The 230,686-nt window shown below is 60.0% G+C and carries 197 protein-coding genes, 5 tRNA genes and 5 pseudogenes (2 of these 207 cut by a window edge); 109 read left to right on the top strand and 98 right to left on the bottom strand.

Features of this window, described 5'->3' with window-relative positions; genetic code table 11:
• The 4 genes and pseudogenes from HKK57_RS21080 to HKK57_RS21070 all read left to right on the top strand — a co-directional run.
• Window positions 1-448, top strand: partial view of a TonB-dependent siderophore receptor gene (locus HKK57_RS21080; protein ID WP_237150440.1) — the 3' end only. The gene continues 1,778 nt to the left of window position 1, outside the view; only the last 448 of its 2,226 coding nucleotides appear in the window; the start codon falls outside the window, past its left edge; it ends in the stop codon at window positions 446-448.
• Between the two features lie 45 nt (window positions 449-493).
• Window positions 494-574, top strand: a pseudogene (locus HKK57_RS27425) (CPBP family intramembrane glutamate endopeptidase); the annotation flags it as partial.
• A gap of 144 nt (window positions 575-718) precedes the next feature.
• Window positions 719-1,321, top strand: a complete 603-nt coding sequence (locus tag HKK57_RS21075) for a hypothetical protein (protein ID WP_169390689.1) — start codon at window positions 719-721, stop codon at window positions 1,319-1,321.
• A 55-nt stretch (window positions 1,322-1,376) separates the two neighbouring features.
• Window positions 1,377-1,685, top strand: a complete 309-nt coding sequence (locus HKK57_RS21070) for a hypothetical protein (protein WP_178121974.1) — start codon at window positions 1,377-1,379, stop codon at window positions 1,683-1,685.
• Window positions 1,686-1,800: 115 nt separating this feature from the next.
• Here HKK57_RS21070 and HKK57_RS21065 read toward each other — a convergent pair whose 3' ends face one another.
• The 5 genes and pseudogenes from HKK57_RS21065 to HKK57_RS21050 all read right to left on the bottom strand — a co-directional run bounded on the left by HKK57_RS21065 (window position 1,801) and on the right by HKK57_RS21050 (window position 5,538).
• Window positions 1,801-2,841, bottom strand: coding sequence for a GGDEF domain-containing protein (locus tag HKK57_RS21065; protein ID WP_169390687.1), 1,041 nt, complete (start codon window positions 2,839-2,841; stop codon window positions 1,801-1,803).
• 29 nt (window positions 2,842-2,870) lie between these two features.
• Complete coding sequence (locus tag HKK57_RS21060) at window positions 2,871-3,086, bottom strand: hypothetical protein (protein ID WP_133714811.1); 216 nt, start codon at window positions 3,084-3,086, stop codon at window positions 2,871-2,873.
• A gap of 199 nt (window positions 3,087-3,285) precedes the next feature.
• A pseudogene (locus HKK57_RS27420) lies at window positions 3,286-3,651 on the bottom strand (methyl-accepting chemotaxis protein); the annotation flags it as partial.
• Window positions 3,652-3,837: 186 nt separating this feature from the next.
• A pseudogene (locus HKK57_RS27415) lies at window positions 3,838-4,554 on the bottom strand (PAS domain-containing protein); the annotation flags it as partial.
• Between the two features lie 90 nt (window positions 4,555-4,644).
• Window positions 4,645-5,538, bottom strand: coding sequence for a hypothetical protein (locus tag HKK57_RS21050; protein ID WP_169390686.1), 894 nt, complete (start codon window positions 5,536-5,538; stop codon window positions 4,645-4,647).
• Between the two features lie 319 nt (window positions 5,539-5,857).
• Here HKK57_RS21050 and HKK57_RS21045 point away from each other — a divergent pair, with 319 nt between their 5' ends.
• Both HKK57_RS21045 and HKK57_RS21040 read left to right on the top strand, forming a co-directional pair.
• The gene (locus tag HKK57_RS21045; RefSeq protein WP_029293613.1) at window positions 5,858-7,072 is read left to right on the top strand and encodes an aldose 1-epimerase family protein; all 1,215 of its coding nucleotides are present in this window, start codon (window positions 5,858-5,860) and stop codon (window positions 7,070-7,072) included.
• A 343-nt stretch (window positions 7,073-7,415) separates the two neighbouring features.
• Window positions 7,416-7,868, top strand: coding sequence for a hypothetical protein (locus tag HKK57_RS21040; protein WP_169390685.1), 453 nt, complete (start codon window positions 7,416-7,418; stop codon window positions 7,866-7,868).
• A 152-nt stretch (window positions 7,869-8,020) separates the two neighbouring features.
• Here the strand turns inward: HKK57_RS21040 and HKK57_RS21035 are convergent, their stop codons facing one another.
• The 3 genes from HKK57_RS21035 to HKK57_RS21025 are packed head-to-tail and all read right to left on the bottom strand — an operon-like array spanning window position 8,021 to window position 10,365.
• On the bottom strand, window positions 8,021-8,500 hold the full coding sequence (locus HKK57_RS21035; RefSeq protein ID WP_169390684.1) for a YbaK/prolyl-tRNA synthetase associated domain-containing protein: 480 nt from the start codon (window positions 8,498-8,500) through the stop codon (window positions 8,021-8,023).
• Window positions 8,501-8,516: 16 nt separating this feature from the next.
• A complete protein-coding gene (locus tag HKK57_RS21030; RefSeq protein WP_029293609.1) occupies window positions 8,517-9,275 on the bottom strand; it encodes a sulfite exporter TauE/SafE family protein in 759 nt (252 codons plus the stop codon).
• A 4-nt stretch (window positions 9,276-9,279) separates the two neighbouring features.
• Window positions 9,280-10,365 carry a TauD/TfdA family dioxygenase gene (locus HKK57_RS21025; protein WP_237150441.1) on the bottom strand — a complete coding sequence of 362 codons (1,086 nt, stop codon included), beginning with the start codon at window positions 10,363-10,365 and terminating at the stop codon, window positions 9,280-9,282.
• A 109-nt stretch (window positions 10,366-10,474) separates the two neighbouring features.
• On the opposite strand from HKK57_RS21025, the gene HKK57_RS21020 reads away from it, so the two are divergent.
• Together HKK57_RS21020 and HKK57_RS21015 are read left to right on the top strand one after the other, a co-directional pair.
• Window positions 10,475-11,407, top strand: a complete 933-nt coding sequence (locus HKK57_RS21020; RefSeq protein WP_070996070.1) for a LysR family transcriptional regulator — start codon at window positions 10,475-10,477, stop codon at window positions 11,405-11,407.
• 548 nt (window positions 11,408-11,955) lie between these two features.
• Complete coding sequence (locus tag HKK57_RS21015) at window positions 11,956-12,255, top strand: hypothetical protein (RefSeq protein ID WP_133714819.1); 300 nt, start codon at window positions 11,956-11,958, stop codon at window positions 12,253-12,255.
• Window positions 12,256-12,920: 665 nt separating this feature from the next.
• Here the strand turns inward: HKK57_RS21015 and HKK57_RS21010 are convergent.
• A pseudogene (locus tag HKK57_RS21010) lies at window positions 12,921-13,822 on the bottom strand (transposase); the annotation flags it as partial.
• Window positions 13,800-14,996 carry an MFS transporter gene (locus HKK57_RS21005; protein ID WP_169390683.1) on the bottom strand — a complete coding sequence of 399 codons (1,197 nt, stop codon included), beginning with the start codon at window positions 14,994-14,996 and terminating at the stop codon, window positions 13,800-13,802. The pseudogene HKK57_RS21010 and the gene HKK57_RS21005, both read right to left, overlap by 23 nt.
• Window positions 14,997-15,131: 135 nt before the next feature.
• Between HKK57_RS21005 and HKK57_RS21000 the strand changes: the two genes are divergently transcribed.
• Window positions 15,132-16,043, top strand: coding sequence for a LysR family transcriptional regulator (locus HKK57_RS21000; protein WP_169390682.1), 912 nt, complete (start codon window positions 15,132-15,134; stop codon window positions 16,041-16,043).
• Between the two features lie 82 nt (window positions 16,044-16,125).
• Here HKK57_RS21000 and HKK57_RS20995 read toward each other — a convergent pair whose 3' ends face one another.
• Window positions 16,126-17,016, bottom strand: a complete 891-nt coding sequence (locus HKK57_RS20995) for a LysR substrate-binding domain-containing protein (protein WP_169390681.1) — start codon at window positions 17,014-17,016, stop codon at window positions 16,126-16,128.
• Window positions 17,017-17,131: 115 nt separating this feature from the next.
• Here HKK57_RS20995 and HKK57_RS20990 point away from each other — a divergent pair, with 115 nt between their 5' ends.
• Both HKK57_RS20990 and HKK57_RS20985 read left to right on the top strand, forming a co-directional pair.
• Window positions 17,132-17,626 (top strand): PACE efflux transporter, encoded by a 495-nt coding sequence (locus HKK57_RS20990; RefSeq protein WP_169390680.1) that lies wholly within the window; start codon window positions 17,132-17,134, stop codon window positions 17,624-17,626.
• The gene (locus tag HKK57_RS20985; RefSeq protein ID WP_169390679.1) at window positions 17,623-18,153 is read left to right on the top strand and encodes a hypothetical protein; all 531 of its coding nucleotides are present in this window, start codon (window positions 17,623-17,625) and stop codon (window positions 18,151-18,153) included. The genes HKK57_RS20990 and HKK57_RS20985 overlap by 4 nt, the downstream gene beginning before the upstream one ends.
• A 337-nt stretch (window positions 18,154-18,490) precedes the next feature.
• Here HKK57_RS20985 and HKK57_RS20980 read toward each other — a convergent pair.
• Window positions 18,491-18,581, bottom strand: a tRNA-Ser gene (locus tag HKK57_RS20980).
• A 152-nt stretch (window positions 18,582-18,733) separates the two neighbouring features.
• Here HKK57_RS20980 and HKK57_RS20975 point away from each other — a divergent pair.
• The 8 genes from HKK57_RS20975 (at window position 18,734) to HKK57_RS27175 (ending at window position 23,089) form a co-directional block, all read left to right on the top strand.
• On the top strand, window positions 18,734-19,405 hold the full coding sequence (locus tag HKK57_RS20975; RefSeq protein WP_029293588.1) for a Bax inhibitor-1/YccA family protein: 672 nt from the start codon (window positions 18,734-18,736) through the stop codon (window positions 19,403-19,405).
• Between the two features lie 87 nt (window positions 19,406-19,492).
• Entirely contained in the window at window positions 19,493-19,885 is a 393-nt protein-coding gene (gene tusD, locus HKK57_RS20970) for a sulfurtransferase complex subunit TusD (RefSeq protein WP_029293586.1), read from the top strand.
• Window position 19,886: 1 nt separating this feature from the next.
• Window positions 19,887-20,237 (top strand): sulfurtransferase complex subunit TusC, encoded by a 351-nt coding sequence (gene tusC, locus HKK57_RS20965; RefSeq protein ID WP_070995989.1) that lies wholly within the window; start codon window positions 19,887-19,889, stop codon window positions 20,235-20,237.
• Window positions 20,237-20,530 (top strand): sulfurtransferase complex subunit TusB, encoded by a 294-nt coding sequence (gene tusB / locus HKK57_RS20960; protein ID WP_169390678.1) that lies wholly within the window; start codon window positions 20,237-20,239, stop codon window positions 20,528-20,530. Before tusC ends, tusB begins: the two co-directional genes overlap by 1 nt.
• The gene (locus tag HKK57_RS20955) at window positions 20,527-20,862 is read left to right on the top strand and encodes a TusE/DsrC/DsvC family sulfur relay protein (protein ID WP_154906130.1); all 336 of its coding nucleotides are present in this window, start codon (window positions 20,527-20,529) and stop codon (window positions 20,860-20,862) included. The genes tusB and HKK57_RS20955 overlap by 4 nt, the downstream gene beginning before the upstream one ends.
• Window positions 20,859-21,860 carry a glycosyl transferase family protein gene (locus HKK57_RS20950; protein WP_029293577.1) on the top strand — a complete coding sequence of 334 codons (1,002 nt, stop codon included), beginning with the start codon at window positions 20,859-20,861 and terminating at the stop codon, window positions 21,858-21,860. The genes HKK57_RS20955 and HKK57_RS20950 overlap by 4 nt, the downstream gene beginning before the upstream one ends.
• An 88-nt stretch (window positions 21,861-21,948) precedes the next feature.
• Window positions 21,949-22,944 carry a glutathione S-transferase family protein gene (locus HKK57_RS20945; protein ID WP_070995986.1) on the top strand — a complete coding sequence of 332 codons (996 nt, stop codon included), beginning with the start codon at window positions 21,949-21,951 and terminating at the stop codon, window positions 22,942-22,944.
• 22 nt (window positions 22,945-22,966) lie between these two features.
• On the top strand, window positions 22,967-23,089 hold the full coding sequence (locus tag HKK57_RS27175; protein WP_262499496.1) for a hypothetical protein: 123 nt from the start codon (window positions 22,967-22,969) through the stop codon (window positions 23,087-23,089).
• Here HKK57_RS27175 and cysG read toward each other — a convergent pair.
• The 6 genes from cysG to HKK57_RS20915 are packed head-to-tail and all read right to left on the bottom strand — an operon-like array spanning window position 23,074 to window position 30,562.
• On the bottom strand, window positions 23,074-24,468 hold the full coding sequence (cysG, locus tag HKK57_RS20940; protein WP_169390677.1) for a siroheme synthase CysG: 1,395 nt from the start codon (window positions 24,466-24,468) through the stop codon (window positions 23,074-23,076). The two genes, HKK57_RS27175 and cysG, sit on opposite strands and share 16 nt — an antisense overlap.
• Complete coding sequence (gene serS, locus HKK57_RS20935; protein ID WP_029293570.1) at window positions 24,469-25,749, bottom strand: serine--tRNA ligase; 1,281 nt, start codon at window positions 25,747-25,749, stop codon at window positions 24,469-24,471.
• A 16-nt stretch (window positions 25,750-25,765) separates the two neighbouring features.
• Complete coding sequence (crcB, locus tag HKK57_RS20930) at window positions 25,766-26,140, bottom strand: fluoride efflux transporter CrcB (protein WP_029293568.1); 375 nt, start codon at window positions 26,138-26,140, stop codon at window positions 25,766-25,768.
• Window positions 26,137-27,462, bottom strand: a complete 1,326-nt coding sequence (locus HKK57_RS20925; RefSeq protein WP_070995984.1) for a replication-associated recombination protein A — start codon at window positions 27,460-27,462, stop codon at window positions 26,137-26,139. Before HKK57_RS20925 ends, crcB begins: the two co-directional genes overlap by 4 nt.
• A gap of 10 nt (window positions 27,463-27,472) precedes the next feature.
• Window positions 27,473-28,096, bottom strand: a complete 624-nt coding sequence (lolA, locus tag HKK57_RS20920) for an outer membrane lipoprotein chaperone LolA (protein WP_029293564.1) — start codon at window positions 28,094-28,096, stop codon at window positions 27,473-27,475.
• A gap of 57 nt (window positions 28,097-28,153) precedes the next feature.
• Entirely contained in the window at window positions 28,154-30,562 is a 2,409-nt protein-coding gene (locus HKK57_RS20915) for a DNA translocase FtsK (RefSeq protein WP_029293562.1), read from the bottom strand.
• A 521-nt stretch (window positions 30,563-31,083) separates the two neighbouring features.
• Between HKK57_RS20915 and aat the strand changes: the two genes are divergently transcribed.
• From aat to infA, 3 genes are all read left to right on the top strand, one after another.
• Window positions 31,084-31,764, top strand: coding sequence for a leucyl/phenylalanyl-tRNA--protein transferase (gene aat / locus HKK57_RS20910; protein WP_029293560.1), 681 nt, complete (start codon window positions 31,084-31,086; stop codon window positions 31,762-31,764).
• A gap of 55 nt (window positions 31,765-31,819) precedes the next feature.
• Entirely contained in the window at window positions 31,820-32,527 is a 708-nt protein-coding gene (locus tag HKK57_RS20905) for an arginyltransferase (protein ID WP_029293558.1), read from the top strand.
• A gap of 100 nt (window positions 32,528-32,627) precedes the next feature.
• Entirely contained in the window at window positions 32,628-32,846 is a 219-nt protein-coding gene (gene infA / locus HKK57_RS20900) for a translation initiation factor IF-1 (RefSeq protein ID WP_002553999.1), read from the top strand.
• Window positions 32,847-33,032: 186 nt separating this feature from the next.
• Here the strand turns inward: infA and clpA are convergent, their stop codons facing one another.
• Both clpA and clpS read right to left on the bottom strand, forming a co-directional pair.
• Window positions 33,033-35,303 (bottom strand): ATP-dependent Clp protease ATP-binding subunit ClpA, encoded by a 2,271-nt coding sequence (gene clpA / locus HKK57_RS20895; protein WP_070995983.1) that lies wholly within the window; start codon window positions 35,301-35,303, stop codon window positions 33,033-33,035.
• A 29-nt stretch (window positions 35,304-35,332) separates the two neighbouring features.
• Window positions 35,333-35,701 (bottom strand): ATP-dependent Clp protease adapter ClpS, encoded by a 369-nt coding sequence (clpS, locus tag HKK57_RS20890; protein ID WP_029293391.1) that lies wholly within the window; start codon window positions 35,699-35,701, stop codon window positions 35,333-35,335.
• Between the two features lie 224 nt (window positions 35,702-35,925).
• On the opposite strand from clpS, the gene cspD reads away from it, so the two are divergent.
• Window positions 35,926-36,213 (top strand): cold shock domain-containing protein CspD, encoded by a 288-nt coding sequence (gene cspD / locus HKK57_RS20885; protein WP_032866679.1) that lies wholly within the window; start codon window positions 35,926-35,928, stop codon window positions 36,211-36,213.
• 82 nt (window positions 36,214-36,295) lie between these two features.
• Here cspD and icd read toward each other — a convergent pair whose 3' ends face one another.
• Window positions 36,296-37,552, bottom strand: coding sequence for an NADP-dependent isocitrate dehydrogenase (gene icd, locus HKK57_RS20880; protein WP_029293387.1), 1,257 nt, complete (start codon window positions 37,550-37,552; stop codon window positions 36,296-36,298).
• Between the two features lie 495 nt (window positions 37,553-38,047).
• On the opposite strand from icd, the gene HKK57_RS20875 reads away from it, so the two are divergent.
• Window positions 38,048-40,273, top strand: coding sequence for an NADP-dependent isocitrate dehydrogenase (locus tag HKK57_RS20875; RefSeq protein WP_169390676.1), 2,226 nt, complete (start codon window positions 38,048-38,050; stop codon window positions 40,271-40,273).
• 66 nt (window positions 40,274-40,339) lie between these two features.
• On the opposite strand, the gene HKK57_RS20870 is transcribed toward HKK57_RS20875, so the two are convergent.
• From HKK57_RS20870 to HKK57_RS20850, 5 genes are all read right to left on the bottom strand, one after another.
• The gene (locus HKK57_RS20870) at window positions 40,340-41,218 is read right to left on the bottom strand and encodes a LysR family transcriptional regulator (RefSeq protein WP_169390675.1); all 879 of its coding nucleotides are present in this window, start codon (window positions 41,216-41,218) and stop codon (window positions 40,340-40,342) included.
• Window positions 41,219-41,355: 137 nt separating this feature from the next.
• On the bottom strand, window positions 41,356-42,912 hold the full coding sequence (locus HKK57_RS20865; protein WP_169390674.1) for an FAD/NAD(P)-binding protein: 1,557 nt from the start codon (window positions 42,910-42,912) through the stop codon (window positions 41,356-41,358).
• Between the two features lie 70 nt (window positions 42,913-42,982).
• On the bottom strand, window positions 42,983-44,506 hold the full coding sequence (locus HKK57_RS20860; protein WP_169390673.1) for an acyl CoA:acetate/3-ketoacid CoA transferase: 1,524 nt from the start codon (window positions 44,504-44,506) through the stop codon (window positions 42,983-42,985).
• Complete coding sequence (locus tag HKK57_RS20855; RefSeq protein WP_169390672.1) at window positions 44,503-44,928, bottom strand: cupin domain-containing protein; 426 nt, start codon at window positions 44,926-44,928, stop codon at window positions 44,503-44,505. The genes HKK57_RS20860 and HKK57_RS20855 overlap by 4 nt, the downstream gene beginning before the upstream one ends.
• 38 nt (window positions 44,929-44,966) lie before the next feature.
• Window positions 44,967-45,863, bottom strand: coding sequence for a DMT family transporter (locus HKK57_RS20850; protein WP_169390671.1), 897 nt, complete (start codon window positions 45,861-45,863; stop codon window positions 44,967-44,969).
• 387 nt (window positions 45,864-46,250) lie between these two features.
• Here HKK57_RS20850 and HKK57_RS20845 point away from each other — a divergent pair, with 387 nt between their 5' ends.
• The 23 genes from HKK57_RS20845 (at window position 46,251) to HKK57_RS20735 (ending at window position 71,075) form a co-directional block, all read left to right on the top strand.
• Complete coding sequence (locus HKK57_RS20845) at window positions 46,251-46,697, top strand: NUDIX hydrolase (protein ID WP_029293378.1); 447 nt, start codon at window positions 46,251-46,253, stop codon at window positions 46,695-46,697.
• A 59-nt stretch (window positions 46,698-46,756) separates the two neighbouring features.
• Window positions 46,757-47,881 (top strand): tRNA 2-thiouridine(34) synthase MnmA, encoded by a 1,125-nt coding sequence (gene mnmA / locus HKK57_RS20840; RefSeq protein WP_090291412.1) that lies wholly within the window; start codon window positions 46,757-46,759, stop codon window positions 47,879-47,881.
• Complete coding sequence (gene hflD, locus HKK57_RS20835) at window positions 47,878-48,501, top strand: high frequency lysogenization protein HflD (protein WP_029293374.1); 624 nt, start codon at window positions 47,878-47,880, stop codon at window positions 48,499-48,501. Before mnmA ends, hflD begins: the two co-directional genes overlap by 4 nt.
• 125 nt (window positions 48,502-48,626) lie before the next feature.
• Window positions 48,627-49,997: an adenylosuccinate lyase gene (purB, locus tag HKK57_RS20830; RefSeq protein WP_029293372.1), complete on the top strand. Its 1,371-nt coding sequence runs from the start codon at window positions 48,627-48,629 to the stop codon at window positions 49,995-49,997.
• A gap of 84 nt (window positions 49,998-50,081) precedes the next feature.
• On the top strand, window positions 50,082-51,251 hold the full coding sequence (locus tag HKK57_RS20825) for a ribosomal protein uL16 3-hydroxylase (RefSeq protein WP_169390670.1): 1,170 nt from the start codon (window positions 50,082-50,084) through the stop codon (window positions 51,249-51,251).
• Window positions 51,244-51,666, top strand: coding sequence for a GNAT family N-acetyltransferase (locus HKK57_RS20820; protein WP_029293368.1), 423 nt, complete (start codon window positions 51,244-51,246; stop codon window positions 51,664-51,666). The genes HKK57_RS20825 and HKK57_RS20820 overlap by 8 nt, the downstream gene beginning before the upstream one ends.
• A gap of 359 nt (window positions 51,667-52,025) precedes the next feature.
• On the top strand, window positions 52,026-52,751 hold the full coding sequence (locus HKK57_RS20815) for a secretin N-terminal domain-containing protein (RefSeq protein WP_169390669.1): 726 nt from the start codon (window positions 52,026-52,028) through the stop codon (window positions 52,749-52,751).
• A gap of 508 nt (window positions 52,752-53,259) precedes the next feature.
• Window positions 53,260-54,585 carry an isocitrate lyase gene (gene aceA, locus HKK57_RS20810; RefSeq protein WP_003219577.1) on the top strand — a complete coding sequence of 442 codons (1,326 nt, stop codon included), beginning with the start codon at window positions 53,260-53,262 and terminating at the stop codon, window positions 54,583-54,585.
• A gap of 657 nt (window positions 54,586-55,242) precedes the next feature.
• Window positions 55,243-55,656, top strand: a complete 414-nt coding sequence (locus HKK57_RS20805) for an NADH-quinone oxidoreductase subunit A (protein WP_003219575.1) — start codon at window positions 55,243-55,245, stop codon at window positions 55,654-55,656.
• Between the two features lie 10 nt (window positions 55,657-55,666).
• A complete protein-coding gene (locus tag HKK57_RS20800; RefSeq protein ID WP_012724951.1) occupies window positions 55,667-56,341 on the top strand; it encodes a NuoB/complex I 20 kDa subunit family protein in 675 nt (224 codons plus the stop codon).
• Between the two features lie 72 nt (window positions 56,342-56,413).
• Window positions 56,414-58,198, top strand: a complete 1,785-nt coding sequence (nuoC, locus tag HKK57_RS20795; RefSeq protein ID WP_029293360.1) for an NADH-quinone oxidoreductase subunit C/D — start codon at window positions 56,414-56,416, stop codon at window positions 58,196-58,198.
• A 2-nt stretch (window positions 58,199-58,200) separates the two neighbouring features.
• A complete protein-coding gene (gene nuoE / locus HKK57_RS20790) occupies window positions 58,201-58,698 on the top strand; it encodes an NADH-quinone oxidoreductase subunit NuoE (protein WP_029293358.1) in 498 nt (165 codons plus the stop codon).
• Window positions 58,695-60,050, top strand: a complete 1,356-nt coding sequence (gene nuoF, locus HKK57_RS20785; RefSeq protein WP_029293356.1) for an NADH-quinone oxidoreductase subunit NuoF — start codon at window positions 58,695-58,697, stop codon at window positions 60,048-60,050. The genes nuoE and nuoF overlap by 4 nt, the downstream gene beginning before the upstream one ends.
• Before the next feature lie 135 nt (window positions 60,051-60,185).
• Window positions 60,186-62,900, top strand: a complete 2,715-nt coding sequence (gene nuoG, locus HKK57_RS20780; protein WP_169390668.1) for an NADH-quinone oxidoreductase subunit NuoG — start codon at window positions 60,186-60,188, stop codon at window positions 62,898-62,900.
• Window positions 62,897-63,904 carry an NADH-quinone oxidoreductase subunit NuoH gene (gene nuoH, locus HKK57_RS20775; RefSeq protein WP_017737147.1) on the top strand — a complete coding sequence of 336 codons (1,008 nt, stop codon included), beginning with the start codon at window positions 62,897-62,899 and terminating at the stop codon, window positions 63,902-63,904. Before nuoG ends, nuoH begins: the two co-directional genes overlap by 4 nt.
• Window positions 63,905-63,915: 11 nt before the next feature.
• On the top strand, window positions 63,916-64,464 hold the full coding sequence (nuoI, locus tag HKK57_RS20770; RefSeq protein WP_003174725.1) for an NADH-quinone oxidoreductase subunit NuoI: 549 nt from the start codon (window positions 63,916-63,918) through the stop codon (window positions 64,462-64,464).
• A gap of 9 nt (window positions 64,465-64,473) precedes the next feature.
• Complete coding sequence (gene nuoJ, locus HKK57_RS20765) at window positions 64,474-64,977, top strand: NADH-quinone oxidoreductase subunit J (protein WP_017476146.1); 504 nt, start codon at window positions 64,474-64,476, stop codon at window positions 64,975-64,977.
• A 2-nt stretch (window positions 64,978-64,979) separates the two neighbouring features.
• Window positions 64,980-65,288 carry an NADH-quinone oxidoreductase subunit NuoK gene (gene nuoK, locus HKK57_RS20760; RefSeq protein ID WP_003174727.1) on the top strand — a complete coding sequence of 103 codons (309 nt, stop codon included), beginning with the start codon at window positions 64,980-64,982 and terminating at the stop codon, window positions 65,286-65,288.
• Entirely contained in the window at window positions 65,285-67,138 is a 1,854-nt protein-coding gene (gene nuoL, locus HKK57_RS20755) for an NADH-quinone oxidoreductase subunit L (RefSeq protein ID WP_029293339.1), read from the top strand. The genes nuoK and nuoL overlap by 4 nt, the downstream gene beginning before the upstream one ends.
• Before the next feature lie 39 nt (window positions 67,139-67,177).
• Window positions 67,178-68,710, top strand: coding sequence for an NADH-quinone oxidoreductase subunit M (gene nuoM / locus HKK57_RS20750; protein WP_029293337.1), 1,533 nt, complete (start codon window positions 67,178-67,180; stop codon window positions 68,708-68,710).
• Between the two features lie 7 nt (window positions 68,711-68,717).
• Window positions 68,718-70,181, top strand: coding sequence for an NADH-quinone oxidoreductase subunit NuoN (gene nuoN / locus HKK57_RS20745; protein WP_029293335.1), 1,464 nt, complete (start codon window positions 68,718-68,720; stop codon window positions 70,179-70,181).
• 238 nt (window positions 70,182-70,419) lie between these two features.
• Window positions 70,420-70,764 (top strand): toxin, encoded by a 345-nt coding sequence (locus tag HKK57_RS20740; RefSeq protein WP_070995472.1) that lies wholly within the window; start codon window positions 70,420-70,422, stop codon window positions 70,762-70,764.
• On the top strand, window positions 70,761-71,075 hold the full coding sequence (locus HKK57_RS20735) for a helix-turn-helix domain-containing protein (RefSeq protein ID WP_070995473.1): 315 nt from the start codon (window positions 70,761-70,763) through the stop codon (window positions 71,073-71,075). Before HKK57_RS20740 ends, HKK57_RS20735 begins: the two co-directional genes overlap by 4 nt.
• 73 nt (window positions 71,076-71,148) lie before the next feature.
• Here HKK57_RS20735 and HKK57_RS20730 read toward each other — a convergent pair whose 3' ends face one another.
• From HKK57_RS20730 to HKK57_RS20705, 6 genes are all read right to left on the bottom strand, one after another.
• Complete coding sequence (locus HKK57_RS20730) at window positions 71,149-72,891, bottom strand: ABC transporter substrate-binding protein (RefSeq protein WP_029293329.1); 1,743 nt, start codon at window positions 72,889-72,891, stop codon at window positions 71,149-71,151.
• A gap of 166 nt (window positions 72,892-73,057) precedes the next feature.
• Window positions 73,058-73,330 carry a DUF2160 domain-containing protein gene (locus tag HKK57_RS20725; protein ID WP_029293327.1) on the bottom strand — a complete coding sequence of 91 codons (273 nt, stop codon included), beginning with the start codon at window positions 73,328-73,330 and terminating at the stop codon, window positions 73,058-73,060.
• A 10-nt stretch (window positions 73,331-73,340) separates the two neighbouring features.
• The gene (locus HKK57_RS20720) at window positions 73,341-74,141 is read right to left on the bottom strand and encodes a carbohydrate ABC transporter permease (RefSeq protein ID WP_017735079.1); all 801 of its coding nucleotides are present in this window, start codon (window positions 74,139-74,141) and stop codon (window positions 73,341-73,343) included.
• A 10-nt stretch (window positions 74,142-74,151) separates the two neighbouring features.
• The gene (locus HKK57_RS20715; RefSeq protein WP_029293322.1) at window positions 74,152-75,018 is read right to left on the bottom strand and encodes a carbohydrate ABC transporter permease; all 867 of its coding nucleotides are present in this window, start codon (window positions 75,016-75,018) and stop codon (window positions 74,152-74,154) included.
• Window positions 75,015-76,112, bottom strand: a complete 1,098-nt coding sequence (locus HKK57_RS20710; protein ID WP_169390667.1) for an ABC transporter ATP-binding protein — start codon at window positions 76,110-76,112, stop codon at window positions 75,015-75,017. The genes HKK57_RS20715 and HKK57_RS20710 overlap by 4 nt, the downstream gene beginning before the upstream one ends.
• Window positions 76,112-77,206, bottom strand: a complete 1,095-nt coding sequence (locus HKK57_RS20705) for an ABC transporter ATP-binding protein (protein WP_029293318.1) — start codon at window positions 77,204-77,206, stop codon at window positions 76,112-76,114. Before HKK57_RS20705 ends, HKK57_RS20710 begins: the two co-directional genes overlap by 1 nt.
• A 290-nt stretch (window positions 77,207-77,496) precedes the next feature.
• Here HKK57_RS20705 and HKK57_RS20700 point away from each other — a divergent pair, with 290 nt between their 5' ends.
• From HKK57_RS20700 to HKK57_RS20680, 5 genes are all read left to right on the top strand, one after another.
• Window positions 77,497-79,317 carry a sigma-54-dependent Fis family transcriptional regulator gene (locus HKK57_RS20700; protein WP_169390666.1) on the top strand — a complete coding sequence of 607 codons (1,821 nt, stop codon included), beginning with the start codon at window positions 77,497-77,499 and terminating at the stop codon, window positions 79,315-79,317.
• 176 nt (window positions 79,318-79,493) lie between these two features.
• Window positions 79,494-84,116, top strand: coding sequence for an RHS repeat-associated core domain-containing protein (locus HKK57_RS20695; protein WP_169390665.1), 4,623 nt, complete (start codon window positions 79,494-79,496; stop codon window positions 84,114-84,116).
• A 1-nt stretch (window position 84,117) separates the two neighbouring features.
• Window positions 84,118-84,501, top strand: coding sequence for a hypothetical protein (locus tag HKK57_RS20690; protein ID WP_169390664.1), 384 nt, complete (start codon window positions 84,118-84,120; stop codon window positions 84,499-84,501).
• 225 nt (window positions 84,502-84,726) lie between these two features.
• Window positions 84,727-85,482 carry a peptidase E gene (locus HKK57_RS20685; RefSeq protein WP_237150442.1) on the top strand — a complete coding sequence of 252 codons (756 nt, stop codon included), beginning with the start codon at window positions 84,727-84,729 and terminating at the stop codon, window positions 85,480-85,482.
• A 69-nt stretch (window positions 85,483-85,551) separates the two neighbouring features.
• Window positions 85,552-86,100: a dihydrofolate reductase family protein gene (locus tag HKK57_RS20680; protein ID WP_029299469.1), complete on the top strand. Its 549-nt coding sequence runs from the start codon at window positions 85,552-85,554 to the stop codon at window positions 86,098-86,100.
• Between the two features lie 74 nt (window positions 86,101-86,174).
• Here HKK57_RS20680 and cysS read toward each other — a convergent pair whose 3' ends face one another.
• Both cysS and HKK57_RS20670 read right to left on the bottom strand, forming a co-directional pair.
• Entirely contained in the window at window positions 86,175-87,557 is a 1,383-nt protein-coding gene (gene cysS / locus HKK57_RS20675; RefSeq protein WP_029299468.1) for a cysteine--tRNA ligase, read from the bottom strand.
• A gap of 21 nt (window positions 87,558-87,578) precedes the next feature.
• Window positions 87,579-89,279: a glutamine--tRNA ligase/YqeY domain fusion protein gene (locus HKK57_RS20670; RefSeq protein ID WP_029299467.1), complete on the bottom strand. Its 1,701-nt coding sequence runs from the start codon at window positions 89,277-89,279 to the stop codon at window positions 87,579-87,581.
• Between the two features lie 247 nt (window positions 89,280-89,526).
• Between HKK57_RS20670 and HKK57_RS20665 the strand changes: the two genes are divergently transcribed.
• Together HKK57_RS20665 and lpxH are read left to right on the top strand one after the other, a co-directional pair.
• Window positions 89,527-90,030, top strand: coding sequence for a peptidylprolyl isomerase (locus tag HKK57_RS20665; protein WP_029299465.1), 504 nt, complete (start codon window positions 89,527-89,529; stop codon window positions 90,028-90,030).
• Window positions 90,027-90,776, top strand: coding sequence for a UDP-2,3-diacylglucosamine diphosphatase (gene lpxH, locus HKK57_RS20660; RefSeq protein ID WP_159908115.1), 750 nt, complete (start codon window positions 90,027-90,029; stop codon window positions 90,774-90,776). Before HKK57_RS20665 ends, lpxH begins: the two co-directional genes overlap by 4 nt.
• Before the next feature lie 136 nt (window positions 90,777-90,912).
• On the opposite strand, the gene HKK57_RS20655 is transcribed toward lpxH, so the two are convergent.
• The 6 genes from HKK57_RS20655 to HKK57_RS20630 form a co-directional block, all read right to left on the bottom strand.
• Window positions 90,913-92,442, bottom strand: coding sequence for a DHA2 family efflux MFS transporter permease subunit (locus HKK57_RS20655; protein WP_029298326.1), 1,530 nt, complete (start codon window positions 92,440-92,442; stop codon window positions 90,913-90,915).
• The gene (locus tag HKK57_RS20650) at window positions 92,442-93,644 is read right to left on the bottom strand and encodes an efflux RND transporter periplasmic adaptor subunit (RefSeq protein WP_092239067.1); all 1,203 of its coding nucleotides are present in this window, start codon (window positions 93,642-93,644) and stop codon (window positions 92,442-92,444) included. The genes HKK57_RS20655 and HKK57_RS20650 overlap by 1 nt, the downstream gene beginning before the upstream one ends.
• Window positions 93,645-93,685: 41 nt before the next feature.
• Window positions 93,686-94,159: a MarR family winged helix-turn-helix transcriptional regulator gene (locus HKK57_RS20645; RefSeq protein ID WP_029298330.1), complete on the bottom strand. Its 474-nt coding sequence runs from the start codon at window positions 94,157-94,159 to the stop codon at window positions 93,686-93,688.
• A 257-nt stretch (window positions 94,160-94,416) separates the two neighbouring features.
• On the bottom strand, window positions 94,417-98,091 hold the full coding sequence (locus tag HKK57_RS20640; RefSeq protein ID WP_169390663.1) for a translocation/assembly module TamB domain-containing protein: 3,675 nt from the start codon (window positions 98,089-98,091) through the stop codon (window positions 94,417-94,419).
• On the bottom strand, window positions 98,088-99,815 hold the full coding sequence (locus tag HKK57_RS20635) for an autotransporter assembly complex protein TamA (RefSeq protein ID WP_070995480.1): 1,728 nt from the start codon (window positions 99,813-99,815) through the stop codon (window positions 98,088-98,090). The genes HKK57_RS20640 and HKK57_RS20635 overlap by 4 nt, the downstream gene beginning before the upstream one ends.
• Before the next feature lie 64 nt (window positions 99,816-99,879).
• Window positions 99,880-100,530, bottom strand: coding sequence for a GNAT family N-acetyltransferase (locus tag HKK57_RS20630; RefSeq protein WP_029298336.1), 651 nt, complete (start codon window positions 100,528-100,530; stop codon window positions 99,880-99,882).
• A 187-nt stretch (window positions 100,531-100,717) separates the two neighbouring features.
• On the opposite strand from HKK57_RS20630, the gene xthA reads away from it, so the two are divergent.
• Together xthA and HKK57_RS20620 are read left to right on the top strand one after the other, a co-directional pair.
• Complete coding sequence (gene xthA, locus HKK57_RS20625; protein ID WP_029298338.1) at window positions 100,718-101,530, top strand: exodeoxyribonuclease III; 813 nt, start codon at window positions 100,718-100,720, stop codon at window positions 101,528-101,530.
• A 217-nt stretch (window positions 101,531-101,747) separates the two neighbouring features.
• Window positions 101,748-103,088 (top strand): substrate-binding domain-containing protein, encoded by a 1,341-nt coding sequence (locus tag HKK57_RS20620; RefSeq protein WP_169390662.1) that lies wholly within the window; start codon window positions 101,748-101,750, stop codon window positions 103,086-103,088.
• Between the two features lie 101 nt (window positions 103,089-103,189).
• Here the strand turns inward: HKK57_RS20620 and HKK57_RS20615 are convergent, their stop codons facing one another.
• On the bottom strand, window positions 103,190-104,419 hold the full coding sequence (locus HKK57_RS20615) for an acyl-CoA dehydrogenase (protein ID WP_029298342.1): 1,230 nt from the start codon (window positions 104,417-104,419) through the stop codon (window positions 103,190-103,192).
• A 151-nt stretch (window positions 104,420-104,570) separates the two neighbouring features.
• On the opposite strand from HKK57_RS20615, the gene HKK57_RS20610 reads away from it, so the two are divergent.
• From HKK57_RS20610 to HKK57_RS20600, 3 genes are all read left to right on the top strand, one after another.
• The gene (locus HKK57_RS20610; RefSeq protein WP_029298344.1) at window positions 104,571-105,506 is read left to right on the top strand and encodes a LysR family transcriptional regulator; all 936 of its coding nucleotides are present in this window, start codon (window positions 104,571-104,573) and stop codon (window positions 105,504-105,506) included.
• A 90-nt stretch (window positions 105,507-105,596) separates the two neighbouring features.
• Window positions 105,597-105,998, top strand: a complete 402-nt coding sequence (locus tag HKK57_RS20605; RefSeq protein ID WP_169390661.1) for a MerR family transcriptional regulator — start codon at window positions 105,597-105,599, stop codon at window positions 105,996-105,998.
• Between the two features lie 13 nt (window positions 105,999-106,011).
• Window positions 106,012-106,911, top strand: coding sequence for a hydroxymethylglutaryl-CoA lyase (locus tag HKK57_RS20600; RefSeq protein WP_070995483.1), 900 nt, complete (start codon window positions 106,012-106,014; stop codon window positions 106,909-106,911).
• A gap of 659 nt (window positions 106,912-107,570) precedes the next feature.
• On the opposite strand, the gene HKK57_RS20595 is transcribed toward HKK57_RS20600, so the two are convergent.
• Window positions 107,571-109,256 carry an AMP-binding protein gene (locus HKK57_RS20595; RefSeq protein WP_169390660.1) on the bottom strand — a complete coding sequence of 562 codons (1,686 nt, stop codon included), beginning with the start codon at window positions 109,254-109,256 and terminating at the stop codon, window positions 107,571-107,573.
• Between the two features lie 171 nt (window positions 109,257-109,427).
• Between HKK57_RS20595 and HKK57_RS20590 the strand changes: the two genes are divergently transcribed.
• The 4 genes from HKK57_RS20590 to HKK57_RS20575 are packed head-to-tail and all read left to right on the top strand — an operon-like array spanning window position 109,428 to window position 114,980.
• Window positions 109,428-110,591 (top strand): isovaleryl-CoA dehydrogenase, encoded by a 1,164-nt coding sequence (locus HKK57_RS20590; RefSeq protein WP_029298352.1) that lies wholly within the window; start codon window positions 109,428-109,430, stop codon window positions 110,589-110,591.
• An 11-nt stretch (window positions 110,592-110,602) separates the two neighbouring features.
• Window positions 110,603-112,210, top strand: coding sequence for a carboxyl transferase domain-containing protein (locus HKK57_RS20585; RefSeq protein WP_154906150.1), 1,608 nt, complete (start codon window positions 110,603-110,605; stop codon window positions 112,208-112,210).
• Window positions 112,211-112,224: 14 nt separating this feature from the next.
• On the top strand, window positions 112,225-113,031 hold the full coding sequence (locus HKK57_RS20580; RefSeq protein ID WP_029298356.1) for a gamma-carboxygeranoyl-CoA hydratase: 807 nt from the start codon (window positions 112,225-112,227) through the stop codon (window positions 113,029-113,031).
• The gene (locus tag HKK57_RS20575; protein ID WP_169390659.1) at window positions 113,028-114,980 is read left to right on the top strand and encodes an acetyl/propionyl/methylcrotonyl-CoA carboxylase subunit alpha; all 1,953 of its coding nucleotides are present in this window, start codon (window positions 113,028-113,030) and stop codon (window positions 114,978-114,980) included. The genes HKK57_RS20580 and HKK57_RS20575 overlap by 4 nt, the downstream gene beginning before the upstream one ends.
• Here HKK57_RS20575 and HKK57_RS20570 read toward each other — a convergent pair.
• Complete coding sequence (locus HKK57_RS20570; protein ID WP_154906152.1) at window positions 114,977-115,624, bottom strand: LexA family protein; 648 nt, start codon at window positions 115,622-115,624, stop codon at window positions 114,977-114,979. The genes HKK57_RS20575 and HKK57_RS20570 overlap by 4 nt on opposite strands.
• 129 nt (window positions 115,625-115,753) lie before the next feature.
• Here HKK57_RS20570 and HKK57_RS20565 point away from each other — a divergent pair, with 129 nt between their 5' ends.
• Entirely contained in the window at window positions 115,754-116,101 is a 348-nt protein-coding gene (locus tag HKK57_RS20565; protein ID WP_029298363.1) for a DUF6124 family protein, read from the top strand.
• A gap of 166 nt (window positions 116,102-116,267) precedes the next feature.
• Here HKK57_RS20565 and HKK57_RS20560 read toward each other — a convergent pair whose 3' ends face one another.
• Window positions 116,268-116,480, bottom strand: a complete 213-nt coding sequence (locus tag HKK57_RS20560) for a hypothetical protein (RefSeq protein ID WP_133714916.1) — start codon at window positions 116,478-116,480, stop codon at window positions 116,268-116,270.
• A gap of 101 nt (window positions 116,481-116,581) precedes the next feature.
• Here HKK57_RS20560 and HKK57_RS20555 point away from each other — a divergent pair, with 101 nt between their 5' ends.
• On the top strand, window positions 116,582-117,733 hold the full coding sequence (locus tag HKK57_RS20555; RefSeq protein ID WP_092239052.1) for a M14 family metallopeptidase: 1,152 nt from the start codon (window positions 116,582-116,584) through the stop codon (window positions 117,731-117,733).
• A 23-nt stretch (window positions 117,734-117,756) separates the two neighbouring features.
• Here the strand turns inward: HKK57_RS20555 and HKK57_RS20550 are convergent, their stop codons facing one another.
• On the bottom strand, window positions 117,757-118,212 hold the full coding sequence (locus HKK57_RS20550) for a winged helix-turn-helix transcriptional regulator (protein ID WP_029298367.1): 456 nt from the start codon (window positions 118,210-118,212) through the stop codon (window positions 117,757-117,759).
• 97 nt (window positions 118,213-118,309) lie between these two features.
• On the opposite strand from HKK57_RS20550, the gene HKK57_RS20545 reads away from it, so the two are divergent.
• Complete coding sequence (locus HKK57_RS20545) at window positions 118,310-119,527, top strand: MFS transporter (RefSeq protein ID WP_169390658.1); 1,218 nt, start codon at window positions 118,310-118,312, stop codon at window positions 119,525-119,527.
• Here the strand turns inward: HKK57_RS20545 and HKK57_RS20540 are convergent.
• From HKK57_RS20540 to HKK57_RS20525, 4 genes are all read right to left on the bottom strand, one after another.
• The gene (locus HKK57_RS20540) at window positions 119,473-120,009 is read right to left on the bottom strand and encodes a cytochrome b (protein ID WP_070995488.1); all 537 of its coding nucleotides are present in this window, start codon (window positions 120,007-120,009) and stop codon (window positions 119,473-119,475) included. The genes HKK57_RS20545 and HKK57_RS20540 overlap by 55 nt on opposite strands.
• Window positions 120,006-121,088 carry a catalase family peroxidase gene (locus tag HKK57_RS20535; RefSeq protein ID WP_169390657.1) on the bottom strand — a complete coding sequence of 361 codons (1,083 nt, stop codon included), beginning with the start codon at window positions 121,086-121,088 and terminating at the stop codon, window positions 120,006-120,008. The genes HKK57_RS20540 and HKK57_RS20535 overlap by 4 nt, the downstream gene beginning before the upstream one ends.
• Before the next feature lie 163 nt (window positions 121,089-121,251).
• Complete coding sequence (locus tag HKK57_RS20530; protein ID WP_178121975.1) at window positions 121,252-122,544, bottom strand: hypothetical protein; 1,293 nt, start codon at window positions 122,542-122,544, stop codon at window positions 121,252-121,254.
• Window positions 122,541-124,157, bottom strand: coding sequence for an amino acid adenylation domain-containing protein (locus HKK57_RS20525; RefSeq protein ID WP_169391224.1), 1,617 nt, complete (start codon window positions 124,155-124,157; stop codon window positions 122,541-122,543). The genes HKK57_RS20530 and HKK57_RS20525 overlap by 4 nt, the downstream gene beginning before the upstream one ends.
• A 218-nt stretch (window positions 124,158-124,375) precedes the next feature.
• Between HKK57_RS20525 and HKK57_RS20520 the strand changes: the two genes are divergently transcribed.
• Genes HKK57_RS20520 through HKK57_RS20505 form a run of 4 tightly spaced genes read left to right on the top strand, consistent with a single transcriptional unit; the run spans window position 124,376 to window position 128,090 of the window.
• Window positions 124,376-124,882 (top strand): sigma-70 family RNA polymerase sigma factor, encoded by a 507-nt coding sequence (locus HKK57_RS20520; RefSeq protein ID WP_169390655.1) that lies wholly within the window; start codon window positions 124,376-124,378, stop codon window positions 124,880-124,882.
• Window positions 124,879-125,625 carry an anti-sigma factor family protein gene (locus tag HKK57_RS20515; protein ID WP_169390654.1) on the top strand — a complete coding sequence of 249 codons (747 nt, stop codon included), beginning with the start codon at window positions 124,879-124,881 and terminating at the stop codon, window positions 125,623-125,625. Before HKK57_RS20520 ends, HKK57_RS20515 begins: the two co-directional genes overlap by 4 nt.
• Window positions 125,626-125,637: 12 nt before the next feature.
• Window positions 125,638-126,750 (top strand): cell division protein ZapE, encoded by a 1,113-nt coding sequence (zapE, locus tag HKK57_RS20510; RefSeq protein WP_169390653.1) that lies wholly within the window; start codon window positions 125,638-125,640, stop codon window positions 126,748-126,750.
• 35 nt (window positions 126,751-126,785) lie between these two features.
• On the top strand, window positions 126,786-128,090 hold the full coding sequence (locus tag HKK57_RS20505) for a leucine-rich repeat-containing protein kinase family protein (RefSeq protein ID WP_169390652.1): 1,305 nt from the start codon (window positions 126,786-126,788) through the stop codon (window positions 128,088-128,090).
• A 114-nt stretch (window positions 128,091-128,204) separates the two neighbouring features.
• Here the strand turns inward: HKK57_RS20505 and HKK57_RS20500 are convergent, their stop codons facing one another.
• Complete coding sequence (locus tag HKK57_RS20500) at window positions 128,205-128,912, bottom strand: YebC/PmpR family DNA-binding transcriptional regulator (RefSeq protein ID WP_029298387.1); 708 nt, start codon at window positions 128,910-128,912, stop codon at window positions 128,205-128,207.
• A 118-nt stretch (window positions 128,913-129,030) separates the two neighbouring features.
• Complete coding sequence (locus tag HKK57_RS20495) at window positions 129,031-130,356, bottom strand: MFS transporter (protein WP_029298389.1); 1,326 nt, start codon at window positions 130,354-130,356, stop codon at window positions 129,031-129,033.
• Window positions 130,357-130,621: 265 nt separating this feature from the next.
• On the opposite strand from HKK57_RS20495, the gene HKK57_RS20490 reads away from it, so the two are divergent.
• Window positions 130,622-131,497 (top strand): LysR substrate-binding domain-containing protein, encoded by an 876-nt coding sequence (locus HKK57_RS20490; RefSeq protein ID WP_070995494.1) that lies wholly within the window; start codon window positions 130,622-130,624, stop codon window positions 131,495-131,497.
• Window positions 131,498-131,686: 189 nt separating this feature from the next.
• Here HKK57_RS20490 and HKK57_RS20485 read toward each other — a convergent pair whose 3' ends face one another.
• Window positions 131,687-132,547, bottom strand: coding sequence for a LysR substrate-binding domain-containing protein (locus HKK57_RS20485; RefSeq protein ID WP_104910414.1), 861 nt, complete (start codon window positions 132,545-132,547; stop codon window positions 131,687-131,689).
• Between the two features lie 112 nt (window positions 132,548-132,659).
• On the opposite strand from HKK57_RS20485, the gene HKK57_RS20480 reads away from it, so the two are divergent.
• The 4 genes and pseudogenes from HKK57_RS20480 (at window position 132,660) to HKK57_RS20470 (ending at window position 135,403) form a co-directional block, all read left to right on the top strand.
• A complete protein-coding gene (locus HKK57_RS20480) occupies window positions 132,660-133,769 on the top strand; it encodes a 2-aminoethylphosphonate--pyruvate transaminase (protein WP_169390651.1) in 1,110 nt (369 codons plus the stop codon).
• A 27-nt stretch (window positions 133,770-133,796) separates the two neighbouring features.
• Window positions 133,797-133,898: pseudogene (locus tag HKK57_RS27075) on the top strand (outer membrane lipoprotein carrier protein LolA); the annotation flags it as partial.
• Between the two features lie 17 nt (window positions 133,899-133,915).
• Window positions 133,916-134,743 (top strand): phosphonoacetaldehyde hydrolase, encoded by an 828-nt coding sequence (gene phnX / locus HKK57_RS20475; protein ID WP_029298397.1) that lies wholly within the window; start codon window positions 133,916-133,918, stop codon window positions 134,741-134,743.
• A 114-nt stretch (window positions 134,744-134,857) separates the two neighbouring features.
• Window positions 134,858-135,403, top strand: coding sequence for a cytochrome b (locus tag HKK57_RS20470; protein WP_029298399.1), 546 nt, complete (start codon window positions 134,858-134,860; stop codon window positions 135,401-135,403).
• On the opposite strand, the gene HKK57_RS20465 is transcribed toward HKK57_RS20470, so the two are convergent.
• A complete protein-coding gene (locus HKK57_RS20465; protein WP_169390650.1) occupies window positions 135,400-136,290 on the bottom strand; it encodes a 1-aminocyclopropane-1-carboxylate deaminase/D-cysteine desulfhydrase in 891 nt (296 codons plus the stop codon). The two genes, HKK57_RS20470 and HKK57_RS20465, sit on opposite strands and share 4 nt — an antisense overlap.
• Before the next feature lie 57 nt (window positions 136,291-136,347).
• A complete protein-coding gene (locus HKK57_RS20460; protein WP_104910416.1) occupies window positions 136,348-138,387 on the bottom strand; it encodes an NADPH-dependent 2,4-dienoyl-CoA reductase in 2,040 nt (679 codons plus the stop codon).
• Window positions 138,388-138,598: 211 nt separating this feature from the next.
• On the opposite strand from HKK57_RS20460, the gene HKK57_RS20455 reads away from it, so the two are divergent.
• Together HKK57_RS20455 and HKK57_RS20450 are read left to right on the top strand one after the other, a co-directional pair.
• Window positions 138,599-139,729, top strand: a complete 1,131-nt coding sequence (locus HKK57_RS20455; protein WP_169390649.1) for a carbon-nitrogen hydrolase family protein — start codon at window positions 138,599-138,601, stop codon at window positions 139,727-139,729.
• Window positions 139,730-139,733: 4 nt separating this feature from the next.
• Window positions 139,734-140,774, top strand: coding sequence for an AraC family transcriptional regulator (locus tag HKK57_RS20450; protein ID WP_070995835.1), 1,041 nt, complete (start codon window positions 139,734-139,736; stop codon window positions 140,772-140,774).
• Between the two features lie 257 nt (window positions 140,775-141,031).
• Here HKK57_RS20450 and HKK57_RS20445 read toward each other — a convergent pair whose 3' ends face one another.
• Both HKK57_RS20445 and HKK57_RS20440 read right to left on the bottom strand, forming a co-directional pair.
• On the bottom strand, window positions 141,032-141,829 hold the full coding sequence (locus HKK57_RS20445; protein WP_169390648.1) for a DUF2242 domain-containing protein: 798 nt from the start codon (window positions 141,827-141,829) through the stop codon (window positions 141,032-141,034).
• 44 nt (window positions 141,830-141,873) lie between these two features.
• The gene (locus HKK57_RS20440; RefSeq protein ID WP_169390647.1) at window positions 141,874-142,818 is read right to left on the bottom strand and encodes a LysR family transcriptional regulator; all 945 of its coding nucleotides are present in this window, start codon (window positions 142,816-142,818) and stop codon (window positions 141,874-141,876) included.
• 126 nt (window positions 142,819-142,944) lie between these two features.
• On the opposite strand from HKK57_RS20440, the gene HKK57_RS20435 reads away from it, so the two are divergent.
• A complete protein-coding gene (locus HKK57_RS20435) occupies window positions 142,945-144,123 on the top strand; it encodes an MFS transporter (protein ID WP_169390646.1) in 1,179 nt (392 codons plus the stop codon).
• Window positions 144,124-144,305: 182 nt separating this feature from the next.
• On the opposite strand, the gene HKK57_RS20430 is transcribed toward HKK57_RS20435, so the two are convergent.
• The 10 genes from HKK57_RS20430 to HKK57_RS20385 all read right to left on the bottom strand — a co-directional run bounded on the left by HKK57_RS20430 (window position 144,306) and on the right by HKK57_RS20385 (window position 153,703).
• Window positions 144,306-146,177, bottom strand: coding sequence for a SurA N-terminal domain-containing protein (locus HKK57_RS20430; protein ID WP_169390645.1), 1,872 nt, complete (start codon window positions 146,175-146,177; stop codon window positions 144,306-144,308).
• Window positions 146,178-146,406: 229 nt separating this feature from the next.
• Window positions 146,407-146,679, bottom strand: a complete 273-nt coding sequence (locus HKK57_RS20425; protein ID WP_003174819.1) for an HU family DNA-binding protein — start codon at window positions 146,677-146,679, stop codon at window positions 146,407-146,409.
• A 148-nt stretch (window positions 146,680-146,827) separates the two neighbouring features.
• Complete coding sequence (gene lon / locus HKK57_RS20420; RefSeq protein WP_029298416.1) at window positions 146,828-149,224, bottom strand: endopeptidase La; 2,397 nt, start codon at window positions 149,222-149,224, stop codon at window positions 146,828-146,830.
• Window positions 149,225-149,384: 160 nt separating this feature from the next.
• Window positions 149,385-150,668, bottom strand: a complete 1,284-nt coding sequence (gene clpX / locus HKK57_RS20415; protein ID WP_029298419.1) for an ATP-dependent Clp protease ATP-binding subunit ClpX — start codon at window positions 150,666-150,668, stop codon at window positions 149,385-149,387.
• 112 nt (window positions 150,669-150,780) lie between these two features.
• Window positions 150,781-151,416: an ATP-dependent Clp endopeptidase proteolytic subunit ClpP gene (gene clpP, locus HKK57_RS20410; protein WP_029298421.1), complete on the bottom strand. Its 636-nt coding sequence runs from the start codon at window positions 151,414-151,416 to the stop codon at window positions 150,781-150,783.
• 92 nt (window positions 151,417-151,508) lie between these two features.
• Window positions 151,509-152,819 (bottom strand): trigger factor, encoded by a 1,311-nt coding sequence (gene tig / locus HKK57_RS20405; RefSeq protein ID WP_169390644.1) that lies wholly within the window; start codon window positions 152,817-152,819, stop codon window positions 151,509-151,511.
• Window positions 152,820-153,221: 402 nt separating this feature from the next.
• Window positions 153,222-153,297: transfer RNA gene (locus HKK57_RS20400), tRNA-His, on the bottom strand.
• A 77-nt stretch (window positions 153,298-153,374) separates the two neighbouring features.
• Window positions 153,375-153,459: transfer RNA gene (locus HKK57_RS20395), tRNA-Leu, on the bottom strand.
• Between the two features lie 59 nt (window positions 153,460-153,518).
• A tRNA-His gene (locus tag HKK57_RS20390) sits at window positions 153,519-153,594 on the bottom strand.
• A 32-nt stretch (window positions 153,595-153,626) separates the two neighbouring features.
• A tRNA-Arg gene (locus tag HKK57_RS20385) sits at window positions 153,627-153,703 on the bottom strand.
• 280 nt (window positions 153,704-153,983) lie between these two features.
• Between HKK57_RS20385 and folD the strand changes: the two genes are divergently transcribed.
• Both folD and pbpG read left to right on the top strand, forming a co-directional pair.
• Entirely contained in the window at window positions 153,984-154,838 is an 855-nt protein-coding gene (folD, locus tag HKK57_RS20380; RefSeq protein WP_029298425.1) for a bifunctional methylenetetrahydrofolate dehydrogenase/methenyltetrahydrofolate cyclohydrolase FolD, read from the top strand.
• Between the two features lie 207 nt (window positions 154,839-155,045).
• A complete protein-coding gene (gene pbpG / locus HKK57_RS20375; protein ID WP_029298427.1) occupies window positions 155,046-155,969 on the top strand; it encodes a D-alanyl-D-alanine endopeptidase in 924 nt (307 codons plus the stop codon).
• Between the two features lie 46 nt (window positions 155,970-156,015).
• On the opposite strand, the gene HKK57_RS20370 is transcribed toward pbpG, so the two are convergent.
• Window positions 156,016-156,702 carry a peptidase C39 family protein gene (locus HKK57_RS20370; protein WP_169391223.1) on the bottom strand — a complete coding sequence of 229 codons (687 nt, stop codon included), beginning with the start codon at window positions 156,700-156,702 and terminating at the stop codon, window positions 156,016-156,018.
• A gap of 212 nt (window positions 156,703-156,914) precedes the next feature.
• Here HKK57_RS20370 and HKK57_RS20365 point away from each other — a divergent pair, with 212 nt between their 5' ends.
• Window positions 156,915-157,076 carry a hypothetical protein gene (locus HKK57_RS20365; protein WP_169390643.1) on the top strand — a complete coding sequence of 54 codons (162 nt, stop codon included), beginning with the start codon at window positions 156,915-156,917 and terminating at the stop codon, window positions 157,074-157,076.
• A gap of 36 nt (window positions 157,077-157,112) precedes the next feature.
• Here HKK57_RS20365 and HKK57_RS20360 read toward each other — a convergent pair whose 3' ends face one another.
• Window positions 157,113-158,393, bottom strand: a complete 1,281-nt coding sequence (locus HKK57_RS20360; RefSeq protein WP_070995829.1) for a Zn-dependent hydrolase — start codon at window positions 158,391-158,393, stop codon at window positions 157,113-157,115.
• 127 nt (window positions 158,394-158,520) lie between these two features.
• Window positions 158,521-160,008: an NCS1 family nucleobase:cation symporter-1 gene (locus HKK57_RS20355; RefSeq protein ID WP_169390642.1), complete on the bottom strand. Its 1,488-nt coding sequence runs from the start codon at window positions 160,006-160,008 to the stop codon at window positions 158,521-158,523.
• Window positions 160,009-160,607: 599 nt separating this feature from the next.
• Between HKK57_RS20355 and hydA the strand changes: the two genes are divergently transcribed.
• From hydA to preA, 3 genes are all read left to right on the top strand, one after another.
• The gene (hydA, locus tag HKK57_RS20350) at window positions 160,608-162,047 is read left to right on the top strand and encodes a dihydropyrimidinase (protein ID WP_070995828.1); all 1,440 of its coding nucleotides are present in this window, start codon (window positions 160,608-160,610) and stop codon (window positions 162,045-162,047) included.
• A gap of 148 nt (window positions 162,048-162,195) precedes the next feature.
• Entirely contained in the window at window positions 162,196-163,563 is a 1,368-nt protein-coding gene (locus tag HKK57_RS20345) for an NAD(P)-dependent oxidoreductase (protein ID WP_169390641.1), read from the top strand.
• Window positions 163,564-164,838 (top strand): NAD-dependent dihydropyrimidine dehydrogenase subunit PreA, encoded by a 1,275-nt coding sequence (preA, locus tag HKK57_RS20340; protein ID WP_169390640.1) that lies wholly within the window; start codon window positions 163,564-163,566, stop codon window positions 164,836-164,838.
• Window positions 164,839-165,094: 256 nt separating this feature from the next.
• Here preA and HKK57_RS20335 read toward each other — a convergent pair whose 3' ends face one another.
• A complete protein-coding gene (locus tag HKK57_RS20335; protein ID WP_029298440.1) occupies window positions 165,095-165,715 on the bottom strand; it encodes a TetR/AcrR family transcriptional regulator in 621 nt (206 codons plus the stop codon).
• A 115-nt stretch (window positions 165,716-165,830) separates the two neighbouring features.
• Between HKK57_RS20335 and copC the strand changes: the two genes are divergently transcribed.
• Together copC and copD are read left to right on the top strand one after the other, a co-directional pair.
• Complete coding sequence (copC, locus tag HKK57_RS20330; protein WP_029298442.1) at window positions 165,831-166,196, top strand: copper homeostasis periplasmic binding protein CopC; 366 nt, start codon at window positions 165,831-165,833, stop codon at window positions 166,194-166,196.
• A 3-nt stretch (window positions 166,197-166,199) separates the two neighbouring features.
• The gene (gene copD, locus HKK57_RS20325) at window positions 166,200-167,048 is read left to right on the top strand and encodes a copper homeostasis membrane protein CopD (protein WP_070995825.1); all 849 of its coding nucleotides are present in this window, start codon (window positions 166,200-166,202) and stop codon (window positions 167,046-167,048) included.
• 111 nt (window positions 167,049-167,159) lie between these two features.
• Here the strand turns inward: copD and HKK57_RS20320 are convergent, their stop codons facing one another.
• The 10 genes from HKK57_RS20320 to pedF all read right to left on the bottom strand — a co-directional run bounded on the left by HKK57_RS20320 (window position 167,160) and on the right by pedF (window position 179,212).
• Complete coding sequence (locus HKK57_RS20320; RefSeq protein ID WP_029298446.1) at window positions 167,160-168,311, bottom strand: HlyD family secretion protein; 1,152 nt, start codon at window positions 168,309-168,311, stop codon at window positions 167,160-167,162.
• Window positions 168,308-169,969 (bottom strand): MFS transporter, encoded by a 1,662-nt coding sequence (locus HKK57_RS20315; RefSeq protein WP_169390639.1) that lies wholly within the window; start codon window positions 169,967-169,969, stop codon window positions 168,308-168,310. Before HKK57_RS20315 ends, HKK57_RS20320 begins: the two co-directional genes overlap by 4 nt.
• A gap of 651 nt (window positions 169,970-170,620) precedes the next feature.
• Window positions 170,621-172,099 (bottom strand): DASS family sodium-coupled anion symporter, encoded by a 1,479-nt coding sequence (locus tag HKK57_RS20310; RefSeq protein WP_070996383.1) that lies wholly within the window; start codon window positions 172,097-172,099, stop codon window positions 170,621-170,623.
• 187 nt (window positions 172,100-172,286) lie between these two features.
• Entirely contained in the window at window positions 172,287-173,678 is a 1,392-nt protein-coding gene (locus tag HKK57_RS20305) for an ATP-binding response regulator (RefSeq protein WP_133714935.1), read from the bottom strand.
• Window positions 173,662-174,825 (bottom strand): alcohol dehydrogenase-like regulatory protein ErcA, encoded by a 1,164-nt coding sequence (gene ercA, locus HKK57_RS20300; RefSeq protein ID WP_029298454.1) that lies wholly within the window; start codon window positions 174,823-174,825, stop codon window positions 173,662-173,664. The genes HKK57_RS20305 and ercA overlap by 17 nt, the downstream gene beginning before the upstream one ends.
• A 172-nt stretch (window positions 174,826-174,997) precedes the next feature.
• Window positions 174,998-175,069 carry a pyrroloquinoline quinone precursor peptide PqqA gene (gene pqqA, locus HKK57_RS20295; RefSeq protein ID WP_003243383.1) on the bottom strand — a complete coding sequence of 24 codons (72 nt, stop codon included), beginning with the start codon at window positions 175,067-175,069 and terminating at the stop codon, window positions 174,998-175,000.
• A 450-nt stretch (window positions 175,070-175,519) separates the two neighbouring features.
• Window positions 175,520-177,040 (bottom strand): acetaldehyde dehydrogenase ExaC, encoded by a 1,521-nt coding sequence (gene exaC / locus HKK57_RS20290; protein WP_029298457.1) that lies wholly within the window; start codon window positions 177,038-177,040, stop codon window positions 175,520-175,522.
• A gap of 28 nt (window positions 177,041-177,068) precedes the next feature.
• Entirely contained in the window at window positions 177,069-177,995 is a 927-nt protein-coding gene (locus HKK57_RS20285; RefSeq protein ID WP_169390638.1) for a quinoprotein relay system zinc metallohydrolase 1, read from the bottom strand.
• Complete coding sequence (locus HKK57_RS20280) at window positions 177,992-178,747, bottom strand: quinoprotein dehydrogenase-associated SoxYZ-like carrier (RefSeq protein ID WP_169390637.1); 756 nt, start codon at window positions 178,745-178,747, stop codon at window positions 177,992-177,994. The genes HKK57_RS20285 and HKK57_RS20280 overlap by 4 nt, the downstream gene beginning before the upstream one ends.
• A gap of 3 nt (window positions 178,748-178,750) precedes the next feature.
• Window positions 178,751-179,212, bottom strand: coding sequence for a cytochrome c-550 PedF (gene pedF / locus HKK57_RS20275; RefSeq protein ID WP_029298463.1), 462 nt, complete (start codon window positions 179,210-179,212; stop codon window positions 178,751-178,753).
• Between the two features lie 254 nt (window positions 179,213-179,466).
• Here pedF and exaA point away from each other — a divergent pair, with 254 nt between their 5' ends.
• Complete coding sequence (gene exaA / locus HKK57_RS20270; RefSeq protein WP_029298465.1) at window positions 179,467-181,359, top strand: quinoprotein ethanol dehydrogenase; 1,893 nt, start codon at window positions 179,467-179,469, stop codon at window positions 181,357-181,359.
• A 103-nt stretch (window positions 181,360-181,462) separates the two neighbouring features.
• Window positions 181,463-182,110, top strand: coding sequence for a pentapeptide repeat-containing protein (locus tag HKK57_RS20265; RefSeq protein WP_169390636.1), 648 nt, complete (start codon window positions 181,463-181,465; stop codon window positions 182,108-182,110).
• Between the two features lie 110 nt (window positions 182,111-182,220).
• Here the strand turns inward: HKK57_RS20265 and HKK57_RS20260 are convergent, their stop codons facing one another.
• The 3 genes from HKK57_RS20260 to HKK57_RS20250 all read right to left on the bottom strand — a co-directional run bounded on the left by HKK57_RS20260 (window position 182,221) and on the right by HKK57_RS20250 (window position 192,727).
• A complete protein-coding gene (locus HKK57_RS20260) occupies window positions 182,221-183,879 on the bottom strand; it encodes a ShlB/FhaC/HecB family hemolysin secretion/activation protein (RefSeq protein WP_029298469.1) in 1,659 nt (552 codons plus the stop codon).
• 3 nt (window positions 183,880-183,882) lie between these two features.
• The gene (locus HKK57_RS20255) at window positions 183,883-191,883 is read right to left on the bottom strand and encodes a YDG domain-containing protein (RefSeq protein WP_169390635.1); all 8,001 of its coding nucleotides are present in this window, start codon (window positions 191,881-191,883) and stop codon (window positions 183,883-183,885) included.
• A gap of 217 nt (window positions 191,884-192,100) precedes the next feature.
• Window positions 192,101-192,727: a response regulator gene (locus tag HKK57_RS20250; protein WP_029296507.1), complete on the bottom strand. Its 627-nt coding sequence runs from the start codon at window positions 192,725-192,727 to the stop codon at window positions 192,101-192,103.
• A gap of 275 nt (window positions 192,728-193,002) precedes the next feature.
• Here HKK57_RS20250 and HKK57_RS20245 point away from each other — a divergent pair, with 275 nt between their 5' ends.
• Together HKK57_RS20245 and HKK57_RS20240 are read left to right on the top strand one after the other, a co-directional pair.
• The gene (locus tag HKK57_RS20245) at window positions 193,003-193,569 is read left to right on the top strand and encodes a PQQ-dependent catabolism-associated CXXCW motif protein (protein WP_169390634.1); all 567 of its coding nucleotides are present in this window, start codon (window positions 193,003-193,005) and stop codon (window positions 193,567-193,569) included.
• 14 nt (window positions 193,570-193,583) lie between these two features.
• The gene (locus HKK57_RS20240; RefSeq protein ID WP_029296512.1) at window positions 193,584-194,249 is read left to right on the top strand and encodes a response regulator transcription factor; all 666 of its coding nucleotides are present in this window, start codon (window positions 193,584-193,586) and stop codon (window positions 194,247-194,249) included.
• A 113-nt stretch (window positions 194,250-194,362) separates the two neighbouring features.
• Here HKK57_RS20240 and HKK57_RS20235 read toward each other — a convergent pair whose 3' ends face one another.
• From HKK57_RS20235 to HKK57_RS20210, 6 genes are all read right to left on the bottom strand, one after another.
• Window positions 194,363-196,624 (bottom strand): hybrid sensor histidine kinase/response regulator, encoded by a 2,262-nt coding sequence (locus HKK57_RS20235; RefSeq protein ID WP_237150454.1) that lies wholly within the window; start codon window positions 196,622-196,624, stop codon window positions 194,363-194,365.
• The gene (gene nosP, locus HKK57_RS20230) at window positions 196,593-197,756 is read right to left on the bottom strand and encodes a nitric oxide-sensing protein NosP (RefSeq protein ID WP_154908036.1); all 1,164 of its coding nucleotides are present in this window, start codon (window positions 197,754-197,756) and stop codon (window positions 196,593-196,595) included. The genes HKK57_RS20235 and nosP overlap by 32 nt, the downstream gene beginning before the upstream one ends.
• Window positions 197,757-198,002: 246 nt before the next feature.
• Window positions 198,003-199,178 carry a porin gene (locus tag HKK57_RS20225; protein ID WP_029296517.1) on the bottom strand — a complete coding sequence of 392 codons (1,176 nt, stop codon included), beginning with the start codon at window positions 199,176-199,178 and terminating at the stop codon, window positions 198,003-198,005.
• Window positions 199,179-199,700: 522 nt separating this feature from the next.
• On the bottom strand, window positions 199,701-200,876 hold the full coding sequence (locus tag HKK57_RS20220) for an integrase core domain-containing protein (protein ID WP_169389806.1): 1,176 nt from the start codon (window positions 200,874-200,876) through the stop codon (window positions 199,701-199,703).
• Between the two features lie 283 nt (window positions 200,877-201,159).
• Window positions 201,160-201,963 (bottom strand): sulfite exporter TauE/SafE family protein, encoded by an 804-nt coding sequence (locus HKK57_RS20215; protein ID WP_029296519.1) that lies wholly within the window; start codon window positions 201,961-201,963, stop codon window positions 201,160-201,162.
• 9 nt (window positions 201,964-201,972) lie between these two features.
• Window positions 201,973-203,217, bottom strand: a complete 1,245-nt coding sequence (locus HKK57_RS20210; protein ID WP_169390632.1) for an NAD(P)/FAD-dependent oxidoreductase — start codon at window positions 203,215-203,217, stop codon at window positions 201,973-201,975.
• 170 nt (window positions 203,218-203,387) lie between these two features.
• Between HKK57_RS20210 and HKK57_RS20205 the strand changes: the two genes are divergently transcribed.
• Complete coding sequence (locus HKK57_RS20205) at window positions 203,388-204,251, top strand: MBL fold metallo-hydrolase (RefSeq protein ID WP_169390631.1); 864 nt, start codon at window positions 203,388-203,390, stop codon at window positions 204,249-204,251.
• Between the two features lie 170 nt (window positions 204,252-204,421).
• On the opposite strand, the gene bkdR is transcribed toward HKK57_RS20205, so the two are convergent.
• A complete protein-coding gene (bkdR, locus tag HKK57_RS20200) occupies window positions 204,422-204,907 on the bottom strand; it encodes a Bkd operon transcriptional regulator BkdR (protein WP_032860173.1) in 486 nt (161 codons plus the stop codon).
• A gap of 196 nt (window positions 204,908-205,103) precedes the next feature.
• Here bkdR and HKK57_RS20195 point away from each other — a divergent pair, with 196 nt between their 5' ends.
• From HKK57_RS20195 to HKK57_RS20175, 5 genes are all read left to right on the top strand, one after another.
• A complete protein-coding gene (locus tag HKK57_RS20195; protein ID WP_029296528.1) occupies window positions 205,104-206,339 on the top strand; it encodes a 3-methyl-2-oxobutanoate dehydrogenase (2-methylpropanoyl-transferring) subunit alpha in 1,236 nt (411 codons plus the stop codon).
• A gap of 1 nt (window position 206,340) precedes the next feature.
• Complete coding sequence (locus HKK57_RS20190) at window positions 206,341-207,399, top strand: alpha-ketoacid dehydrogenase subunit beta (RefSeq protein WP_029296529.1); 1,059 nt, start codon at window positions 206,341-206,343, stop codon at window positions 207,397-207,399.
• On the top strand, window positions 207,400-208,668 hold the full coding sequence (locus HKK57_RS20185; protein WP_104910436.1) for a dihydrolipoamide acetyltransferase family protein: 1,269 nt from the start codon (window positions 207,400-207,402) through the stop codon (window positions 208,666-208,668).
• 4 nt (window positions 208,669-208,672) lie between these two features.
• Window positions 208,673-210,052, top strand: coding sequence for a dihydrolipoyl dehydrogenase (gene lpdA, locus HKK57_RS20180; protein ID WP_169390630.1), 1,380 nt, complete (start codon window positions 208,673-208,675; stop codon window positions 210,050-210,052).
• A gap of 196 nt (window positions 210,053-210,248) precedes the next feature.
• A complete protein-coding gene (locus tag HKK57_RS20175) occupies window positions 210,249-211,268 on the top strand; it encodes a branched-chain amino acid aminotransferase (RefSeq protein WP_070995659.1) in 1,020 nt (339 codons plus the stop codon).
• 125 nt (window positions 211,269-211,393) lie between these two features.
• Here the strand turns inward: HKK57_RS20175 and HKK57_RS20170 are convergent, their stop codons facing one another.
• Window positions 211,394-212,284 carry a GNAT family acetyltransferase gene (locus HKK57_RS20170; RefSeq protein WP_169390629.1) on the bottom strand — a complete coding sequence of 297 codons (891 nt, stop codon included), beginning with the start codon at window positions 212,282-212,284 and terminating at the stop codon, window positions 211,394-211,396.
• Window positions 212,285-212,611: 327 nt separating this feature from the next.
• Between HKK57_RS20170 and ctlX the strand changes: the two genes are divergently transcribed.
• From ctlX to HKK57_RS20135, 7 genes are all read left to right on the top strand, one after another.
• Window positions 212,612-213,538, top strand: a complete 927-nt coding sequence (gene ctlX / locus HKK57_RS20165) for a citrulline utilization hydrolase CtlX (protein ID WP_070995661.1) — start codon at window positions 212,612-212,614, stop codon at window positions 213,536-213,538.
• An 11-nt stretch (window positions 213,539-213,549) separates the two neighbouring features.
• Window positions 213,550-214,596 (top strand): ornithine cyclodeaminase, encoded by a 1,047-nt coding sequence (locus HKK57_RS20160; protein WP_029296538.1) that lies wholly within the window; start codon window positions 213,550-213,552, stop codon window positions 214,594-214,596.
• A gap of 257 nt (window positions 214,597-214,853) precedes the next feature.
• Window positions 214,854-215,633 (top strand): ABC transporter substrate-binding protein, encoded by a 780-nt coding sequence (locus tag HKK57_RS20155; protein ID WP_070995662.1) that lies wholly within the window; start codon window positions 214,854-214,856, stop codon window positions 215,631-215,633.
• Window positions 215,634-215,789: 156 nt separating this feature from the next.
• Entirely contained in the window at window positions 215,790-216,491 is a 702-nt protein-coding gene (locus HKK57_RS20150) for an ABC transporter permease (RefSeq protein WP_029296540.1), read from the top strand.
• A complete protein-coding gene (locus HKK57_RS20145) occupies window positions 216,488-217,201 on the top strand; it encodes an ABC transporter permease (protein WP_029296541.1) in 714 nt (237 codons plus the stop codon). The genes HKK57_RS20150 and HKK57_RS20145 overlap by 4 nt, the downstream gene beginning before the upstream one ends.
• 3 nt (window positions 217,202-217,204) lie before the next feature.
• Entirely contained in the window at window positions 217,205-218,047 is an 843-nt protein-coding gene (locus tag HKK57_RS20140; protein WP_224791191.1) for an ABC transporter ATP-binding protein, read from the top strand.
• Window positions 218,048-218,061: 14 nt separating this feature from the next.
• Window positions 218,062-218,559 (top strand): Lrp/AsnC family transcriptional regulator, encoded by a 498-nt coding sequence (locus HKK57_RS20135; protein ID WP_029296543.1) that lies wholly within the window; start codon window positions 218,062-218,064, stop codon window positions 218,557-218,559.
• A 120-nt stretch (window positions 218,560-218,679) separates the two neighbouring features.
• Here HKK57_RS20135 and HKK57_RS20130 read toward each other — a convergent pair whose 3' ends face one another.
• The 5 genes from HKK57_RS20130 to HKK57_RS20110 form a co-directional block, all read right to left on the bottom strand.
• Window positions 218,680-219,513 (bottom strand): TIGR03915 family putative DNA repair protein, encoded by an 834-nt coding sequence (locus HKK57_RS20130; protein ID WP_133714951.1) that lies wholly within the window; start codon window positions 219,511-219,513, stop codon window positions 218,680-218,682.
• Window positions 219,510-220,730, bottom strand: coding sequence for a putative DNA modification/repair radical SAM protein (locus tag HKK57_RS20125; RefSeq protein ID WP_029296545.1), 1,221 nt, complete (start codon window positions 220,728-220,730; stop codon window positions 219,510-219,512). Before HKK57_RS20125 ends, HKK57_RS20130 begins: the two co-directional genes overlap by 4 nt.
• A gap of 191 nt (window positions 220,731-220,921) precedes the next feature.
• Entirely contained in the window at window positions 220,922-221,266 is a 345-nt protein-coding gene (locus HKK57_RS20120) for an FKBP-type peptidyl-prolyl cis-trans isomerase (protein ID WP_169390628.1), read from the bottom strand.
• A gap of 153 nt (window positions 221,267-221,419) precedes the next feature.
• Window positions 221,420-222,046 carry a transglycosylase SLT domain-containing protein gene (locus HKK57_RS20115; protein ID WP_092238960.1) on the bottom strand — a complete coding sequence of 209 codons (627 nt, stop codon included), beginning with the start codon at window positions 222,044-222,046 and terminating at the stop codon, window positions 221,420-221,422.
• An 80-nt stretch (window positions 222,047-222,126) separates the two neighbouring features.
• Window positions 222,127-223,095, bottom strand: coding sequence for a hypothetical protein (locus HKK57_RS20110; RefSeq protein WP_169390627.1), 969 nt, complete (start codon window positions 223,093-223,095; stop codon window positions 222,127-222,129).
• A gap of 312 nt (window positions 223,096-223,407) precedes the next feature.
• Between HKK57_RS20110 and HKK57_RS20105 the strand changes: the two genes are divergently transcribed.
• The 3 genes from HKK57_RS20105 to HKK57_RS20095 all read left to right on the top strand — a co-directional run bounded on the left by HKK57_RS20105 (window position 223,408) and on the right by HKK57_RS20095 (window position 225,547).
• Window positions 223,408-224,901, top strand: coding sequence for a PAS domain S-box protein (locus HKK57_RS20105; protein WP_169390626.1), 1,494 nt, complete (start codon window positions 223,408-223,410; stop codon window positions 224,899-224,901).
• 134 nt (window positions 224,902-225,035) lie between these two features.
• Complete coding sequence (locus HKK57_RS20100) at window positions 225,036-225,287, top strand: CsbD family protein (RefSeq protein WP_029296551.1); 252 nt, start codon at window positions 225,036-225,038, stop codon at window positions 225,285-225,287.
• An 11-nt stretch (window positions 225,288-225,298) separates the two neighbouring features.
• Window positions 225,299-225,547 (top strand): DUF1652 domain-containing protein, encoded by a 249-nt coding sequence (locus HKK57_RS20095; protein WP_029296553.1) that lies wholly within the window; start codon window positions 225,299-225,301, stop codon window positions 225,545-225,547.
• A 68-nt stretch (window positions 225,548-225,615) separates the two neighbouring features.
• Here HKK57_RS20095 and HKK57_RS20090 read toward each other — a convergent pair whose 3' ends face one another.
• Window positions 225,616-226,821: an MFS transporter gene (locus HKK57_RS20090; RefSeq protein ID WP_169390625.1), complete on the bottom strand. Its 1,206-nt coding sequence runs from the start codon at window positions 226,819-226,821 to the stop codon at window positions 225,616-225,618.
• Window positions 226,822-226,993: 172 nt separating this feature from the next.
• The gene (locus HKK57_RS20085) at window positions 226,994-227,299 is read right to left on the bottom strand and encodes an RcnB family protein (RefSeq protein ID WP_070995670.1); all 306 of its coding nucleotides are present in this window, start codon (window positions 227,297-227,299) and stop codon (window positions 226,994-226,996) included.
• Between the two features lie 130 nt (window positions 227,300-227,429).
• Here HKK57_RS20085 and HKK57_RS20080 point away from each other — a divergent pair, with 130 nt between their 5' ends.
• From HKK57_RS20080 to HKK57_RS20070, 3 genes are all read left to right on the top strand, one after another.
• Window positions 227,430-229,589 carry a WG repeat-containing protein gene (locus tag HKK57_RS20080; RefSeq protein WP_169390624.1) on the top strand — a complete coding sequence of 720 codons (2,160 nt, stop codon included), beginning with the start codon at window positions 227,430-227,432 and terminating at the stop codon, window positions 229,587-229,589.
• 120 nt (window positions 229,590-229,709) lie between these two features.
• On the top strand, window positions 229,710-230,267 hold the full coding sequence (locus tag HKK57_RS20075; RefSeq protein WP_029296561.1) for a helix-turn-helix domain-containing protein: 558 nt from the start codon (window positions 229,710-229,712) through the stop codon (window positions 230,265-230,267).
• Window positions 230,268-230,289: 22 nt separating this feature from the next.
• A protein-coding gene (locus HKK57_RS20070) for a glutamine synthetase family protein (protein ID WP_169390623.1) crosses the window boundary here: on the top strand, window positions 230,290-230,686 show its 5' portion. 950 nt of this gene lie beyond the right edge of the window; only the first 397 of its 1,347 coding nucleotides appear in the window; the start codon lies at window positions 230,290-230,292; its stop codon lies off the right edge, out of view.

The following is a 230,686-nucleotide window of genomic DNA, read 5'->3' as shown; positions in this document are numbered from 1 at the left end:
GGAAATCCAAGGCGCCCTGACCGAAAACTGGCAACTGGCCGCTGGGTACACCTACACCCAGACGAAATACGTCAACGACGCCAATGCAACCCTGGAAGGCCAGGACTTCAACCGCCGACTGCCGCGTCAGCTATTCAAGCTCTCCACGATCTACAGCCTACCCGGCGACCTGCAACGCTGGCGCATTGGCGGTGATGTTTACCAGCAGAGCCAGATCCGCACCGCGGGAGGCAGCGGTAGCAGTGCATGGCAAAATCGACAGGGCTCGTACACCGTGGCCGGCCTGGTGGCAGGCTACAAGGCCAGCGAGCAACTGGATTTGCAGTTCAACGTAAACAACCTGTTCGACCGTACTTATTACGTCAGCATCGCCAACGGGGGCTATGAACCGTACGACGTCTACGGCGACCCACGCAATTTCAAACTGACGGCCCGCTACAGCTTCTAAGACGCGGCTGGACTCTCATGTCCAAGGACGGACGTGGGCGAGATGCTAGGACGATTGCGGCACGGGGTAAACGCCGCCATAGCCACACACGGGACCGCAATCTTACTCATTGCCACGCCCATGTGATTGATGACCGGCGCGTAGCGCTGGCGTTCCACAGAAGACTGGCGGTTCAGGGACGCTAATAACCCCATCGAGATTTTTCAGCTGTTACGCAATGCTCCTCTTTTTTTGTGGTCTCTACCCTGACTCCGCAACAGGACAGGCCCCATGTCGATACGCACTGCACTCTGCCTGCTGGCTCTGCCGTTGTTCGCAGGCTGCCAGTATTTGCCACACACCGATTACTTCACGGCACCTGAAAACGAGCCGAACCCCGCCTGGATCCGCATCGTCAACTTCACTCAGCATGCCGATCTGTACCAATACGAAAACGGCATACGCTCGGGCGGCGTCATTCGCAGTGGGCCGCTTCCGTTCATCCATACGCAAGATGAGGGTATGCCGAAAGCAGGGCAAAACCTCACGTCGGACTATTACGAAACGCGGATCCGACCAGGCATCGAAACGCACGTGGGTATGTTCTGGGAAGGGGGACGCACGCAATCCTGTTCTGTCACGACGAAGTTCACGCCCCAAGCTGGGCGCTTTTACCAGTTCAGGCTGACATCAGGTTCAGCAGGCACCTGCACGCTGCATCCGTCTCTGATCGAGCGCGACAAAAACGGAGATGGGTGGCATCTCACACCAAACTCGCAGGTGTCGTACAAAGGCGAAGGGCCGACGGCCAAAACCCATTACAACAATAGCCGCTTCGAGGATCCCGATTATCATCCACCGGCGGATCTCTATCCTGGCATAGATGTTTTATAAAGCGGGCCACGGGGACAAACTCATGGCTGCCAACACAACTACAAGGAGTCGTTCATTGGGTGTCAGAAAGTACTGGCCAGCGCTCGCCGAACGAGCCTCAGAGGATCTATTCGCATGGTCGGCCTTTGTCGAGCAAACAGAATTCCTGTGGCAGGACACTGCTTTGGTCCAGGACCCCGTCGCTTGGCAACGCTTCTGGTTCGAACTGGAGATAATCAACGGGCTTGCGTTGGCGCAATGGGAAGATCAGGGCAGGCCTGATGACTGGTCATGCTGCTGGAACAAAGACTATCGCCAAGAAGCGGCCGCCCTGGCGTCTGAACTGGTAGCAATGCTTCGCGATGCAGATTCATCTGCCTCCTGAATACACGAGCGTCAGCCACGGTGCCATGAACTCGGATCCCGGCAGGCACGCGCTCCCTGCGCTTCTTGCCGCGATTGTAAAGCTGGGGGCAATTCAGCCCTACCCAATCAGTTATTCACCGTGGCGTACCATGAGTTGGCGGCATGAGCTGCTTGCCATCCCTAAAAACACGATCCTTACCGTTGCGCTTGGCCTCATACATATTACAGTCGGCAGACTTAAGTACTGCAGACATGTCGGACGTCGCCGAGAATCGCGCGATACCGGCACTGCAGGTGTAGTGATGGGGTGGCGAGACGCTGTGCCGGATCGCCTCCAAAAGCCGCAACGCGTATTCATTGGCGACCGAATCATCGTCACCCAACAGTAAAACCCCGAACTCCTCCCCACCAATCCTTCCAACAGTGTGACTGCCAGGCGTGGACTGCAAGCACGCGGCCATTGCGCATAAAATCTTGTCGCCCACATCGTGACCATACTGATCATTTTTAATTTTAAAACTGTCGATATCCAACATTATAAAATAGCCATCGCCCCCACCTGCCATCACTTGCTGGAAACTCTCCATAAATGCTCGCCGGTTGAGTATAGAGGTAAGAAAATCGGTCTCCGCCAGGGTTCTGAACTCACTCTCGATCAATAACACTGAGCGCATATTTTTCAAATATGTAAAGCTCAGGGTAAAGCCAATTGACATGGACGATACGCAAAACAGCACCAGATATACTTCCAACCCCCTATACATGCCCACGTCAAGGTTTGACCACATCAAAATCCACACCAGCGCACTGGAGAGCAGATAGTCCTGAACCGTGATAAATAAAATGGCGCTACTCACCACAATTATAACGGCCAGAGGCAGGGCGAATACACGCAGCTCTGCACCGGAATCAATCACACAAGAAAAACCAAATGCCAATACAACGATGTATACGCCACCCAAAAACCGCCATACCAGGAAGTTACCGGTCGCACGATGAAAGTGACAAACTAAGAGCAGGCACACGGTAATTGAAAAATTCAGCCAATTGATACTCGGCACTGGATCCACCAACAAAACACCCAGCCACGCCACCACCCCAACCAACTCAACTTTTGTTACCGCGGGTGATAACAATGTCCGCATTCGCGGCCTAATCTTGAAAGTCGCTGGCATCTCTAATTCCCTTTCCATAACGACTCAGATTATTCGACGTCTTCGCCCTGCCCCCTTTCAATCATTTCGATAAAAAAATTTGCCGACAGCCGTGCCATCTGCCGCCACTCCGTGTCGCTAACAAGGCCGCTGCGCAACAATTCGTCTGCCGCGTCCAACAGACCGAAATAGTAAGTTTCCAAATCCATTTCTGGCTCATATCGAACAATCAGGGCTTCCCAATCTTGCATAGCTGAACTTTTCATAGACTCGTCCCACGCGGCTCACACATTCTTTTCGACATACACAAAAGGTCGACCACCGCACGTTATTAGCATTTTTGGAAAGATAGTTTATTCAAGCTGCAATTTCAGAATAGGTAGTTTTTCTACGCGCGAGCAACGTGCACAAAAAAGGTCCAAGGATTACTTCCACTGCCTTGTAATGACATGCTAACGATGCTCATCAATCGAGGTCGCTGGTGACCCGCCCAATTGCTTCCACGACTTGCTTGGCACCCAACTGAATATCTGCCATAGCCCGACCTGCCTGCTCAGCCAGCTCCAGCAACCTATCGGCCTGGTCTCGGCTGCACTGCACCTGAACAGTGGCTTGACGGGCCAACTCACCGTTCTGGCGCACTACGCTGGCAATCTCCTGTGTCGCCGTGCTGGTGCGCCCAGCGAGTTTACGCACCTCATCCGCAACTACCGCGAAGCCGCGGCCGTGCATTCCCGCGCGCGCAGCTTCGATGGCTGCGTTAAGCGCCAAGAGATTTGTTTGCGTGGCAATGGCGCCGATAGTGTCAACAATAGATCCGATCAACAGCGACTGTGACTCAAGGGCACTCATGCTTGCGGTCACTGAAGCCATTTGTTGCGCGATGGTTTGCATGGATATTACCGAGTCGCCTACCAGACCCATGCCCCGGTCCGCCTTGACATCGGTATCGAGCGAAACCTCGTAAGCCATGTGTGCTGCCTGTTTGACTCTATCGGCTCTCTCAACCTGCTTTGTCACCACACTGGCGAACTTGGCGACCTTGTACACTTGCCCGCAAGCATCCTTGATCGGGTTATAGGTTGCTTCTAGCCACACGACCCGGCCGTGTTTATCCAGGCGGCGAAAGCGCCCCGCAATGAACGCACCTTTATTCAACGACTTCCAGAAATCAGCGTAAGCCGCAGAAGCAACATCCTCGTCCAGGCAGAATAGGCGATGATGCCTGCCTTCTATCTCTGCAAGGCTGTAGCCCATTGCGTCGATAAATGGCTTATTGGCATGTAGGACTTCACCAGCGAGGCTGAACTGCACAATTGCGGTTGACCGGTTCAAGGCGCTGAACATTTCCACGCTTTCCTGCTCGTCCCGCGCCAATGGCGGAGCGATACAGCCGTAGCCTTGAAATGTGCGTTCAGACAAAGAGAGCCAACACATGCCAAGCGTGACAATTTGGCCATTTGAAGCGGTGTAGCGCTGCAACTCACTGGCCCGCAGATTCGGCGCAAACGCGCTGCGCGGCTCAGCCAGTATGTTGCTAATCTCCGAGCCGGATAGCTCATCTAACGAATAGCCAAGCACATCGGCGAATCGCTGGTTGGCCGAGATGATTCGGCCCGCCCGATCAACACGCAGTGAAATAAAAACCGATTCAAGGTTGGCGAATACGCCAAGTAATGTACCGAGCTCGCCCTTGCAGTCGAGCAGAGCATTTTTTATGCGACGGTTAAACACACTGACCTCCGATGCTAACGAGTACTACAATAAAGGACAATGTCTGTATATTATGCCGCCCAACAACACGACCTTTCAAAAGCGTTCACGCTACAAACCAAGCAACGACTTGGCCCGGGGATACTTATCATTAAACTCGCTATCCCCCATTCCTAATTTCAAGCTAATTCGCGCCACTGAAAAATTTATGGCCATGGTGCGCCTCACCAAATCCAGAAAAGCCGGAAGTAGTTCCACCGTATTCTTGTGGCATTTGAAATATCCGTGTAGCTCACCTTCTCGAACCATGCGTATGATATGAGTCTTCGACACGCCCAAGCGCGAAGAAAGCTCAATATACGTCGACACCTTATAACCGGCCTGAATTGAATCCTTACGCAAGCTGTCTACATACAACGCAAGCATCGGCAGATGCCCACCATCTCTGTTCATAATCCATTTTGCTTCAGGCAATAACTTGTCAAGCATCACATCAGCTTCCAACAACTTTGCGAAGCCATGAAAAAACACACGCAGCATGTCTTCCGACTCCCATACATCTTTCAGGCAAGCATCGTATGGAACTATCAACTGCGACGGCAGCAGATAAGACTTAATCATCCTGGTGGTTTCACACAGCGCCGCGCCCGTGGGTTTGAAAACACGCTGCCTACTGTCTTCGTCATGCATCCGGACTTGCATATAACCGGTAATAAAGAAAAACGAAAAGTAAGAGTCCAAGCTATTGCGCGATAAATAACCACGCTCTTGGCAGAACGCTTTAACCTTGGCCAGGGGCACCAAATGATCTTTGTAATTAAAGCTCAACAAAGAAAGCGCCACCATAAACCTGTCATATTTGAGCAGATTTTTGTAAAACAGCGGTTTTTGTCGATAGTTCTCCATCACCAAATCGAAATGTAGAAGGATCGCGTCATCCATGTCGCATCGGGTCATCGCGGAACTGGTCTCTATCAGATACTCAAGCAGATCAGTTTTATTCATCGACGCTCAATAGACCTCACAAGACAACATCAAATAGCCACTACCCGCATCATGCCCAGTATATGCGTATTCAACCATCTGAAAATTTCACCCCAAAAATGTTCTATCGCTTCCCCTTCGTATTAAACCTCGCATCGCTTTTGTGAAGCATTCGACCGAATGCGGACGTTTACGAAGGTCTGCTTTGGGCTATCAACGACACAACCGTGTTTGCCCCGCGCCCACTGCCAACCTCGTCGGCGATGGGTCGATTTTTTAGCTTGCTGAAACGTTTCATCACGTTTATAAAAATGGCACAACTCCAAGAAAGGCTGCCGCCATGACCCCGCTCAAACTCTTTGTTGCCCTCAGCGCACTGTCCGCTGCCTCCCACGCCATGGCCTGGGATTACGTTCTGCTCGACACCGACAAAGCCGCCCAGAACTGGCAGATCACCAGCCAGCAACTCGGAATAAAAACCGACAAACCCTTCAGCGTTACCCTACGCACCTTGCACGGCGGGCGGCAGGAAGGTGTCAGCATCGTCGACATCGATAACGGCACGATGAAACTCTCGGTAGTGCCGACTCGCGGAATGAACGTCTTGCAGGCCTCGGTCGGCAATGTGCGCATGGGCTGGGATTCTCCGGTCAAGGAAGTGGTCAACCCGTCCTTCATCGAACTCAATGGCCGCGGTGGCCTGGGCTGGCTGGAAGGTTTCAATGAACTGGTCACCCGCTGCGGCTACGAATGGGTCGGCCACCCCGGCGTCGACAACGGCGAACTGCTGACCCTGCACGGTCGGGCCGCCAACACTCCTGCGAACAAAGTCACCCTGCATATCGATGAAAAACCACCGTACGCCATCACCCTGCGCGGCGAACTTAAAGAGCAGGCATTCAAGAAGGTCGACTTCTCGGTCGCGACCGAACTGGTCACCGAACCCGGCAGCGTCGTGTTCGCCCTCAACGACACCCTGACCAACAATGGCGACTATCCGAAGGAGTACCAGGCGCTGTATCACAGCAACTTCAGTACCCCGTTCCTGGAGCAAGGCGCTCGTTTCGCCGCTCCGGTGAAACAGGTGTCGCCGTTCAACGACAAAGCCAAGGGCGACCTGCCCGACTGGCAAACTTACCGCGCGCCGACCAAGGACTACGACGAAACGGTTTACAACGTGGTGCCGTATGCCGATGCCAAGGGCGATACGTTGACCGTGTTGCATAACAAGGCCGGCAGCCTGGGCGTTTCGGTCGGTTTCAATACCCAGACACTGCCCGTGTTTTCCCTGTGGAAAAACACCGATACCCAAGGCCAGGGTTATGTTACGGGGCTGGAGCCGGGGACCAGTTTTTCCTACAACCGCCGTTATCAGCGGCCACTGAACCTGGTGCCGACAATTGGGCCCAAGGAACACAAGCAGTTCCGCATCAGCTACAGCTTGTTGACGGATAAGGCGGCGGTGGATAAGGCCTTGAAGCAGGTGAGCGAGATTCAGGATGGGCGGGAGACTGAGGTGCGGCAGACGCCGCTGGTTGATCTGACCAAGGGGTGAGCATTGTCGCCCGACTGCTAGCCCTCGCGAAGGGCTGGCGTCGACCCACCGCAGACCTAGGCGGTTTCTGAAGCCATCCAGGTCAAAAAATCATGGACCTGAGTCGTAAACTCTTCTGGTTTGGCGTATGGATTCCTTGCTTGGGACAAGAAAAAAGAGATCTGCGTTCTCATGTACGGGTAATGCTCAACAAATAGCTCGACATGCTCCTCCAGTGTTTGCGGCCACATCAGGTCCTGTGCAGAACGAAGTACTTGAGTGGAACTAGCGATGGAAAGTCATACAACATACACTCAGCAATTGGGCGACAGAACCGTCGCCTAATAAATAGTCAGGAGCAGTTATGAAACTTTTCGCGGCATTCACAATTTTGTTATTTGCATTAGTCGGATGCGCTACAACAGGGAGCCAATCGCCACAGCAAGCCGCACAATCTGCGGCAATTTTATTTGAGCAACAAAAATTCAATCTAGTTTGGGTTCCCGCAGCGAATAACGGCATTTCCGGAGCTATGGCATCCGCGTTTATCGGGAGTGCAGGTTTAGAATCTCCAATTGTTTCAGGTATCCACCAAATAATTGCCCCTGCAAGCACAGCTGATGTGCGTGTCGCCATCTCAGGAACCGATAGTTCTTTTGCAGCCAACTCAGCTATTGCAGCTTTAAGTAACACATCAAGCATGCTTCCTAAGTTGCAACTTGCATTTATCGGCTCGACATCAGATGCCGCGGCAGTTCGCTCGGCAGTTGAAGCTAAAGGCGGTAAATTCTTACACGCCACACCAAATGGCTCCTAACTAGCGGTTTCTGCCTGTCATGATAGACGTCTGTCGGCCAAAAGCGGACTCTTGAGGTCTATCGCTTTCTACCCGTAGTAACCGGTCAGCCCGGTAGAGACGGAGAAAAAAGGCGACTGATTTATTCTTGAAACCTATGCGAAAACGTCTGCTCAGGCCTGGCTGATATCCAGCAATCGGGGCATGGCAATCGCCAGGTAATCCTGCGTATCGAGCACCATCGACGCATCCAGCCGCCCCGCGTTGAAGGCTATTTCAGCGTAGCCTGTGGTCAAGGCCGGATCGACGATCAATTGAATCCGCTCATCGAAAGCAAAAGGAGGGATGGCGCCGATCCGGCACCCGGTCAGTTCCATGGCGGTTTCGGCCTTTACCAGCTCGGCTTTTTTCCCGCCCAGGGCCGCTCCGACTTTCTTCATGTCCAGCTTCTGATCGCCCGGCAGTATCACCAGTGCATAGGGGCCGGCCTGGCCCTTGAGGGAGCAAAGCATGGCCTTCGCGCCTTGGCCCGGCTCGGTGCCACGGATTTCGGCGACGCGCGCCGACTGCCCCTCGGCATCATGCATCAACACCCGGTAGGAGGCTGAGCGGGCATCGAGTAGTGCCACAAGGCGATCGAACATGGGATGCATGTAGTTTTCCTCTGGTTTACAGGAGCAGGTCGTAGGACAGTTTGCTGATCAGAATCACCAGTAACACCAGGAATAGAGCCCGGACAAAGGGCACCCCTTTATGAACCGCCAACCAGGTGCCAGTGAGCGCGCCCAGGATGTTGAATGCCGCCATGGGGATTGCGATCAGGTAGAGCACGTTACCCGTCGGAATGAAGAACATCAGTGCCGCTACGTTGGTCGCGATGTTCACGAGCTTGGCCGATGCCGAGGCATGAAGAAAGTCGAAGGCGAAGAAGCGGATAAACAGGAAGATCAGGAAGCTGCCAGTGCCGGGACCGAACAGACCATCGTAGAAACCGATGGCACCGCCAATGACGATCGCCAGCAGTTTTTCCTTGGTACCGATGCGCATGGGTTTGTGCAGGGCGCCGAAATCCTTTTTCCAGAAGGTGTAGATCGCCATCAGTACAATCAACACCAGCACCGCCGGCCGGATCATCGACTGGGGTACGAACGACACCGTGGCGGCTCCGAAGAAGGCCATGACAAAGGCCGCGCAGGCGGCCGGGATCACAAGCCCCCAGTCGATCACCACCTTGCGCACGAAGGACCGGGCCGCGAATGCGGTGCCGCAGGCGGCCGCGACCTTGTTGGTACCCAGCAGCGCCGCCGGTTGAGCGGTGGGCAGCACGTTGAATAGTGCGGGAATCTGGATCAGTCCGCCGCCGCCCACCGCCGCATCGATCAGGCCGGCGGCGAAGGCGAACACGCAAAGGATGACAATATCGACCATGAAATCAGGCTCTGACTATGTAGGGTTGATGAGGGTCCAGCGGCACCACGCGTGCCGGATCATTGACCCCGAAGACACGCAACATCCAGCGATCACGGCCGTCGTAGCGGGGTGTAAAACCATCCCGCGCATGCAGAGTTTGCTGGTTCTTGAAGATCAGCATGTCCCCTGGTTGCAGCAATATGTGGTGCACGACATCGGGATGATTGGCGACGGCGGCGAACAATTGGAGGGCAAACTGCGCATTGGCGCAGGTCGCCTCGACACTTGCTTTGTTGTAGCGGCAATACAGGCCATCGCTTGCGCTTCTGTACAGCAAGGGGACGTTTTCCAGCACATTCCCCTGCTTGCCGAAGGAAGCCGGTCGGCGAACGGTGAAGTTCGGGCGTGACAATTCTTCTTCGACGTAGGCCGGCAGAAGGGCCAGCACCTCGTCAATGGCGACGATGCGCGTCGGCACGTCGAGCTCGCAGCGCAGGCCGGTCAGGGACAGGTACTCCGGACAGGCCGACAGTTGCGAGACGGGTTCGCAGGTCAAAGGCAGGTGGGGGTTGTCGACATGCATGCCCAGATCCGCGCGCGAGCCATAGGAGCTCTTTTCGGTCTCTCGCTTGTGCTTGGGCGATACGTGGCGGAACACGGTGTCGTTGCTTTCACCCTCGTACGCCAGCGGTCGGGTTTGCAGAGTTTGCAGCACCGACAAAATAGCCCCGGCCAGTGTCGACAAGTCCTCGATACCCGGCTCCCGGTCATAGGGTGTGGCGGGCAGCTGCGGGTCCAGCGGCAGCCCCCTGACGATCATCGCCACTTCACGGGCCTGTGGAAAATTGCGTAGCTGCTGGATTTTCTCGGTGCTCAGGACACTTTCCAGCAACAACCCCAGGTCCGGCATGTGGCGGATACCCGAGGCGCTATCGGTCACCTCCAGCGATGCCAGACCGGCCTGAAGTGCGCGTTGTTCTTCGAGCGACATATGAATTTGCGGTATCTCCCGTCGGTTCGAACTCACTGATTTTTTTTCCAGCAACTCATGAATTACTTCATCAACACACGCTGCGGCCTTCCCGATTACTTCATCTAACTTCGACACGTCCTTGCGCTCCTGTTTACCCCATCCTTGTGGGTTGAACAGGAAGATTAACGGAAGGGCCTTTTTTGTGTTGCAATGCCGCGTTGTGAAAAATGCAATGAGGTGGAGAGTGGCGTTGAATATGTTGGGTGAACTTGAAGCCTTCGCGACCGTGGCTCGCAAGCGCAGCTTCATCGCCGCGGCACGGACTCTGGGGCGCTCCCCCAGCGCACTGACCCGTGCGGTGCAAGCCCTGGAGGAAAGTGTGGGGCTCAAGTTGTTCAATCGCTCCTCCAATGCCGTGAGCTTGACCGAAGCGGGTGAATGCTTATTGCCCCACGCATACAAAATGCTCGAACTGCAACGTGAGGTGGATGAAGACCTGGCCGGCCTCAGCGGCCTGGCCTCCGGCTGGATCCGGTTTTCCGCCCCAGAGTTTCTCGGACACGGGGTGTTGCCCCGGTTGATCGCGCAATACTGCGAGCGTTATCCGGACGTTAATATCGATGTGATTTTCACCGATGAGATCATCGATCCGGCCAAGAGCAAGCTGGATTTCTCGATTCGCGGCGCATTTCCACAATCCAGCGACTTGATCGGCTGTGCGCTCTGGAGTTACTCACGTTATCTGTATGCCAGCCCCGGCTACCTGGAGCGCAACGGCATGCCCGACTCCATCGAGGCACTGGAGTCGCATTCGCTGATCCTGCATACGGCGCCGCGGATTCTCAAGGAGTGGAATTTTCGCAGTGAGGAGCAGGCCATCAGCTTTCGGGTTCATCCTAAATTTCGTTTCAGCTCCGGTCTGGCGGTATTCCAGGCAGCCCTCGCGGGCGTCGGGATCGCCCGCTTGGCGGATTGGATGGCGGAGCCCGAAGTGCAAGCTGGGCGCCTGTGCCGGGTTTGTCCTGAGTACAAACTCACCTCCAGCAGCGGTGAGAGCCCACAGATGCACGCGGTGTACCCGGCCGGAAATTTACCGCTGCGGGTGAAGGCTTTGATGGAGATGATCCGTGGCTTAGGTGAAAGCCTCGAATGTAAACGCGGCTCAGCACTAAAATGAGGTGCTGAACCCAACCCTCGCCTGCTCGCGATGGCGTAGTGTCAGCCAAAATCAATAAAAGCGCTGGCTTCATCGCAACCAGAAACTCAGCCTCTAGCCACAAACGCACCACATGCTCTGTGGAGATTAGAGAGTTTCGCACTTCTATTAGTTAACCAAGGCAGTAAAGGTCGCTTTGCACAAAGTACCAGCCTTGCACAGCCCGGAATAGGTAATCGCGGAACTTTGTAGAAGCTCACAAGCGGTCTCATCACCCTTAAATTAACGCGAACAAAAGGAGCTTCCCACGTTGCACGACCTCATTAGAGTGCAAAGCGAAACTTCTCCACCTCATCTAACAAGAAACAAATTGCAACAAAGACCTATTGAAATATTCTAAACACCAAGAAACCAACATTTACTGACCAAAAAAATAAGAAGCCTTGCCTTTTATAGCTGGATGGAAACCCAGTTCAATAAAAAAACAACCAATGGTAACGTATGCTTTCGCATTGCTCAGAACAAGAAAAAACATGAGCAAACTTGTTGATTGAACAAAGGATTAACGAATGACTATCGAGCGAGAGATTTTCTCGGCCCTTATCGCGCAGAACGCATTTCAAGGTGAAAAGCCGAGCGTACAAAGCTACGCCAAGCTAGCCGTGGACAAGGGGTTTAGAGCGCTTTCGTCAAAGCAGCAGGCGGTGGTAAGCCCCTTCCTGAAAAAACAATGCGTGGGAATGAAAGAACCAAATGAAAAACATAACAACTGCCAAAATAGTATAGTCGGTCGTGATTTGCTTACAGCGCTTGAGAAATCCGAAAGTTATAAGGGATGGCGTTGCGAGAGCTGCCGAAGCGCGTCTTAAAAACAATAAGCCAACACTAGAGAGCAGTAACCTAAAAACCTAAAGGAACAAAAAAACTATTGCTCTCGCTACTCATGAATGTCACTGCAGCAGGCCGCCATGGCCTGCTCGCAGGTCTTGCTTTTCTTAAGCCTTGATCAGCCCGCCACCAAATCGCCGCTTATTCATCACGCACCTGAGCGCTCCGAAAGAATACTGCACAATGCAACCTGATCCCTCTGCGCGTCTAATTTTTGCTGAGAGAAATAGTGCCCATATATCAGATAGCACGACTGGTTTTTTGGCATCGCCATACTCCGGTTGGGCTACCAATTGAATAAGAAGAACCGTCAAAAAGTATCGGCACGACAACCTCCCGCAATGCGCAGCCGACGAGCAGAGTCGTCAGTAGCACGGCGCAGCCTTCATTTTCAGCAAGATCATCCGCTTTCTCCTTGGCAGCCTAGCCCTGGCCTGCTCGGCGGCCTGTTGCTTCTCCAGTGTCTGGCGGTCTGAGCACTTGCGGCATTGCTGATCGCCAGCTCGGCGCCACTGCGAAGCCGTCGAAGTAGAAAAGTTCTGGAGCGATTCCATAATAGTTATGGAACGCTGAGCAAGTACAAGCCCGCGGCAGCAAAACCCCAGAAACACAAAAGCCCCGCATTGCCAGGCTGTGTGAAAACGCAGCTGCACCGGCTTTTCAGTGCGCAAGTGCCGCAATCAATGATTGATGCGTGATAAACCCGGACTCCCTTGTTAAGTGCTTTAAGCGTGAGCGTCTTGCCATTAGGGCATTGATAGCTGTCACTCTCTTCGCTGTAATTGAAGAGCGAGCGGTCAAAAAATTGCTCTTCGCCACCTTTGCTGTTGATCGCCCGGTTGGGCGGGACAACGGGTGTGATACCCGCGTCTTCACACGCCTGAAATTGCGCGCCGTTGGAGTAGCCTGCATCAGCAGTGACGTTGAGCTTGGCTTGTTCCAGCACCGCTTGAGTCGCCTTGGCCATCGGTTCAAGCAGGCGATTGTCGGTACCTTCCTGAGTCACTTCGGACAGTGTTTCGCATCCACCGCGCTCTGAACGTTGTAGGCAATACGCGAGCCTGAAGGTGTCCGAATTTTTTGCGCATCGGCCTCACCCACCACGTGCTGAACCAGACCTTGAGCTTGCATCAGCGCTTGGCAGGTCTGGTTATTGGCCTTTTTTACGCGCAACGCCTCAAGCGCAGTCTGTACTGCTGAGCGATCAATCGCTTGCTCTTGCTCACCACGATCAGCCTCGTCAAGTTGCGCCAGGTAGTGGGCAATACGCTTGTCCAGAACCGCTCCGCGCCGCTGGAGCTTCTTGGGTGTGATGTGCTTTCGATTCGAGGCCACTGCCTGGAACTTGCTGCCATCAATGGCTATCAGATCGCCGCCAATGAGTCCGGCCCCGCGGCAAAAACTAACAAATGCACGGCACGTGGCAACGAAGGCTGCGCTGTTGTCCCGTCGAAAATCGGCAATGGTTTTAAAGTCAGGTGCTAAGCGGCCCAGCAGCCACATAACTTCGACGTTGCGTTGACATTCAGCTTCCAGCCGACGCGAGGAGTGCCCGATTCATGGCGAGAATCGTCCCCAACAACGAGAGGAGGAGAAGCCCGATAACACCCCACGCAAAGAACGCCAGGCCTGTTCGATCAAGAAAAACACCACCGACAATGCCGCCGGCGGCAACGGCGGTGTTCCAACCAGTCGTATACATAGATTGCGCGACATCAACCGATTCACCTGCAAAACGAGACAATGCGGTTTGTGTGATCGTGGCAAACCCACCAACGGCCATTCCCCAAATCACGACGGAACAATAAACCATCTTTGGAAGGTCCCCCCAAAAGCCAAGTAAAAGGGAAGCAAGGGCGAAGACTACGATGCTTGCAACAGCAAGGAGTTGCAGTCGGCGATCAACCATTGAACCGACGAACCACAGGCCAATGATTGAGCCCACTCCGAAGACGAACAGAACAATATCTACATCCGCGGACAAGCCCGAGGGTTCGAGGAGAGGCTCAATGTAGATGTAGAGGATGTTGTGAGCAACAACGAAGGTAAAGACCACAAACAGCACGGCACGAATGCCAGTCTTTAGAAAGACTTCTTTAAGAGACTGGCGCTGCTCTCTGGTCTGACCGGGAAAATCCGGGACGACGGCGATTACCCATACGATGAGCACCAGTGCCAAGACAGTCATCAGGCCAAAAGCACCTTGCCAACCAATGGCCCGACCAAGCAATGCACCGAGCGGTACGCCGAACACCAAAGCTATGGTCGCGCCGGCGCCGGATATTGCAATCGCCCGCCCACTGAGATGAGACGGCGAAATGCGTACGGCATAGCCGGCTAGCAGCGACCAAACTATTCCACCGAAGACGCCGGCAAAGAAGCGCGCGACCAATGAGACGCTATAGCTATCTGAAAGCGCGGTGACGAGGTTGACAACCGAAAACCCAAAGATCGCGACCAGAAGCAAAGGACGCCTCCGCATGCCCTGCGTAAGGGTCGTCACTGGAATGGCAGCGACGAGTGCCCCCACCGCGTAGGCAGTTATGAACTGACCGGCCAAGCTTTCGGACACGCTCAACCCCCCCGCGATGGAGGAAAGCAATCCGGCCGGCATGATTTCGGTCAGCAGAGTGATAAAGGCTGCCATCGCCAAGGCAAGCAATGCCGCGATAGGCAAGGTCTCCGTGCCCTTGTTTGAAGCAGATGTAGTCGTCGTACACATCAATCAAATTCCTCAAATCGAAGTTGTCTTAGCCCTTGCAGAGCCATACCCAACAGTGTGTTCGGTAGCGAAAAGAAGAAAAATAGGCAATAGTTCACAACATATATGACTATTTAGTCATCAATAAGGAAGCTCATGGAAAGCCTTGGTTCCCTTGATGTCTTCGTTCGCGTCGGTGAGTCACGCAGCTTCACGACTACCGGCCAACAACTAGGCATCTCAGCATCAGCAGTCAGCAAGGCTATCGCTCGTCTGGAAGAGCGGTTAGCTACGCGGCTGTTCCATCGTTCGACTCGAACCGTCACCTTGACTCCAGAGGGCGCTCTTTTTCTGGAGCGCTGCAGACGCATCCTGGGCGAGGTGGAGGCGGCGGAAAACGAACTTGCGCAATCCAACCAGACACCTCGTGGCAAGCTTCGCGTTAGCCTGCCTTCCGTCGGTCTACTGTTCATGCCGCAATTCGCCGAATTCAAGCGTCAGTACCCCGACATAGAGCTGGATATCGACTGCTCTGATCGTCTGGTGGATGTAATCGAGGAAGGATTCGATGCGGTGATCCGCACGGGTGAGCCGAGTGATTCCCGGTTGATGGCACGTAAGCTTGGAAGCTATCGTCGTATCATGGTGGGTGCACCGAAGTACTTCGAACAACATGGGGTGCCGAAGACCCCCGAGGATCTAATGCAGCACCGATGTCTACTATACCGATTCCCCAGCAGTGGCAAGGTCGACCAGTGGCCCCTAAGCCGCGCAGGCGAAACACTCACTTTTGATCTGGCCAGCTCAATGACGGCCAATACACTTGAACCGCTGGTTTGCTTCGCAGAGTCAGGCCTTGGCATCGCGTGTATGCCAGACGTAGCCATTCGTCAGCAACTGGAAATCGGCAGCTTGGTATCCGTACTGGATGGGTTCAATCGAGACCACACAATATTACGGGTGCTCTGGCCTTCAAGTAGGCATCTTTCACCCAAGCTGAGAGTCTTCGTGGATTACGTCACCACCGCTCTATTTCCAGATGCAAGTAAGGAAACGACACCACGCTAAACTTCATCTTGCGTGGCGGAGTTAATACGAGTGCCATTTTTTTGAGGGGTAACGAACGCTTAAAGGTGCGGGTCGAGCATCGTCACCCATCCTGCAGAGCGGCACCTGCCAGCCACATCAGGAACGCACTCACATGCACCTGCCGCTCACGTCCTGGCACGCACACCGCAACGTAACGCGGACCGGGCAGGCCTACTTCTGGTCTATAGGCCACTAATTCTCCATCCCTGACGCTGTCGGCTACCAGTACATTGCTTGCCAGCACCAGCCCATGACCCGCAATCGCAGCGCTCAAAGCAAAATGCTCATCGTCGAACTCACGCATCTGCGCCGTTTCGAGCCAGGCCTGGCATTCTGCAGCCGCGCACCAGCTTTCCCAGTTGATTGAAAATGCTCCCGGAATTTTCCAGTGCAGGTTGATCAGTTCGATCTGTTTTACATTCAGCGAGGCCACCAGATCTGGGGCACCGTAAATCGAGAATTGCTCTTTCATTAGCTCCTGACAGAACAACTTCGGGTCATCGCGGCTGATCGATCGAATGGCGACATCGATACTGGAATCACGCAGTAGATCGACTATTTCGTTACGCGTATCGACCCGCACATTGACTTGTGGAAAGCTCCTATAGAAACCACCCAGCCGTGGAATCAGCCAGGCTGCCGCCAAGCCCGGCGTAGTGGAAATGGTCAGGGTTTGGGGAGCGGTGTCCGGATAAAACGCCTCCAGGCTGCGGCGAATGTCTAACAAGGCGCGATGAGTCTGGCGATATAGCAACTCGCCCTCTTCGGTCAATGCGACACCTTGTCCAGCTCGCTCGAACAGCATCGCTCCGAGCCGGGCTTCCAACATCCTGACCTGGTGGGAAATGGCCGCGGGGGTGACTGAGAGCTCCTCAGCTGCCGCTTTAAAGCTACCCAGTCGCGCAGCCGCCTCAAAGGTGCGCAGCGCGTTAAGCGGAAGAGTCGAAAACACGCATCGTTCCCTAGATGAATTGAATTGATGAGTATTCAATTTATCTCATTTTTCTTAGTGTGTACGGAGCGATACCGTCGCAGGTATTCGATCAATCCACCCTTCGGAAAACACCATGCAAGGACCATCGCGAAAAATTCTTCAAGCCATCCTCTATGAATCAATCGCTGTTGCGGTGCTATCGCCCAGCATCTCGTTGATATACGACGAAGGTTTGGCCCATGCGGGTGCACTGTCGGTGATGTTATCTGTGTGTGCGCTGCTGTGGAACGTGCTGTTTAACTACGCTTTTGAACTCTGGGAAGCGCGTCAGCCACAGCGTGCTCGCACGTTGGGCAGACGCTTGCTGCACTCACTGGGCTTTGAGGGTGGGCTAGTTCTAATGTTGGTACCACTGGTGGCATGGTGGCTGGAGATTTCTTGGTGGGCTGCACTGGTCACCGATCTGGGGCTGTTCGTTTTCTTCTTCTTTTACGCGCTGGCGTTTCAGTGGGTCTTCGATAGGATGTTTGATGTACCAGATTCCGCGAAGGGGGAAGTTTCGGTTAGCCCACAATCCGCGCGGAATCCAGATTCGCCAACCTGTAGCAGCACTAGGATTTGTGCATGAAAAATGCCACCAAAGCGATTGAGAGCTACATCTTCGGTAAGGACGGAAATCGGCCTGACTTGTTGCGGCGTGCTTTCAGTATAGACGCAACTCTTAACGTGCTAGTGCAGACAAGCACCATCGCATTTCCTCCCAACGTCCAGGGGCGCGAAGATATTGCTGAAATTCTGGTACGCGACTTTAGCCTGAAATATGAGAACGTTTATACATTCTGCTTCGGTGCCCCTCCAAAACCCGAGGCAAATGTTCATAAGTGCAAATGGCTGGTTGGCATGTCAACAAAAGCGACTGGAGAGTTACGTGTAGGCTGTGGGGAATATCATTGGATCTTTTCACCGCAAAGCGGCTTGGCCATTCAACTGTCCATTACTATCGAACACATGTTGGAGTGTCCTTCCCAGCATATGCGCAAAATAATGGATTGGCTTCAAGGTCGCAGTTATCCATGGTGTGAACCTACCGACATGCTTCATTCGGCACCGCCGCTCAATTGCCTCCAGCCGGTTCTTGTCTACGTTGCTACATGATCCCTATCGATGTAAACGTAAGCGTTTGGCCGCTTGCGGACCTCATGACGGGCAGCAACCGACCCAAAGCGGACCAAGGATTATCGCAGGTGGGGTAGTTTCCTGACGCTTTTGTGCGCCGTATAGTGGCAGTAATTTTTCGGTCAAAGGAATGGCTATGACCCCGTTAAACGGCCTGCCCATCGGTGCACGTAAAGCCGACCCGTTGATAGAGGATCTGACAGTAGTTGCGCAAAGCGTCTCAAACGATGCGGAAACTGTTAGTTTAAAACCCTGTCCAATTATCGAACGCCAGAAACACGAAAGCCCCGCATTCGCGGGGCTTTCGTATGAATCTTGGCGGGAAACCAGGGATTCGAACCCTGGGAACGCTATTAACGTTCGCCGGTTTTCAAGACCGGTGCATTCAACCACTCTGCCAATTTCCCTTGTGCAACACAGGATTATAGTAGCCCATCCTGTCTCAGCGGGCGCCATAATACCCGAATGAAACACACTGTCAAACTCTCTGCATAGCTTGTTACAGAGCGTCTGTTATGATCTTTGCGACTGAACGTTTCAAAACTGAAGGAGTGTCGCCATGCGCGAACAGGATTACGCAGTTAATAGCAACGTGCAGGCTGAGCAGCTAGAGGTTAGCCGCGTCCTGCGCAATACATACGGCTTGCTCGCCCTCACCCTCGCATTTAGCGGCGTGATGGCGTATGTGGCGCAGCAGATGCGTGTTGGCTACCCGAATATCTTCGTGGTGTTGATCGGCTTCTACGGCCTGTTTTTCCTCACCAACAAGCTGCGCGACTCGGCCTGGGGCCTGGTGTCGGCGTTTGCCCTGACCGGTTTCATGGGGTTCCTGCTGGGCCCGATCCTTAACCGTTACCTGGGCATGCAGGGCGGCGCGGAAGTGGTCAGCTCGGCGTTTGCCATGACGGCACTGGTGTTTGGTGGCTTGTCGGCCTATGTACTGATCACCCGTAAGGACATGAGCTTCCTCGGCGGTTTCATCACGGCTGGCTTCTTCGTGTTGCTGGCGGCGGTGTTGGCAAGCATGTTCTTCCAGATCAGCGGCCTGCAGTTGGCGATCAGCGCCGGTTTTGTGCTGTTTTCCTCGGTCTGCATCCTGTTCCAGACCAGCGCCATCATCCATGGCGGCGAGCGTAACTACATCATGGCGACCATCAGCCTGTATGTATCGATCTACAACCTGTTTGTCAGCCTGTTGCAGATCTTCGGCATCATGAGCCGCGACGACTGATCCCAGCCCCATCAAAAAGCCCGCTTCGGCGGGCTTTTTGTTGCCTGCGGCTTTATCATTGGCACAGGTTTACCTACAGAGTGTTCCATGAAGTTCGCAATTGCGCTGTTTTCCGCCGCCCATGCGCCCTCCTCGCGCCGTGCCCTGCTGTTTACCCAGGCTGCACTGGCCGGCGGGCATGAGATTGTGCGGCTGTTTTTCTATCAGGATGGCGTCTACAGCGCCGCCAATTCGGTGGTCACGCCGCAGGATGAGCAGGACATCGCCCAACAATGGCGCGCCCTGGTCAGCGAGCATCAACTCGATGGCGTGGTATGCATCGCTGCTGCGTTACGGCGCGGCGTGCTCAATGCCGAGGAGGCTGCGCGCTACCAGCGCGGTGCGGTGAACCTCGATGCGCCCTGGGCGTTGTCGGGCCTTGGGCAATTGCACGATGCAATCCAGGACGCCGACCGCCTGATTTGCTTTGGAGGGCCATGAAATGTCCAGATCCTTGCTGGTAATCAGTCGCCAGGCGCCGTGGTCCGGACCCAGTGCGCGGGAAGCGCTGGATGTGGTACTGGCCGGTGGCGCATTCGACTTGCCGATTGGGCTGCTGTTTCTCGATGACGGGGTGTTTCAACTGGCACCCGCACAGAATGCCAAAGCCGTGCAGCAGAAGGATGTGACTGCCAACCTGCAGGCACTCTCGCTGTTCGGCATCGATGAGGTGTTTGCCTGCAGCCACAGCTTGGCCGAGCGTGGATTGAGCGCCCCTGATAGCGCGCAGCCACTGAGCAGCGAACAGATTTCCCAGATGATTGACCGTTACGATCAGGTGATGACCCTCTGATGTCGACTTTGCATGTATTGTCCCACTCACCCTTTTCCGACAGCAGACTGGACAGTTGCCTACGGCTGTGTGGTGCACGAGACACGATCCTGCTGTGCGGCGATGCAACCTATGCCCTGCAAGCCGGTAGCGCGCCCTTCAAGGCCCTGGAGGTCAGTGCCTTGGCCATCTTCGTGCTTGCCGAAGACGCCCAGGCCCGGGGCCTGTCATTGCCGGAGTGGGCCAAGAGTGTTGACTACCCAGGTTTTGTGCAGTTGTCGATCGACCATGACAAGGTCAACAGTTGGTTATGAACACGCTGACCGTAGGCGCGCGCGCACTAGAACTGGACAAAGACGGTTACCTGGCTGACCTCAACGACTGGTCAACCGAGGTGGCCAACGCTTTGGCAAGCGCTGAAGAACTGGAATTGACCGACGAACACTGGGAAATCCTCGAGCTGCTCAGGAGTTTTTACCAGGAGTTCCAGTTATCACCGGCCACCCGCCCGCTGATCAAGTACACCGCCTTGAAGCTGGGCCCGGAAAAGGGCAACAGCCTGCACCTCAACCGACTGTTCAAAGGCACTCCCGCCAAACTTGCCGCCAAGCTGGCGGGCCTGCCCAGACCGACGAATTGTTTATGACCGACTTCGCCCCGTTGATCACCGAAACTCCCGCCGAACATCCCTTTGCGCCGTTTGTGCGCATCCTCGGCAAAGGCAAGCGCGGTGCCCGCAGCCTGACGCGCGAAGAAGCGCGGGAAGCCATGGGCATGCTGCTCGACGAGAAGGTCGAGGAGTCCCAGCTCGGCGCGTTCCTGATGCTGCTGCGCCACAAAGAAGAGAGCCCAGAGGAACTCGCCGGCTTCACCGAGGCCCTGCGCGAACGCCTGAACCCGCCGGCACTGCAGGTAGATGTCGATTGGCCTACCTACGCCGGGAAAAAACGCCACCTGCCGTGGTACCTGCTGGCCGCTAAGTGCCTGGCGCAAAACGGCGTGCGAATTTTCATGCATGGCGGCGGCGCCCACACAGCCGGCCGGCTGTACACCGAACAGTTGCTGGGTGAGCTGCAGATTCCACTGTGCCGCAACTGGCAACAGGTCGAGACCGCCCTTGCGCAAGGCAACCTGGCGTTTATGCCGCTGGGCGATTGGGCTCCGCAATTGCAGCGCATGATTGACCTGCGCAACATCCTTGGCCTGCGCTCGCCCATCCACTCGCTGGCGCGCATCCTCAACCCGCTGGGTGCACGTTGCGGCCTACAAAGCATCTTCCATCCCGGTTACCAGGGTGTACATCGCGATGCCAGTGGCCTGCTGGGTGACAACACCATTGTGATCAAGGGCGATGGCGGCGAGATCGAGATCAATCCCGACTCCGCCAGCCACTTATATGGCACCACCGGTGGCGCAAGCTGGGATGAGGAGTGGCCTGCCCTCTCCGCCCAGCGCCACGTCAAGCCGGCCAGCCTCGACCCCGAGCATTTGAAGGCACTGTGGCGCGGCGAAGTGCAGGATAGCTACCCGCAGTTGGCGTTGATCGCCACCATGGCCCTGGCCCTGCGCGGCCTTGGGCACCCACGGGAGCAGGCTTTTGAACTGGCCCAGCAGTATTGGGATGCGCGGGACAAATCGATTTAATCGATCATTAACCCCGAGCCTTTGCGCTATTTGTTCGAACCCAGACGATTAGACTGCACTCCAACGCTTAATAGCCAAGGAGTCAGTCATGGGTTTGCTGATTGAAGGACACTGGCATGACCAGTGGTACGAAAGTAGCGCAGATGGCGCCTTCCAACGGGAACAGGCGCAACGCCGGCACTGGGTCACCGCAGATGGCCAAGCTGGCCCAAGCGGCGACAGCGGCTTCAAGGCCGAAGCCGGCCGCTACCACCTCTATGTCTCCCTCGCCTGCCCCTGGGCGCACCGCACCCTGATCCTGCGCAAGCTCAAGGGTCTGGAGAGCCTGATCGACGTTTCAGTGGTCAGTTGGCTGATGCTGGAAAATGGCTGGACCTTCGACAAGGCCCATGGCTCTACCGGCGACAGGCTCGACGACTTTGCCTTCATGCACCAGCGCTACACCGCCGATACCGCCGACTACACCGGGCGCGTCACGGTGCCGGTGCTGTGGGACAAGAAGCTCAATCGCATCGTCAGCAATGAATCGGCGGAGATCATCCGCATGTTCAATAGCGCGTTCAACGAGCTGACGGGCAACACCCTGGACTTCTACCCCGAGCCATTGCGCCCGACCATCGACGCGTGGAACGAGCGGATCTATCCCGCCGTGAACAATGGCGTGTATCGCGCAGGCTTTGCCACTTCGCAGCAGGCGTACGAAAGTGCCTTTGATGATGTATTTGCCGAGTTGGATCACCTGGAGCAGCACTTGGGTGGTCACCGCTACTTGGCAGGTGAATACCTGACCGAGGCTGATGTACGCCTGTTTACGACGCTGATCCGGTTTGATGCGGTTTATTACAGCCACTTCAAATGCAACCTACGGCGGATTGCGGATTATCCGAACCTGTCGAATTGGTTGCGCGAGCTGTATCAATGGCCGGGGGTGGCCGAGACAGTGGATTTTGCCCATATCAAGGGGCATTACTACGCTAGCCACCGCACGATCAATCCGACAGGGATTGTGCCGAAGGGACCGTCGCAGGCGTTTGACAGCAAACATGACCGGCAGAAGATGAGCAGCAAGGGCGTCTGGAGCTGAAGCAAAAACTGTAGGAGCGAGCTTGCCCGCGAAGATCGTCAACGATAACGCGGGCATTCTGGAGGCACGCGGCGCAGTTGATTTTTTCGCGAGCAAGCTCGCTTCTACAATTGATATGAGTGCCGGTGATCACACCTGGGACTGAGCACCTTCGAACCACTTCAGCTTCTCACGCAACACCACTACTTCTCCTACAATCACCAGTGTCGGCGCATGCACTTCATGCTCCGCCACCAGGCGTGGCAGGTCAGCCAGGGTGCCCGTAAACACACGCTGGTTGGACGTGGTGCCTTGTTGGATCAGCGCTGCCGGGGTGTCTGCCGAACGACCATGGCGGATCAGTTGCTCGCAGATGATCGGCAAGCCGATCAAGCCCATGTAGAACACCAGGGTCTGCGACGGCCCGACCAAGTCATTCCAAGGCAAATCCGAAGTCCCGTCTTTCAAGTGCCCGGTGATGAAACGCACGGATTGCGCATAATCACGATGGGTCAAGGGAATACCGGCGTAAGCCGCACAACCGCTGGCCGCGGTAATCCCCGGCACCACCTGGAACGGGATGCCATTGGCCGCCAGTTCCTCGATCTCTTCACCGCCACGCCCAAAAATAAACGGGTCGCCGCCTTTGAGGCGCAGCACGCGCTTGCCCTGCTTGGCCAGTCTCACCAATTGCTGGTTGATCTGGTCCTGCGGCACCGCATGATCGGCGCGGCGCTTGCCGACATATACCCGCTCGGCGTCGCGACGGCACAACTCAAGAATCGCTGGCGCCACCAGGCGGTCATATAGCACTACGTCGGCTTGCTGCATCAAGCGCAGGGCGCGAAAGGTCAGGAGGTCCGGATCACCGGGGCCCGCACCGACCAAATACACTTCACCCGGCGCATGGGGCGGCTTGCCATTGACCTTCTCTACCAGCAAACGCTCAGCTTCATCGCCTTGCCCAGCCAGTTGCCGATCGGCAATCGGCCCTTGGAAAACCTCTTCCCAGAAAGCCCGGCGCTGTTGCACATCGGGATACAAACCTTTGACCTGCGCCCGAAAGCGCGCAGCCAGCCCGGCCAACTGGCCGTAGGTGGACGGGATCCAGGTTTCCAGCTTGGCACGGATCAAGCGCGCCAGCACCGGCGCGTCGCCGCCACTGGACACTGCAATCACCAAGGGCGAGCGGTCGACAATCGCCGGGAAGATCACGCTGCACAAGGCCGGCGCATCCACCACATTGACCGGCACACACCGGCGCCGGGCATCGCTGGACACTTGCGCGTTCAGCGGCTCGTCGTCGGTCGCCGCGATGATCAGGGTGCAACCATCAAGGTCCGCCTCCTGATAACCACGCACAATCAGTTCACCGCCACTGCCCTGCACCAATTCCCGTAACTGATCTTCGATCAGGGGAGCAACCACCCGCAACAACGCGCCGGCATCGGCCAGCAGCCGGGATTTGCGCAAGGCAATCTCCCCGCCACCGACGACCAACACACGACTGCCGCGCAGGTTATGAAACAGCGGCAGAAATTCCATTTAGCCGATGACCTCAACGCCCGCCATGTACGGCTTGAGCACTTCAGGCACGCGGATCGAACCGTCAGCCTGTTGGTAGTTTTCCAGCACCGCGACCAGGGTGCGGCCTACGGCCAGACCCGAACCGTTGAGGGTATGGACCAATTCCGGCTTGCCGGTTTCCGGGTTACGGAAACGCGCCTGCATGCGCCGGGCCTGGAAATCACCGCAGTTGGAGCACGAAGAAATCTCGCGGTATTTGTCCTGGCTCGGCACCCATACTTCCAGGTCGTAGGTCTTCACCGCGCTGAACCCCATATCGCCAGTGCACAGCGCCAATACGCGGTACGGCAGCTCCAGCAGCTGCAGGACGCGCTCGGCGTTGGCGGTCAGGCCTTCCAGGGCTTCCATGGAGGTCGACGGCTCGACCACTTGCACCATCTCGACCTTGTCGAACTGGTGCTGGCGGATCATGCCGCGGGTGTCACGGCCCGAGGCGCCGGCTTCACTACGGAAGCACGGGCTGTGGGCAACGAACTTGATCGGCAGTTGCTTGGCGTCGAGGATCTCGCCGGCCACGATGTTGGTCAGCGACACTTCGGCGGTCGGGATCAGGTACAGATCGGCTTCGCCATCGCGGCTGATCTTGAACAGGTCTTCCTCGAATTTCGGCAGCTGGCTGGTGCCCATCAGTGCCGGCGCCTGCACCAGGTACGGGGTGTAAGCCTCTTCGTAACCGTGTTCGCCGGTGTGCAGGTTGATCATGAACTGCGCCAGGGCACGGTGCATGCGCGCAATCGGGCCGCGCAGCAAGGCAAAGCGCGCGCCGGACATTTTGGCGGCGGTTTCAAAATCCAGGCCACCGGTCAGCTCGCCCAGGGCGACGTGGTCCTTGATCTCGAAATCAAAGGCTTTTGGCGTACCCCAGCGGCGCACTTCGACGTTACCGTCTTCGTCTTCGCCAACCGGCACCGACTCGTGCGGCAGGTTGGGAATGCCCAGAAGGATCGAATCCAACTCGGACTGAATCTTGTCCAGCTCGACTTTGCCGTCGGACAGCTCGCTGCCCATGCGCTCGACGTCCGCCATCAGCGGCGCGATGTCTTCACCACGCTGCTTGGCCTGACCGATGGATTTGGAACGTGCATTGCGTTCAGCCTGCAGTGCTTCGGTGCGGGTCTGGACGGTCTTGCGCTGTTCTTCCAGCGCTTCGATGCGCGCAACATCCAGGGCAAAGCCGCGGGATGCCAGGCGGTCCGCTACGTCCTGAAGGTTGCTACGTAACAGTTTGGAATCGAGCATGTCGGTCTCTCGTTTATCAAAGTTTGGTCAAGGACAGGCCAGCCCAGGTGGCAAGCAGCCCGCCGAATACACTGATGGCCACATAGCTTAATGCCAGCGGCACTTGCCCGCTTTCCAGCAGGCGCACGGTATCCAGTGAAAAGGATGAAAAGGTAGTCAGGCCGCCAAGGAAGCCCACCATCAACCCGGCGCGCACTTCAACAGGCACCTCCGGGCGTAACAGAAACAGGCCGTACAACACGCCGATCAGCAGGCAGCCCACGATATTAACGGCCAGCGTCGCGCTATAGAAGTGTTTCGGCCAATTGGCGTTGATCCAATTGCCCGTGGCAAAGCGCAACAAGGTCCCGGCTACACCGCCAACGGAGACTGCGACGACCAAGGGAATCATGGTTTTCTCCGCTGTTTCGGGCTCAGGCGGTCAAGTTGCGCCAAATGGTTGAGCTTTTCCCCGATCTTCAGCTCCAGACCACGAGGTACCGGCTGATAGAACGGCTGAGGGTCCAGATCGTCGGGAAAGTAGTCTTCCCCGGCGGCATAGGCATCCGGCTCATCGTGGGCGTAGCGATATTCGTCGCCATAACCCAATTGCTTCATCAGCTTGGTGGGCGCGTTGCGCAGATGCAGCGGGACCTCAAGCGAGCCGTGCTCGGCCGCTGCACGCAATGCCGATTTGAAGCCCATGTACACCGCATTGCTTTTCGGCGCACAGGCAAGGTAAGTGATGGCCTGCGCTACCGCCAACTCGCCTTCCGGGCTGCCCAGGCGCTCCTGGACCTCCCATGCCGCCAGGCACAGGCTCAAGGCGCGGGGATCGGCGTTGCCGATGTCCTCGCTGGCCATGCGCACCACGCGCCGGGCCAGGTACAGTGGATCGCAACCGCCGTCGATCATGCGCGCAAACCAATACAACGCGCCGTCCGGGTTGGAGCCGCGTACAGATTTGTGCAACGCGGAAATCTGGTCGTAAAAGGCTTCGCCGCCCTTGTCGAAGCGCCGCCGGGTATCACCCAGCAGGCTTTGCAGCAGGTCGACGCCAATCTCACTGTTGTCTTCGGCCAGGTCAGAGGCGTTCTCCAGCAGGTTGAGGAAACGTCGACCGTCACCGTCAGCCGCCGCCAGCAGAATCTTGAAACCCTCCTCCCCCAGGCTCAGATGGCGTTTGCCCAGCCCCTTGTCCTCGCCCAGCGCCCGCTGCAACAGCTTCTGCATTGCGGCTTCATCGAGGCTCTTGAGCACATACACTCGCGCCCGCGAGAGCAAGGCGTTGTTCAGTTCAAACGAGGGGTTTTCCGTGGTGGCGCCGATGAAAATCAGCGTGCCGTCTTCCACGTAAGGTAGGAATGCATCCTGCTGGGATTTGTTGAAGCGATGCACTTCGTCGACAAACAGGATGGTGCGCCGACCGTACTGCCCGGCCTGCTGCTTGGCGACCTCCACTGCCTGGCGGATCTCCTTGACCCCGGCCAACACCGCCGAGACCGTTTCAAAGTGTGCATCCGAGACTTTCGCCAACAGCCGCGCCAGGGTGGTCTTGCCCACGCCCGGCGGGCCCCAGAAGATCATCGAGTGCAGGGCACCCTGCTCCAGGGCCTCGCGCAGGGGCTTGCCGCGGGCCAGCAGGTGCTCTTGCCCGACATACTCATCCAGGTTGGTCGAGCGCAAACGCGCGGCCAAAGGCTGGGCAATCGGGTCACTTCGAAACAGGTCCATGGGCAGCGATTTACTCCTGGATCACATCGGCACCCTTGGGGATGTCGAACTTGAACGTGGAGGCTGGGACCGGCTCATTGGCCTTGACCCCGGTGAACAGGATATTGGTGCGCTGGCCGACACTATCGACCAACTGCATATCGTTGATCACGCCGTTGCGGAACGACAGGCGCAGGCTGTCGAACAGCGTGTCCTTGGACTTGGGCTTGAGGGTGAAGTCGATCACATTGCTCTGTTGCTTGGAGGTGATCTCGAAACTCTCGCTGATCTGCGACACATCACCGGACAGCAGCAAGGCCGGGGTCTGGCTCAGGCGCGGGTCGAGGGTCTTGATGGTCGCCTGCTCCAGGTCCGGGTCCCACAGCGTGACTTTCTTGCCATCAGAAACGATGGTCTGCTCGTTGGGCGCGTCGGTTTTCCAGAAGAACAGGCCTGGGCGCTGCACCGCCATTTCACCGGCCGTTTCCTGCAACTGCGTGCCGCCGCCGTCCAGGGTCAACTGGGAGAAGCGCGCGGTCAGGGTCTTGGATTTGTCCAGCAGGTTGGTCAGGCTCGCGACGGAGGCCTGGTCAGCGTGGGCCGAAAACGCGGTCAAGGCCAGTGCTGGCAACAACAGCATGCGGATAAGACGCATGGGAGTCCTCATAGAATGATGTGAAAGGCGCGCCGCGTGCTGCCACGCGGCACGAGGTCAGTCGCGCATCGGCCCTGGCGCGATCACTTCGCGCGAGCCGTTGGTGTTCATTGCCGTGACGACGCCGGCCATTTCCATGGATTCGATCATACGCGCGGCGCGGTTGTAGCCGATCTTCAGTTTACGTTGCACCGCAGAGATCGAGGCGCGACGGCTTTCCAGCACGAACGCTACCGCTTCGTCATACAGCGCGTCGGTCTCGGCATCATCGTCGCCGCCACCGCTGCCACCGTCGAAACCGCTGCCGGCCTCCTCGACACCCGCCAGGATATCGTCGTTGTATTCCGGCGCACCGCGCAGTTTCCAGGCCTCGACCACGCGGTGCACCTCGTCATCGGAAACGAAGGCGCCGTGAACGCGGATCGGCAGGCTGGTGCCGGGCGGCATGTAGAGCATGTCACCATGGCCCAGCAGTTGCTCGGCGCCGCCCTGGTCGATGATGGTCCGCGAGTCGATCTTGCTCGATACCTGGAACGCCATACGCGTCGGGATGTTGGCCTTGATCAGACCGGTGATCACATCCACCGATGGCCGCTGGGTCGCAAGGATCAAGTGGATCCCGGCGGCACGGGCCTTCTGCGCGATACGGGCGATCAGTTCTTCGACCTTCTTGCCGACGATCATCATCATGTCGGCAAATTCGTCGACCACTACGACGATGGTCGGCAGCTTGGTCAGCAACGGCGCTTCATCGTGAATGCTTTCACGCTTGTACAGCGGGTCGGTCAGCGGCGTACCGGCGTCCTGGGCTTCCTTGACCTTGGCGTTGAAGCCGGACAGGTTACGCACACCCATCTTCGCCATCAGCTTGTAGCGTCGCTCCATCTCGGCAACGCTCCAGCGCAAGGCGTTGGCGGCGTCCTTCATGTCGGTCACCACCGGGCACAGCAGGTGCGGAATGCCTTCGTAGATCGACAGCTCCAGCATCTTCGGGTCGATCATGATCAGCTTGGCGTCTTCCGGGCCGGACTTGAACAGGATCGACAGGATCATCGCGTTGACCCCCACCGACTTACCGGAACCGGTGGTACCGGCCACCAGCAGGTGAGGCATTTTCGCAAGGTCTGTGATCACCGGCTTGCCGCCAATGTCGTGACCCAGGGCCAGAGTGACCGGCGACTTGAAGTTGTCGTATTCCGGGGTCGACAGCACTTCGGAGAAACGCACGATCTGGCGGTCTTCGTTGGGAATCTCAATGCCCACGGTGGTCTTGCCGGGGATCACTTCCACCACGCGCACGCTGGTCACGGCCAGGGAGCGCGCAAGGTCTTTGGCCAGGTTGGCGATACGGCTGACCTTGACCCCAGCGGCCGGCTGGATCTCGTAACGGGTAATCACCGGGCCTGGGTGGATCGAATCCACCGACACTTCGACGCCAAACTCCTTGAGCTTGATTTCCAGCAGATGGCCAACGGCCGCCAGGGATTCCGGGGAATAGTTGAGTTGTTTCTTTTCCGCCGGATCAAGGATCGAGATCGGCGGCAAGGTGCCTTCGACGGCGCTGTCGATAAACAGCGGCGCCTGCTTTTCCTTCTGCACACGATGACTTGGCTCGGGCGCCTTGACCGGTGCGGGAGCGATGACCGGCGGCACTTGTTTCTCGCGATCAGACATGTGCTTGGTCAGCGCCTGCTCACGCTCGATCAAGCGCTCCTTGACCTTGGCCTGCTCACGGCGGTCAGGCGTACTCGGAGCCACCACTTCGTTGACCCGTGTATCGACTTCACGCAGTTGCGCAACCATGCGTTTGCGGTCCACGCGGGCTGCCCACCAGCGGTTGGCGGCGCCCTGGAACAGCTCGAACAGATCGAGGGTGATCTTGCCGGTCACATCCATGACCTTGAACCAGGACAAGTCGGTAAACACCGTCAAGCCAAACAGGAACAGGGCAATGAACATCAGCGTGCTGCCCTGGATATTCAGGGTCTTGCGGGCCAGGTCACCCAGGCTTTCGCCCAGGGCGCCGCCGGCACCCGCCGGCAGGCCGGTCGGTGCATGGAAATGGATATGTGCCAGCGCCGCGCCCGACAACACCAAAAATACCAGGCCGATCAGGCGCCAGGAAAACAGCCAGCCGCTCCACTGCCACGGCTCGTGGCGCTGGCGGAAGATCTGCCAGGTCTTGATCGCCAGCAACAGCGGGAAGATATAGGCGAAATAACCGAGGATCATGAACAGGATATCGGCGCTGTAGGAGCCCACAGGCCCGCCGAAGTTCTGCACATCATCGATCTTGCTGTTATGGCTCCAGCCCGGATCGTCCTTGCCATAGGTCAGCAAGGCCATCATCAGGAACAGGCATAAAGCACCGATGGCAATCAGCGCGCCTTCCTTGAGCCGATAGTGCAGGTGCTGGCGCCAGGCCGGTACCACTGCTGTTTTGGGTGCTGCGGCGGATTTCTTCAAAACGGGTCTTTTCCTGCGCCTTAAGCGCGTCCAACAGTTGAATGACTATAAAAATACTGCCCAACCCGGGCAGGTGAAAAGTGAACGAGCGTCGTCAAGCGTCCTATAACACTCCGTGACTGCGTCATGAACAGGCGTTAACGCCGGCCCACAAGGACATAGTGCCGCCATTGTACGGGTTTGTGTGCCCGTTGCCACGCTGCCGGCCTCGCTCCTGAAGCATACACAAGCGCATTGCCCATACGTTTCAATTTGAGCATGCATTGTCTTTACTGACAAAGGCTTATGAGCTGTTTTTATCAGACTGGACAAGCTTTACCCAGCATTCCCGCCCAACGGATGGCGACATGACGCGATTACGACCGCATCACCGCTATAGAGTTGCAGAAACACTCGCTCATGCATCTGGGCACTGATTGCGCGATCGCGCTGGCCGAGTGGCGCCGGGTCGACAATAATCACTGCCTACGCGGCGGGCCTTGGCCTGTCACCGCCCTCCCCTTCCGTAAGCCTGACTACCCATGCTCACCTGGTTGCAACGCAATACCCTGACTTTCCCACCGCTGGCAAAAGCCATGCGTGAACCCAACGGCCTACTCGCCGCCGGTGGCGACCTGTCCGCCGACCGCCTGGTCCAGGCCTATCGCCATGGCTGCTTCCCCTGGTTCTCGGAAGGCCAGCCCATCCTGTGGTGGTCACCCGACCCGCGCACGGTATTGTTCCCCGCAGAGCTGCACGTATCCCGCAGCCTCGCCAAGCTGCTGCGCCAGCAACGCTACGAGGTGACCTTCGACCAGGACTTTGCCGCCGTCATACAGGCCTGTGCTGCTCCTCGCAGCTATGCAGACGGCACCTGGATCACCGACGCCATGCAGAACGCCTACCTGCAACTGCACCAACGGGGCTATGCCCATTCTGTCGAGGTGTGGGACCAGGGCACGCTGGTTGGCGGCCTGTACGGCCTGGCCATGGGCCAGTTGTTCTTTGGCGAATCGATGTTCAGCCGCGCAGACAACGCCTCGAAATTCGGCTTTGCCACGCTCGTCAGGCAATTGCAGGCCTGGGGGTTTGTCCTGATCGACTGCCAGATGCCCACCGATCACCTGCACAGCCTCGGCGCCCGCGCCATCCCCCGCAGCGACTTTGCCGGTTACCTGCGCGACCATCTTGATCAAGCCAGCAGTGGGCCGTGGGTTTCTTAGGCGACATGCGCACACCTGGCTTACACTTATTTCAAAGCTTATCCGAGGGTTGATCATGACCGAGTTGGCGCGCTTGAAGTTTTATGCCACTCAACCCCACTCTTGCAGCTACCTGCCCGAGGAACAGGCGACGACGCTGTTCCTCGACCCCAGCCAGCCGATGGACGTGCACGTGTATGCGGATCTGTCAGAGATGGGCTTTCGGCGCAGTGGCGACCACCTGTATCGGCCGCACTGCCAGAACTGCAACGCGTGTGTGCCGGCGCGCATACCTGTGGCGCAATTTTTGGCGGACCGTAATCAAAAACGCATCCTCAAACGTAATGCCGACCTGATCGTGACCGCAGCCAAGCCCGGTTTCAGCGAGGAGTATTTCGATCTTTACCAGCGCTACATCGAACAGCGCCACGCAGACGGCGACATGTTCCCACCCAGTCGCGACCAGTTTTCTACGTTTCTGGTGCGCGACCTGCCGTTCTCGCGCTTCTACGAATTCCGGCTTGAAGGAAGGCTGCTGGCGGTCGCGGTCACCGACCTGCTGCCCAATGGCTTGTCGGCGGTCTACACCTTTTACGAGCCCGCTGAAGAGCGCCGTAGCCTGGGGCGCTTCGCCATCCTGTGGCAGATCAGTGAAGCATCCAGGCAAAACCTGGAAGCGGTGTACCTCGGATACTGGATCAAAAACTGCAAAAAGATGAACTACAAGACCCAATATCGGCCCATTGAGCTGCTAATTAATCAAAGATGGGTCACGCTTAACTAGAACCCCTTGGCTTAAACACCCTTTTTCGGGCACAATGCACGCCGCTTTTGCCTGGCGCAGTTGCACCGGGCCATTCACTGGATACCGAGGGCTTTACTGCATGTCGAAAGAAGACAGCTTCGAAATGGAAGGCACTGTCGTCGACACCCTGCCCAACACCATGTTTCGTGTGGAGTTGGAAAATGGGCACGTCGTAACCGCGCATATCTCCGGCAAGATGCGCAAGAACTACATTCGTATTCTTACCGGTGACAAAGTGCGCGTCGAGCTGACGCCCTATGACTTGAGCAAAGGGCGCATCACTTACCGCGCTCGCTAAACAAGTCAATACAAAACGCCCGGTTATGCCGGGCGTTTTTGTGTGTGTGGGATTTATAGATGTCGCAAAACAACTGTAGGAGCGAGCTTGCTCGCGAAGAACCCCAGGACAACGCACCGAATCAGGAAGCATGCGTTATCGTTGGCGATCTTCGCGAGCAAGCTCGCTCCTACAGGTTTACAGCGGTCAGGCCATTTCGGCCGTGGTCTCGAACTCGAAGGTCAGCTCGCCATCCTTCAGGTCGATATGCACCACGCCACCATGGTCGGAGAGCTCGCCAAACAGGATCTCTTCGGCCAGTGGCCGCTTGATCTTGTCCTGGATCAGACGCGCCATTGGGCGAGCACCCATTGCCGCGTCGTAGCCACCCTCGGCGATCCAGCTGCGTGCCGCTTCCGTCACTTCCAACTGCACGCGCTTGTCTTCCAACTGCGCCTGAAGCTCGGTAAGGAACTTGTCCACCACGCTCTTGATAACCTCATGACTGAGGCGGCCAAACTGGATAATGGTGTCCAGGCGGTTACGGAATTCCGGCGTGAAGCTCTTCTTGATCACTTCCATGGCGTCGGAAGAGTGATCCTGATGAGTAAAGCCAATGGAAGCCCGCGCGGCCGTCTCGGCACCGGCGTTGGTGGTCATGATCACGATCACGTTGCGAAAGTCCGCCTTGCGCCCGTTGTTGTCGGTCAGGGTCCCGTGGTCCATGACCTGCAGCAGCAGGTTGAAGACTTCCGGGTGGGCCTTTTCGATTTCATCGAGCAACAGTACGCAGTGAGGCTGCTTGGTGATCGCTTCCGTCAACAGGCCGCCCTGGTCGAAGCCGACATAGCCCGGAGGCGCACCGATCAGGCGCGACACGGTGTGCCGCTCCATGTATTCGGACATGTCGAACCGCACCAGCTCAATGCCCATGGCCTTGGCCAACTGGCGTGCTGCTTCGGTCTTGCCGACGCCGGTAGGCCCGGCGAACAGGAACGAACCCACCGGTTTGTCCGGCGACTTGAGACCGGCACGGGACAGCTTGATCGCCGTCGACAGCGAATCAATCGCCGCATCCTGGCCAAACACCGTCAGCTTGAGGTCGCGCTCCAGGTTACGCAGCAGCTCCTTGTCGGAACTGGTGACGTGTTTTGGCGGAATACGCGCGATTTTCGCCACGATATCCTCGACCTGGGCCACTTCAATGCGCTTCACACGCTTCTCTACCGGCTGCAGGCGCTGGTAGGCCCCCGCTTCGTCGATCACATCGATGGCCTTGTCCGGCATGTGCCGGTCATTGATGTAGCGCGATGCCAGCTCAGCGGCCGCACGCAGTGCCTCATCACTGTATTCGATGCCGTGGTGCGCTTCGAAACGGCCTTTGAGCCCACGCAGGATACCAATGGTGTCCTCGACCGAAGGCTCGGACACGTCGACTTTCTGGAAGCGACGCGCCAGGGCACGATCTTTTTCGAAGATCCCGCGAAACTCCTGGAACGTGGTCGAGCCGATGCAGCGGATATCACCCGAAGACAGCAGCGGCTTGAGCAGGTTGGAAGCGTCCATCACCCCACCGGACGCCGCACCGGCGCCAATGATGGTGTGGATTTCATCGATAAACAGGATCGCCTGCGGACGCTTTTTCAGCTCGCCAAGCAACGCCTTGAAACGCTTTTCAAAGTCGCCACGGTACTTGGTCCCGGCGAGCAACGCCCCCAGGTCAAGGGAGTAGACGACACTGTTGGCCAGCAGGTCAGGCACCTGATTGTCCACAATACGCTTGGCCAGGCCTTCGGCAATCGCGGTCTTGCCCACGCCCGCCTCGCCCACCAGCAGCGGGTTGTTCTTGCGACGACGAGCCAGGATCTGCGCAACACGCTCAACTTCCATCTCGCGCCCAACCAGCGGATCGATCCGCCCCTGGCGCGCCAACTCGTTGAGATTGCTGGCATAGGCATCCAGCGGGTTGCTTGAAGAAGAAGACTCGCCGCCCTCGTCGTCCTGCATATCCTGCTCACCCTCGGAGTGATCGCCATGCCCTGGCACTTTCGAGATGCCATGGGCGATGTAGTTGACGACATCGATACGGGCAACGCTCTGCTGCTTGAGCAGGAACACCGCCTGGCTTTCCTGCTCGCTGAAGATGGCAACCAATACATTGGCGCCCGTCACTTCACGCTTGCCGGAGCTCTGCACGTGGAAGACAGCACGCTGCAACACCCGCTGGAAGCCCAGGGTTGGCTGGGTCTCACGGTCCTCGTCATGCACGGGGATCAGTGGCGTGGTGGAGTCAATAAACTCTTGCAGGTCATGCTTGAGTTTGTCGAGGTTGGCGCCGCACGCACGCAGAACGGTGGCGGCAGCTTCGTTATCCAAAAGTGCCAGCAGCAGGTGTTCGACGGTCATGAATTCATGACGCTTCGAACGGGCCTCCTTGAAGGCAAGATTGAGGGTGACTTCGAGCTCGCGGTTTAACATAGCTTCACCTCATACCCAAGTGGTCGGAGTTAACCGTCCTTCTCGATTTCACAGAGTAGCGGATGCTGGCTTTCCCTGGCGTACTGGTTGACCTGCATGGCCTTGGTCTCGGCGATGTCGCGGGTAAACACTCCACATACTGCCCGTCCTTCTGTGTGAACGGCCAGCATTACCTTGGTCGCCAACTCGCGGTTCAGATTAAAAAACACCTCGAGTACTTCGACGACGAAATCCATCGGCGTGTAGTCATCATTGAACAAAACCACCTTGTACATCGGCGGCGCCTGTAAAGCAGGCTTGGCCTCCTGAACAGCGATGCCTGCAGAACCGTCATCGTCTTCTAGATGATCCGGGCGATCCTGATTGAATGTTAGTCGAATCTGGCTGAATGCATGCATGGAAAGAAAGGTTCGTCTGTTGTGCATTTACAGTGATGGGGGCGACCTGTCAGAAATTCAACTCCGACCGACTGGTCACCTTGACTATCGGCAAAACGGTGTTACAACCAATAGAACCCACAGTGGGTAAAAAAGGTCCGCGCAGTCAACCTTATTTATTCGGGTTAGGACGGATAAACTGGATGATACTCCAGTGATGGAGTCTGGTGCAGAGGGATATGGGTATGTCTGGCAGCAAGATCAGTGGCAAGGTCAAATGGTTCAACAATGCCAAGGGGTACGGCTTCATTAATGAAGACGGTAAGGATGAGGACCTCTTTGCACATTACTCGGCGATTACCATGGAGGGTTACAAAACGTTGAAAGCCGGTCAATTGGTGTCCTTTAAGATCATCCAGGGACCTAAAGGCCTGCACGCTGTCGAAATCTGCGCAGCTGCAACTGGCACTCCCCACGAAGACCACGACAACGCAGATAGATCCGCTCAGTCGAAAAAGAAACAAACGGCCTAATCAGCCACTGAGCAGATACCCTGCATAAAAAACGGCCATCCTGATCAGTCAGGATGGCCGTTTTTTTATCGCCTTCGAATTATTACATATGCGAAATCAACGCATCGCCAAAGCCCGACGACGACACCAGCTTGGCGCCATCCATCAAGCGCTCGAAGTCATACGTCACGGTCTTGGCCGAGATTGCCCCATTCGTGCCCTTGATGATCAAGTCGGCAGCCTCGGTCCAGCCCATATGGCGCAACATCATTTCCGCCGACAGAATCAATGAACCCGGGTTGACCTGGTCTTTGCCGGCGTATTTGGGTGCAGTACCGTGAGTGGCTTCGAACATCGCCACGGTATCAGACAGGTTGGCGCCCGGCGCAATACCGATACCGCCCACTTCTGCCGCCAGGGCGTCAGAGAGATAGTCACCGTTGAGGTTCAGGGTGGCGATCACATCATATTCGGCCGGACGCAGCAGGATCTGCTGGAGCATGGCGTCGGCAATCGCATCCTTGACCACCACATTGCGGCCGGTGCGCGGGTTCTTCAATTGCATCCACGGCCCACCGTCGAGCAGGGTCGCGCCGAATTCTTCGGCGGCCACTTCATAGGCCCATTCCTTGAAGGCACCCTCGGTGAACTTCATGATGTTGCCTTTATGCACGATGGTCAGCGACTCACGGTCGTTATCCACTACATATTGCAGGGCCTTGCGCGCCAGGCGCTTGGTGCCCTCCTTGGAAACCGGCTTGACGCCAATCCCGCAATCCTGGTCAAAACGGATCTTGGTGACGCCCATTTCTTCCTTGAGGAATTTGATGACCTTGATGGCTTCCGGCGAACCGGCCTTCCATTCGATGCCGGCGTAAATATCCTCGGAGTTCTCACGGAAGATGGTCATGTCCACATCGCCAGGCTTCTTGACCGGGCTTGGCACACCTTCGAACCAACGCACCGGGCGCAGGCAGACATACAGGTCCAGTTGCTGGCGCAGGGCCACGTTCAGCGAACGGATGCCGCCACCGACCGGCGTGGTCAGCGGGCCCTTGATGGAAACCACGTAGTCCTTGACCGCGTCCAGGGTTTCCTGGGGCAGCCAGGTGTCCTGGTCGTAAACTTGAGTGGCCTTCTCGCCGGCATACACCTCCATCCAGGAGATTTTGCGCTTGCCGCCGTAAGCCTTGTTAACAGCTGCATCGACCACCTTGATCATCACCGGGCTGATGTCGACGCCAATACCGTCACCTTCGATGAAGGGAATGATCGGGTTGTCAGGAACATTGAGAGAATGGTCTGCGTTGACGGTGATTTTGTCGCCGACTGCCGGAACCTGAATCTTCTTGTATCCCATGCTGAACTCCGTTTGTGGATTGAACATCTGGCTGTGCCCGAGCCTACTCCAGTTGAATGTGGACTGGAACCTTGCGCCCGGTACATTTGCTGCGAAAACCGTAGATTCAGTCGCCTACAACCTTGAAACAAAAGGGAAAAACGCCAAACTTGAGCATTACGTGCGACTTTAGGCGCAATCCGGTACCTGCGACCTTTAGACCAATGGACGACCCACCTTTTGTATGAAGGCTCGGCGTAAGCATAGCGACCTATGTATAATGCCGCCGCTGACCAAAGAGTCACGACGGCCGACCGCTCTATATCGAGCACCTGCGCCCGAAAAAGCCGGGTTGCCACAGCAGCCCACCCGCTTGACGCTCGACTGATGCAACCCAACATCACCGCGAAGAAACATCGACATTCGGCTCATGGATGACTTTGAACGAACGCGCTTTACCCGGCGCATCTCGAGTTTCCGCGCACGCTTTTAGCAAAGAAGAGAGTTAATCCGAATATGCCCACCCGCTCGAAGATCATCTATACCTTCACCGACGAAGCTCCAGCCCTCGCCACCTATTCACTGCTGCCTATCGTAGAGGCCTTCACCGCTTCCGCTGATATTGAAGTGGAAACCCGCGATATCTCCCTCGCAGGGCGCATCCTCGCAAGCTTCCCCGAGCAACTGGGCACCAAGGCTGTTGCGGACCACCTCGCCGAACTGGGCGCCCTGGCCGTAACCCCCGAAGCCAATATCATCAAGCTGCCGAACATCAGCGCCTCGACCCCGCAGCTGCAAGCCGCGATCAAGGAACTGCAGGCCCAGGGCTACGCCCTGCCGGACTATCCGGAAACCGTAACCACCGACGTGGAAAAAGAAACCCGTGCACGTTACGACAAGGTCAAGGGCAGCGCCGTGAACCCGGTCCTGCGCGAAGGCAACTCTGACCGCCGCGCCCCACTGTCGGTCAAGAACTACGCCCGCAAGCACCCACACAAAATGGGCGCCTGGGCCGCTGACTCCAAGTCCCACGTGGCTCACATGAGCAACGGTGACTTCTACGGCAGCGAAAAAGCCGTGCAGATCGAAGCCGCCGATGCTGTCAAAATCGAGCTGGTCGGCAAGGATGGCAGCACTACCGTCCTGAAAGAAAAAACCTCCGCACTGGCCGGCGAGATCCTCGACAGCGCCGTGCTGAGCAAGAACGCCCTGCGTGCGTTCATTGCCGCCGAAATCGAAGACGCCAAGAAACAAGGCGTGCTGCTGTCGGTCCACCTCAAAGCCACCATGATGAAGGTCTCCGACCCGATCATGTTCGGCCAGATCGTTGCCGAGTTCTATAAAGATGCCCTGGCCAAGCACGCCACCGTGCTCGAACAGATCGGCTTCAACCTGAACAACGGCATCGGCGACCTGTACGCTCGCATCAAGGCCCTGCCTGGCGACCAGCAAGCGCAGATCGAAGCTGACATCCAGGCGGTCTACGCCGCTCGCCCATCGCTTGCGATGGTCAACTCCGACAAAGGCATCACCAACCTGCACGTGCCGAGCGACGTGATCGTCGACGCCTCGATGCCAGCCATGATCCGTGACTCCGGCAAGATGTGGGGCACCGACGGTCAATTGCACGACACCAAGGCCGTGATTCCGGATCGCTGCTACGCCACCATCTACCAGGCGGTCATTGAAGACTGCAAGGCCAATGGTGCCTTCGACCCAACCACCATGGGCAGCGTGCCAAACGTTGGCCTGATGGCGAAGAAAGCCGAGGAGTACGGCTCCCACGACAAGACTTTCCAGATCAAGGCTGACGGCGTAGTTCGCGTCACCGACAGCAAGGGCAACCTGCTGATGGAACAGTCGGTCGAAGCCGGCGATATCTTCCGCATGTGCCAGACCAAAGACGCGCCGATCCAGGATTGGGTCAAACTGGCCGTCAACCGCGCCCGCGCCAGCAACACCCCGGCCATTTTCTGGCTGGACCCGCTGCGCGCCCACGACGGCGTAGTGGTCGAGAAAGTTCAGGCTTACCTGAAAGACCACAACACCGAAGGCCTGGACATCCGCATCATGTCGCCAGTCGACGCGATGAAGTTCACCCTGGAACGCACCCGCAAGGGCCTGGACACCATCTCGGTGACCGGCAACGTACTGCGCGACTACCTGACTGACTTGTTCCCGATCATGGAACTGGGCACCAGCGCCAAGATGCTGTCGATCGTACCGCTGATGAACGGCGGCGGCCTGTTCGAAACCGGCGCCGGCGGCTCGGCACCAAAGCACGTGCAGCAACTGCTGGAAGAAAACTTCCTGCGTTGGGACTCCCTGGGCGAGTTCCTGGCCCTGGCCGCCTCCCTTGAGCATTTGGGTGTGAACTACAACAACCCGAAAGCCCTGGTACTGTCCAAGACCCTGGACCAGGCCACCGGCCAGTTCCTCGACAACAACAAGTCGCCATCGCGCAAAGTCGGCAACATCGACAACCGCGGCAGCCACTTCTACCTGGCGCTGTACTGGGCACAAGCCCTGGCCGCCCAGACTGAAGATACCGCGCTGCAGGCGCAGTTCGCTCAACTGGCAAAAACCCTGGCCGAGAACGAAGCAACCATCGTTGCCGAACTCAACGCCGTACAGGGCAAGCCAGTGGACATCGGCGGCTACTACGCGCCGAACCCAGAGCTGACCAGCAAGGCTATGCGTCCGAGCAGCACGCTGAATGCGGCGATTGCCAAGTTGCAGTGAACCTGTAGAGAAGCAAGAAGCCCCGGCTATATGCCGGGGTTTTTGTTTTCAGCGAAAGTGAGTTAGTCACAGGGAAGCATTGGCGTATTCTGAAATCCATACAGAGCGAATCAATTCAAGTACCTCACGCCTGTAAACAGGATTCCAACCCGCTCGCTCTTTAGGCACCACAGCAAAACGAGGTAACACCGGCAAACTGGAAATGCCTTCGAGACTCTTTAAACCCGAAACTTGTGCGACAAAAGGCAGCAACGTAATACCTACTCCCGCCTGCACTGCAGACCGCAGAGACATCAAGTCTTCCGACTCATAAACGCAATGCCATTTGATACCGCACTCCTCCAGACTCCGAATCGCCAGGCTGCGAAACCCACACGGCGGCTTGAACAAAGCGAGCGGAACATCATATGACTTATCAATCACCTCAGCGCTATCGCCAGCAAACCACCTGACCGATAAAGTATGCCAAGGCCTCTCATGCATTTTTTTTAGCTCATCCATCACTAGGCACAGGTCGATCTTGCCCTCACTTACCGCATCCAATAGCAAACCAGACCTAGCGACCTTCACCACCATCTGTATTGTTGGAAAGTGAGTAGCCATGCTGGAAATAATTTTTGGGAGCACCCGCTCACAAAAATGCTCTGGCATACCCACTACGATCGTTTCTCTTTTTTCAACCTTTTCAAACAAGCAGCCGACCTTATCGTTACAAACAACAATATCCTTGGCATGACTGAAAAGCTTTTCCCCCTCCAGCGTTAACAATACCTTTCGATTTTCCCTTGCAAACAACTCCACTCCCAACAAATCTTCTAGCCGCTTGATCTGCTGACTAATAGCAGGCTGAGTCAGACTTAAAGCTTCGGCCGCGCGCGTAAAACTTTTAGTTTCGCCTACTTTGATAAAGCTTCGCAACGACTGAATATCAAGATTGACTCTCATGACACACCACCCTCCGAAATAAGTATTCCGATTGTGGCAAATCAACGCCTCACTCGCCACTAGCTATTCGGATAGGTACGAGTTAAACCCACGTGCAAAGACACACAAAGAATGTTTAACCAGCGATTGTTGGCATCCTACGCCAACAATCGAGCCTTAAGGCCATTAGAATACGCGTCGGAAGTTAGTGCTAACCTCGCCAAAACGTACTCTGCACGTATCGTAGAATGGCGAGCGTTTATTTCCAAAGCACTGGTAAAAAAGAACGCACCACTTGTCAGCTCTCCCAAAACAGTGATTCTGTCATCCACATGCCCTAAATGATTTATCAATCCGCCTGACTCAGTAGAAACCTTCACTCCGCCGAAGGGGTCTACACATCCAACTCCCTGCTGAAGAATATTTTGCACCAAAGGGTTATCAAACTTACTCACATCACGGGGCGTACCTGTAGCCACCACAACGGCATCGTAATCGCGGTAACTTTTATCCGACTGATTAACCACCTCCAGGATAAATCTTCCATTGCACTCAATCACCTCAAGCTCACCTTTGATGATTGATAGCTGCCCAGATTCGAGCAATGATTTAACTTTCAATGCATTCTCAATCGGAATTGAAACGCGGTAGGCCATCCACCAACTTGAGTACCCCAGAAACATCTTTTTGTCCTCGTCTGGCATTGCAGGCCAAATCAAATCAAGTACAGCATTTGTGGAGTAGAGAACGGATTGCCAAAACCGCGGGTGATGGGCAGCATCTATTTCCGCCTCAAGAAATTCCACTGCCGGCCTTTGGGAGCACATTGTCGGCCAATCAGCCATAGCAACCGGCTTACCCTCCAAAGCTAGTTCCTGCGTCGTCCAACGAAGCACATCTTCAAGTCGCACTACGCCAGCTCGAGAAATACAAGACTTAACGGTTTCCGGCGTCAGTATCGTCGGCTTATAGCGCCCTTGAGTCCCTCTGACGCTAGGCAGGGCTCCCGTGCGTGAGTGCAACGTAATGGATCCCTCATGACCATTAGCAGTAAGCCCGATCACCGCATCGATAGCACTCAATCTTGAACCGACAATTGCAACACTCGCCTGCTTTTGAATCAGCCGGCATGTACGCTTGATAGGATAAGGGCTGGAGAAGAAACCTTCAGCACTAGCCATGTGTCGGTACTCCAAACTTCGCGCGTTACCACAACTCAACACTACATGATCGCTGGGGAACGATAGATTACCCTTTGTTAAAACCACGACCCTCCCGTCATGCGAGAAACTCATGCTCACAACCTCGTCATGGACTGGAATCAATTGGCAACCGAGCCCTACAGCTTTTTTTACTAAAAACTGAATCATGTGCGCAAGATATAATCCAAACAAGGGCCGCGGCAGAAATGCCTGCGGGCACAGCTCAATATCAGGAAAATCATCCTCCCAAACCTCACGATTAGCCAATAACCAGTTATAGAAATGTCCGGACTGATCAGGGAAAGGCGATATGAATTCCGCTCGCGTATTTAAAATATTTGTGCTGCAATCCTCAGAATAGGCAAGTCCTCGGCCACATTGAGATTGCTTATCTACCAAAAATATCGATACATTCGAATGGCAGCCATATCTCTCTAGGCCATTTAAAATCGCGTAGATAAAAGAGACACTTGAAGCGCCACCACCAATCACCGTAATTACGCTAGCAGACATAATAACCTCCCACTAAACTTATTTTTCAGTATGAAATATTTTCTCCCACAAGAGCTTCGCCCCCCAACACTTAAAATGAAAATATGTCCTCCGACATAGACCTGCAGCTGCTAGACACTACAAACCCACCTTCTATGAACGGCATAATATCCTGCTCGATACTTAGCCCTGGAGCAATCTCCTCCAGATAGACCACCCCATCTTTCAATGCAAAAACCGCACGTTCCGTGACAAATACAACTCTTTGACCCAACGATTGAGAATAGCCACCGTTAAAAGTCAAATGCGAGACCTGACGTACAAATTTATTTATACGGCCTTCCCTGATGATACGGACTTCCCCTTCACTTACGCCCACGACTAACCCTACCGCTGTAAAAGTTCCACAAAAAATAATACATCGAGCCGACTGGGAGATATTTATAAATCCACCAGCACCTTGAAACTTACTACCGAACCGCGAGACATTGACATTGCCGAAGCTGTCCATTTCGGCAAAGCCCAAGCACGCCACATCAATCCCGCCACCCTCGTAGAAATCAAACAACGCTGCCTGCTCAATGATACTGACTGGACGATAGCTGGCCCCAAATGACAATCCAGTTGCCGGTCTACCACCGATAACGCCGGATTCAATAGTAAAGCTCATCGACTCCGCACACCCCAATTCTTCAGCCACCTGAGCAACGACTACCGGTATACCAATACCAAGATTAATTACCCGGGCATCTTCGCGTTGGATTTCCTGCAGAGCCCTTTTAGCAATAATTCTCTCCGCGCATGAAATCGAACTTTCACTAGAACTGACCATTCCGGGACGTGTGAACGCTGAATTATATGCAATACCGTAAGTTTGAGGATGCTCATCAGGACGCGACACTGTCACATAATCCACCAATAGCCCGGGCACCTTCACATCCTGTGGTTCAATCTCATGCAACCCTACTAAACTCTCAACCTGCACAATCACTATCCCACCACAATTTTTGACTGCCATTGCCTGCGCAAGTGCGTCACTATGAGACACTTCCCGCTCCATCGAAATATTCCCCAATGGGTCACAAAATGTCCCTCTTAATAACGCACAATCAACCTTAATCCCAGGGTAAAAAAGCGTCGACTCTCCATTGATGACTATCTTCTGAACGAGCGTACGCGCGCCCCGCCGATTTAAGCATGCCCCGTCATGATCAGGATCAACGAAAGTATTGAGGCCAACATTTGAGATCACGCCGGGCTTCTTCGCCGCGATCGCACGGAATAACTGACTGATCACCCCCTGCGGCCAGTTATGGGCCTCTATCTCTCCTAGGCGCGCCATAACTCCCAGTCGAGGTATAAGTCCCCAGAACCCTCCAATTGCTTTAGCCACCAACCCACTCTGGGCCAGAACATCCATCCCCCTTTCGTCGAGATCTCCAGAAGCAGAAGCGAAGAGCAGACCAAGTTTACGAGGCCGCCCCTCCCGCTTGAAACGTTCACTAATCGCTCGAGTAAGTCCATCAGGATGCCCGCAACTACCAAACCCTCCTGGAATGATTGTCCACCCATCCTCAATCAACTCTGCCGCTTGCTGTTCGTTGATAACTTTCATGCTGCGGCCTCTGAATCCTGGCATGGGGCGGGCTGAACTGGCTGCTCCCAAACAACTAGAAATGTACAACCCCTAACAGAAGAAAGTTGGTGAGTAGAGCCAGGCGGGTAAATTTGCAGGGTCCCTACCGTATGTCGCCCTCTGTCATCACGTAGTTCACCATCGATCACCAACACTAACTCCCATCCCAGATGCCTATGCCTTGGTGTTATAGCTCCGCCGTCATAACGAACCAATGCTGCAACTGGCCCTTGCACATTATCCCGCGCATCATAAAGATAAAATATTGAAACACCCTTGCGCCCATCCACTTCATAAGGTTCAAAATTCAGACAATCAATATCATCAACGTGTAGCCCACCTCCAAACCGGCAAATTTCATCGCTATCTAATTTTTTATCCGAAATTTCGCTCTTAAACATTAGTATTCTCCCGATAAGCAGCCTTCAACATTAGAGGCTTACTTTGCTCTCGAATGATTCATCAAATAAACCCCCACCCCCGACACAATAAATCCCACAATCGCAACCACACTCGGCACTTCACCCAACACCAATGACGCCATGATCTGCGTGACAGCCGGAATAACATGAAATAAGTTCGTCGCCTTACTCGCCTCCCCTCGCCGAATCATTAGGTACAGCAGGGTCAGCGCACCGACTGAGTTCATTACAGTGATCCACGCCACAGAGGCGGCGAAGGGCACCCATTGCGTCACCTGCATGGTCTCGGTGGTATAGGCCAGCAGCAACATGACCAACGATGCGGTGAGCATCTGAATGAAACAGCCCACCCACAGGTTGACGCCGCCGAGGAAACGTTTCTGATACAGCGTGCCAAGAGTGATGCCTATCAGCGCCAGCCCCACCGCGCCATAACCGCCGATTGACGCTTCTGAACCAAAAAAACTGCTGCCGACCACAATGGCCACGCCGCCCACGCCCAGGATCGAGCCTGGCAAATCGCGCCAGCTCAATTGCTCGCCTAAACAGAAGTAGGCGCCGATCACGACGAATACGGGCATCAACCCGACAATAAGCGCAGCTTGCCCAGCCGGCACACCCTGACTTATCCCGGTGTAGAGACCGCCAAATTGCAGGGCCTGCAAGAGCAAACCCACCGCTGCCGCGTGAAGGTAAGGTGTGAGCCGCCTAGGCCACTCGGCCTTGATGGCGAGCGCCACTCCCAGGAACACCAGGGCAGCCAAGGCAAACCGATAGAACGTCATGGTAAAGGGCTCGCCATAACGCACACCGAACGCACCTCCGATATAACCGGAGCTCCACAACAGGATGAAGGCAATAGGCAATGGCGATGTAAGGCGTACTTCGTAGCGTTTGTCGGCAATCGGCTTCATGACACTCTCCAATAACGACTGTTCTGGAGAGGTAAACTGCGCCCCGGCTTGCAAGCGGTAAAATCATATAATGTGCGGCGCAGCATGCATTTTGCTTATGCACCACATGCCCACTGCAGAAACCGAATCAGAATGTGGGAGCTGGCTTGCCTGCGATTGCGGTGTGTCAGCCACTAATTCGCTTACTGACAGACTGCTATCGCAGCATAGGTATCTACACAACTTTGCCGCAACGCCCAAATCCAGACAGATAGCGCAGTTGTGGCGAGCGGGCTTGTCAGTTTATGAAAGTTGTGTAGATACCTATGGCTATCGCAGGCAAGCCAGCTCCCACATTGATAGCAATCCTGTCCAAAAACAGCACCATCCTTTGAATCGAGGCTTTCCATGACCTGGCAACCCCACATCACCGTCGCCACCATCGTCGAAGACAACGGTCGCTTCCTGATGGTCGAAGAGCTCAAGGGCGGCCGCGCCGTGCTCAACCAGCCCGCCGGGCACCTCGACCCGCACGAAACCCTGACCGAAGCCGCCGTGCGCGAAACCCTTGAAGAAACCGGCTGGGACGTCGAAGCCACCGGCATCGTCGGTATCTACCTGTACACCGCCCCCAGTAATGGCGTGACTTACCAACGGGTCTGCTTCATTGCCAAAGCCCTGCAACACCACCCGGACTATCAGCTCGACGAAGGCATCGTGCGCGCCCGCTGGCTGACCCGTGACGAGCTGATGGCGGTACGCGACGACTGGCGCAGCGAGCTGATCATCCGCTGTATCGATGACTATTTGGCCGGCCAGTGCCACAGTCTCGACCTGATCCGGCCTTCTCTTTAGCCTTGAGGGCGCGAGCCTGCTAGAATCGCGTCCTTTTTCAAGACACCCGTTGAAATCCTATGCGTGATCCAGCCCCTTCTGACACACAAAAGAAGCGCGTCATCGTCGGTATGTCCGGCGGCGTGGATTCTTCCGTTTCCGCCGTTCTGCTCATGGAGCAGGGTTATGAGGTGGAAGGCCTGTTCATGAAGAACTGGGAAGAAGACGATGGAACGGAATACTGCACTGCCATGGACGACCTGGCCGATGCCCAGGCCGTGTGCGACAAGATTGGCATCAAGCTGCACACCGCCAACTTCGCCGCCGAGTACTGGGACAATGTGTTCGAGCACTTCCTGGCCGAATACAAGGCCGGCCGCACGCCGAACCCGGACATCCTGTGTAACCGTGAAATCAAGTTCAAGGCGTTCCTCGACTACGCCATGATCCTCGGCGCCGACCTGATTGCCACAGGCCACTACGTGCGCCGTCGCGATATCGATGGCCGTACCGAGCTGCTCAAGGGCCTGGACCCGAACAAGGACCAGAGCTACTTTCTGCACGCCGTCGGTGGTGAACAGATCGCCAAGACCCTGTTCCCGGTGGGCGAACTGGAAAAGCCCGAAGTGCGCAAGATCGCCGAGAAACACGGCCTGGCTACCGCGAAGAAGAAGGACTCTACGGGGATCTGCTTTATCGGCGAACGCCGCTTCAGCGACTTCCTCAAGCAGTACCTGCCGGCCCAGCCGGGCGAGATCAAGACCACCGAAGGCGAAGTCATCGGCCGTCACCACGGCCTGATGTACCACACCATCGGCCAGCGCCAGGGCCTGGGCATCGGCGGCCTGAAGGACGCCGGTGAAGAGCCGTGGTACGTGCTGGTCAAGGACCTGGAAAACAACGTGCTGATCGTCGGCCAGGGCAACGAGCATCCGTTGTTGTTCTCCGGTGCACTGCTGGCCTCGGAGATCTATTGGGTCAACCCGATCGACCTGAGCACCCCGCGCCGCCTGACCGCCAAGGTGCGCTATCGCCAGAGCGACCAGCCCTGCACCCTGGAAAAGACCGCCAGCGGCTACCGCGCCACGTTCGACGACCCGCAGCGCGCGGTCACGCCTGGCCAATCCGTGGTGTTCTACGACGGTGAAATCTGCCTGGGGGGCGGCGTGATTGAAGTCGCCGAACCCTGGAGCAACCCGGCATGAGCCCGACCCAGGAGCAATTGACGGCACTGGGCGGGGTCTTCCTCGCGGCCGTGCTGGTGGACAAGATCGCCAAGACCGGCCAGGTGACCGAAGCAGGCCTGACGTGCATGCTCGGCAGCCTGCTGGTGGTGGATCCAAAGGACACCCTGGACGTGTACGGCGGCGACGACTTGAGCCTGCGCGAAGGTTATCGCGCCCTGATCGGCGCCCTCGAACGCGACCCCAGCACCCTGCAGCGCGAGCCATTGCGCTACGCCCTGTCGATGCTCGGCCTGGAGCGGCAGTTGGCCAAACGCGACGACTTGCTGGAAACCATTGGCAAGCGCCTGCCGCAGATCCAGTCCCAGGTCGAGCACTTCGGCCCGGCCCACGAAAACGTGATCGCCGCCTGTGGCGCCTTGTACCAGGACACCTTGAGCACCTTGCGCCAGCGGATCCAGGTCCATGGCGACATGCGCAACCTGCAACAACCCAACAACGCCTCGAAAATCCGCGCCCTGCTTCTGGCCGGTATTCGTTCGGCGCGCTTGTGGCGCCAGTTGGGCGGTCATCGTTGGCAGTTGGTCATCAGCCGTCGCAAATTGCTCAAAGAGCTTTACCCGTTGATGCGCAACGATTAAGTCGCAGCCACGGGCTATTTTCAAGCCGTTACGCGTAATACGCCGGTCAGTTGGCGACGGACCGGCGGATTTTTTCATGTATGATACGCGCCCCATTTCGTTGCCCGACTGTCCGAGAACACCCCATGCAGCTCTCTTCGCTCACTGCGGTTTCCCCTGTTGACGGCCGCTACGCCGGCAAAACCCAGGCCCTGCGCCCTATTTTCAGCGAATACGGCCTGATCCGTGCTCGTGTACTGGTTGAAGTGCGCTGGCTCCAGCGCCTGGCCGCTCACCCTGCCATCAGCGAAGTGCCGGCGTTCTCCGCCGAGGCTAACGCTGTACTGAACACCCTGGCGGAAAACTTCTCCCTGGAGCACGCCGAGCGTGTGAAAGAGATCGAGCGCACCACCAACCACGACGTCAAAGCCATCGAATACCTGCTCAAAGAGCAAGCGGCCAAACTGCCGGAACTGGCCCAGGTCAGCGAATTCATCCACTTTGCCTGCACCAGCGAGGACATCAACAACCTGTCCCACGCCCTGATGCTGCGCGAAGGCCGTGATGACGTGATGCTGCCGTTGATGCGCCAGACCGCCAATGCCATCCGCGAACTGGCCATCCGCTTCGCCGACGTGCCGATGCTGTCGCGCACCCACGGCCAACCGGCTTCGCCGACCACCCTGGGCAAAGAACTGGCCAACGTGGTGTACCGCCTGGAGCGTCAGATCGCTCAAGTGGCCGCCGTGCCATTGCTGGGCAAGATCAACGGTGCCGTGGGCAACTACAACGCCCACCTGTCGGCCTACCCTGAGATCGACTGGGAAGCCAATGCCCGCGCCTTCATCGAAGACGAACTGGGCCTGGGCTTCAACCCGTACACCACGCAGATCGAACCCCACGACTACATCGCCGAGCTGTTCGACGCCATTGCGCGCTTCAACACCATCCTGATCGACTTCGATCGCGATATCTGGGGCTACATCTCCCTGGGCTACTTCAAGCAGCGCACCATCGCTGGCGAAATCGGCTCCTCGACCATGCCGCACAAGGTCAACCCGATCGACTTCGAAAACTCCGAAGGCAACCTGGGCATCGCCAACGCCTTGTTCCAGCACCTGGCCAGCAAGTTGCCGATCTCCCGCTGGCAGCGCGACCTGACCGACTCCACCGTATTACGCAACCTCGGCGTGGGCTTTGCCCATAGCGTGATCGCGTACGAAGCCAGCCTCAAAGGCATCAGCAAACTGGAACTCAACGCGCAGAAAATCGCCGCTGACCTGGACGCTTGCTGGGAAGTCCTGGCCGAGCCGATCCAGACCGTAATGCGCCGCTACAACATCGAAAACCCGTACGAAAAGCTGAAAGAGTTGACACGCGGCAAGGGCATCAGCCCCGAGGCGCTGCAAACTTTCATCGACGGCCTGGACATGCCAGCCGCGGCCAAGGCCGAGCTGAAACTGCTGACCCCGGCCAACTACATCGGCAACGCTGTAGACCAAGCCAAACGCATCTGATTGCAGCTTGCCCCCTTGAGACGCCCGGCAGCGCCGGGCGTTTTTATTCCCGTATGAAAAGTGCTTTTTTTCAATAGGTTACACATGAATCCTGATATTCCTCTTCAACTTCTAGGCGGCATCACTGCACGGGAATTCCTGCGCGACTACTGGCAGAAAAAACCGCTGCTGATCCGCCAGGCCATTCCTGATTTCGAAAGCCCGATCGATGCCGACGAACTGGCCGGCCTGGCGCTGGAAGAAGAAGTCGAGTCGCGCCTGGTGATCGAGCACGGCGAGCGCCCTTGGGAGCTGCGTCGCGGCCCGTTTGCCGAAGACGCCTTCAGCACCCTGCCCGAGCGCGAGTGGACCCTGCTGGTGCAGGCGGTCGACCAGTTTGTACCGGAAGTGGCCGAGCTGCTGGAGCAGTTCCGCTTCCTGCCAAGCTGGCGCATCGATGACGTGATGATCAGCTTTGCCGCCCCCGGTGGCAGCGTCGGTCCACATTTCGATAACTACGACGTGTTCCTGCTGCAAGCCCAGGGCAAGCGCAACTGGAAGATCGGCCAGATGTGCAGCTCGGAAAGCCCGCTGCTGCAGCACGCCGACCTGCGCATCCTCGCCGAATTCGAAGAGACTGCCGAATGGGTGCTGGAACCGGGCGACATGCTTTACCTGCCGCCGCGCCTGGCGCACTTCGGCATCGCTGAAGATGACTGCATGACCTACTCGGTAGGTTTCCGCGCGCCAAGCGCCGCCGAAGTGCTGACCCACTTCACCGACTTCCTCAGCCAGTACCTGACGGATGAAGAGCGCTACACCGACGCAGACGCCCAGCCCGTCAGCGATCCGCACCAGATCCAGAGCGACGCCCTCGACCGCCTGAAAAGCCTGCTGGCCGAGCACATGAGCGACGAGCGCATGCTGCTGACCTGGTTCGGCCAATTCATGACCGAGCCACGCTACCCGGAACTGGTCGCAGGCCCCGAAGAGCTGGCGCAGGATGAAGTGATCAGCAGCCTGGAAGACGGCGCAGTACTGATCCGCAACCCAAGCGCGCGTCTGGCCTGGTCGGAAGTGGACGACGACGTATTGCTGTTCGCCAGCGGCCAGAGCCGTTACCTGCCAGGCAAACTGCGCGAACTGCTGAAGTTGATCTGCGCGGCCGACGCCCTGCATGTCGACAACCTGGGTCCATGGCTGGCTGATGAAGACGGCCGCGACCTGCTGTGCGAACTGGTCAAGCAAGGAAGCCTGGGGTTTGCCGATGAATAAAATTCACGTAAGTGTCGCAGACTGGCAAAAGGATATCGCCGAGATCCGGCGCATTCGTGAAGCGGTATTTATCGCTGAGCAATCGGTTCCACCTGAGCTGGAGTGGGACGCAGACGACGCTGGAGCCATGCACTTCCTCGCGTTCGAAGGCGACTTTCCCATTGGTACTGCACGCCTGCTGCCCAGCGGCGAGATCGGTCGCGTGTCGGTCCTCAAGGACTGGCGCGGGCTGAAGGTTGGCGACAAGCTGATGGAAGCGGTGATTGGCGAGGCCGAGAAACGCGGCCAGACCCGGCAGTTCCTCAGCGCGCAGGTGTATGCCGCACCGTTCTATGAGCGGCTAGGGTTCAAGATTGTCAGCGGGGAATTCCTGGAAGTCGGGATTCCTCATGTTGATATGGAGCGCGAGGGCTGATCCGAGTCCGAGTCGTTCCCATCGCAGGCAAGCCAGCTCCCACACTTGAAATGTAGGCCCCTGTGGGTGCTGGCGAGCGGCCCTGATATTACAAGCGGGCTTGCTGTGGCGAGCGGGCTTGCCCCGCGCTGGGCTGCGTAGCAGCCCCCCTCAACAGACGCCGAGTTCTTCCTGAAAGAACTCGGCGTTTTTATTGGGGCTGCTACGCAACCCGGCGCGGGGCAAGCCCGCTCGCCACAACAAGCCAGCTCCCTACTACATGCTGGCCCACTCCATGCCCGCTCACCACAACAATCTACTGCCAGCCAGGACGATAAACTGGCACCATCAAGCCCAAATGACTCGCAGAGATAACGGACATGTCCCTACGCACACTGCTCACCGCCCTACTGCTATCCGCCAGTTTCACGGCGATGGCAGCCACTGAAGCCCTACCCTTGAGCAACCGCACCAGCGCCGACCTGCTGCCGGTCGCACAGAATTTCATTGGCAAGGATGGCACGGTCAGCGCCTATGGCAATCAACTGATCGTCAATGCCGAGCCGGACAAGATCCAGGGCCTGCGCGCCCTGCTCGCACAACTGGACACGCCGTCCAAGCGCTTGCTGATCACCGTCGACACCAACGAAAACAATCAGCAGAGCAACGGCCAGGTCATCACCTACAGCACCGAAAGCCGAGAGGGTGGAATCCAGCAGATCCAGGCCAGCGAAGGCGTGCCCGCGCTGATCCAGGTCGGTCAGAGCGTGCCACTGACCACCACCCAGCCCGATACCTATGGCCGCCCGCAAAACCAGACTCAATACCGCAACGTCACCCAAGGTTTCTACGTCACCGCCAGCGTCACCGGCGAGACCGTACACCTGAGCATCAGCACCAATCGTGACCGCATGAGCCAGGAGCGTCCCGATGTAGTGAATGTGCAAAGTACCGACACAACTGTCAGCGGGCGCCTGGGCGAATGGATCACCCTGGCCGGTATCAATCGCCAGACCCAGGCCGACAAACAGGGCGCGACCCGCACCTACTCGACCCAGGGCCGGGATGATCTGACACTGCGGGTCAAAGTGGACACCTTGAACTGAAGCACCAAAAACTGACTGATTAGTCGTATTAGACCAAAGATGTAGTGCTATAAAAAAAGCACTACAAAACATTTGACGATCCAAAAAAGCATGGGCATGATGGCCTCGCTCCCGCTAATCAGGGGCCCTGGCAAGGGCCTTCGGATCGTCGCTCTAAGCTACCCACCTGAGCCGATTCGTGTCTGTACCGCCCACAAGGTGTGTTTGACGAGGTTGCGACTGGAACGAAGTTGTCCCGAGGGACGGAAGCTAACCAGGTAACCCGGCAACACACTGATGGATCGTACCAAGGCCCACGACGCCCGAAGACTGTTCTCGGTTCGCCTCTACCTGCTCACTTTCTCCCTTGAGCCTATCGTTCATCCCGTCGCCTTCCCCGCCAAGCCCACTTTGACCGCCTAAGCTTCTGGTCAGCGAGCAGCCAATCCCACGCACTGAATACGTGGCTGGCAAACGGAATTTTCAACCCAGTAGTTTTTCCACAAAAGACGCGACGAGGTTTTTCCCCATGGCACTGACACGCGAACAGCAAATTGCAGCCCTTGAAAAAGACTGGGCTGAAAACCCACGCTGGAAAGGCGTGACTCGCGCTTACTCCGCTGCTGACGTCGTCCGCCTGCGCGGCTCGGTTCAACCTGAGCACACCTTCGCAAAACTGGGCGCCGAGAAGCTGTGGAAGCTGGTTACCCAGGGCGCCAAGCCGTCCTTCCGTCCCGAGAAAGATTTCGTCAACTGCATGGGCGCCCTGACCGGCGGCCAGGCTGTGCAACAAGTCAAGGCCGGCATCCAGGCGATCTACCTGTCCGGCTGGCAAGTGGCCGCGGACAACAACTCCGCCGAGTCCATGTACCCTGACCAATCGCTGTACCCGGTGGATTCCGTGCCAACCGTGGTCAAGCGCATCAACAACTCGTTCCGCCGCGCCGACCAGATCCAATGGAAAGCCGGTAAAGGTCCGGGCGACGAAGGCTACATCGACTACTTCGCGCCAATCGTGGCTGACGCCGAAGCCGGTTTCGGTGGCGTACTGAACGCCTACGAGCTGATGAAGAGCATGATCGAGGCAGGCGCCGCCGGCGTGCACTTCGAAGACCAACTGGCTTCCGTGAAAAAATGCGGCCACATGGGCGGCAAGGTACTGGTTCCGACCCAGGAAGCCGTGCAGAAGCTGACCGCTGCTCGCCTGGCTGCTGACGTTGCCGGCACCCCGACCATCATCCTGGCACGTACCGACGCTAACGCGGCAGACCTGCTGACGTCGGACTGCGACCCGTACGACCAGCCGTTCGTGACTGGCGAGCGCACCCAGGAAGGCTTCTACAAGGTTCGTGCAGGCCTGGATCAAGCAATTGCCCGCGGCCTGGCCTACGCGCCGTATGCCGACCTGATCTGGTGCGAAACCGCCAAGCCAGACCTGGACGAAGCCCGTCGCTTCGCCGAGGCGATCAAGAAGGAATACCCGGACCAACTGCTGTCCTACAACTGCTCGCCTTCCTTCAACTGGAAGAAAAACCTGGACGACGCGACCATCGCCAAGTTCCAGCGCGAACTGTCCGCCATGGGCTACAAGCACCAGTTCATCACCCTGGCCGGCATTCACAACATGTGGCACAGCATGTTCAACCTGGCGCACGACTACGCCCGCAACGACATGACTGCCTACGTGAAGCTGCAGGAGCAGGAATTCGCTGACGCCGCCAAAGGCTACACCTTCGTGGCGCACCAGCAGGAAGTGGGCACTGGCTACTTCGACGACATGACCACCGTGATCCAGGGCGGCACCTCGTCCGTAACCGCGCTGACCGGTTCGACCGAAGAAGAACAGTTTCACTAAGTAGCTGAGTACACGGCCATTGCGGGCCCGATAGAAAGCTAACCGCAGTGCCGCACGATCTGACGCCCCGACTGGTTCGGGGCGTTTTTTTTGCCCCGAGAAAACCCTCCCACCCCTGCGAAGATCAAAATGTGGGAGCGGGCTTGCTCGCGAAAGCGGTGTGTCAGTCAAAAAACTGCTGGCTGATGCACCGCTTTCGCGAGCAAGCCCGCTCCCACAATAAAAATGCGGCCAGCCTGACGTTTTTGCGCAAAACCTTGATCCAGAGCGGTATTCGCCCAGGAAAATTCAGTTAAAAGTTGTGCGCTGACAACTTGCGCCTAACGGGCAAGTAACAACAACTTTTCCCGCGACGCACTCAACACCCGCTTAAAACTCCCGCAAACAATATTCATTATCATTTAGAGCATTAAAAATTCGTTACACCCTAAACAAAACACAATTGATTAAAATCAAGCTAATGCCCGCAGCGTCTGGGCTACAGCCCCATAAAGGTGCACTATGTCCTTAATTCAGCGAATAAATTAGCTACAGGAATTTTACTTGCTAGGTGTTTAGCCATAAAATCACCGCGATTGATTGCGCTGCGACATATCGTCACTGCGTCGTTACTTTTTCGAGCTCAGAGACCTTTGCTCTCTGTTAAGGATTTCCAGCATGACCGAAGCGACAGGACTCATGGCCCACAACTGGGGCTTTGCCATTTTCCTCCTCGGTGTTGTCGGCCTTTGCGCCTTCATGCTCGGTGTTTCCAGCCTCCTCGGGTCAAAAGCCTGGGGCCGCAGCAAAAACGAACCGTTCGAGTCCGGCATGCTACCTACAGGTGGCGCCCGCTTGCGGCTCTCAGCCAAATTCTATCTGGTCGCGATGCTGTTCGTGATCTTCGATATCGAAGCCCTCTTTCTCTTTGCCTGGTCTGTGTCCGTCCGCGAAAGCGGCTGGACCGGATTCGTCGAAGCTCTCGTTTTCATAGCAATTCTGTTGGCAGGTCTTGTCTACCTGTTCCGAGTGGGCGCCCTTGACTGGGCTCCGGAAGCTCGTCGCAAGCGGCAAGCGAAGCTGAAACAATGAGGCTTTGGCGATGCAATACAATCTCACCAGGATCGACCCGGATGCTCCTAACGATCAGTACCCCATCGGCGAACGGGAAACCGTCTCCGATCCGTTAGAAGATCAAGTCCACAAAAACATCTACATGGGCAAGCTGGAAGACGTGCTGAGTGGCGCGGTCAACTGGGGGCGCAAGAATTCCCTGTGGCCGTACAACTTCGGCCTTTCGTGCTGCTACGTGGAAATGACCACCGCCTTCACGGCGCCCCATGACATCGCGCGCTTTGGCGCCGAAGTTATCCGGGCATCGCCGCGCCAGGCGGATTTCATGGTTATCGCCGGTACCTGCTTTATCAAGATGGCGCCGATCATCCAGCGTCTCTACGAGCAAATGCTCGAGCCAAAGTGGGTTATCTCCATGGGTTCGTGCGCCAACTCCGGTGGCATGTACGACATCTACTCCGTGGTTCAGGGGGTGGACAAGTTCCTGCCCGTGGACGTCTACGTGCCTGGCTGCCCGCCCCGTCCTGAAGCATTCCTGCAAGGCTTGATGTTGCTGCAGGAATCGATTGGCAAGGAGCGTCGCCCACTTTCCTGGGTCGTCGGAGATCAAGGCGTGTACCGCGCCGAGATGCCGTCACAAAAGGAACAGCGCCGCGAACAGCGAATCGCAGTCACCAACCTGCGCAGCCCCGACGAAGTCTGATCCAGCACCGCTTCTTTTATAGAACGAAAACCTGGCTTCATTCTTTACGTTGACCGAAAGCGATAAAAAACCATGACTACAGGCAGTGCTCTGTACATCCCGCCTTATAAGGCAGACGACCAGGATGTGGTCGTCGAACTCAACAACCGTTTTGGCCCTGACGCCTTCACCGCCCAGGCCACACGCACCGGTATGCCAGTGCTGTGGGTGGCGCGCGCCAAACTCGTCGAAGTCCTGACCTTCCTGCGCAACCTGCCCAAGCCGTACGTCATGCTCTATGACCTGCATGGCGTGGACGAGCGCCTGCGCACCAAGCGCCAGGGGCTGCCGAGCGGCGCGGACTTCACCGTGTTCTATCACCTGATGTCGCTGGAACGTAACAGCGACGTGATGATCAAGGTCGCACTAAACGAAAGCGACTTGAGCATCCCGACCGTGACCGGTATCTGGCCGAACGCCAGCTGGTACGAGCGTGAAGTCTGGGACATGTTCGGTATCGACTTCCCGGGCCACCCGCACCTGACCCGCATCATGATGCCGCCGACCTGGGAAGGTCACCCGCTGCGCAAGGACTTCCCGGCCCGCGCCACTGAATTCGATCCGTTCAGCCTCAACCTCGCCAAGCAGCAGCTTGAAGAGGAAGCCGCACGTTTCCGCCCGGAAGACTGGGGCATGAAGCGCTCCGGCACCAACGAGGACTACATGTTCCTCAACCTGGGCCCGAACCACCCTTCGGCCCACGGCGCATTCCGTATCATCCTGCAGCTGGACGGTGAAGAAATCGTCGACTGCGTGCCCGACATCGGCTACCACCACCGTGGTGCCGAAAAGATGGCAGAGCGCCAGTCGTGGCACAGCTTCATCCCGTACACCGACCGTATCGACTACCTCGGCGGCGTGATGAACAACCTGCCGTACGTGCTCTCGGTCGAGAAGCTGGCCGGCATCAAGGTCCCGGACCGGGTCGACACCATCCGCATCATGATGGCCGAGTTCTTCCGGATCACCAGCCACCTGCTGTTCCTGGGTACGTATATCCAGGACGTCGGCGCCATGACCCCGGTGTTCTTCACCTTCACCGACCGTCAGCGCGCCTACAAGGTCATCGAAGCCATCACGGGCTTCCGCCTGCACCCGGCCTGGTACCGCATCGGCGGTGTGGCCCACGACCTGCCGAATGGCTGGGAGCGCCTGGTCAAGGAATTCATCGACTGGATGCCCAAGCGTCTGGACGAGTACCAGAAAGCCGCCCTGGACAACAGCATCCTCAAGGGTCGGACCATCGGCGTCGCGCAGTACAACACCAAGGAAGCCCTGGAATGGGGCGTCACCGGTGCGGGCTTGCGTTCGACCGGTTGCGATTTCGACCTGCGCAAGGCGCGCCCGTACTCCGGCTACGAGAACTTCGAGTTCGAAGTCCCGCTGGCGGCCAACGGCGATGCCTACGACCGCTGCATCGTGCGCGTCGAAGAAATGCGCCAGAGCCTGAAGATCATCGAGCAGTGCATGCGCAACATGCCGGCAGGCCCGTACAAGGCGGATCACCCGCTGACCACGCCGCCGCCTAAAGAGCGCACCCTGCAACACATCGAAACCCTGATCACGCACTTCCTGCAAGTCTCGTGGGGCCCGGTGATGCCGGCCAACGAGTCCTTCCAGATGATCGAAGCGACCAAGGGTATCAACAGTTATTACCTGACGAGCGATGGCGGCACCATGAGCTACCGCACCCGGATTCGTACCCCAAGCTTCGCGCACTTGCAGCAGATCCCTTCGGTGATCAAAGGCGAGATGGTCGCGGACTTGATTGCGTACCTGGGTAGTATCGATTTCGTTATGGCCGACGTGGACCGCTAAGCATGAACAGCACGCTTATCCAGACAGACCGTTTCACCTTGAGTGAAACCGAGCGCTCGGCCATCGAGCACGAGCTGCATCACTACGAAGATCCGCGCGCAGCGTCGATCGAAGCCTTGAAGATCGTCCAGAAGGAACGTGGCTGGGTGCCCGACGGCGCCCTCTACGCCATTGGCGAGATCCTCGGCATCCCGGCCAGCGACGTTGAAGGCGTGGCCACGTTCTACAGCCAGATCTTCCGCCAGCCGGTTGGCCGCCACATCATCCGCGTGTGCGACAGCATGGTCTGCTACATCGGCGGCCACGAGTCGGTGGTTGACGCGATCCAGAGCAAGCTGGGCATCGGCCTCGGCCAAACCACTGCAGACGGGCGTTTCACCCTGCTGCCGGTGTGCTGCCTGGGTAACTGCGACAAGGCGCCGGCGTTGATGATCGACGACGACACATTCGGCGACGTCCAGGCCTCTGGCGTCACCCAATTGCTCGAGGGCTACCCATGACCCTGACTTCCTTTGGCCCGGCCAACCTGATCAAGCGTTCGGCCGAAACCCACCCGCTGACCTGGCGCCTGCGTGACGACGGCGAGCCTGTATGGCTTGACGAGTACCAGGCCAAGAACGGCTATGCCGCAGCGCGCAAGGCTTTTGCCGACATGGCCCAGGACGATATCGTCCAGACCGTGAAGGACGCCGGCCTTAAAGGTCGCGGCGGTGCTGGCTTCCCCACGGGTGTGAAGTGGGGCCTGATGCCCAAAGACGAATCCATCAACATCCGCTACTTGCTGTGCAACGCGGATGAAATGGAGCCCAACACCTGGAAGGACCGCATGCTGATGGAGCAACTGCCCCATCTGCTGATCGAAGGCATGCTGATCAGCGCCCGTGCGCTGAAAACCTACCGTGGCTACATCTTCCTGCGTGGCGAATACACCACTGCCGCCAAGCACTTGAACCGTGCCGTGGAAGAAGCCAAGGCCGCAGGCCTGTTGGGCAAGAACATCCTCGGTTCGGGGTTCGACTTCGAGCTGTTCGTGCACACCGGCGCCGGGCGTTATATCTGCGGTGAAGAAACAGCCCTGATCAACTCCCTCGAAGGCCGCCGCGCCAACCCGCGCTCCAAGCCGCCCTTCCCCGCTGCTGTTGGCGTGTGGGGCAAGCCGACGTGCGTTAACAACGTCGAGACCCTGTGCAACGTGCCGGCGATCATCGCCGACGGCGTGGACTGGTATAAATCCCTGGCCCGCGAAGGCAGCGAAGACATGGGCACCAAGCTCATGGGCTTCTCCGGCAAGGTCAAGAACCCGGGCCTGTGGGAACTGCCATTCGGCGTGACCGCCCGCGAGCTGTTCGAGGACTACGCCGGCGGCATGCGCGACGGCTACACCCTGAAAGCCTGGCAGCCAGGCGGCGCCGGTACCGGCTTCCTGCTCCCTGAGCACCTCGACGCACAAATGTATGCCGGCGGCATCGGCAAGGTGGGCACCCGGATGGGTACCGGCCTGGCGATGGCGGTGGACAACACCGTGAACATGGTCTCGCTGCTGCGCAACATGGAGCAGTTCTTCGCCCGTGAATCCTGTGGTTTCTGCACTCCGTGCCGCGATGGCCTGCCATGGAGCGTCAAGCTCCTGATGGCCATCGAGAAAGGCGAAGGCCAGCCGGGGGATATCGAAACCCTGCTGGGCCTGGTCGGTTTCCTCGGCCCTGGTAAGACCTTCTGTGCTCACGCACCGGGCGCCGTGGAGCCACTGGGCAGCGCAATCAAGTACTTCCGCTCGGAGTTCGAAGCCGGCATCGCGCCCAAAAGCGCCGCCGTCCCGCCTCTGGCAAAGCCGATCGTAGTCGGCGCGTAACGCTTCAATAAGCGAAGGGTCCGTGCCCTTCGCTTTGTCATGTGCTGACGCCTTGATGGCTGTGTTGATGCACATGAATAACAAGATTCCATTAGCCACGCCCGCTGACAACGGGCCAACGAAGAACTTTGAACCATGGCCACTATCCACGTAGACGGCAAAGCGCTCGAAGTCGATGGGGCAGACAACCTGTTACAGGCGTGTCTGTCACTAGGCCTCGACATCCCTTATTTCTGCTGGCACCCCGCGCTCGGTAGCGTCGGTGCCTGTCGCCAGTGTGCGGTCAAGCAGTACACCGACGAAAACGACACCCGTGGTCGTATCGTCATGTCCTGCATGACCCCAGCCACCGACAACACCTGGATCTCCATCGAAGATGAAGAATCCAAGGCGTTCCGCGCCAGCGTTGTCGAATGGCTGATGACCAACCACCCCCACGACTGCCCGGTCTGTGAGGAAGGCGGTCACTGCCACCTGCAAGACATGACGGTGATGACCGGCCACAACGAGCGCCGTTACCGCTTCACCAAGCGTACCCACCAGAACCAGGAACTGGGCCCGTTCATTTCCCATGAAATGAACCGCTGCATCGCCTGCTACCGCTGCGTACGCTTCTATAAAGACTACGCCGGCGGCACCGACCTGGGCGTCTTTGGTGCCCACGACAACGTGTACTTCGGTCGCGTTGAAGACGGCGTGCTCGAAAGCGAGTTCTCCGGCAACCTCACCGAGGTCTGCCCGACCGGTGTGTTCACCGACAAGACTCACTCCGAGCGCTACAACCGCAAGTGGGACATGCAGTTCGCCCCGAGCATCTGCCATGGCTGCTCCAGCGGTTGCAACATCTCCCCGGGCGAGCGCTACGGTGAACTGCGTCGCATCGAAAACCGCTTCAACGGTTCGGTCAACCAGTACTTCCTGTGCGACCGTGGCCGTTTCGGCTATGGCTACGTCAACCGCGAAGACCGTCCGCGCCAGCCGTTGCTGGCCGATGGCGCCAAGCTGAGCCTGGACGACGCACTGGATAAAGCCGCCGACCTGCTGCGCGGCCGTAACATCGTCGGTATCGGTTCGCCACGCGCCAGCCTCGAAAGCAACTACGCGTTGCGCGAGCTGGTCGGTGCCGAGCACTTCTACAGTGGTATCGAAGCCGCTGAGCTGGAGCGCATCCGCCTGGTCCTCCAGGTGCTGAACGACAGCCCGCTGCCAGTGCCAAACATGCGCGACATCGAAGACCACGACGCAATCTTCGTACTCGGTGAAGACCTGACCCAGACCGCCGCGCGTATCGCGCTGTCCCTGCGCCAGTCGGTCAAAGGCAAGGCCGAAGAAATGGCCGACGCCATGCGCGTGCAGCCTTGGCTCGACGCTGCGGTGAAAAACATCGGCCAGCACGCGCTGAACCCGCTGTTTATCGCCAGCATCGCCGAAACCAAGCTCGACGATATCGCCGAAGAGTGCGTGCACGCGGCACCCGACGACCTGGCACGCATCGGTTTCGCCGTGGCCCACGCCCTCGACGCCAGCGCCCCTGCCGTCGAAGGCCTGGACGCAGAAGCCGTGGCCCTGGCCCAGCGCATCGCCGACGCCCTGCTGGCGGCCAAGCGCCCATTGATCATTGCCGGTACCTCCCTGGGTTCCAAGGCACTGATCGAAGCCGCCGCCAACATCGCCAAGGCCCTGAAGCTGCGAGACAAGAACGGTTCCATCAGCCTGGTTGTACCGGAAGCCAACAGCCTTGGCCTGGCCATGCTCGGCGGCGAGTCCGTGGACGCAGCCCTGCAAGCGGTGATCGACGGCAATGCCGACGCCATCGTGGTGCTGGAAAACGACCTGTACACCCGCACCGATGCCGCCAAGGTTGACGCTGCACTGGACGCCGCCAAAGTCCTGATCGTCGCCGACCACCAGAAGACCGCTACCAGCGACCGTGCCCACCTGGTGCTGCCAGCCGCTACCTTCGCTGAAGGCGACGGTACCCTGGTCAGCCAGGAAGGCCGCGCCCAGCGCTTCTTCCAGGTGTTCGATCCGAAGTACATGGACGCCAGCATCCTGGTTCACGAAGGCTGGCGCTGGCTGCATGCCCTGCGCGCAACCCTGCTGAACCAGCCGATCGACTGGACCCAACTCGACCACGTCACCGCTGCCGTCGCCTCCAGCGCACCGCAACTGGCGCGTATCGTCGATGCCGCACCGTCCGCCGCGTTCCGCATCAAGGGCATGAAACTGGCCCGTGAGCCGCTGCGTTACTCCGGACGTACCGCCATGCGCGCTGACATCAGCGTGCACGAACCGCGTACCCCGCAAGATAACGACACCGCGTTTGCCTTCTCCATGGAAGGTTACTCGGGTTCGGTCGAGCCACGTCAGCAGGTGCCTTTCGCCTGGTCGCCGGGCTGGAACTCGCCGCAGGCCTGGAACAAGTTCCAGGACGAAGTCGGTGGTCATATCCGCGCTGGCGACCCGGGCACCCGCCTGATCGAAAGCACCGGCGACTCGCTGAACTGGTTCGCGGCCGTACCGCGTCCGTTCAACCCGGCCCAGGGCACCTGGCAGGTTGTGCCGTTTTTCCACCTGTTCGGCAGCGAAGAGAACTCTTCCAAGGCCGCGCCGGTGCAAGAGCGCATCCCGGCTGCCTACGTGGCGCTGGCCAAGTCCGAAGCCGACCGCCTGGGCGTCAACGACGGTGCCCTGCTCAGCTTGAACGTAGGCGGCCAGACCCTGCGCCTGCCGCTGCGCATCAACGATGAGTTGGGTGCTGGCCTGATTGGCCTGCCAAAAGGTATCGCCGGCATTCCGCCTGCGATCTTCGGCCACACCGTTGACGGTCTGCAGGAGGCAGCGCAATGACTTGGTTCACTCCTGAAGTGATCGACGTGATCATCTCGGTGGTCAAGGCCATCGTGATCCTGCTGGCCGTGGTCGTCGCGGGCGCCCTGCTCAGCTTCGTCGAACGTCGCTTGCTGGGCTGGTGGCAGGACCGTTACGGTCCGAACCGCGTTGGCCCGTTCGGCATGTTCCAGATCGCTGCCGACATGCTGAAAATGTTCTTCAAGGAAGACTGGACCCCGCCGTTTGCCGACAAGGTGATCTTCACCCTGGCACCGGTCGTGGCCATGAGCGCCTTGCTGATCGCCTTCGCGATCATCCCGATCACCCCGACCTGGGGCGTGGCGGACCTGAACATCGGCTTGCTGTTCTTCTTCGCCATGGCCGGTCTGTCGGTCTACGCGGTGCTGTTCGCCGGTTGGGCCAGTAACAACAAGTTTGCCCTGCTGGGCAGCTTGCGGGCCTCGGCGCAGACTGTGTCCTACGAAGTGTTCATGGGCCTGGCGCTGATGGGCATCGTGGTGCAGGTTGGCTCGTTCAACATGCGCGACATCGTTGAGTACCAGGCGCAGAACCTGTGGTTCATCATTCCGCAGTTCTTTGGCTTCTGTACCTTCTTCATCGCTGGCGTGGCCGTGACTCACCGTCACCCCTTCGACCAGCCAGAAGCAGAACAGGAACTGGCCGACGGTTACCACATTGAATACGCCGGCATGAAATGGGGCATGTTCTTCGTCGGTGAGTACATCGGCATCATCTTGATCTCGGCCCTGCTGGTCACGCTGTTCTTCGGCGGCTGGCACGGTCCGTTCGGCATCCTGCCGCAGTTGGCGTTCTTCTGGTTCTTCCTCAAGACCGCGTTCTTCATCATGTTGTTTATCCTGCTGCGCGCTTCCATTCCGCGTCCACGATACGACCAGGTGATGGATTTCAGCTGGCGCTTCTGCCTGCCGCTGACCCTGATCAATTTGCTGGTGACTGCTGCCGTTGTGTTGTTGAACACGCCAGCGGGCGCGGTTCAGTGAGGATTTGACCCATGTTCAAATATATTGGCGACATCGTTAAGGGTACCGGTACCCAATTGCGAAGCCTGGTGATGGTTTTCGGCCATGGCTTTCGCAAACGCGACACCCTGCAATACCCGGAAGAAGCGGTGTACCTGCCGCCGCGCTATCGCGGCCGCATCGTACTGACCCGCGACCCCGACGGCGAAGAGCGTTGCGTAGCCTGCAACCTGTGCGCCGTGGCGTGCCCGGTGGGCTGTATCTCCCTGCAGAAAGCTGAAACCGAAGACGGTCGCTGGTACCCGGACTTCTTCCGCATCAACTTCTCGCGCTGCATTTTCTGCGGCCTGTGCGAGGAAGCTTGCCCGACCACCGCGATCCAGCTGACACCGGATTTCGAGATGGCCGAGTTCAAACGTCAGGACCTGGTGTACGAGAAAGAAGATCTGCTGATCTCCGGTCCCGGTAAAAACCCTGATTACAACTTCTATCGTGTTGCAGGTATGGCCGTTGCCGGTAAGCCCAAGGGCGCCGCACAAAACGAAGCCGAGCCGATCAACGTGAAGAGCTTGCTGCCTTAAGGAAGAAAGATGGAATTCGCTTTCTATTTCGCATCGGGTATTGCAGTGGTGTCCACACTTCGCGTGATCACCAACACCAACCCCGTGCACGCCCTGCTCTACCTGATCATTTCGCTGATCGCCGTGGCCATGACCTTTTTCAGCCTCGGCGCACCGTTTGCCGGTGTCCTGGAAGTGATCGCCTACGCTGGCGCCATCATGGTGCTGTTCGTGTTTGTGGTGATGATGCTCAACCTGGGGCCGGCTTCGGTCGCCCAGGAGCGCGTCTGGCTCAAGCCCGGCATCTGGCTTGGCCCGGTGATCCTGGCAGCGCTGCTGCTGGCTGAACTGCTGTATGTGCTGTTCGCTCACCAGAGCGGCCAGGCCATCGGCCACACCACCGTAGACGCCAAGGCCGTGGGCATCAGCCTGTTCGGCCCGTACCTGCTGGTGGTCGAACTGGCTTCGATGCTGCTGCTCGCTGCAGCCATCACTGCCTTCCACTTGGGCCGCAACGAAGCCAAGGAGCAATGACGATGCCTGCTATCCCTTTGGAGCATGGTCTGGCGGTCGCCGGCATCCTGTTCTGCCTTGGCCTGGTCGGCCTGATGGTTCGCCGTAACATCCTGTTCGTGTTGATGAGCCTGGAAATCATGATGAACGCTGCAGCACTGGCCTTCATCGTGGCAGGTGCGCGTTGGGGCCAGCCGGATGGACAAGTCATGTTCATCCTGGTGATCAGCCTGGCAGCCGCCGAGGCCAGTATTGGCCTGGCGATCCTGCTGCAACTGTATCGTCGCTTCCACACGCTTGATATCGACGCTGCCAGTGAGATGCGCGGATGAACATGATCTTTCTGACTTTCGTATTCCCCCTGATCGGTTTCCTGCTGCTGTCGTTCTCCCGTGGACGCTGGTCGGAAAACCTCTCGGCCCTGGTCGGCGTGGGTTCCATTGGCTTGTCGGCGATTGTCGCCGCCTACGTCATCTGGCAATTCAACGTTGCACCACCCGAAGCCGGTCACTACACCCTGGTGCTGTGGCAATGGATGGCGGTCGAGGGCTTCAAGCCTGACTTCGCCCTGTACGTCGACGGCCTGTCGATCACCATGCTCGGCGTGGTGGTAGGCGTGGGTTTCCTGATCCACCTGTTCGCGTCCTGGTACATGCGCGGTGAGGCCGGTTACTCGCGCTTCTTCGCCTACACCAACCTGTTTATCGCCAGCATGCTGTTCCTGGTGCTGGGCGATAACCTGTTGTTCCTGTACTTCGGCTGGGAAGGCGTGGGCCTGTGCTCGTACCTGTTGATCGGTTTCTACTACAGCAACCGCAACAACGGTAATGCAGCACTCAAAGCCTTTGTCGTGACCCGGATCGGCGACGTGTTCATGGCCATCGGCCTGTTCATCCTGTTCCAACAGGTGGGCACGCTGAATATCCAGGAACTGCTGGTGCTGGCACCACAGAAATTCCAGGTCGGCGACTTCTGGATCACCCTGGCGACCCTGATGCTGCTGGGTGGCGCTGTGGGTAAATCGGCACAACTGCCACTGCAAACCTGGCTGGCAGACGCCATGGCCGGTCCTACCCCGGTGTCGGCACTGATCCACGCCGCCACCATGGTGACCGCCGGTGTCTACCTGATCGCCCGTACCCACGGCCTGTTCACCTTGGCGCCAGAGATTCTGCACCTGGTGGGCCTGGTAGGTGGCGTGACCCTGGTACTGGCCGGCTTCGCCGCGCTGGTGCAGACCGACATCAAGCGCATCCTCGCCTACTCGACCATGAGCCAGATCGGCTACATGTTCCTGGCCCTGGGCGTCGGCGCCTGGGACGGCGCGATCTTCCACCTGATGACCCACGCCTTCTTCAAGGCCCTGCTGTTCCTGGCTTCCGGTGCGGTGATCGTTGCCTGCCACCACGAGCAGAACATCTTCAAGATGGGTGGCCTGTGGAAGAAACTGCCGTTGGCCTACGCCAGCTTCATCGTCGGTGGTGCCGCACTCGCAGCCCTGCCACTGGTGACCGCAGGTTTCTACTCCAAAGACGAAATCCTCTGGGAAGCCTTTGCCAGCGGTAACCAAGGCCTGCTGTACGCCGGTCTGGTGGGTGCGTTCATGACCTCGCTGTACACCTTCCGCCTGATCTTCATCACCTTCCACGGTGAAGCCAAGACTGAAGCCCACGCAGGCCACGGCATCTCCCACTGGCTGCCGCTGTCGGTGCTGATCATCCTGTCGACCTTCGTCGGCGCCATGATCACCCCGCCACTGGCTGGCGTACTGCCACAAAGCGTTGGACATGCTGGCGGTGACGCCAAGCACAGCCTGGAAATCGCCTCGGGCGCCATCGCCATCGCCGGTATCCTGCTGGCGGCCATGCTGTTCCTCGGCAAGCGTCGCTTCGTCACTGCCGTGGCCAACAGTGGCATTGGCCGCTTCCTTTCGGCCTGGTGGTTCGCCGCCTGGGGCTTCGACTGGATCTACGACAAACTGTTCGTCAAGCCTTACCTTGCGATCAGCCATGTACTGCGCAAAGACCCGCTCGACCAGACCATTGGTTTGATCCCGCGTGCTGCCAAGGCCGGTCACACCGCCCTGAGCCGCACCGAGACCGGCCAATTGCGTTGGTATGCGGCTTCCATGGCGGCTGGTGCCGTGCTGGTGATCGGCGCCATCGTAGTGGTAGCGGTCTGATATGAACTTTGCGAACTTGCGAAAGGAAACGAGCCCGTCATGATTCTGCCCTGGCTAATCCTGATCCCCTTTATCGGCGGCCTGCTCTGCTGGATGGGTGAACGCTTCGGCGCCACCCTGCCCCGCTGGATTGCGTTGCTGACCATGTCCCTGGAACTCGCACTCGGCCTCTGGCTGTGGGCCCATGGCGACTATTCATTTGCTCCGGCACCGGGTGTCGATCCAACCTTCGCGCTTGAGTTCAAGCACGTCTGGATCGAACGCTTCGGCATCAACGTGCACCTGGCCCTCGACGGCCTGTCGCTGTTGATGATCCTGCTGACCGGCCTGCTGGGTATCCTCTCGGTACTCTGCTCCTGGAAAGAAATCGAGCGTCACGTGGGCTTCTTCCACCTGAACCTGATGTGGATCCTGGGCGGCGTGGTCGGCGTATTCCTCGCCCTCGACCTGTTCATGTTCTTCTTCTTCTGGGAAATGATGCTGGTGCCGATGTACTTCCTCATCGCGCTCTGGGGTCACAGTTCTTCGGACGGCAAGAAAACCCGGATCTACGCGGCGACCAAGTTCTTCATCTTCACCCAGGCTTCCGGCCTGATCATGTTGGTGGCGATCCTGGGCCTGGTACTGGTCAACTTCAACAACACCGGCGTGATTACCTTCAACTACGCCGACCTGTTGAAAACCAAGATGTCGATGACCACCGAGTACATCCTCATGCTCGGGTTCTTCATCGCCTTCGCGGTGAAGCTGCCGGTGGTGCCGTTCCACTCCTGGCTGCCTGACGCTCACGCCCAGGCGCCAACCGCAGGTTCCGTGGACCTGGCCGGTATCCTGTTGAAGACGGCGGCCTACGGCCTGCTGCGTTTCGCCCTGCCGCTGTTCCCGAATGCTTCGGCCGAGTTTGCGCCGATCGCCATGACCCTGGGTCTGATCGGGATCTTCTACGGTGCATTCCTGGCCTTCGCGCAAACCGACATCAAGCGTCTGATTGCCTTCTCGTCCGTTTCCCACATGGGTTTCGTACTGATCGGCATCTACTCCGGCAGCCAGCTGGCGTTGCAAGGCGCAGTGATCCAGATGTTGGCCCACGGTGTTTCAGCCGCCGCACTGTTTATCCTCAGTGGCCAGTTGTACGAGCGCCTGCACACCCGTGACATGCGTGAGATGGGCGGCATCTGGTCGCGTATCGCGTACCTGCCGGCGATCAGCCTGTTCTTTGCCGCCGCGTCCCTGGGCTTGCCGGGTACGGGTAACTTTGTCGGTGAGTTCCTGATCCTGATGGGCAGCTTCGTCAGTGCGCCATGGATCACCGCGATTGCCACTTCCGGCCTGGTGTTCGGTTCGGTCTACTCGCTGATCATGATCCACCGCGCCTACTTCGGCCCGACCAAGTCGGACGCCGTCCTCAAAGGGATGGATGCTCGCGAACTGATCATGGTGCTCGGCCTTGCGGTACTGCTGGTGTACATCGGCGTGTATCCGCAACCGTTCCTCGACACCTCTGCCGCCACGATGCATGGCGTGCAGCAGTGGTTGAGCACCGCCTTCACTCAACTCGCTTCGGCCCGGTAAGAGCGCTATGGAATTCACGATCCAACACTTTATCGCGCTTGCGCCGCTGCTGATTACCAGCCTCACCATTGTGGTGGTGATGCTGGCAATCGCCTGGCGCCGCAATCACTCGCAGACGTTCCTGCTGTCCACCGCAGGCCTGAACCTGGCCTTGCTGTCGATTATCCCGGCACTCAAGGTCGCCCCGCTGGCGGTGACCCCACTGGTCATGATCGATGACTTCGCGCTGCTGTACACCGCGTTGATCCTCGTTGCGACACTGGCCTGCGTCACCCTCGCCCACGCTTACCTCGGCGAAGGCGGCACCGGCTACCCGGGCAACCGCGAAGAGCTGTACCTGCTGATCCTGCTGGCTGCGGCCGGCGGTATCGTGCTGGTCAGCGCGCAGCACCTGGCCGGTTTGTTCATCGGCCTGGAACTGCTGTCGATCCCGACCTACGGCCTAGTGGCGTACGCCTTCTTCAACAAGCGCTCCCTGGAAGCCGGCATCAAGTACATGGTGCTGTCGGCCGCCGGTTCCGCGTTCCTGTTGTTCGGTATGGCCCTGCTCTACGCCGAAGCCGGCAGCCTGAGCTTCAGCGGTATCGGCCACGCCCTGGCCACCACCAGCATGCCTGCGCCCATCGCCCAACTGGGCCTGGCCATGATGCTGATCGGCCTGGCGTTCAAGCTGTCGCTGGTACCGTTCCACCTGTGGACCCCAGACGTGTACGAAGGCGCCCCGGCGCCGGTAGCCGCGTTCCTGGCAACCGCCTCTAAGGTGGCAGTGTTTGCGGTGATGGTGCGTCTGTTCCAGATCTCCCCTGCCGCCAACACAGGCGTGCTGAGCGACGTGCTGACCGTGATCGCCATTGCGTCGATCCTGTTCGGTAACCTGCTGGCCCTGACCCAGAACAACCTCAAGCGTCTGCTGGGTTACTCGTCCATCGCCCACTTCGGCTACCTGCTGATCGCCCTGGTGGCGAGCAAAGGCCTGGCCGTGGAAGCCATCGGCGTGTACCTGGTCACCTACGTGATCACCAGCCTCGGCGCGTTTGGCGTGATTACCCTGATGTCCTCGCCTTACAAAGGCCGTGACGCCGACGCCCTGTACGAATACCGCGGCCTGTTCTGGCGCCGTCCGTACCTGACCGCCGTGCTGACCGTGATGATGCTGTCCCTGGCGGGCATCCCGCTGACCGCTGGCTTCATCGGCAAGTTCTACATCGTCGCGACCGGTGTCGAAGCCCACGAGTGGTGGCTGGTTGCCTCCTTGGTGCTGGGCAGTGCCATCGGCGTGTTCTACTACCTGCGCGTGATGGTCACCCTGTACCTGATCGAGCCAAACCTGCGCCGTGTGGATGCCGAGTTGCACTGGGAACAGAAAGCAGGCGGCGTGATGCTGCTGGCTATCGCCCTGCTGGCATTCTTCCTGGGCGTGTACCCACAACCGTTGCTCACCCTGGTGCAGCATGCGGTGATGGCGGGTTGATCGCTTAAGCTCAAGCAGTAAACAGAACGGCACCTTAGGGTGCCGTTTTGCGTTTCTGGGAAAGATTCAAGCTCCCTGCCCAGCTCAAGGAATATTCCTTACTGAAACGCCTCCGTGTCTGGCATATACCTGCCAGAGCCGCTCGTATGGTGTATGCGCTTTAGGAAGAATCCCACGCCAGGCTCACTTGACCCCTGGCAGATGGGCCACCAAACTATACGCAGGCTACGTACAGAACATGGATGCTCTATTTATCGAACTGCCGCCCTTTGAGCGGTACCGCAAGGACTACCTGACTGACGAACTGTTTCACGGCTTTCAACAAGAGCTAATGAAGAACCCCGAAGCGGGAGCCGTGATGGAAGGCACCGGTGGGTTACGCAAGCTGCGCTTCGTCGATGAACGACGAAACAAAGGCAAACGGGGTGGATTACGCGTCATCTACTACTGGTGGTCAGGCGGCACTCAATTTTGGTTGTTCACGCTGTACGGCAAGCACGAGCAAAGCGACTTGAGCCCACAACACAAAAAAGCCCTCAAGCAACTGCTGGACAGGGAAATCAACGCGAGAGGATTCACATGAAACGTGACATTTATTCCGAACTGGTCGAAGGCTTCGATGCCTTGGCCAACGAGCGCCAAGGCAAGGTCACCCTACGTACCCATACCGTGCAGCAAAACAAACTGGCCCCTCTTACCGCTGAAGACGTGATTGCAGTGCGACAACAACTCAATCTTTCCCGTGCTGTATTTGCCATGTACCTACGCACCAATACACGCACCCTGGAAAACTGGGAGCAAGGTCGCGCACGCCCCAATGCCCAGGCAGCCACGTTGATTCGTCTGGTATCAAAATTCCCGGATACGGTGGAGCGCCTGGCGTTGCTTAGCTGATCGTAGGTGAAGCGATCTTTCCCACATCAGCAAAAACGGCACCTCACGGTGCCGTTTTGCTATCCGCCCTACCTCACTTGCGCGCCGCCTCCCACGACTTGAGCAAATCGGCATAGTTCACGGTTTCACCCTTGGGTTTCTCGTTCGCCAGTTTCGGCTTCGGAGCGCCCGGCTGGTCGAACCAGTACTGGGCATCGCGCTCGGGGTTCATTTTCGGTCCGCAGATCGGCTGCACCTTGGAGCGCTCCAGGCGTGTCATGATCGCGTCCTGGTCCTTGGCCAGGCCATCCAGCGCCTGTTGCGGGGTTTTCTCGCCGCTGGCGGCTTCCGAAATGTGGCTCCACCACAGTTGGGCCAGGCGCGGATAATCCGGCACGTTGGTGCCCGTCGGTGTCCACTGCACCCGCGCCGGGCTGCGGTAGAACTCCACCAGGCCGCCGAGTTTGGGGGCTAGGTCAGTCATGGCCTGGGAGTTGATGTCGGATTCGCGGATGGGCGTCAGGCCGACGATGGTTTTTTTCAGGGAAACGGTTTTCGACGTCACGAACTGCGCGTAGAGCCAAGCCGCGAGTTTTTGTTTCTCAGGCGTGGACTTGAGGAACGTCCAGGAACCCACGTCCTGATACCCCAGCTTCATCCCCTCCTCCCAATACGGCCCGCGTGGCGACGGTGCCATGCGCCACTTCGGCGTGCCGTCGGCGTTCATCACCGGCAAGCCGGGCTTGGTCATGTCAGCGGTAAAGGCGGTATACCAGAAGATCTGCTGCGCGATGTTGCCCTGGGACGGTACCGGCCCAGACTCGGAGAAGGTCATGCCTGCCGCTTCCGGTGGCGCATAGGCGCGCATCCAGTCGACATACTTCTGCGTGGCAAATACCGCAGCCGGGCCGTTGGTGTCGCCGCCACGGGTCACGCTAGACCCCACCGGGTGGCAATCCTCGACCCGGATCCCCCACTCGTCCACCGGCAAGCCGTTGGGCAGGCCCTTGTCGCCACCACCGGCCATGGAGAACCAGGCATCGGTAAAGCGCCAACCCAGGGAAGGATCTTTCTTGCCGTAGTCCATATGGCCATACACGCGCTTGCCGTCGATTTCCTTGACGTCTTCACTGAAGAACTTGGCGATGTCCTCATAGGCCGACCAGTTCACTGGCACGCCTAGTTCATAGCCGTACTTTTCCTTGAACTTGGCCTTGAGGTCGGCGCGCTCGAACCAGTCGGCACGGAACCAGTAGAGGTTAGCGAACTGCTGGTCGGGCAACTGATAGATCTTGCCGTCCGGCGCGGTGGTAAACGAGATGCCGATAAAGTCCTTGAGGTCCAGGGTCGGCGAGGTGAAGTCCTTGCCTTCGTTGGCCATCAGGTCGGTGATGGACTCGGTCTTGCCATAGCGAAAGTGCGTGCCAATCAGGTCGGAATCGTTGACCCAACCGTCATAGATATTCTTGTCCGACTGCATCTGGGTTTGCAGTTTCTCCACCACGTCGCCTTCCTGCAGCAGGTCGTGGGTCAGCTTGATCCCGGTGATTTCACTGAAGGCCTTGGCCAGCACCTTGGATTCGTACTCGTGGGTGGTGAGGGTTTCCGACACCACATTGATCTTCATCCCACGAAACGGCTCGGCGGCCTTGATAAACCACTTCAGTTCTTCAAGCTGCTGGGCCTCCGTCAGGGTGGACGGTTTGAACTCGCTGCCGATCCACTTCTTCGCGGCATCTTCGTACGCATCGGCCCAGGCCGCAGCACTCAAACCGCTGAGGGCCAAGACGGCGGCCAATGAAATGCTATGTCGCAGCTTATTGTTTTTATCGAACATAGAGACCTCCTGGTTGATTTCAGACGGGTCCGACAGAAGCCCCGCCCCGTGTAGGAGCGAGCTTGCTCGCGAAAAACCCCAAGACACCGCGTTAATCCAGACAACCTGCGTTATCGTTGACGACTTTCGCGAGCAAGCTCGCTCCTACAGGGGTATGGGGACCACCTCAGCCCCAACGCATCACAGACAACAGCCACACCACAGACAGCGCGGACGCCACCCAGATGCTCCAGCCGGTAACGCCGATCACCAGCAGATGCAGGTAGGCGCTCCCGAGAAGACCGATAAACAAGCGATCACCACGTGTCGTGCTGATCGGTAACAAACCGCGCCGGGGAATGCTCGGCGAGCGCAGTTCCCACGTGGTCATGCCTGCCAGCAACAAGGCAATTGCCGCAAAAAACAGCGCAGTCGGGGTGGTCCAGGCCATCCATTCCATCATCGTTTCCTCAGACCCGGCCCAGGGCAAAGCCCTTGGCCACATGGTTGCGAACAAACCAGATCACCAGCATGCCCGGCAGGATGGTCAGCACTCCGGCAGCCGCCAGCACGCCCCAGTCGATGCCCGACGCGGACACGGTGCGGGTCATTACGGCGGCAATCGGCTTGGCATTGACGGACGTCAGGGTGCGCGCCAGCAGCAGTTCGACCCAGGAAAACATAAAGCAGAAAAACGCCGTGACACCGATCCCCGAGCCAATCAGCGGGATAAATATCTTCACGAAAAACTTCGGAAAGCTATAACCATCAATGTAGGCCGTTTCGTCGATCTCCTTGGGTACCCCTGACATAAAGCCTTCCAGGATCCACACCGCCAGCGGTACGTTGAACAGGCAGTGGGCCAGGGCCACGGCGATATGGGTATCGAACAGGCCAATGGACGAATACAGCTGGAAAAACGGCAACAGGAACACCGCCGGCGGCGCCATGCGATTGGTCAGCAGCCAGAAGAACAGGTGCTTGTCGCCAAGGAAGCGATAGCGCGAAAACGCGTAGGCCGCCGGTAGCGCCACGGTCAGGGAAATAACCGTGTTCAGGCTCACGTAGTACAGCGAGTTGAGATACCCGGTGTACCAACTGGGGTCGGTGAAGATCACCTTGTAGTTGGCCAAGGTGAAATCCTGCGGAAACAGCGTCAGGCCGCCGAGGATTTCGGTGTTGCTCTTGAAGGACATGTTCAGCAGCCAGTAGATCGGCACCAGCAGGAACAGGATGTAGATCAGCAGCGGAATGACCTTGCGCTTGCTCATGTTGGCGGCCTCAGCGGTTGGCGTCGGAGTGGGTCATGGCGGTGTAGAACAGCCAGGACACCAACAGGATGATCAGGAAATACACCAGGGAAAACGCGGCGGCCGGGCCCAGGTCGAATTGACCGACAGCCATCTGGGTCAGGGTCTGACTGAGAAAGGTCGTCGCATTTCCCGGCCCACCGCCGGTCAGTACAAAAGGCTCGGTATAGATCATGAAACTGTCCATAAAACGCAGCATCACCGCGATCAGCAGCACGCTCTTCATCTTCGGCAGTTGGATATGTCGGAATACGGCCCAGGCCGATGCCCGATCAATCCGCGCCGCCTGGTAGTACACATCCGGTATAGCCCGCAGCCCCGAGTAACAGAGCAGCGCCACCAGGGATGTCCAGTGCCATACATCCATCACCAGTACTGTGACCCAGGCATCCATGGTGTTGGCGGCGTAGTTGTAGTTGATGCCCATGGCATTCAGGCTCGAGCCCAGCAGGCCGATATCGGCACGGCCAAAGATCTGCCAGATGGTGCCGACGACGTTCCACGGGATCAGCAGCGGGATGGCCATCACAATCAGCACCAGGGACGACCAGCGGCCTTTGGTGGGCATGGTCAGGGCAATGGCAATGCCCAGGGGGATCTCGATCAGCAACACACATGCCGAATAGATGAACTGGCGCAGCAGCGAGTCATGCAGGCGTGGGTCCAGCAGCACTTGTTTGTACCAGTCGGCCCCGACGAAATAGCGGCTGGACTGATCGAAAATGTCCTGCACCGAGTAGTTGACCACGGTCATCATCGGGATCACCGCACTGAACGCCACCAGCAGGAACACCGGCAACACCAGCCACCAGGCCTTGTTGTTCTGCACCTTGTTCATGGCCGCGCCTCCAGCAGGTAATCGTCGGCATACACCATCAGCCATTGCGCCGGAAAACTGATCGAGGCCCGGCCCTCGGGCACCGGTTTGTCTTCGGCCAGACGCACTTTCAACGGCGCGCCGTCGAGGTTGAGGGTCAGGATCTTGTAGGTGCCCAGGTCTTCGACATGTATGACGTCGGCTTGCAACGCGTCGGCATTGGGCTCATCCCAGACATGGATAAACTCGGGACGAATACCGACCTGGAGTTTTTTGTAGTCCTTTTCCGCGAGTTGCCGCTGCTGCACCTCGGACAACGCCAGATGTGTTCCGCCAAACCGTACCCCACCTGCATCGGCCTGCACCTCAATCAGATTCATCCCCGGGCTACCGATGAAATAGCCGACAAAGGTATGACTGGGACGCTCGAACAACTCCCGCGGTGTGCCGAACTGCACAATCTGCCCGCCGTACATCACCGCAATCTTGTCGGCAAAGGTCGAGGCCTCCAACTGGTCGTGGGTGACGTAGACCATGGTGATGTTGAACTGCTCGTGGATCTGCTTGAGCTTGCGCCGCAGTTTCCACTTCAGGTGCGGATCGATCACCGTCAGCGGCTCGTCGAACAGAATCGCGGAGACGTCATCGCGCACCAGGCCACGGCCCATTGAGACCTTTTGCTTTTCATCGGCACTGAGGTTGCGGGCTTTTTTGCCCAGCAGGTTCTGCAGGTCGAGCACTTCGGCAATTTCTTGCACCTTGCTGTGCACTTTCGCCTCGGCCATCCCCTGGTTACGCAGGGGGAATGCCAGGTTATCGAACACCGTCATGGTGTCGTACACCACCGGGAACTGGAACACCTGGGCGATATTGCGCTTTTCCGGGGTAAGGTCATTCACCACCTTGCTGTCGAACAGCACCTGGCCTTCCGAAGGGCTGAGCAAGCCGGAGATGATGTTGAGCAAGGTTGACTTGCCACAGCCCGAAGGACCGAGCAAGGCGTAGGCGCCGCCCTGCTCCCAGATGTGGTTCATTTCGCGAATGGCGTAATCTTCAGGCCCTGCAGGTGTAGGGCTGTAGCTATGCGCCAGGTTCTGCAAATGGATCTCGGCCATCAGGCAACCCTCGCGACACGACGCCCAGGGGCCTGGACCAACCGGCCCTGGCCATCGAACACAAACAGTTTATGGGTCGGAATATAGATCCGGATCGGCGCATCCACGTCGTACTCGTGGACTCCCGGCAGGTGCAGCACCAGCAAGAAATGCTCGCTGCGCACATGCAGGAAGGTTTCCGAGCCGCTGATCTCCGCCACTTCCACGGTTACCGCCAGTTCCAGGTCATCGTCGTTGCTGGGCACCAGGCTGATATGGCTGGGGCGCACGCCGAACCGGAACTCGCCCTCACCAATCGGGCGCAGGTCCACGTTCAACGGAAAGTGCACATCGTTGGCGAAACTCACTTCATTACCGCTGATACGCCCCGGCATCAGGTTGATGGGCGGTTCGGAAAACAGCTCGGCCGCCAATACCGTCTGCGGTTGGTGATAGACCTCGGCGGCCTTGCCGCTCTGGATCACCCGGCCTTCGTGGAGGATGGTGGTGGTGCCGCCCAGCGCCAAGGCCTCGTTGGGCTCCGTGGTGGCATAGATGGCAATGGTGTTGCGAGCCTTGAACAGCTCGCGCATTTCCTGACGCAGCTCTTCACGCAGTTTGTAGTCCAGGTTCACCAGAGGCTCGTCGAACAGAATCAATTCGGCGTCCTTCACCAGCGCCCGGGCCATGGCCGTGCGTTGCTGCTGGCCACCGGACAGCTCCAGGGGATGACGTTGCAGGAACTTGTCGATGCGCAGCATCTTCGCGGTTTCCAGCACCTTGCTGCGGATCAGTTCGTTGGACACCCCGGCCTGGCGCAAAGGCGAGGCGATGTTCTCGAACACGGTCATGGTCGGGTAGTTGATGAACTGCTGGTACACCATTGAAACATTGCGCAAGCGCACCGGCTTGTGGGTGACATCGACGCCGTTCATCAGGATGCGCCCGTTGTCAGGCTTGTCCAGGCCGGCCATCAGGCGCATCAGGCTGGTTTTGCCGGACAGCGTACGGCCCAGCAACACATTGAAGGAGCCGGCTTCAAAGCGCAGGTTGGCGTCGTCGATCCAGGTCTGGCCTTCGACAACGCGGGTCACATGTTCCAGGGTCAATGACATGACACGCCCTTTTTCTTATTGGAATTGTTCTTCCAAGGTCAGAGCGAGTTTCGTGCCAATAACAAAAAGTATTTATTTAATAGGGACTTAGGCGTAACTACTGCTCAGTGCTGAACAGAAATGAACATTCATAACTGAACAATTGAACAACCTCCGGGTTGACAATGAACAGTTCTGAACAACACTGAATAAGCTCAGCAAAACCGTTCAACCTGTGGGAGCTGGCTTACCTGCTCCCACAAGGTGAGCGGTGCACGGTTCATAACAACAATAAAAAGAAGGTCACCGCCATGGCCGCACCTGCCCCGCTTTTGCCCCACGACACCATCATCCAGGACTCCTGGCGCCGCTGCCGTGCCTTTGGCCTGGATCACCAGAGCGCGCCCAGCTTTGACCAACTGCCCGCCGAGGGCATCAGCCAGCTGTTGGAGAGCCAGCACGCACTGGTCCAGACCACCCACCAGGAAGTGCTGCCCTACTACGAGAACATCCTCAGCAATTCCAACTGCCTGATCATGCTTGCCGACAACCAGGGCCAAGTGCTGACCTCCTGGGGCACCCAGCGCTTTATCGAACCCAAGCTGGCCCGTGGTTTCAGCGCAGGGGCCAGTTGGCGGGAGCGCTCTACCGGCACCAACGCCATCGGTACCGCACTGGCCTGCGCCCAGGCGGTGCACATCGAGCATGACGAACACTTCCTCAAGGCCAACCGTTTCATGACCGGTTCGGCTGCGCCGATCTTTGACGCCAACCGCGAAATCATCGCGGTGCTGGATGTGTCCAGCGACAGTTACCTGCCGCCCTCCCACACCCTGGGCATGGTCAAGATGATGAGCCAGACCGTGGAAAACCGGCTGATCCTCAACCTGTTTGGCGGCGAGCACTTCCAGCTGACCTTCAACACCGGCCTGAACAACCTCGACAGCCAATGGGCCGGCCTGCTGATCTTTGATGAAAGCGGCCAGGTGCTGTCAGCCAACCGCCGCGCCGACAACCTGCTGGGCATCAGCCTGTCGCGGGTGATGATCGACAGCCTGTTCAAGGTCTCGCTGCTGGAGCTGCTCAACCAACCCGAAGGCCTACCCTTCGCCCTGCAAGCGGCAGGAAGCAACCGTTTCCAGTGCCTGCTCAAACGCCCCAAGCAGGCGCCGGTGCAGGCCAGGGTCTTCAGCGAGCCGGCCGCCGTGCCCATCGGTCTCAAGACCCTGCACTTTGGCGACAGCCGCGTGGAAAAAGCCGTGCGCCAGGCCGAACGCCTGCTGGAAAAAGACATCCCGTTGCTGATCCATGGCGAAACCGGCGTGGGCAAGGAAGTCTTCGTCAAAGCCCTGCACCAGGCCAGCTCCCGCAGCCAGCAGGCTTTTATCGCGGTCAACTGTGCGGCAATTCCGGCCGAGTTAGTGGAATCGGAGCTGTTTGGCTACGAAAAAGGCGCGTTCACCGGCGCCAATCAAAAGGGCAGCATCGGCCTGATCCGCAAGGCTGACAAAGGCACGCTGTTTCTCGATGAGATCGGTGACATGCCCCTCCCGACCCAGGCCCGGCTGCTGCGGGTATTGCAGGAGCGCTGCGTGCAACCGGTGGGCAGCAGCGAATTGTTCCCGGTGGACCTGCGCATCATCTCGGCCACCAACCGTTCACTGCGCGAACAGGTGCAGATCGGCAGGTTTCGTGAGGATTTGTACTACCGCATCGGCGGCCTGACCTTGGAACTGCCGCCCCTGCGCGAACGCAGTGACAAGCAGGCGCTGTTCAAGCAACTGTGGCAACAGCACCGCGAGCCCACGCAGTGGGCCGGGCTCAGTACTGAAGTCCTGGCGTTATTCGAGCGACACCCTTGGCCAGGCAACTTGCGCCAGGTCAGCAGCGTGATGCAGGTGGCGCTGGCCATGGCCGAAGACCAGCCGATCCGCCCGGAGCATCTGCCCGATGATTTTTTTGTCGACCTGGGCCAAGCCTCGCCCAGCGCACCGCCGGTTATGGGCGATCTGGACGATAGCCAAAACCTTCAGCAGCGACTGGCAGCGGTCGGCGGCAATATCTCCCACTTGGCGCGCGAGTTGGGGGTCAGCCGCAATACCTTGTACAAGCGATTACGCGACGCGCCATAGCCGTAAATCCTGCGTCTTTCTTTAAGACTGATCGTTAGTTGATGTGAGCTCAAGCGGCGATTCCACCCAGTAAATTCTCCCTGCACGTAAGCCCATTCTGATTTAACAGACCACACCTCCAACCGCCCTTTTCCTGCGGCATTCTCCGACGCCTTTCTTTTGCAGAGACGTCATGGATGCCAGCCCCTGCCCCTGATTCATCGACCATCGACCTGATCGAATACGAGCTGAATGGCTTTCACCAGAGCCTGGCGGTGTATCGCCAGCAGGTCACCAGCTGGTACGCGCAGGCCCTGGACAAGGCCAGCCATGCCGCGGACTTGCCGGCGTTACTGGGCATGGAGCGGGTGCTGCGGGTCGGGGATTCCCAAATGTCGGTGAGCATGACCGACAGCGACTTTGCTTCCAGTGTTGCCGTGTGCCCGGCAGGCGGTGAGCTGAAGATCGAGAGCAAGTTCGAGTCGGTGTATGACGTGCCGCTGGGCAATCTCCAGGTGCAGGTGATTGGCCTGGATGACGGCAGTTCCACGTTTATCCAACTGGATGAACAGGGTCAGGCCTCCCATCACTGCGTAGCCGGCGGGCGCTATCAGGTGCGTGTGCAGGGCGGAGTGTCGCCGGCGCAGGTCGAGGCGCTGTTTGCGTCCTACGACGGTTTGACCGCTGAGCTGGAAGCCTGGCTGCGCAAGGAGTGGAGTGGGTTCAAACCGCACTGGCAGGCCTCCAGCGCGAGCGCCATTGGCAGTGGGATATTGGCCGGGACCTGGTCAGCCATTTCCGGGGTGTGGGACAGCGTGTCGCTGGTGCAGGACATCCTCAAGGACCCGGCCAAGCACATCGAACGCCTCGGCACCCAGGCCGCCGAGTTGGCGGCCCTGGCGCGTGAGGCGCCCCAGGTGATGGAACAAGCGATGTTGCTGGCCAGCGACGAGGCGACGCTGTACCTGATGCTGCGCACGGCGATGATCTGGCTGTCGGCGTTGCCGCCCAGCCAGGTGGCGGGGAAAACCGCCGAGGTGATTGCCGGGTTTGCCGTGTCGCTGCTCATTGATTTGCTGATTGCGCTGGTGCTGACCATTGCCCTGCAAGGTGCCGGGATCGCGTATCTGGGGCTGCGGCTGGCGAAGTATGGAGCGCAGGTGGTTGAGCTTGCGGTGGGTTTCGTCAAAGGCGTGTTCGACATCCTCAAGCGTTTTACGGCGGCGGTGGATCGCTACAAGGCGGTGGCCGTGCGCGGCGTCGTCGGCGGCTTACAAAAAGGTGGCCTGCAGATGCACTGGGGGGCGCGGCGCAATACCACGCTCAAGCAACTTGAGGCGGTGGACGACGCGCCCTCCTCCGCGAAAAACCCCAACGGCGCGGCCAGCGCCAGCGCCGATAAAACCGCGACCCATGGCTGCCCGGTGTCCATGGTCACCGGCGAAGAACTGCTGACCCTGACCGATGGCGAGTTGCAGGGCGTATTGCCATTTGCCTGGACGCGGCTGTATCGCACCAGTGCCGTGGAGGTGGATAGCGGCTTGGGCTTTGGCTGGAGCCATTCCCTGGCGCAGCGGCTGGAGGTAATCGGCGAGTCGGTGGTGTGGACTGACCACGAGAACCGCAGCACCACCTTTCCCCTGCCCTCCGTAGAGCGACCAGCCATCAGCAATAGCCTGGCTGAAGCGGCGATTTATCTGGGGGCGGCGTCGGATGAGTTGGTGCTGGCTCAAGGGGCACGGTTCTACCACTTCCAGGGCGGTGTGCTGACGGCGATCAGCGATGGGTATGACAACCGCCTGCGCCTTTCCCGCGATGGGTTGGGGCGGATTCTGCGCCTGGATAACGATGCCGGGCGGGCGCTGCTGTTGCGCTACGAGCGCGGGCACATCGTGGCGGTGGACTACCAGGTGTTTCGCGTGGAAAGCGAAGCGGATGACGCCTGGGTGACTGAGCAGAACGTCGTTTCCTACGGCTACGACGAACAGTGGCGACTGGTTGAGGCGACTAATGCTGTAGGCGAAAGCGAGCGTTATCAGTACGACAGCCTTGCGGTGATCACTGAGCGGCAGTTGGCCGGTGGGGCGAGTTTCTTCTGGGCGTGGGAACGGTCTGGTAAGGCGGCGCGCTGTGTGCGGCATTGGGCCAGTTTTGCGCAGATGGATACGCGCTATGTCTGGGATGACGACGGCCGCGTCACCCTGCTCAACGCCGATGGCAGCCAGGAAGTCTATGTGCATGACCCGCGCGCACGGCTGGTGCAGCGGGTTGATCCGGACGGCGGCGAGCATTTCAAGTCCTACGACGCCCAGGGCCGGCTGACGGTTGAGCAGGATCCCCTCGGCGCGATTACGGCCTATCAGTACGACGAGGCTGGGCGCTTGGTGGCGCTGTTTCCGGGGGATGACGAGCCTACCGCCTACGAGTATGAGCATGGCTTCGTACGGGTCATGCGCCGGGGTGCGGCGGTCTGGAAGTACCAGCGTAATGATCAGGGCGATATCACCCGCCAGACTGATCCGGACGGCAATGTTACCGAGTACAGCTATGACAAGCGCGGGCAGCTTTTAGCGGTTTGGCATCCGGACCACAGCTGTCAGCGCCTGACCTGGAATGACCTTGGGCAGTTGGTTGCGGAACAACTGCCCAATGGCGGCGTGCGGCGTTATCGCTACGACGCTTTGGGCCGGCAAATTGCCCGTGAAGATGAACACGGCGCGCTGACCCACTATCACTGGGACGCGGTAGGCCGCCTGCTCAAGGTGGCATTGCCGGGCGGCGCCACCCGCGAATTGAGCTACAACCCCTACGGAAAAGTCACCGCCGAGCGCGATGAACTGGGGCGTGTGACCCGGTATGAATATGCCGACGGACTGCACCTGATCAGTCGCAGGATCAACCCCGATGGTTCTCAACTCAAGTACCGCTACGACAACACCCGCCTGCTACTGACCGAAATCGAAAACGAGTCAGGCGAGCACTATCAACTGGCGTACCACCCCAACGGCCTGATCCAGCAGGAAACCGGTTTCGACGGCAAACGCACCGCCTACGTCTACGACCTCAACGGCCACCTGCAGGAAAAAACCGAGTTCGGCGACGATGACCGTCAGCTGATTACCGCCTACCAGCGCGATAACGCCGGCCGCCTCATCCGAAAAACCCTGCCCGATGGCAGCACGGTGGATTACACCTACGACCGCCTCGGCAATCTCCTAAGCGTCGACGACGGCCACTGGCCGCTGCACTACGAATACGACAGCCAGAATCGCCTGACCGCTGAACACCAGGGCTGGGGCACCTTGCGTTACGGCTACGACAGCTGCGGCCAACTCGACCACCTGCGCCTGCCCGACAACAACCACCTGACCTTCAACCACGACAAGGGCGGCCACCTCGCCACCGTTGAGCTCAATGGCCGCACACTCACCTCGCACCTGTTCAAGGCCGGGCGCGAGCAGCAGCGCCAGCAGGGCCAACTGCTGAGCCACTACCACTACGACGACCAGGGCCGCCTGGCCCAACACGAACACCGCCACGGCCTTCGCCGCTACACCTACGACCCAGCCGGCAACCTCACCCGCCTGCTCGACACCCGCAAGGGCCAGCACGACTACCACTACGACCCCCTCGACCGCCTGACCCGCGCCGACCACTCGCAAGACGTGCAAGAACGCTTCGCCCACGACCCGGCGGGCAACCTGCTGATGCAAGACCGCCCAGGCCCCGGCATCGTCGTCGGCAACCGCCTGTTACTACAAGGCGACCGGCATTACGACTACGACGCCTTCGGAAACCTCATACGCGAACGCCGCGGCCGCGCGCAGCAACTGGTCACCGAATACCGCTACGACTGCCAGCACCGCCTGATCGGCCTCACCCAACCGGACGGCAGCCAGGCCAGCTATCGCTACGACCCGTTTGGCCGGCGCATCAGCAAAACCGTGGCGGGCAAGACCACCGAGTTTTTCTGGCAAGGCGACAAGGTCATCGCCGAACACACCCATGGCCAGCACCGCAGCTACCTCTACGAGCCTGACAGCTTCAGGCCGCTGGCCTTGCTCGACGGTTTCGGGCCGGCCAATACACAGGTCTTCCACTACCAACTCGACCACCTGGGCACCCCGCAGGAACTGACCGGCGCAGACGGCAAAATCGTCTGGTCTGCCCATTACCAGGCCTACGGAAAAATCACCCGGTTGGATGTAGGCACGGTCGACAACCCACTGCGCTTTCAGGGGCAGTATTACGACCGGGAAAGCGGGCTACATTACAACCGGCATCGCTACTACAATCCGGATAACGGACGCTACCTGACCCCCGACCCGGTGAAGTTGGCGGGTGGGGTGAACGGATATTTGTATGTGCCCAACCCTACGGGGTGGGTGGATCCGTTGGGGTTGAATGCGTGTCCGGGCGAGGATGGGTGTAAGCCAAGCACTGATATTGGGGTTACAGCAAAAAAGAAGGCCAACGCAGGAACACCCTCGGTTCCAGTCATATCAAACACTACCCATGAAATGGGCTACCACAAGGAAACCTACGCGAGTAAACCGGTAAAACCAGAAGAAGCCATTCTAAAATGGGGTGAGTTTTTAGGTGATGGCCCCTATACAAACATTCATCCACGAACTGGAAAACCAGACCCCGACAGGTTAGTTTCTGCAGATGGTACAAGAAGCATTCGTTATGGGGCTCACGAAATGAATAGCAAACCGACCAAGCATCACTATCATGAAGAAACTTGGACTTTAGAACTAAAAAACAAAACCATGAACGTCGACAACTCAGTCATCAGAGTACCACTACAGAAGAAATAAAATGATTGTAAAAATACTAAGCATACTTTCTCACCGCGACAAAACTTATGTTAATTATGAGACGTCTGCCGGATGTGGTGTAGCCGCGTGGATAGGCCCGACCCCGAAAGTCGGCGAGCATATTGATGTCGAATTCGACCTGAATGATATTTTTTGTTGGAAAGACAACATTACTCAATCACCCCAACATGAGGAAAAAATAGAGCTCATAGACAGCACCACCTACATAACTGCAGAACTTATCTTTGGGCATGATGGTAATTGCGCAGCCCTACGCATTGGATCCTCAATAATCCTTATAGACCTGAAAGAAAAACCCGACAACGTTCCAAAGTATGTAAACTTAAAAACAACAAACATTTCACTTTACCCAACAAACATCTAGAAAGCAGCTATTTACTTACAAGTCAATGCACCAAGTATCGACAGCCTTATCCAGAGCCTGCATACAGAAACAAAAGGGGCAGATCCATTTAATCGCCATTGATAGCAACGACGCTGCAATAGCGGTATCTCAGACAATACAAATACCGGGAGCACCCCCACCATCGCAGCCTCGCCAAGGCCCGACAGCTCCCAGCCTTAATCTTTGCTACCTTGAGCAACATCTTTGAATTATATTTTCCCAGTGTTCAAAGACCTTGAAAAATCTGAAGTTCAGGACGAAGCAGAGACCCAGATGAATAAATCAATAATTGTTATTGGTGGAGAGTCAGCCGAGGAAATGACCTGCATGACTCGCATTGACGAATACATCGTCGCCGTATCAGGAAAAGCACGTCCCACTGTTCTCTATATCTCCACAGCCAATGGCGATGACCGCCTGAAAATTTCCGACTTCATTACTAAATATGAAAGCATCGGTTGCACCGTCATCTGCTTGACGTTTTTTATTTCGCCGTTTCCCGACGCTGGCCATATTGCGTCGCTGTTTGAACAGGCCGATGTCATTTATGTTGCAGGCGGGAATACCCGAGCGATGTTGGCTATCTGGCGCGAATTTGGGGTAGTGGGGTTGCTACGGAAGGCATGGGAAGGTGGCAAGGTGCTTTGCGGTGTCAGTGCTGGAGCCATTTGCTGGTTCGACTACGGCCATTCCGACTCTGGGGGAGCCTTTGCCCTGATCGACGGCCTGGGCTTACTTCCCGGAGCGTTGTGTCCGCACTTCAGTTCAGAGGCAGGAAGAGCAGAGTCATTTGCTGAGCTTGTGAAACTTACGGGTGTGCACCCTGCTTACGCAGTTGACGATGGGGTCGCCCTGCATTTCAAGAATAACCAACACCATGAAACGATCTGTAATAACGCAAAAAGTAGCGCCTATGAAGTCAGTCCGGCACCGCCTTATCTGAGGTTGTTAACTGAGTAAAGGCCAGTTTGCAGGCGTGAAAGTGATACCTTCTTGATCCCACTTGATAAAAAAGGAGTTTTACCGCCGATGAGGATCAAATGTTCCGTCTTTATCGCAGCCAGCATTGACGGTTTTATTGCCCGGCCAGATGGGGATATCGAGTGGCTGCACCGGCCGGAATATGAGAGCTCGAGCTTGAACGGCATCACGTATGAAAGCTTCATCGCAACGGTTGACGGGTTGGTCATGGGGCGTAAGACCCTGGAAAAAGTACTGTCCTTTACAGAGTGGCCCTATGAGGGCACACCGGTCATAGCGCTGTCTCACCAGACCTTGCAGATTCCTGCGCATCTACAGGACAAGGTGGAGGTCTTGGCAGCCGACGTGAGCACACTCGTCGAGCAACTGGCCGAGCGCGGCATGAAACATCTTTATATCGACGGCGGCCAGACCATCCAGGCATTTCTTGAAGCCGGCCTGCTCAATGAGTTGATCATCACCCGTATTCCGATTCTGCTAGGTCAGGGGATTCCGTTGTTCGGTCAAATCGGGCACGAATGTGAGCTTCGCCACATCGATACCTGGGCCTCGGACAATGGGTTTGTCCAAAGCCGATATGCGATCGAGCAGCGTTGAATCGCAAAACCGCCACACACAAAAACGCCCCGAACCAGTCGGGGCGTTTTTATTCAGCTTGAAGCAATCAGCCGTCAGTCAGCCAAGCGCCAGGTCGTCCCGCCCTTCCCGTCTTCCAACACCACGCCCATGGCGGTGAGTTGGTCGCGGATGCGGTCGGATTCTGCCCAGTCCTTGTTGGCACGGGCATTCAGGCGAGCCTGGATCAGTGCGTCGACTTCGGCTGCGTCCACACGCCCTTCGGCGCCGGCTTGCAGGAAGTCGTCGGCTTCCATTTGCAGCACGCCCAGCACGCTGGCCAGCTCTTTCAAACGGGCCGCCAAACCAGCCGCTGCATCCAGATCGCTCTCGCGCAGGCGGTTGATCTCGCGGACCATTTCGAACAGCACGGCGCAGGCTTCGGGGGTGCCGAAGTCGTCGTTCATCACGCTGGTGAAGCGTTCAACAAATGCTTCGCCACCGGCCGGCGCGACAACCGGCAGGCCTTTCAACGCATGGTAGAAACGTTCCAGGGCGCCCTTGGCGTCCTTGAGGTTGTCTTCCGAGTAGTTGATGGCGCTGCGGTAGTGGCTGGACACCAGCAGGTAACGCACAACTTCCGGGTGGTACTTTTCCAGCACGTCGCGGATGGTGAAGAAGTTGTTCAAGGACTTGGACATCTTCTCGCCATTGATGCGAATCATGCCGCAATGCATCCACGCGTTGGCGTAGGTCTTGCCGGTGGCCGCTTCGCTTTGGGCGATTTCGTTTTCGTGGTGCGGGAACTCAAGGTCGCTGCCGCCGCCATGAATGTCGAAGGTCTCGCCCAGGCAGCAGGTGGACATCACCGAGCATTCGATGTGCCAGCCCGGACGCCCGGCGCCCCACGGCGACTCCCAGCTCGGCTCGCCCGGCTTGGTGCCTTTCCACAGCACGAAGTCCAGCGGATCCTGCTTGGCTTCGTCGACTTCGATGCGTGCACCGATGCGCAGGTCTTCGATCTTCTTGCGCGACAGCTTGCCGTAGCCCATGAACTTGGCGACGCGGTAGTACACGTCGCCATTGCCCGGGGCGTAGGCGTAACCCTTGTCGATCAAGGTCTGGATCATCGCGTGCATGCCAGGGATGTGGTCCGTGGCACGCGGCTCCATGTCCGGCTTGAGGATGTTGAGGCGCGCCTCGTCCTCGTGCATGGCAGCAATCATGCGCTCGGTCAGCGCGTCGAACGACTCGCCGTTTTCATTGGCGCGATTGATGATCTTGTCGTCGATGTCGGTGATGTTGCGCACGTACGTCAAGTCGTAGCCGCTAAAACGCAACCAGCGGGTCACCAGGTCGAAGGCGACCATGCTGCGGCCATGGCCGATGTGGCAGTAGTCGTACACGGTCATGCCGCACACGTACATGCGCACCTTGTTGCCATCCAGCGGCTTGAAGACTTCTTTGGTCTTGCTGAGCGTGTTGTAGATCGTTAGCACGATGTTTCCCTTAAGACTTGATCACTGGCCCCACGAATCACGCAAGGTCACGGTACGGTTGAATACCGGAGCGCCTGGTTTCGAGTCCTTGATATCTGCGCAGAAGTAGCCTTCGCGCTCGAACTGGAAACGGTCTTCCGGCTGTGCGTCGCCAAGCGATGGCTCGGCACGACAACCCGTAAGTACTTGCAGGGAGTCAGGGTTGATGTTGTCCAGGAAGCTGGCGCTGTCTTCGGCCTTCTCAGGGTTGGCCGAACGGAACAGACGATCGTACAGGCGCACTTCGCACTCGACGCTGGCGGCTGCCGGCACCCAGTGCACCACGCCCTTGACCTTACGGCCTTCAGGGTTCTTGCCCAGGGTGTCGGGATCGTACGAGCAACGCAGTTCGACGATGTTGCCATCGGCGTCCTTGATCGCCTCAAGGGCACGGATCACGTAGCTGCCGCGCAGGCGCACTTCGCCGTTGGGCTCCAGGCGCTTGTAGCCTTTTGGCGGCTCTTCCATGAAGTCATCGCGGTCGATGTAGATTTCACGGGCAAACGGCAGCTTGCGCACGCCCAGTTCTTCTTTTTGCGGATGACGCGGCAGTTCGAGGTTCTCGACCTGGCCTTCCGGGTAGTTGGTGATCACGACTTTCAACGGACGCAACACGCACATGGCGCGCGGGGCATTGTGGTCCAGGTCCTGGCGAATGCTGAATTCCAGCATGCCGAAGTCGACCACGCCGTCGGAGCGGTTGGTGCCGACCATCTCGCAGAAGTTGCGGATCGACGCCGGGGTGTAGCCGCGACGGCGGAAGCCCGACAGGGTCGACATGCGTGGGTCATCCCAACCAAACACGTGCTTTTCATCGACCAGTTGCTTGAGCTTGCGCTTGCTGGTGATGGTGTAGTTGAGGTTCAGGCGGCTGAATTCGTACTGACGCGGATGCGCCGGTACTGGCAGGCTGTCGAGGAACCATTCGTACAGTGGACGGTGGCTTTCGAACTCCAGGGTGCAAATGGAGTGGGTGATGCCTTCGATGGCGTCCGACTGACCGTGGGTGAAGTCGTAGTTGGGGTAGATGCACCACTTGTCACCGGTCTGGTGGTGATGGGCGTGGCGGATGCGGTACATGATCGGGTCGCGCAGGTTCATGTTCGGCGAGGCCATGTCGATCTTGGCGCGCAGTACGCGGGCGCCGTCCGGGAACTCGCCGTCGCGCATGCGGGTGAACCAGTCCAGGTTCTCTTCTACCGAACGGTCGCGGAACGGGCTGTTCTTGCCCGGCTCGGTCAGGGTGCCACGGTATTGCTTGGCCTGTTCCGGGCTCAGATCGTCAACGTAGGCCTTGCCGGCCTTGATCAGTTCCACGGCCCAGTCGAACAACTGGTCGAAATACTTGGAGGCATAGCGCACTTCACCGGACCATTCGAAGCCCAGCCACTTGATGTCGCTTTCGATGGCGTCGATGTATTCCTGGTCTTCCTTGGCCGGGTTGGTGTCGTCGAAACGCAGGTGCGTGACGCCACCGAACTCCTGGGCCAGGCCGAAGTTCACACAGATCGACTTGGCGTGGCCGATGTGCAGGTAACCGTTGGGCTCAGGCGGGAAACGGGTGACGATCTGCGTGTGCTTGCCCGAATCCAGGTCCGCCTGGATGATCGGGCGCAGGAAATTGACCGGGACGGCAGGTCCGGCCTTGGAATTCGAGGTAGGGTCGACAGTGGGCTTGCTCATAGGATCCTTGAACAGACAGGTACGTGGCCGGGTCAGGCCAGACAAACAAAGGGCTTATCATAGCCGATGCTGTCAAGCACCTGACAGGGCATGCTCAAAAACTGCTGCATTTATTGCATGGGCGGTAAAAAACCACCTCGAAATTCCTGCAGGGCACGCTAAACTGCGCGCCTTGGCAATGTCTTGCCAGACAGGTGCTGGCGTGTGACGCGCCAGAACCCACGAATTCCTTGAAAGAGTAGTGAACATGACTCAAGTCAAACTGAGCACCAACCACGGTGACATCGTCATCGAGCTGAACGCCGAGAAAGCGCCGATCACCGTCGCCAACTTCATCGAGTACGTGAACGCCGGCCACTACGAAAACACTGTTTTCCACCGTGTCATCGGCAACTTCATGGTCCAGGGCGGCGGTTTCGAGCCTGGCATGAAAGAAAAGAAAGACAAGCGCCCAAGCATTCAGAACGAAGCGGACAACGGTCTTTCCAACGACAAGTACACCGTCGCCATGGCCCGTACCATGGAGCCGCATTCGGCCTCCGCGCAGTTCTTTATCAACGTGGCCGACAACGGCTTCCTGAACCACAGCGCCAAGACCGTACAGGGTTGGGGCTACGCGGTATTCGGTAAAGTCACCGAAGGCACCGACGTCGTGGACAAGATCAAGGGTGTCTCCACCACCATGAAGTCCGGCCACCAGGACGTACCAGCAGAAGACGTGATCATCGAGAAAGCCGAGATCATTGCGTGATATTGCTGATTTCAGATTTGCATCTGGAAGAGGAGCGCCCGGATATTACCCGGGCGTTTCTGGATTTACTCCACGGCCGCGCCCGTGGCGCGCAAGCGTTGTACATCCTGGGGGACTTTTTCGAAGCCTGGATTGGCGACGATGGCATGACCCCGTTCCAGCGTTCGATTTGCACCGCTCTACGTGAGTTGAGCGACAGTGGCACCCAAGTATTCCTGATGCATGGCAACCGGGATTTCCTGATCGGCAAGGCGTTCTGTAAAGCAGCAGGCGCGACCTTGCTCAAGGACCCCAGCGTCGTGCAGATGTATGGCGAGCCCGTGCTGTTGATGCACGGCGACAGCCTGTGTACCCGCGACCTCGGCTATATGAAGCTGCGGCGCATCCTGCGTAACCCCATTGTGTTGTTTACCCTGCGCCACCTGCCCTTGCGCACTCGCCATAAACTGGCGCGCAAGCTGCGCAGTGAAAGCCGTGCGCAGACGCGCATGAAGGCCAACGATATTGTCGATGTGACGCCCGAGGAAGTGCCACGGGTGATGCAGCAGTTCGGCGTGCGCACCCTGGTCCACGGCCACACCCACCGCCCGGCCATTCACAAATTGCAGATTGGCGAGCAGGCGGCCAAGCGCATTGTGCTGGGGGATTGGGACAAGCAAGGCTGGGCGTTGCAGGTGGATGAGCAAGGGTTTCAATTGGCGGCGTTTGACTTCGTCAACCCGCAGTTGGCGTTGCCTGGCGCCTGACTTACAAACAACACGAATCAAATGTGGGAGCGGGCTTGCTCGCGAATGCGCTGTGTCAGTCACCTAAGGTGTCGACTGACACAGCGCATTCGCGAGCAAGCCCGCTCCCACATTTTTGACCGCGTGCGCTGCAAGATCAGTGACCCGAAGCCGCCGGCCCTGCCTTCGCGGTAAACGGCGGCTTGGCCAGCCACACCAGCAGGATCAAGCCCATGAACATCCACCCCAGCAACGTGAAATAGTCCACGGTGGACATCATGTATGCCTGGCTGGTGAGCACCTGGTCCAGTTGCGCATAGGCCTTGTGGCCCGCACCGCCCAGGGTGTTCAGCGCCTCGCGGGTGGCCGAGTCGTACACACTCATGCTCTCGCTCATGTAGGCATGATGCTGGTCAGCGCGGCGAATCCAGATCCAGGTAGTCAACGATGCCGCAAAGCTGCCGCCCAGGGTTCGCAGGAAGGTCGCCAGGCCCGCACCGTCGGCGATCTGGTGCGGCGGCAGGTCGGACATCAGGATGCTCAAGGTCGGCATAAAGAACAGCGCCACACCGATGCCCATGAACAGTTGCACCAGAGCGATGTGCTGGAAGTCCACTTCATTGGTGAAACCGGCGCGCATAAAGCAGCTCAGGCCAATGGCCAGGAACGCCAGGCCGGCCAGCAGCCGCAAATCGAACTTGTGTGCGTACTTGCCGACAAAGGGCGACATGAGCACCGGCAGGATGCCGATCGGCGCCACGGCCAAACCGGCCCAGGTGGCGGTGTAGCCCATCTGCGTCTGCAGCCATTGCGGCAGGATCAGGTTGATCCCGAAGAACCCGGCATAGCCCAGCACCAGCACAATGGTGCCGATGCGGAAATTGCGGTGGGCAAACAGGCGTAGGTTGACCACCGGATGTTTGTCGGTCATTTCCCAGATCACGAACACCGCCAGGGCGATCACCGAGATGGCCGCGCCGATGATGATGAAATTGGATTCGAACCAGTCCAGGTCGTTGCCCTTGTCGAGGATGATCTGCAAGGCACCGACCCCGACGATCAGGCTCAACAGGCCGACATAATCCATCGGCTGATGGCTGGTGACCACCGGCCGCTTCTTGAGCTGCGAACGTACCACCATCACCGCAAAAATCCCGATGGGCACGTTGATGAAGAAGATCCACGGCCAGCTGTAGCTGTCGGTGATCCAGCCGCCAAGAATGGGACCTGCAATCGGCGCGACCACCGTGACCATCGCCAGCAGTGCCAGGGCCATGCCGCGCCTGGCAGGTGGATAGACGGCGATCAGCAAGGTCTGGGTCATCGGGTACAGCGGCCCCGCCACCAGGCCTTGCAGCACCCGGAAGCCGATCAGCTCGGGCATCGAAGTGGAGATACCACACAGGAACGAGGCCAGCACAAACAGAAGCGTCGCCCACAAAAACAGCTTCACCTCGCCAAAGCGCCGGCTCAACCAACCGGTCAAAGGCAGCGCAATGGCATTGCTCACGGCAAATGAGGTGATGACCCAGGTGCCCTGCTCCGAACTCACCCCCAGGTTGCCAGAGATGGTCGGCAGCGCCACGTTGGCGATGGTGGTGTCGAGCACCTGCATAAAGGTCGCCAGGGACAGGCCAATGGTGGCCATCAGCAAGCTGGGCGGCGTGAAGGAGGCGTTATTGCTCATTAGCGTTGTGCTGCCTTGGGCGCGGCCACGCTGTTGTCATGGATCAACTGGGTGATCATCGCGTCGGCCTCGGCCAACTGGCGGTCGTACACATTAGTGCTGAACGAGGCCTTTTGCGGCGGTTGCTGCGCCAGCACCGGGCCGCTCTGGTCGTGCAGGTTGACTTCCACCTGGGTCGACAACCCCACCCGCAACGGGTGCTGGGCCAACTCCTGGGCATTGATATGGATGCGCACCGGCACCCGTTGCACGATCTTGATCCAGTTACCCGTGGCGTTCTGTGCCGGCAGCAGGGCAAACGCACTGCCGGTGCCGGCGCCGAGGCTGTCGACGGTGCCGCTGTATTTCACGTCACTGCCGTAGATATCGGCCTCGATGTCCACCGGCTGGCCAATGCGCATCTGGCGCAGTTGGGTTTCCTTGAAGTTGGCGTCGATCCACAGTTGGTCCAGGGGAATCACCGCCATCAACGCCGTGCCCGGCTCGACCCGCTGGCCCAGCTGTACGGTGCGCTTGGCCACATAGCCGGTGACCGGGGCGATCAAGGTGCTGCGCGCATTGGCCAGGTAGGCCTGGCGCAACTGCGCGGCAGCAGCCTGCACATCCGGATGGGACGAGATCACCGTGTCATCCACCAGCGCGGTGGAGGTATTGAGTTGCTGTTGCAGGTTGGCCAGTGAGTTGCTCGCCGCGCTCAGGGCATCACGGGCATGGGACAGTTCTTCCAGGGAAATCGCGCCACCCTGGGCGAGGATCCTGCGGCGGTTGAAGTTGTCCTGAGCAGTTTGCACTTGGGCTTTTTGCGCCTGAACCTGGGCTTTCATGCCATCGACATTGCTGTACAGGCCGCGCACCTGGCGTACGGTGCGTGCCAGGTTGGCCTGGGCACTTTGCAAGCCGACGGCCGCGTCGTTGGGGTCGAAGTTGATCAGCACCTGACCTTCGTGGACCAGGTCGCCATCATCGGCGCCAATGCTGACCACAGTGCCGGTGACCAGCGGGGTGATTTCCACCACGTTGCCGTTCACGTAGGCGTCGTCGGTGCTTTCGCTCCAACGGCCATATAGCTCGTGCCAGCCCCAGACGCCGACGACGCAGAGCACGACGATCAGCGCCAGGCCCAGCAACATGATCTTGCGTTTGCGCGGGTTGCTGTCGTCGGGTTGGGAGGGTGCGGTGTTGTTTGCTTGGGCAGTAGCCATGACAAATACCTTGCGTTATTCAGCGCGCGTGACTGGCGTGTTCATTGAGTCCCGACCCGTTGCAGGGTGATGGGGTCACCCGCAGCGATCAGGATTTTCTTGAGGATGTATTCCAGGGTCTGCAATTCCCCCGGCTCCAGCACGCCAGCCAGCTGGTTCAGGGCCTGGGCGCCGATCTGCGGCAACATGTCCGCCAGGCGCTGGCCGTCGGCGGTCAACACAAGCTGCACCTGGCGCCGGTCCTGCTCGGAACGCTTGCGTGCCAGCAGGTGTTTTTGCTCCAGGCGGTCGAGCATGCGGGTCATCGAGCCACTGTCCAGGGACAGATTGCGGCACAGCTCCGCCGGGGTATCGACGCCAAACTGGGCCATGATAATCAACACCTTGAACTGCGCGGCGGTGATGCCGTGGGGTTCCATATGGGTGTCGATGATGCGGTCTTTGAGAATCGCGGCGCGCCCCAGCAACAGGCCGAGATGGCAGTTGTGGAAGTTTTCCGGGGTGAAGTGTTTCATCGAAAGTCACCTTATTACTGCCTAGGCAGTGAATATGTGACCAAATATTACTGCCTAGGCAGCGAATGTCAAATAAATAGTTAGGTTGCTTGGTAATCAGGCGATGACTGGAGCCATGGGAAGGTTCTGAATCCACGACAAAACAAATGTGGGAGCTGGCTTGCCTGCGATTGCGGTGTGTCAGCCACTAGAAATAGTGACTGAACCACTGCTATCGCAGGCAAGCCAGCTCCCACAATTTGATTGACGTTTAAGCGTCAGAAATCCCGTTTGTAGAAGATATCCAGGGAGCTTGCCACGCCGCTGGCCACTTCCAGATACACCCGCTTGCTCAGCAGGTAGCGCAAGGCGATGGTGCTGGCCGGTTCGAACACCCCTACGCCGTAACGCAAGCTGAGCTTTTCGGTGATCTTGCCGCTGGCCACCACCGCCGTATTGTTGCCGCTGCCCTGGGTGTCCAGTTCGAAGTCCTGGATTCCCAGGTTCTTGGCAATGTCCGACGTCACCCCGGCACTGCCCATCAACCCCAGGCCCAGCGCCGCTTGCGCCAGCATGTTGTTGTCTTCACCGGTGGTGCTCAACGGACGGCCCAGCACCAGGTAGGACAGCGCCTGCTCCTGGCTCATGGCCGGTTCCGAGAAGATTTGCGTGGTGGGTTGCTCGGCACTGCCGCTCAGGCGGATACCCGCGATCACGTCGTCGGTCTTGCGGATGGCTTCGATATCCAGATACGGCTGGTCGAGCGGCCCGGCGAACAGCAGGCGCGCACGGCGCACATCGAGTCTCTGGCCGTAGGCACGGTAACGGCCGTCGTTGAGCCAGAGCTCGCCACGGGTGTCCATGTTATCGCCGATATGCACCCGGCCCTGGACCTTGGCCGTGAGGCCGAAGCCCGCGAAGTTGAGCTGATCCTCGCCCACCACCACGTTGATATCCATGGCCATGGCCATCGGCGGCTTGCCTTCTTCGGTCTGGCTGCCAACGATCACCGTGTCATCCGAGACCTTGACCGTCGAAGGCGGCAATTCGCGCACGGTGATATCACCGCGCGGGATGTGGACATTACCGGCGATCGCCAACTTGTCGTCCTTGAGGCTGATCTTCAAGTCGGGCGCCACTTCCAGCTTGGCGTAGGGTTCGACCGTAACCGGTAATTGCGAACCCTGCAGGCTGAGGTCAACGATCAGGGCCCGGCCCCAGTCGATCTGGCCCTTGAGGCTGCCCTGCCCGGCCTTGCCGCTGCGCCAGCCGCCGTTGAGCTGTACGCTTTCACCGGCAATCAGCGCCTGCACGTTCAGGCCCTCAAGGCTGATCGGCAGTTCGGGCCCGGAAATCTCGCCCGCGATCAGGTTGATATTGCCGTTGACCTGCGGCGCCAGCAGCCCGCCGGAAATACGCCCGCTACCGTTGAGCTTGCCGCTGAGTTTTTCCACCATCGGCACGAACGGGCGCGCTACCGCCAGGTCCAGGCCGGTGAGGCTGAAGTTGCCGGAAATCGGCTTGTTTTTCGCCAAGGGGTTGAGCTGTGCCTGCAACAGCAACTCACCGAGTTTGCCGCCGCGGAAACTCAGCTGGGTATCGATGCGCGTAGGGTTGAGCGTGGTTTCCAGCTTGAGGGTGTCGTAGGGGAAATCCAGCCACTGGTCCTTGTCTTTGACCCGCAGTGTGCCGCCACTGGCATCCACCGCGATCAGGCCTTTGGGGCCACTGGCCGGCAGGTCGAGCTGGATATCGGCGTTGAGCTTGCCCTGCCAGGCAAAATCCTTGGGCAGCCATTGCGCCAGGCTGTCGATGGGGAATTGCTTGAGGTGGTAGCGCAGCTTGGGATCGGGCATCAGCCGCTGGTCTTCGCCACACAGGCTGGCGGGCCCGGAGACCCAGCAATGGGCAGCGAAGGTCAGCTTGCCGTCGGCCATACGCTCGATTTTTGCCGGGGCCTGCAGTTTCCAGTCCTGGCCACCGGCCTGTACGTCGCCACTGGCCAGGCGCCCGCGCCAGTTGCCTTTGTCGAGCGTGCCGTCCAGGGCCAGGGCCAGCTTGACCAGGGGGCCCATCAGGTCCAGTTGGACTTTCTGGCTTTTGATATCGCCCTGGGCGCTGGCGGTCAGGGTGCCGAGCTGGGTGTCACCGGCCTGGATCCCGCTGCCCTTGAGGTCGATCTTCGCCCGTTGCGCGCTATCAAGTGTCGCGTCCAGGCTGAGGGCTTGCAGGCGATTGTCTTCAAACACCAGTTGCTGGCCCTTGAGGTCGAGCTTGCCCTGGGGGGCCTTTAAAGTGCCGGCCACATCGAGCCGCCCATTGACCTGCCCACGCAGCTGCGGCCAGAGCTGGGCCAGGCGTGCGAGCTTGATGTCGATCTGCCCGGCCAGGCGCTGTTGCAGGCTGCCACTGCCATTGATGCGGTTGTCACCCAGGCGGATATCCAGGTTGGCCAGGGTCCATTGCTCACCCGCGCCTTCGGCCTTGGCCGCCAGCACCGCGGGCTGGCCGCGCAAACGCCCCTTCAGATCAAGGTCAGCGGTGAGCTTGAGTTGTTCGTTTTTCATTTCACCCTGGCTGCGCAGCGGCCCGGCGAGCGTGCCCGGCAGTTCCGCGACCCAGTACGCCGGGTTGATCGCCGACAGGTCAAGTGCCGTATCCCAGGCGATGCCATCGGCAAATTGCAGGTTCAGGTGGCCTTCGGCCTTGCCTTGGCCGGCAACCAGTTTCAGTTCTGGCAGGAACACTTGGGTCAGGTCGCCACTGAATGGCGTAACCAGGCTGAACTTGCCGGCCGGCCCATCGAGGTCGGCCTTGAGATTGCCTAGGTAGTTGCCGTCCTTGTAGGAGACTTCGCCGTTGAAGGTACGCAACACCACTTGCGGCTCGTCAATCAGCGGGTACAGGCGGTGCCAGGGGAAATCCAGCCAGTCGATTTTTGCATCTGCGCTGAAGCCCTGCTGCCAATCCAGTTGGGCACTGAGCTTGAGGCTCTGCTTATCCCCGGCATTCAGGTCCAGGCCGGCGATCTGCGCGCCCTTGGCGTCGACCCGGCCTTGCAGCAACAGGTCAACCGGGCCCTTTTCTGCGGGTAATACGGCCTTGCCCAACAGTTGATAGCCCTTGCCCAGGTCGCCCTTGGCCGTCAGGTCCAGTTGGTTGAGCTGCAGGGTGTCCGGCAAGTCGGCGGCGGGCTTGAAGCCATCGGCGGTGATCTGCAGTTGCGCCGGCAGGTTCTCGACCAGGGGTTGCAGTTCGCCCTTGAGCTTGGCGGGCAGGTAGCCCGTGCTGTCGGCGTCGAGCTTGAGGGTCTTGAGCAAATCACCCGTGACGTTCAGCGCCACGGCCCATGGCGCGCCACCCGGAGCGTAGGGCAGGCTCAGGTTACCGGTCGCCGTCAGCGGCCAGTCACCGGTGGGTTGCAGCATACCGCTGAGGTCCAGCACCAGGCCGTCGCGCTGCAGATGCACCGCGTCGATCTGCATTCCTTCGGCGGTCCAATGGGCCGCCAGTTGCAGGCCCTGGAGTTCTTCGCTGCCGTTGAACAGCAGGCTGCCTACACGCACGTCGCCCAGTTCGATGGCCAGGGGCAGGTTCAGGTCTGGCAGGGTAATCGGGCCGCTGCTTTCTTCGGTGCTGGGTGGGAACTGCAGGCTCACCTGCTCCACGTCCAGTTGCCGGATGCACAAGGTCATGCGCAGCAGGCACGCCGGCGACCAGTCGAATTTCGGCGCATTGAGTTCCACGCGGCTGCTGTCCTGCTGCCACAGCAGATGGTCGGCGCTCCATTGCCCGCCCAGGTGGCCCTGGAAGTTGTCCACGCTCAACCCCGGAACCTGGCCGAGTGCCCAGCGACTGCCGACTTGCGTACCCAGTACGCTCCATACGGCCAGGGGCACCAAGGCGACAAGCGCCACCACACTCAGACCCGCTATTTTCAAACCACGCTTCACAGCTCAGGCCCCATGGAAAAGTGCAAACGAACGCCGCCCGGATCTTCCAGGGCATGGGCCAGGTCAAGACGAATCGGACCGACTGGCGACACCCAGCGCACGCCGATGCCGACCCCGGTTTTCAGGCTCGGCAACTCAAGGCTGTTAAAGGAATTGCCCTGGTCGACAAAGGTCGCGATCCGCCATTTTTCGGCGATGGAATATTGATACTCGGCGCTCAAGGCCACCATATAGCGGCCACCGATACGGTCGCCTTTGTTGTTTTCCGGGGACAGGGTCTGGTACTCGTAGCCACGCACGCTCTGGTCGCCACCGGCAAAAAAGCGCAGGGACGGCGGCACCGACTTGTAGCCGTTGGTGGCGCTGCCGCCAAACTGTGCACGGCCGAGGAAGCGGTGCTTGTCCCACACCGTGGTCAAGCCCTTGATCATCGCGGTCCCGTACAGCAGGTTGGTGTCCGAGCCCAGCCCCTCTTTGGCCACCTTGGTATCGAACTGCAGGCGATAGCCGTTATGGGGGTCGATGCGGTTGTCGCTGCGCAGGTAGGAATAGCTGATTCCCGGCATCAGCAAATTGCTCAAGCCGGAGTCATCCCCCAGGCGATATTCTTCGCGCTGCCATTTGAGCGAGATCACCCGTGTCCAGCCGCTGGGCAGCTTGCTGTGCCATTCCGGGCCGAGGGTGAGCAGTTTGCTGAGGGTGTCGGTGTTGGCCAGTTCTTCGTTCTGGTAGCCACCAGCAAAGCGCAGCTTGTCGGTCAGTGGCGGGTCGAGGGGGATGTCGTACCACAGGCCGACGTTCTGCCGGGGCGCCGACAGTTCCGCCTCCCAGCCATAGCTATGCCCCTGGGGGTTGACCCAGTGCCGCGTCCAGTTGGCCTTGCCGCGCGGGCCGACGTCAGTGGAAAACCCCAGGCCCAGGCCCATGGTCCGGGGTTTGCGGGTTTCCAGCTGGACCGCCACCGGGATCACATCATTGGCCGCTGCGGCCGGGGCCGCGTCCACCCGCACGCCCTCGAAATAACCGCTCGACTGCAGGGCCTGGTTCAGCTCGGCAATCAGCTCGGAATCGTAAGGGGTGCCACTCTGGAACGGCACCATGCGTTGCAACAGTTCTTCATCAAAGGGGGTATCGCCGGCAAAGTTGACCTTGCCGAGGGTGTAGCGCGGGCCGCTGTCGTAGACCAGCTCGATATCGGCCACGCCGGCCTGGGGATCGACCGACAGTTTCTGTTGGGTAAAACGGCCACTGAAATAGCCGAACCGCGAGGCCTGGTTCTGGATCAGGCGCTTGGCGTCTTCGTAATGACCATGGTTGAGTACGGCGCCGGACTTGAGGTCTTGGCTATCGGGTACGCGAAAGGACTTTAACTCGGCCGCAGGGCCGTCCACCCGAATCGTGACATTACGCAAATGCACGGGCTCGCCAGGGTCGATGCTGAGGATCAGGCGCGGGTTCTTGCCGGCCTTTACCTCACTGGCAATCTGCGGCTGATAAAAGCCCAGTGCCTGGGCGGCCTTGCGCGCCTGCTCCTCGGCACCGCGACTGAAGCGCAGCAAGGCCTCCTCATCACGCTCGCCAACCCCGCCGATATAGCCTTCGATATTGGCCTTCAGCGCATCGTTTGAAGGTTTGACCCGCACGTCCAACTCGCTTTGCGCCAAGGCGCCGCAGCTTGTGAACAGCAGAATCAAGCCGCTGGTAAATCTATTGGAAAACTTCATAGGCGCGGATGCTACACGAGCTGGGGAGCACCTTAGAACCGGGAATTGTCTGAATAATTCTGCGTTAAGGCGTTGCAGGTTGTAACACTTGGGGGTTTGGGTGAAAAAACACATGCTCCAGGATAGGTCCTACAGCCACCTCGCCCACTTCGTCATAGCCCTGGCGTTTATAGAATTCCAGGTAGAGCGGATTGCCGGTGTCCAGCACCACCCCTTGTGAATGCGGGTCTTCGGCGCACCAGTTATGCACGGCTTCGAGCAGTTGCTCGCCGTAATGCTTGCCCTGGAATTGCGGGTGAATCCCCAATAGCGGCAACACGTGTACCGACTCGGACGGCAGGCACGCCAACACCGCCTGATGGTATTCGAGGTAACGCCGGGTACACCTCAAGCCAGTGCTCAACCACATGCGTAATTGCCAGGCCCAACTTTCAGTGATACCCAGGCGCCGTTGCGGAGGGGCAATCAGGGCGATGCCGATCAGGCGGTCATTGACCAGCAGGCCGATCGCCGGCAGCTCCTGGAGAAAATGTTGCTTGACCAGTTCGCGCACCGTAGCCCTGACCCGCTGCTCATACCCGGAGCGTTCGGCTTCAAACAGGTAGGCGAAGGTCGGCTCATGGCGATAGGCGTGGTACAGCAACGAGCGCGCTTCGCGGGAATAGCCGCTATCGAGCATGTGGACCTGGGCAATGGCGGTGCTAGTGTCAGGCATCAGTTGTATCTCCCCTGGGCGCAACTCAAAAGGCCGCGCTCTTATTGTTACGAGCCCGGGGCAACTGAGTCGTTCCGTGCCATTGGCTCCTTGAGAGACATTAGCAGTGCATCTGTCCTACCGCCACGCTGGCCCCCGTCCGACTTGTCGGCTAGCATCGCCCTTTTGCCAGACTGGACTGCCGACCATGAAAATCGTCTCCTTCAATATCAACGGGCTGCGTGCCCGGCCTCATCAGCTGGCGGCCCTGATCGACAAACATCAACCGGACGTGATCGGCCTGCAGGAAACCAAGGTCCACGACGACCAGTTCCCGCTGGCTGAAGTCCAAGCCCTGGGGTACCACGTGTACTACCACGGGCAGAAAGGCCACTACGGTGTCGCCCTGCTCTCGCGCCAAGAGCCGCTGGCCCTGCACAAGGGGTTTGCCAGCGACGATGAGGATGCCCAGCGCCGTTTTATCTGGGGGACCTTTGCCGATGAACACGGCAACCCGATCACCATCATGAACGGCTATTTCCCACAGGGCGAAAGCCGCGATCACCCCACCAAGTTCCCGGCCAAGCAGCGCTTCTACGAAGACCTGCAACAGTTGCTGGAAACCCAGTTCAGCAATGACCAGGCGTTGGTGGTGATGGGTGATGTGAACATTTCCCCTGAGGATTGCGATATCGGCATCGGTGCCGACAACGCCAAGCGCTGGCTCAAGACCGGCAAATGCAGCTTCCTGCCGGAAGAACGCGAATGGATGGCGCGCCTGAAAAACTGGGGCCTGACCGACAGCTTCCGGCACCTGAACCCGGATGTGGCGGATCGCTTCAGTTGGTTCGATTACCGCAGCCGCGGCTTTGAAGATGAACCCAAGCGTGGCCTGCGCATCGACCTGATCATGGCCTCCAATGGCCTGCTGCCACGGGTCAAGGATGCGGGCGTGGACTACGAACTGCGCGGCCTGGAAAAACCGTCGGACCATGCGCCGATCTGGCTGGAACTGAGCTGATTTTTGCGGCAACACCGTCCAAAAATGTGGGAGCGGGCTTGCTCGCGAAATCGGTGGATCAGTCGCTGGATGTGTTGAATGACACACCGTATTCGCGAGCAAGCCCGCTCCCACACAAGCCAGCTCCCACAATGGGTTCAGTTGGGCATCAGTCATATTCTGGCAACCTTACTGACTTAATCTGCCCGCACGTCCTTTGGCTTGAGAAGGTGGCGGCATGATGCTGCGCGTTCTGTACCTGCTGGTTCTGTGTAGCACCTTCCCTCTTTCGGTCGTTGCAGCGCCCCTGCCCTTTCCCGAACAGGGTCCGGCCCTGCGCCTGCAGGGCTCCAACACCATTGGCGCGGCGCTGGGCCCGGCGCTGGTCAAGGGTTTGATGGTGCAACAGGGCCTGAAGGCCGTGCACAGTGAACCGACGAACCACCCCAATGAGCAGCGCCTCGTCGGCACGAGCCCCCAAGGCAAACGGGTCCTGGTAGAAATCGCCGCCCATGGTTCCAGCACCGGCTTTGCCGCGCTGAAAAATGCCGAAGCCGACCTGGCCGCCGCGTCGCGCCCGATCAAGGACCGCGAACTGGTGGAGCTTGAACCCCTGGGCGACCTGAAAAGCCCCGGCTCCGAACAGGTAATTGCCATCGACGGCCTGGCGATCATCCTGCATCCACGCAACCCCTTGCAGACGTTGACGACCGAACAACTGGCGAGGATTTTCAGTGGCGAAACCAGCACCTGGGAAGCCTTGGGCGGCACCGGCGGGAAGATCCGGCTGTATGCCCGCGATGACCAATCCGGAACCTACGACACCTTCAAGGAGTTGGTGCTCAACCCTCGCGGTAAAACCCTCGACAGCGCGGCCAAACGTTTTGAGTCCAGCGAGCAACTGTCCGATGCGGTGAGCCACGACCCGCAGGGCATCGGCTTCATCGGCCTGCCCTACGTGCGCCAGGCCAAGGCCGCAGCCATCAGTGATGGTGACTCCCAAGCCATGTTGCCGGTGAACAGCCTGATCGCCACCGAGGACTACCCCCTGTCGCGCCGCTTGTTTTTCTACCTGCCGCCCGGCAACAGCAATGCCTGGGCGCAGGCGCTGGTGGACTTTGCCCAGAGCGCCCAGGGCCAGGCCATCGTTGCCGCCAACGGGTTTATCGCCCAACAGGTCCAGGCCATCAGCGTGCAGCCAAGGCCACCGATGCCGGACGCCTATCAGGCCATCGCTCGCGAGGCACAACGCCTGAGCGTGAATTTTCGCTTCGAAGAAGGCAGTGCGAGCCTGGACAACAAGGCACGCCAGGACCTGGCACGGGTGGTGGCTTATATAAGCAGCCACGACAAACGGGACAAGCGGGTCACGCTGGTGGGGTTTGGTGACGCCAAGGATGACCCGCAGCGCGCCGACCTGTTGTCCAAGTTGCGGGCGATGGCGGTGCGTCGCGAGTTGGTCAAGAGTGGCGTGGTGTTGCGCGACATCCGCGGCTTTGGCGCCGAGATGCCGGTGGCAGCGAATACCGTGGATGAGGGGCGGATCAAGAATCGCCGGGTGGAGGTCTGGGTTTACTGACGCCTGAAGACTGGGGTTGACTGGCCCACCGCTATCGCGGGCAAGCCCGCTCCTACACTAAATGTGGGAACGGGCTTGCCCGCGATAAGGCCGGCGTAGTGTTACTGACCGCTGCGCATCAGCTCTTTAGGCACATATTTGCCAATCTCGAACTTGCCGATCGCCGCCCGATGCACTTCGTCCGGGCCGTCGGCCAGGCGCAGGGTGCGCTGCATGGCGTACATGTAGGCCAGCGGGAAGTCGTTGGACACCCCGGCACCACCATGGATCTGGATCGCCCGGTCAATTACCTTGAGTGCCACATTCGGTGCCACGACCTTGATCTGGGCGATTTCACTTTTCGCCACTTTGTTGCCGACCGTGTCCATCATGTACGCCGCTTTCAAGGTCAACAGGCGTGCCATGTCGATTTCCATCCGCGAGTCGGCGATTTTGTCGATATTGCCACCCAGGCGCGCCAGCGGCTTGCCAAAGGCGGTACGGCTGACAGAACGCTTGCACATCAATTCCAGGGCGCGTTCAGCCATGCCAATGGAGCGCATGCAGTGGTGAATACGTCCTGGGCCAAGGCGCCCCTGGGCAATTTCAAAGCCGCGGCCTTCACCCAGCAGCACGTTTTCGTACGGCACGCGCACGTTGTCGAACAGTACTTCGGCATGCCCATGGGGCGCGTCGTCGTAGCCGAACACCGGCAGCGGCCGGACGATTTTCACCCCGGGCGCATCTACCGGTACCAGGATCATCGAGTGTTGCTGGTGGCGCGGCGCATCCGGGTTGCTCAGGCCCATGAAGATGAGGATTTTGCAACGCGGGTCGCACGCGCCGGAGGTCCACCACTTCTTGCCGTTGATGACCCATTCGTCACCCTGACGTTCGGCGCGGGCGGCCATATTGGTGGCGTCGGAGGACGCCACATCCGGTTCGGTCATGGCAAACGCCGAGCGGATCTCACCGCGCAGCAGCGGCTCCAGCCAGCGCTGTTTCTGCTCTTCGTTGGCGTAGCGCACCAGCACTTCCATATTGCCGGTGTCGGGTGCCGAGCAGTTGAACGGCTCGGGGCCGAGCAAGGAGCGGCCCATGATTTCTGCGAGCGGCGCGTATTCCAGGTTGGTCAGGCCCGCGCCCAGCTCGGACTCCGGCAGGAACAGGTTCCACAAGCCTTCGGCCTTAGCCTTGGCTTTGAGCTCTTCCATGATGGCGGTGGGCTGCCAGCGATCACCTTCGCTGACCTGGCGCTCAAACACCGGTTCGGCTGGGTAAACGTAAGCATCCATAAACGCGGTGACGCGTTCACGCAGTTCCTGAACCTTGGGTGAATAGGCAAAATCCATGAGCAGCTCCCTTCTTTGAGAGGTTGTTTAGGTCATGCAATCGATGCTAGAACAGCGCTGATAATTTACCTAGCCTATTCTCGGCGTGTATTAACATTCATCACCGATATATGATCGGCGTATGAAAACCTAACAAGAAGAGCGCAACGAAATGAATCTGAGCAAGGTCGACCTCAATCTTTTCATCGTGTTTGACGCGATCTACACCGAAGCCAACCTGACCCGCGCCGGGCAGATCGTCGGCATTACCCAGCCGGCGGTATCAAACGCCCTGGCGCGCCTGCGCGAGACCTTCAACGACCCGCTGTTCGTGCGGACCGCCCAGGGCATGGTGCCGACCCCCATGGCCCAGAACATCATTGGCCCAGTGCGCAATGCGCTGTCGCTGTTGCGGGTGTCGGTGCAAGAGAGTCGGATCTTCAACCCCTTGCAAGCGGCCAAGACCTACCGCATCAGCATGACCGACCTCACTGAAGCGGTGATCCTGCCGTCGCTGTTCCAGCGCCTGCGCCGCCTGGCGCCCACGGTGATCATCGAAAGTTTCCTGTCCAAGCGCCGTGAAACCACCAAGGAACTGGCCGCCGGCCGCCTGGATTTTGCGGTGGACGCGCCCCTGAACACCGACCCGCAAGTGCGCCACGTCAAGCTCATGGAAGACCGCTACGTGTGTGCCATGCGCAAGGGCCACCCGATGGCGGGCAAAGAAAAATTCAGCCTGGATGACTACCTCTCGCTGACCCATATTCATATTTCCAGCCGACGCAATGGCCTGGGCCACGTCGACCTGGCCCTGGGCAAGATGGGGATCCAGCGCAAGATCGCCCTGCGTTCGCAGCATTACCTGATGGCCTCCCAGGTATTGCAGCAGACCGATATGGTGATGACCGTGCCCGAGCGCTTTGCAAGGCGTAACGAGCTGCACTCGTTCAACCTGCCGGTCAATGATGTGCCGCCGGTGGAAACCCACCTGTACTGGCATGAAAGCACCGACCAGGATCCAGCCAACCGCTGGATGCGCGAACAGATGATCGAACTGTGCCAGCAGGTCACGGCGCGTGAGAAGAAGCTGGACCAGCAATCGACCTGACCTTGCCGGCTCCTGCAATGGGCTTGATTCGCTTGACGTTTACGTCAAGCAGCCATTAGCGTAGCGCCGAGACCCTCCTTGAGCGCCACCATGAGCACGATCTACAGCATCTCCGACCTGGCCCGCGAGTTGGACATCACCACCCGGGCCATTCGCTTCTATGAAGAACAAGGCCTTCTGAGCCCCGAACGCCGTGGCCAGGAGCGTATCTATTCGCCTCGGGACAAAGTCAGCCTGAAGCTGATCCTGCGTGGCAAGCGCATCGGTTTTTCCCTGGCCGAGTGTCGCGAGCTGATCGAGCTCTACGACCCCACCAGCGGCAATCAAAAGCAATTGCACAGCATGCTGGCGAAGATCAGCGAACGCCGTGAGCAGTTGGAACAACAGTTACTGGACATCGAACAGATGAAGCTGGAACTGGACACCGCTGAAGAACGTTGCACCCAGGCCCTGGAACAGACGATCCAGAGCCAGGTCGGCCAACCCCAATAAAAAGGTAGATCCCATGTCTCTCCCCTCCCATGTGCGCCTGGTCGAAGTCGGCCCGCGCGACGGCCTACAGAACGAAGCACAGCCCATCAGCGTGGCCGACAAGGTGCAACTGGTCGACGCCCTCAGTGCGGCGGGCCTGGGTTACATCGAAGTCGGCAGTTTTGTCTCGCCCAAGTGGGTGCCGCAAATGGCCGGCTCAGCCGAGGTGTTTGCGCAGATCCAGCGCAAGCCGGGCGTGATCTACGGCGCGCTGGCGCCGAACCTGCGCGGGTTCGAGGACGCGCTGGCGGCCGGGGTCAAGGAGGTCGCGGTGTTTGCCGCGGCGTCGGAGGCGTTTTCCCAGCGCAATATCAATTGCTCCATCAGCGAGAGCCTGGAGCGCTTTGCGCCGATCATGGCGGCGGCGCAGCAACAGGGGGTGAGCGTGCGCGGCTATGTGTCCTGCGTGCTGGGTTGCCCTTACGAGGGCCAGGTGGCGCCGGAACAAGTCGCCGCCGTGGCCCGAGAGTTGTATGCCATGGGCTGTTACGAGGTGTCTCTGGGCGACACGATCGGCACCGGCACCGCCGGCGCCACGCGCCGTATGTTTGAGGTGGTGGGCAAGGACGTGCCACGGGCAAAGCTTGCCGGGCACTTCCATGACACCTACGGGCAGGCCATCGCCAACCTGTATGCCAGCCTGCTGGAAGGTATCAACGTGTTCGACAGCTCTATCGCCGGCCTCGGCGGCTGCCCCTACGCCAAGGGCGCCAGCGGTAACGTGGCCACCGAGGACGTGCTGTACCTGCTCAACGGCCTGGGCATCGAGACCGGTATCGACATGGACAAGCTCCTGGTGGCGGGCCAGCAGATCTGTTCGGTACTCGGCCGCCCCACCGGCTCACGCGTGGCCAGGGCCCGTAGCGCCAGTTGAGTAGCGTGCCCGTGGCGATGTGTTACCTCGCGGCTACACATCGGGTAACACGGGAACATATTTTGTCGCATTCTCTGAAGTAAATTTCCTACTAAAAAATTAAATCACTGATTTTAAAGGCTTTTTAAAAGTTGGCACGGCTTCTGCTATCTCTATGGCATAACAAGAATAAAAAGCACCAAACTTAATAAAAATAAGACGTAACGACTCTGACATAACAAAAACAACACGGCAGAGACGCAGCTAACAGATTTTTTTGGAGAAGATGTGCTTCGCAGGGTACGGCGCAAGCCGCCACTCGCAACCGGGCAGAGAACAATAAAACTACCTCAAGGTAGCTACCCACTGGTTGGATCGCGTGCGAAGAAGCAGATCAGCGCTCAAAAAAATACGTTTGCTCTTGACCCCGGATGGGGGTCGCCAAAAACAGCGGTAAAGGGCCACGGTTGCCAAAAACAACAATAGACCGCCCCTCAATAATAAAAAAAGAGCACGTGACAACAAATTAAAGGGGAGCTTCGGCTCCCCTTTGTGCTGCCTGGGTGAAAAGTTATTGTGGGAGCTGGCTTGCCTGCGATAGCGGTGTGTCAGCTACTCAATTGTTAACTGATAAACCGCAATCGCAGGCAAGCCAGCTCCCACAATTTAGATCGGGGTGATCAGGGCTTCAGCGTTCGCAGTTCCTCAACTGTAATCTCGCGCATACGAAACTTCTGGATCTTGCCGGTCACCGTCATCGGAAACTCTTCGACAAACCGGAAATGCTTCGGCGTCTTGAAGTGCGCAATGCGCCCCTTGCACCAGGTTTGCAGCTCCAGTTCGTTGGCAACCTGCCCCGGGTGAAACTTGATCCAGGCCACGATCTCTTCGCCGTAGCGCTCATCGGGAATGCCGATGATCTGCACATCGGCCACCGCCGGGTGGGTGAAGAAGAACTCCTCCAGCTCCCGCGGGTACACGTTCTCGCCACCGCGGATGATCATGTCCTTGTTGCGCCCGGCGATGCACACGTAACCCTGCTCATCCATGCTCGCCAGGTCGCCCGTATGCATCCAGCCAGCCTCGTCGATGGCTTCGCGGGTGCCCTCGGGGTTGTTCCAGTAGCCGAGCATCACGCTGTAGCCACGGGTGCACAGCTCGCCGATCTGCCCGCGCGGCACGGTGTTGCCGGCTTCGTCGATGATCTTGCTTTCCAACTGGGGTTGCGTGCGCCCGACCGTGGTCACGCGCCGCTCCAGGTCGTCATCGGCCCCGGTCTGCAGCGACACCGGGCTGGTCTCGGTCATGCCGTAGGCGATTTGTACCTCACTCATATGCAGGTCGCTGATCACCCGGCGCATCACCTCGATCGGGCAAGTGGAGCCGGCCATGATCCCGGTGCGCAGGGTCGACAGGTCGAACGTGCCGCGTTGCGGATGATCGAGCATCGCGATAAACATCGTGGGTACGCCGTAGAGGCCGGTGGCGCGTTCTTCGGCCACGGCGGCCAGGGTCAGCAGCGGGTCGAAGCCGTCATTGGGATAGATCATGGTCGTGCCATGGGTGATGCAGCCCAGGTTGCCCATGACCATCCCGAAGCAATGGTAGAGCGGTACGGGGATCACCAGGCGGTCCTGGGCGCTCAGGCCCAGGCTTTCGCCGACCATGTAGCCGTTATTGAGGATGTTGTGGTGGCTGAGGGTGGCGCCCTTGGGGAAGCCCGTGGTGCCGGAGGTGTACTGGATGTTGACGGGTTGATCGAAGTGCAGGCTGGCCTCGCGGTAATGCAGCTGTTGCGGGGGGATGCCCGTACCCAGGGCCGACAATTGCGACCAGGGCAGGAACCCCGAGAGCGGTCGCGCATCCAGGCTGATCACCCCGCGCAGTTCAGGTAACAGCTCGCAGCGCAATTGGCCGATGCCCTGCTCCGCCAGTTCCGGTACCAGCGCCTGCAGCATCCCGTGGTAGTCGGAGGATTTGAACGAACCGGCACAGATCAACCACTGGCAGCCCGATTGCTTGAGCACGTATTCCAACTCGCTACTGCGGTAGGCCGGGTTGATGTTGACCAGGATCACCCCGAGCTTGGCACTGGCCACCTGGCTGATGCACCACTGCGCGCAGTTCGGCGCCCAGATGCCAAGACGATCCCCGGCTTGCAACCCCAGGGCCAGCAGAGCGCGGGCGTGCAGGTCCACGGCTTCGGCAAATTGCTGCCAGGTGTAGCGCAACTGCTGATGGCGCACCACCAGAGCCTCGCCCTGCGGGTACTGCGCCACCGTGCGGTCGAATGCCTGGCCAATGGTCATGGCCAGCAGGGCCTTGTCCTGTGGGCCACGGCTGTAGCTCTGATTCGGTTGATCCATGACGACCCCTATTGTCTTTTTTGTAGGTGGACGGTGCGCCGGTCAGGCGCGAGCTTTACGTTAACGTAAGCTACGATTGACAGTCATGCAACGCAAGTTTACGTTAACGTAAAGGTGATCGCCCAATGGCGTCGCCAGCCCCACAACAATAATGTTTATAGGTGCCCTCCCATGAGTTACCCGACCCTGAACTTCGCCCTCGGTGAAACCATCGACATGCTGCGCGACCAGGTGCAGGCCTTCGTGGCCAAGGAGCTGGCGCCCCGGGCAGCACAGATCGATATCGACAACCTGTTCCCCGTGGATATGTGGCGCAAGTTCGGTGACATGGGCCTGTTGGGCATCACCGTGCCGGAAGAATACGGCGGTGCCGGCCTGGGTTACCTGGCCCACGTGGTGGCCATGGAAGAAATCAGCCGTGGCTCGGCCTCGGTGGCATTGTCCTACGGCGCGCACTCCAACCTGTGCGTCAACCAGATCAACCGCAACGGCAGCCACGAGCAAAAGCTCAAGTACCTGCCCAAGCTGATCAGCGGCGAGCACATTGGCGCCCTGGCCATGAGCGAGCCCAATGCCGGTTCTGATGTAGTCTCGATGAAGCTGCGCGCAGATAAGCGCGGCAGCGTGTATGTGCTCAACGGCAGCAAGACCTGGATCACCAACGGTCCCGATGCCCACACCTACGTGATCTATGCCAAGACCGACCTGGAAAAAGGCGCCCATGGCATCACCGCGTTTATCGTCGAGCGCGACTCGAAAGGCTTCAGCCGCAGCAACAAGTTCGACAAGCTGGGCATGCGCGGCTCCAACACCTGCGAGCTGTTTTTCGATGACGTCGAGGTGCCTGAAGAAAACATCCTCGGCGCGCTCAATGGCGGCGTCAAAGTGCTGATGAGTGGCCTGGACTACGAGCGCGTGGTGCTCTCCGGCGGACCGACCGGGATCATGCAGGCCTGCATGGACCTGATCGTGCCCTATATCCACGACCGCAAGCAGTTCGGCCAGAGCATCGGCGAGTTCCAACTGATCCAGGGCAAGGTCGCCGACATGTACACCCAGCTCAACGCCAGCCGCGCCTACCTGTATGCCGTCGCCCAAGCCTGCGAACGCGGCGAAACCACACGCAAGGACGCGGCCGGGGTGATTCTGTACAGCGCCGAACGCGCCACGCAGATGGCCCTCGATGCAATCCAGATTCTCGGCGGCAATGGCTATATCAATGAATTCCCGGCCGGCCGCCTGCTGCGCGATGCCAAGCTGTATGAAATCGGCGCGGGCACCAGTGAGATCCGGCGCATGTTGATTGGCCGCGAACTGTTCAACGAAACCCGCTGAGGGAGTGCACCATGGCCACCCTGCACACCCAACTCAACCCACGCTCGGCAGAATTCGCCACCAACAGCGCGGCAATGCTCAAACAGGTCGACGCCCTGCACACCCTGCTCGCCCAGGTCCAGCAAGGCGGCGGCAGCAAGGCCCAGGAGCGCCACACGTCCCGGGGCAAGCTGTTGCCGCGCGAACGCATCAACCGCCTGCTCGACCCGGGCTCGGCATTCCTTGAGCTCAGCCAACTGGCGGCGTATCAGGTCTACGGTGAAGAGGTGCCGGCCGCTGGCGTGATCGCCGGGATCGGCCGGGTCGAAGGCGTGGAATGCATGATCGTCGCCAACGACGCCACGGTAAAAGGTGGCTCCTACTACCCGCTGACCGTAAAAAAACACCTGCGCGCGCAAACCATTGCCGAGCAGAACCGCCTGCCCTGCATCTACCTGGTGGATTCCGGCGGCGCCAACCTGCCGCGTCAGGATGAAGTGTTTCCCGACCGCGAGCACTTTGGGCGGATCTTCTTCAACCAGGCCAACATGAGTGCCCAAGGCATCCCGCAGATTGCCGTGGTCATGGGCTCCTGCACCGCCGGTGGTGCCTATGTGCCAGCGATGGCCGACGAAGCGATCATGGTGCGCCAGCAGGCGACCATCTTCCTCGCCGGCCCGCCGCTGGTGAAGGCCGCCACGGGCGAAGTGGTCAGCGCCGAAGACCTTGGTGGTGCCGATGTGCACTGCAAGGTCTCCGGGGTGGCCGACCATTACGCCGACAGCGACGAACACGCCCTGGCCCTGGCCCGCCGTAGCATCGCCAACCTCAACTGGCGCAAACAGGGGCAGTTGCAGCAGCGCACGCCAGTCGCGCCGCTGTATGCCAGCGACGAGTTGTATGGGGTGATCCCGGCCGACGCCAAGCAACCGTTCGATGTGCGCGAAGTGATTGCGCGGCTGGTGGACGGTTCGGTTTTCGATGAGTTCAAGGCGCTGTTCGGCACCACGCTGGTCTGCGGTTTTGCCCATTTGCATGGCTATCCCATCGCAATCCTCGCCAACAACGGCATCCTCTTCGCCGAAGCTGCGCAAAAAGGCGCGCATTTTATCGAACTGGCCTGCCAGCGCGGGATTCCCCTGCTGTTCTTGCAGAACATCACCGGCTTTATGGTCGGCCAGAAGTACGAAGCCGGTGGCATCGCCAAGCACGGCGCCAAGCTGGTGACGGCGGTGGCCTGCGCCAAGGTGCCGAAATTCACGGTGATCATCGGTGGCAGCTTTGGTGCCGGTAACTACGGGATGTGCGGGCGCGCCTATGACCCGCGCTTTTTGTGGATGTGGCCCAACGCCCGTATTGGCGTAATGGGCGCCGAACAGGCAGCCGGCGTGCTGGTGCAGGTCAAGCGCGAGCAGGCCGAACGCAGTGGCCAGGGGTTCAGCGCCGAGGACGAAGCGCAGATCAAGCAGCCGATCCTCGACCAGTACGAGACCCAGGGCCACCCCTATTACTCCAGCGCCCGCCTGTGGGATGACGGCGTCATCGACCCTTTGCAAACCCGTGACGTGCTGGCCCTGGCCTTGTCCGCTGCGCTGAATGCCCCCATCGAGCCGAGCCGCTTCGGCGTGTTCCGCATGTAATTGGAGCTGCACCCATGAGCGATTTCAACACCGTTGAACTGGTGAACGACCCCCGTGGCTTTGCCACGCTGTGGTTGAGCCGGCAAGAGAAGAACAACGCGTTCAACGCCGAAATGATCCGAGAACTGATCATTGCCCTGGATCAGGTGCAAGCCGACGCAACCCTGCGCTTTTTGCTGATACGCGGGCGCGGCAAGCACTTCAGCGCCGGCGCGGACCTGGCCTGGATGCAACAGTCGGCCGAACTGGATTACCACACCAACCTTGACGACGCCCGCGAGCTGGCAGAGTTGATGTACAACCTGGCCAAGCTGAAAATCCCGACCCTGGCCGTGGTCCAGGGCGCGGCGTATGGCGGCGCCCTGGGCCTGATCAGTTGCTGCGACATGGCCATTGGTGCCGATGATGCGCAGTTCTGCCTGTCGGAAGTACGCATCGGCCTCGCACCGGCGGTCATCAGCCCGTTTGTGGTGCAGGCGATTGGCGAGCGCGCGGCCCGGCGTTATGCACTCACCGCAGAACGCTTCGACGGCCAGCAGGCACAGGCGATCGGGCTATTGGCGCAAAGCTATCCTTTCGATGAGCTGAATCAGCAGGTCGAGCAGTGGACCGCCAACCTGCTGCTCAACAGCCCGGCCGCCATGCGCGCCAGCAAGGACTTGCTGCGTGAAGTCGGCAACGGCGCGCTCACCCCGGCGTTGCGCCGTTACTGCGAAAACGCCATCTCACGCATCCGCGTCAGCGCCGAGGGCCAGGAAGGCTTGCGCGCGTTTTTGCAAAAGCGTGCACCCAGCTGGCAGTCCCAGGAGCCTCGCTCATGAGTTCACCGTTGATTACCTGCGTGCTGGTGGCCAACCGTGGCGAAATCGCCTGCCGCGTCATGCGCACGGCCAAGGCGATGGGCATGACCACCGTTGCCGTGCATAGCGCCACGGACCGCAATGCGCGCCACAGCCGCGAAGCTGATATCCGCGTGGACCTGGGCGGCAGCAAGGCCGCCGACAGCTACCTGCAGATCGACAAATTGATTGCCGCCGCCAAGGCCAGCGGCGCCCAGGCGATTCATCCTGGCTATGGCTTTCTTTCCGAAAACCCAGGCTTTGCGCGGGCAATTGAAGAGGCGGGGCTGATTTTTCTCGGCCCGCCGGCTTCGGCCATTGATGCCATGGGCAGCAAGTCCGCCGCCAAGGCGCTGATGGAAACCGCCGGTGTGCCGCTGGTGCCGGGTTACCACGGTGCCGGGCAGGACCTGGAAACCTTCCGCCAGGCCGCCGAGCGCATTGGCTACCCGGTGCTGCTCAAGGCCACCGCTGGCGGCGGCGGCAAGGGCATGAAAGTGGTCGAGGACGAAAGCCAGCTGAGCGAAGCCCTGGCCTCGGCCCAGCGTGAAGCGCTGTCGTCGTTTGGCAATGGGCAGATGCTGGTGGAGAAGTACCTGCTCAAGCCACGCCACGTGGAGATCCAGGTGTTTGCCGACCAGCATGGCAATTGCCTGTACCTCAATGAGCGCGACTGCTCGATCCAGCGTCGCCACCAAAAGGTCGTCGAGGAAGCACCCGCCCCCGGCCTCAGCCCTGCCCTGCGCCAGGCCATGGGGGAAGCGGCGGTACGTGCGGCCCAGGCGATTGGCTATGTGGGCGCCGGCACCGTGGAGTTCCTGCTGGATGCGCGCGGTGAGTTCTTCTTCATGGAGATGAACACCCGCTTGCAAGTGGAACACCCGGTGACCGAGGCCATCACCGGCCTGGACCTGGTGGCCTGGCAGATTCGCGTGGCTCAAGGCGAGCCGCTGCCAATGACCCAGGAGCAGGTGCCGTTGCGCGGCCACGCCATCGAAGTACGGCTGTATGCCGAAGACCCGACCCATGACTTTTTACCGGCCACCGGGCATCTGGCGCTGTACCGCGAATCGGCGCCAGGCCCGGGACGCCGGGTAGACAGCGGCGTGGAGCAAGGTGACGACGTGTCGCCCTTCTACGACCCGATGCTCGGCAAGCTGATCGCTTGGGGCGAGGACCGCGAACAGGCGCGCCTGCGCCTTTTGAGCATGCTGGACGAGTTTGCGGTCGGCGGTTTGAAGACCAACCTGGGTTTTCTACGGCGCATCATCGGCCATCCGGCGTTCGCCGCAGCGCAGTTGGATACCGGGTTTATCCCGCGCTATCAGGAACAACTGCTGCCTGTTGCAAGCGCGTTGAGCGATGAGTTCTGGCAGGCGGCTGGCCACGCCTTCATACAAAGCCAACTGCCTCGACTGCGGGACGACGATCCCGCCTCACCGTGGGCTGCGACACAGGGGTTTCGTGCAGGCCTGCCTGCCGAGACATCACTACACCTGAGCTGCGACGGTCAGGACCGCCTGGTGACGCTGCAAACCACCACTGCGCCGCAAATGCGGGACGAACACCTGCTGATCGAAGACGCAGGGCTACGCCGCTCGCACCTGGCGGTGCGCCAGGGGCAGACGCTGTTCCTGCGCTGGCAAGGTGAGATGCGCAGTGTGACGCTGTTTGATCCGATCGCCGCGGTCGATGCCGGGCAGGCGCATCAGGGCGGCCTGACTGCGCCAATGAACGGCAGTATCGTGCGGGTGCTGGTGGAGGTCGGCCAGACGGTTGAGGCCGGTACGCAATTGGTGGTGCTCGAGGCGATGAAGATGGAGCACAGCATCCGCGCGCCCCATGCAGGTGTGGTCAAGGCGCTGTATTGCCAGGAAGGCGAAATGGTCGGCGAAGGCAGCGCCTTGGTGGAGCTGGAGGCCCAGCCCTAGAACTTCACCGTGGCTTGTACCACCACGCCGATGATCCGGCAGTCATCGGTGAGCAACGCCTTTGGGTAGGTCGGGTTGAGTGGCACCAGGTAACGCTGGCCGCTTTCTTCCAGCAGCTTGCGAAACGTCGCCTGACTGCTGCCTGCCCATTGGGCCACCACCAGTTTGCCAGGCTCGGCGTCGAGGGCCGGATCCACCAGGATCATCATCCCATCGGCGATGCTCGGCCCGCTGGGCGCGGTCATTGCATCGCCGCTCACCTGGAGCCAGAACGCCTCGCCGTCGGCGTCGTAGTCGCTTGCCTGAAATCGCGCGGGTCCGTAGGCCAGACGCTGTTCGTGGACCTGGCAGGGCTGTTTCCAGTCTTTTACCGGGTAGCGAAAGTACGGGTTGTATTGAACGACCGGCGCGACTTTATCGTCTGCCGGGGCGTGGCCCTTCTCGCGAATCACCAGCGCCGCTTCGAGATACCCCAGGCCCAGTTCTTCGAGCACCCGGTTCATGTCGGCGAGGCTCGGTACACGGCGCTTGCCCAGCCAGTGGCCAATGCCGCCCTGGGACATGCCCATGCGTGCAGCCAGTTGATTCTGCGTGACCTTGCGGGCCTTCATGTTGGCTTTGACCAACGCTATCCATTTATCCATGGGGCAGACAATACCGGGTGTATTCGCGGCGACAATAAACAGTTTGTAGTAATCAATCAAATGACATAAATACAGATCGTATTATTATCAGTCGTACCTGTTCACCTTCCCACCCAGAGCACCCACCCCATGACCACAACCCCGGATCACTTGGACGGTACACCTGATACCGACGAAATAAAGTTCTTGCAGGGCAGCGACGCAGCTCGACGCGCACTGGATTACTACTTGAAAGAAGATACAGACCCTGCATCGGACGATATGGCCTGGTTCGAGGCCAACCCCACCGTCAGCAGTGAAGAAGCCCTGATCCACGCGTCGGACTTGCTGCGCAGCGCCGCCGCCATCGCGTATGAGCTGGCGAACAACAAGCTGGGAGGCACCCGGGACCTGGCGTTTTCGGTGGTGTATCTAATTGATATGGCCAAGGCCATGCTGGAGCGTCCACTGCAACTGGCAGGCGGGAAAACCTCGTAACCAGGTAGGCGTGCAGGAACAGAAGGAAAAATATTTCTATCTGGCAGATAAAAACATTTGACTTGCAAATGATAATGATTATTATTGCAAGCAGCTGGTCGCGAGATCAGTCGATAGACCAAGAGACCTTAGGTCGGACTCTTGGAATATCTCCTCATCAGGCTAATCACGGTTTTTGACCCGGCTCTTTGGCCGGGTCTTTTTTTTGCCAGTTATTCTGGCGTGGCTTCAGGCTAATGAAGACTGTGTGTTGCTTGATGGCGCGCATGGTAGCAAAAGACCATCGCCGAAAGAAAGCCGAGAAAGCGCTCTGGTCCGGTTCTTTCCAAATTAGCACTTGAGAATCAATCTCATAGACTCTAAGCTGCTGCTGCGTCACGGACGACGCCCCCTCCTTTTTCGCAACAATTTGCGTCCCAAACTTTACCCCGCCCCTGTGTAAACTGCCTGTCACATCTCTCATATTCAGGCAACCAGACTATGACCGTGGCCTTGACCTCCCTTAAAATCAGCAGCGATTTCGACAGCGGCAATATCCAGGTGCTCGACACCCGCGATGCCCATCAACCGCTGCTGGCGATCAAACCCGATACCCGCAGCCAGCACTTCCAATGGTTCCACTTCAAGGCCGAAGGTATGCACATCGGTCATACCCATACCTTTCGCCTGAGCAACGCCGGCCAGTCCTCCTACAAACATGCCTGGAGCGGCTACAACGCAGTGGCATCCTACGACCATATCAACTGGTTCCGCGTGCCAACACGCTTTGATGGCGAAACCTTGCACATCGAATTCAAGACCGAGCAAAAACACGCCTGGCTCGCCTACTTCGAACCCTACAGCCGCGAGCGTCACGCCTGGTTGATCGACCGAGCGCTGAACCGCGCTGGCACCCAATTGCTGGCAACTGGCAAAAGCATCGAGGGCCGCGATATCCCCCTGCTGCGCCGTGGCAAGGGCGGTGCGGGGCAACGCAAAGTGTGGATCATCGCCCAGCAGCACCCCGGCGAGCACATGGCTGAATGGTTTATGGAAGGCATCATCGAACGCCTGCAACAGGACGGTGATGATGAGCTGAAAAAACTGCTGGCCGCCGCCGACCTCTACCTGGTGCCGAACATGAACCCGGATGGCGCGTTCCACGGCCATCTGCGCACCAACGCCATGGGCCAGGACCTCAATCGGGCCTGGCAAAGCGCAAGCCAGGAGCAGAGCCCGGAAGTGCTGTTCGTCCAACAGCAAATGGAGAAATACGGCGTCGACCTGTTCCTGGATATCCACGGCGACGAGGAAATCCCCTACGTGTTCACCGCAGGTTGTGAAGGCAACCCCGGCTATACGCCACGTATCGAGGCCCTGGAAAAACACTTTCGCAGCCACTTGAGCGAACTGACCCGCGACTTCCAGACCACCCATGGCTACACCCGCGACTTGCCAGGCCAGGCCAACATGACCCTGGCGTGCAACAGTGTGGGCGAGCGGTTCGATTGCCTGTCCCTGACCCTGGAAATGCCGTTCAAGGACAACGACGATGCACCCGACCCGCATACCGGTTGGTCCGGCAAACGCTCGCTGCAACTGGGCAAGGACGTGCTAAGCAGCGTGGCGGATATCGTCGACGTACTGCGCTGACCCTGGCCAACCCGGGGGGTCATTCAGCCCCCGGATTGCGCCGCCACCCGCAGACATTCCTGCGGCCCGAGCACCCGGCCATCCGCCGCACGCACTTGCAAGGGCTGCAGGGCCTGCCCGTGCTCTCGGTCCAGCATCAACGAATGCGCCTCGCCCTCAGCGTAAAAAAAGCCCTCGCCCCACTGCCGTAACCCAATGATCACGGCAAACAACCCCCTGCCCTTTTCGGTCAACACATACTCCTGATAAGCACTGCCATCGGAGGCTGGGACGATCTCGAAAATCCCATGGGCCACCAGATTGCGCAGGCGCGCCGAGAGAATGTTCTTGGCCATCCCCAGGCTGCGCTGGAACTCGCCAAAACGGCGGATGCCATCGAAGGCATCACGAATGATCAACAGCGCCCACCCATCGCCAATGGCCTCCAGTGAACGCGCGACCGGGCATTCGGCTGTTTCAAAGCGGGTGAGTTTGACCATGGATGATGCCTGCCTGACAAAAAATGTAGTTGCAATATAAAACCGGAATACCTACCGTACAACTGGTTTCATTTCAAAACCATAACGAGCATCCAACATGCCAAAATCCCCCTTGAGCGGCGCGGTCGTGCTGCTGTTCGCCATTGCCTGTGGGTTATCGGTGGCGAATGTCTATTACGCCCAACCCCTGCTCGATGCCATGGCCAGCACGTTCGCCATGGACCCGGCCACCGTCGGCATCGTCATCAGCCTGACCCAGGTCGGTTATGGCATCGGCCTGTTATTGCTGGTGCCACTGGGAGACCTGCTCAATCGCCGCCACTTGATTGTCAGCCAGTTGTTGCTCTCGACCTGTGCGGTTCTGCTGGTCGCGCTGTCCAGCAGCGGCCCGTGGTTCCTGGCGGGCCTGCTGCTGACGGGCCTGCTCGCCGTGGTGGCCCAGGTGTTAGTGGCCTATGCCGCCCACCTGGCACAGCCCGAGCAACGGGGGCACGTGGTCGGCCTGGTGACCAGTGGCATCGTGGTCGGCCTGCTGCTGGCGCGCACGGTATCCGGGATCATGGCGGACCTGGCCGGCTGGCGTTCGGTGTACCTGTTGTCGGCCGGCCTGACGCTGCTGATGGCACTGTTGCTGTGGCGTGTGTTGCCCGCCGCCGAACAGCCTCGTACGCAGGATTCCTACGGACAATTGCTACGCTCGGTGTTCAGCCTGTTGCGCGAGGAAAAAGTCCTGCGGGATCGTGCAGTGCTGGCGTTGCTGACGTTTGCCGCCGGCACCGTGCTCTGGACGCCTTTGGTGTTGCCGCTGAGCACCCCGCCATTGTCGTTGTCCCACACCCAGATCGGCCTATTCGGCCTTGCTGGTGCCGCCGGCGCGCTGGGTGCGGCCCATGCCGGGCGCCTGGCCGACCGAGGCCGCGCCCAGTGGACCAGCGGTGCAGCCTTGATGCTGATGCTGCTGTCGTGGCTGGCCATCGCCTTCACCCAGTCCTCGTTATGGGCGTTATTGCTCGGTGTGATTACCTTCGACCTCGGCCTGCAAGCCGTGCATGTCACCAGCCAAAGCCTGATCTACAGCGTGCGCCCCGATGCCCAGAGCAGGCTGGTGGCCGCCTACATGCTGTTCTACTCGGCAGGCAGCGCCCTGGGCTCGGTCATGGCCACGATGATGTACGCCTGGGCCGGTTGGCTCGGCGTGTGCGCCCTTGGCGCTGCCATCAACCTGTTGGCCCTGGTTTACTGGCGGTTTACCCTCGGTGCTCAGTCCTTGCCCAGCATGCTTTGCAACACGCCATCACGACGTACCCAGCCATGAAACAACGCCGCCGCCAAATGCAGCAGCACCGTCAGAAACAGTAAATAGGCGAGGTACCCGTGGGCCTTGCGCAACACCGCAAACAATTGGGCATTGGCCGGCACCCACGCCGGCAACTGCACGGTGCTGGAGAGCATCACCGGGTCGCCCGCCGCCGAAATCATCGCCCAACCCAGCAGCGGCAACACCAGCATCAAGCCATACAGCAGCAGATGAGACGCCTTGGCCGCCAGCACCTGCCACAGTGGCAAATCAGAAGGCAACGGCGGCTGACGCGTAGAAAAACGCACCCCCAGGCGCACGATCACCAACGCCAGAATCGCAATACCCAAAGGCTTGTGCAGGTGCAGCAGCCACTCATGCCGTTGAGAAACCGACGCCACCATGCCGGCACCGATAAACAGCATGGCGATGACCATCAATGCCATCAGCCAGTGCAGCAAGCGCGCCAGCGGGGTAAAAAACCGGGATGGGGCATTCATGGCTTCGACTCCTGAACCGCGTTGTGCAGTTGGCTGACTTCACCGGTACGCCGCAGATACGAACTGGCATAGGCGGCAGAACGCGCCGCCAGCAGCGGATCGTTGGACGCTTCAATGCCACTCGGCAGGATCAGCGGATCAAAATTGATATCACGACAATCGCCGCTCAGTTGCGGCTGGCTGCTGTCGAGCACCAGCGTGCCGGCATTGAGCACCGTATGCTCGCCAGCCCACACTTTGCTGGCGTCATCCACGGGGTCGGCGGGGTTGGCCAGGGTGATCAGCAATTGCCAGCGCACGGGGCCGGCGAGCAAGCGTTGTTCCAGGTCCTGTTGCAAGAAATCCGCCCCCGCAGGCGCCGCCGCCTCCTTTGTGTCCTGGCTGATTGGCACCACGCCCCAGCGCACGGCCTGGCGCTGGCCATTGGCGTTGATCAGGTAAAACCCATTGATGCCGTAGTAGGACTCGGTGGCATAACTGGCCGAAGGCTTGGCGGTCTTGACCCATGCCAGAAACGGGGCAGCCTCGGGATGGCTGGCAAAAAATGCCGGCATGCTGGCCGGGTTCGGCTTGCCGGTCGCCGGGTCCGGAGCGCCCGCCTTGAGCATCTGGTAGAACGCCTCGGGCGTGCCCACCGGGAACACCGGCATGCTGTTCATCCCGGTGCGCCACTGCTGGCCGTTGGCCTGGCTGAACTGCAAGGCCAGGCTACGGATCGGCACACTGCTGTCGGGGGCATACGGGTTGCCGCTGGGCAAGGCGAAACGCCCGATCACCGGAGTGCGTGCCTCGTGGAACACTTGCGCACTGGAATACGCACGCGCCGCAGGACCGCTCTCAAAATAGCCCGCGACACACACGCCCTTGGAATGGTTGCGTCGGTAGCCGGGGTGAACGCCGTTGTTGGTTTCCAGCGCATTGACCAGAGTCTTGGGCCGCAAACGTTGTGGGTCGAGTGTGCCATTGACGTAGGCAAAGGCTCCCGCCACTGCGCCGACAACCACACCGATAGCGGCCAGGCGCAGCAGCAGGCTTGCACGCCCCAACGGCCGACGTGACGGTGATGAGTGATCTACCATGAAATGCTCCGAGGCCCACGGCCACAGGGGAAGGTGCAATAAGACGCTGCTGACGCAGGCTTATTCCCCTGAAGCTGTAGGTATTTTCAGAACAAGTGACAAGTAGTCCTATTTCTCGGACTCATCCCACCCCTGTTGGCGGGGCGGCGTGCCAAACCGTTGCTCAGGAATCCCAGATCGCGCCGTAGGCCGGTATGCCCCGGGCTTCCATCTCTTCAACCACCCGGCGGGTCAAGGCCTGGTTGGCAATGCAGATCACCGCTTCGGCCCCTGCGGCTTGCACGGCAGCGTAGGCCAACTGCACCAGATCCGGCTTGCCCCGCACATCGGTGTCCCAGATCACCGCATCGGGTTGTGCCCGCACAATTTCCGCGACTAATTGCGCGCCAAAGGTCTTGGCGGGGCTGCGGGTGGACCACACCAGTTGGATCGGTACCTGCGCCGCCAGCAAATGCGGCATCACCGGGCCGATGCCACTCCCTGTGGCGATGTACACCACCGACTTGAACAAGGTCTCGACGTTGGCCACGCCCGCGGTAGTAATCCCCTTGACCCACACATGCGATGGCAAGCGGTCGATATAGCGCCCCGTCCAATCCCCGGCCCGGGAAATAATCAGGCGAAAACCCGGCTGGCCCGGAGCTGGGATATTGGCAAACGAATGCCACTCCAGCAGCGGCTGGAGACTGATTGCAGTGGACGAGCCGGCAAACGGCGTGGTGTGGCACAGGCGGGTCACTATTGCATGGTCGGACGGTCGGTGATGACTGACCGCCACCCTGCGCAGGCGCAACCAAGGCAGGGCAATACTCAGGCTCAGCAGGAGCAACACCCAGAACTCCATGGCATGCAGCAGCCTGCCCTGGGGTACCGCCATCAGCGTCTGCGCCCAGAACAGCAACAAGGCTGCCCACCCTGCAAACCGATGCACGCGCTCGAAGCCGTTATGGAAGCGACCGCGAATCCACGGCTGCGCCATCACCACCATCAGCACCAACATCCCCAACAATGCCCCACTGACCAGCAACCACGCCGCCGAAACGCTGTGGGGCTGTTGCAGGTAACGCCATCCCTGGCTGCCGACCAGCAACGCGAACCACAACGTCGCCGCCACCGCGCCACCGCTGTGCAGCCCCCCCAGGTGATAGACCTTGGCCGCATGGCGACGGATGCACAGCGGCCACGTCACGGGGATCCGCGTCGCCAGCCAGAACAACCCGTTGATCACGTACTGCTGGCGCACCAGAATCGCCAGGGCCAGGTTGAACATCACCAGTTGCGACACCACCTGCACATCCACAACAGGCAGCTGCAGGCTGGCCAGCGCAAACCAACCGTTGGCCACCAGCACCAGCGCTACCAGCCGGTTGTAATGAGAAAACAGCGGCGCACCAGACCAACGTCGCCACCCACCAGGCCGTGCAGGCAATGGTATTTCCATCAACCTGTCAATCATGGGCGGCCACCTGCTTGCAGGGCGAGTTGCTGCCCCTCGACGCTGTCGCGCGCCCATTGCAGCAGCAAGGTCTTGTCGATCTTGCCGCGCGCCGTCAGCGGCAGATTCTCCACAGCAAAGATCAACGCGGGAACGCAGTAGTAGGCCAACCGCTGCGCGCAGTACTGCCTGGCAGCCGGAACATTCGCACTGGCCGGCGTCACAAACGCCACAAGGTGCTGACTGTCGAACTTCAGCGTCACCGCCCGGCTACACGCCCCACACGCCTCCAAAGTGCTTGAAACCGCATCCAACTCCACGCGAAAACCACGCACCTTGACCTGATCGTCCACTCGCCCCAGATGTTCCAGGGCCCCGCTGTCGGTCCAGCGTCCCAGGTCCCGTGTGCGAAACATCATGCGGCCCGCCCCCAGGAACGGATCTGGGCAATAACGTTGCGCGGTCAATAGCGGGTTGTTCAGATAACCCGCCGTCACCCCGTCGCCCCCGGCCCACATCTCACCGACCGCCCCTGGCGCGCAGGCCCGCCCGTGTTCATCCAGCACATACACTGTGTTGTTGGGCGTAGGCGTGCCGATGGTCAAGGGTGCCCCCGGCGTGTGCCGATGCAGCGTGTTGACGATGGTGGTTTCGGTAGGCCCGCAGCCGTTGTAGAACACACAATGGGCCGCCCATCGGTCCGCCAGTGCCTGTGGGCACGGCTCACCCGCCACGGCTACCGTCTCAAGGTCGGGGCACTGTTGGGAGTCCAGGGTGCCAAGGATTGAAGGCGTTGCGATCAGCACCTGGCAAAGGCGCGCCGTCTGCCCGATATCCTGGGTGCGGATATGCAATGTTGCGCCGTGGGCCAGGCAGCCGAGAATTTCCCAGGCGGCCATGTCGAATGCAATGTTGAGAATCTGCCCGACGATCATGCCCGGCTTCATGCCCGGCTTCATGCCCAGGTTTCCCGGCGCCGTCAGCAGCACGTTGCACACATTGCGATGGGTCACCTGCACCCCGTTGGGCCGACCCGTGGTACCAGAGGTAAACAATACAAAACACAAGTCGCCGGGGCGGGGCACAACGACGTTCTGGTCTGCTTCCTCCGCCAGGCACGGCGCCTGCGCGAGAAACTCATCCAGGCACACGCACGGCTGATCCGCTGCCAGCGGCAGGCGATCCTTGAACCCCGACAATGTCAGCACCACCTGGCTCGACAACGACTCAAGGATCATCGCCAGCTGGGCCGGCGGGGTAATTCGGGCGTCCTGGGGCACATACGCAGCACCGACCTTCAGCACCGCGAGCATCCCCACCAGCATGGGGATCGAGCGTTCGACAAACAGTGCCACACTGTCGCCCGGCACAACCCCCTGTTCGATCAGGTACGCCGCCAGCCGATTGGCTTGGCGATTCAACTGCCGATAGCTGATGCTCTGGTCCAGCCAGCGGGCGGCTATCGCCTCGGGCGCTGCCGCCGCGTGTGCCTCAAAGGCCTGGTGTATAGAGGTGTACGGCAGTGGGCTGACCGCACCGCATCCCCAGGCCTGGAGGGTATCGCGTTGCTGGGCCGGCAAATGACCTAGCGCCCTGGTACTGACAAACCCACTACTCGTTGCTGTTGCCGACATCATAGGCTTACTCCTCATCTGGCTCCTGCCCCACAGTGACCGGGCAGTCAGGGCGCTTGATTGAGGAACTGACACGACATTACAGACTTGCGAGAGGCTACAAACGATAGGGAACGAGGCCATTCACTGGATTTATTTTTCCTACGAATGGAATATCCATCGCTGGCTAGCGTCTCCCTGAGCACAGCCCATTGCCACACACGCGCCGCAGGCCATCCATGCATGAACTCGACGAACAGTTGCGTGAGCTACTCCCCAGGCTGCGGCGCTTCGCCGTCTCCCTGACACGCAACGCCAGCAGCGCTGACGACCTGGTGCAGGCCAGCCTTGAGCGGGCCATCGTCCATTGGCGCGACAAACGCGTAGACGGTGACTTGCGGGCCTGGCTGTTCTCGATCCTCTACCGGCAATTCCTCGATGCACACCGCCGCTCCCGGCGCTACGCGCGAATGCTGGAGTTCTTTACCGGCCGCGATGACGCGCAGCCGTCCGCCGAACGCACAGTGATCGCCCAGACGACCCTGAAAGCCTTTGACCAATTGACGAGCGAGCAACGCGCCCTGCTGCTGTGGGTTTCGGTGGAAGGCTTGAGCTACAAGGAAGTCGCCCACATTCTTGAGGTGCCCATCGGCACCGTGATGTCTCGCCTGTCCCGCGCGCGCCAGGCCTTGCGCCAACTCAGCGACGGTGACATCACCAGCCCTTCCCTGCGGAGACTCAAATGATCAGCCTGCCCCCCAGCGAGCGCGACCTGCACGCTTACGTCGATCACCAGCTTACGGAGCCTGATCGAGGCCAACTGGACATCTGGCTCGCCGCGCACCCCGAGGTCGCGGCCCAGGTCCACGCCTGGCAGCAGGATGCCCAGCACCTGCGCGCGGCCCTTGGCGCCCAGCCTACGGCCAACCCCGATCTGGACCCGGCGCTGATTCGCCAGCGCCTCAAGCGCCACGCGCGCCGTCGATTCGCCAGCGCGGCCGTGCTGTTGCTCGCGGTCGGGCTCGGTGGCTTGGGGGGCTGGCAAGCGCGGCAGGCCACGCTTATCACCACGGCACTGCCGATGACCGATGCCCTGCAGGCCTATCGCCTGTTCGCCCAAGACCAGATCATGCCCGCCGACTATCAGGTCCACGACAACGGCGATATGCAAGCCTGGCTCGACCGCTACTTCGCCCAGGCCCATCGCCTGCCAGACCTGAGCCAGGCCGGCTTCAACCCAGTCAGCGGGCGCCTGCTCACCACGGACCAAGGCGCAGCGGCGATGGTGCTCTACGAGAACCCACAAGGCCGGCGCATCAGTTTCTATATTCGCCCACCAGGCCCGCAGAACACCTTGCTGCCACGGGGCAGCCGCAGTGCCGACGGGCTCCAGGCCCAATACTGGTCCAGCCCCGGCTACAACTACGCGATGGTCAGCCCAGAGGACGAACCGACCACGCGCTTGCTCAAGCAAACCACACGGTTCTAGGACGCCAACGCCATGCCCTTTCACGATAACCGCCCCCGTCGCCTGACCTTGCTCAAACGGTTGCTGGGCAAAAAGACCGCCACCGATAGCGCGCCAGCCATTCACCGGTTCTTCGCGGACAAGGCCCGGCAGCAGGGCTACACCCTCAGCCCCAGCCAGTTGCGGGTGATCGATGCCATGGCCCGGCAAACCGCACAATTGTTAGCCAACCGCCCGGCCCGCAGCCTGTACCTGCATGGCGCCGTAGGCCGCGGCAAAAGTTGGTTACTCGACGGTTTTTTCCAGGCCTTGGCGCTGCCCGGCAAACAGCGCGTGCATTTCCATGACTTTTTCGCCCGCCTGCACCGGGGCATGTTTGCCCACCGCCAGCAGGCCGATGCCCTGGGCGCGACCTTGGACCAACTGCTAGACGGCTGCCGGGTGCTGTGTTTCGACGAGTTCCATGTGCATGACATCGGCGATGCGATGTTGATCACCCGGCTGTTCAAGGCCCTGTTCCAACGCGGCATCCTGGTGCTGGTCACCTCCAACTACCCGCCACAAGGCTTGCTGCCCAACCCGCTGTACCACCAGCGCTTCAAGCCGGCGATCGACCTGATCAGCGCGCGCATGGACGTCATGGAAGTCAGCGCGCCCCAGGACTACCGCGGCTTGGCGCAAAACCACCGGCAGCAGCGTTTCACCCACGGCCAATACGTGTGGCCCGGCACCCCGGCCCAGCGCCGTGAACTGGGGCTGCCCGCGACCGATGGCCCGCCCCTGGCGCTGACGGTCGGCTCGCGGCAACTGCGGGTGCGCTGGCAACAGGCACGCAGCCTGGCCGTGGCCTTCGAGGACCTGTGTGAACAGCCCACCGCCGTGATGGATTACCTGCTGCTGTGCGAGGACTTCGACCACTGGATCATCGACGGCCTGCCCCGGTTGGACGACTGCCCGATTGCCGTGCAACAGCGGTTTATCAACCTGATCGACGTGCTGTACGACCAGGACAAGCACCTCACACTGCTGGGCCAACAGCCACTGGATACGGCCCTGCAAGGTCAGGCGATTGACCTAGCCCGCACCCGCAGCCGCCTGGGCCAGCTGGAACAAGTCAGCTCGCCGGCGCTCAAGTCGCTATCATGAGCGCCTTTGCCCTTGTCGAGTGACCGAAGCTGTTCATGGATACCCTTGCCCAACTCAAGGCTGGCCAACTGGCTGGCATCAAGCGCCTGGACCTGTCCTGCGGCCTGACGCAGTTCCCCCGGGAAATCTTCGACCTGGCCGACTCCCTGGAAATCCTCAACCTGAGCGGCAACGCCCTGAGCAGCCTGCCGGACGACTTGCACCGCCTGCCCCACCTGCGTGTGCTGTTTTGCTCGGACAACGCCTTCACCGAACTGCCAGCGTGCCTGGGCCAATGCCAGCAATTGAGCATGGTCGGCTTCAAGGCCAACCAGATCGAGCATGTGCCCGCCGCCGCGCTGCCGTCGCAGTTGCGCTGGTTGATCCTCACCGATAACCGCATCAGCCACTTGCCGGACGCACTCGGTGAGCGGCCCCTGCTACAGAAGCTCATGCTGGCGGGCAACCGCCTGGAGCAACTGCCGGCGAGCTTGGCCCAGTGCCACAACCTCGAGCTACTGCGCATCGCCTCCAACCGCTTGACGCAATTGCCACAATGGCTGCTGACGCTGCCGCGCCTGACCTGGCTGGCCTATGCCGGCAACCCGGTGGAAAGCGCGGTGGACCTGGTAAATGATGAGGCGACGCCGAATATTCCCTGGGCTGAACTGCAACTGGGCGAAATATTGGGCGAAGGCGCGTCAGGGGTGATTCGCAAGGCGCTCAGGGGAACATCGGGTGCACCTGTGGCCGTCAAGCTCTATAAGGGCACCATCACCAGCGACGGTTCGCCGCTGCACGAAATGCAGGCCTGCATTGCCGCCGGGCTGCATCCCAACCTGATCAAGGTGCAAGGCCGCGTGATCGGCCACCCCACTGAACAGGCCGCCCTGGTGATGGACCTGATCGACCCGAGCTACCGCAACCTCGCCGATCTGCCCAGCCTGGCGTCCTGCACCCGGGACGTCTACGACCCTGCCACCCGTTTCAGCCTGGAAGTGGCATTGCGCATGGCGCGCGGCATCGCCTGCGTAGCGGCGCATCTGCACCGGCACGGCATTACCCATGGCGACCTGTATGGCCACAATATCCTGTGCAATGCCGAGGGTGATTGCTTGCTCGGGGACTTTGGCGCGGCATCGTTCCACGCCACGGCAGACACCTTGGAAACCAGGGCGTTGCAGCGCATTGAAGTGCGCGCGTTCGGGGTGTTGCTGGGGGAGTTGCTGGAGCGCATTGACGAAGGCTTGAGCGATGAACAGCGCCAAGTGCTGGAGGCGCTGCGTGACAGTTGCTGCCAGCCGCAGGTGCTCACGCGTCCGGCGTTCCAAGAGATCGAGACACTGCTGTCCTCCCTCTGAAACGCCATGCACATGTGGGAGCGGGCTTGCCCGCGATAGCGGTGTAACTGACCGACCGCTATCGCGGGCAAGCCCGCTCCCACACTAGCCCGCGTCCATGATTAAAGGCCGGTGTCAGCCCGCCAGGCCGACGAACATATCTTGCACATCGTCATGGTTGTCGAGGCCTTCGAGGAACGCTTCGACTTCCGCCATCTGCTCGTCGCTCAAGCCGCTGACCGGGTTTTTCGAGATGTAGCCCAACTTGGCCGACAACACGGTAAACCCCTGCTCCGGCAAAGCTTTCTGTACCGCATCCAGGTCCGTGGTCTCGGTAATGAACAGGGTCGTGCCCTCTTCTTCACCTTCTTCAAAGTCCTGGGCGCCGGCTTCGATGGCGGCCATTTCCGGGTCGGCATCCGGGGTATCCGGCGAGGCCTCGATCAACCCCACATGGTTGAAGTCCCAGGCCACGGAGCCCGAAGCCCCCAGTTGCCCCTTGCGAAATGCCACGCGGATTTCCGCCACGGTGCGGTTGATGTTGTCGGTCACACATTCGACGATCAACGGTACCTGGTGCGGGGCAAACCCTTCGTAGGTCACGCGATGGTACTGCACGGTCTCGCCCAGCAGGCCCGCGCCTTTCTTGATCGCGCGTTCCAGGGTTTCCTTGGGCATCGAGGCCTTTTTGGCCTGTTCGACCACCAGACGCAGGTGGGCGTTGGTCGCGGTGTCCGCACCATTACGGGCGGCAATGGTGATCTCTTTCACCAGCTTGCCGAAGATCTTGCCCTTGGCATTGGATGCCGCTTCTTTATGTTTAACCTTCCACTGTGCGCCCATGACTCACTCTCTTGATATCCGTGGCGCCGAGACGTCTACTGGCCGGCGCTTTGGCCGCAGAGTTTATAGGGCAAGACCCCTTCGTTCCACCAAAAAACCGGCCAGCGTTGCAGGTGCCTCAGGTGCGCAGGGGTTTGATCGCCACTGAGCGATCCGGCACAAAGTCGCCCACTTGCGCCAAAACCGCAGGCCGGGCGTTCCAATAGGGCATCAGCACCAACGCCGAAAACAACGCGGCGCCGGCGAACACGATAAACACCGTCACCGTATCGAAGTAGCCCGGCAACAGGCCACCGAGAATCGCCCCCACCGAACCGCAACCGTTGACGAAGCCCGCCGCCGTCGCACCTGCCTTGGCCGTGCCGAAGTCGATCGCCGCCGTACTGCTGATCATCGAGTCCGGCCCGTACAGGGTCAGGCCCATGACAAACAGCAGGGCCATCACCAACAGCACGCTACCGGTATGCAATGCCCCCATGAACAGCGCCAGCGACACCGTCAGCGCCAACAGGCTGAGGACACAGGCCGGCATGCGCCGGGCGCCGAACAGTTTGTCGGACGCCAGGCCAATCATGATCGGCCCCAACAGGCCCGCCAGTTCGAACGCCGTGGGCACAATAGCGGCACCGACCTTGCCCACCGAGGGCATCTGCTCGTAGACGATGACCGGGCCCCACAACAGGATCGCGTAGCGCGCCGGTTTCAACAGGAAGTACGCCAGGCCCAAGGTCAGCACCGTGCGGTTGCGCAAGATCTCGCGCAGCGGCTCAAGGATGCTGATTTTCTTGGCCGCCGCCTGCTCGTCGGCGCTCATTGCCGGCTCAGGCTCCACTTCCGGCAGGCCGACGTCCTGGGGCGTATTGCGCTGGAAAATGAAGAACAGCACCGCCACCAACGCCACCACCGCGGCACTGGAGATAAATGCCGCGTGCCAGCTGCCGATCAGGGTATAGGCCCACCAACCGGCAAACGGCGATGCCACCAACCCGCCAAACGCATAGCACGAGCTCCACAAACCCAACACCCGCCCGCGCTGTTGCGCCGGGAAAAAACTGCCAAGGTTCTTGCACAGCCCCGACCAGCCAGTGGACTGCGCCAGGCCCTGGATCAACATGCACGTGACGAAGATCGGCAACGTGGCGAACGTGCCCATGACCAAGGCGGCAGCCGCAGAAATCACCAACCCTCCCAACACCACCACCCTGGGGCCGAAGCGGTCGGCGAGCATGCCCCAGGTGAACTGGCCAACGGCATACGCCGCCAGGTACAGGCCATCCAGGTTGGCCATCATCATCTTGTCCAGCGGGAAACTCGGGTCGTCGACGATCCCCAACTTGGCCACGGAAAACGCTTTGCGGGTGAAATAGAAGGCGGCATAGGCCAGCCAGGTGATGGCGAAAATCTGCACGCGCCAACGCTTGATACTACCCATAGGGATATTCATGGTGGTTCTGACCTCAGGTGTGAGTGTGCCGGCAGAATCGAAAAGCAATTGCCTGTGTTTTTATTGTTTTGCACTGCAGTACCGGGTCGCTGGGCGCCGGTACTGGTCAGATGAGTCCTGCAAGGTTGCACGCAACGACCCATGATCGCCGAAGTTGTAGGACTCAACCTACGGCGACTGGGGGCTATCAAAGCAATGGCTGACTAATAGGTAAAATCGATTTATCGTATTTCAAATATAAGCCCAGCTTGTAAGAGGTCGTGCCATGTCGGTTTCCCACGCGCAACTCAAAGCCTTCCATGCGGTAGCGGTCCACGGCAGCTTTACCCTGGCCGGCGAGCGGCTGTTCCTGACCCAGCCGGCCATTTCCGACCAGGTGCGCAAGCTCGAAGAGCGCTTCGGCGTGCTGTTGTTTCATCGCAACAAGCGCTCCGTGCGCCTGACCGACCTGGGCGAACGCCTGCTGAGTATCACCCAGCGCCTGTTTGTGGTCGCCGCCGAGGCCGAGGAGCTGCTGCAAGACTCCAAGGCCTTGCAGACCGGCAGCCTGACCCTGGCCGTGGATGCGCCGGTGCATGTACTGCCGCAGATCGCGCAGTTTTGCGAACGTTATCCGGGGATCACGGTAAAAATCGAGACAGGTAACACCGATGATGCGCTGTATCGCCTGCACAACTATCAGGCTGACCTGGCGCTGGTGGGGCGCGACGTCGACGATGAACGCCTGCTCTCAATCCCGCTGCGCGATGACCCGATGCTGGCCTTTGTTGCACGCAACCACCCGTGGGCCGGGCGGGAGTTCATCGACCTGGCGGACCTGGACGACACGCCCCTGGTTCTGCGGGAAACCGGCTCGGTGACCCGTCAGACCCTGGAACGGGAGATGCACCAGGCCGGGTTGCGCATTCGCCCGGCGATCCAGGTGGAAGGCCGCGAGGCCGCCCGTGAAGCGGTGGTGGTAGGGATTGGCGTGGGCGTAGTCTCGGCCTCGGAATTCGGTGCAGACTCCCGGGTGTATGCCATGCCAATCCGCGACTGCACCCAGCGCATGAAGGAAACACTGGTGTGCCTGAAAGAACAAAGCTCGCGACGGGTGGTGGCGACGTTTCTGGAGATTGTCCGCGAGAGCCTGGATACCTGATCACCGACCTGTGTGGCGAGGGGGCTCGTCCCCCGCTGGGCTGCGCAGCAGCCCCAATAAGACCGCCGCGTTTTATCAGATAGACTGCTGCGCCAGGGTTTGGGGCTGCTGCGCACCCCAGCGGGGGACAAGCCCCCTCGCCACAAAAAGCCCCATTGCCACAACACGCGTACCTGACCCATCGTCAGGTCAATGGGAAGCCAGCTCAAAAAACGCCTGAATCAAACGTAACTCCCGGCGCCGCTCCATGCACCCGAGCATATGGTGGTTCAGCAGTCCCTCGCCATGGATGGGAATCGCATGCACACGTGGATCGCGACTGACTTCCACCGAGGACACCACCCCCACTCCCAGTTCGGCGGCCACCGCTTCTGTCACCGCTTCGCGGCTGTCCAGCTCCAGCAACACCTTGGGCTGTACGCCGGCCTTGGCACAGGCCTCGTCGAAGGTGCGGCGGGTGATGGAGCTGGGCTCGCGCAGCACCATGATCACCTGGTCCAACTGCTCCAGGCGGATACCCGCCGGATCCGCCAGCCACGGGTGGCCAGCCGGTACCAAGGCGCAGATACGTGACTCGTTCAAGGGCTGCAGGTGCACGCCCTTGCGTGGCTCCACTTGCGTCAACACCGCCACATCCGCGTGCTCGGACAACAGCGCCGCCAGGGTTTCCTGGGCATTGCCCAGGCGCAGGTTGACGGTAATCCCCGGGTACCGCGCACGCAGCTTTGCCAGCATGGGCATGACCATATGCGGCCCATCCGCCGCCACTTCCAGGCGCCCGGTGAGCAATTGGCGGTTGGCCTCCAGCAGGGCCTGCGCTTCATCCACCTGGCCGAAGATGCTGCGGGTGATGGCCGCCAGCTTGATCCCTTCTTCGGTTAACTCGACCCGCCGTGCGGTACGTCGCAGCAGGGTGATCTGGTAGTGCTCTTCCAGCGCCTTGATATGCCCGGTCACGGCCGGCTGACTGATAAACAGGCGCGCGGCGGCACGGGTAAAGCTGCCGTCCCGGGCCACGGCGTCAAATGCGCGGAGTTGAAAAAGATTCATAGCTATCGGCCTCACTGATGGCTGGCATAACAACAAACAATTTGATTGATGACAAGCCAAACTGCAATTTATGTCCCGTAGCTTCATCCCACTGCTTTGCGAGGACATGAGAATGAGTACTGCCGCGCCGATCCTGCTCACACCGGGGCCCCTGACCACCTCCGCCCGCACCCGTCAGGCCATGATGGTTGACTGGGGTTCGTGGGATGACCGCTTCAACCAATTGACCGCCAGCCTCTGCGAGCAACTGCTAGCGATCATCAACGGTGGCGACAGCCATCACTGCGTGCCCTTGCAGGGCAGCGGCACCTTCGCCGTCGAAGCCGCCATCGGCACCCTGATGCCACGGGATGGCAAGGTGCTGGTGCTGATCAACGGAGCCTACGGCAAGCGGCTGGCGAAGATCTGCGAAGTGCTCGGCCGCCCGTTCAGCACCTTCGAGACCGCCGAAGACCAGCCCACCACCGCCGCTGATGTGGATCGACTGTTGCAGGCTGACAGCACCATCACCCATGTCGCGCTGATCCACTGCGAAACCAGCACCGGCATCCTCAACCCGCTGCCGGAGATCGCCCAGGTCATCCAGCGCCATGGCAAACGCCTGATCATCGACGCCATGAGCTCCTTTGGCGCGCTGCCCATCGACGCGGCCCAGGTGCCGTTTGACGCCCTGATTGCCGCTTCCGGCAAATGCCTGGAAGGCGTGCCGGGCATGGGTTTTGTCTTTGCCAAAAAACAAGCGCTGGCCGCCGCCCAAGGCAACAGCCATTCCCTGGCCATGGACCTGTTCGACCAGCACGCCTACATGGCCAAGACCGGCCAATGGCGCTTTACCCCGCCGACCCACGTGGTGGCCGCCTTGCATGAAGCGCTGCTGCAATACAACGAGGAAGGTGGCTTGCCGGCCCGTCACCAGCGCTATGCCGCCAACTGCCAGACACTACTGGACGGCATGGCCGAACTGGGCCTGCGCAGCTTCCTGCCCGCCGCGATCCAGGCGCCGATCATCGTCACCTTCCACGCGCCGAGCGATCCGCGCTACCAGTTCAAGGACTTCTACGAGCGGGTCAAGGCCAAGGGTTTCATTCTGTATCCGGGCAAATTGACCCAGGTCGAAACCTTCCGCGTCGGCTGCATCGGCCATGTCAACCAGGCAGAGATGCAAGCGGCAGTGGCGGCGATTGCCCAGGCGCTGCAAGAGATGGAAGTGCTCGCTATCTAACCCCCCAATTCAATTGTAGGAGCGAGCTTGCTCGCGAAGATCGTTAACGATAACGCGGGCGGCCTGCTTCACAGCGGCGCCCTGAGGTTTTTCGCGAGCAAGCTCGCTCCTACAACGTACGCCCCATTACCTATAGGATTTTTACCATGAACTATCAGAACCCCAACACCCTGCAGGCCGCCATCCTTGACTGGGCCGGCACCGTGGTCGACTTCGGCTCATTCGCCCCCACGCAGATTTTTGTCGAGGCGTTTGCCGAGTTCGACGTCCAGGTGTCCATCGAAGAAGCCCGTGGCCCGATGGGCATGGGCAAGTGGGACCACATCCGCACCCTGTGTGATCAGCCGCAAGTGGCCGAGCGCTATCGCAAAGCCTTCGGCCGCACGCCGACCGACGCGGACGTGACCGCCATCTACGAGCGCTTCATGCCGCTGCAGATCGAGAAGATCGCCGAGCACTCGGCGCTGATTCCCGGCGCCCTGGAGACCATCGCCGCACTGCGTGCGCAAGGGATCAAGATCGGTTCCTGCTCCGGCTACCCCAAGCAAGTGATGGACAAGGTGGTCGAGTTGGCTGCCACCAACGGCTACATCGCCGACCACGTCGTCGCCACCGACGAAGTACCCAATGGCCGCCCATGGCCCGCCCAGGCCCTGGCCAACGTGATTGCCCTGGGCATCGATGATGTGGCGGCCTGCGTGAAGATCGACGACACCGTGCCGGGCATCCTCGAAGGCCGTCGCGCCGGGATGTGGACGGTGGCGCTGACCTGCTCGGGCAACGCCCTGGGCCTGACCTACGAGCAGTTCCGTGCGCTGGACCCGGCGACACTGGCCAGCGAGCGCAAGCGCATCGAAACCCTGTTCGCCGGCTCGCGCCCGCACTACCTGATCGACACCATCACCGACCTGCCCGGCGTGATCGCCGACATCAACCAGCGCCTGGCCCGCGGTGAAATGCCGCAAGCTGCCTGATCGAGATCAATACATCGCCCCTCACTCGGGCAAACCTTGCACAACAGGGTTAGGCTGAAGGGACTCCGTCGCCAAAGAACGGAGGTTTGCCCCTGATGAGTGAGGAACGACGCAATGCCGTGGAAAAACAGCGAGTCCCGTTACAGTACGATGTCCATCGCCCTGCACTGGCTGATGTTGGTGCTGCTGGTGGTGGTCTACGCCACCATTGAATTTCGCGGGATTTTCCCCAAAGGCAGTGGCGGGCGCACGTTAATCAAAGAACTGCACTTCATGTTCGGCCTGACCATCTTTGTACTGGTCTGGCTGCGCCTGTTTGCCCGCAGCCTGGGCGTGGCGCCGAAAATCCTGCCGGCCCCGCCGCAATGGCAAGCCTTGCTGGCGACGCTGATGCACGTGGCGTTGTATGTGTTCATGATCGGCATGCCGATCTTCGGCTGGCTGATCGTCAGTGCCGCAGGGCATTCAGTGTCGTTCTACGGCCTTGAGTTGCCGCCCCTGATCGGCGAAAACAAAGACTTGGCCAAGCAGATCGAAGGCTGGCACGTGCTGGGTGGCACTATCGGCTACTGGCTGATCGGCCTGCATGCGGCGGCGGGTCTGTACCACCACTATTTCATGCGCGATAACACCGTGTTGCGCATGTTACCCAAGCGTTAATCCGCAAAACCCCGGCGGCCTTGCAGGCCGCCGGTGTGCACAAAGATCAAGCGAGTGCCGGGAGCGAAGCGCCCGGCCTCGATCTGCTGCTTGAGCGCCAGCAGCGCCTTGCCGGTGTACAGCGGCTCCAACGGAAGGCCGCAGGCCTGTTCGGTAGTGGCGATAAATTCAAGCAATGGCTGATCGGCCTTGGCAAAACCGCCACGGCTGGCATCCAACAGTTCATACCCGCCCTGCACAATGGCCTGCACGTTCTGCGCGACGCCATGATCATCCGGTACCGCCATTGCCCCAAACACAGGATGGCCGCCCGCCTCCGCCAGGACCAACCCCGCCAGGGTGGTACCGGTGCCGGCCGCCAGCCACCAGGCGTCGTAATCGGCCCAACCCAGGGTGTGCAACTGCGTCCGTACCTGCTCCAGCAACACGCCACAACCCAACGCCCCGGTCATTGCGCCGCCGCCTTCGGGCACAGGATGCAGGTGCGGGTAGCGCTCGCGCCAAGGCAACCAGAAGCCCGGCTCATGGCGCGCGCGGTAGCCGCCATAGCCCAACCAGTGCAGGTGCATGCCGAACGCTTGCAGGTCGAAAACAGTCGGGGTGTCTTGCGGGAGCCCACGCAACAGGCCGACGGTGGCAAAACCGAAGCGTTTGCCGGCCGCCGCCAGGGCATGCAGGTGATTGGAGTAGGCGCCGCCCAGGCTGATGATGCCGCTGGCACCCGCCTGTTGCGCCTGGGCCAGGTGCCCGGTGAGCTTGAACCACTTGTTGCCGCTGATCAGCGGGTCGATGCGGTCCAAGCGCAACACGGCCACCTCGACGCCGTGCAGCCAATCCAGCTGCAAGGGTTCGAGGGGAGCCTGGGGAAGCCAATCGAAAGGACCCATCAGGGCACGTCTGCATGAAAAAAGGGGCGGTAGTCTAACACCGCCCCTTCCCGGGTCTTACAGCTCGGCGGCGAGGCGCGAGCCCTGGTTGATCGCACGCTTGGCATCCAGCTCGGCGGCCACATCGGCACCGCCGATCAGGTGCACGTTCTGGCCAGCGGCGACCAGGCCGTCCTGCAGTTCGCGCAGCGGGTCCTGGCCGGCGCAGATGACGATGTTGTCCACCGCCAGCACTTGGGGCTCGCCCTCGGCGCCAATACGAATGTGCAGGCCTGCGTCGTCGATCTTCAGGTACTCGACGCTATTGAGCATCTGCACCTGCTTGTTCTTCAGGCCGGTACGGTGGATCCAGCCGGTGGTCTTGCCCAGGCCGTCGCCGACCTTGGACGTCTTGCGCTGCAGCAGGAACACTTCACGGGCCGGCGCATGGCGCTCGGGCTTGATCCCGGCCACGCCGCCACGGGCTTGCAGTTGGGTGTCGATGCCCCATTCTTTCCAGAACGCCTCGCGATCCAGGCTGGTGGACACGCCTTGGTGCACCAGGAATTCCGACACGTCGAAACCGATGCCGCCGGCGCCAATCACCGCTACACGCTTGCCCACCGGCTTGCGTTCGAGGATCACGTCCAGGTAACTCAACACCTTGGGGTTCTCGACGCCCGGGATCGCCGGGGTACGTGGCGCGATACCGGTGGCGAGGATGATCTCGTCATAACCGCCCGCCACCAGTTGCTCGACGTCCACGCGGGTGTTGAGGCACAGCTCGACATGGGTGGTCTGCAACTTGCGTTTGAAATAACGCAGGGTTTCGAAGAACTCTTCCTTGCCCGGCACGCGCTTGGCGATATTGAACTGGCCGCCGATCTCGCTGGCGGAATCGAACAAGGTCACCTGATGCCCGCGTTCGGCGGCCACGGTGGCAGCGGCCAGGCCTGCAGGGCCGGCACCGACTACCGCGATCTTCTTGATCTGCTTGACCGGCAAATAATTGAGTTCGGTCTCGTAGCAGGCGCGCGGGTTGACCAGGCAGGTGGTCAGCTTGCCGCCGAAGGTATGGTCCAGGCACGCCTGGTTGCAGCCGATGCAGGTGTTGATTTCGTCGGCACGGCCAGCGGCGGCCTTGTTGACGAACTCTGGGTCGGCCAGGAACGGCCGGGCCATGGACACCATATCGGCATCGCCCTCGGCAAGGATCTGTTCGGCCACTTCCGGGGTGTTGATACGGTTGGTGGTGATCAACGGAATCTGCACCGCGCCGCGCAGCTTGGCCGTGACCTTACTGAATGCGCCCCGCGGCACTTTGGTGGCGATGGTCGGGATGCGCGCTTCGTGCCAGCCGATGCCGGTATTGATAATCGTCGCGCCCGCCTGCTCGATGGCCTTGGCCAACTGGACAATTTCTTCCCAGGTGCTGCCGCCTTCCACCAGGTCGAGCATCGACAGGCGGAAGATAATGATGAAGTTGGGCCCCACGGCTTCGCGCACCCGACGCACGATTTCCACCGGCAGGCGCATGCGGTTTTCGTAGGCGCCGCCCCAGCGGTCGGTGCGATGGTTGGTGTGGGCGGCGAGGAACTGGTTAATGAAATAACCTTCCGAGCCCATGATTTCCACACCGTCGTACTCGGCGACCTGGGCCAGTACCGAGCACGTCACAAAGTCACTGATCTGCTTTTCGATGCCTTCCTCGTCCAGCTCCTTGGGCTTGAACGGGTTGATCGGCGCCTGGATCGCGCTCGGCGCGACCTGCTTGGGGCTGTAGGCATAACGGCCGGCATGGAGGATCTGCATGCAGATTTTGCCGCCCGCCTCGTGCACCGCCTGGGTCACGATCTTGTGCTTGAGCGCTTCGGCTTCGGTGGTCAGCTTGGCGGCCCCGGAATACACCCCGCCTTCATCGTTGGGGCCAATGCCGCCGGTAACCATCAGGCCTACGCCGCCACGGGCACGCTCGGCGAAATACGCGGCCATGCGCTCGAAGCCACCTGGCTTTTCTTCAAGACCGGTGTGCATCGACCCCATCAGGGTGCGATTGCGCAAGGTGGTAAAACCCAGGTCCAACGGGGCCAGCAGGTGCGGGTAGGCAGCAGCGGTCATGGTACAGCTCCACAACGGATCATCACGGGACGTGGCAGGCTCGAATGGCCGGCCATCAGTTTATGTCCCACAGACTAAGAGCCATGCCCCCACCGCTCAATGACTGAAACTGACAAGTTATTGATCCAAATGCGCAACGCCCCTTGGCAAGCGTGGCGACGCGCCCTACCCTAGAGGCGAACCCTGCTTACGGCCTGTTGTCTGTTCCCCCATGCGTAAATTATTTGCTTTGACCTTCACCATGGCCTTGGTCGCCGCCGTTTCCGCCTATCTGGTCTGGACCCAGGAGCGCCCCGTGGGGCATTACCTGTCGGACCTGAGGATCAACCTGGCCATGAACGAGGGCGTCCCAGCCGATCACGGCAATCTGCTGGGCATCCAGCCCGAGTTGTTCCCCGCCGATTACCAGAGCCTGGAGCGCTTGCACCTGAAGCTCTCGGCGTACCTGCGCAATGCCCGGGACATGGGGCTGATCAATGACAAAACCATTGTGGTGTTGCCGGAACATGTCGGTACCTGGTTGTTGGTCAGCGGCGAAAAAAACGAGCTGTACCAGGCCACCAGCCTCAAGGAGGCAATGAACTGGTTGTCGGCCAGCAATCCATTGCTGTTTATGCGCGCGCTGATCAGTGCCCAGGGCGATAACCGTATCGACGATGCCTACCTGCGCATGAAGGCACCGGCCATGGCCCGTGATTACCAGGTGTTGTTTGGTGGTCTGGCCAAGGAATTCGGGGTGACGCTGGTGGCCGGTTCCATCGCCCTGCCCAACCCCAGCATCAGCCAGGGTCAACTGCAGGTCGGCCATGGTGCGCTGTACAACACCAGCCTGGTGTTCGACCGCGACGGCCTGCCGCTGGGCCAACCCCAGCGCCAGCTCTACCCGATCTTCGATGAGCGCGGTTTTATCGCCCCGGGCGACGAAAACGCGATCAGCGTGATCGACACCCCGGCCGGGCGCCTGGGCATCCTGATCGGCAGTGACAGCTGGTATCCGGACAATTACCGCAAACTCAACGAATTAGGCGCGCAACTGGTGGCGGTACCGGCCCTGGTGATTGGCCGGGATACCTGGGACAAGCCGTGGCGCGGCTTCAAGAGTGTCTCCACGCCACCGGAAGTCAGCCTCAAGCCTGAAGAACTCAGCGAAGGTGAAGCCTGGCATCGCCTGAGCCTGATCAGCCAGGCCCCCATCAGCCTGGCCGGTGCGGGTATGAGCGTGTTCATGCGCGGACAGTTCTGGGACCAGGGCACCAGCGGCCAGAGTTTTCTCAGTACCCAGGGACAAGTCTTCGCCGACGGCAACGCGCGTGGTGCGCGTTTGCTGAACGTGTGGCTGTAAACCCATGAAACCGGCACCGATGCGCCTCGGTGACTTATCGGTGGGCATCGTGCACACCCTGGCCGACGCGATCCTCAGCCATGGCCTGGACCCGCAGCCACTGCTGTTGCAATACGGCCTGGACCCAGCACGCTTGAGTGAACCCGGTGCACGCCTGTCAATCCCGCGCTATATGCGCCTGGGCCACGCAGCCATCCAGTTGACCGGCGATCCCGGCCTGGGCCTGCGCATGGGCCAACTGAGCCGCATGAATCAACTTGGCCTGGCCGGCGTCACTGCGGCCCAGGCGCCCAACGTGCGCGAAGCCGCGCGTACCTTGACCCGCTTCGAGGCGCTGTACGGTGCCAATTACCGTGGCCAGTCCAGCTTTCATGAAGACGCCGGGGGCGCCTGGCTGCGGTTCTATTCCATCAGCCCCTATAACGCCTATAACCGCTTTGTCGTGGACTCGATTCTCGCCGGTTGGCTACAGCAGATGGCAACCTTGTGCCAGCAGCCGGTCGTGGCCGAACGGATCGAGATCGAATTCGCCACCCCCGACTACAGTGCAAGCTACAGCGTGCTGGGCGATTGCCCGATCCAGTTCGGCGCTGAGCTCAATCAACTGCGCTTGAGCCAACACAGCCTGGGCCAGCGCAACCCGCAGCATTGCCCCAGTACCTGGAACCTGCTGTTGCAGCTGTGTGAAAGGGAATTGGAGCAACTGACCCGCACCCGCAGCCTGCGCGAGCGCATCACCCGCTTGCTGGGGCCGATGCTCAATGGCGGCCGGGAACCCGACCTGGAAGAAGTGGCGGCGCGCCTGAAGCTGCCGACCTGGACCTTGCGCCGCAAACTGGCCGAGGAAGGCACGCAGTTTCGCGCCATTCTCAACGACACCCGCCGCGACCTGGCCATGACCTACATTCGCGACACGGAACTGGCGTTTGGGGAAATCGCCTATCTACTGGGTTTTGCCTCAGCGGAAGCCTTTCAACGGGCCTTCAAGCGCTGGAACAGCCAGACCCCTGGGGAATTTCGCCGCAGTCAGCGGCATTCCGCCTGACGCCTGCCTACAGCTCGGTGGCGTCGTCGGACGGATCCAGCGGATCAAGTTCGAATGCCTGATACTCCAACAGCTCTTCTTGATAATCGTCCATCGTCGACTCCTTGTGTAATCAAAGCAGGTGGCTTAAGTGACCCGCATCACCAGCCTAAAGTGCCGTCGTGACGAAAAAAAGACAGGGTCATGACGTTCCTGAGCTTGAAGATTAAACGTAGCAGCCATCAATGGATTTAACGCCTCGAGCTAAACGACCTGGGTTATTGGCCGGTGGTCGGCAACGCTGGAATCACCTCTGTTGGCGCGGGCAGCACAGGCGTGGTCGGCGCTGGAGCTTCTTGCGGAGCGGGCTGTGGCGTAATCGGCACCGCCTCCACTGGTGGCGCAAGCGGTTCCGAGACCGCTGGCGCAACAGGCGTAGTCGGCACATCTTGCGGCGCGTCAACCTTGTCCACTGCAGGCGCGGGCTTGGGCTCCGGCACACCGAGGTCAGCCTTGGGCGCTTCTGGAATGTGCTCGGCGGCCTTCACTTCCTGGGGCAGGAACACATCCACCAAGGCAAAGTAGCGGTCATAGAACTTGGGCGAAGTGACCGTCTCGCTGGCCACCTTGACCATCGAGTCGTCGGTGGAGCCAATCGGCATCGATACCGAACCGAGTACACCCACCCCCAGGCTGGCGGAGTTATTGACCTTCTTCAGCGCATAGCGATCCTGCAGGGCGTTGGCAAACATGGTCGCATGGTGCTCGCCGCTGCCGTCTTCGGCACATACCACGTTGAAACTGATCTGCAGATGGGTCTCACCGGTCTGCTGGAAACTTTTGTTACCGCTCACCAGCTTCGGGTCGCTGCTGGTGATGATGTAGCCCTGGCTGAGCAACGCCCGGCGTGCCGCTTCGCAGGCCGCGACATCGCTGACCGGGTAGTTGCGCGAAAACGTACCGGAGTCGTCGAAGTTCTCATGTTCGTAGATAGCGGTCTTGGGCGACGAGCAGCCCGTGGCGCCTGCCAGCACCAGCGCGAGCGCAAGGCCACGCAAGTGAAATGAAGTCGACATTGATGATCCTGAGGAAAACGGTCAGGGCGGTATTGTGCAACAGATCACGGGGTGCGCGCGCGGATTCCTGTCGGTAAAACGCCAGCGACCGGCTCAACGTGCGATACGGGAAAAAGCCTGGCGCTCATATGGTCGATAAACACCCGCAGTTTCGCCGAAGCATGCCGGCTCGACGGCCAGAGCATCCAGAAACTGCCGCTGTGTTCCAGATACTCGTCCAGCACCCGCTGCAAGCGGCCCTGCGCGACGGATTCGCGAACCATGAAGTCCGGCAGGCAGGCGATCCCCAAGCCTTCATGCACCACATGGTTAAGGGACTCGATAGTGGTACTGACCAAGGGAGTGCGCAACACCGGTTCGGGTTCACCCGGTAGATAACGCAGTGGCCAGGCTTCCAGCTTACCGGTGGCGCAGAACTTGTGGCGCAGACAGGCGTGGTGGTTCAAATCCGCAGGACAAACCGGCGTGCCGTGCAGGGCGAAGTACTGCGGCGATCCCACCAGCACCAACCGATAATGCCCCAGCAACCGGGCCGTGAGCCGCGAATCCTCGGGCTTGCCGGTGCGCACCACGGCATCGAAGCCTTCCTCGATCACGTCCACCATGCGGTCGGAGAAGTCCACATCCAGCTCAATCTCTGGATAGGCCCGCATGAACTCGCTCAGCACCGGCATCAACAGGCCTCGGACTTGCGGCAAGCTGACGCGCAATTTTCCACGCGGTGTGGCCGCCGCCTCCGTCAACTCCTGCTCCGCCGCTTCAACTTCGGCCAGGATGCGCCGCGAGCGCTCGAGAAACAGCGCGCCCTCGGCCGTCAGCGTGATACTGCGAGTGCTGCGGTGAAACAGCCGTACACCCAGGCGCTGCTCCATGCGCGCAATGCTTTTGCCCACGGCCGAGGAAGACACCCCCAGTACGCGACCAGCCTGAGTAAAGCTGCGGGTTTCCGCGACCTGCACAAACACCGAAATACTGCCCAGGCTGTCCATTATCCCTTCCCGCTGATTACGGACATGAACGTCCGATAAGTTCGGAACCTTAGCCTATTTTTCCGAGGGATTCAGCCCCCTACTCTGCCCCGATGTCCTGATGCCTTGAATACGGAGCCGAGCCACATGAATGACTGCAGTACACCGCAATGCCTGCCCAGCCGACGCGAACGATTACCCCTGGCGGGCTTGCTCGCGCTGGCGACCGCCGGTTTCATCACCATCCTCACCGAGGCGATGCCTGCCGGCCTGCTGCCACAGATGAGCGCCGACCTGGGCGTCAGCGAGGCGCTGGTCGGTCAGCTCGTCACGGTATACGCCCTTGGCTCGTTGCTGGCGGCCATTCCCCTGACCATCGCCACCCGTGGCTGGCGTCGCCGCCCCTTGCTGCTGATAGCGATCGGCGGTTTTGCGCTGGTCAACAGTGTCACGGCGCTATCAGACCTGTATTGGCTGACCCTGGTCGCGCGGCTGCTGGCTGGCATCTTCGCCGGCTTGCTCTGGGCACTGCTGGCCGGATATGCCAGCCGCATGGTCGCGCCGCACCTGCAAGGCCGGGCGATTGCCGTGGCAATGCTGGGCGCGCCGCTGGCGCTGTCCCTTGGCGTACCTGCCGGGACATTTCTGGGCACGGCGGTAGGCTGGCGGTTGAGCTTTGCAATCATGACCGCACTGACCGTGCTGCTACTGGTGTGGGTGCGCTGGCAGGTGCCGGACTTTGCCGGACAAAGGGAGCAACAGCGCCTGGGCTTGCGTCAGGTCCTGCACTTGCGTGGGGTGCGTCCGACGTTGTGGGTGACGTTTACCTATGTGCTGGCACATAACATTCTGTACACCTATATCGCGCCGTTTCTGCTGCCTGCCGGGCTTGCCGCTGACATTGACCAGGTGTTGCTGGTATTTGGCCTGGCTGCGCTGATGGGCATCTGGATCGTCGGCCTGTTGATAGACCGCCTGCTGCCGGCCTTGCTGGTGATCAGTTGCGCGCTGTTTGCGGCTGCGGCGTTGGCCTTGGGCCTCTGGACCGCGTCTACCGAAGTCGTCTACCTGTCAGTGGCCATCTGGGGCCTGGCATTTGGCGGCTTGCCTGCCTTGCTGCAAACCGCTTTGGCCAAGTCGGCAGGTGACTCGGCGGACGCTGCACAGTCGATGCTGGTAACGGTGTGGAACCTGGGGATTGCCGGCGGAGGGCTGCTAGGCGGCGTACTGCTTCAGGGATGGGGCGTGATGTCGTTTCCCTGGGTGGTCGCGGGCTTGGCCATGTTGGCATTGATCGCAACCTTACAGACCCGAAGCACCCGGTAAGGTAGGAGCGAGCTTGCTCGCGAAAGACGTTAACGATAAAGGGGGCTTGCTGGGTATACGCGGCGCTCTCAGGTTCTTCGCGAGCAAGCTCGCTCCTACATCAGCTTGGCGGGGCTGATGAGCAGGCAAAAAAAGACCCCGACTTTCAGGCCGGGGTCTTTTTTTGAAGCGGTATCACACCATCAGAAACGCTTGATGTCAGCCTTGGCTTCCAGTTCCTTGCGGAACGCAGCGAAGTCCTGCTGGCCAACCCGCGAAGCGAGGAAGCGACGGTATTGCTCCTTCTCTTCATCGGTCGGCGCAGCCCCTTCGTTGACGCTGTTCAAGCGCACGATCATCAAGCTGCCATCTGGCAGGGTCACGTCGGCAAAGGTCGGCTTGTCTTTCGCCGCAGGCTTAGGCATGCGGAACAGTGCCTGCAACACAGCCGGCTCGACGCCGTCCTGACCGCGGGTAGCGGCTTCGGTGACTTTCCAAGCCTGGCCATCAACCGCCTGGTCCAACGCCAGCTTGCCATCGCGCAGGTTGGCGATCAGCTCATCGGCATGGGTCTTGGCCGCAGCGCTTGCGCGCTCCTTGGTCAGTTGGGCACGAATGGCAGTCGCCACGCTTTCCAGCGGCAGTTGCTCCGGCTTGCGGTGCTCCTTGGCGCGCAGGACGACGATGGTTTCCGGATCCAGCTCGATGGCGGTGCTGTTGGCACCCTCATCCAGCACTTCAGGGCTGAAAGCGGCCTGGATCACAGCACGGTTGGCCGCGATGCCTTCGCCACCTTCACGGCCAAACGGCGCGGAGGTGTGTACGGTCAGCTTCAGGTCCGACGCCGGCTGGGCCAGGTCGGAGGCTTCGAAAGCCGCATCTTCCAATTGCTTGGTCGCCTCGACAAAACGCTGCTCCACTTGCTGGGTCTTCAGCTCACGGGTCAGCTTGTCTTTCAGGCTGGCGAACGAAGGCACTTCTGGCGCTTCAACACCCAGCAGCTTGATCAGGTGCCAGCCGAAGCTGGAACGCACCGGTGCCGAGACCTGGTCCTTGTTCAAGGCATACAGGGCGCTTTCAAACTCAGGATCGTAGACGCCAGGGCCCGCGAAACCCAGATCGCCGCCATTGTTGGCCGAACCAGGATCCTGGGAGAACTCCTTGGCCAGGGCCTCGAAGCTCTCGCCCTTGGCCAGACGCGCCTGGACTTCTTCGATCTTGGCCTTGGCTTGCGCCTCGGTGACCTTGTCGTTGACTTCGATCAGGATGTGCGCGGCACGACGCTGTTCAGCGAGGTTGGCGGTTTCTTTCTCGTACAGGGCCTGCAGTTCATCGTCCTTGACCGTTACCTGGTCAAAGAACGAAGCCTTCTTCAGCTCCAGGTAGTCGATGACGACCTGGTCCGGGGTCATGAACTCCTTGGCGTGCTGGTCGTAGTAAGCTTTGACCTCGTCGTCAGTGAGCTTCACGGCAGCCGGGTCAGCTTTGATACTAACGGTGGCGAAATCACGGGTCTGTTTTTCCAGACGCGCGAAGTTCAGCACTTCCTGGTCGGTAACAAAACCGCTGCCGGCAATGCCTGCGCGCAGTTGGCCGATCAGCATTTCCTGGGTCAGCATCTGACGGAATTGCATACGGCTGTAGCCCAGCTGACGGATCACCTGGTCGAAGCGTTCAGCGCTGAACTTGCCGTCTTCCTGGAACTCCGGGGTCTGCAGGATCACTTGGTCCAGTGCAGCTTCCGAGAAGGAGAACCTCGAATCGGCCGCGCCTTGCAGCAGCAGCTTGCGGTCGATCAGGCCCTTGAGGGCCGCTTCGCGCAGCATTTTTTCATCCAGCAAGGACGCGTCGAAGTCCTTGCCCAGTTGTTGCATCAGCTGCCGACGTTGCATGTCGACGGCCTGGCTCAGCTCGTTTTGACTGATTTCTTCACCATTGACCTTGGCCGCGTCCTGGCTGTTGGTCGTAGCCTGAAAAATGGCCTCGATACCGGTGAAGGCCATCAATACAACGATGAGCCCGATAATGGTCTTGGCAATCCAGCCTTGTGAATTGTCCCTGATATTCTGCAGCATGCGTCCCCCAGAAACGGTTGAACTTCAAAATTAGGCAACCGTGGAGCGTGGGTAGAATCCGGATAGAAGAAAGGCGCATCCGAGGATGCGCCTTCTCGTAACTGGCGGAACGGACGGGTATTGAACCCGCCCCCCGGCTTAGCGACCCAATGGATATTCAGGTCTGTTGCCGCTCCGCTGCCAGGCCAGACCTGCGTCCAGCCCGGATAGGCAAAGGCTTGAGCGAAGCTTAGTTGACGGCTTCTTTCAGGGCTTTACCGGCTTTGAAACCGGGTTTCTTGGCAGCAGCGATTTGCAGTGCTTTGCCAGTCTGTGGGTTACGGCCAGTGCGAGCTGGACGATCGGTCACAGAGAAAGTACCGAAACCTACCAGTACCACGGAGTCGCCGGCCTTGAGAGCGCCAGTGACGGATTCGATTACTGCGTCCAGCGCACGGCCAGCAGCAGCTTTCGGGATATCAGCAGATGCAGCGATAGCATCAATCAGTTCCGACTTGTTCACTCTAAGTCCCCTTATATCTATTGAGTATGATTCTAAGTTTTTTGGTGAAAGCAAAAACCAGTGCTGAATGGCCTACAGGCACTTATAAGAGCCGCTTTATAACAAGGGCTCTAAAAAGCTGTCAAGGAAGCCACCAGGCTTAAACGTATTAATGCGTGCTAATTCTTTCCTTAGAGTCAGTCTCGCGTTTTTCGTCCTTCGCGACTATCTCGGGAGCCACATCCGGCAAGGGCTCCGGCGCGTATTGCAGCGCAATTTGCAGGACCTCGTCAATCCATTTAACCGGTTTAATCTGCAGATCCTGCTTAATATTGTCAGGAATTTCCTTCAAGTCGCGAACATTCTCTTCCGGAATGATCACCGTCTTGATACCACCACGGTGTGCAGCCAGCAGTTTTTCCTTCAGGCCGCCAATGGCCAATACTTGGCCGCGCAGGGTAATTTCCCCGGTCATGGCCACATCGGCACGCACCGGGATGCCGGTCAGGGCTGATACCAGGGCCGTGCACATGCCTACGCCAGCGCTGGGGCCGTCTTTGGGGGTGGCCCCTTCCGGCATGTGGATGTGGGTGTCGTGCTTCTCGTGGAAGTCCAGGGGGATCCCCAGGCTCCGCGCGCGGCTGCGCACCACGGTCTGCGCGGCGGTGATGGATTCGACCATCACGTCACCCAAAGAACCGGTCTTGATCAGTTGCCCCTTGCCCGGGATCACCGCAGCTTCGATAGTCAGCAACTCGCCGCCGACCTGAGTCCACGCCAGGCCAGTCACCTGCCCTACCTGGTCCTGCTGCTCGGCCAGGCCGTAGCGGAATTTACGCACGCCCAGGAAGTGCTCCAAGGCATCGGCCGTGACTTTCACGGAGAAGCGTTTTTCCAGGGCATGTTCCTTGACCGCCTTGCGGCAGATCTTCGCCAACTGGCGCTCCAGGCCCCGTACACCAGCCTCGCGGGTGTAGTAACGAATGATGTCGCGGATCGACTCAACGTCGAATTCGATCTCGCCCTTTTTCAGGCCGTTGGCCGAAATCTGCTTGGGCGCGAGGTACTTGACGGCGATATTGATCTTCTCGTCTTCGGTGTAACCCGGCAGACGAATCACCTCCATCCGGTCCAGCAGGGCTGGAGGGATATTCATGGAGTTGGAGGTGCACAGGAACATTACGTCGGACAGGTCGTAGTCGACTTCCAGGTAATGGTCGTTGAAATTGTGGTTTTGCTCGGGATCGAGCACTTCCAGCAAGGCCGACGCCGGATCGCCACGCATATCGCTGCCCATTTTGTCGATTTCATCGAGCAGGAACAGCGGGTTGCGCACCCCAACCTTTGTCATTTTTTGAATCAATCTTCCCGGCATCGAACCGATGTAAGTCCGGCGATGACCGCGAATTTCCGCTTCATCACGCACACCACCAAGGGCCATGCGCACGAATTTACGGTTTGTGGCATTGGCGATCGACTCAGCCAGCGAGGTTTTACCCACGCCAGGAGGACCTACCAGGCACAACACCGGGCCACGAATTTTCTTCACGCGCTTCTGCACGGCGAGGTATTCGAGGATGCGTTCCTTGACCTCCTCCAGGCCGTAGTGATCGGCGTCGAGGATATCTTCGGCACGCGCCAGGTCCAGGCGCACCTTGGTCTGGGCTTTCCACGGCACCTGCACCAGCCAGTCGATGTAGGAACGAACCACGGTGGCTTCGGCCGACATTGGCGACATTTGCTTGAGCTTGTTCAGCTCGGCGGTGGCTTTGGTCAACGCGTCTTTTGGCAGGCCGGCGGCATCGATGCGCTTTTTCAGCTCTTCGATTTCGTTATGGCCTTCTTCGCTGTCGCCGAGTTCTTTCTGAATGGCCTTCATCTGCTCATTCAGGTAGTACTCGCGCTGACTGCGCTCCATCTGCTTTTTGACGCGACCGCGAATGCGCTTCTCGACCTGCAACAGATCGATCTCGGCATCCAGCAACGCCAGGACGTGCTCGACCCGGGTAGACAGGTCAATAATTTCGAGGATGTCCTGCTTCTGCTCGATCTTCAGCGCCATGTGCGCGGCCATGGTGTCGACCAGGCGGCTTGGCTCATCAATGCTGTTGAGGGAGGACAGGACTTCAGCCGGGACTTTCTTGCCCAGTTGCACGTATTGCTCGAACTGGGACAGCAGGCTACGCACAAAGACTTCGGATTCGCGCTCAGGCGCTTCGACTTCGTCGATCAACGCCACTTCTGCACGCAGGTGGCCATCCACCTCCATGAAGCGCTCGACCGCACCGCGCTGCTCACCTTCGACCAGCACCTTGACGGTGCCATCCGGCAGCTTGAGCAATTGCAGAACAGTGGCAATGGTGCCGACACGATACAGGGCGTCTTCGCCTGGATCGTCATCAGCCGGATTTCTCTGGGCCAACAGCAGGATCTGCTTGTCGCCCGTCATCGCGGCCTCGAGGGCTTCGATAGACTTCTCGCGCCCCACGAACAGCGGGATAACCATGTGCGGATACACAACCACATCACGCAATGGCAGGAGAGGCAATTCAATGGTTGTCTTCATGATTTCGCCTCTATGACAGATGAAAGTAAGCTTGAAACCAAGATGGGGGCTGCGTGTAAAAAAAACAAGCTCAATGCTGGCAGTTACACACAGTAAAAATTCTTATGAAAAACAAAGGGGCCCCTAGAGGCCCCTTGTTTGTACCGAAACTGCGAAACGCTTACGCGTCTGGCGCAGCCTTGGCAGCCGGCTCACTGTTTTCGTAGATATACAGTGGCTTGGACTTACCTTCTATAACGCTTTCGTCGATCACCACTTTACTCACCTCGGACTGCGAGGGGATTTCGTACATGGTGTCGAGCAACACGCCTTCAAGGATCGAGCGCAGACCGCGTGCGCCAGTCTTGCGCTCCAGTGCCCGCTTGGCCACCGATTTAAGCGCGTCGGCACGGAACTCGAGGTCTACACCTTCCATTTCGAAGAGCTTGGCGTATTGCTTGGTCAGGGCGTTCTTCGGCTCGGTGAGGATCTGAATCAGAGCAGCCTCATCCAACTCGTCCAACGTGGCCAGGACCGGCAGACGACCAACGAATTCCGGGATCAGACCAAACTTGACCAGATCGTCAGGCTCGACTTCACGCAGGGACTCGCCCACCTTCTTGCCTTCTTCCTTGCTACGCACTTCTGCACTGAAACCGATGCCGCCACGGGTGGAACGGTTTTGAATAACCTTTTCCAGGCCGGAGAACGCACCGCCACAGATAAACAGGATGTTACGCGTATCAACCTGCAGGAATTCCTGCTGCGGATGCTTGCGACCACCCTGGGGCGGTACGGAGGCGACCGTGCCTTCAATCAGCTTCAGCAGGGCTTGCTGCACGCCTTCACCGGAAACGTCCCGGGTGATCGACGGGTTGTCGGACTTGCGCGAAATCTTGTCGATTTCATCGATATAGACAATACCCATCTGGGCCTTCTCTACGTCGTAGTCGCACTTCTGCAGCAGTTTCTGAATGATGTTCTCGACATCTTCACCCACGTAGCCAGCCTCGGTGAGGGTGGTGGCGTCGGCGATGGTGAACGGAACGTTCAGCAGGCGAGCGAGGGTTTCTGCAAGCAGGGTTTTACCCGAGCCTGTAGGACCGATCAGCAAGATGTTGCTCTTGCCGAGTTCGACCTCGTCACCTTTCTTGTCACGCTGGTTCAAGCGCTTGTAGTGGTTGTACACCGCTACGGCCAGAACCTTCTTTGCACGCTCTTGACCAATCACGTACTGGTCAAGGATGCCGCTGATTTCTTTAGGCGAAGGCAATTTATGCGCGCTGCTTTCGGCCTGTGCTTCCTGCACCTCCTCACGGATGATGTCATTGCACAGGTCGACGCACTCGTCGCAGATAAAGACCGAGGGGCCGGCAATCAATTTGCGCACTTCATGCTGGCTTTTGCCACAGAAGGAGCAATAGAGCAGCTTGCCGTTGTCCTCGCCGTTGCGGGTGTCAGTCATTCGTTCGATCCAAATCCGATAGGCTTGCAACACAAGATGAAGGCTTATGCGGGCTTTTTCAAGCCCGCCAGTGGTCGGACATGCCGACCAGCCCTATTTTGAGCGGCTTATATTAAGCGGGGCGCTTGTCGATCACGGCGTCGATCAGCCCGTATTCACGCGCGGCCTCGGCACTCATGAAGTTGTCGCGGTTGGTATCACGCTCGATTTCTTCCAGGGTGTGCCCGCTGTGCTTGGCCATCAGCGTGTTGAGACGCTCACGGATAAACAGGATTTCCTTGGCGTGGATTTCGATGTCCGACGCCTGGCCCTGGAAACCGCCCAATGGCTGGTGAATCATCACACGCGAGTTAGGCAGGCAGAAACGCTTGCCTTCGGCACCCGCTGTCAGCAGGAATGCACCCATGCTGCAGGCCTGGCCGATGCAAGTGGTGGATACGTTCGGCTTGATGAACTGCATGGTGTCGTAGATCGACATGCCCGCTGTCACCGAACCGCCTGGGGAGTTGATGTAGAGATGGATGTCCTTGTCCGGGTTTTCCGCTTCAAGGAACAGCAGTTGCGCACAGATCAGGTTGGCCATGTAGTCCTCTACCGGACCAACCAGAAAGATCACTCGCTCCTTGAGCAGGCGCGAGTAGATGTCGTAGGCGCGTTCGCCACGAGCAGATTGCTCGACAACCATCGGGACCAGGCCGCCTGCGGCCTGGATATCAGAGTTCTGCTGAATATACGAATTACGGAACATGCTCTGCAGTTACTCCCAAATAGTCATGTCTTGAATACGCATAAGCCAGCGCGAGGCTGGCTTATGGGTGTATTTTCAAACGAGTTGGACAATCAGTCGGCTTGTGCTGCTTCAGCCGGCTTGACTGCTTCTTCGTAAGAGACCGCTTTGTCGGTCACCTTAGCCTTCTGCAGAACAGTATCCACAACTTGTTCTTCCAGCACAACCGAACGGACTTCGTTCAGTTGCTGGTCATTCTTGTAGTACCAAGCCACAACCTGCTCAGGCTCCTGGTAGGCCGAAGCCATTTCCTGGATCATTTCGCGAACGCGGTCTTCGTCAGGCTTGAGGTCGAATTGCTTGACCACTTCAGCCACGATCAGGCCCAGCACGACGCGGCGCTTGGCTTGCTCTTCGAACAGCTCGGCCGGCAGTTGGTCAGGCTTGATGTTGCCACCAAACTGCTGAACAGCTTGTACGCGCAGGCGATCCACTTCGTTGGACAGCAGAGCCTTAGGCACTTCGATCGGGTTGGCAGCCAGCAGACCGTCCATGACCTGGTTCTTGACCTTGGACTTGATGGCCTGGCGCAGCTCACGCTCCATGTTCTTGCGAACTTCGGCGCGGAAACCTTCGATACCGGTTTCCTTGATACCGAACTGGGCGAAGAACTCTTCGTTCAGCTCTGGCAGCTTAGGCTCGGAAACGCTGTTGACCGTCACGGTGAACTCGGCGGCTTTGCCAGCCAGGTCCAGGTTCTGGTAGTCAGCAGGGAAAGTCAGGTTCAGAACGCGCTCTTCGCCAGCTTTAGCGCCAACCAGGCCGTCTTCGAAGCCCGGGATCATGCGGTTGGAACCCAGAACCAGCTGGGTACCCTTGGCCGAGCCGCCAGCGAAGACTTCGCCGTCAACCTTGCCCACGAAATCGATGTTCAACTGGTCTTCGTTCTGGGCAGCGCGATCGGCCACTTCAAAACGAGTGTTCTGCTTGCGCAGGATTTCCAGCATGTTGTCCAGGTCGGCATCAGCCACGTCGGCGCTCAGGCGCTCGATTTCGATACCTTCGAAACCAGCGACGGTGAACTCTGGGAACACTTCGAATACGGCAACGTATTCCAGGTCCTTGCCAGCTTCCAGGGACTTAGGCTCGATGGAAGGCGAACCAGCCGGGTTCAGCTTTTGCTCGACAACAGCTTCGTAGAAGGAAGCCTGGATCACGTCGCCTACAGCATCTTGACGCGCATCAGCACCAAAACGGCGCTTGATTTCGCTCATTGGCACTTTGCCTGGACGGAAACCAGCGATCTTGGCCTTCTGGGCAGTCTGCTGCAGACGCTTGTTGACCGCAGTCTCGATGCGCTCTGCCGGCACGGTGATGCTCATGCGGCGCTCGATAGCAGTAGTATTTTCAACAGAAACTTGCATGGATATTCCTCGTTGCACAGACGTTAGCCGGCCGTTTCCGACCCAAGAATCAAGGGCATGCATTCTAGTGGGTCAAACTCAAGAAGTCACCCTACTGAAAACGGGTAAAAAAACAGCAGGCATTTTACAGGTACGAATGCACGAATGCTCCTCGCCCCAGTGACAAATACAGCCAATCACGCCAGGGCTCTGTGCCAACCCTTCTATATATAGAAGAAGTCACCAACCATCTCCCTGGCTGCCGACCTTGCACACAAGGCCGACGGGTAGTACGGCATCATCGAGAAACAAAAATACGACGAAACGCCCCACCCCTGCGACCCAAAACCTGCAGTCGCCGAATACGCAAACCGCTAAAACAAAAAAGGCGCCAGACTGTTAAATCTGGCGCCTTTCGGAATATGGGGTGGACGAAGGGGATCGAACCCTCGACAACGGGAGTCACAATCCCGTGCTCTACCAACTGAGCTACGCCCACCATATTGCGTGACAAAGAAGCCAATTGTCTTCTCTGTTAAGCACCAACCCGGCCCATGGCAAGGGTGACGCTGTATTTGGTGCGGATGAAGAGACTCGAACTCTTACGCCTCGCGGCGCTGGAACCTAAATCCAGTGTGTCTACCAATTCCACCACATCCGCGGCTTGAAGCTTTTTAAAACAAAGGCGCCAGACCGTTAAATCTGGCGCCTTTTCAAATATGGGGTGGACGAAGGGGATCGAACCCTCGACAACGGGAGTCACAATCCCGTGCTCTACCAACTGAGCTACGCCCACCATCTTGCGCTACTTGTGCCAAAGCTGCCTAATGGCGCACCCGGCAGGACTCGAACCTGCGACCATCCGCTTAGAAGGCGGATGCTCTATCCAGCTGAGCTACGGGCGCCTGATTAATCTGTACTCTTGGAGGACTACAAACTAAATGCTTCCAGCCTTACACAATAAAACGACTATTGCGCTCGACCTTCTTAACCAGTGCTAGGCTGTGCCCGACAAGTGCGACGAATAGTATAGACGCCCCCAGGGGCCGTCAAATCTTTTTTGAAAAAAATTCATTTTATTTAAGGGGTTAGGGGAATTTGCAGACCAAGCGCCTTTGCCCTCACGTCCTGGCGTGCGAGAATGCGCGCACTTTTCCTCCCCCTCTCGATGGTTAATCACGCGTAATGACTGCACAACTTATCGACGGCAAATCAATCGCCGCCAGCCTGCGCCAGCAGATCGCCAAACGTGTCGCCGAGCGTCGCAAGCTTGGCCTGCGCACGCCGGGGCTCGCGGTGATCCTGGTCGGCAGCGATCCTGCCTCCCAGGTTTATGTCTCGCACAAGCGTAAAGACTGTGAAGAGGTCGGCTTTATTTCCAAGGCCTACGACTTGCCTTCCGATACCACCCAACAGGCCCTCACCGACCTGATCGATGGCCTCAACGACGATCCGAACATCGACGGCATCCTCTTGCAATTGCCGCTGCCGGAGCATCTGGACGCCTCGCTGTTGCTGGAGCGCATCCGCCCCGACAAGGACGTCGATGGTTTCCACCCCTATAACGTTGGCCGCCTGGCCCAGCGCATCCCCCTGCTGCGCCCCTGCACGCCAAAGGGCATCATGACCCTGCTGGAAAGCACCGGCGTCGACCTTTATGGTTTGGATGCAGTGGTCGTGGGTGCGTCCAACATTGTCGGTCGCCCGATGGCCATGGAGTTGCTGCTGGCCGGCTGCACCGTGACCGTCACCCACCGTTTCACCAAGGACCTGGCAGGTCACGTCGGGCGTGCCGACCTGGTCGTGGTCGCCGCGGGCAAGCCGGGCCTGGTCAAGGGTGAGTGGATCAAGGAAGGCGCCATCGTGATTGACGTCGGCATCAACCGCCAGGACGACGGCAAACTGGTGGGCGACGTGGTGTATGAAACGGCCCTGCCCCGTGCCGGCTGGATTACCCCGGTGCCAGGTGGTGTGGGCCCGATGACTCGTGCCTGCCTGCTGGAAAACACCCTGTACGCAGCCGAAACCCTGCACAGCTAATAACCCGCCGCACTAAAAAAGCCCTGCCTTATGGCGGGGCTTTTTATTGCCCGCAGAAAAATCGGTTTTTTCTTTGTTTTTAAGAGCTTTCGTCTGGTTTCAGAAGAACATTCGACAGTTTCTGGCCCATACTAATAATATGTAACGTCTTTTTTCATAAAGCCGGCCACACCCGGTATTTTTCTACCTTTTAGCGAGTTCATCCGCGTGAATATTCGTCTTTCTCTTGTCAGCCTGTTCTTCGCACTCGCAGGCACTGTCGCCAACGCCAGTGAAACCACCCTGGCCCCTCGAGACACCTCGCAGCTGCACATCGCCTCGGGCAGCGCGATGCTGGTGGACTTGCAGACCAACAAGGTGATCTACGCCAGCAACCCCGACGTAGTAGTACCGATCGCGTCCGTCACCAAATTGATGACGGGCATGGTGGTGCTGGACGCCAAGCAGAATATGGACGAGTACATCTCCATCAACATCAGCGACACCCCGGAAATGAAAGGCGTGTTCTCACGGGTCAAGCTCAACAGCGAGATGCCGCGCAAGGAGATGTTGCTGATCACCCTGATGTCCTCGGAAAACCGTGCTGCCGCCAGCCTGGCCCACCACTATCCGGGTGGCTATGCGGCGTTTATTGCCGCGATGAACGCCAAGGCCAAGGCCCTGGGCATGAACAGCACCCGTTACGTCGAGCCCACCGGCCTGTCGATCCATAACGTGTCCACCGCCCGCGACTTGAGCAAGCTGGTGCAGGCCGCGCATAAATACCCGCTGCTCACGCAATTGAGCACCACCAAGGAAAAAACCGTGTCGTTCCGCAAGCCCAGCTACACCCTGGGCTTTTCCAACACCGATCACCTGGTCAACCGCGCCAACTGGGATATCAAGCTGACCAAGACCGGCTTCACCAACCAAGCTGGTCATTGCCTGGTGCTGGTGACGAGCATGGGCAACCGCCCCGTGTCGCTGGTGATCCTCGATGCCTTCGGCAAACTCACGCACTTTGCCGATGCCAGCCGTATTCGCAAGTGGGTCGAAACCGGCAAGAGTGGCTCGGTGCCGGATGTAGCCCTGCAATACAAGGCCGACAAGAACCTCAAGGCCCGCCAGACCGGGGTTGCCCAGTCCCATTGATACGACTGGCAGGCATAAAAAACGGCGCCCTCGGGCACCGTTTGCTTTATGGCTGCTTCTGCCTTTGGGCCATGACCTTCAGGGCCTGGGCTGCCGCCTGCTCCTGGCCGGCCTGGGCGGTTGCGTTGGCGGCCTGCTGCCAGCGCGCCGCATCCAGATTGGCCGGCAACTGGCTCGGGCGCTGGACCAACACGGCCCACTGCCCGGCGCTCTTCCAGGCGGACTCGAAGTCGCTGAACGCCACTGGGCGTCGCCGGTCCCTTGCGACTCGCAGCAACACCGTACTGTTCTGCTGGTTAAAGCCCACCAGCACCGCATAACGCGGCTCGGCCCATAGCGTCGAGCCCTCGGTAATCCGCACCATCACCGGGTACCCCGCCGCCACCTGCGCCAACAGCGCCGTCAGCTTGGCATCCAGCGGGTACACCAGCATCCCGTACTCACGCGCCAGGACCTGCATGTTGCGCTCAAGGTCAGCTTCCCCACCCGGCAGGTGCAAGGGTTTATCCAGCAAGCCCGGTGTAATCACAATGCCTTGTTGCGACAGCATGCTGGCCAAGGCCGCCGGGCCACCCTGGTAGGTGTCACCACGAAACGCCGGCACACCGTTGAGCTCTACACGCTCGGGCAGGCCCTGGATTTTCGAGGGCGTGGGTTGCCCCGCACAGGCGGCCATCCCGAGGACGCAGGCAGCCACCAACAAGGTTTTTTTGAGATTCGACCGTAAACGCAACTTCTTCACTCTCTTGATCATCTGCGGGCTGGGGCGTTGATCATAGGGTGCTCTTGGACGCCGGTATAGCCTTGGACAGCAGTAAAAAGCCCGGGATAGAGCAAACAAGTTGGACGCACACGACCATTGGTCAATAGCACGCAACCGGGAGGCAGCTAGACTGTCCATTGCAAAGACAGTGTGTGCCCTGCACAGGGCAAAAGGAGGCACTCATGAGCCTGACAACGACGATTTTCCTGCTGGTACTTGGCTGGCTGGCCGTGGCCGGCGCCATGTTGTGGGGGGTGTTGCGCGTGGCGCGCCGGCATCATCACCCGCAGCCAAAGACTGCTACACGGGCCAAAGCCCACAAGCCTGTCGCGCATCACGCCTGAGCACATGCAGGAGCCGGCGAGCCGGCTCCCACCGTTTTACGCCACCTGCTTGCGGGCCACCGCAGCCGAGGCCGCCAGCATCGCCCGCAGCAACACCGCGCATCCTGCCGCCAGGTCATCGGGTGCCGCATTTTCGATTTCGTTATGGCTGATCCCGCCCTCACACGGCACGAATATCATCCCCGCCGGCCCCAACTCAGCGACGAAGATTGCGTCGTGCCCGGCACCGCTGACGATATCCATGTTCGACAGGCCCAGGCCCGTGGCCGCCTCACGCACAGCATCGACACAGCCCTTGTCGAAATACAGCGGCGGAAAGTCTGCAGTAGGCAGCATCTCGAAGGTCAGGCCGTGCTTGGCGCAGGTGTCGTCAATCACCTTGCGCACCTGGGCGATCATCGAGTCCAGGCGCGCCGGCTCCAGGTGCCGGAAGTCCAGGGTCATGCGCACTTCGCCAGGGATCACATTGCGCGAGCCAGGATAGGCCTGCAGGCAACCCACCGTGCCACAGGCATGGGGCTGATGGCCGAGGGCGGCAGCGTTGACTGCGGCAACCACCGCCGAGGCACCGACCAAGGCGTCCTTGCGCAGGTGCATCGGTGTCGGCCCGGCATGGGCCTCGACGCCGCGCAGGGTCAGGTCGAACCATTTCTGGCCGAGGGCCCCCAGCACCACGCCGATGGTCTTGCGTTCGTCTTCAAGGATCGGGCCTTGTTCGATATGGGCTTCGAAGTAAGCCCCCACCTTATGCCCGCTGACCGGCCGAGTGCCCGCATAGCCAATCGCATTCAACGCCTCGCCCACGCTGACGCCCTCGGCGTCGGTCTTGGCCAGGGTATCTGCCAGGCTGAATTTCTCGGCAAACACCCCGGAGCCCATCATGCATGGCGGGAAGCGCGAGCCTTCTTCGTTGGTCCACACCACCACCTCCAGCGGCGCCTCGGTTTCGATCTTGAGGTCGTTGAGCGTGCGCAACACCTCGACGCCCGCCAATACGCCGAAGCAGCCATCGAACTTGCCACCCGTCGGCTGGGTGTCGATATGGCTGCCCGTCATCACCGGCGGCAATGCCGGATTGCGCCCCGGGCGACGGGCAAAGATATTGCCCACCCCATCCACCGTCACGGTGCAACCCGCCGCCTCGCACCACTGCACGAACAGATCGCGAGCCTGGCGGTCGAGATCCGTCAGGGCCAGGCGACACACACCGCCCTTGGGCGTGGCGCCAAGCTTTGCGAGGTCCATCAGCGACTGCCACAGGCGGTCGCGGTTGATGTGCTGATGGGTGGATTGCAGAACGTCGATGGCAGCGTTCATGGTGATCTCCTCAGGCAATATAGTTATTGGTGTAGGCGCGGTATCTGTGGGAGCTGGCTTGCCTGCGATGGCAGTGGGTCAGCCACCACCGCTATCGCAGGCAAGCCAGCTCCCACATTGAGCGCATTTACAACGGGGATTTCGCAGCGACCGGGCTGGTTTTGCGCTTGCTGCACAGGCCGTAATACAACACCCCGCCCAGCGCCGACCCGGTGAACCAGCCATAGCTGTAGAACCAACTGAACGCATCGCTACCCAGCGACAACAGGGTCAGCACCACCGGCACGCCAAACGCGATAAATCCCGCCACATTCCACGCCGGATACACGTCATCGCGGTACAACCCCGCCAGGTCCAGTTGCTGGCGGCGGATCAGGAAATAATCCACCACCATGATCCCGGCAATCGGCCCCAACAGGCTCGAATAGCCGAGCAACCAGTTGGAATAGACCGTTTCCAGGCTGACATCGGAAACAATCAGGCCCAGTTTTTTCAGCAACTCGTGGGCCATCAGCGCCAGCCCCACCAAGCCAGTCAGAATCACCGCCGTGGTGCGGTTGATCAGCTTGGGCGCGATGTTCTGAAAGTCGTTGGTGGGCGAGACAATATTCGCCGCGGTGTTGGTCGACAGCGTGGCAATGATGATCAGCGCCATCGCCACCGCCACCCACACCGGGCTCTGGATATGCCCGATCAGGGTCACCGGGTCGGAGACGCTGACGCCTACCAGTTTCACCGACGCGGCGGTCATGATCACGCCCAGGGCTGCGAACAGGAACATGGTCAGCGGCAGGCCGAAAACCTGCCCCAGGATCTGGTCCTTCTGGCTTTTGGCATAGCGGCTGAAGTCGGGAATATTCAACGACAAGGTGGCCCAGAAACCGACCATTGCCGTCAGCCCGGCCATAAAGTAACCCGTCAGGTTCGCGCCTTCGGGACGCTTGGGCGGGATCGCCATCAATTCGCTGAGCGACACATTGGGCAACGCCCACACCAGCAAGCCGATGCCCACGGCCACCAGCAGCGGCGCCGACAGGGTTTCCAGCCATTTGATCGACTCGGCACCACGCAGCACCACCCAGAGGTTCAGCACCCAGAAGATCATGAAGCCGATCACCTCACCGGTGCCGCCCAGGCTCTTCCAGCCCTCGAAAATCGAGCCGAGGAACAAATGGATCGCCAGCCCGCCGAACATGGTCTGGATACCGAACCAACCGCAGGCCACCAGGGCGCGGATCAGGCACGGCACATTGGAGCCCAGAATGCCGAAGGACGAGCGCAACAGCACCGGGAACGGAATGCCGTACTTGGTGCCGGGAAAGGCGTTAAGCGTGAGGGGGATGAGCACCACGATATTGGCCAGCAGGATCGCCATCAGCGCCTCGCCCACCGACAACCCGAAATACGCGGTGAGCACCCCGCCCAGGGTGTAGGTCGGCACGCAGATCGACATGCCGACCCACAGTGCGGTGATATGCCACTTGTTCCAGGTTCGCTCGTGCACCTTGGTCGGTGCCATATCGTGGTTGTAACGGGGGCTGTCGAGGACGTCGCTGCCGGCGTCGAGTTCATACAGGCCGTCGCGCTCTATGACTTGCGATCTGTTCTGTTGCATGGCCGCTCCACGGTTTTTTTTAAAATTATTGTTGCTCATCCAGCGCTTGACGCTGGATGGCCGTAGTCCCGCATGAACATGACATCACGGACCCGGCCAACCGGCAGCGCACTCAATTACCGTGCCGCACGCCGTCACCCCGTCCGTACCGCTTATATAACTAGCTGATGTTTATCAGCTTTATTTTTTCTACCGAAAAGTCCCACGGTACTTTCAACGCTACTCAGGCCAAATAACGCAGAAGTTGCCCGAACAATCAGGACTCAATCTGGTGCAACACAATTATTTTTATTACTGCCCGCCGTCAAGAGGCAACTCTCAAGCGTCTGATTTGCAATAGGAAATGTTGCTCATATTGGGAACCTGTCAAGTGCGTCAAAACGGTGAGAGGGTGCTACATTTTGGTGATTTCAATTTTTTATCGTTATAAATCAACAAGATATAAAATATATAAGCTTATAAAAAATAATCTTGATCAATCCAAAAACTCGGGCTAGTTTCTATTCCTGTCACCCGTGACAAGAATAGATCTTGCACCGTGAGCTGCACTACAACACTTAGAACTGGCATAAGCCGGTCAAGCCTCTGAGGAACTCGGCATGTCTCTGTTGATCCGTGGCGCTACCGTTGTTACCCATGATGAAAGTTATAAAGCCGATGTCTTGTGCGCAGACGCTCTAATCCGCGCCATTGGCACTAACCTGGATGTTCCCGCCGGCACCGAGATACTTGATGGCAGCGGCCAATACTTGATGCCCGGCGGGATCGATCCCCATACCCACATGCAATTGCCCTTCATGGGGACGGTGGCCAGCGAGGACTTCTTCAGCGGCACGGCAGCGGGCCTGGCGGGCGGGACCACATCGATCATCGACTTCGTGATTCCCAACCCGCAGCAGTCGTTGATGGAGGCCTTTCACCAGTGGCGCGGCTGGGCCGAGAAGTCGGCGGCCGACTACGGGTTTCATGTGGCGATTACCTGGTGGAGCGAACAGGTGCGCGAGGAAATGGCCGAGTTGGTGACCCATCACGGCATCAACAGCTTCAAGCACTTCATGGCCTACAAGAACGCGATCATGGCCGCCGACGACACCCTGGTCGCCAGCTTCGAGCGCTGTCTGGAACTGGGCGCGGTGCCCACCGTGCACGCAGAGAACGGCGAACTGGTCTATCACCTGCAACGCAAGCTGCTGGCCCAGGGCATCACCGGCCCCGAGGCCCACCCGCTGTCGCGCCCTTCGCAAGTGGAAGGCGAAGCCGCCAGCCGCGCGATCCGCATTGCCGAAACCATCGGCACGCCGCTGTACCTGGTGCACGTGTCCACCCAGGAAGCTCTCGACGAAATCACCTACGCCCGCGCCAAGGGCCAGGCGGTCTATGGCGAAGTCCTGGCCGGGCACCTGCTGCTGGACGACAGCGTGTACCAACACCCCGACTGGCAAACCGCCGCAGGCTACGTGATGAGCCCGCCCTTCCGCCCGCGCGGGCATCAAGAGGCTCTGTGGCGTGGCCTGCAATCAGGCAACCTGCACACCACCGCCACCGATCACTGCTGCTTCTGCGCCGAACAAAAGGCCGCCGGGCGTGACGACTTCAGCAAGATCCCCAATGGCACCGCCGGCATCGAAGACCGCATGGCGCTGCTGTGGGACGAAGGGGTCAACACCGGGCGCCTGTCGATGCAGGAATTTGTCGCGCTGACCTCCACCAACACCGCAAAGATCTTCAACCTCTACCCGCGCAAGGGCGCGATCCGTGTCGGTGCCGATGCCGACCTGGTGCTGTGGGATCCCCAGGGCACGCGGACCATCTCGGCCAAGACCCACCATCAGCAGGTGGACTTCAACATCTTCGAAGGCAAGACCGTACGTGGCGTACCCAGCCACACCATCAGCCAGGGCAAGCTGGTGTGGGTCGACGGCGATCTGCGCGCCGAGCGTGGTGCCGGGCGCTATGTCGAGCGGCCGGCGTATCCGGCGGTGTTCGAGCAGTTGCGCAAGCGTGCGGAGCGTTCCAAGCCAGCCGCGGTGAAACGCTGACATCGCCGATCGCAGGCAAGCCAGCTCCCACACTTGATCGGGTTCACACCGTTCAAATGTGGGAGCGGGCTTGCCCGCGATGAGGCCAGTGCAAACCACAAAAAAACCAATGCCCGCCAGAGGCAAAAAAAACCGTGAGGCCACTACCGTGATCCAGACCCTGACCCACCTTCCCCACCCCCATGAAGACGGCGCAACCCTCGCCCGCCATTTCACCGACCTGGCACCGCCGCTCAACGCCCGCCAGGCGCACCTTGAAGCCTCGCGCTGCCTGTATTGCTACGACGCACCCTGCGTCAATGCATGCCCCAGCGAGATCGATATCCCATCGTTCATCCGCAATATCCACACCGACAACGTGCAGGGCGCGGCGCAGAAGATTCTCTCGGCCAACATCCTGGGCGGCAGTTGTGCCCGGGTCTGCCCGACCGAAATCCTCTGCCAGCAAGCCTGTGTGCGCAACAACAGCGAAGAATGCGCGCCGGTGCTGATCGGCCTGCTGCAGCGCTACGCCGTAGACAACGCGCACTTTGAACAACACCCCTTCCAGCGCGCCGCCCCTACCGGCAAACGCATCGCGGTGGTGGGCGCCGGGCCAGCGGGTTTGTCCTGCGCCCATCGCAGTGCCTTGCACGGGCATGACGTGGTGATTTTCGAAGCGCGGGACAAGGCCGGTGGCCTCAATGAATACGGGATCGCCAAATACAAACTGGTGGACGACTTCGCCCAGAAGGAGCTGGATTTCCTCCTGCAGATCGGCGGCATCGAAATCCGCCACGGCCAGCGCCTGGGCGACAACCTGAGCCTGAGCGACCTGCACCAGCAATTTGATGCGGTATTCCTCGGCCTGGGCCTGGCCGCCAGCAAACACCTGGGCCTGCCCCACGAGGATGCCCCCGGCCTGCTCGCTGCCACTGACTACATCCGCGAACTGCGCCAGGCCGATGACCTCAGCCAACTGCCCCTGGCCGACCGCTGCATCGTGCTGGGTGCCGGCAACACCGCCATCGACATGGCCGTGCAAATGGCCCGCCTGGGCGCGCGCGACGTCAACCTGGTCTACCGCCGTGGCCTCGCCGATATGGGCGCCACCGATCACGAGCAGGATATCGCCAAGGCCAACCAGGTACGCCTGCTGACCTGGGCCCAACCCGAAACCGTGCTGTTGGACGACCAAGGCCAGGTACGCGGTATGCGCTTTGCCCGCACGCGCCTGGAAAACGGCCGCCTGCACACCACCGGCGAAACCTTCGAGCTGGCGGCAGATGCAATCTTCAAGGCCATCGGCCAAGGCTTCGACGAGCAGGCCTTGCATGACCCACTGGCCCAGCAACTGCAACGCCAGGGCGAGCGGATCTTTGTCGATGCGCAGCTGCAAACCAGTGTCCCCGGGGTGTATGCCGGTGGCGACTGCGTCAGCCTCGGGCAGGACCTCACCGTCCAGGCCGTGCAACACGGCAAGCTGGCCGCCGAGGCCATGCACGCTCAACTCATGCTCAATGTGGAGGCTGCGTAAATGGCCGATCTATCGATTGTGTTCGCCGGCATCAAAGCCCCCAACCCGTTCTGGCTGGCCTCCGCGCCCCCCACCGACAAGGCCTACAACGTGGTGCGCGCCTTCGAGGCCGGCTGGGGTGGCGTGGTCTGGAAAACCCTTGGCGAGGACCCGGCAGCCGTCAACGTCTCGTCCCGTTATTCGGCACACTTTGGCGCCAACCGTGAAGTCTTGGGTATCAACAATATCGAGCTGATCACCGACCGTTCCCTGGAGATCAACCTGCGGGAAATCACCCAGGTGAAAAAGGACTGGCCGGACCGCGCCCTGATCGTGTCGTTGATGGTGCCGTGCGTCGAAGAATCCTGGAAAAACATCCTGCCGTTAGTCGAAGCCACCGGTTGCGACGGCATCGAGCTGAACTTCGGCTGCCCCCACGGCATGCCCGAACGCGGCATGGGCGCAGCAGTGGGCCAGGTGCCGGAATATGTGGAACAGGTCACGCGCTGGTGCAAGACCTATTGTTCGCTGCCGGTGATCGTCAAGCTCACGCCCAATATCACCGATATCCGCGTGGCCGCCCGGGCCGCCTATCGCGGCGGCGCCGATGCGGTATCACTGATCAACACCATCAACTCCATCACCAGTGTGGACCTGGAGCGCATGGTCGCCCTGCCGATCGTCGGCACCCAAAGCACCCACGGCGGCTACTGCGGTTCGGCGGTCAAGCCGATTGCGTTGAACATGGTCGCTGAGATCGCCCGCGATCCCCAGACCCAGGGCCTGCCGATCTGCGGGATTGGCGGCATCGGCAACTGGCGCGATGCCGCAGAATTCGTGGCCCTGGGCTGTGGCGCGGTGCAGGTGTGCACGGCGGCGATGCTGCATGGTTTTCGGATTGTCGACGAGATGAAGGATGGCTTGTCGCGATGGATGGACAGCCAGGGCTACAGCAGCTTGCAGGAGTTCTCGGGGCGCGCCGTGGGCAATACCACGGACTGGAAATACCTGGACATCAACTACCAAGTGATCGCCAATATCGACCAGGCCGCCTGCATTGGCTGCGGACGCTGCCATATTGCCTGCGAGGACACGTCGCACCAGGCGATTGCCAGCCTCAAGCAGGCGGACGGTACCCATGTGTACCAAGTGATCGACGACGAATGCGTGGGCTGCAACCTGTGCCAGATCACCTGCCCGGTGGCGGACTGCATCGAGATGGTGCCGATGGACACAGGCAAACCGTTCTTGAATTGGACGCAGGATCCACGCAACCCCTACCGAGAGGCGGTGTAAACCATCTGTTGCCAGGGGGCTTGTTGTGGCGAGGGGGCTTGTCCCCCGTTGGGCTGCGCAGCAGCCCCAGTCAGTCTCACCTCGGCCTTTCAGACACACCGAGGTGACCGGTTTTGGGGCTGCTGTGCAGCCCAACGGGGGACAAGCCCCCTCGCCACAACAAGCCCCTGACCACAGCGAGCCCTTTCACGGCCACAGCCCACGCAACCGGTTTAGCCTTTTAAATCGCGATGAGGCCCTCAACCACACCCCAAACTCATGGCTCCAACCCGATCCCCCGCAAAATCACACTGGTCACCGTCTGCACCGCCCGTTCGAACTGCATGTCCGACAACGCCTGATGATCGTTGAGGATCATCACCTGGTGATCAAAGTCGGCATAGTGCTGGGTCGAGGCCCAGATCATATACAGCAGGCTCGACGGTTCCACCGCGAGGATGCGTTTGTCTTCCACCCACTGGCGGATTTTCGCTTCCTTCATTTTGGCCCAGTCGTACAGGCTCGCATCCAGCGCTTCGCCGAGGGTCGGCGCGCCGTGGATGATTTCGTTGGCCCAGACCTTCGAGCCATACGGGCGGCTGCGCGAATGCTGCATCTTCGCCCGGATGTAGCTGCTGAGGACCACGCGCGGGTCATCGAACATCTCGAAGCACAGGGCGTCCTGCTTCCACACCTCCAGCAGGTCGAACAACACCGCGCTGTACAACTCGCTTTTGGTGCTGAAGTAGTAATGCAGGTTGGAGCGCGGCAGTTGCGCCTGTTCGGCAATGTCGGCCATGGCGGTGCTGCCATAGCCCTTCTCGGCGAAGACCTTTTCAGCCGCCAGCAGAATCTTTTCGACGTTGACCCGACGGATACCGATCTTGTGATTGCCCATAGGGGCTCCCTGACAACGACATGCCTCGAAGACTACCATCCGCTCTAGATCGGGGCGACAGCCTGAGTGGAAACTTCGTACACTGCCCCCCTCTCCCATTGATAGGTAGTGCACGATGTTGATCAAGAAAACCCTGACTACGGTGACCTTGCTGGCCTCGCTGCTGGGGGCTTCGGCCGCCTTTGCCCATGCCCACCTGAAAACCACTGCGCCGGCCGCCGACAGCACCGTCGCCGCGCCCGCCGACCTGCGCCTGGTGTTCTCCGAAGGTGTCGAGGCCACGTTCACCAAGGTCTCCCTGAGCAAGGACGGCACCGAAGTGGCGATCAAGGGCCTGGACACTCCAGACGCCGACAAGAAAACCCTGGTTGTGACCCCTGCCGCACCGTTGGCCGCCGGCACCTATAAGGTCGAGTGGCAAGCCGTCTCGGTCGACACCCACAAAAGCGCAGGCAATTACAGCTTCAAGGTCGGCCAATAACCCATGGCAACCCTGCTGGTGCTGTGCCGTTTCCTGCACTTCATGGTGGTTTTGCTGATGTTCGGGGCCTGTGTATTCAGGCCCTGGTTATTGGGCACAAGCCCGCGGCCGGCCCTGGATCGGCAGTTGTCACGCATCACCACGCTGCTGGCCTGGCTGGCCCTGGGGTCGGGTGTGAGCTGGTTGCTGTTGATCAGTGCCAGCATGGCCGGCAGTGAACTGGCGGCGCTGGATCTGGCGACGGTGCAGTTGGTGCTGGGCAAGACGTTCTTCGGCAAGGTCTGGAGCCTGCATCTGTTGCTCAATGGCTTGCTGGTGCTGAGCCTGCTGACACCCTGGCATCACGTGCGTCTGCTCCTCAGTGCGCTGCTGCTGGCTACCTTGGCCCCCGTGGGGCACGGCGCGATGCTCAGTGGCCTCAGCGGGCAATTGCTGATTCTCAACCAGATGGTGCACCTGCTGTGCGTCGGTGCCTGGCTTGGCGGGTTGCTGCTGCTGGTGTTGATCCTGCGTCAAGCGGCCCTGTACCCGCTGGAGAAAATCCTGCAGCGCTTCAGCGGTGTCGGATATCTGTTGGTGGCCGGTTTGCTGGTCACCGGGCTGATCAATATCCGTGTGCTCACCGGGCAGTTCTGGCCGACTCCACTGTTCAGCGGGTTTGCCTTGATCCTGTTGATCAAGGTGCTGCTGGTGGCGGGCATGCTGGGGTTGGCATTGCTCAATCGGCTGCGGATCAACAATTGCCAGCAGCGCGTGGGGCAACTGCAGGCCAGTGTGAAGCTCGAATGGTTGTTAGGCGTGGCCGCTGTGGCGGCGGTGTCCCTGCTGGGCACCCTGCCACCGATGCTGTAGGAGCGAGCGTGCTCGCGAAAAACTTACCGACAACGCGTTTACCCAGGCAACCCGCGTTATCGTTGACGACTTTCGCGAGCAAGCTCGCGCCTACACGGGGTGTGTGGAATGTCAGGGCGGGCTGTTTTTCAGGCGGCCTGCCGTGTCGATGCTGACCACCACCGACAACCCCGGTCGCAGGCGTTCGCTCTGCTCCTGATCCGGGTCCACGGTGATCCGCACCGGCACCCGCTGGGCGATCTTGACGAAGTTGCCGGTGGCGTTATCGGCCTGCAACAGGCTGAACTCGGCGCCCGTGGCCGGCGAGATACGCTGTACCGTGCCATGGAATCTACGGTGGTTCAGGGCATCGACGGTGAACGTCACCGGCTGGCCCACCTGCACGTGGTCCATCTGGGTTTCCTTCATATTGGCGATCACCCACAGCTGGTTCGGCACCAGCGCCATCAACTGCGCGCCGGAGTTGACGTAGGCCCCCAAACGCACGCCGATCTGCCCCAACTGGCCGTCCCGGGGCGCCAGCACGCGGGTGTTGGACAGGTCGATGCGCGCCAGCTCCACCGCGGCCTCGGCGCTGGCGACGGCGGCTTCCAGTGAACCGCGATTGACGATCACCGTCTGCAAGTCCTGGCGGGCGATTTCCAGGCTGGCCTGGGCCTGGGCCACGGCGGCGATGGTCTGCGCGTTGGCGGCGCGGGTCACGTCCAGTTCACGGCGCGACACCGAGCCATCGCTGATCAGTTCTTCGTTGCGCCGCAGGTCGGCCGTGCTCTTGCGGGCCTGGGCCTGGCTGTCGGCCAGGGCAGCCTGGCGCAGCTTGATGGTCGCCTCGGCGCTATTGCGCTGTTGTACCACGTTGGCCAGGGACGCCTGCTGCACCGCCAATTGCGCTTGGGCCTGGTCCAGGCGCTGCTTGTAGATGCGGTCGTCGAGCCGCACCAGCAGATCCCCGGCCTTGACGTGCTGGAAGTCCTGCACCGGCACCTCGAACACATAACCGCTCAATTGCGGGCCGATGATCGTCACCTGGCCGCGTACCAGGGCGTTTTCGGTGGTTTCCACGGCGCTGCTGAAGGGCGGCAATTGCCAGGCGTACAACACAATCAATACGCCGACGATAGCAATCGCGGCAAAGCCCAAAGACGAGATGATGCGCACGCGCAGCGAGCGCTGTTCGGTGACCGTGGCTCCGGGCGGCGTGGTGCCCTCCGGGGTGGAAGCAATGGCATTGGTGGTCGTGGTGGTAGCCGTAGGTTCGCTCATGAAGAAAGTGCGCCGCTAGGTTGAACGGAAGGCGCTGCACTGGCGGCAGCTTTTTTGGTGGTGCTCATCAGCCACAGGCTGCGGGTAAAGATCCACAACATGGTCAGTATCGCGATGATCGCGATCAGCATGAACACGTCGTTATAGGCCATCACATTGGCTTCACGGGTGGCCGCCGTGGCCAAGCTGCGGATGCCCAGCAGGTTGCGCAGCTCCGGGTCGGCGTTCACCGAGCCATAAGCCGAGCCGCCGCTCTGCACGCGGGCGGCCACGCGCGGGTCAAGCAACGTCAGGTGTTCGACAATCATGCTGGAGTGAAACTTCTCGCGCACGATCTGGAACGTGCCAAGCAACGCCGCGCCCAGCAGCCCGCCAAGGTTCTGGCAGATACCAAACAGCACCGAAAAACTCACCAGGTTGCGCGGGTTGCTCAGCACATTGCGCATGCCCAGCACCATGGTCGGGCCGAGGAAAAAAGTACCGCCAAACCCCAGCAGAAACTGGCTAACGTACATGTTCTCTGGTCGGGTCAGGTTGCTGGAGAAGCTGTCCATCACCGAGCCTGTGGCCATCAGGGCCAGGGAAATCACCAGGGGCATCAGCAAGTGCGCCGGGTTGATGGTCAATGCGCTGATCACCAAGCCACTGATCGCTCCCAGCAGCATCACCAGATACAAGGTGCGCATCTGCTCGCTGCTCATATTCAGCGCCTGCAAAAAGCCCACGGCGCCGGTGGACTGCTCGGACAGCACCATGCGGATCAGGATCACTGCCAGGGCCAGGCGAATCATCACCCCACCGCCCAGCCAACGGGTCATCAGCAGCGGGTTGGCGCGGTTATGCTCGATGGCCAATCCGGCCATGATCAGCACCAGCGAACAGGCGGAGGCGACGCCGATCCACGGTGCTTCCAGCCACCAGTCGATACGCCCCAGGGACAGCACCGCACACAGCAATGCCACGCCCGAGGCGAGCAAGGCGAAGGTCAGGAAGTCGAGTTTTTCAAAGGTCTTGAAGCGATCACCCGGCGGTAGCTTGAGCAGGAACACACAGCCCAGGCACGTCAGCGCCATGCCCAGCTCAAACAGGTACAGGCCGCGCCACTCGGCAATCTGCAGCAAGTCTTCGGAAAACAGCCGCGCCATTGGCAGGGCCAGTTGTGCGGTACCCAGGCCCAGCACCAGGGCCTTGAGCCGCCACTTTGCGGGGAACGCCTGCACCATGTAATACAGGCCCAGGGAACTGAGGGCCGCGCCAACCATGCCGTGGGCCGCACGCACGGCAATCGCCGAACTGAGGTCGTTGACAAACAAGTGGCCGAAGGTCACCAGCGCGTACAGCACCAGGAACACTTCGGTAAACGCCCGCAGGCCGAACTGCTGGCGGAATTTCACCAGCAGCAGGTTCATCGACACGTTGGTCATGACATACGCCGCAGGCAACCAGGCCATTTCGGCGGTGGTCGCGCCCAATGCGCCTTGCAGGTACGGCAGGTTGGCGATCACCAGGGCGTTGCCGAGGCCGCCGGTGATTGCTACCAGCACGCCAACCAGGGCAAAGGCCCAGCGCTTGAGCGTGGGGTGATGGGGCGTCGATGGCGACCCCGGCAAGCTTGGACGCTCGTGGGGTTGCCAGGTGTGAGGGGTGTATTTATCCATTCGTGACCTTGATGACCGACGCACGAGGCCGGTAAAACCCTGACTCAGAGCGTAGTAGACCTGAGCGGGGTTGATCTTGTCATCTTTGTAGGGGCTGGCTTCTGTGGGAGCTGGCTTTTGTGGGAGCTGGCTTCTGTGGGAGCTGGCTTGCCTGCGATGCAGGCGCCGCGGATTGGGGGGAGGTGTACATATCCGTTGCTGCGGTCACGGCCACTTAAGGTTCCGCTCTTACAGCGGGTCACTTTCGAACAGCGCGAAAGTAACCAAAGCGCTCTTGCCCCACCACTCGGTGCCTCGCCTAGGCTCGGCATGCCCGCAGTCAGGCATTGCTCCGTGGGCCCGCCGCGATCGGCCATCCATGGCCGTGTCGCGGCTACCCCGGCATCCTGCCGGGGTACCCACTGCGCAATACCTGCCTGCGGCCATCGTGGTTTGACGGGGCGCCTAAGATCAAAAGCCAGATCAAAAACAGAGCAACAGCAACAGCAACAGCAACAGCAACGCCAGAGCGCGCAGCTGCATTCCCCTGTGGGAGCTGGCTTGCCTGCGATGGCGGCAGGTCAACCAATAAATTTATCGACTGACACACCGCTATCGCGGCGGTGCAGCGATCCAACAAGCCATCTCCCACAGCGAGTCGGATTCAGATTTTCAGATCCAGCCCAGCCAGCTCCAGTAGGTCGCGGCGAAGACCAGCATCAACAGGTAGCCAATCACGGTCACCAGCAAGCCCACCTTGGCAAACTGCCGCGCGGTGAAGGTGCCGGTGCCCAGGCACACCATGTTCTGCGGGGCGTTGATCGGCAGGATAAAGCCATAACTGACCACAAACCCCAGCAACATGGTCATGCCCAGCCGGCTGAAATCACCGGGCAGGGTTTGCAGTACGGCAATCAGGATCGGCAGCAACGCCGAGGTCAGCGCGGTGGCGCTGGCAAAGCCCAGGTGGATCACAATCAGGAACGCGCCGAGGATTGCAAACACCCCCAGCGGCCCCAGTTGATCCAGGCCGGTGTGCCCCACCACCTGCGCGCCCAGCCACTGCCCGGCCTGGGTGGTCAGCAGTGCCGTGCCGAGGCTGATGCCCACGCCGAAGACAATCACCGTGCCCCAGGGGATGCGCGATTGCACGTCCTTCCAGGTCATCACGCCGATGCCCGGCAGCAGCAGGAACACCAGGCCGGCGTAGGTAGTGGAGGTGGTATCGAAGCTGTGCAGACGCCCTTCGGTGGCCCAGGCCAGCAGCAGCAGGACCGAGACCGTCAGCAAGCGTTTCTGCGGCCCGGTCATGGGGCCGATATCCACCAGGGACTGCGCCACGGCCTCTTTGCCGCCAGGAATGCTGTTGCTTTCCGGTGGCAGCAATTTGAGCACCAGGAACAGCAGCACTGCCGACATGATCAGCGCCCACGGCGCCCCGGCGATCAGCCAGTCGATCCACGACACGCGCTGGCCGAGCATCTTGTCCATAAAGCCCACGGTCAACAGGTTCTGCGCCGCGGCGGTCTGGATCCCGACGTTCCAGATACTGGTGCCCTGGGCCACGACAATCATGATCCCGGCGGCGATGTTCGAGCGTTTGTCCACGCCGAACGCGGCAATCACCCCCATCATGATCGGCACCACGCAAGCGCTGCGGGCCGTGGCGCTGGGCACCACCAGGCTGAGCAGGATGGTCACGGCAATCGCGCCCACCAGGATCCCGCGGGTGCTGGTGCCGACCCGGGTCAGGGTGACCAGGGCGATACGCCGGTCCAGGCCGGTGTGGGTCATGGCCGCAGCAATAAACAACGCACCGGCCACCAAGGCCAGGGCCGGGTTGGCAAACCCGGTGAGCGCCATGCTGATCGCCGGGCTGGAACCGATCAGGTGCGTAGGGTCCTGCAAGGACGGCGCGGTGCCCAGCAGGAACGCCATCAACGAAGTAATCATGATCGCACTGGCTTCGTAGGACACCGCTTCGGTAATCCACACCACCACGGCAAAGGCCAGGATCGCCAGCATCCGATGCCCGGCAACCGGCAAGTCGGCGGGCAGCGGCAAGAGCAGCACGCCAATCATCACCAGCACGGCGATCACCAGGCCCATGGGCAGCTTGAAAGAAACAGCAGGTGTTGCGGGGGCACTCATGGAAATCTCCGTCGGCCATGACAATCAAGGCCTGCAGCATGAGGCAAAGCGTCGCGGCGGGTCTTGACAGGTATCAAGGCACAGGCAGTTTTGACCCACCCTCATCGCAACATCGGTATCTACACAACTTTGCTGCATCGCATAAATCCAGGCAGATAGCGCAGTTGTGGCGAGCGGGCTCCCAGATTTAGGCTGTCGTGTCGGGCGCGCCGCCTAGTAGTTGGCTCAACACCGCCCGCAGCTTGCCCGGCTTGACCGGTTTGTTGAGCAACGGCGCTTCCAGGCGCTGCAACGAGCGTCGGCACTGGTCGGTGCGGTCGGCCGTGATGATCACTGCAGGGATTTTCCTGCCGAAATGCTCGCGCAATTGCCTGACCACCTCGCAGCCGACCACGCCATGATCAAGGTGGTAATCCGCCAGGATCAGCTCCGGCGCCCTGCCCTGCAACGCCACCAATGCAGCGGCCTGATCGGTGGCGGTGACCACCTCGCAGCCCCATTGCCCGAGCAGGGCGCGCATGCTCTCCAGGATGCTGGTTTCGTTATCCAGCACCAACAGGCGCCGCCCCGGCAAAGGGTTGCCGGCCCCGGCCTGGGGGGGTGCGAGGCTGATGGGCAGCGGTACTTCCTCCGACAGCGGCACCTCGATGCTGAACATCGAGCCGCGCCCCGGCCACGAGCGTACGACTACCTGGCAGCCGAGAATCTTCGCGATGCGTTCGACAATCGCCAGCCCCAGCCCCACGCCCTTGCGGTCTGCCGCACGGCCGACGTCCAGTTGGTTGAACTCCAGAAAGATCGATTGCAGGCTGTCGGCGGCAATCCCCCGCCCGGTGTCCCAGACCTCCAGGCGCAAGCGATCCCCGCGACGCCGCGCGCCCAGGAGGATGCAACCCTGGTCGGTGTAGCGGCAGGCATTGCTGAGGAAGTTACGCAGAATACGCGTCAGCAGGCGCAGGTCGGTGCGCAGCGCATAGCGGCCCATATGCACCCGCAGGTTCAACCCGGCCGCCGCCGCCACCGACTGGAACTCCGAGACCAGCGGCGCCAGCAATTCGTCGAGGCGATACAGGGCAATATCCGGCTTGACCGCCGCCTGGTCGAGCCGGGAAATATCCAGCAAGTCCGCCAGCAGATCTTCTGCCCCTTCCAGGGCCTGGTGGGTGCGCTCCACCAGAACCTTCTCCACACTGGGCAGCTCCCGCTCGCGCAGGGTAGAGATCAGCAGGCGTGCGGCGTTCAGCGGTTGCAGTAGGTCGTGGCTGGCGGCGGCGAGGTATTTATCCTTGCTGCGGTTGGCGGCCTGGGCCGCGTCGCGGGCGTCGCGCAGGTCCTGTTCGATACGCTCGCGCCGGGCGATCTGCTGTTGCAGGTTGTGGTTGGCTTCAAGCAGTTCATCGGTGCGCGCGGCGACCCTTTGCTCCAGTTCGTCGTTGAGGCGGATGTAGCGCTTGCGCTCGGCCTCCAACTCATCCAGCCGCGCCGTCAGCTCGGGGTAGTGACTCTTGCGCGCCGAGTGATCGCCCAATCCCAGCAGCCCGGCCAGGGCCCGTTGTTGATCGTCAGAGAGCTTCGCCATAGACGACCTCGACGTCACGCTGGCTCGACTCCCGGGGGTTGGTCAGGATGCACGGGTCATGCATGGCGTGTTGCGACAGGAACGGAATATCCGCCACGCGCACCCCGTGCAGGCCGAGGGTTTCATGGAAGCCAATGGCATGCTTGAGCGCAATCAGGTGTTCCACCAGCCGCCCGCAGATCTGCCGGTGATTGAGGCCCCGGCAGTCGATGCCGAAGGTCTCGGCAATCACCTTGAAGCGCTCCGGTGCCGAGTTGTAGTTGAACGCCACCACATGCTCCACCAGCACCGCGTTGCACAGGCCATGGGGCAGATCGAGAAAGCCACCCAGGCTATGGGACATGGCATGCACCGCACCGAGGATCGCATTGGAGAACGCCAGGCCGGCCTGCATGCTGCCCAGCATGATTTTCTCGCGCAGGGCGATATCACTCGGGTTGGCAATCATCTGCACCAGGTTGCCATTGATCAGGCGCATGGCCTCCAGCGCATGGGGGTCGGTCAGCGGGCCATGCCCGGTGGACACAAAGGCCTCGATGGCATGCACCAGCGCGTCGATACCGGTACAGGCCGAGAGGAACGGGTCCATGCTGGCAGTGGTTTCCGGGTCGATCAACGACACATCCGGCACCACCGCCTTGCTGACGATGGAAAACTTCATGCGTTCCTGCTGATTGGAAATGATCACGAACTGCGACACATCGGCCGAGGTGCCGGCGGTGGTCGGGATCAGGATCAACGGCGGGCTGGGCACGCGGATGGTGTCCACCCCTTCGAACTCAAGGATGCTGCGACCATGGGCAACCACGATGCCGATGGCCTTGCCGCAGTCCATGGGGCTACCGCCGCCGACGGCGACGATCACATCGCAATGGTTCTCGCGGTACACCTCGGCGCCCTGCATCACTTCTTCGACACGCGGGTTGGGTGAGACGGCGGTGTACAGGCAGTACTCGATACCCAGGGCCTGCAGGCTGGCCTCGACATCCGCGACCCAACCGGCAGCGACCACGCCAGGGTCGCTGACCACCAGGACCTTGCGTGCACCAAAGGTCTTGGCGTAATTGCCGACATTGTGCCGGGAGCCGGCGCCGAAGATGATTTCTGGGGAAACGAATTTACGCAGTTGGCTGAGACTCTGGCTCATTGGTAAGCCTGTTTTTATTGTTTTTGGAAGATACGGGCCACACTAACGCATCCGCTGGCGAATGCAATCAGACCAATGGGCTAACCCTTATCCCTTGTGGGCGCTGGTTTGCCGGCGATAGCGCTGAGCCAATCCGGCCGCCATCGCCGGCAAGCCGGCTCCTGCAACGCTTTCAGCGGTTGGCGAAATACATGGTCACTTCAAAGCCGATACGCAGGTCGGTGTAGGCGGGTTTGGTCCACATGGGGGCGATCCTCTTGTTATGCCGGGAGAGTCCGGTGGGTTCATTAATGCATGGGGGGGCTGGCGGGCGAATGCTACTTTCGAACGACTCGGCGGCAGACGTTAGTCTTGGATGTATGTGGAGCAAACGGTGGGGCTTGCTTGCGATGGGCAGGAGTCTTTAGGCAAGTCGCGCTTTTGGGTCGGCATGCCCGCAGGCAGGCGTGGTTTGACGGGGCGCCCAAGATCAAAAGCCAGATCAAAAGCAGAGCAACAGCAACAGCAACGCCAGAGCGCGAAGCTGCATTCCCCTGTGGGAGCTGGCTTGCCTGCGATGACGGCAGGTCAGCCAACAGATTTATCGACTGATACACCGCCATCGCAGGCAAGCCAGCTCCCACACCTGACTGCATTTCAACCAGTCAGGCTGTCTACCCATCAAACGGTGGAAGCTGGCATTTCAATCAGAAGATCAGAAGAAGCCCAACGGATTAATGTCGTAGCTCACCAGCAGGTTCTTGGTCTGCTGGTAATGGTCAAGCATCATCTTGTGGTTCTCACGCCCCACGCCGGACTTCTTGTAACCGCCAAACGCGGCATGCGCCGGGTACAGGTGATAACAGTTGGTCCACACACGCCCGGCCTTGATCGCCCGGCCCATACGGTAGGCACGGTTGATATCGCGAGTCCACAGGCCAGCACCCAGGCCGAATTCACTGTCGTTGGCAATCGCCAGGGCTTCGGCTTCGTCCTTGAAGGTGGTCACGCCCACCACCGGGCCGAAGATTTCTTCCTGGAACACGCGCATTTTGTTGTGGCCCTTGAGCAGGGTCGGCTGGATGTAATAGCCGCTGGACAGGTCGCCCTCCAGATGTTCGGCGGCACCGCCGGCCAGCAGTTCGGCGCCCTCCTCCTGGGCGATGGTCAGGTACGAGAGGATCTTGTCGTACTGCTGCTCGGACGCCTGGGCGCCGACCATGGTCTCGGTGTCCAGCGGGTTGCCACGCTTGATCTTGACGATCTTCTTCATCACTTCGGCCATGAACGGCTCGTAGATCGACTCTTGCACCAGCGCCCGCGATGGGCAGGTGCACACTTCACCCTGGTTGAAGAACGCCAGCACCAGGCCCTCGGCGGCTTTCTCGATAAAGGCTGGTTCCGCCTGCATGATGTCTTCAAAGAAGATATTCGGTGACTTGCCGCCCAGTTCGACGGTGGACGGAATAATGTTCTCGGCCGCCGCGTGCATGATGTGCGCGCCCACCGGGGTGGAGCCGGTAAAGGCGATCTTGGCGATGCGCTTGCTGGTAGCCAGGGCCTCACCGGCTTCACGGCCAAAGCCCTGGACGATGTTCAGCACGCCCGCCGGCAGCAGGTCGGCGATCAGCTCGGCAAACACCATGATCGACAGCGGCGTCTGCTCGGCTGGCTTGAGCACGATGCAGTTGCCGGCGGCCAGGGCCGGGGCGAGTTTCCAGGCGGCCATCAGCAGCGGGAAGTTCCACGGGATGATCTGCCCGACCACACCCAGGGGCTCGTGGAAGTGATAGGCGGTGGTCAGCTCGTTGATCTCGGCGGCGCCGCCTTCCTGGGCGCGGATGCAGCCGGCGAAGTAGCGGAAGTGGTCGGCGGCCAAGGGTACGTCAGCATTCAAGGTCTCGCGTACGGCCTTGCCGTTGTCCCAGGTCTCGGTCACGGCCAGGACTTCCAGGTGCTGCTCGATGCGGTCGGCAATTTTCAACAGCACCAGGGAGCGATCCTGGGGCGAGGTCTTGCCCCAGGCGTCGGCAGCGGCATGTGCAGCGTCCAGGGCTTTGTCGATATCGGCGGCGCTGGAGCGCGGGAATTCAGCGATCACTTCCCCAGTGACGGGCGAGGTGTTGGTGAAGTACTCACCGTTGACCGGGGCCACAAACTCGCCACCGATAAAGTTACCGTAGCGCGGTTTGAAGCTGACGATGGCGCCGGGGGTGCCAGGTTGTGCGTAGATCATGATGAGGCCTCTTTCGGGGGGGATGTTGTTATTGATCTATCCGTTGCATCTGCCCGCGTTCGTAGCGGGGATACAGGTGGCTGACACTGCGGATCAGTTCGTAGCGGCTCAGGCTGATGGCCGCAAAACGTTCGGGGATGGGGCTGCGGATCATCTCGCCCATGGCGCTGCCGTTGGCGGCACCGGTGGCCATGAGCTGGTCGAGCCAGCCCAGGTAGTCACGCATTTGCGCGAAGGGTTGGGTGTCGATTGCCACTGGGCCATGACCGGGCACGATCACCTTCCAGGGCAGGCCTTGCAGGGTGGCGATATCCGCCAGCCATACCGACAGGCCCGGGGTGTTGGGGGTGGTCAGGGCGCGCTGGTAAAACACCAGGTCGCCGGCAAACAGCACACCGGTTGTTTCATCGAGAATCGCCAGATCGGCACCCGTGTGCCCACTCAAGGCCAACAGGCGCAAACGATGACTGCCGAAGGTCTGCACGCCCGGCGTGACGGTTTGGCTCGGCAGCAGCACTTCGGTGCCCCGCATCCAGTCGCCAACCATGCGGTACATGTTTTGCGCCATGGCGTCACCCTGCTCGCGCAGCAGCGTGGTAGTGCCTTGCAGGGCGCCGATGGGCACGTCCTTGAATGCCTGATTGCCCAACACATGGTCGGGATGGTGATGGGTCAACAGGACCTGGACCACCGGTTTGTCAGTGACCGTGGCAATCGCCTGGCGCAAGGCTTCGCCGTAGCGCCGGGACGGGCCGGTGTCGATCACCACTACCCCGGTTTCGGTGACGATAAACCCGGCATTGACGATATTGCCGCCGTTGTCCCTGGCGAAATTATCGGTACTGCCTTCCAGCAGCCAGGTGTCGGCGGCGATCTGCCGGGGCTTGAGGGCGTAGTCCAGATCAGCCAGCGTCGGCAGGCTCAGGCCGAGCAATAGCCACAGCAGCAGTTTCATGGGAGCGCCCCTTCGAATTGGCTGCCGCTGGTGTCGCGCAGCACCAGGCGCACTGGCCCTGGACTTTGCAGGTCAAACGCCAGGTCGGGGTTCTCGCTGACCGCCGCAAACAACTCCAGGCGTGCCAGCACCCGGCCCTGGGCGTCGCGCAGTTCGGCATGGTTGATATAGAACTCAGGGATGCCGCTGACCATGCCATTGTCCATCGGGTGCGCCACTTGCAGGCGCAACCGGCTGAAATCGCTGCGTGGGTAACGACCGCCCAACACTTCGCCCAAATGCTCTTCCCAACCCGGCTGGCTGCGCACCACGCTGGGTGCCGTGCAGCCACCGCCGGCGGCGTCGATCAGGGTCGAACCGACGTGCCACAGGCCATCCTTGGTCAATACGGCGGCGCGCAACGGCGTGGCCTGCTCGATACGAATGCGGATCGCCAGCCACGGCAACACACCCTCGCCCGGCTGGAAATCGACGATTTTCGGCAATGGATTGAGTTCGGCCCAGGCGATGATTTTCACCACCTCGTCCTTGAAGGCGCGGGCGTCGATTTCCAGCGGTACCTGGCGTGCATCCTCGGCAAATGGCGGCGCCAGCAACTTGACCCGCTCATCAAAGACGAACGGGGCATTGTCCAGATACTGCTTGTGGTAGTAGCTCCACATCACCGACGGCACCGGGTCTTTGCCGGGGTCCATCCCGTAGGCGGCCAGTGGCAACCAGCAGGCCAACAGCCAATGTGCGCGCCAGCCCATGGCTTACTCCTCGACGTGCACGCTATCAAGATAAGTGCGCACCGCCCACAAGGCTTCCTGGCTCAGGTAGTCGGCCATCTTCGGCATATACACCCGGCCATCGCGCACTGCGCCATGGCGCACCCGCTCCACAAACCATTCGTCCCCGGCATCGCCCTCATCAAGCATGCGCAGGTCAGGCGCGATCCCACCGGACTTGGCTTCCAGGCCGTGGCACGCGGCGCAGTTCTGGTTATAGGCCGAAGCGCCGACTTCCACGGCCTTGTCGCGCTGCGGCGACTGGCGATACGGGTTCACCGCCGCCCAACCATCGGCATCCAGTGTCACGCCGGCATCCTTGACCGGCGTCAGTCCCTTGGTTTCCACGGCCGTGGGTGTCACGTTGCCATGGGCCCAGACGGAGCCTGTACCGATCACGCCGGCCAAGAGGCCAGCCAGCAGCAAGGCGTTGCGTTTTGTTGTCATTGTTTTTCCCTCAGGATTGCACGCAAAACCCCTTTGCAGAGGCTATGGCAACCATCTTAGGAACGCCTCGCCAAGGGCCGTATGCTGCTTTGGTGGCCGGGGTCTACTCCCTTGGTAGTAAGGCTTGCGAGGCACTGCTAAATCAGATGCGGTTCGGGAAATTGTCCCGGCCACACCGGGACATTTTCCGTATCCGGGCGCCCCGTCCACGCAGCAACCTGTGCAGGCCAAAACCTCCACTGGGAACTGCAACCATGACAATAAGATCGCTACCCGCCCTCTCGCCGCTGAGCCTTGCCGTGCAGGCTTTCCTGCTGGTCGGCAGCCTGTCCTTGAGTGCGGCGAGCTTCGCTGCGACCGAACCTTCGAAGCAGACTCGCAACATCACCTGGGAAGACATTGCCAACGACCACCTGACCACCAAGGACGTGCTGCAATACGGCATGGGCACCAATGCCCAGCGCTGGAGCCCGCTGGCCCAGGTCAACGACAAAAACGTATTCAAGCTGACGCCGGCCTGGTCCTACTCGTTCGGCGATGAGAAGCAGCGCGGCCAGGAATCCCAGGCTATCGTCAGCGACGGTGTGGTCTACGTCACCGGTTCCTACTCCCGGGTCTTCGCCCTCGACGCCAAGACCGGCAAGCGCCTGTGGACCTACAACCACCGCCTGCCCGACAACATTCGCCCGTGCTGTGACGTGGTTAACCGCGGTGCGGCGATTTTTGGCGACAAGATCTACTTCGGCACCCTCGATGCGCGCCTGATCGCCCTCGACAAAAACACCGGCAAAGTGGTGTGGAACAAAAAATTCGGTGACCACGCCGCCGGCTACACCATGACCGGCGCCCCGGTGCTGATCAAAGACAAGGTCACCGGCAAGGTCCTGCTGATCCACGGCAGCTCCGGTGATGAATTCGGCGTGGTCGGCCAACTGTTTGCCCGCGACCCGGACACCGGCGAAGAAGTGTGGATGCGTCCGTTTGTCGAGGGCCACATGGGCCGTCTCAATGGCAAGGACAGCACCACCACCGGCGACGTGAAAGCGCCTTCGTGGCCCGATGATCCGACCACCGAAACCGGCAAGGTCGAGGCCTGGAGCCACGGTGGTGGTGCCCCTTGGCAGAGCGCCAGTTTCGATGCCGAGACCAACACCATCATCGTCGGCGCCGGCAACCCCGGCCCGTGGAACACCTGGGCGCGGACCTCCAAGGACGGCAATCCCCACGACTTCGATAGCCTCTACACCTCAGGCCAGGTCGGCGTCGACCCAAGCACCGGCGAAGTGAAATGGTTCTACCAGCACACGCCAAACGATGCCTGGGACTTCTCCGGCAACAACGAGCTGGTGCTGTTCGACTACAAGGACAAGGACGGCAAAGTGGTCAAGGCCACCGGCCACGCCGACCGCAACGGGTTCTTCTACGTGGTGGACCGCAACAACGGCAAGCTGCAGAACGCCTTCCCGTTTGTCGACAACATCACCTGGGCCAGCCATATCGACCTGAAGACCGGGCGCCCGGTAGAAAACGAAGGCCAGCGTCCGGCCAAGCCATTGCCGGGTGAAACCAAGGGCAAGTCGGTGGAAGTCTCGCCGCCGTTCCTCGGTGGCAAGAACTGGAACCCCATGGCCTACAGCCAGGACACAGGCCTGTTCTACATCCCGGGCAACCAGTGGAAAGAGGAATACTGGACCGAGGAGGTCAACTACAAAAAAGGCTCGGCGTACCTGGGCATGGGCTTCCGTATCAAGCGCATGTATGACGACCACGTCGGCACCCTGCGGGCGATGAACCCCACCACCGGCAAGGTGGTGTGGGAGCACAAGGAAGCCCTGCCACTGTGGGCTGGCGTACTGGCGACCAAGGGCAACCTGGTGTTCACCGGCACGGGTGACGGGTTCTTCAAGGCCTTCGACGCGAAAACCGGCAAGGAGCTGTGGAAGTTCCAGACCGGCAGCGGCATCGTCTCCCCGCCGATCACCTGGGAACAGGATGGCGAGCAGTACATCGGCGTGACCGTAGGCTACGGCGGCGCGGTGCCGTTGTGGGGCGGCGACATGGCCGAGCTGACCAAGCCGGTGGCGCAAGGCGGATCGTTCTGGGTGTTCAAGATCCCAAGCTGGGATAACAAGACCGCCCAAAAATAATCCACTCCAGGGCGAGGGGCGCTGTCCGTGGCGAGGGGGCTGGTCCTCCGTTGGGCCGCGCAGCGGCCCCTCCACCCAAAGCCCCCTCCCTCAAGGTCTTGCCATGAACTACCTACCCCTCGTGCTACTCCTGGCTTTACCCATCGCCCATGCCGACGACGGCGACGACCAACCCCTGGTCATCAACGGCTGCACCATCGCCCCCCACAGCCAATGCCCCGGCGCCAGCCTCAAGGGCGCCAACCTGCGTAATCAGGACTTGAGCAAAATGAACCTGGCCGGCGCCGACCTGCGCGAGGCCGACCTGCGCCACGCCAACCTCGACCTGGCCAACCTGGAAAAAGCCCAACTGCAAGGCGCCAACCTGACCCGCGCCAGCCTGCAACAAGCCAACCTGCGCCTGGCCGACTTCACCGGCGCGACGCTGATGGCCGTACAAGGCTGGGGCATGTTTGCCCAGGGCGCGCAATTTGAAAGCGCCAACCTCAGCGCCGCCTACCTGCAATTTGCGCGATTGTCCGGGGCCAAACTGCACAAAGCCAACCTGCGTGCGGCGGACCTGGAAATGACCTGGCTGAGCAAGGCTGACCTGCAAGGTGCCGACCTCAGCGATGCCAACCTGCAAGAAGCCAAGTTCGGTGAAAGCAACCTGGAACAGGCCACCCTCACCGGCACACGTCAGCACTATGCCAATTTCCAGGATGCCAATATGGAAGGCTGCAAGGACTGCCCCACCACCTGGGACCGCTAACTCCTGTCGGCGATGAGGGCCTTGGGTCCTGCGCAGCCAATTCGGCCGCCATCGCCGGCAAGCCGGCTCCTGCAGGGGGCGATTTATCCTGTGTTCGCAGAGGCTTTGGCCTAGAAGGCTTTACTCACCTGTGCCCACACCCGTGGCGTGCGCGATACGTCACTTTGCGGGTCCGCATTGCCGACCCGCCAGGCCGCAACAGTACTCAGGCGCCAGCCCGAAGCACTCCAGTTGGCGCCCACGCCGGTCGCCGAGAGGCTGCGGTGGTTTTCCCCGTCCGACCACGTGTCTTTGTTCAAGCGCACCGAACCGTGATCGACAAAGGTCAGCAGGTTCCACTGTTCAGTCAACGCATAGCGCAGTTCCAGATTGGCCACATACCCCTGGTCACCCGATGCCTCGCCCTGGGGATAGGCCCGCACGCCATAGGCGCCACCCAGGCTGATCTTCTCCGATGAGTCGAGGTTGCCGTCCGCCCACTGGCCCTGCACCTGCCCATACAGGCTAAAACGCTCACTCAAGCGTTGCAGGCGCACCACGCTGGGGTTGATCTTCTGGAAGCGCCCGGCGGTTTTTGCGGTCAAGCCATCGAACAGTTTGTCGAAGGCCCCGTCCAGGTTCAGGCTGCCTTCGCTCCAAGCCAGGGAGAACGCACTGACGCCACCGCCCAGCAGGTTGTCGCGCAGATTCCCGTCCACGCTGGCAGTCACTACCCGCGCCTGTTTCTTGCTGCTTGAATCGTAGAGGTCGATGTCGTCGCGCAGGTGTTTGTGGTCGTATTGCAGCTGCGCATTCAGGCTGAAGGCGCGGCTGCGAATCAGCGGCTGCTGGACGAACACGCTGGCTATCCGCGCATTACCCTTGGCATCCAGTTCGTCGAAGTCCTTGGCCAGTTGGTAGTCCATGTCCGAATAGGCCACGCCCACCTGGGTCGACCACGGGCCGACCGGCAGTTGATAAGCCGCGCGGTAGTAGTGCTGGTCCTCGTCGCTGCCCATCACCCGCACGCTGGCCTGATCGCCCAGGCCCAAGGGGCTGGCCAGGTTCAATGTCCCGCCCAGGCGATACTCGCCGGTGAACCGGTTGCCGTAGTTGTCCAGGTCCACCTGGCCAGAAACCAGCGGCGCATCCTTGACATCCACCACCAGGTCCGTGGCGCCCACCACCGCGCCGGGTTGCAGGGTAGATTGGACGGCCACGCCAGGGGTCTGCTGCAGCAACAGCAAACCGCGTTCCAGCGGCGCAGCACGTACGGCGTCCCCCGGGTCCAGTGCCGACAGCGGCGCCTGTAGCACGCCATCGCGCACACGGGATTGGTTGTTGATCCTGACCTGGCCGTACTGCCCTTCCAGCACGCTGATGCTCACCACGCCCTTGTCGATTTCCTGCGCCGGTAAGTAAGCACGGGCCAGCGGGTAGCCCTGCTGGCGATACAACGCAGTGATACGCGCTGCACCGGCCTGCAATTCACCGAGGCTGACCACACGGTTTTGCAGGTCGACCAGCAGCGCCAGCAATTGATCGTCGGCAATCACCGTGTTGCCGGTAATCGTAAAGCCATTGACCTGCAACGTCGGCCCGGTGACTTTCGCCGTGGTGTCCGGCGCCGCTGGCAGGTTCAGTTCCAGGGTCTGTTTGGGCGGCAGGCTCAGTGGCTGGCTCTGGATTTCACGCATCGACTGCCCGGCATCCGGGGCGATTTCAGCGTGGGCCATCCCACCTGTCGCGGTGAGCAAGGCAAGCGCAATCGGGTTTAAACGCAGACGCATGAATCAGAGTCCTTCTGGAAGGCGTAAGCCTTGGTCAACGAGGGTATAGAGATCATTGGGCAGGTGCAGCCCGCTGGGTACCGGGGCCTGTGTCGGCTTGGGCAGATTGCGCAATGGCTCGACGACTTCGACCACGGTTTGCAGCGGCGCCAACGGCGGTGCATCCACCGTCAGCAGGCCATCGATGTAAGCGATCTGGTAGTTGGTGGCAGACAGGCCCGAAGCACTGACCTGATACTCACCGGCGCTAGCACTTGAGGGTGCGCTGAACAGCAGGCTGCCGCTCAGGTCTGAAGCCACGCTGTCAGTGCCGAGCAGCCCGTCATAGGCCACATCGAACACGGGGGTTTGGCCTTGCGCGACCCTCGTATCGCCCACGGTGACGTTCAGCACCGCCTTGGTGATATCGGCCGTAGTGGCTGCCGTGCGGCTGACCTGATAGTTGCCCAGGTCCACACCGGCCAGGGTGATATCGCTGATATTCACGGTTTTGCCGGTGGCCGCATTTTTGTCGCTGAAATTACCGGTGGCCGAGAGCACAGACACATCGTCACCGCTCACCAAGCCGTTGAAACCGGCACCCGCCAGGTTCAGCACCGCGCCAGTGGCGGCGTCGTAGACCTTGTTGCCCGCGGTGATGCCGGTGACGTTCAGGGTTTTGGCGCTGATATCGGCGCTCAGGCCTGTGGGGTTGCTGATGCTGTAGTTGCTGGCCAGGCCGCCGTTGCTGCCATTGACCAAGGTGGCGCCGCTGGCGGTTACGGTCTTGCCGATCCCGGCGTTTTTATCGCTGAACGTAGCGCTGAGGCCGGTGACGCCAAGGGTTTCGCTGCCCACCAAACCATCCAACGCGCCACCGCTGAGGCTGGCGAGGTTGTTGCCGTCATAAACCTTGCCGTTGGCGTGCATGCCGCTGATGGTCAGGGCCTTGGCACTGATATCGGCGCTCAGGCCCATGGGATTGCTGATGCTGTAGTTGCTCGCCAGGCCGCCGTTGCTGCCATTGACCAGGGTGGCGCCGCTGGCGGTCACGGTCTTGCCGGTGCCGGCGTTTTTATCACTGAATGTCGCGCTAATGCCGGTGACGCCGAGGGTTTCATTGCCCACCAAACCATCCAACGCACCACCGCTGAGGCTGGCGAGGTTGTTGCCGTCATACACCTTGCCGTTGGCCTGCATGCCGCTGATGGTCAGGGCCTTGGCGGTGATATCGGCGCTCAGGCCCACAGGATTGCTAAGGCTGTAGTTGCTCGCCAGGCCGCCGTTGCTGCCATTGACCAGGGTGGCGCCGCTGGCGGTTACGGTCTTGCCGGTGCCGGCGTTTTTATCGCTGAACGTAGCGCTAAGGCCGGTGACGCCAAGGGTTTCGCTGCCCACCAAACCATCCAACGCACCACCGCTGAGACTGGCGAGGTTGTTGCCGTCATACACCTTGCCGTTGGCCTGCATGCCGCTGATGGTCAGGGCCTTGGCGCTGATATCAGCGCTCAAGCCCACAGGATTGCTAAGGCTGTAGTTGCTCGCCAGGCCGCCGTTGCCGCCATTGACCAGGGTGGCGCCACTGGCGGTTACGGTCTTGCCGGTGCCGGCGTTTTTATCGCTGAATGTCGCGCTAAGGCCGGTGACGCCGAGGGTCTCATTGCCCACCAAACCATCCAACGCACCACCGCTGAGGCTGGCGAGGTTGTTGCCGTCATACACCTTGCCGTTGGCCTGCATGCCGCTGATGGTCAGGGCCTTGGCGCCGATATCAGCGCTCAAGCCCACAGGATTGCTAAGGCTGTAGTTGCTCGCCAGGCCGCCGTTGCTGCCATTGACCAGGGTGGCGCCGCTGGCGGTTACGGTCTTGCCGATACCGGCGTTTTTATCGCTGAACGTAGCGCTAAGGCCGGTGACGCCGAGGGTCTCATTGCCCACCAAACCATCCAACGCACCACCGCTGAGGCTGGCGAGGTTGTTGCCGTCATACACCTTGCCGTTGGCCTGCATGCCGCTGATGGTCAGGGCCTTGGCGCCGATATCAGCGCTCAAGCCCACAGGATTGCTAAGGCTGTAGTTGCTCGCCAGGCCGCCGTTGCTGCCATTGACCAGGGTGGCGCCGCTGGCGGTTACGGTCTTGCCGATACCGGCGTTTTTATCGCTGAACGTAGCGCTAAGGCCGGTGACGCCAAGGGTTTCGCTGCCCACCAAACCATCCAACGCACCACCGCTGAGGCTGGCGAGGTTGTTGCCGTCATATACCTTGCCGTTGGCAGTCAGGCCGGTGATGGTCAGGGCCTTGGCGCTGATATCAGCGCTCAAACCCGTGGGGCTGCGCAGGATGTAGTTACTGGCCAGGCCGCCGTTGCTGCCATTGACCAGGGTGGCGCCGCTGGCGGTTACGGTCTTGCCGATACCGGCGTTTTTATCGCTGAACGTAGCGCTAAGGCCGGTGACGCCAAGGGTTTCGCTGCCCACCAAACCATCCAACGCACCACCGCTGAGGCTGGCGAGGTTGTTGCCGTCATATACCTTGCCGTTGGCAGTCAGGCCGGTGATGGTCAGGGCCTTGGCGCTGATATCAGCGCTCAAACCCGTGGGGCTGCGCAGGATGTAGTTACTGGCCAGGCCGGTACCATCGGCCAAGCCGCCACCGCTGACGGTGACCGTTTTGGCATTACCGACGTTGGCGTCCAGGAACACCCCGGCCAATGTGTTGAGGCTCAGGGTTTCACCGCTGACCAAACCGCTGAGCACGCCACCGGACAAGGTGGCCGCCGTGGTGCCGTCGTAAATCTTGCTATTGGCGGTGATCCCGGAAACGGTCAGGGTCTTGGCGGTGATATCGGCAGTCCATCCCGTTGGATTGGCAAGGCTGTAGTTACTGGCCAGGCCGCCGTTGCCACCATTGACCAGGGTTGTACCGCTGGCCGTCACGACCTTGTCAGTGCCGACGTTTTTGTCCGCAAAGGTGGCGGTAAGACCTGTCACCCCGAGGGTTTCATTCCCAACCAAACCACTCAGCGAACCGCCGCTCAGCGAGGCCGTGAGGCGACCGTCATAAACCTTGTCGACCACGCTCATGCCGGTAATCATCAAGGCCTTGGGCGTAATACTGGCCGTGGCCGTGGCCGTGTTGTTGACGAAGGTGTAGTTGCCCAGGTCGCTGCCTGACAGGGTGATATTGCTGATCAGGACCGTCTTGTCATTGCCGGCATTCTTGTTGGTGAACTCGCTGGCGGCGCTGGCCAATACCACGTCATCCCCGCTGACTTTTCCGTTGATCGTCGCACCTAGGGAGCTGAGGGCGGCGTCGGTATTGCCGTTGTAGACCTTGCTGACGGCAGTCAGGCCGCTGATGCCGCTGATGACGGCCTTGGAAATGTCACCGCTCAGGCCGGCCGGCTGGCTGACCGTGTAGTTTTGCGCAAGCCCCGAGCCGTTACTCAAGGTCACACCGGCAACCGTCACGGCCTTGCCGACACCCGCATGTTTGTCCACAAAGTTGCCGATAGCGTCAAACCCCAGGGTCTGCGTGCCCACCAGGCCATTGAGGGTGCCACCGCTCAAGGCCACCGAAGCGCTGCCATCGTAGACCTTGTTCGCCGTCAGGCCACTGATGGTCAGGACCTTCTGGGTGATGTTGGCAAGCACCGGGCTGATGTCCAGAGGGTTTATGTTGTAGTTGCGGGCAAGGCCGCCGGCGTCGCCCAGGGCCACGTTGATCTGCACGTTTTTCCCGTTGGCGGCATTGGCGTCGGCGAATTGACCGCTCAAGGTCATGCTCACTGATTCGCCAACCACCAGGCCACTGAGATGAGCAAACGGCTGGAGACTGACGGAGGTCGTGCCGTCATAGACCTTGCTGTCGGCCGTCAGGCCAGTGATGCTCAAGGCTCTGGGGGTAATATTGGCGCTCAGCGGGCTGCTGGTATCGAGGCTGTAGTTACCCGCACCGAGGCCGCCCAGGCCCAGGTCGACCTGGATGCCAGTGCCGGCGTCCTTGCTGGCGAACGCGCCGGTCAATGTGACCCTGCCGATATCTGCGGCCAGGAGCCCGGACAGCGTACTACCGCCCAGGATGGCGAGAGTGGTGCCGTCATACGCCTTGTTGTTGACCGTGGTGCCGGCCGTGCTCAGGGTGGCCTTGTTCACCGACAAGGTGCCGTCGATGTAGTTGATCGAATAGCCGAACTGCCCACCTGTCGAGGCAAGTCCGCTCAATTTCAGGCTGTAGTCGCCAGCATTGATCGCACCGACGCCAGTGCCGCCCAACACCAGTGAGCCGGTCAGTCGACTGTCGGCGTCAAGGTTTGGCGTATAGGCGCCGCCGAAGGCAGTGCCGTCGTAGGTTTTCGTGACGTCGCCAGCCACCACGTTCAACTGGGTCATGAAGCTGCGCAGCAGCGGGCCAGAACCACCGTTGTAAACCACCCAGGTCTTGTCCAGGTCCCAGCCGGCGTTGGAAAAGGTGGATAGGGTCTGGATTTGTGTTGTGGTCAGTCCACCGGATTGCGTCGGCAAAACCATCCACTCGCCCTCGGCATAAAGCTGCCCCGTCGCGTTGGTGTCCCAGAAATTGCCGGAAGACACGGTATTACCGAAATTGGAACCCATGATCCCACCAGCGAACCCATTTCCCGAGCTAGCCGTCACCCGGCCACTGACGAAGTTGTTCGATAAGCTGCCGCCGTCCAGTTGCCCAACCAAACCGCCAGCCAAGTCAGCCGTTGCCGTCACAGAGCCGCTGAAATAGGAGTTGGAAATACTGCCCCCTCCTTGCTGCCCAACCAAGCCACCGGCATAGACCTCAGCTGTCACCGTCGCACTGGAGAAAGTGCCCGTCAGCGTCCCGAGGCTGTAACCGACAATGGAACCGGTGTAAGCCGCGCCGCTGATACTGCCACCGTCAAGCCCCAGGTTACTGACGCGTCCCGTCTCGGAGATCGCACCAAACAGCCCGTTATATTGCTGATTGCCGCGATCAATCTTCAGGTTTTTGATCACGTGCCCTTGGCCGTCAAGGCTGCCCGTGAAATTTATCCCTCGATTGGCCTCGCCCAGTTGCACAAAAGTGCCATTCCACACATCAGTCGTTCCCGCCGTGGCCCCGGCGACGATATCGCGGCCCAGGGTGTATGTGGCGTTGCGGTCCATGGCCACCAACTGCAGTTGGTGGGCGTTGGTGATGGTCGTGGAATACTCGCTGGCCAGCATCGGCAGCGTGCCACTGCTGCCGTTGTTGATGCCGCTGCTATCAGCATTGACCATCACCCAGGCATTGCCTGTTGCGCCAGGTGAAGCGCTGAAGTTAAAGCCCTGGAAGCTGGAGGTCTGCTTCATTTGCGCGGAACTCAAGCCCACTGCGGCACCGCTACCTACATCACCGGTACTGACGTCGTTACCCCAGCCTGAAAGCCCTGGGTTGACAGTCATGTTGTAGTAGCCGCTGGTGACCGAACCACCGCTGTGCCGGCCAATCAGGCCACCCGAAGCGGAGCCGGTGACCTTGCCCACCGAATAGGCATTGACGATGGTGCCTCCGGCATTCAGACCCACCAGCCCACCATTGTTGGCCGTATTGGTGAGGGCGCCGGTTACCGAGCCGGTACTGTAGACGTTGCTCAAACTGCCCCGATTGGCCCCAACCAAGCCACCGTTGTACGCGCCGCTGCCGACCCCGTTGATACCCACATTGCCGGTGGCGTAGCTATTGGTGATCTGCCCGCCCAAGAAGTTGTTACCCACCAGCCCACCCGCCGTGCCGCCACCGGTAACGTTACCCGTGGCGTAGCTGTTGGTGATGACCCCCGTCGCCCGGTTGGCCGAAACCAGACCACCGTTGTACTGCGCGTTAGTCGTACTGGTGACATTCCCCGTCGCACTGCTGTTTTCGATGCGCCCCTCGTTGCGCACCACCAGGCCGCCAAGCCCCGCCCCGCGCAAACCGATCACATTCGCCGTGGAATAGCTGTTGCGCACAATACCTGTGTCGGTGTTCAACGAGACCAGCCCCGCCGCGCCGGCGTAGTTGGTCGACGTCACGGTGCCTGCGGTATGGCTGTTGCTGACGATACCGGTGTTGGTGCCCACCAGCCCGCCCAGTTGTACATAGTCGGTGCCGGTGACCGCACCGCTGGCGTAGCTGTTGTCGACCCACCCACGGTTGTAACCCACCAAGGCGCCGACGGCGTAAATCGACGGGAAGACGTCGACCAGCGTGCCCGTCAACGCGATCGACACATTGGTCAACCCCACATTGCGCACCGCGCCGGTGGCACTCACAGCGCCGAACAAGCCGGCATCGGTGGTGGTGCGATTCATGCTCAGGTTACTGATGCTGTGGCCCAGCCCATCAAAGGTGCCGGTAAACTCGCCGCCTGCGACCGTGCCCAGGGAATCGAAGCCCTTACCGCCGTTCCAGGTAGCCGTGGCTGCGGCGTTGATATTGCTACCCAGCACAAAGTTGCCGCTCAACGCACCATTGATCCCTTGCAGGTCCAGGCCAGTGACGCTGCCCATCGCACCGAGGCTGGTGATCACGGTGTAGTCCACACGCGTGCCGTCGCTGCCTTGCCTGGTGCTGAAATTCTGCCCTGCCGCCAGGTTGACCGGGGCCTTGATATTGATGCTGCTGGTACTGCCCGCTGCGACCGCACCCTGGCCATATTCCACGGCCAGTTTGGCGCTGCCGGAGCCGAATATTTCCTTGTTGATATTGACGTTGTTGTGGGCGGTCAGGGTCAGGGTGTTGGCGTTCCAGACCACAGTGTCGTTGACGTTGATATTGCCCGCGCCAGAACCGGTGGCGACGGTCGCAACGGTCATGTTGGTGGTTTTCAACCGGTCGCTGACAGCGGCCCCGGTGATGTCGCCACCGGTCGCGGCGATGGTGTAGTCAGTCGGGTCGATCAGCCAGTTGCCGGTCTTGCCCTTGGCCGCTGCCGTGGTGATTTTTGCGCTGTCGGCCACCTTGACGTGGGCACCGGAGGTCTCGATAAACCCACCGTTGCCGCCGCTCGGCGCCGAGGCATCCAGGGTGCCGGCCACTTGCACCGTGCCACCGTCAAAACCGCCGAGCAGGACGATCTTGCCGCCCTTCTCGCCCAGGGTATGGGCTTCGATCACCCCGGTGTTGTTGACCACGGTTTGCAGCAAGGCGTCGCTGGCCTTGGCGGTCATGATCACCTGGCCGCCGTCGGCCTGGATCAATTGGCGGTTTTCCACCAGGGCATTCTTGGTGGCTTCATCCACCTGTACGTTGAGCAGGCCGTCGCCGGCAAAGTCCAATGTCACCCTATTGCCGGCGGCCAGAGCCACGCTGCCCAGCTTGGCGGCGATCACCCCCTGGTTGCTCACGGTCCCGCCCAGCAGCGCCACCGCGCCGCCGTCGCCGGCCTTGAGCGTGCCCTGGTTGACCACACTGGCATTGTCGGCACTGCCTTTGCCCTGGAACTTATAGTTGCCGGCGGCAAAGTCGCTGTTGGTTATATCCAGGGTCGAGGCCACCAGGCCACCGACATCCACCGACGAGCCTTTGCCGAATAGCACGCCATTGGGGTTGACCAGGAACACCTGTCCATTGGCGTTCAGTTGGCCCATGATCTTCGAGCCATCACTGCCGACCACGCGGTTCAGGGCCACGGAGTCCTTGCCGGGCTGGACGAAGGTGACTTTCTTGTCGGCACCGATGTTGAAGCTCTGCCAGTCGATGGCGAGTTTTTGCGTGGTTTGGTTGATGACCATCTGCTGCTGGTCGGGCGTAAGGATTTGCCCGCTGCCCAGCACCACCTGACCACCGGTAGGCAAACCAGATGCCAGCGCGGAGGCCGGCACCAGGACGGCACCGCCGAGTATCAGCGCAATCGCAAACTGCAGGGTGCGCAACGGGGCGCACAGCTCGCTATCTTCCACGTTATGAACCGCACCAACGCTACCGCGCTTGCCCTGTCGGCTGGCGTTTTCGCTGGCAACCACCCACGCGTTAAGGCTGTGATTCCAGATCACACTGAAAATGCGGTTCATGACTGAGGTCGTCCCTGAGCACTAAATGGCACGGTGCCATTACTTGTAGGACAATTCTGCATAGATACGCTGAATTTGTAAGCGCCTTGGGATGATAAAACTCATTTAATCGAAGTTTTTTTCATATTTTGGATCCATTTTGGCCCGTTCAATTGAGCGCCAACATCAAAAGCATTAAGGCCATAATCTAACGCTATCAACCGCGATCAAATATTGATCATCCCGCGGCCCTGACCAGCCCCATATCAATCCCCACGTGCACCAGTTCGGCATGGGAAGTCACCTGTAATTTGCTCTTGAGCAACGTCAAGTGATTGGACACGGTCTTGCTGCTGATACTCAGCTGATCAGCGATCGAACGGGTGGGTGTGCCCTTGGCCAGCATCAGGAAAATCTCCAGCTCACGCGCTGTCATGCCCTGCAACCGATGATCGCCCGGATGGTAGGCCAGCTCGGTGGCCAGGGCCTGTTCGATATAGGTGTGGCCGTCGAGGATGCGTTGCACCGCTTCAGTCATCACCGCAGGCGTCGCGCCCTTGGTGATATAGCCCGACGCCCCGGTCTCCAGGGCCTGGCGTACCAGGGGCAGCTCATCGTGCTGGCTGAAAAACAACACGCGCAATTGCGGCAGGCGCTGGCGCAGGCGGCGGGTGGTTTCCAGGCCGCTGATGCCTGGCAGGCCGACACCGCTGATCACCAGGTTGGGCACGGCTTCCTGCACCCGCAGCAGCGCCTCTTCACCGCTGCCCGCCTCGCGGACTTCGACGCCCGGCAACAGCGGGCGCAATAGGCTGGCGTACCCCAGGCGCACCACCGCGTGCTTGTCCACCAGCAGGATATTCATGATGCATGCACTTGCATCATAGGAATGAGCGACGGTCGCGGGCCGTGGAGCTTGTCGACCCCGATCAGGCTGAGGATCAGCAAAAACGGCAAGAGCAGCGCCTTGAGAATTCGCATGATCGTACAACTCCTGGGGATGAGCGTTGCGTTCATGCTAGAGCCCCCAAGCGGCGGGTGATTTACTACTTTGGTACTGGTTTTGCTGTCTATCGTCGCATTCCCAAGGCAGCGCGACTGGCATGTAATGGGCGCATAACTATAAGGATCGTACCTGCCATGCTGCCCGCCCGACTGACCCTGGTTGCCGTGCTGTCGCTGACCCCGCTGTTGGCGGCTGCCGAGGCGCCAAGCGCGTTGTTTTCCCGCGACGGCTACCGCATCAACCTCTACCGCAGCCCTACCCCAGACCACTTGCCGGGCGCGACCATCGTCGATACCCAGGCCTTGCAGGCGCTGCTGACACAACAGCCGCGCCCGGTGCTGATTGACGTTTACCGCCGGCAATGGCTACACGGCCAGTTCATCGAAGACCAGCCCCACGCCAACCTGCCCGGCAGCCATTGGCTGGCCAATACCGGCGACGGCGAGCTGACGCCCGAATGGCAAAGCTACTTCGCCCGCCACCTGTACACCTACAGCGACGGTAACCTGGCGCAACCGTTGGTGTTCTACTGCCGCTCCGATTGCTGGCTGAGTTGGAACGCGGTAAAACGGGCCAAAGCCTTGGGCTATAGCGCTGTGTATTGGTATCGCGATGGCCTGGACGCGTGGGAGGCAGCGAAGCTGCCCGTCACTGCGGCGCACCCTGAGCCCTTTGAGCTTGCCCCTGAACAACCACAATAAAAAGGTGAACGGCCATGTACAAAATTCTGATTGCCGACGATCACCCGCTGTTTCGCGAAGCGATCCATAACGTCATCAGCGACGGTTTTGCCGGTAGCGAAGTGATGGAAACCGCCGACCTGGACAGCGCCCTGGCCCTGACCCAGGAGCACGACGACCTCGACCTGATCCTGCTGGACCTGAACATGCCCGGCATGCACGGCCTCAATGGCCTGATCAACTTGCGCAACGAAGCGCCGACGATTCCGGTGGTGATTGTCTCGGCCGAGCAGGACAAGCAGATCGTGCTGCAGGCCATTACCTACGGTGCTGTAGGGTTTATCACCAAGTCCTCGCCACGGGCGCAGATGACCGAGGCGATCCAGCAGATCCTCAATGGCAACGTGTACCTGCCGCCGGATATCATCCGCACCCAGAAAAACCCCGGCCAGCGGCGCATGCACGATAACCCGGCCTTCGCCCCGGAACTGCTCCAGGCCCTGACCCGCAAGCAGTTGCTGGTACTCGAGCGCATGACCAAGGGCGAGTCGAACAAACAGATTGCCTACACCCTGGAAATTGCCGAGACGACAGTGAAGGCCCACGTGTCGGCGATCCTGCGCAAGTTGAATGTGCATAATCGGGTGCAGGCGATCCTCAGTGCCGGGGATATCGACTTTGGGTCCTACCTGCGGCGCTAAAGGTCTATGTGGGAGCGGGCTTGCTCGCGAAAGCGGTGTGTCATTCAGCATTTATTTGACTGATCCACCGCTTTCGCGAGCAAGCCCGCTCCCACATTTTGATCGAGGCGGTGTCAGGGGCGGCCCAAGAGGTGGCTCATGGCGGTCTTGAGTTTCATCGGCCGTACCGGCTTGTGCATCAAGGTGTGCCCCAGTTCGCGGATCTGCTGTTTCAGCTCGTTGCTGTAGTTGGCGGTGATCATCATCGCCGGGATCGCGCTGGCCCGCCGCGCATTGATCCTGGCCACCGCGTCCACGCCATTGCGCTCGTCGTCCAGGTGATAGTCGGCAATCAGCAGATCCGCCTGGGCATGGTAGTTGTCCACCTGCCGCGCCAGGTCCTGCTCGGACAACGCCGTCACCACCTGGCAGCCCCAGCCTTCAAGCAAGGTGCGCATGCCGGCGCAGATCGCCGCGTCGTTATCCAGCACCCACACCCGTGCGCCCTGTAAACGTTCCAGCATCGGCTCGCTCATCACAGGCTTGGGCAAGGCCTTGGGTGCGGTACTGCTCAGCGGCACCTGCACACTGAACATCGAACCGCGGCCCGGCCACGAGCGCACGGTGATCCGGTGCCCGAGGATGCTGGCGATTTTCTCCACAATCGCCAGGCCCAGGCCCAACCCGCGATCCTGGTCGGGGCGTTGCACATCGCCGCGCTTGAACTCCTGGAAAATCTCCTCCAACCGCTCCTCGGCGATGCCCATGCCGGTGTCCCAGACCTGGATCGACAAGCGCTGATGCTCACGCCGACACCCCAGCACCACACGCCCGCTGTAGGTGTAACGGATGGCATTGCTCAACAGATTGCGCAGGATCCGCGCCAGCAACTGGATATCGCTGCGCACCAGGGCCGAGCAGCCAATGAAATGCAGCTGCAAGCCTTCGCTGCGCGCCACTTGGGTGTATTCGGCGGCGAGGTTGTCCAGCAGTTCGCTCAAGGCAAACGGCGCGATATCGGCCTTGATCACCCCCGCATCGAGTTTGGAAATATCCACCAGGGTGCCCAGCAGGTTTTCCACATCCTCCAGGGAGTTGCTGACGTTGCGCACCAGGGTCTCGTTGGCCACCGGGTCGCGCCGTTCCAGCAAGGCGCCGGTAAACAAGCGCGCGGCGTTGAGCGGTTGCAACAGGTCATGGCTGACCGCCGCGAGAAACTTGGTTTTCGACAGGTTGGCCTGCTCGGCTTCCAGCTTGGCTTCACGCAGGCGCGATTCCACGCGGCGGCGCTCGTCGATTTCCTGCAGCAGTTGGTCGTTGAGCGAAGTCAGTTCCGCCGTGCGCTCGCGCACCCGCAATTCCAGGTTCTGATAGGCCTGATGCAGGGCCTCGGCGGTGCGCCGGCGCTCGGTGATGTCGCGGATCAGCACAAAGATCCCCACCACCTCGCCACTGGCCAGGCGGTTGGGCACATAGGAGCGCAGCATGTAGCGCTCCTGGTGATTGATGTTGGTTTCGGCGAACTCAAACGTCACGCTCTCCCCCGCCAACGCCTGCGCCACGTAGGCCTCCAGGCGTTGGTAATGCTGCTCGCTGTGGGCCTGGCGCAGGCTTTTGCCGAGCATCGCGCCCTGAGCCCAGCAATACCATTGCTCGTACACCTTATTAGTGAACTCGTAGACCAGGTCGGCATTGAGGTAGGCAATCAACGCTGGCACATGGTCGGTGATCAACCGGATCCAGCGTTCACTCTCCTGGGACTTCTGCGCGACGGCTTGTTCTCGGCGCAGGGTCTCGGCCAGTTTGACGTCGGTGATATCGGTAAACAGAATCACCCGCCCGCCGTCCTGGGTCGGCCGTTCGCTGACTTGCAGCCAGCGCCCGTTATCCAGGCGATAAAACAGCGTCTCATCGGCGTGCCCGTGGGCTTCTTCGGTGAACAGGCCGTTGACCGTCATCAGCCGCTTGACCTCGCGCAGGCCCATGCCCGCGACAATCTGCACCGGACTGTTGCTCCAGAATCCCTGGAAACGGCTGTTGAACAACACGATATGTTGGTGCTGGTCGAACAGCACGAAGGCATCGGAAATGCTCTCGATGGCATCGATCAAATGCTGGTGCGCGGTTTCTGCCCGCAGTCGTGCATCACTCAGTAGATGGTTGCTGGCCTTGAGTTCGGCCATGGCCTGGTTCAACGCATCGGTACGTTCGCGCACCTGCTCGGCCAGCACCACTGAATGCTGGAACGCCGCATAGGGGTCGTTGCCACGGGTCGCGCCCGATTCGACACGCTCGATCAGCGCGGCGTTGATCCGCGCCAGCTTGCGATTGTCCTGCTGCAGCGCGCTGATCTGCGCGCGCAGTTCAGCGCTGTCCAGGGGTTCGACCACGGGCAATGGCGACCCCGGTAAAGGTCTGGTTGATGTGCATGCCATTGAACTGCTCTCCGTAGGTGTTGAACCCGATCACCCGCTGCTCGCGCAAAAAGGTGCCGATCGGCTCCAGGGTGCCGTGGTCTTCCAGTTCCAGGCGCCGCAGGAAACAGTCGCAGCCGATGGTCAGCAACAGGTCGCCAAGACGCGCCTGCAGGCCGTCGAACAGGGTCTGCAGGTTGGGCAGGATCGGGCCTGGGGTCATGGCGGTAAGGACGATGCCGTTTTCCACTGCGCAGTAGAAGCTCAGGCTCAGGTCATCGTGGACCTGCTGGATTGCGCGCACGTAGTACTGATCGTTGATGCGCACCGCCAACGGGTGGGCGGCGAAGATCCGGTGGTCAAGTTGCGCCACCGCCACGCCGATATGCCGCGCGTATTCTTCGGCGGCAGGTTCGGCATTGAGCTCAAACACCCGCCGCGAGGTGCTGTCGGCCCCCGTCACCACCAGTTTCTGCGCGCGGGGCAGGATGTGGTGGGTGGTAAACACCTCGAAATCCAGCCAGGTATTGACCAGCACCACGACGGCAGCGCCGCTGTGGAAGGCGCCGTCGAAATACACGTGGGTGTGGGTCAAGTGGTTGTCATCACCGGCCGAGCCACCAAAATGCGGGATATCGCCGAGCGCCGCGCTCAAGGCGGCGAGGACCATTTCTTCACGGCTGGAAAGGCCATCGAGCAGGGTCAAGGCAAAGCTGTTGCCCTTGATCGGCGCCAGGGTGTTGCTGCGACAACCGCCCACCAGGCGCTCGACCATTTGCTGGGCGTCGATCAGGCTGAAGTGTTCAACCTGGTCGATCAGTTCGGTGGCGATGGAAAAGTGCGCATGATCAAACCCCACCGCCGTCACGCAATTGCGCCCATAGCCCTGGGGCGTGATCTCGCCGGCGCTGGTGCAACCCACCACGCGCACGCCACCAAAGCGCTGTTGCAGGGCCTGGCCGAGGGCCTGCAGATCGTAGGTAGCCGAGCAGAAGAACAGCACAAACCCCAGGTACGGGTGCAACAACTGGCTGGCCAGCTCATCGGCCACCTGCCACGCCTCGCTGGCCTGGGACATGGCTGTGACTACGCCTTCGCTGTGCACCTGTTGCATGGTCACCTCCGCCGTTTAAGCTCAAGTGTACGAACGCGCGGGATGGCGACCTATGCTACTTGGGTACTGGGTCGGGGCTTCGATGGGATGAGAACGCCAGGTTGGCGAGCAATCCATGTGAAATGAGATCAAAAAATGTGGGAGCGGGCTTGCTCGCGAAAGCGGTGTGTCATTCAGTATTTATTTGACTGATCCACCGCATTCGCGAGCAAGCCCGCTCCCACATTTTGATCCCGTTCCAGGTCATTACCAGGTGAGCACCGCACCTACGGCAAAGGTATCGGTGTCTTCGTTCTGCGCACTGGTGTCGTGGCCGCTGATCTCGAACTGGTTGTACTCGGCCACCAGCTTCAGGTTGTCGTTGATGTCATGGAACAGGGCAATGCCACGGGTTTCATAATCCGCGCCGCTGCCGACCACGCCGTTGCCGTCGTCCTTGGTCTTGCCGTAGGACAGCGCCAGACGGTTCTTGCCCAGTTTGTAGGAGCCCTGCAACAGGTAGCCGTTGCTGTCGACATTACGCAGCGTGGCCTCACCCGCGTTGTTGGTGAAGAACGGGTTGATGCCCTTGGCCTGGAAGCCGGAACCGGTGAGCGACAAGCCGCCCATCTTCGCCTGCACGCCGTAGCCCAGGCCTTTGGAGGTCACCGATTCGACGGTGGAGTCGGTGTTGTCCGACGTCTGGTAGCTGCCATTGAGCCAGCTGTAGATCTTCGCCCCGCCCACGTCGAACTGGTAGGTGATCTCGCTCTCGGTGCGCGGGTTTTTCTGGTAGGCCTTGCCCAGGGCGCTGCTGTCGTTGGTATCGACCGGGTCCATGATGCCCACGGCCACCCGCAGGCCTTCCATCACCGGGGTGCGGTAGGTGATTTGCGAGGTGGGGAACGGGTACGGGTAGCCGCTGCCGATATTGCCGAACGACACACCACCGCCATCCACCAGGCCCAGGCTGTCGCTGACCTGGCCGTAACCGGCGAGGAGTTCATCGAGCAGGATGTTGGAGCGGGCGAACAGGCCGAAGTCCTTGCCGATCAGCACTTCGCCCCACTCGGGGTTGGCCACGGTGCCGTAGAACTGGCGGACGTCGATGGCGGTGTCGGTGCCGTTGGTTTCGCTGTCGTTGATGGTCACCCAGAACGAAGCACGGGCGCCGAGCTTGAGGTCATCGACCTGCTTGCCCATGTTGAAGCCCAGGTAGTTGGGCAAAAAGCCCATCTTCACCCGCGACTGGCGCCGGTCGTATTGCTCACCGGCCCGATCCACATCGCTGTTGACGTAGAAGGCGTTGATATAGCCATCGGTGGAGAATGTGGTCTGGTCCTTGTCGTACAGCACGATCTCGGCCTGGGCCAGCGAGCTCAAGCCGAGGCTGGCGATAAAGGCTGGCAACAGACGACGGGGGAAGTTCTTATTGTTATGCATGGCGCGCTCCGCGACGGGGGGTCTGGGTGTCGGAGGCGATTATCGAAAGGCCGGCTGCGCGGTTAAACGCTGCCTTGGAGGGGGATGCGCGGTGCTTTGGACGACAGCGAGGGCCCGCCACTTAAGGCTTACACCGGTAGGAGCGAGCTTGCTCGCGAAGGTCGTTAACGATGACGTTGGGTATCTGACACCCCGAGGTGTTCTTGCTGGCGTAATCGCAGGCAAGCCAGCTCCCACAGGGGGATGCAGCTGCGCGCTCTGGCGTTGCTGTTGCTGTTGCTGTTGCTCTGCTTTTGATCTGGCTTTTGATCTCAGGCGCCCCGTCAAACCACGATGGCCGCAGGCAGGTATTGCGCAGTGGGCACCCCGGCATGGATGCCGGGGTAGCCGCGACACGGCCATGGATGGCCGATCGCGGCGGGCCCACGGAGCAATGCCTGACTGCGGGCATGCCGAGCCTAGGCGAGGCACCGAGTGGTGGGGCATGTACGGGACAACCACATGGGTTACAAAAAAGTGCATTCACATAGGTGACACTTTGATTGAGACATAACCGTTCTTTGCATCTCTCGCATTCACATGGCCCAAGATCACCGGACCGAAGATTACATTCCATACCCCATCACCAATCATCTCCATTCCGATGGTCTGGTGACGAAGTAAATTGCCGATATAAACCCGCATGCCTCCTCGATTGATGATTCCGCTACTGTCGGCCAGGTAACTCTCAATATGGCTCGCATAGGTCATTTCCGGTAGCTTCTCCGGGTACATTCGAGTTGAAGGCGTATAGCAAGCGGCAGGCGTTTTCTGGCCAAGCGCCTCGTGCCCACGCTCGTAATTATAGTGCTGCAGGAAGCGATCAAAGTGGCGCTGCTGGGCTTCCCAGGCAATTGCCGACGGGTGAGGTAACGTGCTTTTCAGCGTTCGGTGCATACGCTCATGCCGCCCATTCTGATCTGGGCGACCTGGCTCGATCCGCTCAGGAATGATCCCAAGTCTCATCCACCAGATCGACAGCTGTGACAACCCCGCTCGACTGGTGCTGGCAAACGGTATGCCGTTGTCGGTACGAATGCGCTCTGGCAGGCCGTATTCGCGAAAAACCCTTTCGAAGGTTTGCTGGGTTTCCTTCAGATTGGTGCTGCTCATGCTCTGGCACGCCAGCAAAAACCGGCTGGCATGATCCATGATCGTCAGCGGATAACACCAAATCCCTGCTCCGGTCAGGTATTGGCCTTTGTAATCAGCGCTGAATAACTGGTTGGGATTTTCTGCCTTGCGTAAAGGCTTGGGATACACAGCCACCCGTCGGCGCAATGGCTTGGGGGTAATCAAATCAGCTGCCTTGAGAATGTTGTAAATGGTCGTCTTCGAGGGCGGATCCTGATCTGGGAAACGCTGGATGAGACTATTCTGAATCTTTTTCGGGCCGGGAATCGTCTCGCCACTTAAGCGAAATTCAACGATTGCCTGTTTCACAGCCAAGGGCACCACGTAGGTTTGGTTGTGGCGGCAGCGGCTACGCTCATCAAGCCCACTCGGGCCCTCTGCCTCGTAACGCCTGATCCACTTATACCCAGTCTTGCGGCTGACCTCATAGTCCCGGCACAGCTGGCTAAGGCTGTGCTTCTGGGACAGGTAATCGGCAATGAACAGTACTTTAAGGTCCATAGGTTTCAGCTCTTTCCAGGGCATGGTCAGATCCTCGCGAAATCGACCCTGCCAGTTAAAAACTGTTACCTATGTGCGTGAACTGATTTGTAACCCATGTGGGTGAGTCATACCGGCAAGAGCCTTTTGGTTACTTTGGGGCTTTTCCAAAGTGACCCGCCGTCAGGGCGGAACCCTAAGTGGCCGTGACCGCAGCAACGGATATGTACACACACCAAGAAGATAGTTGTGTAGATACCTATGCCCCGCGTGATCGTTAACGACCTTCGCGAGCAAGCTCGCTCCTACAGGTTGGGCGGTGTGCAGGTTAGAGGGCGTTGAACAGCATCCCGCCGGCTACCACCACACACAGGCTGGCAAAGCCGATCTGCAAGGCCCGCGCCGGGACCCGCGACCCCAGGCGGCGGCCAGCGAGCATGCCGACGATGCTGGCAGCAATAAACACCCAGCCCATGGTGTCGATCACTACCCCGGCATGGAACGCGCCGACCACGCCGATCAGCGAGATCAGGCTGATCACCATCAACGACGTGGCGACGATCCCGCGCATCTGCACATCGGTCAGTTGCTTGAACGCCGGCACAATCAGAAAGCCGCCGCCCACGCCGAGCAGGCCCGATACCGCCCCCGTCACCGCACCCAATGCCGCCAGGGTCGCGGTGCATTTGGCGGTCCAGGAAAAGCGCCCGGTCTGTTGATCAAGCATGCAGTTCTTTTGCCCCCAGGAGGCTGCGCCATGGTCGCTGGGGCCGGCCTCGACCTTCTCGCGCCGCAGCATGCGCCAGGCCACCAGCACCATCAGCGCGCTGAACAGGCCCATCAGGATCTTGTCCGGCAACTGATGGGCGAAGAACACCCCCAGCGGCGAGAACAGCGCGCCCAGCAATGCGATCAACAGCGCCGCGCGGTAACGCACCAGGCCATGGCGCAGGCCATCAAGCGCACCGACTGCCGCGGCCGCACCGACCGCAAACAACGACACCGGCGCCGCTTCGGTCATGGTCAAGCCCAGCCCCAGCACCAACGCCGGCACCCCGAGAATCCCGCCCCCGGCGCCGGTCAGCCCCATCACCAAACCCATCATCACGCCAAAAAAACTTGCCAGCAGCATAGGGTTCTCTCACTCCACCTTGGCCAGGCGGGTCAGCCATTCGCGACCCTTGAGCATGCCGTTCCAGTAGAACCACGGCAGCAGTGTGGCCTTCAAGAACCACGCCGAACGCCGCGCCACGGTAGGGTCGAGGGCAAAGGTCGGCAACAGGCGGCCGCCATAACCAAACTCGGCCAGCACCACCTTGCCCTTCTCCACCGTCAGCGGGCAGGAGCCGTAACCGTCGTACTTGAGCGGCAATGGCGCCTGTTTGCGCAAGGCCAGCAGGTTCTCGGCCACCACCACGATTTGCTTGCGTACGGCGGCGGCCGTCTTGGCATTGCTGGTGGAGCACACATCGCCCAGGGCGAAGATATGGGGGTAACGCACCTGTTGCAGGCTGTGGGGGTCGACTTCGCACCAGCCGGCGGCGTCGGTCAGTGGGCTGTGGCGGATAAAGTCCGGCGCCACCTGTGGCGGCACGACGTGCAGCATGTCGAAGGACTTTTCTTCGATGCTGAGATTGCCCTCGGCGTCCTTGACCTCGAACCAGGCCTTGCGCGCCGGGCCGTCGACCTTGATCAGGTTGGAATTGAAGGCCAACCGCGCGCCATATTTTTCGACGTAGTTCATCAACGGCGGGACAAAGGTCGCCACGCCGAACAACGCGGCACCGGCCAGGTTGAATTCAACATCAATAGTGTCCAGGGCACCCTGCTTGAGCCAGTGGTCGCAAGACAGGTACATGGCTTTTTGCGGCGCACCGGCGCATTTGATCGGCATCGCCGGTTGGGTAAAGATCGCCTTGCCGCCCTTGAGCTGCTGCACCCGTTGCCAGGTGTAGGGCGCGTGCTGGTAGCTGTAGTTGGAGGTGACGCCGTTGTGGCCCAGGGTCTGTTCCAGGCCCTCGATTTTCTCCCAGGCCAGGCGCAGGCCGGGGCAGACGATCAGGTTGTTCCAGGTCACACGCTGGCCACTGTCGAGCACCAGGGCCTGTTCGTCGGGCAGCAACTGGCTGACCGCCGCCTGCACCCAGGTCACACCATCGGGCAACACCCGGGCCATGGGGCGCATGGTTTTGCGAATGTCATGGGCGCCGCCGCCCACCAGGGTCCAGGCCGGTTGGTAGTAATGGTCGGTGCTGGGTTCGATCAGGATGAGGTTCAACTGCGGGTCGCGCTTGAGCAGGCTGGCCAGCAGGCCGATGCCCGCCGAGCCGCCGCCGATGACCACGATATCGCCACTGATGGTTGGTCCCCAGTGTTGGTCGTTCATAGTCTTGGCCTTTGTTCTTCGACAATGCACACAAGGGTCGCTGCCGCATGGCGTCACGTCCCACTCACAATCGATCCTTTGCCTCGGATCGTTTGTTTCACTTAAGCTCGCAAGCCTATGTGGAAATCACCTTGAATGTAAGCTGCTATCAGCTACCCAGGACAACCGTCATGCCCGCGTTGATTCAATCCTTTCTGGACGAGGCGTCATCGACCTACACCTACGTCGTCTATGAAACGCACGCCAGCCCCTGCGCCATCGTCGATTCAGTGCTCAACTACGACCCGGCCTCGGGGCGTACCGACACGGCCCAGGCCGACAAAGTGATTGCCTTCGTCCGTGAACGAGGCCTGCAGGTGCATTGGCTGCTGGAAACCCACGCCCACGCCGATCACCTGTCCGCCGCGCCCTACCTGCGCCGGCAATTGGGCGGCAAGATTGCAATTGGCCAGTCCATCAGCAAAGTCCAGGATGTGTTCAAGAACCTGTTCAACCTGGAGCCGGAGTTCCGGGCCGACGGGTCGCAGTTCGACCATCTGTTTGCTCCCGACGAGATCTTCCACATCGGCAACCTCGAGGCCCAGGCCCTGCACGTGCCTGGGCACACCCCGGCGGACATGGCCTACCTGATCGACGACCAGATGATCCTGGTGGGCGACACCCTGTTCATGCCCGACGTCGGCACCGCCCGCTGCGACTTCCCCGGCGGCGATGCACGCCAGTTATATGCCTCGATGCGCACGTTGCTGGCCTTTCCCGGCGAGACGCGCCTGTATGTGTGCCACGACTACCCGCCTGAAGGCCGCGCGGCCAAATGCCTGACCACCGTGGCCGAACAGCGCGCGGGCAATATTCATGTGCATGACGGGGTGGACGAGGCGGCGTTTGTGCAGATGCGCACCCAGCGCGACGCCGGGCTTGGGATGCCGACCCTGTTGCTGCCGGCGATCCAGGTGAATGTGCGGGCGGGCAATATGCCGCCGGCGGAAGACAATGGCGTGACCTACCTGAAGATCCCCCTCAACCAGCTTTGAAATACCCAGTCCAATGTGGGTGCGGAACTTGTATGGGAGCTGGCTTGTGGCGAGCGGGCTTGCCCCGCGCTGGGCTGCGACGCAGCCCTAAACCCGGCCATCGCGGTTTATCTGAAGAAACGCGGCGGGCTTTTTGGGGCTGCTTCCACATTTCAGGTTTGCTGTGCTCTTCAGCCCAGGTTGATGCCATTGGCCGGCAGCGGCAGCGCCGTCTTGTAGCGCACCTGCTTGAGCGCAAAGCTGGAGCGAATGTTCGCCACCCCCGGCACCTTGGTCAGGAAATCCATCATAAAGCGCTCCAGTGACTGGATGGTCGGCACCAGCACCCGGATCAGGTAGTCCGGGTCGCCGGCCATCAGGTAGCACTCCATCACCTCCGGCCGGTCGGAAATCGCCCCCTCGAATTGTTGCAACGCCAGTTCGTTCTGTTTTTCCAGGCTGACGTGGATAAACACGTTGACGTGCAGCCCCAGCAAATCGGCATCCAGCAGCGTGACCTGGTCACGGATCAGGCCCAGTTCCTCCATCGCCTTGACCCGGTTGAAACACGGCGTGGGCGACAGGTTGACCGAGCGTGCGAGGTCGGCGTTGGTGATGCGGGCGTTCTCCTGGAGGCTGTTGAGAATCCCGATATCGATACGGTCCAGCTTGCGCATGAGACAAAACCACCTGTTTATTATGTTTATGCAGATTTTTTATCCTCAAATGATCTTATGCGCAACCAAACAGAGATAAATATTCTCCCCGGCCCGGCCTATGATTGTTGTAGGACAAGATTTCCCCTACCCGGGGACTGACTGTCAGCTAAGCGCGCCCACTATAAGAAATCCACAAGATCGAGCGTAGAAAGCCATGACCCAGCAATACGAACCGCTGCGCCTGCACGTTCCCGAGCCTTCTGGCCGTCCAGGTTGCAAGACCGACTTTACCTACCTGCGTCTGACCGACGCCGGTACCGTGCGCAAACCCGCCGTAGACGTAGAACCCGCCGACACCGCCGACCTGGCCAAGGGCCTGATCCGCGTGCTCGACGACCAGGGCCAGGCCCTGGGCCCGTGGGCTGAAGGCGTGCCGGTAGAGATCCTGCGCCGTGGCATGCGTGCCATGCTCAAGACACGGATCTTCGACAACCGCATGGTGGTTGCCCAGCGCCAGAAAAAAATGTCGTTCTACATGCAAAGCCTTGGCGAAGAAGCCATCGGCAGCGCCCAGGCCCTGGCCTTGAACGTTGATGACATGTGCTTCCCCACCTACCGCCAGCAAAGCATCCTGATGGCCCGCGAAGTGCCGCTGGTGGACCTGATCTGCCAACTGCTGTCCAACGAGCGCGACCCGCTCAAGGGCCGTCAGTTGCCGATCATGTACTCGGTCAAGGACTTTGGCTTCTTCACCATTTCCGGCAACCTCGCCACCCAGTTCGTACAGGGCGTGGGCTGGGGCATGGCCTCGGCGATCAAGGGCGATACCAAGATCGCCTCGGCGTGGATCGGCGATGGCGCCACCGCCGAATCGGACTTCCACACCGCCCTGACCTTCGCCCACGTGTACCGCGCGCCGGTGATTCTCAACGTGGTCAACAACCAGTGGGCAATTTCCACCTTCCAGGCAATTGCCGGCGGTGAAGCCACGACCTTTGCCGGACGCGGCGTGGGTTGCGGGATCGCCTCCCTGCGGGTGGACGGCAACGACTTCATTGCCGTGTACGCCGCCTCTGCCTGGGCCGCCGAACGGGCGCGGCGCAACCTCGGCCCGACCCTGATCGAATGGGTCACTTACCGCGCCGGCCCGCACTCCACCTCCGATGACCCGTCCAAATACCGGCCTGCCGACGACTGGAGCCACTTCCCGCTGGGCGACCCGATCGCCCGCCTCAAGCAGCACCTGATCAAGATTGGCCAGTGGTCCGAAGAGGAACACGCCACGGTCACTGCCGAGCTCGAAGCCGAAATACTCAGCGCGCAGAAAGAAGCCGAACAGTACGGCACCCTGGCCGGTGGCCAGATCCCGAGCGCCGCGAGCATGTTCGAAGACGTCTACAAAGAGATGCCGGAGCACTTGAAGCGCCAGCGTCAAGAGTTGGGGATCTGACATGAACGATCACAACAATAAAATCGAGTTGGAAACCGCCATGACCACTACCACCATGACCATGATCCAGGCGCTGCGCTCGGCCATGGATGTGATGCTTGAGCGTGACGATAACGTGGTGGTATTCGGCCAGGACGTCGGTTACTTCGGCGGCGTGTTCCGTTGCACCGAAGGCTTGCAGACCAAGTACGGCACCTCGCGGGTGTTTGACGCACCGATCTCCGAAAGCGGCATCGTCGGCGTGGCCGTGGGCATGGGCGCCTATGGCCTGCGCCCGGTGGCCGAAATCCAGTTCGCCGACTACGTGTACCCAGCCACCGACCAGATCATCTCCGAAGCGGCGCGCCTGCGTTACCGCTCGGCCGGCCAGTTCACCGCGCCTTTGACCATGCGCATGCCCTGCGGCGGCGGCATCTACGGCGGCCAGACCCACAGCCAGAGTATCGAAGCGGTGTTCACCCAGGTCTGCGGCCTGCGCACGGTGATGCCGTCCAACCCTTATGACGCCAAGGGCCTGCTGATCGCCTCCATCGAAAACGATGACCCGGTGATCTTCCTTGAGCCCAAGCGCCTGTACAACGGCCCGTTCGACGGCCACCACGACCGCCCGGTAACGCCATGGTCCAAGCACCCGCAAGCGCAGGTGCCGGACGGCTACTACACCGTGCCGCTGGATGTGGCCGCCATCGTGCGCCCAGGTTCGGCCGTCACCGTGCTGACTTACGGCACCACCGTGTATGTGTCGCAAGTGGCCGCCGAAGAAACCGGGATCGACGCTGAAGTCATCGACCTGCGCAGCCTGTGGCCGCTGGACCTGGAAACCATCGTCAAGTCGGTGAAAAAGACCGGCCGTTGCGTGGTGGTGCATGAAGCCACGCGTACCTGCGGTTTTGGCGCCGAGCTGGTGTCGTTGGTGCAAGAGCATTGCTTCCACTACCTGGAAGCGCCGATCGAACGTGTGACCGGTTGGGACACCCCCTACCCGCACGCGCAAGAGTGGGCGTATTTCCCTGGCCCGACCCGTGTGGGCGCGGCTTTGCAACGGGTCATGGAGGTCTGAATGGGCACGCACGTTATCAAGATGCCGGACATTGGCGAAGGCATCGCAGAGGTTGAGCTGTCGGTATGGCACGTCAAGGTCGGCGATATGGTCGTGGAAGACCAGGTGCTGGCGGACGTCATGACCGACAAGGCGATGGTGGATATTCCCTCGCCAGTCCACGGCAAGGTGATATCACTGGGCGGTGAGCCGGGTGAGGTCATGGCCGTGGGCAGTATCCTGATCAGCATTGAAGTCGAAGGCGCCGGCAATACCAAGGAGTCGGCGCTGTCGGCAGTGGTTGAGCAAGCCGCGCCGGCGCCCAAGGCCGACATCAAGGCACCGGTGGTTGAAAGCAAACCGGCCGCCAAGCCGCTGGTGGCTGCGGCGCAAGCCCCGGTGGCCCGCGACGCCGATGAGCGTCCGCTGGCTTCCCCCGCCGTGCGCAAGCATGCGCTGGATGCCGGGATCCAGTTACGTCTGGTCCAGGGCTCGGGCCCGGCCGGGCGCATTCTGCATGACGACCTCGAGGCCTATCTGCAACAGGGCACCACGCGGGCCGCGGCGGGCGCCAACCCGTATGCCGAACGCAACGACGAAGAGCAGATCCCGGTGATCGGCATGCGCCGCAAGATCGCTCAGCGCATGCAGGACGCGACCCGTCGCGCTGCGCATTTCAGCTACGTCGAAGAGATCGACGTGACGGCCCTCGACGACTTGCGCGTACACCTCAATGAAAAACACGGCGCCAGCCGCGGCAAGCTGACGTTGTTGCCGTTCCTGGTGCGGGCGATGGTCGTGGCGCTGCGCGATTTCCCGCAGATCAACGCGCGTTATGACGACGAAGCCCAGGTCATCACCCGCCTCGGCGCGGTGCATGTGGGCGTCGCCACCCAGAGCGATGTCGGGCTGATGGTGCCAGTGGTGCGTCATGCCGAAGCGCGCAGCCTATGGGGCACCGCCGAGGAAATCACCCGCCTGGCTACCGCCGCCCGCACTGGCAAGGCCAGCCGCGACGAGCTGTCGGGCTCGACCATCACCCTGACCAGCCTCGGCGCGTTGGGCGGGATTGTCAGCACTCCGGTGCTGAACCTGCCGGAAGTGGCGATTGTCGGGGTCAACCGCATTGTTGAGCGGCCGATGGTGATCAAGGGGCAGATCGTGATCCGCAAGATGATGAACCTCTCCAGCTCCTTCGATCACCGGGTGGTCGATGGCATGGACGCGGCGCAATTCATCCAGGCCATCCGTGGCCTGCTCGAACAACCCGCCAGCCTGTTCCTGGAGTAAGGGCATGACTCAGACACTGCATACCACGCTGCTGATTATCGGCGGCGGCCCAGGCGGTTACGTGGCGGCAATCCGCGCCGGCCAACTGGGCATCCCGACCATCCTGGTAGAAGGCCAGGCGCTGGGCGGCACCTGCCTGAACATCGGCTGCATTCCGTCCAAGGCGCTGATTCACGTGGCCGAACAGTTCCAGCAAACCGTGCACCTGAGCCAGGGTTCGGCCCTGGGCATCGACGTGGACGTGCCGACCCTGGATATCCGCAAGAGCGTGGAGTGGAAGGACGGCATCGTCGATCGCCTGACCACCGGGGTTGCCGCGCTACTGAAAAAACACAAAGTCCAGGTCATCCACGGCTGGGCCAAGATCGTCGACGGCAAGACCGTGGACGTGGGCGACCAACGCATCCAGTGCGAGCACCTGCTGCTGGCCACTGGCTCGAAAAGCGTCAACCTGCCGATGCTGCCGATTGGCGGGCCGATCATCTCGTCCACCGAAGCCCTGGCGCCGACCCGGGTGCCAAAGCGTTTGATCGTGGTCGGTGGCGGTTACATCGGCCTGGAACTGGGGATTGCCTACCGCAAGCTCGGGGCCGAGGTCAGCGTGGTCGAGGCCCAGGACCGCATCCTGCCAGCCTACGACGCCGAACTGACGCAACCGGTGGCCGAATCCCTCAAGCAACTGGGGGTCAAGCTGTACCTCAAGCACAGCGTCACTGGTTTTGAAGGTGGCAGCCTGCAAGTGCGCGATCCGGAGGGCGGCACCCTGGCCCTGGACACCGACCAGGTGCTGGTCGCCGTTGGTCGCAAACCCAACACCCAGGGCTGGAACCTGGAAGCACTGGACCTGGCGATGAACGGTGCGGCGATCAAGATCGACAACCGCTGCCAGACCAGCATGCGCAACGTGTGGGCCATCGGCGACCTGAGCGGCGAGCCAATGCTGGCGCACCGGGCCATGGCCCAGGGCGAGATGGTGGCCGAGCTGATCAGCGGCAAGTCCCGGGAATTCAACCCGGCGGCGATCCCGGCGGTGTGCTTTACCGACCCGGAACTGGTGGTGGTCGGCAAGACCCCGGACGAAGCCAAGGCCGCGGGCCTGGACTGCATCGTCTCGAGCTTCCCGTTCGCGGCCAATGGCCGGGCCATGACCCTGGAGTCCAAGACCGGCTTCGTGCGGGTGGTGGCGCGGCGTGACAATCACCTGATTGTCGGCTGGCAGGCAGTGGGGGCTGGCGTGTCCGAACTGTCCACGGCCTTTGGCCTGAGCCTGGAAATGGGCGCGCGCCTGGAAGATCTGGCGGGCACCATCCATGCCCACCCGACCCTGGGTGAAGCGGTGCAGGAAGCAGCCCTGCGGGCGTTGGGGCATGCGTTGCACCTGTAAAGTCAATGCGATCCAAATGTGGGAGCGGGCTTGCTCGCGAATGCGGTGTATCAGTCAACATATCCACCACTGACCCACCGTATTCGCGAGCAAGCCCGCTCCCACACAAGCCAAGAATGAAGTATTGTTGCGCCCATCCAGAAATAAACCGAAAGCCTGCCTTCGACCAGGCGGTTGCGAAGAGATAGAGGGTGTCATGAGTAACGAAAGCATCAATTGGGACAAATTGGGTTTTGACTACATCAAGACCGACAAGCGCTTCCTCCAGACCTGGAAAGACGGCGCCTGGCAAGAAGGCACCCTGACCGACGACAACGTGCTGCACATCAGCGAGGGCTCCACTGCCCTGCACTACGGCCAGCAATGCTTTGAAGGCCTCAAGGCCTATCGCTGCAAGGACGGCTCGATCAACCTGTTCCGCCCGGACCAGAACGCCGCCCGCATGCAACGCAGCTGCGCGCGCCTGCTGATGCCGCAAGTGCCGACCGAAGCCTTTATCCAAGCCTGTAAGGAAGTGGTCCGCGCCAACGAGCGTTTCATCCCGCCGTACGGCACTGGCGGCGCGCTGTACCTGCGCCCGTTCGTGATCGGCACCGGTGACAACATTGGCGTGCGCACCGCGCCCGAGTTCATCTTCTCGATCTTCTGCATCCCGGTTGGCGCCTACTTCAAGGGCGGCCTGACCCCGCACAACTTCCTGATCTCCGGCTACGACCGCGCCGCGCCAAACGGCACCGGCGCCGCCAAGGTCGGTGGCAACTACGCGGCCAGCCTGATGCCCGGCTCCCTGGCGAAAAAAGCCAACTTTGCCGACTGCATCTACCTGGACCCGGCCACCCACTCGAAAATCGAAGAAGTCGGCTCGGCCAACTTCTTCGGGATCACCCACGACAACAAGTTCGTCACCCCGAACTCGCCGTCGGTACTGCCAGGCATCACCCGCCTGTCGCTGATCGAACTGGCCAAGACCCGCCTGGGCCTGGAAGTGGTCGAAGGCGACGTGCTGATCGACAAACTGGCAGACTTCAAGGAAGCCGGCGCCTGCGGTACGGCGGCCGTGATCACGCCTATCGGCGGGATCGAGTACAAAGACAAACTGCACGTGTTCTACAGCGAAAAAGAAGTCGGCCCGGTCACCCAGAAGCTCTACAAAGAGCTGACCGGTGTGCAGTCCGGCGACGTTGAAGCGCCGGCTGGCTGGATCGTCAAGGTCTAAGCCGAGCGCAGAACAAAATGTGGGAGCGGGCTTGCTCGCGAAAGCGGTGTGTCAGTCACTGATGACGTTGACTGACCCACCGCTTTCGCGAGCAAGCCCGCTCCCACATTTGCTTACGGGTGGTTTCAGGATTTAGGCAGGTCCTGCGCAATCTTCTTGCCCATACTGATCCTCGGTTCCACGCCATACCCCAGCGTTTCATAGAACCCCACGACCGCCTCATTGCCCGAGGTGATCTGCAGGTTGATCTTCAGGCAACCCAAGGCAATCAATGCCTGCTCCCCATGCCGCACCAACGACGCGCCCAGGCCTTGCCGGCGATAGTCGGGATGCACGGCCACCGAATACAACCAGCCACGATGCCCGTCGTAACCTGCCATCAAGGTGCCGATCACGGCCGTCTTATCGGTAGCGACAAAGAACAGCCCATCGTCGACCGCCAGCTTTTTATCAATCGCCAACTCCGGCCGGTTATGGGCCGTGTCGTAGCCAAACGCCGCCTGCCATAACGTCGCGACCTGGGCACGATGCAAGCGGTCGCGGTAAGGCCCGATGGGGTGGCGGGACGACAATGCCTTCTCCATCACCAGGGTGCGCTCGTTGCCGTGGTACACATCGCGCACGGTGTGGAACCCCAGCTTGGTATAGAACGGCTCGGCGGTCAGCGACGACGGTACGCTCAATACCGTGACCCCAGCCTCACGGGCCCGCTGTTCGATATCGACCATCAGTTGGCGGCCGATGCCCTGCCCTTGCAGCGCCGGGTTGACGAACACCGAACGCACGACATTGACGTCCAGGGCGGCCGTGGCGACGATCAGTTGATCCCGGATTGCCACCAGCACGGTGCGGCGGGCAAGCAAGTGCAGCACCGCCGGCGGTGTGAAGTTGCTCGCCACCCGGGCAATCACGTCCGCCGGGTAGTCGCCGGCGTTGCTGCTGTGCAGGGCGGCAAGGATGACCTGGCTGATGCCTTCGGCATCCGAGGCTTGTGCGAGGCGAACGGCGGTAGGCATGACTCCTCCTGACGGACAGCGTTATGACAGCCACCACAATACCTATGTGTGGGCTTGTGTGGGAGCCGGGCTTGTCGGATCGCCGCATCGCCGCGATGCAGGCACCTCGGTGTGTCAGTTACACCGCAGTGATGCTATCGCTGGCAAGCCAGCTCCCACACAAGCCAGCTCCCACATTTTGAGCCGCGCTCGACGCTACAGCCGATTCGGCTGCCACACCCCTCTTTTCAGCTTTCCCGGCTGGGCCACTCCCCTGTTTCAGCCGGGATTCTGCCGCCAGAGCGCACAAAATAGCCTCCATGCCCAACCCCATGGACCCGTGCCCCCATGCAAACCACCAATACTGTCCTGATGATCCGCCCGGCGCACTTTGCCTTTAACCCGGACACCGCGATCAACAACCGTTTCCAGCGCGCGCCCGCAGATCCAGTGGCCGCACAGCACAAAGCGCTGGAAGAGTTCGACGGATACGTCCAGACCCTGCGCCAGCATGGCGTGGAAGTGTTGGTGGTGCAGGACACGCCCGCGCCCCACACCCCGGATTCGATCTTCCCCAATAACTGGTGGAGCAGCCATGCCGACGGCAGCCTGGTGCTGTACCCGATGGAAGGCCAGAACCGCCGCCTGGAGCGCAACAAAGGCGTGTTGCAAGTGCTGGAGCAACGCTTCGCGATCAAACACACCATCGACTTCAGCCACCTGGAACAACAGAACATGTTCCTCGAAGGCACCGGCAGCATGGTCCTCGACCGCCAGCACCGCATCAGCTACGCCTGTCACTCCGGACGCACCCACCACGATGCCCTGCGCCAGTTTGCCGAACGCCTGGACTATCAGGTCTGCGCCTTCCACGCCGTCGACCGCCATCACGCACCGATCTACCACAGCAACGTGATGATGAGCGTCGGCCGCGACCTGTCGGTGGTATGCCTGGACGCGCTACCCCAAGCCCACGAACGCCTGGGCCTGGAACGTTCCCTGCGCGACACCGGCAAAGACATCCTGGCCCTGGACTTCGACCAGTTGGAAGCCTTCGCCGGCAACATGCTGGAGGTCCACGACCGCGACGGCCAGCCGCTGCTGGTGATGTCCGCCAGCGCCTGGCGCTCGCTCAAGCCGGCGCAGCGCCAGCATGTGGAGCGCCACACCCACCCGGTGGTGGTGAATATCGACAATATCGAACGCATCGGCGGCGGCAGTGCCCGCTGCATGTTGGCCGAAGTGCATCTGCCGGCCCGCGCCTCATTCCAATAAGGAGTTTTTCCATGACCCGTTATATCGACGTCAACGACCTCAGCTACCTGGTATCGCAAAAAGGCCTGCAAACCTGCATCACCGAGATGGCCGAGTACATCCGCGCCGACTACCTGCGCTGGAACGACTTTGAGAAATGCGCACGCCTGGCCAACCACTCGCCCGAGGGCGTGATCGAGCTGATGCCGGTCTCGGATGCTTCGCTGTATGCCTTCAAATACGTCAACGGCCACCCGAAAAACACCCAGAGCGGCATGCTCACCGTCATGGCGTTCGGTGCCCTGGGGGATGTGGACACCGGCAAGCCGGTGCTGCTCAGCGAGATGACCCTGACCACCGCGATCCGCACCGCCGCGACTTCGGCCCTGGTCGCCCGCTACCTGGCCCGCGACAACAGCCGCAGCATGGCGCTGATCGGCAACGGTTCGCAAAGTGAATTCCAGGCCCTGGCCTTCCATGCGCTGCTGGGCATCAACGAAATTCGCCTGTTCGATATCGATACCCAGGCCATGCACAAGCTGGCGAACAACCTCAAGGCCTTCCCGGCCATCAAGGTGACCCTGGCCGGTAGCGTTGCCGAAGCGGTCAAAGGCGCCGATATCGTCACCACCGTAACCGCCGACAAGGCCTACGCCACGATCCTTACCGACGAGATGATCGAGCCCGGCATGCACCTCAATGCCGTGGGCGGCGACTGCCCTGGCAAGACCGAACTGGACCGCCGTATCGTCGAGCGCGCCCGGGTGATCGTGGAGTACGAACCACAAAGCCGTATCGAGGGCGAAATCCAGCATATGCCCGAGGACTCGCCAGTCACCGAGCTGTGGCAAGTGATCAACGGTCAGAAGCCGGGCCGGGAAAACCCGCGCCAGGTCACCCTGTTCGACTCCGTGGGTTTTGCCCTCGAAGACTACTCGGCCCTGCGCTATGTACTGGATGTGGCCAAGGCCCTGGACGTGGGCAGCGAGTTGGAGTTGGTACCGGACCTGGCCGACCCCAAGGACCTGTTCGCCCGCCTGGCCCAACAACCAGCCGCACAGCACAAAAAGCGCGCCTGAAACCGCTCTGGCCTGCTGCTTTGCGCGAGCGGCGGGCCCCGGAGCCGGGTTTGAAAAGCCGATATGCAGGGTGTTGCAGCCGATTTTGCTGCAACCGGAGTTTTAACAGCGTATTCCGCGTGCCAACCCCTAGGTAAACGACACAAAAAACGCACCACCATGAAGCATTCTGAGCGCGACCAAAGAGTCAGCAAATGAATGCATGCCGCACCCTTTCTACTGCCCTGACATCAATTACAAAATATAGGGAAAACACCATGACTCCGCTCCGATCACTCATCGCCGCGCTGCTCCTGCCTTTGTGCGCCACCGCCGTCCAGGCCCAGGAATGGAAAGAAATCCGTTTCGGCGTGTTCCCCGAGTACCCACCCTTTGAATCCGTGGCCGCCGATGGCAGCCTGCAAGGTTTCGACATTGAGTTGGGCAACGCCATCTGTGCCAAGCTCGAAGTCAAATGCACCTGGGTCAACAACGAGTTCGACGGCATGATCCCGGCGCTGCGTGCGCGCAAGTTCGACGCCATCATGTCCTCCATGGCCGTGACCCCGGCCCGGCAAAAACAGATCGACTTCAGCGACCGCCTGTTCCTCAGCCCCACCTCGGTGATCACCCGCAAGGGCGCCGGCTTCGGTGACACCCCGGAATCGCTCAAAGGCAAGCAGGTCGGTGTACTCCAGGGTTCGCTGCAGGAAGCCTACGCCCGTGCACATTTGGCCAAGCTCGGCGCGCAGGTCAAGGCGTATCAGTCCCAGGACCAGAACTACGCCGACCTGCAAAACGGCCGCCTCGACGCGACGTTGACCGACAAGCTCGAAGCCCAGCTCAACTTCCTGTCCAAGCCTGAAGGTGCCGACTACCAGTCCGGCCCAGCCTTCAAGGACCCGACCTTGCCCCTGGACATTGCCATGGGCCTGCGCAAGAACGACCAGGAGTTGCGGGCGCTGATCAACAAGGGTATCGCGGCCATCCAGGCTGATGGCACCTACGCGCTGATCCAGAAGAAGTACTTCGGTGACGAAGACATCTACCACGAATAACGTCAGCAGATAGCCTCTCCCCCTGTAGGAGCGAGCTTGCTCGCGAAAAACGTCAACGATAACGCGTAAAGCCAGATTAAACGCGGTGCCCTTGAGTTCTTCGCGAGCAAGCTCGCTCCTACAAAAGGGACACCGTGCCCATCGAGATCTCCCCCCATGAATGAACTCCTCAACCTGCAAGGCTTCGGCCCGCTGTTGGCCCAGGGTGCCTGGATGACCATCAAGCTGGCGTTCCTCGCGCTGGTCCTGAGCCTGACCCTGGGCCTGGTCGCCGCCGGTGCCAAGCTGTCCAGCCATAAGCTGTTGCGCATCCCGGCCACGCTCTACACCACCTTGATCCGCAGTGTGCCGGACCTGGTGCTGATCCTGCTGATCTTCTACAGCCTGCAACTGTGGCTCAATGACCTGACCGAAATGCTCGGCTGGAATTACTTCGAAATCGATCCATTCACCGCAGGCGTCATCACCCTGGGCTTTATCTACGGCGCGTATTTCACCGAAAACTTTCGCGGCGCGATGCTCAGTGTGCCCGTGGGCCAACTGGAAGCGGCGACCGCCTACGGCTTGAGTCGCTGGCAGCGCTTTGTGTTGGTGATGTTCCCGCAATTGATGCGCTTTGCGCTGCCGGGGTTGGGCAATAACTGGCTGGTGCTGCTCAAGTCCACGGCGCTGGTGTCGATCATCGGCCTGGCAGACCTGGTCAAGGCCGCGCAGAACGCCGGCAAGACCACCAATGACCCGCTGTATTTCCTGATCCTCGCGGGCCTGGTGTACCTGTTGATCACCACCCTCTCCAACCGCATCTTCAAACGCCTGGAACGGCGCTACAACGTCGGCATCAAGGGGGTCGCGCGATGATTGAACTGATCCAGCAATATGGCCTGGCGTACCTGTGGACCGATGGCTCGGGCTTTTCCGGAGTGGCCATGACCTTGTGGCTGTTTATCGTGTCGGTGATCCTCGGGTTTGTCCTGTCGATCCCGCTGGCAATTGCCCGCGTCAGCGAGCACTTCTGGCTACGCTGGCCGGTGGAGGTGTACACCTACCTGTTTCGTGGCACGCCGCTGTATATCCAGTTGCTGATTTGCTACACCGGCCTGTACAGCCTGCAAGTGGTGCAAGACACCGCCCTGCTCAATCAGTTTTTCCGCGATGCGTTGAACTGCACCCTGCTGGCCTTTGTGCTCAACACCTGTGCCTACACCGTGGAAATCTTCGCCGGGGCCATTCGCAATATTCCCCACGGTGAAATTGAAGCAGCGCGGGCCTATGGTTTGCACGGCTGGCGGATGAACCTGTTCGTGGTGATCCCCGCCGCGCTGCGCCGCGCGTTGCCGGCCTACAGCAACGAAATGATCCTGATGCTGCACGCCACGTCCCTGGCGTTTACCGCAACCATCGCCGACATCCTCAAGGTGGCCCGCGACGCCAACGCCGAAACGTTCCTTACGTTCCAGGCCTTCGGCATTGCCGCGCTGCTGTACATGCTGCTGTCCTTTGCATTGGTGGGCCTGTTCCGACTGGCCGAACGACGCTGGATGCGCTTTCTTGTCCCGACCCGAGGCTAACCCATGAACCAGTCCGCACAGGCCCTGGCCGCCCATCCTGCTGATCTTGCCACCTCCCGCCCGACTGCTGTTGCTGCCAGTGCCAGCGTCAAGCTCAAGGTCGAAGACCTGCACAAAAGCTACGGCGAGCATGAAGTGCTCAAGGGCGTTTCCCTTAACGCCAGCAAGGGCGACGTGATCAGCCTGATCGGCGCCAGCGGCTCCGGCAAGAGCACAATGCTGCGCTGCATCAATTTCCTGGAACAACCCGACGCCGGGGTGATTACCCTGGATGGCATCAGCATTGAAATGCGCCAGGGCCGCGCCGGCGTGCAGGCGCCGCACCAGGCGCAGCTGCAGAACCTGCGCACGCGCCTGGCCATGGTGTTCCAGCATTTCAACCTGTGGAGCCACATGACCGTGCTGGAGAACATCTGCATGGCACCGCGCCGGGTGTTGGGCGTGAGCGCCGCCGAAGCGGAAAAACGCGCGCGGATGTACCTGGATAAAGTTGGCCTGCCAAGCCGGGTCGCGGATCAATACCCGGCGTTTCTTTCCGGCGGCCAGCAACAGCGGGTGGCCATCGCCCGGGCGCTGGCCATGGAGCCGGAGATTATTCTGTTCGACGAACCGACCTCGGCGCTGGATCCAGAGCTTGTAGGGGAAGTCCTCAAAGTCATACAGACGTTGGCCGAGGAAGGTCGTACCATGCTCATGGTCACCCACGAAATGGGCTTTGCCCGGCAGGTGTCCAGCCAGGTGCTGTTCCTGCACCAGGGCCGTGTCGAAGAACAAGGCAGCGCCGAGATCCTCGACCATCCCAAGAGCGAACGCTTGCAGCAATTTCTCTCCAACCGCTTGAAGTGAATACAGAATCGACCATGGATACCAAGGCCAACGGACCCCATTCCTCCCCTGCGCTGGATCGCATTGATGAAGCCATCATCGATGTATTGCGCCATCAGGGGCGCATCACCTACGAGAAGCTGTCTTCGCTGGTGCACCTGACCCCCAGGCCCTGCCTGGAACGGGTGCGCAAGCTGGAGCGGCGCGGGGTGATACGCGGCTATGGCGCGATCATCGATGTGCAGATGGTCTCGCCGGGGTTGTCGTTGCTGGTGCTGGTAGCCCTGTCCAACCAAAGCGGGCGCTCGGCGCAAAAGGCCTTCGAAGCCTGCGTCAAGGCCTGCCCGCAAGTGTTCGAATGCCAACTGATCAGCGGCCCCTTCGACTACAGCCTGCGCATGCGCTGCCGGGACATGGAGCACTACCGCGTGCTGACGGAAACCTGGTTAAACAATGATGAGCTGCACATTGATAAATTGGTGGCCCATCCGGAGTTGGCGGTGGTGAAAAACACTGCGACTGAGTTGGCCTGAGACGCACTGCCAGATACACAGAAGATCAAATGTGGGAGCGGGCTTGCTCGCGAATGCGGTGGGTCAGTGATGGATAGGTTGACTGATACGCCGCATTCGCGAGCAAGCCCGCTCCCACATTTAACCGTGCCCGCTTGATATTCTCTTACCTCGCCGAGCCGCCACGAGGCTCGCCTGCCCATCCCGCTGCTTCCCCGTTCGTGCCTCGCTGATCAACCCCGGTATCAACTTGCCCTCCGGCAGATTCTTCCAGAACCGGCTCGGCAGGTGCCCTTCCATGACTTTGGGATTCAACCGTGCCGGGTTGAAGATATGGCTGTAGTAGGTCAGCCACATGGCACTGTGTGGATCCTCGACATTCTGCGCCAACTGCTGCCACTGCTCCGGGCACTGGCGCTTATGGATCAGCTGCTCACCGTCGTAATACACCCCATCCAGGGGCGTGGCGATCATCCAGCGATGGCGGCCCATGCGCCCGACAAAGTGCTGGCTGGCACTGTGCAAAATGTCGTGGGCCGGCTCGTGCCACGCCACGTACTCCGGCAACTGCGGGCCCGCCGCTGCCGGCAGGGCGATAAAACGTACAAACGCGTGCAGATGATGCGCTTCGCGACGCACCTGCTTGATCCGCCGCTGCAGCTCGCTGCCCAGTTGATCCCCGGCCATCATTGCCGTGCGGTCACCATGGCTGACACGCCACAGCACTTCATACAGCAGGCTCCAGCGTTGTTCGCCGTGGTAACAGGCTGCGCTTTCCAGCAACTCCAGCAGCGCCTTGGGTATACGCGCCTGGAACGGGCCATTGTGCGCGGGGTAATGCTCGTCGGTGGCGAACAGATCCGCCACTTCCACTTCGCCCCAACTGACATGGCTGGGGTCGATCTGATGGCTGAGCAGCCAGCGCGCCTGCTCGCGCCAGGTACTGAACAGGTTGTCGCATTCCAGGCTGATCATCCCCACAACCCCATCTGTTGCGGTTGCGGGCGGTCGCGCAGTTGCTCGCGCAGCAGCACACTGGTGCTTTCCGCCTGCTGGGGATGGTAGTCGCTGGTGATGAAAAACGGCTTGGCCTTGGTCAACACGCAGCGCATGCGCGCCAGGTCCTCAAAGCGGATCTTGCGCTGCCGGCGCAGTTCTACCAGACGCTCGGTGGTGCGCAGGCCAATCCCCGGGATCCGTGCGATCAACGTCGCCTCGGCACGGTTCAGGTCCAGCGGGAACACCTCACGATGCTCCAGGGCCCAGGCCAGTTTGGGGTCGATATCCAGCGCCAGATCCCCCGGCCCGGCGAACAGTTCATTGGCGCGAAAGCCATAACTGCGCAGCAGGAAATCCGCTTGATACAACCGGTGCTCGCGCATCAACGGCGGCGCCGCCAGGGGCACGCTTTTCGGGCTATTGGGGATCGGGCTGAACGCCGAGTAATAGACCCGGCGCAACTTGAAGTTGCCATACAACGCTTCGGCACCGTGGAGGATGGTGCTGTCATCCGTGTCATCGGCACCGACAATCATCTGCGTGCTCTGCCCCGCCGGCGCAAAACGCGGTGAACGGGGCTCGTTGAGCACGGTTTGCTCGCCGGTGAAAATCGTCTGCATCGCCTGCTTGATCGAGCCGATCTGCTTCTCTGGCGCGAGGATCTGCAGGCTCTTATCGGTGGGCAGCTCAATGTTCACACTCAAGCGATCGGCATAACGCCCGGCCTCGGCGATCAATGCGGGATCGGCTTCGGGAATGGTCTTGAGGTGGATGTAACCGCGAAAGTCATGCTCCTCGCGCAACAGCTTGGCGACCCGTACCAACTGCTCCATGGTGTAGTCCGCCGAACGGATGATCCCCGAACTGAGAAACAAGCCACTGACGCAATTGCGCCGGTAGAAGTCCAGGGTCAGGCTCACCACCTCCTCCGGGTTGAAGCGTGCACGGGGCACATCGCTGGAGCGGCGGTTGACGCAGTATTGGCAGTCGTAAAGGCAGAAATTGGTCAGCAACACCTTGAGCAACGACACACAGCGCCCATCGGGCGTGTAGCTGTGGCAAATGCCCATGCCATCGCTCGACCCCAGCCCGGCCTTGCCCTCGGAACTGCGCTTGGGCGCCCCGCTGCTGGCGCAGGACGCGTCGTACTTGGCGGCATCGGCGAGGATGCTGAGTTTTTCGATCAACTGCATGGCGGGCTACCGGATACTGTATTTTTGTACAGTATCAGCAGCGACGCGTGCTATTCAAGGACAGATAGGCGAACGGTAGAACAAATCACTGTAGGAGCCAGCTTGTCGGCGACAAGGCCCGCAGACGTGCGGCGTACCTTGGAACGCCATCGCCGGCAAGCCGGCTCCTGCAGGGGATCGGTGTCAGAGCTTCAATCGTCGCGTGTCAGCACTTCCAGCAACTCAATCTCGAAATGCAGGTCGCTATGGGGTTGGATATGCTTGCCCATCGTTCGCTCGCCATAGGCCAGATGCGCCGGCACAAACAGCTTGCGCAGCCCGCCGACCTTCATCCCGATCAGGCCCTGGTCCCATCCCTTGATCACACGCCCTGTTCCAATCACACACTGAAAGGGCTTGCCCCGCTCCCAGGACGAGTCAAACACCGTACCGTCTTCCAGGGTGCCGGTGTATTGGGTGGTAATGAGTGCACCCTTGACCACGGTTTTACCGTCGCCTTGGCGGATGTCGGTGATTTGCAGTGTTTCGTCGCTCATGGGGAATCTCGTTGGGTTCAACAGGCTCGGGTTTTCCCAGAATCGGCGGGGTTTGGCAAGTGCAGGAATAATCGCAGCCGTGAGACTTCCCTCCCCCTCCACAACCGCTGTAACAATCCCTGTCTTTCTATCGCGAACCCCGAAGCCGCTCGCTTACAACCACCGCCAAAACCGCCCCCAGAACCCCCGTTCCAGATCCGCCTTGCACCCCGCATACTGGCGCGCATACAGATCGGAACGGGCCTTGACCTTGCCGGCAACCGGCAACAACCAGGCCTTGCTGGCATAGGTGCGGTTGCGGTAGCCGCCCCAGCCTTCGTGGTAGTTCAGGTACTGGCCGTAGGCGTCGTATTTGTATACGCCGTTGATGGTGGCGGTCTTGTCCATGTACCAGCCGACAAAGTCGATGGCATCGTCGAAGTCCTGGCGGCTGGCCCAGTTGCGGCCGGTGCTTTTCTGGTAGTCGCCCCACACTTCATCCTTGGCCTGGGCATAGCCGGCGGCGGTGCTCACGCGGCCCCAGGGGATGATCCACAACAGGTATTTGCGCGGGGTCTTGGCGTTCTGCCGGAAGCCCGATTCCTGGTACATGATGGCGAACGGTATCTGGATCGGCACACCCCAGCGTTTCTGGGTGACTTTGGCCGCGTCGTACCAGTCGTCCTTCTCGCGGAAGATGGCGCAGAGGTCATCGGGGGAGCGCGGCGGTGAGGTACCGCACGCCGCCAATAAGGTGGTGAGGAGCAGGAGGGCTGTGGTTTTTACCGGGGTCAAAAGCATACCTTTGCGTGAGCGCGAAAAAAGCCGACAGTTTACGCGCTCACGCAAGGTGTTGTGGTCATGACATCAATTGGCCTTGATCAAGCCAATGGCACTTTGCGGGTCGAAATGGCCAGGCGACCGATGCCAAAGCTCAATGCCGCGCCCAGTACCAGCATCAACAAGGTGCTCCACGCCGCGCGGGACAGTTGCTTGGCCGCCACTTCACCCGCTTCACGGGCCTGTTGTTCAGCTTGGGCCTTCAGCTCTTGGACTTTCTGCACAGCCTGTTGGTAGGCCTGGGCATAGTTCTCGACAATCTGGCTGGCCTCGGCCTGGCTCTTGCCGGTGCGGGCGGCGACGATGTTGACCAGCGCCTCTTTGTCTGCCGCGTTCAACGCAGGTTCACCGGAGGCTTTGACGCGTTCGAACCACTGCTTGAGTTCAGCCGCCGCCTGGGCTGGATGGGTGGCTGCATCAGTGGCTGCTTGCTGGCCGTCTGCCGCTGCCTGGTCGGCTTTTTGCTCGACATTGGCGGGATCCAGTTCTGCCTTGCCGCTTTGCTTGAGCAAGGTGTCGAGCTCGCCCTGCAGGCTGTCCCAATCCAGGCTGATGCCCCTCTCGTTCAACTGCTGCTTGACGCTGTCGCTGATGCCGGGGGCTACCGCAGCAATCCCGCTGCCGGCCGCCGACAGGCCTTTGCCCACCACATTGCCTGCGGCGCCCACCACGCTGGTGGCCAATGCCGCCAGCAGCCAGGTGGTGAGCAAGGTGGTGATGGTCCAGCTCAGGACACCATGCAAACCTCCACGATCCGGAGCGGTACGGCCGGCGACAAAGGCGCCTACGCCAATCGCCAGCAAGGTAGAGACAAACAGCCAGATCCCGGCGCCGGTGCCAAAACCGCTCAGCGGGTTGCCGGCCGCCATTGGGTCGACCGCACTGGCGCCGATGGCAGTGCCCAGTACGCTCAGCACCAGGTAGGTCACCAGGGCAATTGCACTACCGGCCAGGACTGAGCCCCAGGACACGCGAAACGGCGAACGGTTGGTTTCATAAAGAGTGGTCATGATCGTTCCTTGGACAAATGAGTAGGCCTTCAGTGTGTCCAGACCGGTGGCTACGGTCTCGGCACAAATGCACTAGGACGGCTGGTGCATTCGCACCCCGCCAGGGTGATTGGCTCTGCACTATGCTCAGGCTCTGTTGTCGTACCCCACATGTGCCAGACACGCCCTGTTTTGTAAGAGCGAGCTTGCTCGCGAAGAACCTGAGGGCGCCGCGTTCTTCCAGGGCGCGCGCGTTACCGTTGGAGACCTTCGCGAGCAAGCTCGCTCCTACAAGAGACACGGTTGTCCTTATCTACCCATTTTGGAGAAAGCATGAGCCAGGCCGTCCTCGCCCAAGAAACCAATCGCCGCCAATTGCAGCAGATCATCTCCGGACTATCCGATGGGGTGATTCTCGCCGAACTCGACCAGAGCATTCTGTGGGCCAACGATGCTGCGCTGACCATGCATGGCCTGGACGATATTGCCGGGCTTGGCGCCAATACCGCCGAATACGCCGAGCATTTTGCCCTGCGCTACCGCAACAACCACCCGCTGCCCTTGGAAGCCTATCCACTGAGCCGAGTGGCCAACGGCGAAGCGTTCAGCGATGTGGTAGTGGAAGTCACGCCCACTGCCGACCCCGACCGCACCTGGGTCCATCGCCTGCGCAGCCTGGCGCTCACCGACAGCGCCGGCAAGCCGGAACTGCTGGTGCTGATCCTCAGCGATGCCACCGAATGGGCCAGCGCCGAGCAGCGTTTTGAAAAGACCTTCAACGCCAACCCGGCGCCGGCGGTGATCTGCCGCTTGAGTGATTTGCGCTATATCAAGGTCAACCAGGGCTTCCTCGAAATGACCGGCTACAACCGCGACCAGGTCATCGGCCGTTCGGTGTACGAACTGGACGTGCTGGAACAGGCCGAGCGCAAGGAGTTGGCGATCCAGCGCCTGGGCGAAGGCGCGACCATCCCGCAGATGCAAGCCGAGCTGAAGCTGCCCGAAGGCGGCAGCAAGCTGGTGATTGTCGCCGGCCAGCCGCTGGATATGAACGATGAGGAATGCATGCTGTTTTCCTTCACCGACCTGGAGCCCCGGCGCAAGGCCGAAACCGCCCTGCGCCAGAGCGAGGAGCGGTTTGCCAAGTCGTTCCGCCTGACACCGGTGCCAACCCTGGTGTGCGATGCGGGCAATCAGCAGGTGGTGGACGTCAACGATGCGTTCATGACCATCACCGGCTACACCAGCGAAGAGTTGATCGGCAAATCCATCAGCGATATCAACTTTATCGACAGCAGCGAGGCCTGCACGCAGTTGTTCGCCACCCTGGAAAAGGCCGGCAGCCTCGAAGGCCAGGACCTGAAGATCCGCAAGAAAGGCCATGAGGTGATTGACTGCGTGGTGTCGGCCGACACCGTAACCATCCAGGACACCGCCTGTTACCTGCTGGTGATGATGAACATCACCGAGCGCAAGCGCTCGGAGTTGGAGTTGGTGTCGGCCATCGAGGAAGTGATGAAGGACGCGTCCTGGTTCAGCCAGACGCTGATTGAAAAACTGGCCAACGCCAAGAGCGTCAACAGCCCCAACCAGCCGAACATCGCCTTCACCGACCTGACCGCCCGTGAGCGGGATGTACTGGGGTTGATCTGTGAAGGCCTGGCCGACAAGGAAATCGCCTCGCGCCTGAAGCTGGCGCCCAATACCGTGCGCAATCATGTGGCAACGGTGTACTCCAAGCTCAACGTACACAGCCGCAGCGCCGCGATTGTATGGGCGCGGGAACGAGGGCTGTTTGCTGGCGAGCGACGGGTAAAAAAACCATGAACCAAGTGCAAATGCACTAGCCCTACCAGTGCAAATTCGCCTTATTGCGAGGGGATGGGCTGCTTAACCTTGAAGGGTAGCCACAGGGTTTGACGCTCTGTGCCATGGCGATTGTTGCCCTTGAAGGAGACATCATGAAAAGTGAACAAATCAAAGGCCGCGTGGAAAAGGCCGTCGGCAAGGCCCAGGACTTTCTTGGCGACATGACCGATGACGAACAACTCCAGGCCCAGGGCGTAGCGCGCCAGGCGGCCGGCCAACTGCAACAGACCTATGGCGATGTGCTGGACAATGTCGGTGACTTCGCCCAACGCAAGCCGCTGGCCACCGTGGCAATCGTCGCGGGCGTGGGTCTGGTCCTGGGCCTGTTGCTGCGTCGTCGTTAATGGGGGCCGGCATGTTTACCTTGTCCCAACTGCGTAACTGCATCGAAGAAGCCTTGTTGCCGCTGACTTGCGAGTTCACCCTGTGCCGCGATTCGTCACTGACGTTGAAGGTATTTGATGCCGAGAGTGGGCGCGTGGACCTGGTGGTCACCGGGATCAGCGTGAACAAGCTCAAGACCCCGCAGGACGTCGCGACGATGGTCGAAGAATTGCGCTACGAATTGCACAGCAACACCGTGGGCGGTGCCATCTCCATCTGACCCCGCCCCTTTGTAGGCACTATCCCCTGTGGGAGCGGGCTTGCCCGCTCCCACAGGGACGCAGTCGTTTACACAGGGGGTGGGATGTCAGGGCGCGGCTTCAACGACGCCCCGATAAAGTAGAACAGCCCCCCGACCACGATAAACCCGGCCAGCATGTAGAACATGTAGTGCGCCGGCAGGCTGGCCAGCACCAGCCCGCACAACACCGGCCCCAGCGCGGCGCCGAGGTTGGAGAGGTTTTGCGCGCCGTAGTACATGCCCCGCAGGTGGTCCGGGGCGATGCGGTCGATAAACATGTACTCGGCGGGGAACACGATGATTTCCCCCACGGTAAAGATCGCCATCGACGCCACCCACCACCACACGCTGGTGGACAGCGCAAAGCCGATCACCCCCACCATGAACATCGCCAGCCCCAGGAGCAGCCAGCGGCTCAGGTGACGGTGGCTGATCTGCCGGCCAATCACGTATTGCAGGGCGATCACCAGCAGTGCGTTGGTGGTCAGGATGGCGCTGATTACGGTGTAGGTGTATTCGGCGTCCGAGGTGGTCACCAGGTACTGCGACAGGTAGGCGGTAAACTGCCCGAACACCACCGCGCTGAGCAGGCCGCCGAGGGTAAAGCACACCAGGCGATGATCGCGCAGCAATACCCGGCCCACCGCGAGGAACGGCACCGGTTTTTGCGCGGAGTCCACCGTGGCCAGGCTGCGGTCGCCCCAGCGCCAGTAGAGCAGGAAGAATCCCATCCCCAGCAGCACCGACAAGACAAACGGCAGGCTCATGTCGACCTTGGCCACCATCGCGCCCAAGAACGGCCCTACCGCATAGCCGATATTGGTCAGGGTGTACTTGATGGAAAACACTTCGCTGCGGGCGTCGACGGGCAACAGGCTGGCAAAGCCAGCCTTGACCGCGACATCGATCACCGCATATGCCAGGTTGATCAGGATCAGGCAACTGTAGAAAAGCCACAGCTCGCGGGCCAGCAGCGTGCCGACAAACCCCAGAACAAACAGCAGGCTCAGCCCCAGCAACAGCCGGTAGCTATTGACCCGGTCCACAAGGAACCCGCCATACACACTCAGCAGGGATCCGACGATCAGCGAACTGCCGATCACCAGGCCCACCTCGCTGATACCCAGGGCGAAGTGGCTGGACAGGTAGATCACCATGTACGGAAAGGTGATCGCCTTGGCCAGGGTCAGTACCAGCGTGGCCGACAGCAGCAGGTTTACGCTGCGGGGGTAGTTTTTTATTGTTTTCAGCATCCTGCTCTCGTTCCCTGAAAGTCGTCGTTGCACAGGGTACGACAGGCGCAACGCGCAGCTACCTTAACTCAGGACGAGCGGCAAAAAATGCCGTTTTTATGCAGTCGCGCATGATTTTTTAAATACCTCGACCCCAAGGGAGGAAGGCATTGGCCCGCCCCCCCACAACAGCTTATTTGGCAGGCGTGATATCGAGGATGGTGCCATTGGTGATTTTCACCAGCACATAACGGTCGTTGACCCGCGCCCACTGGCTGTCGTCATGGGGCGCTTTGAGCCCGCGCTTTTTCCAGTCCGCAAGGGCCGATTCCTTGCGCACCAGGATATCCGGCGCACGGTCTCCCACTTTCAAGTCTCGGGTATTGATGTTTGAAGGCTCCACGGTTTTCTGCGGATTGTCCTCGGCCTGCACGGTAAGGCTGGTGGCGGACAGGCTGGCGGCAACCAGCAGGCTGGCAATCAGGGACGTTGCTTTCATGGGCATTCCTTCAATAAATGATGTGTACCCAGATTCCGACAGCAGGGCCCTGCAATCATTCAGCGGCAATACAGCCACGGGTATCGGTGCCTGCTAATCTTGCGCCAGCCCTCCATCGAGTCCGAGAACAATGAAAACAGCCCTGACCCGAACCAAACTGCTGGCCAGCGCCCTGATCGTGATCGCCGTGATTGGCGGTGCCACTTATTACTTGCTGGACCGCCGTGCCACCCACGGCCTGCTTGACGGTCCCCAATACAGCGAAGCGCAACTCAATGAGGGCGGTGTGGATGGCATCCGGGATCTGCCGTTGCCAGAAGCAAAAAAACGCCTGAATTACCTGATCCTCGATATGCGCGACGGCATCAACCGCATCGCCATGCTCGAAAGCATGCGCCTGGAAATCGGCCCGGCCACCACCACGCCAGGCGAACAGAAAGAGCTGAACTATGAGGAGCCGTTCGTGCCCTTCCCCGCCGCCGAACTGAAGGCGGCATTGACCGACCTCAAGCGCACACCGGGGCAGTTCCAGCAGTTGTTCTTCGACAATGCGTCCGGGCTGAAGCTGGAAGTCGAGGCGATTCGCGAGGTGCTCAAGCGCGGGGCCCTGCCCGATCAGCAGACCGAAACCAGCTATCGCATCCAGACCCTGTACTTTCGCGACGGCTCGCAGCAGCCGTTCGCCGAAGTGGCGATCAAGGATGAAGACAGTGAGGAGCAAGACCAGGACACCACCCAGGCCGAACTCAAGCTCAACAAGCCCCTGGAACGCATCAGCCTGGCCCTGACTTATCAGGCCTACCCCGGCTTCAATAAAATCGTCCTCGACCGGGCCCACCCGAAAGCCACCGCCGAGGGTGGCGAGGTGTACCAACTGACCCACCTGGGCGACGCCAGCGCCTCCTTGCAACTGGCAACGCCGAAGAATAAATCCTATGTAATCCAGGGCCTGACCGCCGATGGCAAGACGCTGTACAGCGCTGGCAACAGCTCCAACACTTCGCCCACCGCCGAACAAAAAGCCAACCTGCGGGCCTACTACAACGAACTGCTGCGCATGGAAGACAACTTCGCCGACTTCAAGACGGCCGCTGCGGTGCAGGATCACCTGGAACAGTTCGCCAGCAACCTGCCCAGCTCCGACAGCGAGCTGAGTAACGTGCAGGCCACCTACCAATTCGAAGACACCCCCGCCAGCATCGTGATTTACGTGCTGGACCCGCTCCAACCCCAAACCCTTGATTGGGACATGCACAACAGCACCGCCCCTCGCGAGCGCTACATCGCCTACGACAGCGCCAGCGAAAGCAGCGGCTTTATCGACAGCAAGGGGCAGTGGGTGGTCAAGCCGCGCTTCAAGCGCATTGATACCACCGAGATGCCCGGCGTGTACCACATCATGGTCGGCGAAAAATCTTCCGGCGAGGGCTGGAGCGAATTGCAGTTCAAGTACTTTGCCTTTGTACCCGGTACGCATACGTTGAAAGAACTGCCCTTCGAAATCATCGACAGCGCGGTCAACGACGACCTGATGATTGTCGAGCGTGAAACCAACGGCCCCTATGGGGTCTACGACGTGAAGAAGCTACAGGTCGTGGTGCCGATGAAGTACGTCAACCCCAGTGTGATCGGCAACGTGTTCATCGCCCGCCCTGGCGAGACCACCTATGGCTCAAACTCGTTGTACGGCGCCTGGAGCCTGAGCGGCAAGGAGCTGCTGGCACCGCGCTACTCCGCAATCAACGGCAGCGGCGAGTTTATCTACGCCACCTCCGCCGACCAGAAACAGACTGACATCTACAACCTGCAGATGAAGAAACTCAACCCACCCGGCGCGACCGTCTTCGGCCAGTTTGTCCAGGGCCAACCGTTACTGATCCAGAACCGTAACAGCCGCAAATACAGCTTTATGGACGAGCAGGGCAAGGCGCTGCCTTTTAGCCTGCCCTTTGATGACGTCAACCCGTTTTCCAACGGCATGGCGGTGGTGCAAAAGGGCAGCCGCTATGGCGCCATCGACGTACACGGCAAACTGCGCGTGCCCATGACCTACAGCAAACTCAACCCATTCCAGAAAAACCTGGCCTCGGCAGAAATGGATGGGTTTGAAGGCTTGGTACTGATCGACAAAAACAACCGCGTGGTGAAAAAACTTGGGTCATATACCAGCTACAGCTACCCGTACAACAGCAACGACGCGACCTATAGCATCTGGGATGCGCAGGTGCCAAACCGCGTGAATGTGTTCGACGCCGATGGCAACCAGACCGATAGCTTCGAGCGCGAGTGAATGATGGCATCGTTGTAGGAGCCGGTTTGCCGGCTCTTACAACAGGACCGCTATTGCATCCGTGAAATTAATCCTGTAATTTTTCATGAAATTTTTAGACAAGAATTTCACGAACCTCCCATGGACAAACAAGAAGAACTGGACGCCCTGGCGATCCTGATTCACGACCTGCGCAAATACAAGAAGCTCACCCTGGCCCAACTGGCACAGAAGATCGAGCGTTCCGTGGGGTTCCTGTCCCAGGTCGAGCGTGGGTTGTCGCGCCCCACCGTGGCGGACCTGACCGCCATCAGCCATGCACTCGACGTGCCCACCACCTATTTCTACAGTCTGTCCAAACCCAAGGCAGTGGCCTGGGTCACGCGCCCCAACGAGCGGCGCACGGTGTATTACGCCAATGGCATCACCGACATCCTTGTCTCCCCCAGCATGCAAGGGGCGTTTTCGATCCTCGACAGTCTGCTCGAACCCGGCGCCAACAGTGGCGAACAGACCATGAGCGACCGCGCCGAGCAGGCCGGTTTCGTGCTTGAAGGCCACCTGACCCTATGGGTCGAGGGCGAAGCCGATGCGGTCACCCTCGGCCCCGGCGACAGCTTTCACCTCGCCAGTTTTGCCCACTGCCGCTACGGCAACCTGACCGACCTGCCGGCCCGCGTGCTGTGGGTCTACAACTAAGGCACACCAAGGAGCGTCACCCGTGAAAAGCCATTCCTCCACGTTACTGGCCGAAGTACGGACCTTTCGCCAGAACCATCCGGATGTACGTTACGTCGACCTGATTTGCCTGGACATCCCAGGGCGTTTCTACGGCAAGCGCTACCCGGTTGAAATGTTGGAAAAAGTCGCCGCCGGCAGCCCCCTGAAGCTGCCGCAGAACGCGGTGCTGCTGGGCGCCCAGGGCGGTTTGTTCAAGATTGGCGACTATTGCTTCCATGACGGCGACCCCGACGCCAACCGCCGCCTGGTGCCCGGCACGCTCAAGCCTGTGAGCTGGGAGGCGCAGCCCCTGGGGCAGATGCTGATCACCTCCGACGGCACCGAGGCGCCCATCGAATTCGAGCCCCGGGAAGTCCTGACCAAAGTCCTGGAACGCC

Origin of the sequence: Pseudomonas sp. ADAK21, assembly GCF_012935735.1 — a bacterium.
GTDB classification, from domain to species: domain Bacteria; phylum Pseudomonadota; class Gammaproteobacteria; order Pseudomonadales; family Pseudomonadaceae; genus Aquipseudomonas; species Aquipseudomonas proteolytica.
Note: the sequence above shows the minus strand (reverse complement) of the source record. Positions and strands in the feature narration are given on the sequence as shown.

Coding starts and splice junctions, on each gene's coding strand:
- HKK57_RS20215 (WP_029296519.1), bottom strand. CDS start 201,963: ATGCTGCTGGCAAGTTTTTTTGGCGTGATGATGGGTTTGGTGATGGGG.
- nuoK (WP_003174727.1), top strand. CDS start 64,980: ATGCCTGCTATCCCTTTGGAGCATGGTCTGGCGGTCGCCGGCATCCTG.
- aat (WP_029293560.1), top strand. CDS start 31,084: ATGCTCACCTGGTTGCAACGCAATACCCTGACTTTCCCACCGCTGGCA.
- HKK57_RS20575 (WP_169390659.1), top strand. CDS start 113,028: ATGAGTTCACCGTTGATTACCTGCGTGCTGGTGGCCAACCGTGGCGAA.
- icd (WP_029293387.1), bottom strand. CDS start 37,552: ATGGGATACAAGAAGATTCAGGTTCCGGCAGTCGGCGACAAAATCACC.
- HKK57_RS20605 (WP_169390661.1), top strand. CDS start 105,597: ATGAGCACGATCTACAGCATCTCCGACCTGGCCCGCGAGTTGGACATC.
- HKK57_RS20905 (WP_029293558.1), top strand. CDS start 31,820: ATGACCGAGTTGGCGCGCTTGAAGTTTTATGCCACTCAACCCCACTCT.
- HKK57_RS20815 (WP_169390669.1), top strand. CDS start 52,026: ATGTCCCTACGCACACTGCTCACCGCCCTACTGCTATCCGCCAGTTTC.
- HKK57_RS20080 (WP_169390624.1), top strand. CDS start 227,430: ATGAAAACAGCCCTGACCCGAACCAAACTGCTGGCCAGCGCCCTGATC.
- copC (WP_029298442.1), top strand. CDS start 165,831: ATGTTGATCAAGAAAACCCTGACTACGGTGACCTTGCTGGCCTCGCTG.
- HKK57_RS20220 (WP_169389806.1), bottom strand. CDS start 200,876: ATGCCCTGGAAAGAGCTGAAACCTATGGACCTTAAAGTACTGTTCATT.
- xthA (WP_029298338.1), top strand. CDS start 100,718: ATGAAAATCGTCTCCTTCAATATCAACGGGCTGCGTGCCCGGCCTCAT.
- HKK57_RS21040 (WP_169390685.1), top strand. CDS start 7,416: ATGAAACTTTTCGCGGCATTCACAATTTTGTTATTTGCATTAGTCGGA.
- aceA (WP_003219577.1), top strand. CDS start 53,260: ATGGCACTGACACGCGAACAGCAAATTGCAGCCCTTGAAAAAGACTGG.
- HKK57_RS20845 (WP_029293378.1), top strand. CDS start 46,251: ATGACCTGGCAACCCCACATCACCGTCGCCACCATCGTCGAAGACAAC.
- HKK57_RS21030 (WP_029293609.1), bottom strand. CDS start 9,275: ATGGTCGATATTGTCATCCTTTGCGTGTTCGCCTTCGCCGCCGGCCTG.
- mnmA (WP_090291412.1), top strand. CDS start 46,757: ATGCGTGATCCAGCCCCTTCTGACACACAAAAGAAGCGCGTCATCGTC.
- HKK57_RS20190 (WP_029296529.1), top strand. CDS start 206,341: ATGAACGATCACAACAATAAAATCGAGTTGGAAACCGCCATGACCACT.
- HKK57_RS20535 (WP_169390657.1), bottom strand. CDS start 121,088: ATGGTAGATCACTCATCACCGTCACGTCGGCCGTTGGGGCGTGCAAGC.
- HKK57_RS20085 (WP_070995670.1), bottom strand. CDS start 227,299: ATGAAAGCAACGTCCCTGATTGCCAGCCTGCTGGTTGCCGCCAGCCTG.
- HKK57_RS20075 (WP_029296561.1), top strand. CDS start 229,710: ATGGACAAACAAGAAGAACTGGACGCCCTGGCGATCCTGATTCACGAC.
- HKK57_RS20115 (WP_092238960.1), bottom strand. CDS start 222,046: ATGCTTTTGACCCCGGTAAAAACCACAGCCCTCCTGCTCCTCACCACC.
- preA (WP_169390640.1), top strand. CDS start 163,564: ATGGCCGATCTATCGATTGTGTTCGCCGGCATCAAAGCCCCCAACCCG.
- nuoJ (WP_017476146.1), top strand. CDS start 64,474: ATGGAATTCGCTTTCTATTTCGCATCGGGTATTGCAGTGGTGTCCACA.
- nuoL (WP_029293339.1), top strand. CDS start 65,285: ATGAACATGATCTTTCTGACTTTCGTATTCCCCCTGATCGGTTTCCTG.
- HKK57_RS20740 (WP_070995472.1), top strand. CDS start 70,420: ATGGATGCTCTATTTATCGAACTGCCGCCCTTTGAGCGGTACCGCAAG.
- HKK57_RS20590 (WP_029298352.1), top strand. CDS start 109,428: ATGAGTTACCCGACCCTGAACTTCGCCCTCGGTGAAACCATCGACATG.
- HKK57_RS20185 (WP_104910436.1), top strand. CDS start 207,400: ATGGGCACGCACGTTATCAAGATGCCGGACATTGGCGAAGGCATCGCA.
- tusD (WP_029293586.1), top strand. CDS start 19,493: ATGAAGTTCGCAATTGCGCTGTTTTCCGCCGCCCATGCGCCCTCCTCG.
- HKK57_RS20465 (WP_169390650.1), bottom strand. CDS start 136,290: ATGGGTCCTTTCGATTGGCTTCCCCAGGCTCCCCTCGAACCCTTGCAG.
- exaC (WP_029298457.1), bottom strand. CDS start 177,040: ATGATCTACGCACAACCTGGCACCCCCGGCGCCATCGTCAGCTTCAAA.
- HKK57_RS20210 (WP_169390632.1), bottom strand. CDS start 203,217: ATGAACGACCAACACTGGGGACCAACCATCAGTGGCGATATCGTGGTC.
- HKK57_RS20570 (WP_154906152.1), bottom strand. CDS start 115,624: ATGGATAAATGGATAGCGTTGGTCAAAGCCAACATGAAGGCCCGCAAG.
- HKK57_RS20120 (WP_169390628.1), bottom strand. CDS start 221,266: ATGAGCGACGAAACACTGCAAATCACCGACATCCGCCAAGGCGACGGT.
- HKK57_RS20730 (WP_029293329.1), bottom strand. CDS start 72,891: ATGTTCGATAAAAACAATAAGCTGCGACATAGCATTTCATTGGCCGCC.
- HKK57_RS20105 (WP_169390626.1), top strand. CDS start 223,408: ATGAGCCAGGCCGTCCTCGCCCAAGAAACCAATCGCCGCCAATTGCAG.
- HKK57_RS21045 (WP_029293613.1), top strand. CDS start 5,858: ATGACCCCGCTCAAACTCTTTGTTGCCCTCAGCGCACTGTCCGCTGCC.
- HKK57_RS20090 (WP_169390625.1), bottom strand. CDS start 226,821: ATGCTGAAAACAATAAAAAACTACCCCCGCAGCGTAAACCTGCTGCTG.
- tusB (WP_169390678.1), top strand. CDS start 20,237: ATGTCGACTTTGCATGTATTGTCCCACTCACCCTTTTCCGACAGCAGA.
- HKK57_RS20140 (WP_224791191.1), top strand. CDS start 217,205: ATGAACCAGTCCGCACAGGCCCTGGCCGCCCATCCTGCTGATCTTGCC.
- nuoF (WP_029293356.1), top strand. CDS start 58,695: ATGACCCTGACTTCCTTTGGCCCGGCCAACCTGATCAAGCGTTCGGCC.
- tusC (WP_070995989.1), top strand. CDS start 19,887: ATGTCCAGATCCTTGCTGGTAATCAGTCGCCAGGCGCCGTGGTCCGGA.
- HKK57_RS20100 (WP_029296551.1), top strand. CDS start 225,036: ATGAAAAGTGAACAAATCAAAGGCCGCGTGGAAAAGGCCGTCGGCAAG.
- HKK57_RS20735 (WP_070995473.1), top strand. CDS start 70,761: ATGAAACGTGACATTTATTCCGAACTGGTCGAAGGCTTCGATGCCTTG.
- nuoE (WP_029293358.1), top strand. CDS start 58,201: ATGAACAGCACGCTTATCCAGACAGACCGTTTCACCTTGAGTGAAACC.
- clpX (WP_029298419.1), bottom strand. CDS start 150,668: ATGACTGACACCCGCAACGGCGAGGACAACGGCAAGCTGCTCTATTGC.
- clpA (WP_070995983.1), bottom strand. CDS start 35,303: ATGTTAAACCGCGAGCTCGAAGTCACCCTCAATCTTGCCTTCAAGGAG.
- HKK57_RS20245 (WP_169390634.1), top strand. CDS start 193,003: ATGCTGCCCGCCCGACTGACCCTGGTTGCCGTGCTGTCGCTGACCCCG.
- HKK57_RS20125 (WP_029296545.1), bottom strand. CDS start 220,730: ATGCAGTTGATCGAAAAACTCAGCATCCTCGCCGATGCCGCCAAGTAC.
- exaA (WP_029298465.1), top strand. CDS start 179,467: ATGACAATAAGATCGCTACCCGCCCTCTCGCCGCTGAGCCTTGCCGTG.
- hydA (WP_070995828.1), top strand. CDS start 160,608: ATGTCTCTGTTGATCCGTGGCGCTACCGTTGTTACCCATGATGAAAGT.
- HKK57_RS20440 (WP_169390647.1), bottom strand. CDS start 142,818: ATGGACAGCCTGGGCAGTATTTCGGTGTTTGTGCAGGTCGCGGAAACC.
- HKK57_RS21000 (WP_169390682.1), top strand. CDS start 15,132: ATGGAAAGCCTTGGTTCCCTTGATGTCTTCGTTCGCGTCGGTGAGTCA.
- HKK57_RS20305 (WP_133714935.1), bottom strand. CDS start 173,678: ATGGCGAAGCTCTCTGACGATCAACAACGGGCCCTGGCCGGGCTGCTG.
- HKK57_RS20725 (WP_029293327.1), bottom strand. CDS start 73,330: ATGGAATGGATGGCCTGGACCACCCCGACTGCGCTGTTTTTTGCGGCA.
- HKK57_RS20945 (WP_070995986.1), top strand. CDS start 21,949: ATGGGTTTGCTGATTGAAGGACACTGGCATGACCAGTGGTACGAAAGT.
- HKK57_RS20870 (WP_169390675.1), bottom strand. CDS start 41,218: ATGAGAGTCAATCTTGATATTCAGTCGTTGCGAAGCTTTATCAAAGTA.
- HKK57_RS20430 (WP_169390645.1), bottom strand. CDS start 146,177: ATGCTGCAGAATATCAGGGACAATTCACAAGGCTGGATTGCCAAGACC.
- HKK57_RS20455 (WP_169390649.1), top strand. CDS start 138,599: ATGCGTAAATTATTTGCTTTGACCTTCACCATGGCCTTGGTCGCCGCC.
- HKK57_RS20710 (WP_169390667.1), bottom strand. CDS start 76,112: ATGGCCGAGATCCATTTGCAGAACCTGGCGCATAGCTACAGCCCTACA.
- HKK57_RS20800 (WP_012724951.1), top strand. CDS start 55,667: ATGCAATACAATCTCACCAGGATCGACCCGGATGCTCCTAACGATCAG.
- hflD (WP_029293374.1), top strand. CDS start 47,878: ATGAGCCCGACCCAGGAGCAATTGACGGCACTGGGCGGGGTCTTCCTC.
- HKK57_RS20805 (WP_003219575.1), top strand. CDS start 55,243: ATGACCGAAGCGACAGGACTCATGGCCCACAACTGGGGCTTTGCCATT.
- HKK57_RS20505 (WP_169390652.1), top strand. CDS start 126,786: ATGGATACCCTTGCCCAACTCAAGGCTGGCCAACTGGCTGGCATCAAG.
- HKK57_RS21075 (WP_169390689.1), top strand. CDS start 719: ATGTCGATACGCACTGCACTCTGCCTGCTGGCTCTGCCGTTGTTCGCA.
- HKK57_RS20335 (WP_029298440.1), bottom strand. CDS start 165,715: ATGGGCAATCACAAGATCGGTATCCGTCGGGTCAACGTCGAAAAGATT.
- HKK57_RS20700 (WP_169390666.1), top strand. CDS start 77,497: ATGGCCGCACCTGCCCCGCTTTTGCCCCACGACACCATCATCCAGGAC.
- HKK57_RS20670 (WP_029299467.1), bottom strand. CDS start 89,279: ATGAGCAAGCCCACTGTCGACCCTACCTCGAATTCCAAGGCCGGACCT.
- phnX (WP_029298397.1), top strand. CDS start 133,916: ATGAACTATCAGAACCCCAACACCCTGCAGGCCGCCATCCTTGACTGG.
- purB (WP_029293372.1), top strand. CDS start 48,627: ATGCAGCTCTCTTCGCTCACTGCGGTTTCCCCTGTTGACGGCCGCTAC.
- HKK57_RS20705 (WP_029293318.1), bottom strand. CDS start 77,206: ATGTCATTGACCCTGGAACATGTGACCCGCGTTGTCGAAGGCCAGACC.
- HKK57_RS20610 (WP_029298344.1), top strand. CDS start 104,571: ATGAATCTGAGCAAGGTCGACCTCAATCTTTTCATCGTGTTTGACGCG.
- HKK57_RS20470 (WP_029298399.1), top strand. CDS start 134,858: ATGCCGTGGAAAAACAGCGAGTCCCGTTACAGTACGATGTCCATCGCC.
- HKK57_RS20860 (WP_169390673.1), bottom strand. CDS start 44,506: ATGAAAGTTATCAACGAACAGCAAGCGGCAGAGTTGATTGAGGATGGG.
- HKK57_RS20480 (WP_169390651.1), top strand. CDS start 132,660: ATGAGTACTGCCGCGCCGATCCTGCTCACACCGGGGCCCCTGACCACC.
- nuoH (WP_017737147.1), top strand. CDS start 62,897: ATGACTTGGTTCACTCCTGAAGTGATCGACGTGATCATCTCGGTGGTC.
- HKK57_RS20205 (WP_169390631.1), top strand. CDS start 203,388: ATGCCCGCGTTGATTCAATCCTTTCTGGACGAGGCGTCATCGACCTAC.
- HKK57_RS21060 (WP_133714811.1), bottom strand. CDS start 3,086: ATGAAAAGTTCAGCTATGCAAGATTGGGAAGCCCTGATTGTTCGATAT.
- HKK57_RS20990 (WP_169390680.1), top strand. CDS start 17,132: ATGCAAGGACCATCGCGAAAAATTCTTCAAGCCATCCTCTATGAATCA.
- HKK57_RS20435 (WP_169390646.1), top strand. CDS start 142,945: ATGAATGACTGCAGTACACCGCAATGCCTGCCCAGCCGACGCGAACGA.
- HKK57_RS20320 (WP_029298446.1), bottom strand. CDS start 168,311: ATGAGCGAACCTACGGCTACCACCACGACCACCAATGCCATTGCTTCC.
- clpP (WP_029298421.1), bottom strand. CDS start 151,416: ATGTTCCGTAATTCGTATATTCAGCAGAACTCTGATATCCAGGCCGCA.
- HKK57_RS20555 (WP_092239052.1), top strand. CDS start 116,582: ATGACCGTGGCCTTGACCTCCCTTAAAATCAGCAGCGATTTCGACAGC.
- nuoI (WP_003174725.1), top strand. CDS start 63,916: ATGTTCAAATATATTGGCGACATCGTTAAGGGTACCGGTACCCAATTG.
- HKK57_RS20110 (WP_169390627.1), bottom strand. CDS start 223,095: ATGACCACTCTTTATGAAACCAACCGTTCGCCGTTTCGCGTGTCCTGG.
- HKK57_RS20645 (WP_029298330.1), bottom strand. CDS start 94,159: ATGAAACACTTCACCCCGGAAAACTTCCACAACTGCCATCTCGGCCTG.
- HKK57_RS21035 (WP_169390684.1), bottom strand. CDS start 8,500: ATGCATCCCATGTTCGATCGCCTTGTGGCACTACTCGATGCCCGCTCA.
- HKK57_RS20445 (WP_169390648.1), bottom strand. CDS start 141,829: ATGTCGACTTCATTTCACTTGCGTGGCCTTGCGCTCGCGCTGGTGCTG.
- HKK57_RS20615 (WP_029298342.1), bottom strand. CDS start 104,419: ATGGATTTTGCCTATTCACCCAAGGTTCAGGAACTGCGTGAACGCGTC.
- HKK57_RS20260 (WP_029298469.1), bottom strand. CDS start 183,879: ATGCGTCTGCGTTTAAACCCGATTGCGCTTGCCTTGCTCACCGCGACA.
- lolA (WP_029293564.1), bottom strand. CDS start 28,096: ATGCGTCTTATCCGCATGCTGTTGTTGCCAGCACTGGCCTTGACCGCG.
- HKK57_RS20875 (WP_169390676.1), top strand. CDS start 38,048: ATGCCCACCCGCTCGAAGATCATCTATACCTTCACCGACGAAGCTCCA.
- HKK57_RS20865 (WP_169390674.1), bottom strand. CDS start 42,912: ATGTCTGCTAGCGTAATTACGGTGATTGGTGGTGGCGCTTCAAGTGTC.
- HKK57_RS20565 (WP_029298363.1), top strand. CDS start 115,754: ATGACCACAACCCCGGATCACTTGGACGGTACACCTGATACCGACGAA.
- HKK57_RS20225 (WP_029296517.1), bottom strand. CDS start 199,178: ATGCATAACAATAAGAACTTCCCCCGTCGTCTGTTGCCAGCCTTTATC.
- crcB (WP_029293568.1), bottom strand. CDS start 26,140: ATGATTCCCTTGGTCGTCGCAGTCTCCGTTGGCGGTGTAGCCGGGACC.
- HKK57_RS20150 (WP_029296540.1), top strand. CDS start 215,790: ATGAATGAACTCCTCAACCTGCAAGGCTTCGGCCCGCTGTTGGCCCAG.
- HKK57_RS20495 (WP_029298389.1), bottom strand. CDS start 130,356: ATGAATATCCCTATGGGTAGTATCAAGCGTTGGCGCGTGCAGATTTTC.
- HKK57_RS20925 (WP_070995984.1), bottom strand. CDS start 27,462: ATGGACCTGTTTCGAAGTGACCCGATTGCCCAGCCTTTGGCCGCGCGT.
- zapE (WP_169390653.1), top strand. CDS start 125,638: ATGCCCTTTCACGATAACCGCCCCCGTCGCCTGACCTTGCTCAAACGG.
- HKK57_RS20460 (WP_104910416.1), bottom strand. CDS start 138,387: ATGACCGCTGCTGCCTACCCGCACCTGCTGGCCCCGTTGGACCTGGGT.
- HKK57_RS20265 (WP_169390636.1), top strand. CDS start 181,463: ATGAACTACCTACCCCTCGTGCTACTCCTGGCTTTACCCATCGCCCAT.
- ctlX (WP_070995661.1), top strand. CDS start 212,612: ATGCAAACCACCAATACTGTCCTGATGATCCGCCCGGCGCACTTTGCC.
- HKK57_RS20585 (WP_154906150.1), top strand. CDS start 110,603: ATGGCCACCCTGCACACCCAACTCAACCCACGCTCGGCAGAATTCGCC.
- HKK57_RS20630 (WP_029298336.1), bottom strand. CDS start 100,530: ATGCCTGACACTAGCACCGCCATTGCCCAGGTCCACATGCTCGATAGC.
- HKK57_RS20360 (WP_070995829.1), bottom strand. CDS start 158,393: ATGAACGCTGCCATCGACGTTCTGCAATCCACCCATCAGCACATCAAC.
- HKK57_RS20825 (WP_169390670.1), top strand. CDS start 50,082: ATGAATCCTGATATTCCTCTTCAACTTCTAGGCGGCATCACTGCACGG.
- HKK57_RS20550 (WP_029298367.1), bottom strand. CDS start 118,212: ATGGTCAAACTCACCCGCTTTGAAACAGCCGAATGCCCGGTCGCGCGT.
- HKK57_RS20195 (WP_029296528.1), top strand. CDS start 205,104: ATGACCCAGCAATACGAACCGCTGCGCCTGCACGTTCCCGAGCCTTCT.
- ercA (WP_029298454.1), bottom strand. CDS start 174,825: ATGAGCCAGAGTCTCAGCCAACTGCGTAAATTCGTTTCCCCAGAAATC.
- nosP (WP_154908036.1), bottom strand. CDS start 197,756: ATGCAACAGGTGCACAGCGAAGGCGTAGTCACAGCCATGTCCCAGGCC.
- folD (WP_029298425.1), top strand. CDS start 153,984: ATGACTGCACAACTTATCGACGGCAAATCAATCGCCGCCAGCCTGCGC.
- HKK57_RS20650 (WP_092239067.1), bottom strand. CDS start 93,644: ATGGCTACTGCCCAAGCAAACAACACCGCACCCTCCCAACCCGACGAC.
- HKK57_RS20545 (WP_169390658.1), top strand. CDS start 118,310: ATGCCAAAATCCCCCTTGAGCGGCGCGGTCGTGCTGCTGTTCGCCATT.
- HKK57_RS20955 (WP_154906130.1), top strand. CDS start 20,527: ATGAACACGCTGACCGTAGGCGCGCGCGCACTAGAACTGGACAAAGAC.
- HKK57_RS20820 (WP_029293368.1), top strand. CDS start 51,244: ATGAATAAAATTCACGTAAGTGTCGCAGACTGGCAAAAGGATATCGCC.
- HKK57_RS20855 (WP_169390672.1), bottom strand. CDS start 44,928: ATGTTTAAGAGCGAAATTTCGGATAAAAAATTAGATAGCGATGAAATT.
- HKK57_RS20985 (WP_169390679.1), top strand. CDS start 17,623: ATGAAAAATGCCACCAAAGCGATTGAGAGCTACATCTTCGGTAAGGAC.
- HKK57_RS21065 (WP_169390687.1), bottom strand. CDS start 2,841: ATGCCAGCGACTTTCAAGATTAGGCCGCGAATGCGGACATTGTTATCA.
- nuoC (WP_029293360.1), top strand. CDS start 56,414: ATGACTACAGGCAGTGCTCTGTACATCCCGCCTTATAAGGCAGACGAC.
- HKK57_RS20250 (WP_029296507.1), bottom strand. CDS start 192,727: ATGAATATCCTGCTGGTGGACAAGCACGCGGTGGTGCGCCTGGGGTAC.
- HKK57_RS20490 (WP_070995494.1), top strand. CDS start 130,622: ATGTCGGTTTCCCACGCGCAACTCAAAGCCTTCCATGCGGTAGCGGTC.
- HKK57_RS20450 (WP_070995835.1), top strand. CDS start 139,734: ATGAAACCGGCACCGATGCGCCTCGGTGACTTATCGGTGGGCATCGTG.
- HKK57_RS20595 (WP_169390660.1), bottom strand. CDS start 109,256: ATGGATCAACCGAATCAGAGCTACAGCCGTGGCCCACAGGACAAGGCC.
- HKK57_RS20145 (WP_029296541.1), top strand. CDS start 216,488: ATGATTGAACTGATCCAGCAATATGGCCTGGCGTACCTGTGGACCGAT.
- HKK57_RS20255 (WP_169390635.1), bottom strand. CDS start 191,883: ATGAACCGCATTTTCAGTGTGATCTGGAATCACAGCCTTAACGCGTGG.
- nuoN (WP_029293335.1), top strand. CDS start 68,718: ATGGAATTCACGATCCAACACTTTATCGCGCTTGCGCCGCTGCTGATT.
- HKK57_RS20095 (WP_029296553.1), top strand. CDS start 225,299: ATGTTTACCTTGTCCCAACTGCGTAACTGCATCGAAGAAGCCTTGTTG.
- lon (WP_029298416.1), bottom strand. CDS start 149,224: ATGAAGACAACCATTGAATTGCCTCTCCTGCCATTGCGTGATGTGGTT.
- HKK57_RS20950 (WP_029293577.1), top strand. CDS start 20,859: ATGACCGACTTCGCCCCGTTGATCACCGAAACTCCCGCCGAACATCCC.
- HKK57_RS21050 (WP_169390686.1), bottom strand. CDS start 5,538: ATGAATAAAACTGATCTGCTTGAGTATCTGATAGAGACCAGTTCCGCG.
- serS (WP_029293570.1), bottom strand. CDS start 25,749: ATGCTCGATTCCAAACTGTTACGTAGCAACCTTCAGGACGTAGCGGAC.
- tig (WP_169390644.1), bottom strand. CDS start 152,819: ATGCAAGTTTCTGTTGAAAATACTACTGCTATCGAGCGCCGCATGAGC.
- HKK57_RS20620 (WP_169390662.1), top strand. CDS start 101,748: ATGATGCTGCGCGTTCTGTACCTGCTGGTTCTGTGTAGCACCTTCCCT.
- infA (WP_002553999.1), top strand. CDS start 32,628: ATGTCGAAAGAAGACAGCTTCGAAATGGAAGGCACTGTCGTCGACACC.
- HKK57_RS21015 (WP_133714819.1), top strand. CDS start 11,956: ATGACTATCGAGCGAGAGATTTTCTCGGCCCTTATCGCGCAGAACGCA.
- HKK57_RS20975 (WP_029293588.1), top strand. CDS start 18,734: ATGCGCGAACAGGATTACGCAGTTAATAGCAACGTGCAGGCTGAGCAG.
- HKK57_RS20240 (WP_029296512.1), top strand. CDS start 193,584: ATGTACAAAATTCTGATTGCCGACGATCACCCGCTGTTTCGCGAAGCG.
- cspD (WP_032866679.1), top strand. CDS start 35,926: ATGTCTGGCAGCAAGATCAGTGGCAAGGTCAAATGGTTCAACAATGCC.
- HKK57_RS20280 (WP_169390637.1), bottom strand. CDS start 178,747: ATGGGCTGGCGCGCACATTGGCTGTTGGCCTGCTGGTTGCCACTGGCC.
- HKK57_RS20655 (WP_029298326.1), bottom strand. CDS start 92,442: ATGAGCAATAACGCCTCCTTCACGCCGCCCAGCTTGCTGATGGCCACC.
- HKK57_RS20520 (WP_169390655.1), top strand. CDS start 124,376: ATGCATGAACTCGACGAACAGTTGCGTGAGCTACTCCCCAGGCTGCGG.
- HKK57_RS20130 (WP_133714951.1), bottom strand. CDS start 219,513: ATGATCAGCCTGGAATGCGACAACCTGTTCAGTACCTGGCGCGAGCAG.
- HKK57_RS20515 (WP_169390654.1), top strand. CDS start 124,879: ATGATCAGCCTGCCCCCCAGCGAGCGCGACCTGCACGCTTACGTCGAT.
- HKK57_RS20175 (WP_070995659.1), top strand. CDS start 210,249: ATGAGTAACGAAAGCATCAATTGGGACAAATTGGGTTTTGACTACATC.
- HKK57_RS20580 (WP_029298356.1), top strand. CDS start 112,225: ATGAGCGATTTCAACACCGTTGAACTGGTGAACGACCCCCGTGGCTTT.
- HKK57_RS20540 (WP_070995488.1), bottom strand. CDS start 120,009: ATGAATGCCCCATCCCGGTTTTTTACCCCGCTGGCGCGCTTGCTGCAC.
- HKK57_RS20850 (WP_169390671.1), bottom strand. CDS start 45,863: ATGAAGCCGATTGCCGACAAACGCTACGAAGTACGCCTTACATCGCCA.
- HKK57_RS20500 (WP_029298387.1), bottom strand. CDS start 128,912: ATGGGCGCACAGTGGAAGGTTAAACATAAAGAAGCGGCATCCAATGCC.
- HKK57_RS20170 (WP_169390629.1), bottom strand. CDS start 212,284: ATGCCTACCGCCGTTCGCCTCGCACAAGCCTCGGATGCCGAAGGCATC.
- lpdA (WP_169390630.1), top strand. CDS start 208,673: ATGACTCAGACACTGCATACCACGCTGCTGATTATCGGCGGCGGCCCA.
- HKK57_RS20635 (WP_070995480.1), bottom strand. CDS start 99,815: ATGAAGTTTTCCAATAGATTTACCAGCGGCTTGATTCTGCTGTTCACA.
- bkdR (WP_032860173.1), bottom strand. CDS start 204,907: ATGCGCAAGCTGGACCGTATCGATATCGGGATTCTCAACAGCCTCCAG.
- HKK57_RS20530 (WP_178121975.1), bottom strand. CDS start 122,544: ATGATTGACAGGTTGATGGAAATACCATTGCCTGCACGGCCTGGTGGG.
- HKK57_RS20690 (WP_169390664.1), top strand. CDS start 84,118: ATGATTGTAAAAATACTAAGCATACTTTCTCACCGCGACAAAACTTAT.
- HKK57_RS20310 (WP_070996383.1), bottom strand. CDS start 172,099: ATGAGTGCCCCCGCAACACCTGCTGTTTCTTTCAAGCTGCCCATGGGC.
- HKK57_RS20485 (WP_104910414.1), bottom strand. CDS start 132,547: ATGAATCTTTTTCAACTCCGCGCATTTGACGCCGTGGCCCGGGACGGC.
- HKK57_RS20680 (WP_029299469.1), top strand. CDS start 85,552: ATGAGGATCAAATGTTCCGTCTTTATCGCAGCCAGCATTGACGGTTTT.
- HKK57_RS20285 (WP_169390638.1), bottom strand. CDS start 177,995: ATGAAACTGCTGCTGTGGCTATTGCTCGGCCTGAGCCTGCCGACGCTG.
- HKK57_RS20135 (WP_029296543.1), top strand. CDS start 218,062: ATGGATACCAAGGCCAACGGACCCCATTCCTCCCCTGCGCTGGATCGC.
- HKK57_RS20720 (WP_017735079.1), bottom strand. CDS start 74,141: ATGAGCAAGCGCAAGGTCATTCCGCTGCTGATCTACATCCTGTTCCTG.
- HKK57_RS20715 (WP_029293322.1), bottom strand. CDS start 75,018: ATGAACAAGGTGCAGAACAACAAGGCCTGGTGGCTGGTGTTGCCGGTG.
- clpS (WP_029293391.1), bottom strand. CDS start 35,701: ATGCATGCATTCAGCCAGATTCGACTAACATTCAATCAGGATCGCCCG.
- HKK57_RS20355 (WP_169390642.1), bottom strand. CDS start 160,008: ATGCAACAGAACAGATCGCAAGTCATAGAGCGCGACGGCCTGTATGAA.
- HKK57_RS20665 (WP_029299465.1), top strand. CDS start 89,527: ATGACTCAAGTCAAACTGAGCACCAACCACGGTGACATCGTCATCGAG.
- HKK57_RS20315 (WP_169390639.1), bottom strand. CDS start 169,969: ATGGATAAATACACCCCTCACACCTGGCAACCCCACGAGCGTCCAAGC.
- pedF (WP_029298463.1), bottom strand. CDS start 179,212: ATGACAACAAAACGCAACGCCTTGCTGCTGGCTGGCCTCTTGGCCGGC.
- nuoM (WP_029293337.1), top strand. CDS start 67,178: ATGATTCTGCCCTGGCTAATCCTGATCCCCTTTATCGGCGGCCTGCTC.
- cysG (WP_169390677.1), bottom strand. CDS start 24,468: ATGGAATTTCTGCCGCTGTTTCATAACCTGCGCGGCAGTCGTGTGTTG.
- HKK57_RS20695 (WP_169390665.1), top strand. CDS start 79,494: ATGCCAGCCCCTGCCCCTGATTCATCGACCATCGACCTGATCGAATAC.
- copD (WP_070995825.1), top strand. CDS start 166,200: ATGGCAACCCTGCTGGTGCTGTGCCGTTTCCTGCACTTCATGGTGGTT.
- HKK57_RS20160 (WP_029296538.1), top strand. CDS start 213,550: ATGACCCGTTATATCGACGTCAACGACCTCAGCTACCTGGTATCGCAA.
- HKK57_RS20365 (WP_169390643.1), top strand. CDS start 156,915: ATGAGCCTGACAACGACGATTTTCCTGCTGGTACTTGGCTGGCTGGCC.
- HKK57_RS20525 (WP_169391224.1), bottom strand. CDS start 124,157: ATGTCGGCAACAGCAACGAGTAGTGGGTTTGTCAGTACCAGGGCGCTA.
- HKK57_RS21005 (WP_169390683.1), bottom strand. CDS start 14,996: ATGTGTACGACGACTACATCTGCTTCAAACAAGGGCACGGAGACCTTG.
- nuoG (WP_169390668.1), top strand. CDS start 60,186: ATGGCCACTATCCACGTAGACGGCAAAGCGCTCGAAGTCGATGGGGCA.
- HKK57_RS20600 (WP_070995483.1), top strand. CDS start 106,012: ATGTCTCTCCCCTCCCATGTGCGCCTGGTCGAAGTCGGCCCGCGCGAC.
- HKK57_RS20155 (WP_070995662.1), top strand. CDS start 214,854: ATGACTCCGCTCCGATCACTCATCGCCGCGCTGCTCCTGCCTTTGTGC.